Source organism: Rhodoferax sp. U11-2br, assembly GCF_018619435.1.
Taxonomy (GTDB): domain Bacteria; phylum Pseudomonadota; class Gammaproteobacteria; order Burkholderiales; family Burkholderiaceae_C; genus Rhodoferax.
In genome coordinates this window covers 1-230,686 of sequence record NZ_JAHFZF010000003.1, presented here as the reverse complement: position 1 = coordinate 230,686, position 230,686 = coordinate 1, and the positions used below count along the sequence as shown (strand labels likewise).

The following is a 230,686-nucleotide window of genomic DNA, read 5'->3' as shown; positions in this document are numbered from 1 at the left end:
TACCGAGCTGTGTGTTGACCTTCGAGCCACATCCGCGCGACCATTTTGCCGCCGTCACCCACAACCCGGCACGGGCACCGGCGCGCGTGGGCACCCTGCGCGACAAGCTGATTGATCTGGCCGCCTGTGGTGTTGACCAGATTGTGGTGCTGCCCTTTGACAGCCATCTGGCCAATCTGTCACCGATGGACTTCATCAACCAGGTGCTGCGCCGTGGTTTGGGTGCCACCTATGTGCTGGTGGGGGATGACTTCCGTTTTGGTGCACGGCGCTCCGGTGACTATGCGCTGCTCGACCAGGCCGGGCTGGACCAGGGGTTTGATGTGGCCCGCATGAACAGTTACGAGGTGCACAACCTGCGCGTGTCGAGCTCGGCGGTGCGTGAGGCGCTCGGGCAAGGCCGCATGAAAGACGCCACCCGGCTGATGGGCCACCCCTACCGCATATCGGGCCACGTGGTGCATGGTCGCAAACTCGGGCGCTCACTCGGGTTCAAAACCCTCAACATGCGGTTTGCCCACTGGAAGCCCGCTGCCAGCGGTATTTTTGCGGTGCTGGTCTATGGCCTGAGCCCACAACCGCTGCGTGGTGTGGCCAACATGGGCATCCGCCCTTCGCTCGACCCCAACGATGTCAACGGCGGTCGCGTGTTGCTGGAAACCCATTGCCTGGACTGGCCTGAGAGCCTGGGCGCCGAGGGTGCCTACGGAAAAATCGTGCGTGTGGAACTGCTCCACAAATTACACGAGGAACGCAAATACGACTCCCTGGACGCGTTGACGGCAGGCATCCACCAGGACTGCCTGGATGCCCGCACCTACTTTGATACCCACCCTGAAGCGGGCAGCACCAAAACCTGAGCCCTCTCGGCCTGTTGTGCAGGCGGCCCGTCCGCCCAGCCCCCGTTGTGCCATCCGCTACGATGTCCCCATGCCCATTGATTACGCGCGCAGCCTGACCGCCGAAGATCGCTCCCTGCGCAGTGATCGCCACCTCGGGTTCACACTTGCCTTTGTGGCGGGTGCTGCCAACGCGGGGGCTTACCTCGCGGTCAAGCTCTACACCTCACACATGACCGGTCTGGTGTCATCCCTGGCGGACCACATCGCGCTGGGTGAACTCACCCTGGCGCTCAGTGCCTTCGGTGCGGTGTTGTCCTTTCTGCTCGGCGCCACCACTTGCGCACTGATGATCAACTACGCCAAACGACGTCGGCTGCACAGCCGATACGCGCTGCCGCTGTTGCTGGAGGCCTTGTTGTTGCTGGTGTTTGGCCTGCTGGGCGCCAGACTGGCAGGGATGCAGGCTTTGTTTGTTCCGGTGACGGTGATGCTCCTGTGTTTCATCATGGGGCTGCAGAACGCGGTCATCACCAAGATCTCGGGCGCGGTGGTGAGAACCACCCACCTCACCGGTGTGATCACCGACCTGGGCATTGAAATAGGTCGCCTGCTCTACTGGAACCGCAGCAACAGACCCCTTGAAGAACACGTCGTGGCCGACCGCGCCAGGTTGGCCATGCTGGCCATGATGTGTTTGTACTTTCTGCTGGGCGGCATTGTGGGGGCTCTTGGTTTCAAACACCTGGGCTACCTCGCCACACTACCGCTCTCGGCCTTGCTGGTCGCACTGTGTGTGGTACCCGTTTTCGACGATCTCACGGCGCCCCTGCCAGCCGTATGACACCCTCAGGCACACCTGCGGTCACCAGCCCCCTGTGAAGCACCCCCACACCACCGTGCGCGAGCAGGGCCTACGGTAAAATCCACCGTTTCGCGCGGCAACACCGACTGCACAACGAACTCACCACAATTCCTTGGACGTATTGACCGCTGGCATCCGTCAAGTTGGCCAAGATGCCCGTGACTATTTGCCCGCCTACCCACACCATGACCAATCCAACCGATTACCGCAGCACCCTGAACCTGCCCGACACCCCGTTTCCGATGCGTGGCGATCTGCCCAAGCGCGAACCGGTGTGGGTCAAAGCCTGGGAAGACCAGGGCCTGTACCAAAAGCTGCGCGTGGCGCGCAAGGGCGCCCCGCTGTTTGTGTTGCACGACGGCCCGCCGTATGCCAACGGCCAGATCCACATGGGCCACGCGGTCAACAAGATTCTGAAGGACATGATCGTCAAGGCGCGTCAGCTCAAAGGGCTGGACGCGGTCTACATCCCGGGCTGGGACTGCCACGGCCTGCCGATTGAAAACGCGATTGAAAAGAAATTTGGCCGCAAACTCGCCCGTGACGACATGCAGGCCAAGAGCCGCGCCTACGCCACCGAGCAGATCGCGTTACAAATGGCCGACTTCAAGCGCCTCGGTGTGTTGGGTGACTGGGAGCACCCCTACCGCACCATGGACTTCAAGAACGAGGCCGATGAGATCCGCGCGTTCAAACGTGTGATCGAGCGCGGTTTTGTTTACCGTGGCTTGAAGCCCGTGTACTGGTGTTTTGACTGCGGCTCCAGCTTGGCCGAGTTCGAGATCGAATACGCCGACAAGAAGTCACAAACACTGGATGTTGGCTTTTTGTGTGCTGAACCGGCCAAACTCGCCGCAGCCTTTGGGTTGAACGCTCTCGAAAAAGAAGCGTTTGCCGTCATCTGGACCACCACCGCCTGGACCATTCCGGCCAACCAGGCGCTGAACCTGAACCCGGAATTGACCTACGCGCTGGTCGACACCGAACGTGGCTTGCTGGTGCTAGCCGAGAGTCTGGTTGAAAAGTGCATGACGCGTTTTGGCCTGACCGGCAACGTGGTCGCCACCACCGTGGGCAAAAACCTCGGTGGCATCAACTTCAAACACCCGTTCGCCCATGTGGACGCCGGTTATGACCGCCTGAGCCCGATCTACCTGGCCGACTACGCCACCGCAGAAGACGGCACCGGCATCGTGCACAGCGCACCCGCTTACGGTCTGGAGGATTTCAACAGCTGTGTGTCACACGGCATGAAATACGACGACATCCTGAACCCGGTGCAAGGCAACGGCGTATACGCGCCCGAGCTGCCGTTGTTTGGTAACCAGCAGATCTGGAAAGCCTGCCCGGTGATCATCGATGCGCTGCGCGACGCAGGTCGCCTGTTTGCCACCGAGAACATCGTGCACAGCTACCCGCATTGCTGGCGCCACAAGACACCGGTGATCTACCGCGCTGCCGCCCAGTGGTTCATCCGTATGGACGAAGGTGTCGGCATCTTTACCAAGGACAAAGCACCGCAGACCCTCAGACAGACTGCGCTGGCCGCTATTGAAAACACAGCGTTTTACCCAGAGAACGGCAAGGTGCGGCTGCGCGACATGATCGCCGGGCGGCCCGACTGGTGTATCTCTAGACAACGCAGCTGGGGTGTGCCGCTGCCGTTTTTCCTGCACAAGGACAGCGGTGAGTTGCATCCCAAAACCATGGACATCCTCGACATCGCCGCCAACATGGTGGAAGAAGGCGGCATCGAAGCCTGGAGCAAGGCCACAACCGAAGACATCCTGGCCACGGTGGATGCACAAGCCGATGCGCCGTTCTACACCAAGAGCAGCGACATTCTGGAAGTCTGGTTTGACTCCGGCACCACCCACACCACGGTGCTGAAGGGTTCCCACCCGGGCTGCGGTCATGACAGCGGCCCCGAAGCCGACCTGTATCTGGAAGGCCACGACCAACACCGCGGCTGGTTCCACTCCAGCTTGCTGACCGCCTGCGCGATGTATGACCGCGCGCCTTATCTGGGCATCCTGACCCACGGCTTCACCGTGGACAGCAAGGGCCACAAGATGAGCAAAAGCGCTGGCAACGGCGTGGACCCGCAGGAAACGTCGAAGAAGCTCGGTGCCGAGATCATCCGCCTGTGGGTCGCTGCCAGCGACTACTCGGGCGACATCGCGGGTGACGACAAAATCCTGGCGCGGGTGGTAGACACCTACCGCCGGGTGCGCAACACGCTCAAGTTCCTGCTGGCCAACACCCAGGACTTTGACCCGGCCAAGGACAGCGTGCCCGCAGACCAGCTGCTGGAAATCGACCGCTACGCGTTAAGCCGCGCCGCGCAATTACAAACCGACATCCTGGCGCATTTTGAGGTGTATGAATTCCACCCGGTGGTGGCCAAGCTGCAGATTTATTGCAGCGAAGACCTGGGCGCGTTTTATTTGGATGTGCTTAAGGACCGGCTCTACACCACCGGCGCCAATTCGCTGGCCCGGCGCAGCGCCCAAACCGCCTTGTGGCAGATCACCCAGGCGATGCTGCGCTGGATGGCGCCGTTCCTGAGCTTCACCGCCGAGGAAGCCTGGGCGGTGCTGGGTGCCGATGGCAAAACCCCGGTGGCCACGCGCGACTCGATCTTCATGGACACCTATTGCACCCAGCCCGAGCCCAATGCCGAGCTGCTGGCCAAGTGGAACCGCATCCGCGAGATCCGTGACTTGGTCAACAAAGACATCGAGGTCTTGCGCGCCAACGGCCAGGTGGGCTCCTCACTGCAAGCGGTGGTGGAACTGACCGTCGGCCCGGACGATCTGGCCTTGCTGCAAAGCCTGGGTGCTGACCTGAAGTTTGTGTTCATCACATCCGCTATTGAACTGGTAGCTGGTGAGTCTTTATCCATCAGGTCCAGTGCCTCAAATGGCGTGAAGTGTGAGCGTTGCTGGCATTACAGCGACGAGCTGGGCACCGACCCCGCTCACCCGACCTTGTGCCCGCGTTGCACCAGCAACCTGTTTGGCAGCGGTGAAACCCGGAGCTTTGCCTGATGGCCAGCAAAGGCAGGGGCGCAGGCCGATCCAACATGAGCTTCAAGTCGGGCTCGAGCAGCTGGCTGCCCTGGCTGGCGTGGTCCCTCGTGGTGATCCTGGTCGACCAGTTCACCAAGGTGCTGGTGCTGGGTTATTACCAACTCGGTGACAGCCACCCGGTGACGAGCTTTTTCAACCTGGTGCGCGTGCACAACCACGGCGCGGCATTTTCGTTTCTGGCCAGCTCGGGCGGCTGGCAGCGCTGGTTGTTCACCGGTATTGGCATCGGTGCGGCGGTGTTGATCATCTGGCTGCTCAAGTCCCACCCCGGGCAAAAACTGTTTGCTTTTGCGCTGGCCAGCATTCTGGGTGGCGCACTGGGCAATGTCATTGACCGGCTGTTGCACGGTTATGTGGTCGATTTTCTGGACTTTTACTGGAAAAACTGGCATTTTCCGGCCTTCAACATTGCCGACAGTGCCATCACCCTTGGCGCGATCTGCCTGATCCTTGACGAGCTGCTGCGTGTGCGCCGTGGCCGCTGAAACCCACTTGAACTAGACCACCACCTTGACCCACCTGCTCAACCTGCTCGCCGCGATTGCCCTGCTGGTGTGGGGTACCCACCTGGTGCGCAAGGACACGCTGCGGGTGCTGGGCGCCAACCTGCGCCGGGTGCTGGCGCAAAGTGTGGGCAACCGTTTCAAGGCCATTGTTTCGGGCGTGGGGGTCACCGCGCTGCTGCAGTCGAGCACCGCCACCGCGCTGATCATCTCGGCCTTTGTCGGCCAAGGGCTCATGAGCCTGCCCGCCGCGCTGGCGGTGATGCTGGGCGCCGATGTGGGCACCAGCCTGATGGCGTTGGTGTTCTCACGCGACCTGTCCTGGCTGTCACCGCTGTTCATTTTTCTTGGGGTGGTACTGTTCATTGCCAAACAAAGCACCAGCACCGGTTATGTTGGGCGCATCCTGATTGGTCTGGGGCTGATGCTGCTGGCCTTGAGCCTGGTGCGCCAGTCCGCCAACGAACTCACCCAAGCGCAGGCGGTGCGTGACCTGCTGGCCACCTTGGGCAGCGACCGGTTACTCGAGATCACCATCGGTGCGGTGCTGTCGGTGCTGAGTTATTCGAGCCTGGCAATTGTGCTGCTGATCGCCACCCTGGCCAACAGCCATGTGGTCACGGTGGATGTGGCGCTCGGTCTGGTGCTGGGTGCCAACCTGGGCAGCGGCCTGCTGGCGGTTTTGACCACGCTGCGCTCCCCGATCGAGGCACGCCAGGTGCCGCTGGGCAACCTGATCTTCAAGCTCATGGGTGTGGCGCTGATGGCGCCCAGCATGGGCCTGTGGCTCAGCCATGTGCGCCCCAACGTGGCCGACGCGGCCACCTCCGTGGTGCTGTTTCACTTCATGTTCAACGCGCTGGCAGCGTTGTTATTCATTGGCCTGACCCAGGTGGTGGCGCGTTGGGTGGCCTACTGGCTGCCGATCCCCAAGCGCAACGCCCTCAATGGCCGCCAACGGCATCTAGATGCGTCGGCGTTGGCCACGCCCTCGGTGGCACTGGCCTGTGCGGTGCGCGAGGCCATGCACCAGGCCGATGTGGTGGAAACCATGCTGCGGGGTGTGCTCGATGTGATCAAGACCAACGACCTTGATCTGGCCAAGTCACTGCAGAAGATGGACGACACGGTGGACCGGCTCTACTCGGACATCAAGTACTACCTGACCAAGATCTCGCGCGAGGCGCTCAACGACAAGGAAGGCCGGCGCTGGACCGATGTGATCAGCTTCACCATCAACATGGAACAGATCGGCGACATCGTCGAGCGCATCCTCGAAGACATCGAGAACAAGAAGATCCGCACCGGGCGCGAGTTTTCACCGGCGGGTATGGCCGAAATCACCGAGTTGCATGGTGACCTGGTCAACAACCTGCGTCTGGGCATGAGTGTGTTCCTCAACGACGACCCGCGCGACGCGATCAAACTGCTTGAAGAAAAAACGCGTTTCCGTGATCTGGAGCTGAAATACGCCGCCAACCACCTGAACCGGCTGACCGACAACACGCTGGAGAGCATCGAGACCAGCTCACTGCATCTGGATTTGATCAGTGAACTCAAACGCATCAACTCGCTGATTTGTGCGATTGCCTACCCCATACTGGAGTCCACTGGCGCGCTCGCCCCCAACCGCCTGCGCCCGCCCGCTCCCGCCGAGCCGGCTATTGGCCTGGAAGCCGATCCGCCCACATGAGCCCAACCCTGCCGCCCTACCTCGCGCTGGTAGGCCCCACCGCTTCGGGCAAAACCGCCGCCGCGCTGGCCATTGCACAGCAGCACCCGGTCGAGATCATCAGCATCGATTCCGCCCTGGTTTACAGGGGCATGGACATTGGCACCGCCAAACCCAGCGCCGCCGAACTGGCAGCCGCACCGCACCACCTGATCAACATCCGCGACCCGCTCCATGCCTACAGCGCGGCCGAATTTGTGGCAGATGCCAGCCAGCTGATCCACGAGATCCGTGCCCGCGGCAAGTTGCCGCTGCTGGTCGGCGGCACCATGCTGTATCTGAAAGCACTGCGCCAGGGCCTGGACGACCTGCCCAAGGCCGATGCGGCCGTGCGCGCCCAGATCGAGTTAGAAGCCGCGCAACAGGGTTGGCCCGCCCTGCATGCCGAACTGGCGCAGGTGGACCCGGTCACCGCGGCACGGCTGGCGCCCGGCGACTCACAACGCATCTCGCGGGCGCTGGAGGTGTGGCGCCTCACCGGGCAAACACTGGCCAGTTTTCACACTAGCAAAAAAGAAGCTAGTAGCCCAATGGATACAAGGGCTAGCGGCCTGGACCCGGGGTTTTGCCAAAATGATGCTGAAAATGCTGCAACTTCGATGCTGATCTCGCTGGAGCCGCTGGAGCGCAGCTGGTTGCACCTGCGCATTGCCCAGCGTTTTGACGAGATGCTCAAACAGGGTTTGCTCGACGAAGTGCAGGTCCTGCGCGCGCGCGGTGACCTGAACCCCGATTTGCCATCGATGCGCTGCGTGGGTTACCGCCAGGTCTGGGAAGCGCTCGACGGCCTGTGGCCCATCAGCGAGTTGCGTGACAAAGGCATTTTTGCCACCCGCCAACTCGCCAAACGCCAGATCACCTGGTTACGCAGCATGCCCGAGCGCCAGGTCGTGGCCTGCGACGCACCCGATGCATTGCAACAGGTGCTGGCGCTGGCCAACACCTTTGTGGCGGGTTTGTCCCCAGAGACACTGCGGCACTGACATCTGGCCTATCCTCGCCGCACCGCAGGACAGCCCCACAGCACCCCACCATGAGCCTGGTCATCCAGAACTTGAGCAAACACTACGGCAACGTGCCGGTGTTTCGCCACGTCTCTTTACATGTGCAGCCGGGCGAGTTTGTCGCCATCGTGGGTGAATCGGGTGTCGGAAAATCCACCCTGCTCAACTGCATGGCGGGGCTCGACAGCTGGGACAGCGGCAGTGTGGTGCTGGACGGCTTGGACCTGAGCACCCAGAGTGACGACCAACTGGCCCGCCTGCGGCGCGAAAAAACCGGTTTTGTGTTCCAAGCCTTCCACGTGTTGCCGCACCTGAGCGTGAGCCAGAACGTGGCCCTGCCGCTGATGCTGCTGGGCCAACTGGACGAGGCGCGGGTACAAGCCATGTTGACCGAGGTCGGGCTCGAAGGTCTGGGGGAGCGCCTGCCACAACAGCTCAGCGGTGGCCAGTTGCAGCGCGTGGCGATTGCGCGGGCGCTGGTGCACCGGCCGATGTTGCTGCTGGCCGATGAGCCCACCGGCAACCTCGACCCCCGCACCGCTGAGCGGGTGATGGACGCCCTGGTCAGCCAGACCCGCGCCCATGGCGCCGCCATGGTGCTGGTGACGCACTCGGTGGCCGCTGCGGCGCGTGCTGACCGCAGGCTGCTGCTGACTGCCGACGGTTTGCTGGACCATGCCAATCCGGCTTGATTTTGCCGACCCGCAAGGGGGTGAGGCGCGTCTGCACTGTGCCTTTGCGGCACCGACAGACACCCTGGTGGCCCACACACCCGAGCAGGTCCAACCACTGCTCGATGCGGTGCAAGCCCACGCCCAGGCGGGCCGATGGTGTGTGGGTTACCTGCGTTACGAAGCCGCCAGCACGTTTGACAAGGCACTGCTCACCCATCCGGCAAATGGCCCGCTGGCCTGGTTTGGGGTGTTTGAGCACGCCCTGCCCTGGCCGCCTGGTCCGCCCGCACCCGCTGACGCGGTGGCACCGACCCAAGTGCAATGGCACAGCTCGCTGAGCCGGGAGCAGTTCGATAACAACCTGGCCACGATCCACAAGGCGATTGGCGCGGGTGAGTATTACCAGGTGAACTACACCGCCCCGTTGCACGGAGATTTTGTCGGCAGCGCGCCTGAACTGTTTACGCGCCTGCAACAAGCCCAGCCCGGAGGTTACGCGGCCTACATCGACACTGGGGCCGAGCAGATTCTGTCGGTCTCGCCGGAGCTGTTTTTTGACTGGGACGGCCAGCACATCCTGACCCGGCCGATGAAAGGCACGGCACCACGCGGCGCCACACCGCAGGAGGATGCGGCCCTGGTGCAAGCGCTCACAGCGTCACCCAAGGAACGCGCCGAGAACGTGATGATTGTGGATTTGCTGCGCAACGACCTATCGCGCATCGCCCTGCCCCACACGGTGCAAGTGCCGTCCCTGTTTGCGGTGCAGAGCCTACCCACGGTGCACCAGATGGTCTCAGACGTGACCGCCCAAACGCGCCCGGGCACCACCTTGAGCGATGTGTTTGGCGCGCTGTTCCCCTGCGGCTCGATCACCGGCGCACCCAAGGTGCGGGCCATGCAAGCCATCCACGACCTCGAACCCGAGGCACGCGGCGTCTACTGCGGTGCCATCGGTGTGGTGCGTCCCGGTGGCCACGCCACCTTCAACGTCGCCATCCGCACGGTGACGCGCCAGGGCACCCAGGCCCGCTGCGGGATTGGCAGCGGCATCACCTATGACGCCACCGCGCCCAACGAATGGCGCGAATGGCAACACAAACAGGGGTTTCTGGAACGCGCCAGCGAAGCCTTTGAACTGCTGGAAACCCTGCGCCTGCAAGCTGGCGTGTTCCACAACTTAGGAGCACACTTGGCAAGGCTGGCAAGGGCTGCGCGGCATTTTGGCTACCCCTATGACGAAGGGCGTGTACGTGCCGCTTTGTTGAACTTGCTTGACCACAACACGAGCGACGATGACAGCACCGTCTGGCGCGTGCGCCTGCTGCTCGACGCCCAGGGCCGACCTTTTGCCGAGAAATTCAAGCAAAATAGCACCCCAGCCCTTTTATCTATTGGGCTGGCAGCTACGCCTTTTGAAGCAGCACAGAGCGAATTCACCCGCTTCAAAACCACCCGCCGTGCCCACTACGAGGCCTTTGCCCCCACCGACCCAGCCGTCTTTGACACCCTGCTTTACAACGAGCGCGGCGAACTCACCGAATGCACCCGCGGCAACATCGCGGTGCTGCTGGACGGCCAGTGGCTCACCCCCGCGCTGCACTGCGGCCTGCTCGACGGTGTAGGCCGGGCTCACTTCATCACCCAAGGCCGATTGAAGGAAGACGTCATCACCCTAGACGACCTGCCACGTGTGCAGGGCTGGGCCTTTGTGAACAGCTTGCGTGGCTGGGTGGATGCGCGGCTGGTGGGCACAGGCAGCTGAGTGCATCCAGCGGGCTGGCTGCGCCGCTTGGCCGCTGGTCAGTTGATGCCATCCGTCCACGGCAAGTTCCTATTCAGAACTTCGCGGTACAAAAACAGCAAGGCGCTCAGGGACTGGTTGTGCGTCGAATTGGATACCTTGCGCACGTTTGCCTAGCATCGTCAGAAAGGCCTCGATCTCAGGCGCACCCATGGTGCGTGGATGCGTCATCTGCCCGCCGCGCCCGCGCCAGCGAATGAAAAAACGCACCCAGTACAGGTAAACCTATTCAGTGCCCAAGCTATAGTGCATGAACCGGAGGTGATCGCACAACTGGCCCAGCAGTCGGGTTGATTGCAGGGGCGAAGTGCCGGGTTTCATGGAAAATTTATAACTGGTTATTTGTCCAAAACATAGACTTGCAAACTAGTCTACAAGCCACTTTCAAGAGAATTTTGTGACCAGATTAATACGCAGCAACCAGAATATTTCGCACTTCTTGCCGTGGACATTACGTTAGGCTCCACAAACACATGGATTCCAAGGTCAGCGCCACTGCAATCACTTATGTGTACTCCCTGCTGATCGGCGGGGCCTACCTTGTTGGCTACTGGTTGCCGTTCGGCCTGAACATCCTGGCGTTCGCCGACCTGACGGACATCATCAAGGCATCTGTCTTGCCAATGCTGCCCGCCGTTGGCCTGTTGCTGACCTACTCGGCACTAGATGGATTGAACTCAATCTCCAAGAAGCAGCACGATGAGTACATTGCCGAAGGAGGTTTCTTCAAGTACTACATGAAGTTCATGGTGCTGTACAGCTACGGCATGACTGCATTCTTCCTGTGCCACGCAGCGTACATCGTCATTACCGAGCCGGGATATCAGAAGCTGAAAGGCGTCTTTCCTTTGGCTTCGCTGCTTGTTTTCATCTACCTCGTCTATGGCAATCGCCATCTTCTAGCGCTTGACGTCAAGTCCCGAGTCTTCGTGATCTCAATACTCTGTTTCCTTCCGACCGCCGCCTTTATCACAGGCAATCGCGATGGAGAACAGGTCGAAAGACTGGAAGGCGTCCTTTGGGAAGTGAAAGCCAAGGAAACGTGTAGCTCAAGCGCTGACAAGCTAGTTTTGCTTGCCCGGTTGAGCAACAAGTACCTCACGATGTCACGTTCAGACAAGAGCATCTGCGTGATCCCGGATGAAAGAGTCCAACTCACCAGATTGCCGCGCGCGAGTGGAGCCTAACCCGTCGTTGCATCCGACGTGCTACGGCTGGCTTCGCCAGCCTCCGCAAGCGGGTGAACTCCAACGTCAACCCGCGCCAATCTCCGACAACCCGTATTTCCTGATCTTGTCGTGCAAGGTGGTTTTGGCCAGGCCGAGGGCTTCGGCGCTGCGCGCCAGGCTGCCGTGGTGGCGGCGCATGGCGTCGGCGATCAGGGCGCGCTCAAAGGCGTTGACGGTCTCAAACAGGGGGCGCACACGTTCATCCCCTTCGTTGCCAAAAGGTGGTGCGCCAGATTCGATGCCCAGCACACAGCGGTCGGCCACGTTGCGCAGTTCACGCACATTGCCGGGCCAGTGGTAGGCCACCAGCTGGCCGGTGCGTGCGGCGTCATCGGTCGGCACCGGCCGCCCATGCCGCGCTGCGGCCTGCAGCAAAAAGTGCTGAAACAGCAGCGGGATGTCTTCACGCCGTTCACGCAGCGGTGGCAAGGGCACGGTGGCAACACTGAGCCGGTAATACAGATCGGCACGAAAACGGCCCTGATCGGACAAGGCGCGCAGGTCTTCCTTGGTGGCGGCCACAATGCGGCAGTCTATCGGGATCGGGGTGTTGGAGCCCAGCCGCTCCAGCGTGCGCTCCTGCAACACACGTAACAGCTTGATCTGCATCGGCACCGGCATGGTCTCGATTTCGTCGAGGAACAAAGTACCGCCGTTGGCGTATTCGATCTTGCCGATGCGGCGTTTGCTGGCGCCGGTGTAGGCGCCTGCCTCGTGGCCAAAAATTTCGCTCTCAAACAGCGTCTCAGGCAAACCACCACAGTTGATCGCCACAAAGTTGCCTTTGCGCCGCGAGCTGGCCTCGTGCAGGCAGCGCGCCACCAGTTCCTTGCCGGTGCCGGTTTCGCCCTGGATCAGCACGTCAGCGGCGCTGTCGGCCAGCCCGCTGATCAGCGTACGCAACTTCTGCATGCTGACCGCGTTGCCGATCAGGCGCGCTTCGATCTGGTCGCGGCCTTCCAGGCGGTTGCGTAAGTCGCGCACTTCCAGGGTGAGCTGGCGTTTTTCGAGCGCGCGGCGCACCACCTCGACCAGGTATTCCGGCGAAAACGGCTTCTGGATGAAGTCGTGCGCGCCGTCTTTCATGGCCTGGACTGCCATCGAGATGTCGCCGTGGCCGGTGATCAACACCACCGGCAGCTGCGGGTCCACCGCCAGCACCTCGCGCAGGAACGTCATGCCGTCCATACGCGGCAGGCGGATGTCACTGACGATGACACCCCGAAAATCCTTGCCCAACAACGGCCTGGCGGCCTCGGCGCTGGCCACACTGTCGGTCAGGATGCCTTCGAGTTGCAACGCCTGCTCACAACCCAGGCGCACATCCGGGTCGTCTTCGATGATCAGTACTTTGAGGGCGTCGGTCATGGTGCCGGTGTGGCTAGGGGGATGTCCAGGGTGAAGACGGCGCCGCCGTCAGGATGGTTGGCGCCGCTGAGCGTACCACCGAAGTCGCTGACGATACCTGCCGAAATGGCCAGCCCCAGGCCCAGGCCCACACCGGCCTCCTTTGTGGTGAAAAAGGGCTCGAACAAACGCGGCAAGACCTCTGCACTCAGGCCCACACCGTGGTCACGCACGGTCAGACGCAGCATGCTGCCCTGGGTGGTGCCATGGATCTCCAGGCCAGGACGGGGGTGCCCGACCATCGCGTCGAGTGCATTGCTAACCAGATTGACGATGACCTGCTCCAACCGGTTGGCGTCACACAGGGCGAACAGCGGCGTATCAGGAAAAGCCATCGTGACCTCGGCGCCGCTGCTGCGCAGGCGCTGATCCAGGATGGCCACCGCATGGGTGACCACCTGGCGGATGTCGACCGGTCGGGCTTGCCCGCTGGATTTGTGGGCAAAGGCCTTGAGCTGCCCGGTGATCAGGCCCATGCGGTCCACCAGCTGGGCGATGCGCTCCAGGTTGGAGCGTGCGGTGCTGTCATCACCACGTTCCAGAAAACGCACCGCATTGCCCGACAGGGTACGCAGCGCCGCCAGCGGCTGGTTGAGTTCATGCGCGATGCCCGCCGAGAGCTGCCCGATGACCGCCAGCTTACCGGCCTGGATCAGCTCATCCTGCGCGGCGCGTAAGGTGCGCTCAGCGCGCACCCGTTCCTTCACTTCCTCCTGGAGCTGCTGGTTGGCACACGACAGGTCGGCGGTGCGCTCCTCGACCTTGCGCTCCAGTTCATCGTGGGCCCTTTGCAGGGCTTCGCGGGCGGCCAGGCGGTCACGCAGATGGCGGCGCCGCTGGTAGACCATCGAGACCAGAATCCACAGCAGGATGGTTGTGACACCGGCCACGCTGGCGCGGATGAAGCTCATCTCATCCACCGGTTGGACGTGGGAGAACACCGTGAGTGTCCAGGGTGTGCCGGGCATCGCCTGGGACTGCGCCAGAAAGTTGCCCGCCACCGGGTAGGCAGAGACCATCTCCTGCGGCTGTTTGGCCAACTGCACCAGCCGTGCGCCCTGGCTGAGGTCGGCCAGCTCCTTGACACCGAGCGGCTGCAGGGCGCGGCGGTTGTACTGTTGGGTGCGATCAAAAGTTTTGCGGGTGCCCTCGTCCAGAGGCCGCAGTGTTGTGAACTTCCAGTCGGGCACCGAGCTCAGGATGACCACCCCGTTTTCGTCGGCCACCAGCACCGGTGCCTCCACCGTGGACCACGACTGCTCCAACTGATCCAGACCGACCTTGACAATCGCCACACCGAGGGTGCGGCTGCCATCCACCAGTGCCGACGACAAGTAATAACCCGGCTCACTGCGGGTGGTGCCGATGCCAAAAAAGCGCCCGCTGCCGGTGTCCATCGCTTCGCGGAAATAGGGGCGAAAAGCGAGGTCTTCGCCCAGGTAACTGTCGTTGCGCCGCCAGTTGCTGGTGGCCCGCACCTTGCCCTGGTCGTTGATCACGTAAATGGCCAAGGTGCCGGCGCGTTCATTGAGACGCTCCAGGTAGAAGTTGGCTTGGGCGGTACGGCGCGGGTCATCTACCTGGTTGAGGAGATCCAGAACATCATGTTCCAGCCCGAGGGTGGCCGGGAAATAGGCGTATTTGCCGATCTCCCGTTCCAGGCTGGCGGTGTACAGATCAAGCCGGTGCCGCCCGGTGGTCTGCAACTCGGCCAAACCCATGCGCTGGCTGACCTGGTAGGTCGTCAACGACGCCGCTGCCACCAGCGCGGCCAGCACCAGCAGCAGCAAGGAGAAACGCAAGGGGTGGCGGGTGAACATGGGCTGGGCTGGTGGCTTTCAAAAAACGTTGTCTAACCCATCAAAAATGTGGCAGACCTCACAACAACAGCTGCAAGTATCTGCCAGATGCTGGTTATGCCAGCCCTGTTGTGTGAACAGGGCGCCACCAAACTACACCACGTTGCCTTTGCGTGTCGGCACAGCGCTGGTGGACTGATCTTCCCACTTGGACATATCAAGCTCACCCTCGGTTTTCGCCACAATCGCGGTGCAGACCATGTCGCCACCCACATTCAGGCAGGTGCGGCCCATGTCAAGCAAGGCATCGATGCCCAGGATCATCGCGTAGGCAGCTGCCACGGCAGAACCTGCCTCGACCTTCATGCCAATCGACTCAAGCACCATCAGCAACATGATGGCGCCAGCACCCGGCACACCGGCGGTACCGATGGCGGCCAGGGTGGCGGTGGTGACCACAACCATCTGCTGCTCAAACGTCAACGGGTGGCCGGTGGCATAACCGATGAACATGGCGCACACGCCCAGGTAGATCGCGGTGCCATTCATGTTGATGGTGGCGCCCAGCGGCAGGGTGAAGGACGAGATGGTGCGTGGCACACCCAGTTTTTCTTCTGACACACGCATGGTGACCGGCAGCGTGCCGTTCGAAGAACGGGTCACAAAAGCGGTGATCAGCGCCTCGTTGGCACCCTTGAAGAACTTGATCACACCGAGCCGGTACACCGCCAGCAAACCGCCGTAACCAATGATAGTCAGCGCAACGAATGCCAGGTAAACCGTGACGGTCACGTAGAGCAGCGGGCCCAGTGCCTTGGCACCTTGTTGTGCAAACACCATGGCGATCAGGAAGAACACACCAATGGGTGCGTACTGCATGATGCCGCGAACAATTTTGTACATGGTCTCAGCCGCCGCGTTGACCAGACCAAACAGCAAGTCCGCGCCCTTGGCTACAGCTGGATCTTCGGACTCCTTGGTGAAGGAAATCGCCAGACCAAACAACATGGCAAAAAAGATGATCGGCAACACATCACCCTTGGCCAGCGACTCGGCCGGGTTGGTCGGGATGATGTTGAGGAAGATGGTCGAGAGCGACGGCGCCTCGGCAACCTTGCCCTTGACCGCTTCCGCGCCAACAATCTCCATACCCAAACCGGGTTGCAGCAGGTTGGCAAAGAACAGACCCACAGCCACGGAGACTGCCGAGGTGGCCATGTAAAAGGCAATGATCTTCACACCCACACGACCCAGCCGTGACGGCGCGATGCTGGCCGCACCAGCAATCAGCGAGAAGAAGATCACCGGCACCACAATCATCTTGAGCAAACGGATGAAGATGTCACCAAAGATCTTGGTATTGTCGACAAACGCCTTGCTGTTGGCCGGGTCACCAAAGCCCAGCAAAATACCCACGATACAGCCTGCGACCAGCCCGACCATGATCCGCGTGAGCAGATTGGTCTTGAAATACCAGTCAAGCATTCCTTTTTTTTGACTCATTTTGTCTTCCTCGGTTAAAAATTTTCAATCAATCTAAGCCTGCAGGTATGCCCTGCGCTCGAACGGCCACGCCCACAGGCGCGGCAGTCCGGGTCAAGCTCAGGCAGGGTTTACTTTTCGAATTTCGGGCTGATCAGGTTCTCGAACGAGAACACCTCATCCCAATGCGCCTGGGTCATCAGCTGACGCTCTTTGACCACCACGTCGTGTAATGACTTGCCGGTCTGGTGGCATTCGCGGGCAATTTCGGCGCACTGCTTGTAGCCCAGCGAGGGTTTGAGCACGGTGATGATGCCCAGAGAGTTCAGCACCAGATCACGTGCGTGTTCCACATTGGCGGTGATGCCATCGATGCAGTTGATACGCAGGCTGTTGACCGCGTTTTCCATGGTCGCAATCGAGGTGAACAACGCATAGGTGATCACCGGCTCCATCACATTGAGTTGCAGCTGACCGGCCGAAGCGGCCAGGGTCACGGTCAGATCGAGGCCAATCACCAGAAAGCTGGTCTGGTTGACCACTTCCGGGATCACCGGGTTGACCTTGCCCGGCATGATCGAGCTGCCAGGTTGCATTTGCGGCAGGTTGATCTCGTTGAAACCACAGCGCGGCCCCGAAGACAACAGACGGATGTCGTTGCAGATCTTGGTCAGCTTGGTGGAGGTGCGTTTGAGCACCCCCGAGAGCAACACATAGGCACCGGTGTCCGAGGTGGCCTCCACCAGATCACCACCCAGGATGAACTTGCAGTCGGTCAATTCGGACAGGTATTTGGTGGCCAGCTCCGGGTAACCCGGCGCGGCGGTGACGGTGGTGCCAATCGCGGTGGCGCCCAGGTTGATCTCGTGCAGGAACTGGCGGACTTCGGCAATCCGCTCCACTTCCTCACCAAGGGTGGTGCCCCAGCCGTGGAACTCCTGGCCCAGTGACATCGGCACCGCATCTTGTAAATGGGTGCGGCCCATCTTCAGGACTTTCTCGAACTCCTTGGACTTGGCAAAAAAGGAACTCTGCAACTTGCGCAGTGCCTCCATGTAGCTCGACAGGCGCAGGATCAGCGCCAGACGGAACGCGGTCGGATACACGTCGTTGGTCGATTGGCCAAAGTTGACGTGGTCGTTCGGATTCACGAACTGGTACTCACCCTTCTGGTGGCCCAGGGCTTCCAGCGCCACATTGGCGATCACCTCGTTGGCGTTCATGTTGGTGGAGGTGCCAGCACCGCCCTGGATGAAGTCGGTGACAAACTGGTCACGCAACTCACCGGCAATCAACCGGTCACAGGCACCAATGATGGCGTTGGCGACTTGTGCGTCGATGCAACCCAGGTCCCGGTTGGCCATGGCTGCGGCCTTCTTGACGTAGCCAAACGCTTTCACAAAATACGGCTCGGTCGACATCGGGATGCCGGTGATGTGGAAGTTGTCTTTACCACGTTGTGTCTGCACACCGTAATAGGCGTCGTCCGGTATCTGTTTTTCGCCCAGAAAGTCTTTTTCGATTCTGTATGTTGTGCTCATGTTGTCTCCTGCCATCGGGTTGCGGCCAAAGGCCGTGCCGCAGGCCTGCGGCCCCTCTATCACAGCATGGAGCGTACCAATCAACCAATATTGCAAGCCATTGATTTATAAAGACAAAATGCCATTTTTTACAGCCATCATACGGTTTTCCGAACAACTGGCCTGTAAGCTGCTCGGAAATCCGAACACCACAAAACCCTGTCGGGCACGCTTGACCAAGCGCTGCACGAGAATGGCGCCTGATGTTTGCACTGCTCACCACCTTCTCCTGGCAGGAATTGCGTCAGCACCCCTGGCGCAATGCAGCTGCCGTGCTGGCGGTGATGCTGGGTGTGGCGCTGGCGTTTTCTGTGCACCTGATCAACAACTCGGCGCTCGACGAGTTTGCCCAGGCAGCCCGTGCGGTAGGTGGCCAGAGTGACCTGGAAGTGTCTGGCGTACAAGGCAACTTTGACCAGGCGGTGTATAAAAATATAGCACAAACCCCAGGTGTGGCAACGGCCTCCCCCATACTGGAGATCAACAGTTATGTGTTGACGCCACAGGGCAAACGTGCATTGCGGGTGGTGGGGGTGGACGCCTTGAGTGTGTTTGCCATCTCACCGGACCTGATGCCCTTGCCCGACGCTGCGCCAGTGGACCGCTGGGTGCTGTTTGCGCCGGGGCAGATGTTTTTAAACACGGCAGCCAAACGCATTCTCTGGCCCACAGGCGCCGAGCCTGCAAGCTCAAGCGGCGCCCTCCAGTTGCAAAGCGGCATGGCCTGGGTGGATGCCCAGGTGGCTGGCCGAGTGCGCGCCGCTGGCCCGGCACTCGCGGTGATGGACCTGGGCGCGGCGCAGGACCTGTTTGACAAACCCGGCCAGCTCACCCGCATTGACCTGCGACTGGACAAAGGTGTGGACCGTGATGCTTTGGCCCGCCAGTTACAAACGTCCCCCGACTGGCCCGCTGATGTGCGGGTGGCGCTGCCCCAAGAGGCCGAGTCACAGATCAACAACCTGTCACGCGCCTACCGGGTCAACCTGACGGTGCTGGCGCTGATTGCGCTGTTCACCGGTGCGTTTCTGGTATTTTCGGTGTTGTCACTGAGCGTGGCCAAACGTGCGCAGCAATTTGCGCTGCTGGGCGTGCTGGGCCTGTCCGGGCGCGACCGGCTCAGGCTCGTGCTGTGGGAGTCGCTGGCGCTGGGACTGGTGGGCAGCCTGGCCGGGCTGGCGCTGGGCACCGGGCTGGCCGCACTGGCGCTGGGTTTGCTCGGTGGTGATCTGGGCAGCGGCTTTTTCTCGGGCGCCTCACCGAGCCTGCAGTTCAGTCCGGTGGCGGCTTTGGTCTATGGCGCTTTGGGTGTGGCAGCGGCACTGGTGGGCGGCTGGTGGCCGGCACGGGTGGCACAGCAGTTACCACCCGCCCAAACCCTCAAAGGTCTGGGCAGCCTGGGTGTGGGGACCAAGTCACACTGGATCAGTTTACTTTTGATAGCTGTTGGCGCTTTATTGACAAGGGCTCCACCCATTTTTGACATACCTCTGGCGGCCTATGTGTCGGTCGGGATGCTGCTGGTAGGTGGCATCACCGCCCTGCCGTGGTTGATTGGGCTGCTGCTGGGCTGGCTGGCGCCCCGGCTGGCACACCAGACCCTGCCGCTGCTGGCGGTGGAGCGGGCCCGGCGCCAGCGCGACACTGCGGCGGTGGCTGTCAGCGGTGTCGTGGCCTCGTTGAGCCTGGCGGTGGCGTTAACGGTGATGGTGGCGAGTTTTCGCGACTCGGTCACCCAGTGGCTGGACCGGCTGCTGCCCGCTGACCTGTATGTGCGCAGCGCGGTGGGCATGAGCGCCAGCGACACCGTGTTTTTTACGCCGGACTTTGTGCAAGCCGCGGCCCAGCTGCCGGGGGTGAGCAAGCTGCAGCCACAGCGCCTGTTACCCCTGAGCCTCAGCCCCAGCCTGCCGGCAGTGGCGCTGCTGGCACGTGAACTGGGTGACCCGGCGCGCAGCCTGCCGCTGCTGGCGCCACCGCTGCCGGTGCCACCCGGCCAGATTGGGGTCTATGTGAGTGAGGCGGTGGTCGATTTACACGGCGCTCAGGTGGGCCGGACCTTGCCCGCGCTTTCCAAGGCTTTTAGGCCTCTAGCCCTTTTGGATAAAGAGCCTACAGCTACATTTTTTGTGGCAGGTGTGTGGCGCGACTACGCCCGCCAGTCGGGCTCGATTGCGATGGATCTGGCAGACTTTCGGCGCCTCACAAATGACCAGCGCGCCAACGACCTGGCGCTGTGGCTGGACCAGCCTGAGGACACGGCTAGGGTGCAACAAGCCCTGCAGGCACTGGCCGGGCCGCAGGCGACCCAGGGCGCCGATGCCCAGCGTGGCACCGGTGGCCTGCTGGAGTTTGGCAGCTCGGCCCAGATCCGAGCCATCTCGCTCAAAATTTTTGACCGCAGTTTTGCGGTGACCTACTGGCTGCAGGCGGTGGCGATTGGCATTGGCCTGTTTGGGGTGGCAGCCAGTTTCAGCGCGCAGGTCTTGTCGCGGCGCAAGGAGTTTGGCCTGCTGGCCCACCTGGGACTGACGCGCCGCCAGATCCTCAGTGTGGTGGCGCTCGAAGGTTTGGCCTGGACCACACTGGGGGCCATCGCCGGCCTGGGGCTGGGTCTGGTGGTGGCGCTGGTGCTGGTGTTGGTGGTCAACCCGCAGAGTTTTCACTGGACCATGGACTTGATGCTGCCCTGGGCCAAGTTGCTGACCCTGTGCTTGTCAGTGGTAGCGGCGGGTACGCTGACCGCCTGGCTAGCAGCCCGCGCCGCCGCAGGCCAGGACGCGGTGCTGGCGGTGAAAGAGGATTGGTGAAACAACAGCGTCGATGACGGTGGTTTGGCCTGCGGCCAGGCCTCACGGCCAGGCCGTGCTTGCGTCGGAGGCCCAAGCCGGATCAGGCTGCCAGTTGGCCAGCCAGTCGACCAGCGCCGGGCCGGGCATCGGATGGGCAATGCCATAACCCTGCGCCAGATCACAGCCCAGCTGCAGCAAACGTGTGCCATGGGCCACGGTCTCGACACCTTCGGCCAGCACCTCGCGCCCGAAGGCACGCGCCAGGCTGATCACGCCGCGCAATATCGCCAGATCGTCGGCGTCATCCAGCATGTTGCGCACAAAACTCTGGTCGATCTTGATGGTCTGCACCGGCAGGTGTTTCAGGTAACTAAGTGATGAGTAGCCGGTGCCAAAGTCATCCAGCGCAAAACCCACGCCCAGTTGTGCGCAGGATCGAATCACCAAAGCAGTGCGTGCGAGGTCACGCAATGCACTGGTTTCGAGCACTTCCATTTGCAGCAAGGCCGGGTTGGCCCCCGGCACGCTGGCCAGCAACTCACCCAGACGCTGGACAAAATCGTCCTGCTGCAACTGTCTGGCGGCCACATTGACACTGACCTGCAGGTTCAGGCCCAGGTCTTGCCATTCCTGCATTTGCACCAATGCGGTGCGTATCACCCATTCACCCAGGTTCACCGCGAGCATGTGGTCGTCGATCAGCGGCAAAAACTGGGCCGGTGCCAACAGGCCCCGCGTCGGGTGTAACCAGCGCACCAGCGCCTCGGCACCCAGCACCTGACCAGTGCGCATATTGACCTTGGGCTGGTAATACAACACCAGCTCGTTCTGGTCGATGGCGCGGGCAATCTCTTCCAGACTTTCATGCAGGCCGCGCACACTGTGGTCGTGTACCGCGTCAAACGCGTGGTAGCGATTTTTGCCGGTCAGCTTGGCCTGGTACATGGCCTGGTCTGCCTGGCGCAGCAGCTGGTCGGCATCCACCGCTTGTGCCTGTGGGTAAAAGGTCACGCCCAGGCTGGCTGACACGGTCAGCTGGGTGTCGGCAAACTGCACCGGCCGCGCCACGGCGGCCAGCAGCCGCTGCATGGTTTGAGAGCAGTCCTCCGCGTCCGAGAGGTCGGTCAACACCGCCACAAACTCATCCCCACCGAGCCGCGCCAGGGTATCCCCCTCTCGCAGCACATGTTTCATGTTGTCGGCCACGGCCACCAGCAAGAAGTCGCCAGCGTCGTGACCAAAACTGTCGTTGACCAGTTTGAAACCATCCAGATCCAGGTACACCACCGCCAGCAGGCGGTCACGCCGCTGCACCTGCGACATCGCCTGCTGCAGCCGGTCTGCCAACAGGACACGGTTGGGCAAATGGGTCAAGGGGTCAAAGTGGGCCAGGTTTTCCAGCTGCTGCTGGTGCGCCTTGATGTCGCTGAGGTCAAAGAACATGGCCACATGGTGCTGAATCTGACCCTGCGGGTCGCGCACAGCGGTGATGGTCAGCATCTCGGCATAGTCCTCACCACTCTTGCGCCGGTTCCAGATTTCGCCATGCCAGTACCCCTGGTGCGCCAGGTCGGCATACATGCAGCGGTAGAACTCGGCGCTGTGGCGCCCCGAGGACAGCAGTCTCGGGTTCTTGCCCAGCACCTCGGTTCGGCTGTAGCCGGTGATGGTGGTGAAGGCGGCGTTGACATTGATGATGCCACCACTCGGATCGGTGATCAGGATGCCCTCGCGGGCATGCTCGAACACGCTGGCATCCAACATCAGCTGCGCCTCCAGGCGTTTTTGTTCACTGATATCTTCGTAGATGCCCAGCACACCAAAAATGTCACCATCCGGGTCACGCAGCGGCACCTTGGAGATGCGGTTCCAGCGCAACTTGCCACGGCGGTTAATGAACCGGTCCTCGTAAAACAGCTTCGGCACACCCGAGGCCATCACCGCCAGATCGTCTTCCCGATAACGCTGCGCGCGCTCAGGCTCGGCCACATCAAAATCACCCTTGCCAACCAGGGCACGGGCATGCGAGCGACCACAGTCCCTGGCAAACACGCTGTTGCAGCCCAGGAAATGCAGGTCACGGCCTTTCCAGAAAATACCGATCGGCACATTGTCAATCACCGTCATCAGTAACTCACGCGACTGCTCGGTGGCACGCTCGGAGGCTTGGCGGTTGGCCACCTCGGTTCGCAGACGGCGTTGTGCCAAGGCCAAGCGCACACCCAGCAACCCCACCAGCATCAGCGCCACCATCGAGACAATCAGCGGCGTGCGGTAGCGTGAGACCACGTCACGCCAGGTGAAGGCCGGCATCAGATCAAAGGGTGGCAGACGCAAGGCACGCAAGGTGTCTGCCACCTGGGCGTAATCAGCTGGCACCGAAAACCCGCGTATGCCCATCGCCCGGGCCTCGGCTGAGTCACCATCGATGGAGAACAGCGCGGCTGTGACACGCCGCGCCAGACGTTCATCCACATGCCCCAGATAAGAAAAAGGCCACTCAGGGTAGAGAGACGTCGAGGATGGCACCGGAAACGTATCGAGCTTTTGTGTGTGGATCACCCGCACCTGGCCGGGTTTGAGTTTGCCCTCGCGCTGCAGGGCTTCCAGCACACCGGTGCGCACAAAGCCGACATCGGCCTTTTTGTTCAGCACGGCTTCCATCACCCGGTCATGCGGCTGCCCCGTCAGCAACAAGTTGCCGTCCGCCTGTGGATTGACCCCTGCCTGCAACAGCTCCAGCACCTGCATCTGGTACCCACCGAGTGACTCCACGTCAACAGCAGCAATGGTCTTGCCTTTGAGTTCGGCCAGGGTGGCCACCGGTGGGGCATCGGCCCGGGTGAAGATCACACCACCATAACTGGCCACCTCCTGTCCGCTCTCATCCACCAGCAAGGTGGCCAGCGGCGCCTTCAGACCGGCTCGGCGCGCCAGCAGCACATACTGGCCCGGATTGGTCAGCACAAAATCGACCTGCCGGTTGACCACGGCCTGCTGCAATTCGGCCGGGTCATACACCAAGACCTCAAAATCGTACTCTGGTACCGCCGCCTTGAGCACCTTGGCCAAGGGTTGCCATTGCACCAACGCCTGGGGCTTGGGCCGGTAGGCACGCACTGCGATCCGGACCGGTTCGGCCGCCAACACCGGACAAGCCAATATCAAGCCAGACAGCATCAACCAGAACAACAGCAGGCAGCGCCACCACACCTTGGTTGTCTCGCGACGGCTGAGGACTGCCACCCCAATGGGCATCTGAGCCGAGACACTCGGAGGCCAAAGGGGCTTAAAAACAGGCAGCATGGTGTGGCAAATGTTAATTCATGAATACAAAACACATTTCTTGGCACGAAGTATGCTGACCTGACAACACCTGTGCTCTAGGTAGAAACATTCGCCAGAAGGGCCAGACGCTGAACTTAAAATATTGTGTTCGCGATTTTTTAACCCGCCGTACCCCGGCACTGTCGTAAGAAAGTCACTGTATGAAGAAACTCCTGCTAGCTGCTGCCATTACCGCCATGTGCGCCACCGCCTTTGCGGCAGGCAAGGACCTCAAGGTCGCGATTGATGCCACCTATGAGCCCTTCACCTTCAAAACCGCCGATGGCAAACCCACCGGCTTTGACGTGGACATTGCCAGCGCCCTGTGCGAAGAAATCAAGCGGACCTGCGTGTTTGTGGAACAACCCTGGGACGGCATGATCCCTGGCCTGCTGGCAAAAAAATACGACGTGATCATCAGCTCGATGTCGATCACCGAAGATCGCCTCAAGCAAGTTGACTTCACCGACAAGTACTACAACACCCCAAGCCGCGTGGTCCTCAAAAAAGAAGTGAAGTACACCGGCCCGGAATCCATCAAGGGTAAGAAAATCGGCGTGCTCAAGGCCTCCACCCAGGAAAAATACGCACTGGGTGAACTCAAGACCAAGGGTGTGGATGTGATTTCTTATGACGCGCAAGACCAGGTTTACCTGGACATCAAGGCCGGTCGTCTGGATGGCACCGTGGCCGACATCCTGGAAGTGGGTGGTGGCTTCTTGGGCAAGCCAGGTGGTGAGGCTTACGAACTCAAGGGTGACGAGCTGTACATTCCCAAATACTTTGGCCAAGGCGCCGGTGTCGCTTTGCGCAAAGGCCAGGGTGAACTCAAGAGTCAGATCAGCGCTGCCATCAAGGCCATCCGCGCCAACGGCAAGTACAAGACCATCAACGACAAGTACTTCAAGTTCGACGTTTACGGTAAGTAAACCCCTTCCAGCGGCGCCCTCCCTCACGCAATGCAGTCTTATTTCTGGGTCATCCTTCACGGCTCTCTGCTGACGGTGGGGGTTTCTTTGCTGGCGCTGCTGGTGTCAATCCTGTTTGGTCTGGCCGGTGCTGCGGCCAAACTCTCGGGTAAGCCAGTCCTGGTCGGACTGGCTACCTTGTACAGCACAATCATTCGGGGCATTCCTGATCTGGTGCTGATGCTGCTGGTGTTCTACGGTGGCACCATCGGCATCAACACCTTGCTTGAAAAACTGGGTTCGGAAGCCACCGTCGACATCGAGCCCTTCATGGCCGGGGTGTTGACCATCGGCTTCATCTACGGCGCCTACATGACAGAGACCTTTCGCGGCGCGATCCTGAGCATCCCCAAAGGCCAGATGGAAGCTGCCTGGGCCTTTGGCATGAGCCGCTTCCAGACCTTTTTGCGCATCACGCTGCCGCAGATGGTGCGTTATGCGCTGCCCGGCTTCACCAACAACTGGCTGGTGCTGATCAAGGCGACCGCCTTGGTGAGCCTGATCGGTCTGCAGGAAATGACCTATCTGGCCAAACAGGCCAGTGCCGCCACCCGCTCACCTTTCATATTTTTCATGTTCACCGGGGCGCTGTTCCTGATCTACACCTCGGTGTCGCTGTTTGTCCTGAAAAAGGTCAATGCACGCTACAGCCTGGGCACCAAACGAGGCCAGTTGTAATGGAATGGGCTGTCATTTTTGAGCCAGACAACCTGGCCTTGTTTGGCAATGGCATTGTCATCACGCTGTGGCTGCTGTTTGCCTCGCTGGCTGTGGGAGGGGTGCTGGCCCTGGTTTTTGCGTTGATGCTGACCGGCCCCTGGGCGCCGCTGCGCTGGTTGGTCGGTGCCTACACCTTTGTGATTCGCGGCACACCACTGTTGATCCAGGTTTACCTGATTTATTACGGCCTGGGCCAGCTGGAATGGATCCAGGCGCGCTGGGACGCGGTCTGGCCCTGGACCTATTTCAAAGAGCCGTTTTTCTGTGCGCTGCTGGCCTTCAGCCTGAACACTGCCGGATACACCGCCGAGATGCTGGCCGGTGCCATTCGTGAAACCAGCGCGGGCGAGATCGAAGCGGCCCACGCCTATGGCATGAGCCGTGTCCAGACCATGTGGCGCGTGGTCTTGCCCAGCGCCATGCGCCGCACCCTGCCCGCCTACAGCAACGAGGTGGTGATGATGCTGCATGCCACCAGCCTGGCCAGCGCGGTGCCCAATATGCTGGACGTCACCTCGGCAGCCAGCCGCATCTACGCCACCTATTACCTGCCCTTTGAGGCCTATCTGGCCGCCGCCGCGATTTACCTGACGGCCTCGTTCTGCCTGATCGGTTTTTTCCGCTTCAGCGAAGGTCGGCTGCTGGCCTATTTGGCGCCACGCAAACACTAACCTGGATGGATTGTTGTCATGCAGCGTATGGATCACCCCCTGTTGTCGCCCAGTCTGGGCAGCCACAAAACCCTGACCAGTTTTCACTTTGGCCAGCCCGGCTCGGGCCTCAAAATTTACATCCAGGCCAGCTTACACGCCGAAGAATTGCCCGGCATGTTGATGGCTCACCATTTGCGCGCGGCGCTTGAGGCGGCTGACGCCCAGGGCTTGATTTGTGGTGAGGTGGTGTTGGTGCCGGTGTCCAACCCGATTGGCCTGGCCCAGCGGCTGGACCACAAACCGATGGGCCGTTTTGAACTCGACACCTCGGAAAACTTCAACCGCCATTACCCCGATCTGGCGGCTGCAGTGGCCCCTGCGATCATGAGTGGTCTGTCTGATGACGCAGCAGCCAATGTTCAACTGGTGCGCCAGGCCATGCGCGACTATCTGGACGCCTGGGTACCTGATACCGAGCTGCAAAGCCTGCGCCGCAGGCTGCTGCTGCTCTCACATGACGCAGACTATGTGCTGGATCTGCACTGCGACTGCGAAGGTGTGCTGCATTTCTACACCGAAGAACCTTGCTGGCCACAACTGGCACCGTTGGCGCACTTCCTGAGCAGCCAGACCATTCTGCTGGCACGCAATTCGGGCAATCGCCCGTTTGACGAATGCCTGTCCAGCGCCTGGTGGCAACTGGCCGACAAACTGCAGGCGGCGGGTGTCAACGCACCACTGCCACAAGGCTGCTGCAGCACCACCGTGGAGCTGCGTGGTGAGCTGGACGTGCGCCATGACCTGGCCCAGCGCGATGCGCAGGCCATCACGGGCTGGCTGCAGCACATCGGTGTCTGGGGCTGTGAGCGTGCGCCCGATGTCCCCGCACCCTTGTGTGAAGCCACCCCACTGGCCGGGTCTGAGACCCTGCATGCCCGATCTCCCGGTGTGGTGGTGTTTGCCGCTGAACCCGGCCAAACCTTGAGCAAGGGTGACCTGGTAGCAGAGGTCATCAACCCGATCGAGGGCAGCATCGAGCAGGTGCGGGCCGGTGTCGATGGCCTGTTTTACGCCCGCATCCGCGACCGCTACATCACCACCGGCGGTGAACTGGGCAAGATTGCAGGCGCCCAGGCGTTTCGCACCGGTGCCCTGCTTGGCGCCTGACCACGCCGACCCGACTACAAGAGCCTTTCCATGACCGCCACCACCACCCTCAAACTCCAGGTTGAAAACATCCACAAGCGCTTTGGCTCCAACGAGGTGCTCAAGGGGGTGTCGCTGACCGCCCATGCGGGCGATGTGATCAGCATCATCGGCAGCTCGGGCTCGGGCAAAAGCACCTTTCTGCGGTGTATCAACCTGCTGGAAAAGCCCCACCAGGGGCGTATCAACGTGGCCGGTGAAGAGCTGCACCTGAACCCCAGTGCCAACGGTGAGTTGCACCCCGCCAACCCGAAACAGTTGGCGCGCCTGCGCACCAAGCTGGCCATGGTGTTCCAGCACTTCAACCTGTGGGCCCACATGACGGTGTTGCAAAACATCATCGAAGCACCGGTGCATGTGTTGAAGGTGCCGCACGACCAGGCGGTGGAAACTGCCCGCAAGTACCTGGCCAAGGTCGGCTTGGAAGGCAAGGAAGACGCCTACCCCGCACACCTGAGCGGTGGCCAGCAGCAACGTGTGGCGATTGCCCGCGCACTGGCGATGGAGCCCGAGGTGATGTTGTTTGACGAACCCACCAGCGCGCTCGACCCCGAACTGGTGTCCGAGGTGCTCAAGGTCATGAAAAACCTGGCTTTGGAAGGCCGCACCATGGTGGTGGTGACCCATGAAATGGGCTTTGCCCGTGAGGTCTCCAACCACCTGATCTTCTTGCACAAGGGTCTGATCGAAGAAGAAGGCAACCCGGCGCATGTGCTCTCCAACCCCAAGAGTGTGCGCCTGGCGCAGTTCCTCTCGGGCAGCCTGAAGTAAGCAAAAAAGCAGGCTGTAGCCCTTATGCAATAAGGGTGAGAAGCTCACATTTTTGAGAAACCCTATGAACTGGCTCCACAACGCCATCGCGCAGATCGAGGCCGATTACCAGCGCAGCGCTGACACCCACCTGATCGCCCTGCCGCTGCCCGGCTTTGCCAGTTGCGGCATCGACCTGTACCTCAAAGACGAATCCACCCACCCCACTGGCAGCCTGAAACACCGGCTGGCGCGTTCTCTGTTTTTGTACGCACTGTGTAATGGCTGGATCCACGAGGGCTCGACCGTGGTCGAGTCGTCCAGCGGCTCCACTGCGGTGAGTGAAGCCTACTTTGCCAGGCTGCTGGGCCTGCCCTTCATCGCGGTGATGCCACGCGCCACCTCGTGTGAAAAAATCGCCCAGATCGAGTTTTACGGTGGCCGCTGCCACCTGGTTGACAGTGCCAGCGCCGTCTACGACGAAGCGCGCGAACTGGCCTGTAACACCGGTGGCCACTACATGGACCAGTTCACCTATGCCGAACGCGCCACCGACTGGCGTAGCAGCAACAACATCGCGCAAAGCATGTTCAGCCAGATGGCGCGGGAACGTTTCCCGGTGCCGAAATGGATTGTGGTGGGTGCCGGCACCGGTGGCACCAGCGCCACCATAGGTCGTTTTGTGCGTTACCAGCGCCACGACACACAGCTGTGTGTGGCCGACCCGGCCGGCTCGGTGTTTGGTGAGTACCACCGCACCGGTGACGCCAGCGTGACCGGTCCCGGCTCCCACATCGAAGGCATTGGCCGACCACGGGTCGAACCCAGCTTCATCCGCACCCTGGTTGACCGCATGATCGAGGTCGCCGATGTCGATTCGGTGGCGGCGATGCAGCTGCTCTCCGGTTTGCTCGGCCGCAAGGTCGGCCCCTCCACCGGCACCAACCTGGTCGGCATGCTGCAACTGGCCAGCGAGATGCGCGAGCAAGGCCAACAAGGCTCGATCCTGTCACTGTTATGTGACTCGGGTGAACGTTACCTGGGCTCGTATTTTGACCCGGCGTGGGTGTACAAGAACATCGGGGATTGCAACCCTTCGGCAGCCGAACTTCGGGCGAAACTAGACTGACGGCTGATCGCTTGTTGGGCGATTTTTCCGTGCCGCTGAAGTTGGTCAAAATGGAGACGCTGGCTACAGACGTCGACCCACCATCATCACAAGGACAGACCATGATCAAACAGGTTGGCCCCACACACATTGAAGAGAAACACCTGGCATCCTGCCACTGCGGCGCCGTGGTTTTGCGCCTGCATCTGCCTGATGGCATTGTGAATCCGCGTCGTTGTGACTGCTCGATCTGCCGCCGAAAAGGCGCCATCGTGGCGTCTGTGCCCTTGTCAGGCATCGAAATTGTTCAAGGCCACGACAAGTTGCGTTTGTACGAGTTCAACACCAAAACAGCCAAACACTATTTCTGCTCTGTGTGCGGGATCTACACCCACCACCAGCGCCGATCCAACCCCAACGAGTACGGTTACAACGTGGGTTGTTTGGAAGGTGTCAATCCGTTTGATATCCAAGACGTGCCCACCAACGATGGGGTGAATCACCCCGCTGATCGGGTGCGCTAGCTGTTGCGTTGAGATGAGTCGACCCTTACACCAAACGTCATCGAGCCACAGGCACTTGGCACCCAAGGAACCCCAATGAGCATCTCAAAAGCATTCTCCGTATTCCTACAAGAAGCCCCAGCCCAGGCGCAGGCCTGGATGCAAATGGCACAGGCCCTGGATGAGGCCAGTGCTTTGGACAAGAAGACCGAGGAATTGGCCTACATTGCGGTCCTTGCCGCCACCGGCAACACCTCTGGTGTGCCATTCCATGTGCTCTCAGCCAAATCACAGGGGGCGTCACGGCAAGAAGTTCTGAGCGCCGTGCTGCTCGGCCTGCCAGCCGCCGGTGCCACGGTCATTGGTGCGTTACCTATTGCGCTGGAGGCCTACGATGGGCAAGATCAATAAGCTGTGGCATGAACAACACGCCATGCCCAAAAACCCCAGTCTGCAACAGCGTATCGACTGGCATGTGGCGCACAACAAAGAATGCCAGTGCCGCCCGATCCCGGCCGGTATTCTCAAAGCCCTTCAAGACCGGGCGCCGAAACCCGGCGCCTGAGACACCCGCTTGCACACCCCGACCTTCACGCCCCTGACCCGCCGCCAGTGGGTGGCAGCGACGCTGATTGCCCCGCTGTGGCACGGCCAGACGCAGGCGCAAAGCAGCGACCCCACTGCAGCGCCAGCGGTGCTGGTCAAGCGCCCGCTGCAGTTTCCACGTGACCTGGGTAGCCACCCGAACACGGACACCGAATGGTGGTATGTCACGGGTGAGCTGCAGGCGCAGGGCCGCTTATTTGGTTTTCAGCTGACGTTTTTCCGCTCGCGCGTGCCGAGCACACAGGCCATGCGCTCGGGTTTCGCCGCCAAGCAACTGCACTTTGCCCACGCGGCGGTCACCGATGTGACGGGTCAGCGCCTGTTACATGACCAGCGGATTGCCCGCAGCTCGGGTAACGCGCAAGTCGACTTGACCCAGGCCAGTGACACCGACACCGATGTCACCCTGCGCGATTGGTCGCTGCAGCGGCGTGGCAGCAGCTACCTGGCGCGTGCAAATGGAGAAGGTTTTGCCTTTGAGCTGAACCTACAGGAAACCCAGTCGCTGCTGCTGCAAGGTGATGCAGGCCTGTCGCGCAAAGGACCCGAGGCGAGTCAGGCCAGCTTTTATTACAGCCTGCCGCAGCTTCGTGTGAGTGGCCAGTTGACACTGGACGGCCAGCGCCAGGCGGTGATCGGGCGCGCCTGGCTGGACCATGAGTGGAGCCAGTCCATCATGGCGCCACAGGCGGTGGGCTGGGACTGGATCGGCATGAACCTCAACAATGGCAGCGCACTGACAGCCTTTCGCTTGCGCAACAAAACCGGTGGCACGGTGTGGGCCGGTGGCTCCTGGCGCGCCAAGGATGCCTTGGTGCCGGTGGTCTTTGGGCACGATCAGGTGAGTTTTGAGCCCATACGCCGCTGGACCAGCCCGGCCAGTGCCACAAGCTACCCGGTGGAATGGCGGGTGACCGTGCCCGGCGCCTCATCCACCCCCACGCACTTCACCGTACGCGCCTTGGTCGACGACCAGGAACTCGACAGCAGCCGCTCCACCGGTGCGATCTACTGGGAGGGTCTGAGTGACTTGCTGGATGCACAAGGCCAGCCGGTGGGTCGGGGTTATCTGGAGATGACAGGCTACGCCAAGCCACTGAGCCTGTGAGTCAGATCTGATTTATGAAGCCATTAGCCCAGACTACACAAGGGCTAGAGCCTATTTCCAGCGCAACTCAAAACGGCACACATCGTCGCCCTTGGCTTCACAAGCGGTCTCTTCGACTTGGGTGTTGGGGTGCACCAGCACCTGGAACAGGCGCTCGAAGGTGGCGGAATAAAAGTCACACACAGGCACATCGGTACGAACATCGCGGCACAGCGGGTTGTTGCGAATCGTCAGCACCACCGTCTGCCCCACCTCGTAGCTGAACTGGCCACTGCCCGCAAAGGTCCAGCTGTGGCCTCCGATGGTTTTCAGCAGCAGACGCGCCGAGGCCGCAGCAGGCAGCGCCTTGAACACCACTTGCGCGGCCTTGGGGATGCGGTTGGCCAACAGGTAGTCGGCGGTTTTGAGGCCAGCCTTCCAGGTGATGTCGGCACAGGTGGGCTGCCCCAACTGCTCACGCAAGACCTGGTGCAAGCGCCACACCTCGGTCTCGTTGACCATTTTTTCGGGCAGTTGATCGAGATAGTGCCCCAGCCGGGCCTGCACAAACAGACCAGCCGTGACATCCTGCCCGAAGGCCTCGCGCAGGGTCTCCAACACACGAATGATGGCGTTGGGCCCAATGCGGCCCGCCACGCCGTCGACTGCACCCATCAAGCTCTGGCCATTTCTTCTTCGGTCATTTGCTCTTTACCACCACCACAGGCCGATACCGGCATTGCAGCGGCTGCGGCGGCTTGTGCGGCAATGGCTTCTGCGGCGATGTCCTCGCCCTTCTTGCGGCGCATCTCGATCTTGGGGCCGTGCATGGTGATCCAGCCTTCGTCGGCCTTGGCCACCAAAGCGGCATCGGGGCGTTCGTGGCGCACACCTTGGTCAAACTTGAAGTCGACCTTTTTCTTGCTCTGCGGGCCCCAGTAACCGACCCGACCCAGGTCATAGAACTTGCGCTCAAAACCGCTCTTCAAGAACGCTTTCAGGCAACCCATCAGGTACTTTCGGCGCACCGGGTCGCGCGTCCATGGGTACTGGAAGAAGGTCTTGTTCATGAAGAACCGGCGGTAGTTGTTCATCACCCGGTCCAGCAGCTCACCACGGTCCATGGCGGTGGGTTTCATGATCGGGGTGACGAAGTTGTACTTCTCGTAGTCAAACACCTCGACCTTGTCGCCCAGTTCCTGGAACAGGTCGGAGAACGGCCACGGGGTGTACATCGCCCAGTTGGCCATGTCGGGGTTCCAGTCACGCGTCATGCGGTAGGTTTCCTCAATGGTCTCGGCGGTTTCGTTCTCCAGACCCACGATGAACTGCGCTTCGGTCACGATGCCGGCTTCACGCAGCAGGCGGATGGCCTTCTTGTTCTGCTCAATCGTGGTCTCTTTGTTGAACAAATCGAGCTTGAGCTGGGCGGCGGCTTCGGTACCCAGCGACACGTGGATCAAGCCAGCCTTGCGGTACAACGGCAGCAGTTTTTCGTCACGCAGGATGTCAGTCACGCGGGTGTTGATGCCCCACAACACCGGCAGCTTGCGCTCGACCAGTTCTTCGCAGAACTGGATGAACTTCTTGCGGTGGATGGTGGGCTCTTCGTCGGCCAGGATGAAGAAGCCAACCTTGTGGTTCTTGACCAGGTCCTCGATCTCGTCGACCACTTTTTTCGGGTCGCGGATGCGATAGTCGCGCCAGAACTTCCACTGGCTGCAGAAACTGCAGGTGAACGGGCAGCCGCGCGCAAAGTTGGGGATCGCCACCCGCACATTCATTGGGGTGTAGATGTATTTGCTCCAGTCCAGGATGCCCCAGTCTGGTGTGATGGTGTCCAGGTCGGCAATCGGTGGCTCGGCCGGAGTGGCCACAATCTTGCCCTCGTCGTTGCGGTAGGCAATGCCTTTGACAGCGTCCCGGTTTTGCATGAAGTCACCGGCATCCACCGCTTTCACCAGGTTCAGGAACACCTGTTCACCTTCACCACGCACAATCGCATCAATCCAGGGCGACTCACCGAGCACCTGCGAGAACATGAAGGTGGCATGGATACCACCCAGCACGGTCACGATGTTCGGGTTGACCTCCTTCACCACCTGCAACAGGCGCTGTGCCTTGTAGATCGACGGGGTGATGGCCGTGCAGCCAACGATGTCGGGCTTGATCTCGGCAAACTTCTGGCGCATGGCGTCTTCACTCAGGTCCAGCGTCATGGCATCAACAAACACCACATCGGTATAACCGCCTGCCTTGAGGTAACCAGTCAGGTAAGCCACCCATGCTGGAGGCCACGTGCCGGCAATTTCAGCACCACCCGAGTGGTAATTGGGGTGAACGAGCATTACGCGCATAACTTTTCCAGTAAGTTGTAGGACCAGGCTACTGTGCCTAGGCTGCTGTTTTGTGACATTGATGAATGTCAACTTTTGTTGACATTCTGCGGCATTTTGACGTGCATCAACACTTTGAGCAAGGGGTACTGTCCGGGGCAGATGACACCCCGATGGGCAGCGCGACCGTCAGCGGACTTGGGCACTCGCCACGTCCCAGCCGAACTTCACATCACCACCCAAGCCACCTTTGCCATCCTGGGGTTTGTAGGCAAATTCGATGTCGCGGTAGGTCAGCGTGACAGCTTCGGTGATCTCTCCACCATCCGCGCAGGAGGGCTGTACGCTAGTGACTTGCGCGTCCTTCAGGTTCACTTGCAGGAAATCCTTTTGGCCTTCACCCGCCTTGCGGGACGTCAGAACCACCGTCTTGAAGAGTTTGCCCGCCGCACAGTGTTTGGCCAGCAGGGGGGATGCCTTGTCATAGAGATGCACAAAACTCAAGGGCTCCGCCACCGTTTTGCCCTTGCTGGTGCTGGTGCCGCCCACCTGCCCGGCGGTGGCAATGCCCCAGTTCCAGGACAAGACTTCAACCTCCCCCTTGTGGTCCTTGTTGCTTGACTCACCCTCGACACCGTCAAACTTGATAAAACAATCGATGGCCATCGTGTGCTCCTTGGTCAGTGAAAAAACCGGTGATGCAAGTGGGGATTGGCGGGTATGAGGTGGCGCCAAGCAGCTTGGTCCGTTTGCCGGTCCCTTTTTGGCGCGAGTATAGGAAGCAGCTTGGAGAAGCGTCAACGCCGTCACGCCCAGCGGTGCAAGCGGTGTTGAGCCGCCCGACCGCACCCCATAAGGCCGATGTGAAGTTGCTAGACTTCCCCCCAATGACCGATCACACCCTGCCACACACACCGATGATGACCCAGTACCTGGGCCTCAAAGCGGATCACCCCCACACCCTGCTGTTTTACCGCATGGGGGACTTTTACGAACTGTTTTATGCCGACGCCGAAAAGGCCGCGCGCCTGCTCAACATCACCCTGACGCAGCGCGGCCAGAGCGCCGGGCAGCCGGTGGTGATGGCTGGGGTGCCGTTCCACTCGGTCGAGACCTATCTGGCGCGCCTGATCAAACTCGGAGAGTCGGTGGCGATTTGTGAGCAGGTCGGCGATCCGGCCACAGCCAAAGGTCCGGTTGAGCGCAAGGTGGTGCGGGTGGTCACGCCCGGAACGCTGACCGATCTGGAGTTGCTCAACGACAAAACCGAGGCGCTGCTGCTGTCTGTGCACCAGGGTCCGCGCAACAGCTGCGGCCTGGCCTGGCTCAGCGTGACCCAAGGCGTGGTGCATCTGGCCGAATGTGCGGTAGATGACCTGGCCAACTGGGTGTTACGTGTCGGCCCGGGTGAGCTGATCTTCAGCGCCGGTGCCACACCTGCGTTTGAGGCACGGCTGCGCGCGATTCCTGTGATGACGCCGCTGTCGATCTCGGTGCGACCCGACTGGCAGTTTGACACCGGCCTGGGCCAACGCACCCTCACCCAACACCTCAACACCACCAGCCTGGCGCCCTGGCAGGCACAGGAACTGGTGCTGGCGCAGGCAGCAGCCGCCGCGCTGCTGAGCTACACCGAACACACCCAGGGCCGGGCACTCACCCACATCCACAGCGTGCAGGTGCAGCGCGAGGGCGATGTAATCGACCTGCCACCCACCACCCGGCGCAACCTGGAACTGGTGCAGACGCTGCGCGGCGAGGACTCGCCCACGCTGTTCTCCCTGCTCGACACCTGCCAGACCGGCATGGGCAGCCGTTTGCTCAAAAGCTGGTTGCTCTCACCCCGGCGTGACCGCAGCGAAGCGATACAACGCCACCGCGCGATCGAGGCCCTGCGCAGCGGCCCAACCCTGTCAGCCGGTGCTGGTCCGTGGGACAAACTGCGCCAGCAGCTCAAAGGCAGCACCGATGTGCAACGCATCACCGCACGCATTGCACTGCGCCAGGTGCGCCCGCGTGAGCTGGTGGGTTTGCAGGTCACGCTTCAAAAAACAGAGCTACTCGCCCCCGTTATACGAGGGCTAGAGGCCTATTTGACCCACATCGCTGAAAACCTGCTGCCCCCCGATGGTTGCGCCGAGTTGTTGCGCGCCGCCATCGATACTGAGCCCGCCGCGCTGGTGCGCGACGGCGGGGTGATCGCCAGTGGCTTTGATACTGAACTGGACGAGTTACGCGCCATTCAGACCAACTGCGACGGCTTTTTGCTCGATCTGGAAACCCGCGAACGCGCGCGCACCGGCATCAGCAACCTGCGCGTGCAGTTCAACAAGGTGCATGGCTTTTTCATCGAAGTCACGCAAGGCCAGGCCAGCAAGGTGCCCGACGACTACCGCCGCCGCCAGACCCTGAAAAACGCCGAGCGTTTTATCACCCCCGAACTCAAAGCCTTTGAAGACAAGGCCCTGAGTGCACAAGAGCGTGCCCTGGCCCGTGAAAAATGGCTCTACGACCAGCTGCTGGACCAATTACAGGCTTATGTGCCCGCCCTCACCCGCCTGGCCGACGCACTGGCCACGCTGGACGCCCTGTGTGCGCTGGCCGAACGCAGCTTGACCCTGGACTGGTGCGCGCCGCAGTTTGTCAAAGAGCCGTGTATCGACATCGACGCTGGCCGCCACCCGGTGGTGCAGGCGCGCCTGGCTGAACTGAGTTCGGGCGCTTTTATTGCCAACGACACCCGGCTAAGCGTGAAGCAGCGCATGCAGATCATCACCGGACCCAACATGGGTGGTAAATCGACCTACATGCGTCAGATTGCGGTGATTGTGCTGCTGGCCAGCATGGGCAGTTATGTCCCGGCAAGCGCCTGCCGCCTCGGGCCGATTGACGCCATCCACACCCGCATTGGCGCGGCCGACGATCTGGCCAACGCGCAGTCCACCTTCATGCTGGAGATGCTGGAGGCTGCACAAATCCTCAACGCCGCCACACCCAACTCGCTGGTGCTGATGGACGAGATTGGCCGTGGCACCAGCACCTTCGACGGCCTGGCGTTGGCGTCAGCGATTGCCACCCAGTTACACGACAAAACCCAGGCCTACACCCTGTTTGCGACCCACTACTTTGAGCTGACCGAGTTCCCGGCCAACCACCACGCGGCCATCAACGTGCATGTGAGCGCGGCCGAGAGTGGCCGCGACATCGTGTTCCTGCACGAGATCCAGCCGGGGCCAGCCAGCAAAAGTTACGGTATCCAGGTGGCACGGCTGGCGGGCATGCCCGCTGCGGTGGTCAACCATGCCCGCCACACCCTCGAAGCGCTGGAGGCACAGGCCAGCCAGCACCAGGCTCAGGTGGACTTGTTTGCGGCGCCAGTTGCTACAGAGGTCGTAGCTGAAAGCCCAGTCGAAGCCTGGGCCAGAGCCCTCAATCCTGATGATTTGAGCCCGCGTGAGGCGCTGGAGGCGCTCTACCAGCTCAAGAAGCTGAGCGTTCAGGGATAAATCTGGCCCACAGCGCCAGCCAGCAAGCGCCTGCCCCTGGTGCGGGGCGGGCCCACTTGCACAACACGCCCCAATAACCATACGCGCCCCGTCCGTATGGCGCGGGCCTGGCCCAGAAAATGACCCTTTGGGTAAGAATCCTCTGGCGCGCCGACTGCATCCTTGGTCGAGATGCGATTCTCACCATCGTCAAACCTCACCATGTTCAACCTCACCGCCCTCGAACTGGCGCGAATTCAGTTCGGATTCACGATCACCTTCCACATCATCTTTCCCGCCATCACCATTGGCCTGGCGGCCTACCTCGCCGTGCTCGAAGCCTTGTGGCTCAAGAAACAGGACATGGTCTACAAAACCCTGTACCACTTCTGGTCCAAGATCTTCGCTGTGAACTTTGCGATGGGGGTAGTGTCTGGCCTGGTGATGGCCTACCAGTTTGGCACCAACTGGAGCCAATACTCCGAGTTTGCGGGCAGTGTCACTGGGCCGCTGTTGACCTATGAGGTCTTGACGGCGTTTTTTCTGGAAGCCGGTTTTCTGGGCGTGATGTTGTTCGGCTGGAACAAGGTGGGGCCACGCCTGCACTTCTTCGCCACCATCATGGTGGCGCTTGGCACGCTGGTCTCGGCGACCTGGATTCTGGCGTCCAACAGCTGGATGCAGACACCGCAGGGGCACGAAATCATCAACGGCGTGGTGGTGCCGGTGGATTGGCTGGCGATCATCTTCAACCCGTCCTTTCCGTATCGACTCACCCACATGGTGGTGGCGGCATTCATCTCGACCGCGCTGCTGGTTGCCGCGTCGGGTGCCTGGCACCTGCTCAAGGGCAACCACAAGCCGGAAATCAAGAAGATGTTCTCCATGGCCTTGTGGATGCTGCTGTTCGCGGCGCCGCTGCAAGTCGTTGTGGGTGATGCCCACGGCCTGAACACCCTCAAACACCAGCCAGCCAAGATCGCGGCCATGGAAGGTCATTGGGAGAACACACCGGGTGAGGGTGTGCCGCTGGTGTTATTCGGCTGGCCGGACATGGCGGCCGAGACCACCCGCTACAAGATTGAAATCCCGAACCTGGGTGGCTTGATCCTGACCCACGACTGGCACGGTCAGTACCCGGGTTTGAAAGAGTTCCCCCGCGAAGACCGTCCCAACGCCACCGTGGTGTTCTGGACCTTTCGTGTGATGGTGGGGTTGGGTGTCCTGATGATTGTGCTGGCACTCTGGGGAGCCTGGTCACATTGGCGCCAACGTGTTTATGCGTCGCGCGCACTGTGGCGCTTTGCGCTGCTGATGGGGCCGTCCGGCGTGGTGGCCATGCTGGCGGGCTGGTACACCACGGAAATCGGCAGACAACCCTGGGTGGTCTACGGACTGATGCGCACGGCGGATGCGGTGTCCAAGCACTCCGCAATGACGCTGAGTATCAGCCTGCTGGTGCTGGTGATTGTGTACATCGCTGTGTTCGGCGCGGGAGTGGCGTACCTGCTCAAACTCATCGGACAAGGCCCGGACGTGCACGAGCCCCCTCCCGACGGGGACGCGCTGGACCAACGGCCTGCACGGCCGCTGTCGGCCGCCACGCCGCCTGCGCAACCACCCATCACCACGGTCTGACCAAGGAAGCACAACATGGGTATCGATCTTCCCCTGATCTGGCTGCTGATCATCGGCTTTGGCGTGATGATGTATGTGATCGCCGACGGTTTCGACCTCGGGATCGGGATTCTCTTTCCGCTCGTCACAGACCGCAGCCACCGCGACGCGATGGTCAACACCGTGGCGCCGGTCTGGGACGGCAACGAAACCTGGCTGGTGCTGGGTGGCGCTGCGCTCATGGCGGCTTTTCCCAAGGCCTACGCTATTCTGCTCAGCGCGTTTTATGTGCCCCTCATCCTCATGCTGCTCGGCTTGATCTGGCGCGGCGTGTCTTTCGAGTTCCGTTTCAAGGCCGACGAGACCCACAAACCCTTCTGGGACAAAGCCTTCATGCTGGGCTCGTTCGTGACGGCCTTCTGCCAAGGCGCCATCCTCGGGGCCTTTATCAGCGGCATCGAGATCGTCAACGGCAGCGCTGTGTATGGGGTCATGGACTGGTTGACACCATTTTCGGTCTTCACGGGCTTTGGGGTTGTGATCGCCTATGCGCTCTTGGGATCAACCTGGCTCATTCTCAAAACCGAAGGTGATTTACAACGACAAATGATCCAGATCACCAAACCCGCCACGTTCGCCTTGTTGGCGGCCATCGCCACGGCCTCGATTTGGACTCCTTTGGCACACCCAGCCATTGCGGGGCGCTGGTTCAGCCAACCCAACATCTGGTTTTTTGTGCCGGTGCCTGTTCTGGTCGCGCTGGCCACTTATTACATTCTGAACACACTCGACAACGACCCGCACGCGGGCCCGTTCATCTGGTCGCTGCTGCTGATTTTTTTGGGTTACAGCGGGTTTGTGATCAGCATCTGGCCCAACATCGTGCCCCCGTCCCTGTCGATCTGGGCGGCAGCCGCGCCGCCGCAAAGCATGGGCTTCGCCTTGGTGGGGGCGCTGCTGATCATCCCGATGATTCTTGGTTATTCCGCCTGGGCTTATTACGTGTTTCGGGGCAAAGTCAAGGTGGGTGAGGGGTACCACTGAATGGCGAATCCGCCCACACCCACCCAAGCTCGTGAAACCCTGCGACGGGTCGGCTGGCTGATTCTGATCTGGGCCTGCAGTGTTGCAGCGCTAGGTGTTGTTGCGCTGGGTATGCGCCTGCTCATGAGCTGGGCGGGCATGACGCGTTGAGCCAGCGCAGCGCTGTGTGCTGAGGCACCGGGCAGCGGTGCCCTCCCCGGCCACAGCTCAGTCCAGCAACGCCGCGTAGACCATGTCGCGGAACAACATGCGGTAGTACTCGCGCTGGTTCGGTGCCTGCAACATCAGGCAAGCAAAGAGATCGAGCGCCGGGTCGACAAAAAACGAGGTGCCTGCCAACCCGCCCCAGAAATAGGTGCCGACCGAGCCCGGCACCGGCGCCACACCCAGGTGTTTGCGCACCGCAAAACCCAAACCAAAACCGTGTCCGGCGGGCAGCAGCGCGCGCGAGCCACCCGGCGCCAGCGGTATCTCGCCCAGGTGGTCGGTGGTCATGAAGTCCACCGTGCGTGGCCCCAGCAGGCGCACACCGTGGAGTTCACCGCGGTTCAGCAAAAACTGCAAAAAACGTGCGTAGTCCTGCGCGGTGGATATCAGGCCACCACCACCCGATGCCAGCGTCGCGTCGGTGCGCACGTCAATCACCTTCATCTGCAGGCCACCGTCGGGGTCGCGGGCAAAGGGTTCGGCAATGTGGCCGTGGAATTCGGGCGGCACAGTGAACGCGGTGTTGGGCATGTGCAGCGGCTCAAACAGCTGCTCTTGCAAAAACTGCTGCAAAGGCTGTGCGCTGATCACCTCGATGACCCGGCCCAGCACATCGGTGGCGCGGCTGTATTCAAACACCTGGCCGGGCTGGTACATCAGCGGCAGCGCGGCGAGCTGTTGGGTGAAATCGGCCAGGCTGCGATCGCGTGAACCCAAACGCAGCTGGGCGTACTGGCGTTGCACCGGGCCGCTACCGAGGAACTCATAGGTCAGGCCGGCAGTGTGGCGCAGCAGGTCGTGCACCGTGGCGTCACGCATCACCGGCTGCAGCTCGGTGGCCTCACCGTTCATCGCCACGTTTTGCTGTGCAAATTCGGGCAGGTATTTGGCCACCGGGTCGGCCAGCAGCAAGCGTCCCTGCTCCACCAGCATCATCGCTGCCACCGACACAATCGGTTTGGTCATCGAGTAGATGCGAAAACGCGCATCGTTGTGCATGGCTTCGCCAGTGCGCGGGTTGAGCTGGCCCACGCTGTCCATCAAGGCCAGCTTGCCGTGGCGCGCCACCACGGCCACCGCGCCGGGCAGACGTTGGTCAGCCACCTCACGCTGCAACACAGCCATCAGGCGCGCCAAGCGCTCGCTGCTCAGGCCCACTTTTTCGGGAGAAACAGGTTGTAGAGTCATATCAAAAATATAGCTTTAAGCCCTTTATACATCAGGGCTAGAGGTCAAAATAGCATAAAAACAATAGCCTGTACCACACCTCCTGGCCATCCACCTAGGGCATACCACGACCACCGGGCCAATTGCACCACCGTGGTGCAATTGAATGACTACGGGGTGCTGCTGCACTCCAGGCCATGCTAACGCAGCCAAGTGTCTTGACAGCACAGTGGTGTTGGAGAGGCCGGGTCAATCCTGCGCCGCGCCATCATGCTCATAACGGGGCAGGCTGGCACCACAGTTACGGCAATAGCGAGCGTCGGGCATGTGGCCCTCGGTCAGGCACACATGGCAGGTGCGGGTGGTGGTGGCCGCGCGGCGCGCGTAGGTCATCTCGGCGGTGACGATGCCGGTGGGCACCGCCAGTGTGCCCCAGCCCAGCAACATCATCAGCGAGGCAATCAGCCGCCCCAGATCGGTCTTGGGCGTGATGTCACCAAAACCCACGGTGGTCATGGTGGTGATGGCCCAGTAAACCGCAGTGGGGATGCTGGTGAAGCCATTGGCCGGGCCCTCCACCACATACATCAGGGTGCCAATCACCAGCACAATCATCAGCACCGCCGCCAGAAACACCGCAATCTTGCGGCGACTTGCCCGCAGGGCCTGGCCAATCGCCTGGTACTCGGAGACATAGGCGGTGAGTTTGAAGATCCGGAACACCCGCAACAAACGCAGGATGCGCACATCAATCAGTGCACCCACCTCGGGCACCAGCAGGGCCAGGTAGGTGGGCAGCAGCGCCAGCAAGTCGATCACCCCGTAAAAACTGAACACATAACGCCAGGGATGGCGCACACAGGCCAGCCGCGCCAGGTACTCCACCGTGAAGATCAGGGTGAAAAACCACTCGGCAGGGGTGAACAGGTGGTGGTAAGCCAGATGGATGCTGTGGACGCTGTCAGCCACCACCACTGCCACGCTGGTCAGGATGACAGCAATCAGCACCTGGTCAAACAGCCGTCCGGCACGGGTGTCGGCCTCAAAAATGATGGTGTAGAGCCGCAGCCGCCAGCCTTCCAGTGGTTTACCCAGGATTTCTGCTTTGGATGAGGGCACGGTTTACCTTGTGGTGGTTGCGAAAACGCCGATTTTGCACTGCCTGAACCCACCGCCCCACATGGCACGCTTACTGCTTGTTAGACCGTCATCAGTCAGGGTGTGAATCACCTCTACTTGCTGGTTTGCTCACGTAAACCCGGATGCCTTTCGAAATATGCACTGATAGAGTGCATCGCTTGGCGGCAAAGTGGGGCGCGCCTTCTGAAACCCTTTTTATCAACCGGAGATCTTCACCTATGCGTATCAGCACTGTAAAAACACTGGCAGTGATTGCCACAGCCATCGGCACGTTGACAGCCCTCCCCGCGCATGCGGGCAAAACACTGGACAGCATCAAGGCCCGTGGACAGGTGATCTGCGGCTCCAACACCGGCCTGGCAGGTTTTGGCGCTGCGGACTCCACCGGCAAGTGGACCGGTCTGGATGTGGATGTGTGTCGCGCTGTGGCGGCTGCGGTGCTGGGTGACGCAGAAAAGGTGAAATACGTGCCGCTGAACGCACAACAGCGCTTCACCGCGCTGCAGTCCGGCGAAGTGGACGTGTTGTCACGCAACACCACCTTCACCCTGACACGCGATGCCTCCCTGGGCCTGAACCTGACCGCCGTGACCTACTACGACGGCCAGGGTTTCATGGTGCCGGTCAAGAGCAAGATCAAGAGCGCCGCCCAGCTCAAGGGCCAGACCGTGTGTGTGCAGTCTGGCACCACCACCGAAAAGAACCTGACCGACTACTCCAAGGCCAAGGGCCTGGGCATCAAGCCGGTGGTGTTTGAACAGCTCGAAGCCGCTGAAAACGCCTATTTCACTGGCCGTTGCATCGCCTACACCACCGACGCCTCTGGCCTGGCATCCACCCGCAACAAGGTGGCCAAGGTGCCGGCAGACCACATCATCCTGCCCGAGCTGATTTCCAAGGAACCCCTGGGCCCGATGGTGCGCCGCGGTGACGACGAGTGGTATGCCATTGTGAAGTGGGTGATTTATGGCCTGCTCGAAGCCGAAGAGTACGGTATCACCCAAGCCAACGTAGACTCGCTCAAGACCAGCAGCACTGACCCGGTGGTCAAGCGTATCCTAGGCACCTCGGAAGACACCGGCAAACTGCTGGGCCTGGACAAGGAATGGATGGCCCGTGCGATCAAGGCCACCGGCAACTACGGTGAAATTTTTGAGCGCAATGTCGGCCCCAAATCGGCCCTGGGCTTGCCCCGTGGTGTCAACAACCAGTGGAACAAAGGCGGCTTGATGTACGCTTTCCCGGTTCGCTGATCGACTGTCTGTCACGCTGCGCCGCTTGATGTCGCACCTGCGATGCCTGCGGCGCATTTTTTTAGGCATTCCCTACCTGCCACACGTGGCTTCCATTCCAAGGCCTGCGGGCAAGAAGCACCATGAGTTCTGACACCCCTCCCTCTCACCACCGCTGGTCGTGGCGCAGCCAGGCGTTTCGCGGCATCGTCTACCAGGTGCTGGCCATTGTGGCCATTGTGGCTGTGGTCTGGTTCCTGGCCCACAACACCTTGGTCAACATGCGGGTGCGCGGCATCCAGAGTGGTTTTGATTTTCTGAGCCAGGCCGCCGGTTTTGACATCGGTGAAAGCCTGTACCCCTTTGACTCCGAACAACCCTATTGGCAGGCGTTTCTGGTGGGTGTGACCAATACCCTGCGGGTGGCCATTGTGGGCATCATCCTGTCGACTCTGCTGGGCACCTTGCTGGGTATTGGGCGGTTCTCACGCAACGCACTGGTGCGTGGGGTCTGCCTGTCGTATGTGGAAGCCTTTCGCAACATCCCGGTGCTGCTGCAATTGCTGATGTGGTACGTGATCCTGACCGAGGTCTTGCCCTCGGCAGACGTGGCCTGGCAAGTTGGCGACTTCTTTTTGTCCAAGGGTGGTTTGAACTACCCGATCCCAGTGTGGGCGGCTGGCCAACTGTGGGCGGCCTTTGGTCTGCTGGCCGGGGTGGCGCTGGTGCTGCTGTACCGGTGCTGGGCCAAGCGCCAGTTTGAAACCACGGGGCAATTGCGCAGTGCGTTCTGGGTGCCGGTGCTGATCTTGGTCGCCTGCAGCCTGGCGGGCTGGGCCTTGGGTGGTGCACCCACCGAACTGAACCGCCCTGTCAAGGGGGATTTTGCGATTGAGAATGGTGGTGCCCTGACACCCGAATTTCTGGCGGTGCTGATTGGCCTGACGCTCTACACCGCGTCCTTCATTGCCGAGGTGGTGCGCGGAGGCATTGCCTCGGTGCCACGCGGCCAGGGTGAAGCGGCCTCGGCACTGGGTCTGTCGCAGCAACAGGAAATGCGCCTGGTGATGCTGCCGCAGGCGCTGCGGGTCATCATCCCGCCGCTGACCAACCAGTACCTGAACCTGACCAAAAATTCCTCGCTGGCCGTGGCCATTGGTTACCCCGATGTGGTGTCGATTGCCAACACCGCGCTGAACCAGACCGGCCGCGCGGTGGAATGTATCTCGCTGGTGATGCTGGTGTACCTGATCACCTCGCTGGGTACCTCGCTGCTGATGGGCTGGTACAACAGCCGCGCGGCGATCAAAGAGCGTTGAACAGGACGACACCAAATGACCTCAACCACTTTTCAACCGATTGCAGCGCGCCCTGCGCCGATCAACTCCGAAGGCCCGCTGGCCTGGATCAAGAGCAACTTGCTGGCCGACTGGAAAACCAGCCTGGGCACCGTGGTCATTGGCGGCTTGCTGCTGTGGCTGCTGCCCCAGGCCATCCACTGGGCACTGATCTCCGCCAGCTGGTCGCCCCACTACGAGGCCTGCCACGCCGAAGGTGTCGGCGCCTGCTGGGGCGTGATTTCCGAGAAATACCGCATCATCCTGTTTGGACGTTACCCGTATGAGGAACAGTGGCGTCCGCTGATTGCCACCATTTTGCTGACCGGCTTGCTGGTGGCGAGCTGCATCCGCAGTTTCTGGAAAACCTGGCTGCCGCTGCTGTGGCTGGTCGTGCTGACGGTGTTTTTTGTGCTGATGTATGGCAAGGTGTTTGGCCTGACCCAGGTCGACACCGACCGCTGGGGTGGTCTGCCGCTGACCATTCTGCTGTCCTCGCTGTCGCTGGTGCTGTGTTTTCCGATTGCCCTGCTGGTGGCACTGGGCCGACGTTCCAAGCTGCCAGCGATCCGCAGCTTCTGCACCATTTATGTCGAACTGATCCGTGGTGTGCCGCTGATCTCGGTGCTGTTCATGGCCTCATTCATGTTCCCGCTGTTCATGCCCCAAGGCACCCAGATTGATGTGCTGGTGCGCGTGCTGGTGGGTATCACGCTGTTTGCGGCGGCCTACATGGCCGAAGTGATCCGCGGTGGCCTGCAGGCTATTCCCAAAGGGCAGGTCGAAGCGGCCGCCACCCTGGGGCTGAGCTACTGGCAGACACAACGCATGATTGTGCTGCCGCAGGCGCTGGCGATGGTGGTGCCGGGCATCATGAACAACTTCATCTCCACCTTCAAAGACACCTCGCTGGTGACCATCGTGAGCCTGTACGAGCTGACCGGTGCGCTCAAACTCGGTGTCAACTCAGATGCCAACTGGCGGCCTTACATCATCGAAGGCTACTTCTTCATCGCGCTGATCTATTTTGTGTTCTGCTTCTCCATGTCACGCTACAGCCGCTGGGTGGAAAAACAGGTCAACAAGAGCAAGCTGCGCTGATTTCCCCCATTCAACCAAACACCACCATGGCTGAAACCAACACCACCTCCCCCATCATCACATTTGACAAAGTCAACAAGTGGTACGGCAACAACTTCCATGTGTTGCGCGACATTGACCTGAGCGTGGCCAAGGGCGAACGCATCGTCATCTGCGGGCCATCCGGCTCGGGCAAATCGACGCTGATCCGCTGCATCAACCGGCTTGAAGAACACCAGCAGGGCCGACTAATCGTTGATGGCGTGGAGCTGACCGACGACATCAAGGCGATTGACCAGGTGCGCAAAGAAGTCGGCATGGTGTTCCAGCAGTTCAACCTGTTCCCGCACCTCACCGTGCTGGAAAACCTGACGCTGTCACCGATGTGGGTGGGCAAGATCCCCAAAAAAGAGGCCGAGGAAAAGGCCATGGTGCAACTCAAACGGGTGCGTATTGCCGAACAGGCGCACAAGTACCCGCTGCAGCTCTCGGGCGGCCAACAGCAGCGTGTGGCGATTGCGCGGGCCCTGTGCCTCAAACCCAAGATCATGCTGTTTGACGAACCCACCAGCGCACTCGACCCCGAGATGATCAAGGAAGTGCTCGACGTGATGATTGCGATGGCTGGTGAGGGCATCACCATGCTGTGTGTCACCCACGAGATGGGGTTTGCCAAGGCGGTGGCCGACCGTGTGATCTTCATGGACCAAGGCCAGATCGTTGAGCAGAACAACCCGCACGACTTCTTCAACAACCCGCAAAGTGAACGCAGCAAGGACTTCTTGTCGAAGATTCTGGGGCATTGAGCGCACGCTTATTAGCCGCGTAAATCACGCTTGACTTGGATTGATCCAGGTGACGCATGCTCGCACCGAAAGTGTGCAGACAGTAAGATCGCAGGTTCAGGGGCCGCATGGCGCCTGAAACCTTCGCAACTTCTGATCAATCACATGCAAACCTCTACTTCCTCCGCTGCTTCGCTCACCCTGACAGCTGCTGCTGTGCTGGCCCTGAGCTCATCCCTGGCGCATGCGCAAGACGTGCAAACCGTACGCATCGCCCACGCTGGCCCGACCTCGGGCGGTATTGCCCACATTGGCAAGGACACAGAAAACGGCGTGCGCATGGCGATTGATGACATCAACGCCCAGGCGCTGGTGATTGGTGGCAAGAAGATCAAGTTTGAACTGGCCCCGGAAGATGACGCCGGTGACCCACGCCAGGCCACTGCCGTGGCGCAAAAGTTGTGCGATTCCAAAGTGGCAGGTGTGGTGGGCCATTTGCAATCGGGCACCACCATCCCGGCTTCGAGCATCTACAACAAATGTGGCATTCCGCACATCACCGCTGCTGCCACCAACCCGGACGTGACCAAGCGCGGCTTCAACACCACCTACCGCCTGATCGCCAACGACAACTCGCTGGGTGCAGCCCTGGCTTATTTTGCCAACGACACACTCAAGATCAAGACCGTGGCGGTGATTGACGACCGCACAGCCTACGGCCAGGGTCTGGCCGATGTGTTCAAGGCCACCGCCGAACAGCGTGGTGTGCAAGTGGTTGCCAACGAGTACACCACCGACAAAGCCACCGACTTCACCGCCATCCTGACCTCGATCAAGAGCAAGAAGCCCGACGCCATTTTCTACGGCGGCCTGGACGCCCAAGCCGGCCCGCTGCTGCGCCAGATGATGCAACTGGGCCTGCCCAATGTGAAACTGTTTGGTGGTGACGCCTTGTGCACCGAAAAACTGCCCGAACTCGCCAGCCTGTCCGACAACCTGGTCAACGTGACTTGCGCCACCGGCGGCGCCTCGGTGCAAAAAATGCAGGGTGGCCCTGAATGGAAGAAGCGCTACGATGCACGTTTCCCAGGCCAGTTCCAGATCTACAGCCCCTACGCTTATGACGCAGCCTTTGTGCTGGTGGACGCGATGAAACGCGCCAACTCGGTCGATCCGCAGGTCTATGTGCCTTTCATCAGCAAGACCCAGTTCAAGGGCATCACCGCCAACATCGCTTTCACCCCCAAGGGTGAACTGACCACCCCGGCGGTCACACTCTACAGCTTCAAGGGCAAAGCCCGTGTTGCGCTGAACTGATTTGTTCACCCCACAGCCAAGTGGGGTACCTCAAAAAACGCGCTGTTGATCACCCGGTCTGCAGCGCGTTTTTCTTGGGCGCAGCGCATGCAAAACAATCAAAATAAAGAGCATGCAAACCTTATATATAAAGGGCCATAAGTCAGTTTCCCTTATAAAAATGGCTCCCGACTTGCGCTCAGACAGACCGTGCCAGGGATTCCAGCGCATCCAGCGGCAAGGGGCGGCTGAACAGATAACCCTGGTAGGCGTGACAGCCCTGATGCGCCAGAAATTCAGCCTGAGCCTGCAGTTCCACCCCCTCGGCAATCACCGACAGTCCCATGCTCTCGGCCAACACCACCACCATCTTGGCAATGGCGGCATCGTTCGGATCGGAAACAATGTTTTTGACAAAACCCTGGTCAATCTTGAGCTGATCCAAGGGCAGACGCTTCAGGTACGACAAAGAGGAATAACCGGTGCCAAAGTCGTCCAGCGAAAAACTCACGCCGCGGGCCTTGAGTGCACCCATCTTGGCAATGATGGCCTCCACATCATCGACCAGCATGCTCTCGGTGAGTTCGAGTTTGAGCAATTTGGCGGGAGCCCGGGTTTGCGCCAGCGTGGCCAGCACACTGTCGACAAAGTCGGCTTGTTTGAATTGGCGTGCACTCACATTCACAGCCATGCTCAGATGTGCTAGATCCGGCTGCATCGCCCAGGCCGCCAGCTGGGTGCAGGCGGCCTGCAGCACCCATTGTCCAATCGGCAGGATCAGGCCACATTTTTCTGCCAGTGGGATGAATTCTCCGGGTGACACCATGCCGCGATCCGGGTGCTGCCAGCGCAGCAGGACCTCAACACCAGTGATGCGGCCGGTCCCCACCACCTGCGGCTGGAAATGCAGCAAAAACTGCTGCTTGGTGATGGCCTCGCGCAGATCGGCTTCCATCGAGGCATTGGCTGACACATCGGCCTGCATCTGGGTCTCGAAAAAGCGCAGTGTGTTACGCCCGGCCGCCTTGGCCTGGAACATGGCCAGCTCCGCCCGCTTGAGCGGTTGTTCGCTGTTTTCCAAGATCCCGCCGCCAAACAGGGTGATGCCGATGCTGGATGTGGCGTGGTAGACACCGTGGTCCAGTGTGAAGTCCCGATGAAACGCCTGCAGCACGTTGTCACCCACCGTCTCGGCCTGGGTCGCGGCCTCCAGTTCGTCTTCACTGAGGTTTTCAAGCATCACCACAAACTCATCACTGCCCAACCGTGCCACGGTGTCACCATCGCGCAGGCAGGCTTTCAGGCGCTGCGCCACCTGCATCAGCAGCAGGTCGCCCTGGTGGTGGCCCAGGGTGTCGTTGAGGGTTCTGAAATTGTCCAGATCCACAAACAACAGGGCATTTTTGCGCGTGTGGCGGGTGCTGATGTGCAGGCTTTGCGCCAGCCGGTCCAACAGCAGGCGGCGGTTGGGCAACTGGGTCAGCGGGTCATAAAAGGCCAGCCGGTCAATCTGTGCCTGTGCGTTCAGACGTTCACTGATGTCGCTGAAGATAGCAACAAAGTGGGTGGTCGCACCTGCGTTGTCCTTGGACGCGCTGATGCTGAGCCATTGGGGATACACCTCGCCACTTTTGCGCCGGTTCCATATCTCGCCAGCCCAGGCCCCTTCCTTGTCCAAAGCCTGGCTCATGAGGGCGTAAAAGCGCTCGTCGTGGCGCCCCGACCTGAACAGACGCGGCGTTTTCCCCACCACCTCTTCTGCACCAAAGCCGGTGATCTGGATAAAGGCCTGGTTGACCCGTAGGATCACCCGCTCGGCATTGGTGATGAACATGCCCTGCTGCGATTCGAAAGCGCAGGCCGCAATACGCAGCTCCTCCTGCGCCTGGTATTTCTCGGTGACGTCGCTGAACACCAGCACCACCCCCACAATGCTCCCGTCAGCCTGGCAAATCGGGGCGGCACTGTCAGAAATCTTGTACTCCTGGCCGTCCCGGGCCAACAACACCGTATGGTTGGCCAGCCCAACCACCTGGCCGTGTTCTATGACACGCTGCACCGGATCAACCACCACCTCGCGCGTGGACGCGTTCACGATCGCAAAGACTTCTGGCAAAGGTCGACCCAGCGCCTCCCCCAGCGTCCAGCCAGACAGGCGTTCTGCGGTCGGGTTCATGCGGGTCACCCGTCCCGCCCGATCTGTGGCAATGACCGCATCCCCGATGGAGTGCAAGGTGATCGCCAGATTTTCTTCACTTTGCACCAATGCCTGTTCGGCCAGCCGTCTTTGCTTGTCTGCAGCGGAACGCCTTCGCATTTCCTCGTTGCGCTCAGTCAGGAACCGGTTGAGCGCATCCACCAGGATATCGATCTCGTCACGGTAGTTGCCCCTCTTCTTGCGGGCCACAGACAGTGCTGCCACCGTGTCGGACGACCCCAGCCGGGTCACCTCCATCGCCAGTTGATGCAGGTGTCGGGCCACCTGGCGATACACAATGGTGAACAGCACCAGCGCCAAGCCAACGATCTTGACCAGATCAATCAGGATCAGTGTTGTCAGTGTTTCAGCGGCCTTGGCGTTGACCTCGGCATAAGACTCAGAGATGCGCAGGCTACCGATGGTGGCCTTTTTGTCTGGAGCCAGCACCGGCAGGCTCCACACCCGGTCGATGGGCCCGCTGAACCCCGGCTGGCGGACATCGGCCACCGTTTTGCCCAGTCCCAAAACCTCAACACGCACCACCACATCCGAGTGCACCATGCCGCTGAGCAAGGCGTTGAGCCCTGACACGTCGTATTGCCACAGCGACATCGCAATGGCAGACAGACTTTGTTCGACCGCATTCTGGACATCCGCATGGGCATGGCGCAAGGCGTTGTTTCGCTCATAGGCAATGCCAAAGGTGCTTGTCAGGGCAAACACAGCCAGACTGGCCAGCAGAACCCATACCAGGACCCTGACAGCCAGAACGGAGTAGCGGAGGAATCCCATCGCTACTTCCCGGCCCAGATGGCCGCGTAGGCGGCTTCAAAATCCAGATTGGCCTCAATACCCCGACTGCCCGTGGTTTTGAGCAGCTCGGTGGTGACCAAGATGGGACTGGACTGGAACCCGCTCTGTACGACACCGGCGAGCGCCCGGTTCAGTTCATCGGCGAGCTGATATCCCTGCATTTTGAGAGGTTCGGCCACGGTGGCGACTTGCTGTGACAGCCCCGAACCGATACGACCCAGCGCCTTGATGGAGCCGTCGCCCGCAGACACGAGGCGAATATCGGTACGTTTGACCAACATCAGCGGATAGTTGATCTCGTCAAAATACACATCATTGATCGCCAGGCTGTACGTCCATGCCGCGCCGTGGACTGCGGCCAGTTTCTGGACCACGGCAGGCATCGCAGCTGCCGCATCCGAAATCAGTACATTCTCGACCGAGAGCAGCTTGCAGCCTTTGTACCCCTGGCAGGCCTGAATGGTGGCTCTCATGGCCTCGGTCTTGGCATTGGCAACCGCATACTGCTTGTCATTGAAAATGACCACACCAACCTGGCGCTGTTGCGCGATGGCGTCCTGGATCACAAAGGCAGCGGCAAGTTTGGCCACATCCACCGGCCTGGTCGAGACGTTGACAAACAGGTCTTTGGTCGGGCCGGGTTCCTTGGCGGCATGCCAGCCCAGCAAAACAACCCGGTTCTGTTTGGCAAGCGCCACCAACTCGGCAAACTCATCTGGCTCAAAACCACCAAAAACAATGCCTTGGGGTCGGGTGGCCAAGACCTGCATCAAGATCGTCGCCTGTTGAGTCTTGAGCCCGCCACCGTCTTCAAGACGGACCTGCCACCCAAGCTTGCGCGAGGCCTCTTCGAAGCCCCGGTAAACGCCCATGACCCCGCCATTGCGGTAGTCCGATGCGATGAAAACCACCGATCTGGCCACCTGTGCAGCAGGCCCTGGTGGCGGTGTTTGGGGTGGACCCATGGCCGATGCCGGAAGCAGGGTCAACAGGAGTGACAGGAAAACCCACGCCTTTGCCATATTTCCTCCTGACTGACCGCTGGATGCTGTGGCACTCCAGGGTGATGGGTGAAGGCATTGACTCGCTCAGCGAGTGTAAATATTTCCTCCCAGGAATACCAGTGTGAGCGATGTCGCCCAGCAAACCGGCTTGGCTACCAGAACCGCCTGGTGCTGCTGGCTGCTGCAAACGCAGGGCCTCAAGTCACGAGGTTTTGTGCCGATGACAATGTCATGCAAGTCACAACGTCCACCTCCGCCACATCGGGCACAAGCAGCTCTGCAGGCAGCGCCAACCAGATTGCCCAGCTGCAAAAGCAGGTCAGGGAACTTACCCAGCAACTGAGAGACGTGGCGACATCCGACATGGACGCCAAGGCCAAGCAACAACAGGTGCAGTTGTTGCAGGCCCAGATCCTGGCCATCCAGGCACAAATTGCGGCCATTCAGAATCAGAAACAACAGGAGCAGGCCAACAAGGCCAGTGCGTCCCAGAACAAGACCCAGCCTGCCGCCAGCAGCGACAAGGCCTTGGGGTCCCAAGTCGACGTTTATATCTGACGGGGAGCATCACTTGTCGGGCAAGCGCCCGCTAGAGAGACACCGGCTGCAAGCGGGAAGTGGACTTCAGCTCCCGGCCACCTTCATCTTTTTGATCAGGATCGAGCCAACCGTCTTGGCGCCCTGGTTGTAGGTATCGGCACCGACGGCCAGGATGTCCTTGAACATGGTTTTCATGTTGCCAGCAATCGTGATCTCTTCCACCGGGAAGGCAATGCGACCGTTTTCCACCCAGAAACCACTGGCACCGCGTGAATAGTCGCCGGTCACTGAATTCACACCACTGCCCATCAGCTCGGTGACAAACAAGCCGGTGCCCAGGCGTTGCAACATGGCATCCAGGTTGTCACCCGCGCGGGTCAGGCGTGAGGTGAGTGTCAGGTTGTGTGAACCGCCAGCGTTGCCAGTGGTTTTCATGCCCAGTTTGCGCGCCGAGTAGCTGCCCAGAAAATACCCCTGTACCTTGCCCGCCTCAACCACACTGCGCGCCTGTACCCGCACACCTTCGTCGTCAAACGGCGAGCTGCCTTTGGCACGCTTCACAAACGGGTCTTCGAGGATGTCGATGTGTTTCGGAAACACGGGCTTGCCCAGCGAATTGAGCAAATACGAACTTTTGCGGTACAGAGAGCCGCCACTGACCGCCTGTACAAAGGCGCCCAGCAAACCTGCCGCCAACGGTGATTCAAACAACACCGGGCACTCGGTGGTGGCGATCTTGCGGGAATTGAGGCGGCTCAGCGCGCGCTCAGCGGCGTAGCGGCCAATCGCCTCGGGCGAGGCCAGGTCGGCCGCATCACGCTGCGAGCTGTACCAGTAGTCACGCTGCATGTTGGCGCCTTTGCCGGCAATCGGCGACACCGACACCGAGTGGCGTGAGCTGGCGTACCCACCACGAAAACCATGGGTGTGGGCGCTGAAAAAATGCGACTGCTGAGCAGAGACCGACGCACCTTCGCTGTTGGTGATGCGTTTGTCCAGACGCAACGCAGCGTTTTCGGTCTGCAAGGCCAGAAGTGCTGCCTGCTCGCTGGTGATGGCCCAAGGGAAAAACAGATCCAAGTCAGTGCGCTGATCGCTGGGCTGGGCAATGTCGGCCTCGTCCGGTAAGGCGGCAAACGGGTCTTCGGCGGTAAAGCGGGCGATGTCATACGCGGCCTGCACGGTTTGTTTGATCGCTTTTTGCGAAAAATCCGAGGTGCTGGCGTTGCCACGACGCTGGCCGATATGCACCGTGATGCCCAATCCTTTGTCGCGATTGCGCTCGACGTTTTCGAGTTCGCCCTTGCGCACCGACACACTCAGGCCACTGCCTTCGGAGGCATGCGCCGAGGCGTCGCTGGCACCGAGCTTTTTGGCGTGGTGAATGGCACTGTCCACCAGATCCTCAAAAAAGGTCCGGCTATAGGCAAAACCGGCTTCGGCGGGTGCCGGAGCGCGTCTCGGCTTGCTCGGCGTTGCAGAGGAGGAACGTTTGCGAGGGGAGGCTTTGGGAGCGATGGAAGGCATGGTGAAGGCGGCTGAGTGGCTGGCACTCAGGTCCGTTTGGGTTTATTCATAGCGGCGGCTATGATACTTGGCTATGTCAAGAAAACTGAAAAAAGGCTATTTTGTGCGCGGCGAGTTCGTGGCCGAGGGCAGCGAGCGCGATATCGAGCTCAAGGCCGAGCTCAAAGGCACCGACGATTTGAGCCGCACCGACCTCAAGCGCGAAAGCACCGAGCTGCAAAAACTCGGTGAGGCGTTGCTGACCCTGCGCGGTGATCTGCTGGCGCGTCTGCCCCTGAGCGACAAGTTCCGCGATGCCATTGCCGACGCAAAACGCATCACCAACTTCGAGGGCAAACGCCGCCAGATGCAGTACATCGGCAAGATGATGCGCAAGCTCGAACCAGCCGAGGTGGATGCCGTGCGCGCCGCACTGGACGAACAGGCCAATGGCTCAGCAGCCGAGAACTTGGCGCTGCACCAGGCCGAACTCTGGCGCGACCGCCTGATCTCTCAGGACGATGCCGCAGGCCAGTGGATCGAGCAGTACCCGACAACCGACACCCAGCAATTGCGCGCCCTGATCCGTCAGGCCCGCAAAGACGCGGTGCCCGAAAAGCCAGGTGCTGCCTTGCGCCATGGCCGCGCTTACCGCGAGATTTTCCAGCTGGTGCGTGAGGCCCTGGGCGCCATCCCCGACCCGGACGCCGATACACCACCCTTTAGCGCCAGCAACGAGGCATCGTGAGCACGGGCTCACCCTACCCACCGGTCAAGATCGGCATCGTGTCCATCAGCGACCGGGCCAGCAGCGGTGTTTACGAAGACAAAGGCCTGCCTGCCCTGCAAAGCTGGCTGACACGTGTCCTCAAAAATCCGCTGCAGTTTGACCCACGCCTGATCCCGGACGACCAAGCCACGATCGAGACCACGCTGATTGCACTGGTGGAGGCTGGTTGCGCCCTGGTGCTGACCACCGGCGGCACCGGTCCGGCGCTGCGCGACGTGACACCCGAGGCCACGCTGGCGGTGGCACACAAGGAGATGCCCGGTTTTGGTGAACAGATGCGTCAGATCAGCCTGGCTTTTGTGCCCACCGCCATCCTGTCGCGCCAAGTGGCCGTGATCCGCGATCAGACACTGATCATCAACCTGCCGGGTCAGCCCAAAGCGATTGCCGAAACGCTGGAAGGCCTCAAAGACTCCGACGGCAAACAGCGGGTGCCCGGCATTTTTGCCGCTGTACCCTACTGCATTGACCTGATTGGTGGGCCCTACCTGGAAACAGATGCAGCGGTGTGCAATGCGTTCCGGCCAAAAACTGCTATTCGCTCGTTCTTATAAAGAAAAAGTGCTGCCAGCCCTTATTCAGAAAGGGCTAGAAGCTATGAATACTGAAGCTATTTACCCACCAGCTGGTTGAGTTTGTCGGCCTCAAAATGTTCGGCCAGGGTGGCGTCGCCGGGCACACAGTTGGTTTTGTCGCGGCTGGCCTGCAAGGTGTCGATGGCTTTCCACAACATCGCAATCTGGTGTTCGTGGCTTGATGCGTTGTCGATCAAACCACGCATGGCCTGGCTCAACGGGTCGTCGCTTTGGGTCACGCCATAGGCGGAAAAACCCATCTTGGAGGCAGCCTCTTCACGTTTGACATCAAGCTCGGCCTGAATGATGCGCGCCGGGTTGCCGACAGCCGTGGCACCGGCCGGCACCGGCTTGGTCACCACCGCGTTCGACCCGACCTTGGCGCCGTCACCCACGGTGAAGCCACCGAGCACCTGCGCACCCGCCCCCACAACCACACCGCGCCCCAGCGTCGGGTGGCGTTTGGCGCCCTTGTAGAGCGAGGTGCCGCCCAGCGTCACACCCTGGTAGATGGTGCAGTCGTCACCAATCTCGGCAGTCTCCCCCACCACGACACCCATGGCATGGTCAAAAAACACGCGGTTGCCAATGGTGGCACCGGGGTGGATTTCGATGCCAGTCAAAAATCGCGTGATGTGGGAGACAAAACGCCCCAGCCATTTCAAACCATGCGTCCAGCAGGCATGGGCCAGCCGGTGCAGGATGACCGCATGCAAGCCGGGGTAACAGGTCAACACCTCCCAGGTGCTGCGCGCAGCCGGGTCACGTTCAAGAATGCATTGGATATCGGATCGGATTCGGGACAACATGGTTTGAGTCTAGTGGGATTCAGGCAAGGGCGCGGACGGCGCGGCCTTGAGCATCATTTTGGCCATGCCACGCAGGATGTGGATTTCCTCCTGGGTGACACCGGCACGGTTGAACAGCTGGTTGAGCCGAGGCATGAGTTTTTTGGGGGCCTGCGGGTCGAGGAAATCAATCGCCACCAGTGCCTGCTCCAGATGCGCCAGCATGCCTGCCACCTGCGCGGCGTCGGCCAAGCTGGGTGCCACAGTGGCCGATTGCACCGGGTAACCACCCAAGGCCTCGCGCCAGTCATAAGCGATCACCTGCAAGGCGGCGGCCAGGTTCAGCGAGCCAAACTGCGGGTTGCTCGGGATGCTCAGGCACACATGGCAGCGGTACACATCCTCGTTGGCCATGCCAAAACGCTCCGAGCCAAACAGGAAAGCCACCCCAGAGTTGGATGCCTTTTCGGCCTCCAGACCTTGTTCTGATTGGGCTAGAAGCTCCTGTTTCACGAGCGACTGGAAATGCTCACGTGGCCGCACCGTGGGCGGGCCGAAGTCGCGCGGGGTCATGGCGGTGGCGCACAGGTGGCTCATGCCGTCCAGCGCCTCATCGAGCGTGTCGACAATGCGGCAGTTCTTGAGCACATCGGTGGCGCCACTGGCGCGCTGGATGGTTTCCTCGCGGCGCAGCACATTGGCCCAGCGTGGCGCCACCAGCACCAGATCGTCAAAACCCATGGTTTTCATGGCGCGCGCGGCGGCGCCGACATTGCCGGCATGGCTGGTGTTGATCAGGATGAATCGGGTCTTCATGGTGGGCCGTTAAAATAGACCGATTGTCGCTGCCCCACGAGGGTGCTGCGCCACTCCACAACTCACCATGCAGACTTGCCAAAGAGCCCGCATGGTCACTACCGAGCCACCATGAACTCTCCGAATCTGCACCCAATGATCAATGTGGCGGTGAAAGCCGCCCGCGCTGCCGGGGCCATCATCAACCGCGCCGCGCTCGACGTGGAATCCGTGCGGGTCTCGCAAAAACAGGTCAACGACTTTGTCACCGAGGTCGACCAGGCCTCCGAACAGATGATCATCGAAACCCTGCTGGGCGCGTACCCGGGCCACGGCATCTGGGCTGAAGAGTCCGGCCGTGAACACGGCGCACGTGATTCCGAGTTTGTCTGGATCATCGACCCGCTGGACGGCACCACCAACTTCATCCACGGCCTGCCGGTTTACTGCGTGAGCATCGCGCTGGCGGTGCGTGGCAAGGTGGAACAAGCCGTCATTTACGACCCCAGCCGCAACGACCTGTTCACCGCAACCAAGGGCCGTGGGTCTTACATGAACAACCGCCGCATCCGGGTCGCCAAACGCAACCGGCTGCAAGAGTGCCTGATCTCCACCGGTTTCCCCTACCGCCCCGGTGATGACCTGCCCAGCTACCTGCGCATGCTGGGTGACATCATGCAACGCACCGCCGGTGTGCGCCGCCCCGGTGCCGCCGCCCTTGACCTGGCCTATGTGGCCGCAGGTTTCACCGACGGCTTTTTCGAAAAAGGCCTGCAACCCTGGGATGTGGCGGCTGGCTCGCTGCTGGTCACCGAGGCGGGTGGTTTGGTGGGCAACCTGTCGGGTGACTCGGACTTCATGGAACAACACGAATGCCTGGCAGCCAACCCGCGCATCTACGGCCAGATGGTTGGCCTGCTGGGCAAATACAGCAAGTTCGCCGGGGCCGGTGACAAGGCAGGTGTACGCGCTGCGGTGGCAGAAATGGCAGCCGCCAGCGCCGAAGAAACACCGCCAAGCAAGCCCACAGACGAAGCAGACGCTGATTTTTGACACCTGCCGGGCTGCAAAAGCCGCAGATGTCAACCCAGATTGACATATGATGTCGAGTTGAGACAGAAGCAGATCAGAGTTTCTTTTTTGGACATCTCATGGCACTCACTTTCCCTTTTGCAGCAATCGTCGGACAAGAAGAAATGCGGCTGGCCATCCAGATGCTGGCCGTCGATCCCACCATCGGTGGTGTCCTGGTCCTGGGTGACCGGGGCACCGGCAAATCCACCGCCGTGCGGGCCCTGGCGGACCTGTTGCCCCCCATCAAAGTGGTCAAAGATTGCGCCTACGGCTGCGACCCGGCAGGCAGCTCGCTGTGTGAGGCCTGCCAGACCCAAGTCGGTCACAAGTTAAAAACTGAAACGCGCGCGGTGCCGGTGGTCGACCTGCCGTTGGGCGCCACCGAAGACCGTGTGGTGGGTGCACTGGACCTGGAAAAAGCCCTGTCGCAAGGTATCAAGAAGTTTGCCCCTGGGCTGCTGGCCCAAGCCAACCGTGGCTTTTTGTACATCGACGAAGTCAATCTGCTCGAAGACCACATCGTTGACTTGTTGATCGACGTGGCGGCCTCCGGTGAAAACCTGGTGGAACGTGAAGGCCTGAGCGTGCGCCACCCGGCGCGTTTTGTGCTGGTTGGCAGTGGCAACCCCGAAGAAGGTGAATTGCGGCCACAGTTGCTGGACCGCTTCGGCCTGTCGGTCGAGGTGCGCACACCACAAGACCTGGACCTGCGGGTGCAGGTGGTACGCCGCCGCGACGCGTTTGAGCGCAACCCGACGGCCTTCCGCGCCGAATGGGAAGACGCCAACACCAAGCTGCGCCAGCGCATTGTGCGTGCCAAAAAACTCATCCAGAACCTGGAGGTGTCGGACGATCTGCTGATGTCTTGCGCCACCTTGTGCCACAAACTTGGCACCGACGGCTTGCGCGCCGAGCTGACGCTGTTGCGTGCCACCCGCGCCTACGCCGCACTGCAGGGCGACAAAGTGGCCGAGCGCAGCCACTTGCGCACCATAGCACCACTGGCCCTGCGCCACCGCTTGCGCCGCAACCCGCTCGACGACACCGGTTCCGGTACGCGCGTGCAGCGTGCCATGGATGAGGTGCTGCCTGCATGAACACCCCCGGCCTGTCACAAGCTGACCAGGCTTGGCAGGATGCACAGCTGGCGCTGATGGCGCTGCAGGTGGACCCGGTACGCCTGGGTGGCATCTGGTTGCGCGCCGCACATGGCCCGGTGCGCGACAACTGGCTGCAGCTGCTCAAGGCCTCCTCACTCAAGACCTTCCGGGTACCCGGTCAGGTCGATGACGAACGCCTGTTAGGCGGTATGGACCTGGCGGCCACGCTGCAAACAGGCCAGGTGGTGCACCAGCCCGGGCTGCTGGCACAAGCCCATGGTGGTGTGATTGTGCTGCCCATGGCCGAGCGCCTGCCCTCCAAGGTCAGTGCCCACATTGCCCAGGCGCAGGACAAGGGCCAGGTGCATGCGACCCACGCCCACATCACCAGCCCGGCGCAGTTTTCGGTGATTGCGCTGGACGAATCCGAAGAAGACGAAGCCTGTGCAGCACAAGGATTGACCGAACGGCTGGGCCTATGGCTGGATTTGCGTGATGTCTCCATGGCGCAAAGCAACAACACGCTGGAAGCGCTGGGGCAATCTGAGCTGCAGGAAGCCATCGCGCTGCTGCAGCAGATGCAAACCAGCCACGAACAGGTAGAAGCGCTGTGCCAGACCGCACTCGCGCTAGGCGTGGACAGCTTGCGCCCGCCCCTCATGGCGCTGCGCCTGGCCTGCGTCTGTGCGGCTTTGGAAGGCCGTGACGCGGTCGAGCAAAGCGATCTACAGCTGGCGGCCCGACTGGTGCTGGGACCACGTGCCACCCGCATGCCCGCCCAAGCTCAGGACGAGGAACAAGAGCCACCACCACCCGAAGAGCCGGAAGAACAGCCGCCGGAACAAGAACCCGAGAGTGACCCACCCGAGCCACCGCCAGAAGACGAGCAGGAGCCCGAGCCACCCCAGGAGGCACTGGAAGACGTGTTGCTCGCCGCTGCCTTGGCCAGCTTGCCACCCAAGCTGCTGGACCGCCTGCTCATGGGCAAAGCCAGTACCAAGGCAGCGCACGGGCTGGGCAACAGTGGCCAGGCCAAGACCAGCAAGCTGCGTGGTCGGCCACTGACACCGAGACCCGGCAAGCCCAGTGCGGGCGCGCGTCTGCACGTGCTGGCCACGCTGGTGAACGCGGCCCCCAAACAACGGCTGCGGCAGAACAACCCAGGTTCCGGGCGTGTGGTCATTCGCAGCGACGACTTCCATGTGCAACGTTACGCCCAACAGACACCGTCCTGCCTGATTTTTGCGCTCGATGCCTCCGGCTCGGCCGCACAACACCGGCTTGCCGAGGCCAAAGGTGCGGTGGAACTGCTGCTGGAACAGTCTTATGCCCGGCGCGACAGTGTCTGTGTGATTGGTTTTCGGCTCGCCACAGCCCAGGTGCTGTTACCCCCGACACGGTCGCTGGTGCGTGCCAAACGCGCGCTGGGCGGCCTGCCCGGTGGTGGCGGTACACCGCTGGCCAGTGGCATCCAGGCGGCCTTGTTGCAAGCCCAGATGCTGCACCGCGCTGGTTCCACCCCGATGCTGGTGATCCTGAGCGACGGTCGCGCCAATGTCAGTCTGGCCGGCACCGGTGGCCGAGCGCAGGCGCGGGAAGATGCCCAAACCCTGGCGCAGCATTGGCGCCTGACGGGTTACCCCTCTCTGTGGATCGACACTGCGCCACAACCTGAACCACAGGCCCAGAACCTGGCCAATTTGATGGGCGCCAACTATTTCCCGATGCCCTATGTCCAGGCGCAACGTATGGCGTCGGTGGTGCAAGACCTGAGTGCGCAGGTGCGCAGAGCCTGAATGGCCCTCTGGGACACGTTCTACCCGCCCATGGACTGGGAGGCCAACCGCAAGAGCTGGCCACACACCTCACACAGCCGTTTTGTCACAGTTCATGGTCAGGTCTGGCATGTGCAGACCTTTGGCCATGGCCCGGTGTTGCTGCTGTTGCATGGCACCGGTGCATCGACACACTCCTGGCGCGACCTGGTGCTAAGCCTAGCTAAACACCATACCGTGATCTGCCCGGATCTGCCCGGACATGCGTTCAGCTACTGGAACACCAAAAAGAGCAATTCGCTCGACCACATGGCGACCAGTCTGGCCGACCTGCTGAACCATTTGAAGCTGTGGCCAAGTGCCATCATCGGACACTCAGCAGGTGCGGCAGTGGGGGCGCAACTCATCCTCAAACATGGCAAAGGCCCAACCCCCACGCTGATTGGCCTGAACCCGGCTTGGTTACCTTTGACCGGTTTGGCCAGTTGGCTGTTTCCGCCAACCGCCAAATTGCTGGCCCTCAACCCTTTGTCAGGCGTGTTGTTTGCCAAGCAGGCAGCCAAACCAGCGGTAGTGCGTAATTTGTTGCAAAGCACCGGCTCGCATCTGGACGAGGTGGCACTGGGTTACTACCAAAAGCTGTTGCAAACACCGTCACATGTCAGGGGTGTCTTGGCCATGATGGCCGCCTGGCGGCTACACCGGCTCGCGCAACAGTTGCCGCAACTGACGGGCCCGGTCTTCATGCTATTGGGGGCAAACGACCGGACCATCCCGGCGAGCCTGGCCGCTGAAACCATGAACCTCTTGCCCAACACCACCAGCCGAACCCTGGCTGGCCTGGGTCACCTGGCCCACGAAGAAGCGCCTGCTGTCGTGAGCGAACAGATCCTGGCGTGGGTTAAGCAAACGGCCCGTTGAGCGCAATGGTGGTCCAATTCAGGACACCAGCCGCACTCACCCAGGCCAGGTAAGGCAAGATAAAGATGGACGCCCAGCGCGATTCACGCCACAAGAACCACACCAGCGAAAACACCGAGAGCCACAAGGCGACCCACTCGACCATGGCCCAGTCAGGCCTATGCAGGCCGAAGTAGAGCGCACTCCAAAGCATATTGACCAGGGCATTGACCACAAACAGGCCCAACACAAAGCGCTTTCGCGCCCTGGTGGGCGCAGCAGTCCAGGCCAATGAGCCGCTGAACACCAGCAAAAAGAAGATCACCGACCAGATCACCCCAAAAGCAGCATCTGGTGGTTTCCAGGACGGTTGTTTGAGTGAAAAATACCACGGACCCAAATCGGTCAGCCAAGAGCCAATGCTGGCCGTGCCAAAACTGAAGACAAAAGCAATAAGCAGGGTTTGCCACCCACCAAAACGCTTCATACGCGGGCGAAGCCCAGCAAATGCGCCAAGTCTTTGAAGAAGATACGGATATGGGCCATGGGTTTTTTGCGTACCAGTTTTTTGTTCATGTAGGACTCAAAGGTCAGGCGCTGCACATCGGGGTCTTCACAGACTTTGACAAAGCGCTCACGGCGCTTGTCGTTCTGGTACCAGAAATGTTGCAGCAAGCCAAGAATCCAGAAGACCCGGCCATGTTCTTTGAGGAATTGTTTGCGCGCCAGTTTCAAACAGGCGGCATCACCGGTCTTGAGCGCCTGTTGGACCGCTTCCGCCACCATACGCCCACAGGCCATGGCGTAATAAATCCCTTCACCTGATGCAGGCGCCACCACACCGGCCGCGTCGCCAGTAAGCACAATGTCGCGGCCATTCTCCCAACGTGGCAGAGGTTTGAGCGGAATCGGGGCCCCTTCACGGCGCAGGGTTTCGACCTCGCTCAGGCCCGCGATCTCGCGCAGTTTGCCCACCGAACCACGCAGTGAGAAGCCTTTGTCAGCGCTGCCCGTGCCCACACTCATGGTGTCACCATGGGGAAACACCCAGCCGTAAAAGTCGGGCGAAATCGGCCCCTGGTAATAAACGTCACAACGCTCCGGATCATGGGTTGGGTCCTGCGTCGGCGCGCGAACGATCTCGTGGTAGGCAAAGACGTATTTGGTCCGGTCTGCGCCTTCGATGTGCTGGCGGGCAATTTCTGATCGCGCACCATCGGCCGCCACCACCATGCGGGCACGCACGCTGTCGGGCTCACCCAGCCCCTGCGCTGTCACCGGGTTGAAGTGCACACGGGCGACACCGTCGGCATCGCGGGTGATCTTGTCACACAAGGCGCGCAGGCGCGTGGCACCGTGGGTCTGCGCACGCTCCCGCAGCCACTCATCAAAGCTGTCGCGGTTGACCATGGCGACAAACCCGTTTTCGATGTGAATGTCCACCTGCTTGTTCTTGGGCGAAATCATGCGAGCACAGCGCACCTTGGCCACCAGCAAGTGGTCTGGGATGTCGAAGTCCTTGATCAGCCGCGGCGGAATAGCGCCGCCACAGGGTTTGGTGCGACCTTGCCGATCCATCAACAACACCGACCAGCCCTGTCGTGCCAGATCATCTGCGGCCGTCGCACCAGAAGGTCCTCCGCCAACGACCACCACATCGTATTGGCTTGTATTCATGACTGCACCCTTTGCAATTCCGTTGAAAAATAAGCTGGGGCCTGCTCAGCCACGACACCATTGCGATTCACCAAAATAGCGCACCACGCCGACAACGCAAACATCACAGCCTCAAAACCAAAAACCGATGAGTAGGCCAGCCCACTGGAGGCCATCAGCCAATGCGCCATGTCGCTGGCGGCGGTGCCCAGAAGGCCACCCAGCCCAAAAGCAATCGCTTGGGCAGCACCCCACAAGCCCATGCGGGTGCCTTCATTGCCATGGGCACCCTGGGTGGACAAACGCATCATGGTGGCAATGGCCGCAATAGAAAAGGCGCCATTAGCAACACCGAGCACAACAATATTGAACTTCAGGGGCCAATTGTTTCCCTGGACACCAGCCATCGCCAAACCCACCATGGCAAATGCCGAAAGCACACAGCCCCAGACCATCCAGCTGTGAACACTGCCCAATCGGCCTTTGACACGCTCCCAACCCACCAAGGCCACCCATAACATGCCCGCCAAAACCGCACCATGCTGAAAACCAGCCAACTGCGTGGTCTGCCCGGGTGTCATGCCAAACACATCACCGGCAAAAGGCTCAAGAATCAAATCTTGCGCGCTGTAGGCCAGCATGGACAAAAACACAAAAATGGTGAAGGTTCTGGCCTGAGGCTCACGCCAGACCTGAACAAGTGTTTCCTTGAACTGGCGGGCGGAGCGTTCACCCGGCGCAGCATGTGCAGGAGCGGCATCGGTGCCTTCGGGGCCCCTTCCTTCGAGCCCCCACAAACTCAATGCGGCCACAGCCACCACCAGCACCGCCAAACCGGCAGTCACACGAATGAGTTGCTCAGGCGTGTAGGGATCAATCAGTTTGCCCACGGTGATAGCTGTCATCGCAAAGCCAAAAATCATCATCATCCACACTAGGGTGGCCGCAGGGGCGCGGCGGCTGTCAGGCACGCGCTTGGCCATCAATACCAACAAGGATGTGCCACAAGCACTCACACCCAGGCCGATCATGGAAAACGCAACAACACATAGGACCAAACCCAGACCAAACGTGGTTTGCATCAGCACCGTGGCAACCGATGCCAACACCCCACCCAGGGCAAGCACGATCACACCACCCAGCATCCAGGGCGTACAGCGCCGCCCCTGATCCGCGCCAAATCCCATCCGTGGCCGAACCATCTGCACCAGATAGTGCAGCGCCACCACAGCACCTGGCAACAGCGCCGGCAGCGCCAACTCAACCACCATGATGCGGTTGAGTGTGGATGTCGTGACCACCACCACCGCCCCCATACAGGCCTGCACCAAACCCAGTCTTGCCACATCCAGCCAACCAAACACACGTGTTGAACTCATGCTGACACCTGGTGAAGGAAATGCAACGCCCAAGCACTGACCATCATGCCAGACACATACAGTGGAACGCCGAAAGCACTGAGCATCAAAGCCTTGTCAATCGGCTGACGCACAAAAGACAGCATCAGAGGGAGTTGCGCCAGCACAAGCACCAAGACGCCTGCTGCATGCCAGGGTTGCGACCAGGACACCAACAACCCAACCACCACCAGTTGCGGAACAAGCATGATGACGCAGGCAGCCTGGGCGGCCCCCAGTGGACCAAGTTGTACAGGCAATGAGCGCACGCCCATCTGCTTGTCACCTTCAATGGCCTTGAAATCATTGAGCGTCATGATGCCATGGGCCCCCACGCTGTAAAGCAAAGCCAGAAGCAGGGACTCAACATGTGGCAAGGCACCACCCAGCATCACCGCACCACCGGTGACCCAGGCCAAACCTTCATAACTCAAAGCACAGGCCGTATTGCCCCACCAGCCATTGAGTTTCAGACGAAAAGGGGGGGCACTGTAGGCCCAGGCGAGCAACAACCCCAAGGCGCAAGCCCAAAAGCCCCAAGTGCCCAAGCCCCAGGCCCAGATCAAGGACAAAACAGTCCACAAGACAGCAATGTAGAGCCCCCAGCGACCCGGCATACGCCCGGACGGAATAGGCCGGTTGGGCTCATTGATGGCATCCACATGGCGGTCAAACCAATCATTCACGGCTTGACTGCTGGCACAGACCAACGGCCCAGTCAGCACCAATCCCAAACAAATGAGTCCCCAGTTTGCGCCGAAGCTCTGTGCAGAAGCCACAACACCGCATGAAAAAGCCCACATGGGCGGAAACCAGGTAATCGGTTTGAGCAGTTCTGTGACAGTGGAAAGCGAGGGTCGAGCCATCTGAAGATTTTGACCCAGACGCAAAAGATGTCAACTAATACTTACACTTTAGTTGTCAAATATCAATCAGTGAATGCTGTTGACCTCCATGTCACTGACCATCTCAAACCGTCGTAACTTGACATAAAGACTTTGCCGGGACAGCCCCAGCATTTCTGCCGCAGATGCGCGATTATTCTTGGTCAACTCGAGCGCAGACTGGATACACATCTTTTCGATCATGTCCACCGTTTCACCCACAATGTCCTTCATTGGCATGCGCCCCACCAGTTTGGACAGCTCAGCAACAGAACTCACCATGCCATTGGTGACAGGCGTTTCCTTGACGCGGATCCGCTCAACATCGCGAATGTAAAAAGCGTAGTAGGCCTGATCGGTATTAAGAGTCAGCGCAGAGATCTCCACAGCAACAGTTGAACCCGCCATGACACGCAGTTCAGTGGAAAAATTCTTCACAAGTGTTTGTGAGCGCAAGTTCGTCAGCAACACGCCCCAATCAACCCCGCCACGCACCAGCCAGTTCTCCAGAGGTTGGCCGGCCAACTGCGACAAAGCAGTCACACCCAGCATGGTCATCAATTCTGCGTTGGCAGACTTGATAATCCCCGCTCTGTCAGTCAGAACAAACCCGTCAGGGGAATGTTCAAGCGCCTCACTGAAGAGCAGTTGCTGGTCCGCCGCCGATGCTGGCTTGGCAACCATGCCATGAGGCAACAGACGCATCAAAAAATGTGGCCCACTTTCCTGCCGGAAGACAGAAGCAGAGACCGTGCAATCGCCTGTGGCACCGACAAATCTGGCACGACACATCTCGATGCGTCCCGTGGCATGCGCCATGCGCAGCAGCGACTGAATCTCATCCCTGTAAACCGTCTCAAAACACTCGGTGATATCGCGACCAACCAGCTTCTTGTTGCTGTCCTTCACAAAAACCTGTGCACTGGAGTTCGCATCCAAAACTCGGAAGCTCAGACCATCCACCAACAAGACCGCCTCGTTGCCCGTTTCAAAGAGGATGCGGTATTTGGTCTCAATGTGCCGAAGCCTCAGATAGTCCCGCTCAATAGACTGCTGGGTTTCAATCAATCGTCGCTGAAGAATCGCAATGGCCTCCATATCGCGCCCCAGCGCCAAAACCCGACCATCGTCGCCCAGACTCATCACCGCATACTGCATTGGCAGATCCGTGCCGCCGCCAATGCCATGGTTCACATGGCGCCAACGCAATTCTTCACTGGCACTGCACGAAGCAAGCATTTCCAGAATCTTGCCTCGGCTTTCGCTGGTCACGACACTGCTCCAAGAACGCCCCACCCAAGACTGGCATCCCAATGCAAGCAATTCCGATTTGCGGACAGATATGTCCTCGATCACACCGTCTTTATCAACGATCAATGCGACATCAAAGGCCACGCGCACCAGCCGATCAAAAGCCTCTCCTGACAAGTTACCGAGCTTCATTGGGACGTCTTGATGAGGTTGAATTCGTCGACTCAGATACTTCAGTCACACACATAGTTCACGCTGCCAGCTCTAACCTTTTGATGTTCTGCCGAGCAAGTCGCTGCGACACGCGCGCGTCACCGCCAATCAAGTCAGCACCCAAAACTGCCGCCAAATCAGGGTTCAAGTCCACCATAGGACCACCAATCATGATCTGGACATTGGGATTGAGCGAGACCTGTCTGGCTTTTAAGATAAGTGATTTCAATGCAGGCCATCCTCGGTCAGAACAGACCGAAAAACCGACCACTTCAAACCACTGTTGGGTCAATTCTCTCACCACGTCAGACTCTGATTCCGGTGCAACGTTCGACACTTTCCATCCTTCACGCCGGAAAAACTCAGCCACCATGACCGAGCCAAAACCATGCTGAGAATTGGGCGTGGAAAAGAAAATCGCCCGATAACCGTTGAACTTCTGGTTAGCTCGCTGTAAGAATTGAGGGCTAAGCTCATACAGAATCTGTTGAAGACAGTGAACGCCTATTGTGACCTTCACAAAGTCAATCCGATCAGACAACCACCACTCACCCAGAAGGCGAGCAGCAGCAGCTAGCCCATCCAAGTAGATATCCTCAATATCAACACCTGCGCCAAGCCAAGCATGAACCTTAGCAAGTGCTGCACCATACTGGCATATACACGCCTCAGCCAAAATTTCTATATCGCGAAGGCCAAAAACGCCAAGGCCTGCGCTAGCCCGAATTAAAGACATATTTTCCTGCTGAAACAGGCCCACACCGCAACCACCACGCTCTCTCTAAAGGAAGTGGATGGGCGAGACTCTCACACATAGCTACGCCAGCAGTTTCAACCTGGAAAGTCTTAACTGTGTCTATAGAAACATTTTACTGGGAAACCCCATCAATGTAAAAAAAATAATACGTCAAGTTATGTTGACACTTTACACAGCACCAGCTACAGTGACCGCTTGAAGTTCTTTCATCAGAGCACATGTCAAATCCAGTCTCAAGCCACAAGATGCTTTACAGCCCCGAGGAGAAACGCCGCAGGGATCAGTCGATCTGGACGCTGGTACAAGGCGTTCTAGCCCCCCTGCAGTTCTTGGTCTTTCTGGTCAGTTTGGCGCTCGTGGTCCGTTGCCTCATGACAGGTGAAGGCGAATCCGCTGCGCTTCTCTCTGTGGTCATCAAAACATTGACGCTCTACACCATCATGCTGACCGGCTGCATATGGGAGAAGGTGGTGTTCGGTCAGTACCTGTTTGCACCCGCTTTTTTTTGGGAGGACGTCTTTAGTATGCTGGTTTTGGCCTTGCATACAGCGTATCTCTATGCTTGGTGGACCGGTGCCATCACCCCGACGCAGCAACTTTGGCTAGCAATGGCTGCCTACGCCACTTATTGCATCAATGCGGGGCAGTTTTTGCTGAAACTCAGAGCTGCCAGGCTTCAAGCTGAAGGATTGCGCATTGCTGAAACTGATCAAGCCCAGCTCAACGTTCGAACGGAAGGTGTGGCGTGAATCCGGTGATTCCTATCCGCAGCGCAGAAGCCTTGGGCTGCGCCAACACCCCTGTCATCTCAGAAAAGGGGCAAAGACAAGTCTTTTGTGGCCTCACTGGCATTATCTGGCTGCACCGCAAAATACAGGACGCGTTCTTTCTGGTGGTGGGCTCACGCACTTGCGCGCATTTGATCCAGTCAGCTGCTGGCGTCATGATTTTTGCAGAACCACGTTTTGGCACAGCGATCATCGACGAACGCGACCTCGCCGGCATTGCAGATGCCAACGATGAGTTGGACCGTGTGGTATCTGAGTTGCTCGCCCGCCGCCAAGACATCAAGTTGCTCTTTTTGGTCGGATCCTGCCCGTCTGAGGTGATCAAGCTCGACTTATCGCGGGCTGCAGAAAGACTCTGCAAGCAACACATGCCGCACACCCGGGTTCTCAGCTATTCAGGCAGCGGCATTGAAACCACATTTACCCAAGGCGAGGATGCCTGCCTTGCTGCATTGACAGAAACCTTGCCTGCTAGAACCTCTCAAGGCAAACACCTGCTGATCGTGGGCACCTTGGCTGATGTGGTGGAAGATCAGCTCAGCGTCTTGCTTCGCAAAATGGGTATTGAGCACTTCGACTTCTTTCCACCCCGCAGAAGCACCGCACTTCCAGCCATTGGGCCGGAAACCGTATGTGTGCTGGCACAGCCATTTCTCGCTGACACAGCAAGGCAACTTGAATCAAAAGGGGTGAAGCGTCTGGAAGCGCCCTTCCCGCTCGGCGCGGAAGGCACAACCAAATGGTTGCGGGTGATCGCCCAGGCGTTTGCCATTGACCACTTTCGGTTTGAAGAGGTCACACAGGCAGCACGCCAAAGAGCTGAGCAATCGGTAGCGCGTCACCGCACGCAGCTGCAAGGCAAAAGCATCACCTTCCTGCCCGATTCCCAGCTTGAGATACCGCTAGCCCGGTTTGTTTACCAAGAACTTCATATGAAGTTATTGGAAGTCGGCACGCCCTACCTGCATCGCCAGATCATGACCCCTGAGCTTGAACAGCTGCCTAGCAGTACACGTTTGAGTGAAGGTCAATCACTGGAATTGCAGTTGGATCGGTGTGATGCAGACCAGCCCGATTTGATCGTCTGTGGTCTTGGCTTGGCCAACCCGCTCGAAGCAAAAGGGTTCACCACCAAGTGGTCTATCGAACTGGTGTTCACTCCTATTCAAGGGTACGAGCAGGCGGGGGACTTGGCAGCCCTGTTCAGCCGACCTTTGGCACGCAAACTCAAACTAGTCGCTTAGACATCACGTCAATGCAGCTCACGCTCTGGACTTATGAAGGCCCACCCCATGTGGGCGCCATGCGAGTGGCTACGGCCATGACCAACGTTCACTACGTATTACATGCACCACAAGGAGATACCTACGCAGATCTCTTGTTCACCATGATTGAGCGCCTACCCAGGCGCCCACCGGTCACCTACAGCACTTTTCAGGCGAGGGATCTGGGTGGTGACACAGCGCAGCTTTTCAAGGAAGCTGTCGCCAACGCATTTGACCGCTTTCAGCCACAGGCGGTACTGGTGGGATCTTCCTGCACGGCAGAGTTGATCCAAGACGACCCGGGCGGCTTGGCCAGAGCTCTGAATTTGCCCGTACCGGTGATTCCGCTTGAGTTACCCGCTTACCAGCGCAAGGAAAACTGGGGAGCATCCGAGACCTTCTACCAACTTGTCCGAAATCTGGTCAAGCCAGCCGATAAGGACCTGTCTGCGGCTCCCCACAAGCCCAGTTGCAACATTTTGGGACCTACGGCACTGGGATTTCGGCATCGCGACGACGTACGCGAGATCTCCCTGCTTTTGCAGGCCTTGGGTATAGAAGTCAAGGTGATTGCACCGTTAAACGCCTCGGTTGAGGATATTCGCAAGCTGGCGCAAGCGGACTTCAATGTTGTTCTTTATCCCGAAATCGCCAACACAACGGCGCAGTGGTTGGAACGCCAGTTCAACCAACCCTACACCCGAACCATACCAATTGGTGTGAGTGCCACACGCGAGTTCATCCGGGAAGTTACCAGTCTGTCCGAACTGCCCATTCCGGCAGGGCTTGAAGATGACATGCACTCCGTTTGGTACTCCCGATCTGTCGACTCAACCTACTTGACCGGCAAGCGCGTGTTCCTGTTCGGCGATGCCACACATGTGGTGGCTGCAGCCCGGTTCGCCAGCGAAGAGATGGGGTTTGAAGTGGTCGGCATCGGAACGTACAGCCGGGAATTTGCCCGCGAAGTGCGCGAGGCAGCCAAAAAGTACCAGGTTGAGCCACTGATCACCGATGACTATCTGGCCGTTGAAGAACAGATCAAGCATCTTCACCCAGAACTGATCCTGGGTACACAGATGGAGCGACACATTGCCAAGCGGCTCAATATCCCCTGTGCAGTGATCTCGGCCCCAGTACACATCCAGGACTTTCCTGCCCGTTATGCCCCTCAGATGGGTTTCGAGGGCGCCAACGTCTTGTTCGACACGTGGGTGCATCCACTGATGATGGGCCTGGAAGAGCACCTGCTGGGCATGTTCCGTGAGGATTTTGAGTTCCACGATGGAGCTGCACCATCACACTTGGGTTCCAGCCGTGTGGCCGAGACGCCAGTGACTGCCTTGAGAGAAGTTGCTCAGACTGAATTGCCCAAGCCAATCACAGCCCAACCAGCCTCAAGTACTTGGAGCACCGAGGCCGAGAAAGAGCTGGGAAAAATACCTTTTTTTGTGCGAGGCAAAGCCCGCAGAAATACGGAACGGTATGCGTTGGAACAAGGCCTGAGCACCATCACCGTGGAGACGTTATATGACGCGAAAGCTCACTTCAGCCGCTGACAACTCGGGGGCGCAAACCCCGATCAAAGTGCTCTTGCTCACGATGGATAACCATCTGGCAAGTGCAGCAGAACGCGCGTCCAAAAGCCTGCGCCAGCAGATTCCTGGTTTGGCATTCAAAATTCATAGCGCAGCATCCTGGCGCGACAACGCTGATGCACTTGCCAGCAGCATAAGCGACATCCAGAACGCGGATGTGATCATTGCCACCATGCTGTTCATGGAAGACCATTACCTGCCCGTGCTGGAGACACTCAAGGCCAGGCGAGAACAATGTGACGCCATGGTGTGCATCATGTCGGCACCGCCGGTCATGCAACTCACCCGCATGGGCAAGTTCACCATGGGCGGGCAAGCTGGTGGGCTGGTGGGGCTGCTCAAAAAGCTTCGCCCCACCCCCAAAGAGGGATTCAAGAGGGAAGAATCCAGCGGAGATGCTGGCGCCAAACAAATGGCGATGCTGCGCCGACTCCCCAAGCTCTTGCGCTTTATTCCGGGTACAGCACAAGACGTCAGGGTGTTTTTCCTGACCATGCGGTATTGGCTGGCGGGTTCCGAGCAAAACGTGAGCAACATGGTGCAGATGCTGATCAAGCGCTACGCCAGCGGCCCAAGGCAACAGCTGCGCGATCTGGCGCATCCCCAAGACCCGGTGGAGTACCCGGACACAGGTGTGTATCACCCGCGGATGAAAACGCAGCTGTCCGATCAGTTGAGCCATTTGCCGGCGGGGTCCAAGCAACAACCCACCGTTGGTTTGTTGTTGCTGCGCTCCTATCTTCTGGCAGGTAACGCAGCGCACTACGATGCTGTGATCAATGTGCTGGAGTCCAAGGGATTGCGGGTTATTCCAGCCTATGCCAGCGGCTTGGATGCCCGCCCGGCGATTGAGCGTTATTTCAAAACCAACGGCAAGGTCAGCATTGACGCCCTGGTTTCCCTGACTGGCTTCTCGCTGGTGGGTGGACCTGCTTACAACGATGCCAAAGCAGCCGAGTTGGTGCTGTCGGGTCTTGACGTTCCCTATCTGGCGGCACATCCCTTGGAGTTCCAGTCTCTGGACAAGTGGGGAGGTTCCAACCGGGGCTTGCTGCCGGTGGAAAGCACCATCATGGTCGCCATTCCTGAGCTGGACGGCTCCACGGTGCCCATGATTTACGGCGGCCGCCCTGGTTCGGATGGCACGGTTTGCGCTGGTTGTGGTCGCCTGTGCAAGTTCACGGCAGACAACAAAACCGAGGACATGTATGCCTGCACGGAACGCATCGAGATGCTGGCAACGCGGGTGGCAAAACTTGTGGCTTTGCGTCGCACCAAGCGTGAGAACCGCAAAATTGCAATTGTGCTCTTCAACTTTCCGCCCAATGCAGGTGCAGTAGGAACGGCCGCCTTTCTGTCTGTGTTTGAGTCTTTGTTCAACACGCTGACCTCGCTGGCTAAACAAGGTTATCGGGTGACCGTTCCAGCCAGTGTGGAAGCCCTGCGCGAAGCCGTTCTCAAAGGCAATGCCAGCCAGTACGGAACCGAAGCCAATGTGCACGCCTTGATCCCTACTGAAAAACATGTGCAACAAGAACGGTGGCTCAATGACATCGAGGCACAGTGGGGGCCAGCACCGGGCAAACATTTGACCAATGGGCAGAGCATTTTTGTCTTGGGCGCCCAGTTTGGTGAAGTCTTGGTGGCACTGCAACCTGGTTTTGGCTACGAAGGCGACCCAATGCGCTTGTTGTTCGAGTCCGGTCTGGCACCTACCCATGCGTTCAGTGCCTTCTACCGGTACTTGCAAAATGACTTCAACGCCGATTGTGTGTTGCACTTTGGCACCCATGGTGCGCTGGAGTTCATGCCCGGCAAACAGGCTGGCATGTCAGGCAACTGCTGGCCAGAACGGATGATTGGCGCACTCCCCAATGTCTATCTGTATGCCGCCAACAACCCGTCGGAAGGGGTATTGGCCAAACGTCGCGCTGCCGCAACGCTTGTCAGCTACCTCACACCAACACTGGCTCAGGCAGGCCTTTACAAAGGCTTGATTGAGCTGAAGCAATCGCTTGAGCGGTGGCGTGCACTGGAGCCGGACCAATCCAAAGAACGTCCGGAACTGGCCGACATGTTGCACACACAGGCCATAGCACTCGATTTGGCGGTGCCACACACCAAGCCAGAGCTCACTGATGGTCAGGCCAACGGCGCTGCAGTCCCCTGGATTGACGCCTTACAAGCCCAGATTCTGGAGTTGGAATACACCTTGATCCCGGAAGGTCTGCATATCGTTGGCAAAACACCAACGCGTGAGCAGCGCCTCACCACACTCAAGGCTCTGGCCCAAGCCATGGGCATCGACAATGCTGACTTGCTGGAACATTTGGTGGACGGCGCGTCCGAAACAGACCTGATGCCGCTCGCGACTGATCTGAACCAGGCCCAGCTTGAGTCGTTGAAGCAGTTGGTAGCCACCAATTACCAGCTTGGCCAAGACAGTGAAATCGAAGGCTTGCTCAAAGCACTGGATGGACGCTATATCGCCCCGGCACCTGGGGGAGATTTGCTGCGAAACCCCAAGGTGTTGCCGACCGGCCGCAACATTCACGGCATTGACCCATTCCATATCCCATCCGCTTTTGCTGTCAAAGATGCACAGCGCCAGAGCGACAAACTCATCGCCCGCTACAGGCAAGACGGTGGCATGCTGCCGGAAACGGTTGCAATGGTGCTCTGGGGTACCGACAACCTGAAGTCTGAAGGTGGGCCGCTGGCCCAGGCCTTGGCGTTGATGGGTGCCCTGCCCCGTTTTGACACTTATGGACGGCTTGCAGGGGCGTGCCTGATGCCACTGGAGGAGCTGGGCCGCCCGCGTATCGATGTGGTGATCACCCTGTCAGGCATCTTCCGTGATCTGTTGCCGATGCAAATCCGGCTTCTGGCTGAGGCCTCTTTCCTGGCGGCCTCGGCAGATGAACCGGAAGATCAAAACTATGTCCGCAAACACGCTCTGGCCTTCATGGCAGAACACGGAGGTGACATGGAGGCGGCGTCATTGCGGGTTTTTGGCAATGCCGAGGGCGCCTATGGTGCCAATGTCAATCAATTGGTCGACAGCAGCGTCTGGCAGGATGAGGACGAACTGGGTAACTGCTTCACCCAACGCAAAGGTTTTGCTTATGGCCGCGAGGGTCGCCCCGTGCGCAACAACGTCCTTTTGCAAAGCGCGCTGGCCAGTGTCTCGCTCACGTACCAGAACCTCGATTCGGTGGAGCTGGGGGTGACGAGCATTGATACCTACTTTGACACTTTGGGCGGCGTGAGTCGCGCCGTGTTGCAGGCCAAACACAAGATTGAAGGTACCCAAGCCAGTGCCCCGCCTGTTTATATCGGCGACCAGACACAAGGTGACGGGGTGGTACGTTCCTTGACAGAACAGGTCTCGCTGGAAACACGCACTCGCATGCTCAATCCCAAGTGGCATGAAAGCATGCTGCAACATGGTTATGAAGGTGTGCGTCAGATTGAGGCCCACCTCACCAACACCATGGGCTGGTCCGCTACAACCGGACAGGTTCAACCCTGGGTGTACCAGCAGTTGGCACAGACATTCATCCTCGATCCTGAGATGCGCGAACGGCTGGCCCAGCTCAACCCTGTCGCATCAACCAAATTTGCCAACCGATTACTGGAAGCGTCACGGCGCCAATACTGGCAACCCAATGCCGAAACCATGGACGCGCTGCGGCTCGCCGGTGAGGAGTTGGAAGACCGTTTAGAAGGTGTTTACGAAGGAGTTCCCGCATGATCGAAACCACGGCAGTCCCCCTGTCAGATATACGGCGAGGTGGCCGTCATCTGGATGGCGAGGGAAGTATGCAAGTGCAGCTCGACCCTGCCGTCAAGATTGGCACCGCCAAGGTTTTTGCGGTGTATGGCAAAGGTGGTATTGGCAAGAGCACAACCTCGTCGAATTTGTCAGTGGCGTTCAGCAAGATGGGTAAACGCGTGCTGCAAATTGGCTGCGATCCCAAACACGACTCCACATTCACCCTGACCAAGAAGCTGATGCCCACCGTGATTGACGCGCTGGAAGCCGTCAACTTCCACGCCGAAGAATTGCGCGTTGAGGATTTTGTCTATCGGGGCTACAACGGTGTCATGTGTGTCGAGGCTGGCGGACCACCCGCCGGCACAGGCTGTGGTGGCTACGTGGTTGGGCAAACCGTGAAGCTGCTCAAAGAACATCATCTGCTCGAAGACACCGATGTGGTGATCTTTGACGTCTTGGGTGACGTGGTGTGTGGCGGTTTTGCCGCCCCGCTGCAACACGCTGATCGCGCATTGATCGTGACCGCCAATGACTTCGACTCCATCTTTGCGATGAACCGCATTGTCCAAGCCATTGGTGCCAAGGCCAAGAACTACAACGTCCGGCTCGGTGGTGTGATTGCCAACCGCAGCGATGCCACGGACCAAATTGACAAGTTCAATGCGGTGGTTGGTCTGAAAACCATGGCCCATTTCCCGAACCTGGATGAAATTCGCCGCAGCCGGTTGAACAAATCCACCCTGTTTGAGTTGGAACCCACACCAGCCGTCAAAGCGGTGCAGGATGAGTACATGCGATTGGCTGCTGCCCTCTGGCTGGGTACGGATCCCTTGCCGGCTGTGCCGATGAAAGATCGGGACATTTTTGACCTGTTGGGTTTTGACTGAGGCCACCGCATGAACGAAAACACCTACCAGGAGCGGCGTGGTCAGATTGAAAACTACTTCGATCGAACCGCCGCAGCAGCCTGGGAAAAGTTGACATCGGACGCACCCCTGGGGCGGGTGCGGGCGACGGTGCGCGCCGGACGGGACAACATGCGCGCAACACTGCTCTCCTGGTTGCCGCCCGATCTTCACGGCAAACGCATCCTGGACGCAGGCTGTGGTACTGGCGCACTGTCGGTAGAGGCAGCACGTCGAGGCGCCGAAGTTGTGGCGATAGATCTGTCACCCACCTTGGTTGAACTCGCACGCAACCGCTTGCCTCCAGATGTCGCCAGTCGCATTGATTTTCGCAGCGGCGACATGCTTGACGCAGCTCTCGGTAAGTTCGATCATGTGGTCGCGATGGACTCCATCATTCATTACCAAACCGAAGATGCCGTCAGTGCTTTGGCCAAACTGGCCGAGCGGACCTCGTCCTCCATTTTGTTCACCTTTGCACCACGCACGCCGCTGCTGGCATTCATGATTGCGGTTGGGCGCATTTTTCCTCGCGGCAACCGCGCCCCGTGGTTAGAACCGATGGCCGAAGAAAAAATTGCCAGCTTGATGGCCCAGCATGCTTCGCTGGCTCAGTGGAACCGGGGTCGGACCCAGAGAATTTCCAGCGGTTTTTACCAATCTCAAGCGATGGAGTGGCAGACATCGTGAGAGCTGCAACGTTCAAACGTCTTGCCAAGAGTATTCCTGCGCAGTGGCTGCCCTTTGCGGATGTGGCCAGTGCAGGTTTGCCTCTGTCTCGGCTTTTGCGTTTGTCGTTATTCAAAGTCACGATGGGCATCACCACGGCGCTCCTGATTGGTACGCTCAACCGCGTCATGATTGTTGAATTGGGTGTAGCAGCATCCTTGGTGTCACTGATGCTGGCGCTTCCTCTTCTGGTAGCACCATTCCGCGCGGTGACGGGCTACCAATCAGATACACACCAATCTGCTTTTGGCTGGAAACGTGTTCCTTTTATGTGGGGGGGGACACTCGTCCAGTTTCTCGGGTTGGCCTTTATGCCCTTTGCCCTGTTGGCGCTGACCGGTCAGGGAGAGCGGCCTCTGCCACCCTGGCTGGCGCAAGGCGTCGCGGCCATGGCCTTTTTGATGGTTGGAGCTGGATTACAAACATCCCAAACCGCTGGGCTGGCACTTGCCACGGATCAGGCCAGTGAAGAAACGCGCCCTAGGGTCGTCGCCTTGATGTACATCATGCTGCTGGTGGGCGCCGTGGGCGGCAGTCTGGTTTTCAGCGTCCTGCTGACTGACTTCAGTGCCCAACGTCTGGTTCAAGTTGTTCAGGGAACAGCCATGGTTGTCTTGATCCTGAACGCATTTGCCCTGTGGAAACAAGAAGCTCGCAATCCACAACGTGCTGCGGCACGAAAACAGACACCAAAACCTCCGTTCAAAGAGGTATGGACGCATTTCATCAATTTGCCCAACGCACGGCGTTTTTTGTGGACCACGGGTCTGGGAACCATGGCGTTCAACATGCAGGATATTGTGCTGGAGCCTTACGGCGGTGAGATCTTGCATTTGAGTGTGGGTGCGACAAGCGCCCTGACCGCGATGCTTGCCGGCGGCGGCTTGATGGGCTTTTTGCTGGCTGGTCGCCAACTGGCCCGGGGCATGGATCCTTTGCTGCTGGCGGCGGGTGGCGCCATGATTGGCATCCCGGCGTTTTCTGCCGTCATCTTTTCTGCACCGCTTGAGGCTGGGTGGTTGTTTCGCCTTGGCGCTCTGGGCATCGGCCTGGGTGGCGGACTGTTTGCCGTTGGTACATTGTTCACAGCCATGCGCCTGGATGGTGGTGGTTATGTGGGCTTGGCACTCGGGGCTTGGGGTGCTGTGCAGTCGACCGCTGCGGGACTGGCCATGTTTTTTGGTGGTGCGTTGCGCGACCTGGTGACGCAGTTGACTGCTGGTGGCGCTTTTGGCGCCGCCTTTGCGGTGCCGTCGGTTGGTTACAGCGTGGTTTACCACGTTGAAATGCTCTTGTTGTTTGTCACGCTCATTGCCGTTGGCCCCTTGGTCAGACACGGCATCCGCGCCACAAACAATGTTCGGATCGCCCCTGTTATTCAGTAGATTTTTTGAAGGAGTTGACCATGGAAATTGGTGGTTTCACACAATCTTTCGACGTAGCACAGCTCGTGCTTTACGTTTTTTGGGCATTTTTTGCCGGCCTGATTTATTACCTGCAACGAGAGGCGCACCGCGAGGGTTATCCAATGGACCCGGGTCGCGTCAATGGCCCGGTGACCACAGGCTGGCCCTTGGTACAGCCCAAGACCTACAAAATGCGCCATGGCCCCGACATGGTCGCACCGAACCCGGACCGGCCCGATGGCGGGTTCTCCTTTGAACCCGGCAACAACCCATGGAGCGGTGGCAACATCGTGCCAAAAGGTGACCCTCTGCTCGCCGGTGTGGGTCCTGGTGCATGGGCCATGCGCGCTGATGAGCCTGATCTCACTTACGAAGGCGCACCCAAAATTGTTCCTTTGCGGGTTGCCAAGGACTACAACGTTGCCAAACAGAACATTGATCCTCGCGGCCTCCAGGTGATTGGCGCGGACAAGGAAAGTGCAGGTCAAGTGTGCGATATGTGGGTTGACCAGTCGGAATCCATCTTCCGCTACATTGAAGTTGCACTGAAGGGGTCTGAAGCTCGCGTTTTGATCCCGATGAATTTCGCCCGGATCAACAAAGAAGGGGTTCATGTGAACGCCTTGATGTCCTACCAGTTTGGCAATGTTCCCAAGACACGTGTTCCGGAACAAATCACGCTCCTGGAAGAAGAAAAGATCATGGGCTATTTTGGCGCAGGCCTGCTTTACGCCCATCCCAGCCGGCAGGAACCTTTGCTGTGATTGCAACCCATGAGCATGAGTTCGAGGCAGCCCCTGGGCTGCCCGAGCCCTTGCCTCCTGGCGAAAAAATGCTTTGGCAGGGAGCGCCGCAATGGCGGCAGTTGGCATTACATGCGTTTCATGTTCGCAAAATTGCGATCTATTTTCTGATCATGTGGACGGTCCAACTCGTTTACCTGATGGACAGCCATGCTGGCAACCATGAGATAGCCATCTCCCTCTTTAAAAGTTTTCTGACTGGGTCCGTGGCCTTGGTGTTGCTGAGTTCCGTTGCTTGGTTTTCCAGCAAGACCACGGTGTACACCATCACCGACAAGCGGGTTGTGATGCGCGTGGGCATGGTTCTCACACTCACCTTCAACTTGCCCCACAAACGTATCGCGTCAGCTTCTTTGAAGAACTTTCATGGCAACTCTGGCGATATCGCTTTGAGTCTCTACCCAAGTGATCGCATCGCCTGGATGCATCTGTGGCCACATGCCCGTGCATGGCGTTTGACCCAACCGGAACCTGCGCTTCGTTGCATCCCAGATGCCCAGGCCGTTGGAAAGATCCTGCTGGCAGCCTGGAGTCAAGAACGGGCAACAGAGCGGATCGTGGCTCAAAGCGTTCCATTGCCGACCCAATCAGAGCAACAACAAGAAGGTTTGCCCGCATGAATGGCCCCATGCCTTCAGGAAACATGAAGCCCCCCATTCGCAAACCGATTGGGTATTTGCTGGCTTTCCTGGGTCTCGTCCTTTGCCTGGTGGCTTTTGCGCGCTACCAGGGGCTGACATGGACGGTCGAGGATGCACCAATACTGTGGCAACGCGATCTGGTGTTCGCTGATACACCGGATGGACAGATTGTCGCAATTGATAGTTTTGATAGCAAAGAAGTGATGGTATTCAAGGGCGAACAAGGGTTTTTACGTGGAACCCTTCGCGCACTCGCGCGAGAGAGAAAGCGTCGTGGCATGGGGCCGGAAGCACCATTTCGGGTGATTGAACACACGGATGGCAGGCTCACCCTGCTAGATCCCAGTACCTCACAGCGCATCGATCTGGAGTCCTTTGGACCGGTCAACTCCGCTATATTTCGAAATCTCAAGCATCCGTAGTCAACCAACATACGCTCTATGAACACACTCGTGCAACGTATCGAAACAGCGAAAGATGCGAACGACAAGGCGGTGCAAAGCAGCATGCTGAGTCCGCGTTTCTACACCACCGACTTTGCTGCGATCAACCGCATCAATATTGAACCGCTGCGCAAAGAGTGGGACATCATGATGCGTGAGTACGAGGGGGACAACAACCACGACCACTTTCAACGTGATGCCAGCTTCGCCGATGAGGTGGCGCAATCGATGACTCAACTCTCCAAGGAGATGCGTCAGGAGTTCATTGACTTTCTGGTGAGTTCACTCACATCAGAGTACTCGGGTTGTATCCTGTACAACGAGATCCGTAAAAACATCTCCAACCCGGATCTGAAACAACTGATGGCGTATATGGCCCGTGACGAGGCCCGTCACGCTGGATTCATCAATCAGTCCTTGCGCGACTTTGACCTTGGCATCGATTTGGGAAGTTTGAAGCGCGAGAAGGCCTACACCTTTTTCAAACCCAAATACATCCTGTACGCCACCTACTTGTCGGAAAAAATTGGGTACGCCAGGTACATCACCATCTTTCGTCATCTGGAACGCCATCCGGACAAACGCTTTCATCCGATCTTTCGCTGGTTCGAGCGTTGGTGCAACGATGAGTTTCGTCACGGCGAGTCATTTGCACTGATCATCCGCGCCAATCCACACCTGCTGCGGGGTGGCAATGTGTTGTGGATCCGCTTTTTCCTGTTGGCCGTTTATGCCACCATGTATGTGCGTGACCACACCCGCCCCATGTTGCACGAAGCCATGGGCCTGGACTCTGCAACGTATGACTACGCGGTGTTTGACATCACCACACAAATCACCCGGCAGGTCTTTCCCATTGCCCTGGATACCGACAACCCGAAATTTCGCGCGGGGCTTACCAAACTGTTCACCATCTCCAAGGCCAATGACTTGGCCAAGAAACAAGGTGGATTCGTCGGAAAACTCAAGCAGGCTTGGTTCATGTCGCGGGCTGTCCTGGTTTTCGGCAAACTGTATCTGTTGCCCATCAAACGCCAGGAGCTAACTGCCGACGTGCGAATGGAACCCGTGTGGTGAATGACACGCTTCTTGCATCTGGCTACGCCATTGTGTGCTGGTGGTTTGGTACGGGCATCATCTTGTGGCTTGACCGCCTGCCCCCCAGCAGCTTTCGTTGGAGTCTGGGGGGCTGGAGTGTATTGTTGGTGTTCAGCTTCTTGGCAGTTGCAGAAAGTATGGAGAGCTTGAGCGTTGAAAACGCCTATTTGGGCTTTGGCAGCGTGATTGTGATGTGGGGTTGGCATGAGCTGGCATTTCTAACTGGCTGGCTGACCGGGCCTAGAAAACAGACTTTGCAACCCGGCGTGACCGGGTGGGCCCGGTTCAAACAATCGCTGGATGTGATCCTGTACCACGAGATAGCTTTGATCCTGAATTTTGTGGCCCTGTGTCTGATGCAAAGGGGACAACCCAACCACGTTGCACTGTGCACTTTCGCTGTGTTGTGGTGTATGCGCATCAGCGGCAAGTTGAACTTGTATTTCGGCGTACCGCAAAACGGTGCGCAGTATCTTCCCAAACATTTGGCCTACCTTGCCAGCTATTTTCCAACCCGCGGTATCACAGCCTGGTTCGTGTTTTCTTTCAGCCTTGCATTGGCCGTGTGGATCTGGATTGTGGGTCAGGCGCAATTGGGGGTGGTTGAAGTCACCACCGGATGGGTCTTGCTGGCCAGTCTTCTCGGTCTGGGCATCTTGGAGCACGCCATGATGGTTTTGCCTTGGCCACTCGAACGCTTGTGGGGTTGGGCATTGAATACAAAAAATAAGGTTGCACTGGATAACGCAACATTGGACTCCAAATGAACGCATTTTCAAACATACAAACTGCCGCCCCCACAGAGGATGTGACTGCAGACAAGAGGCCGACAGCCATTGTGATTGGTACGGGTTTTGGCGGTTTGGCAGCAGCCGTGCGCTTGAGCTGCAAAGGCTATCGGGTTCAAGTGCTGGAGAAGCAGGATCAGCCTGGTGGACGGGCGGCTGTCTGGCGGCGTGACGGATTTACCTTTGATGCGGGGCCGACCATCGTGACCGCGCCGTACATGCTGGAGGAGCTGTGGGAGATGTGTGGGCGCCGTTTTGCCGACGATGTCACCCTCGTCCCCGTGGCACCTTTTTACCGGATTCGGTATGACGATGGCAGTCACTTTGACTACGGCAAAGACCAGCAGGCCAATCGGGAACAGGTCAAGAAAATTTCCCCGTCGGACCTGGCCGGCTACGAGGCCTTTATCAAGGAAGCGGAGCGGTGTTATCAGCTTGGCTTCTTAGAGCTGGGAAGCATTGTTTACGACAGTCCAAGTGATTTGATTCGCGCGATCCCCAACATGCTGCGATTGCGAGGCTGGCGCAGCATCTATGCCATGGTGTCGAGCTATATGAAACACCCCAAACTGCGTGCAGCCTTCACGCTGCAGTCGCTATTGATTGGGGGAAATCCGCTGAGCGTCACCGGCATTTACGCGCTCATCAATGCTCTGGAACGACGCTTTGGTGCGCATTGGGCGATGGGCGGCACCGGCTCGCTGGTGCAGGGACTGGTCGGCTTGCTGGATCAACGCCAAGTGCCCATTCGCTACAAAGCAGAAGTACGCCGCATTCTGGTTGACCAAGGCCGAGCCACTGGCGTCGAGTTGGCCAACGGAGAACACATCTCCAGTGACATCGTGGTCAGCAATGGGGACACGGCTTGGACCTACCGCTATCTGGTAGATGCCAAAGATCGCCCCCACTGGACGGACAGCCGAATCGAGGATAAGAAGTACTCCATGGGTTTGTTTGTCTGGTACTTTGGCACCAACAAAAAGTACAACGATGTCCCCCACCACACGATGGTGCTTGGTCCGCGTTATCAGGAGTTGCTCAACGATATTTTTAAACGCAAGCACTTGGCTGAGGACTTCAGCCTTTACCTGCACCGACCGACAGCAACTGATCCAGGCATGGCGCCAGACGGGTGCGATACTTTTTACGCCTTATCACCCGTGCCGCACCTCGACAGTGGAACCGATTGGAAGGTGGAAGGTGAAATCTACCGGCAGAAGATTGAAAAGCGACTGAGTGAAACGATTCTGCCCAACCTTGGATCACATATCGTCACATCCCAATTCACCACACCGCAGGACTTTCATGACCGCCTGTTGTCATACAAAGGTGCCGGTTTTGGCATGGAGCCTCTGTTATTACAAAGTGCCTATTTCCGTCCACACAACCGCAGCGAAGATGTCAAAGGCCTCTTCATGGTTGGGGCAGGAACCCACCCGGGCGCGGGTGTTCCTGGTGTCCTGATGTCCGCCAAAGCGCTTGAACAGGTAGTTCCTCATGTCAACAGTTTCTCTTGACTACGATTCGCGCGACCTGAAAGCCTGCATCGCCATGATGAAAGGCGGGTCGAAGACGTTCTTCGCTGCCAGCCGCTTACTGCCTATGCGCGTGCGTGCTGCGGCGGTTGCCTTGTATGCCTTCTGCCGGGTCGCGGATGATTTGGTTGACCAAGGAGGAGATGTCCATACCAACTTATCGGTTTTGCGACAGCGACTAGACCAAATATATTCTGGTAACCCATCCGAATTCGTCGAAGACCAAGCGCTGACACTGGTTGTTCAACAGTATCAACTGCCGCGTTTATTTCTAGACGCTTTGCTTGAAGGTTTCGAGTGGGATGCACTTGGGCACCGATACCAGACCTTGGAAGACCTTCAGTCCTACGCAGCGCGGGTTGCGGGTACGGTGGGTGCGATGATGTGCTGGATCATGGGCTCCAAGTCGACCACGACTTTGGCACGAGCATGCGAACTTGGTGTCGCCATGCAACTCACGAATATTGCACGTGATATCGGTGAAGATGCCCGCAACGGCCGAATCTATTTGCCTCTGGAGTGGATGGAAACAGCTGGTATCAACGTTGAAGAATGGCTTAAAAATCCAAAACCAACTGCTGAAGTCAAAGCTCTGATATCACGTCTTTTGGAAGAGGCTGATTTACTGTATCGCAGATCACAATCCGGCATTGCTGAATTACCACCTGATTGCAGGGCAGCCATACTTGCTGCTAGTTCAATATATGGGGAAATAGGCGCACAACTGAGGCGAGAAGGCCTTGACTCCATCACACGGCGAACGATTGTCAGCACAACGCGCAAACTCGTGTTGCTTGCCTCAGCTTGGACACAAGTCAGGTGGATCTACGTAGACACACAACAACCAAGCCCCTTAAAGGCCATTAGTTTTCTGGTTGAAAACTGCCAAAAAAACCTCAACGATCGAAACACCCCTGCCTATGCACCAAACAGGGCCATGTCACAAAAGATCGAATGGGTCTTAGGATTGTTCGAACGGCTTGAGAATGAAAGAATCGGACGCAAGCCGATCGAACTATCAGAATAGATTTATTTTTTATCGTCGGGACGATTCAGCCAGTTCATGATCATGAACAAAATGAATACGACGTACATAATAATCAAAATGGTGCTGGTCTTCATATTTTCTCCTTAAAGTTGAGGTTCACTTTTCTATCGACACGGGAATCAGATAATCTAGGCTAAAGTTTGGTTTTGCGACCAAGCAATGGGAGCATGATGACGATGGTCACACAAAGCAGCAGCAGCTCCAGCCCGTAAACGGTATGGTAACCAGTTGGCGAGTCGGACCACTTGGCAACAGAATCTCTTAAAACACCTCCAAAAGCCATGGCCAGGCCAGCGGCCGTCGCCTGTACAGCACCCCAGGTACCCAAGGCCATGCCAACTTGATCTTTTGGCGCCAAATTCATCGTCGAAGTCAACGTGCCGTGGCTAAACAGGCCGGCACCCAAGCCAATTAAAAAAGTTCCTGAAGCAAATAACCAAGGGGCTTGTAAGTACCCCGAAACAATGATTGCACTGAATGCAGGAATACCCACCCAGGCACCTCCGCTGGCCATACGAAAAGGGTCGGCACCGCGACTCAAGACCCGAGATGCCCAGCCAAAACCGATCAAACCACCAAACGCCAAAGTAGCGGTCAAGGTTGTGGTTGCAGAAACACTCAAGCCGAGAATTTCACCACCATAAGGCTCAAGTAAAACATCTTCCATCGTAAATGCTGCCGTTCCACATCCCAACACCAATAGGCGCCTGACAGCATGACCACCTTTGCTGAAACTGATCCACGACTCCCGAAAGCTCGGATCGGCGACGGGCGCACTCTGTCGTACTGAGTGCCTGGCTTCCTGCTTCCAAAGGGCCACAACATTCAAGCACATGGTGACAAGTGCAGCGCCTTGAATGACCTGAACCAGGCGGCCAGGACTATAGTCTGACAGCAGTTCGCCATAAATGAACGCGCTGCCGATCATGCCCACCAAAAGCATCACATACATCAGGCCAACCACTTTGGGCTGTGACTCGATTGGCGCCAAATCTGTCGCCAAAGCCAGACCAACTGTCTGCGTGGTGTGCATGCCGGCCCCTACCAACAGAAAAGCCACTCCCGCACCGATGTAGCCGACCCAAGGGGGGGCTTGCGCTGCCTCACCGGCACCCGCAAGAACCAACAGCGCAAACGGCATGATGGCAAACCCCCCAAACTGCAAAAGCGTACCCATCCAAATGAAAGGCACCCTGCGCCAGCCTAACGCGGAACGATGGTTGTCTGATTTGAACCCAATCAAAGCTCGCAAAGGTGCGAATAACAGTGGCAGTCCGACCATGATGGAAACCAAGGCGGACGGCACCTTGAGCTCAACAATCATGACCCGATTTAACGTGCCAATCAGCATGACCATGGCCATGCCTACAGAAATCTGAAACAAAGACAACCTCAGCAACCTGGGCAGAGGAAGATCGGGGGTAGCTGCGTCAGCAAAAGGAAGGTAGCGTGTACCCGCTGCAGCCCATGCAAAAACCAGTTTTTGGCTAAATCTGTTCATTCAAAAAAAGGGACCGAGATCTTTCGACCTCGGTCTCTAAGCTCCATACCTGCGTTATTTTTTCGCAGTCACGGCACCAGGCAAAGCTGGCACGGCATCAGCCGAAGCAGTCACTGCAGCTTTAGCAGCGCTACCGCTGTAGTAGGCCTTCAGCCATGGCACGTTGGTGAACAGGGCCAGATGAACGGCAAAAGCGCCGACAGCCACTGCACCCAAGTAAAGCGGAATACCTGTCGAAGGTTTCACATACAACCAAATTTTTCCGTAAATCATGGTGTTATCTCCTTACTTGAGCCAAGGTGAGTAAATATAGGAAAGCAAATGAGCAAATGCGGCGATCATGCCGAAAATTTGCGTTCCCTGAATGAGATGCCGATGGATCTCTTGAGCTTCGGCTTCAGTCAGTCCCGTTGGGTAAACTTTGTCTGTATCAGACATGGTTATTCTCCTTGCAACGTGCAAAACCCGCACGAGGGTTATTTAAGGCCGGAATGGCCAAAAATTCATTATATTTGCTGTCACCCACTAATAGCTGCTCCACCGCAAAAATACGCAATAGTGGCGACAACAAAAAAACCTTTCCAATATCTTCCATATTTAAAACATCAATCACTAAAACCGTCTTGGCATACGCCAAGGTAGCATTGCCCGCACCACCGGAGACACAAGCCGTGGTATCGATAATGATTCGTGAAAACTGACGACTTTCTCACCCAATAACTCACTCTTCAAGAGAGATCTTTGATAAAAAGGCGTATCTTCAAGTTGTTCAGAAATCTCCACTGGTGCACTGCTACGAACACCTCTGCTCACCCGCCATGCAGTAGGAGGTAGTACTTTACGCCCTGGCGGGTCAAAATTGCTTACCTGTCCCTGACAATCAAACCGCAAAGCCAATATAGATTGGCTTTGATCCTTATATTTCATGTCATACAGTACTGCAGTACTGCCATTGCGCATCAAACTACGTGACCAATCCCATTCATGAAAACCATTTTCAATAGGTTCATCACCTTCATTTGAATCCAAATAGGCATTACCTTGCCACTTCTGAAAAGGTTTACTCAGATCGACTTCAATTTTGGCTGATGGTGCAATCGGACCCCAACGGTGTTTCTTCTGGGCATCCAGTGCAGTACTGAATCTAAACAGCTGACGAGGTTCAATACGAATAGTCCCGGTGATCTTGTGAGGAATCGGAGACCCAGTCTCATCCACACGTATCGTCAGGCTGGTCCCATCCCAATACATGTCACTTGGGCCAATCACAAACCTGCTGGCGCTGCGTGAGCAGTACTTACGACTGCGCTCCGTCATACACCACCGTTTGTTATTGCGGCTGTACAAGGCGACATTCAGAGCACAAAAATTATCAGGATCTGTTTTGCCGCTGCGTCTGGCCCAAGCGTAGTAAGGCGAAAAGACGCTGCCAACAAAGGCAATCAAGCTCAATCCGAATTGGCCGTCGTCACTCATGGCGTCAACATACCACCAGAGGTAGCCTCCGTTTGGGACAGCCTGGTCAAACCGAGGTTCTCCAGAACTGCCGCGGCCGCCAATCGCCCTGACATCGCAGCCATCGGCACTCCAGGCCCCGGATGGACACTCCCGCCCGCCAGATACAAACCCGGTATCGGACTGATCGCTCCTGGTCTCGAAAAAATGCTCAACCATCCGTGTGTCGCCTGTCCATAAAGTGCACCACCTGTGCCGGGGAAACGTTGATGAAAATGCCGAGGTGAGGTTCTAACCAACCGATTGGTATCCAACTCAATGTCCAAACCGCAGGCCCTGGCACGCCCAAAACTTGTTTCCTGCAACTTCTCAAGCAAGTCAGCTGACAAGCGCTCATCATCCGTATCACCAATCGCTGGTGCATTGACCAAACACAACAATCTTTCAGGTGTTTGCAAAGTCGCACCTGCGCCCCGGTCTTGCGCACAGACATACAGCGTTGGATCCGTGGGCAAACTTTGGCGAGTGAAAATATCCTCAAATTCCGTAGCGTACTGCCGTCCAAAAAACAGGTTGTGACGGTCCAACTTGAGACCTCTTGTCTTGGCCACAGCACACCAAGTGACGGCAGACAAAGAACGCTGTGCTTTGTGTGAAGAGAACGCCGCACGGCTTCGTGCCCCTAGCAACCCTTGGTGCAACGCCGACACATCACCGTTAAAAACAAGCGCATCCGCCGCCAGCCGTTCACCGTCGCGCAAGACCACACCTTTGACGTGACCCTGCTCAACCTGAATCTCCTGGCATTCCGTTTGGTAACGGAACTGCACACCGTTTTGTTTACACAGACGAACCAAACACTGGGCTAACGAGGTCATGCCACCCTGAACCGACCACACACCATCCATCTCGACCTGGGCGATCAAATTCAGAGTTGCCGGTGCCTGTAAAGGTGAGGAACCACAGTAAGTCGCATAGCGGCCAAACAGCTGGCGTAAACGCGGGTCCGTGAAGTGCCTGCCCAAGCTGTCCCACATGGTCCGCGTTGGGCCAACACGCGCCAGCAATGCCAAACCACGAGGCCCCAAACTCATCATGAACTTCGGTAAGTTGCTGGCTTGTGACCGAATGAAAGGTGTCTCCAGGCTCCGATACAGAGCCTTGGTCGTTTGGCAGAAATGACGGAATCTCTGCGCTTCGTCTGGACCAGCAAAAGCCTCCACAGCAGCCTCGCTAGCCTGCGGATCGGCAAACAAATCCAATGCGCTACCATCGTCCCAAAAGTGTTTGGCAAGAACTGGCAATTGAGACAGTTTGAGTTCGGTGTCGATGTCAGCCCCTACCGACTCCATCAGCTCCGAGAAAACCCACTTCATGGTGAATACCGTGGGGCCGGCATCAATGAAGCTTCCACCCACTTCCTGAGCACGCACTTTCCCACCGGCCTGCTCACTGCGCTCCACCACGGTCACATCAAGGCCCTGATGCCCCAAGCGCAAAGCAGCAACAAGACCAGCCACTCCTGCACCCACCACGACCACATGTTTGTCAGCCATGCTGGACCTCACGTGAGACGCCGTAGCGTTTGCCAAGCCACAGACCTGTCATGGCAAGAACCCGCATCCGAACAAACATGGACTCTGCAAAATAGTCATTTTTATATGCTGCAGTGATGGCGTGTTTGTGAGCCCCTGAGTGGGCATAGGCGACCATGGCATCCGTATCGCTCCAGAGACTAAACGTACATTGCCGCAACAGCGGGGCTTCGCCCAGTCCCATGGCGAGGTGACATCCTTTGGCAGTGTTGAGTTCTTTTTGAGCTGGTGGTGAGTAGCGCCAAAACGCAAGTGCCTTGGCTGGCCGAATGGTCCCCCGAGTCAACACAGCGACCAAGTTCCTCCCCGATTCAGACTCAGTACCAGTCTGATCCTGTGACGCCAACAAACAGTCAGTCGGAGTGACTCCCCAAACCTGCTCATCCCATTGCCCTCTGGCAGAGGTAACTGCCATCGAACTCAACCAGTGTTCGCGGGAATGTTCAATCATGGCCTGAACGTAGGGGCCTTCACAGAACTCATTGGCCTTTTGTTCATCCTCAAACAGACAAATCAAGCCTTGATGGCTGCCACTGGGACGCAAACCAAATCCACCTCCGTGCCCGCTACCCATCACTTTGGAAAACAGGAGCCCAGGTACATCCTTGAGTGCACCAGGACCTTGGATCAGCCGCATCCACCCCCAAGCCCGATGCTGGGTCAAATAGTCAACCAGCAGCACCACAACCACACCAGAGAGTGCGATAGATGGGTTAGCAGAGGTATTCACTGTCTGACCTTCAGTCTTTGTCAAAACACGACACCAAGCCGCCAATCAGCAATTCAACAGGCATGCTCATCATCAACTCGGTGTCAACGGTTTACTTCATTTTGCAGCGACAGTTGTCACCGCAGCAGGACGAGGACCGACCAACTCAGGATAGTCCTTGATGAAGGGTGTTCCGTGCAAAGGCTTGTAAACACCCTGGTGACATGTCGTGCAGTTCACCTTGGGAGAATCCCCTGTCGGGCCCAACCTGTTGGCAGGGAAAGCCGTTTTAAGGGGCTCAAGGTAGGCGACATTGAGGTCTCGGGCCATCCGAATACCGTGCCAGGCAACTGCGCGTTGTGGAGGATTGTCTGCCCAGTCACCAAAGGACCGCGTGTTATGACAATAGGTGCAATTCACGTTCAGCGCAGAAGACATGTGTGTCATCAAGCTGTAGGTGTATTCCGTCTGCTTGAGCGAGCTGCGATTGGTCCGATCCGGAAGTGCAGTGGTACTGTAAACGCGGATGTTCTTGCTTTCCAACAAGAAAGGCGTGAACGGGTCTGTTGGCGTAGCCATCAGTGCCACAGTCATCGAGGCGGTGTTTTGTCCAGCATTGTCTCCAATGAAGTTGGACCCATTGGCTTGCGGAGGCTCCTTGAACCAGATATTGGATGGCACCGGTTGCCCACGATGGCAGGTGAAACAGGTCACGCCAGTTGCCGCCACATGGGTCGTCCAGTCCGAATTGATGTGCCGGGTCATTTCAAGCATCCGCCGCGAAACCACCTTGGTGTACATCTTGTCGTCTGCAAAGTTCTGCAAATCATGGCAATACGCACATCCTTCCACAGGAGACACCCAGGCCGTTATGGCTGTCATCAGTCGGGTGAACTCAGCAACACTGACATCACCCAGGACCTTGACATTCTGAAAAGCCTGACTGGCTCGCGGCCCACTGGCGTCCGCAGCAGGTATCGCGTCAGGCAGCAGATTCTTGGCGTTGATGGCTTCCACCAAACGCGGGTTATAAACCTGCAGCATGCCGGTACCGCGATAGCCGCGTTGGATTGAATCAGGCGAAGGACGCTCACACCCCGCCAGCAACACCAACCCACCCAGGAGCAAGAGCTTCAGTGAAGTAGATGACAAGCTCATGGTTTCACTCCAATCAAGGTTGCGGGATCAACAACGATGGGGAAAACAGACGGCTGTGGCGGAACCACCCCATGTTTCATCGACCACAAGTACCAGTTGTCCACCACAGTGCCAGACAACAGGATGCCAATACCACCCACCAAGGGGCACAGCACTGCAAACCACCATCCCCAACGGTGGATGGATTCCATCGTCGCATTGATGCCCATGGTCCAACGCCAGAACAGTGCAGCGCGTTCAGAAGCACCACCGCGGTCAAAGATCTGTTCAATTTCCCGCTCGCCACCAAACCGGCTTACTGCCAAAATAGTAGCGCCGTGCATAGCAAATATAAGGGTTGAGCCGTAAAGGAAGGCAATAGACAAGGCGTGGAACGGGTTGTAGAACAGGTTGCCGTAGCGCAAGGAAAATGCAGCCGTCCAATCCAGGTGCGGGAAGATCCCGAAAGGCACCGCCTCACTCCAAGAACCCATCAAAACCGGACGAATGAAACCCAACACCAGATACAGCCAGATGGCTGCGGCAAAGGCCCAAGCGACATGGGTACCCATGTGCAACTCACGTGCCCGACGGTAGATACGCAGCCACCACAGAATCAGTGAAGCTGTCAGAAAGAATCCAGCCATCAGCCACCAGCCGCCCTGATTCAAAGGTGGCAACTTGAGGCCATACTCCGGCGGAGGTGGTTCCAACGCCAGCCAAAACAGTTGGCGCACAAATTGCACCGGGTCCCAGCCCACCGACGCGAGCATGTTCATCCCGACGATGAAAAATGCGATCGAAAAACTGACAGCGGCAGCAACCCCGAGTGTTCCGAGGTAGATCGGACCAATTTGGGCATTACCTAAGCGACCCAACAGATGAAACTGAACAGGATGGCCAAAACGCGGCTCATTTCCTTTGCCCAATGGCACACCGTGATGCACAGCGCCCGACGGCTGTACTGCAGTAAATAGATTTTGATATTCAGCCATGACGTGATCTCCTGACTTAATTCCAGATGGGCATGTTCAACCACCAACCCCACCATTCAGGCCATCCACGCGTCCAGAATGGTCCACTGATCACAATGCACAAGGCACTAAACAGCACGGCCGCCAGAGCCAGAAACAAACCAAGGCGGTGAATCCCCAGGGTACCAATTGAATAACCGATGATGTCGCGGAAGAACGTATCCTCAGCTTCAGGTGCGCAGACCTTCTCGCCCTTCTTGGGATTCGAGGCCGACACAATCAGCGAGCTATGCAAAGACAGAGCAAATGTGGTCCCAAAGAAAAAACTGATGGCCAGCATGTGGGCGGGGTTGTAGTGGAAATGCAGGTACTGATACCCCACGTTAGAAACCCAGTCCAAATGGCTGTAAATCCCATACGGGAAACCGTGGCCCCAGGCCCCCATCAGCACCGGGCGAATGACCACCAAGGTGACATAGGCAAAGATCGCAACACCAAACGCCAGGGGAACATGCAGACCCATGCCAAGTTTGCGGCAGATCTCAACTTCACGAAGCATCCAGGAAACAAAAGCGCCGATGGCACACACCGTGACCAACTGCCACAAGCCGCCCTCCATGAGAGGCGCGATCCCCAACCCATAAGACAAATCCGGCGGGGCAATGCTGATCTGCCAAAGGTTCCATGTCGGACCTTGCGATGCGCCCCAAAGAATCATGAACGTGCCCAACACAGAGAAAAACAATGTGGTGACACCAAAAAAACCAACGTAGAAGGGACCGACCCAAAAGTCGAACAGGTCACCACCTATCAAAGTTCCTCCACGAACTCTGTACTTCTTTTCAAAGCTGAGCATCGCCATGATTGCACCCGCCTAACTAGAACTGACGCATAGTCAATTCCAAATGTTTACTAAAACTGGGCAAACGACACCCAAAAGAGCTTTTGGGTCCGTTTGCTTTCCCTGAACACAGTCCGCTTAAGAGCCTGCTGCAGGAACTGTTGCCGGCAGGGGTGCGTTTTGCGTAGCAACCGCACCTGCCTTGTGTTGGCCATCGAGCCAGTTGAACTTGTTGGTACCGAGCAAGATCAGATGAATCATTGCAGCCAAAGCAAACAAGAAAACACCTTGAGCAACCATAACCCTGATAGGGTCGAAAAGACGCCAAATTCTCCACATGGTCATTTCTCCTAAATAATGTATGACATGAGTGTGTACACCGCTGAATTCACACCTTCAATAAGACCTTTGGAATTTTCTGCACCAGGCAAAAACGTTCTCCATTGCATACCAATCAGTGAAGCTGATACTGATGCAACAAAGAAAATGACAAATACCGGCGCAAAAATCATCCAGAAAGTCAGCGATTTTTCAACATGGAAAAACTCGCCTTTTACTTGAATGTTTTGATTCATGGCAACTAATCCTGGAATCAAACGATGGCGTTACAGCCAGGGTCGCCAAGCCCAAACAAGAATGTGCGCAACCACAGCAACTGCCGTGAATCCCACAAATCCTTGAACATAGAACTTGTGGAACTCCTGGGCTTCCTCGTCAGTCAGTCCGGAAATAGAGGTTTGATTCGACATGCGAATACTCCTTCACAAAAAAGCCTTTCGGCCGATGATGCGCACAACCCGCGCAACCTGAGTAGCCAAGATCTTTGACCTTGACATCTTGACGTCCAAGGCTGATGGCAGCCCCGGCACAGATCCATGCAGATCGAAACTCATGCATGAACCCCCAATCCCAACTCTTCGCCCGCACGGTCAACGTGCGACACCATGACTTTGTCCTGGTCTGATTCGCGGGCGAATTTTTCAGCCAAATCACGCAAGCGTTTGGCAGCAGAAATCTGTATTAACACGGGTTGGTTCTGAATCAGATCCCGCATCCGCGACTGCGCAGCCTCATGCCACGCCGCGTTCGGCACCACCACACCACGTGCATGTGTTGGATCGACACGATCCATGTCAACACCCAGCGGAAGGATGTGAAACAAAGCATCAAATAGGCTGTTGCACACCTCTTGGATGAGGTAACTTGCACCGCTGTAACCCATGAAAGGTGTGCCAGTATGGCGTCTGATCACAGCACCTGGGAACGAGGCCGGTATGAAGGAAGCACGCATCGGGCCCCCACCAGACATCTCGCTCAAATACATGCGCTCGTTGTAACTGCCAAACATGATCAGCGGTGTTTGCGTTTTGCACAAATCACGAATCTTCTGGTTATCCGTTTTGGCTCCGGCAGTGCGGGAAACGGCAAATTTGCACGGCAGCCCCATTTCGACGTCCAGGAAATTCTTCAGTCCCCGGGTATAGGTCTCGTTGGCGACCACGGCGAAACTGGCTGTCGAGAAAAAATCCTGTGTCACCGAGCGCCACAAATCCCAGAGTGGCTTGAGGGTTGTGTGCCGCTCACGTTCAATGAACGGCTCAGGGTCCAGGCCCAGCAACTCACCAAGTTGGCGCAAAAACAGCGTCGTGCTGTGCAGGCCGATGGGGGCCTGGAGGTAAGGCCGCTCAAGCGCTTCACACAACATCCGGCCAAACTCACGGTACATGCAAACATTGACATCCGCATTCACAAGGTTCGGAACATCAGCCAGATGACTGCCAAGCGGGAACACCATATTGACTTCCGCGCCAATACCCTCCACCAGACGGCGCACCTCGGCCAAATCGCTTGCCGAATTGAACACCCCATACGACGGGCCGATGATGTTGACCCGGGGCTTTTCTTCTGGGTGGCGTTCACTCAGTGATTTGCGCTGCGGCACTTTGCGCAAGCCGTATTCGCTCCACAACCAATAAATCGCCCGGTTGGCACATTGCCACTGATCCTCATCAATCGTGCGTGGCAGGAACCGCAAAATATTTGTCCCCTCGGGGGTCACGCCACCACCAATCATCTCGGCAATGGAGCCTGTGACCACAACGGCGGGAAGGTCGGGGTCCAGCACCGCGTGTGCACGTTTCATGGCCCCTTCGGTCCCTTCGCGCCCCAATTGTTCTTCACCCAAACCCGTCACCACAATCGGCAACTCATGGGGCGGCAAAGCATCCGTATAGTGCAGCACGGACGTCACTGGCAGGTTTTCACAGCCCACCGGCCCATCAATGATGACCTGCAGCCCCTTGATGGCGGTGAACACATACACCGCTCCCCAATAGCCACCCGCGCGATCATGGTCAAGGATGAACATCAGCCCATCTCCTCAGCTTTGCGCTTCTTTGACAAGCGGTCCAACTGCCGACGCGTCTCTGCACGAAACTCAGGGTGCTTCTCGGGAACATCCTCCCAAATGCCTGCGGTGTCACCCGAGCCCACATTTTCAAAAAATGCGGTCATGGTCTCGAACCGAGCCCGATTGCCTATGGCGGACTGAACAACCTGCACCAGGGAACCTACCCCGGCCACCCCCATTAAGGGACGCGCTGAAATCAGGTTGGTGAAATACAGTGCAGGAATGGACATCTGCTTGGCTTTCTGGACAACCGGGGTGGTCCCGATGGCGAGATCAGGCTTGAACTCATCCACCGCAGCCATGTCTTGCTCCAGAGAAGCGCGAAACTGGACACGAACACCCTTCGAAGCCAACCATTCGGCATCCAAACTGTTCCAGGGTGTTGCAGGACAGGCTGTACCGACATACTTCAAGTCGGCACCACACTCCACCAACAAACGACCAACCAGCAGCTCAGAGCCTTCATAACCGCTCAGCGTGATACGCCCGGCAATGGGTTGTGTTGCCAACACCGCCCTGATGGCAGCGCCAGCCTGGTTTTTGGCCACATCAATCTTGTCTTGAGCCACACCGGCTGCTTCACCAATCGCCTGCAACCAGGACAGGGTGCCATCCAGCCCCACCGGTGCGGAGCCCACCACGGGCCGACCTGCCGCCTCGAACTCACGCACACTGGCCGTATAAAACGGGTGAATGGCCGCAACAGCCAAGCAGTCCAACGCTGCATACAACTCGCGCCACTCACGGGTCGGCACCACCGGCCCTGCAGCCAGCCCCATCGGCGCCAACAGATGCGCGATACCCACCGGGTCAGCCGGAAACATCTCGCCCAGCAGAGTGATGGTGGGCAGATGAACCACGCCGCCGCGCGGCGCCTGCACGGGCCCACTTTGAACCTCATGCCGTGCATAACGCAACATCGCACCAGCTAAGACATCCTTCGCCTCAGCGTGTGTTGGCACGCCAAAACCTGGTACGTCGATGCCAATGATGCGAACACCGTCAATTTCCTTGGGCAACAGTTGCAGCGGAACCCCGCTGGCGGTAGGCACACAAAGATTGATCACCACGATGGCATCAAGTGTTGCTGGATCAGCTTGGGCGTGAACGGCGTCCCGAATATCCTCAAACAGTTTGCCTGTCACCAGGGATTCGGAGTTGAAGGGCACATACCCAACACTGCGGCGTGCGCCGTAGAAATGGGAGATGAACGTCAAACCATACACACAGCACGCCGAGCCCGACAGAATGGTGGCGGTTCTGCGCATACGCAGACCAACACGCAGCGCCCCAAACGCCGGGCACATGCTTTGCGGCTGGTCATGCGGCCCCGCATTCGGGTTGACTGGATAGTCCTTGGCGTACTGCAACAGAACTTCGGTTTTGCCAGAAGACCGCGCAGCAGACAACAACTTTTCACCCCCGGCATGGCAACCCATGCCATCACCTTCCAATGCAGTGGACTGCATCTCTGGCGCTTGAGCGAGGATGGTGGCTTCAGAGTACGACATAACTCAGGACGCGTCGTAAATGACTTCCAAGCTGGGCTTCACCACATCGTGGCGACCCACCATGTCAAAAGCAGTCGCAGGTTCCAACACCACATGACGACCCACCACATCGGCGCTGAACAGACTCAACAATTGGTCCTGCGTTTGCGGCTTGGGACGCACAGGTGGCGCTTCACCCACATTGGTCGCCAGTTGTTCAAACATCGGGCCCCACTCGCCACCAGGAATACCGATGATTTCGTAATTGGCACTTTTGCGACGAATATCTTCATTGGCAGGGATCGCAGCCAGAACAGGTATGCCCGCATTGGCCGCAAAGGCGGCAGCCTCGCCTGTGCCATCATCTTTGTTGATCACCATGCCGGCAACACCCACATTGCCACCCAGCTTGCGGAAGTACTCCACCGCCGAGCAGACATTGTTGGCCACGTACAGGGACTGCAAGTCATTGCTGCCAACCACAATCACCTTCTGACACATGTCACGGGCAATGGGCAGACCAAAACCGCCACAGACCACGTCACCCAGAAAATCGAGCAGAACGTAATCAAAACCCCAGTCGTGAAAGCCAAGTTTCTCCAGAGTTTCGAAACCGTGAATGATGCCGCGTCCGCCGCAACCCCGACCAACTTCCGGACCACCCAACTCCATGGCAAAAACGCCATCGCGTTTAAAGCACACATCACTGATGCTGACAGCCTGACCAGCCAGCTTCAACCGGGAAGATGTTTCAATGATGGTCGGACACGCCTTGCCGCCAAACAAAAGGCTGGTGGTGTCGCTCTTGGGATCACAACCAATCAGCAACACCTTCTTGCCCTGTTGAGCCATCATGTAACTCAAATTGGACAGGGTAAAACTTTTACCAATGCCACCCTTGCCGTAGATGGCAATGATCTGCGTCTCTTTGGTCGGCTGGGCCGTCGACACCTCTGGCAAAGGCTCCGACGCCTCTTGACGCAAACGCTCTACAAACTTGACGGGTTGCTCAGAAGGAATAGCCAAGTTGGTCATGCGTTGGCACTCCAATCCATAATCATTTTGAGACACAACGGATCACCAAAAGCCACCTCATAGGCCGCCAGGGCATTTCTAGGCGACTGGTGATGTGTGATCAAACCTTCCAGCGACAACCTGCCCGTGGTGACCAACTCGGTCACCGCCAACAAGTCGGCTCTTTTCCACTCTGCGGCAGTGCGAATTTGAGCCTCTCTCATGAACGCTGGCGCGTAGGCGAAATGCAAATCTTGCTTGTAAAAACCAGCCAGCACCACTTCGCCCCCCGGAGCCAGGCGCAAAATCAACTTGTCGAGCAAGTTGCTGTCGCCACTGACGTCATAGATGGCTTTGTAGTCCTTGCGTGGGTCATCATCGGGATGCACCACGCGGTAGCCCTCGGCACCGTCCATGCGCACAGCCTGTGTTTCCCAAACAGTGGGCTCAGGTGCACCAGCAGCCACCGTCAGGCGCGCCAGCAAACGACCCATCACACCATGACCCACAATCAGGTCCGGTGACGTGATCACTTCACGTTTGCCACCACCAGCTACGGCATGGTAGGCCGTAGCCGCCAAAGCCAGCAGAACCGCTTGCGCGCCAAGACTTTCTGGCACCGGAATAGCACGTTCCTGAGGCACAACCAAGTCAGAGGCCGAGCCGCCAAACAGGTTGCGAACACCCTGAAAACAGTTGGCACCCGGCAAAAACACCCGCTGACCCACTGACAGCGAGCTGTCGCCAGCAACCCTGACCACACGACCCACTGTCTCATAACCTGGCACCAAGGGATAACCCATGCCCGGAAACGCCGGCATGCTGCCATCCCACAACAATCTTTCCGTGCCGGTGCTGATGCCGCTGTACTCCACCTGAACATGAACCTGGTGGTCCATCAGCTCAGGCAAGTCCAAAGACTGCACAGACAAATGTCTGGGTTGCTCGAAAACGATGGCTTGTGCTTTCATAATTTAATTCTAGGTTGACATTCACATTTGTCAACTTGAATTTACAGTTTAATCATTTGCCTAGGGTAAATACCTAGATTGCCCCAGGCTTACGGGCCACCAGCAGCCGCGTGTGGATGGGCATGGCATTGGGAATCAACGCAACGCGCTCAAAGCCACTCTCTTGCAGCATGGCCGTCAACTCACTGGGGGTGCGGTAACGGCCAGCACCCATGGCCAGCAGGTACAGATGAAAGTAGGCGTCGCCCAGTGGTTTGTCACCCGGCTCCTGCGCCATGGGTTCAGCCAACAGGAGCGTGCCCCCCGCAGGCAGCGCCTGGTAGATCCTTTTCATGACGCCCAACACCGCGCCATCCGGATGGTCATGCGCCACACGTACCAAGGTCACCAGATCGGCCCCTTCTGGCAGAGCGTCATGGAAGAAACTGCCCGGGTGGTAGGACATCCGGGATTCGAGACCCAAGCTGGCATGGTTTTTCTGCGTCAATGCCAACACGGCAGGCAGGTCAAACAGTTTGAACTTGAGTTGTGACTCACGTTGCGCCACAGCGGCCACAAACCGCCCCATACCGCAACCCACATCCATCATGCAACGATGCTTTTTGAAAGAGTAGGCGCTCACAATCTCTTCGATCACAAAGTTCTGTGAAGCAGCCATCAACGCCGAATACCGCCCGACCTGATCGAGCTTGGCAACCGAATCCTGGGCCGGAGAGTCTGAGTGGGCATACGGCCAATAACCCGCCATGCCACCGCGCCAGGTGTCACGCAGAAAATCGAGCGGTTCAGTCATGTCACGGTAGAGCAGATGGTTGTGCTCAACCATGGCACGCACACCTTCATGGGCAGCAAGAGGTGCCCCAAGTGCTCCTAGACCAATACGAAAAAGGCTTCTATGCTCCAATAAACGTAGTGCAATGGCCGATAGAACAAGCCGCTGCAACACCGGCGCGGGGACCTGGCAGCGTGTTGACAGCTCCTCCAAGGTGACCGGCGCCTGGCGCACGATCGAGAAGATATTGAGCTTGACGCAGGACAACAGCACCTGGGAATGGACAAAGCCAGACATCAGATCAAAAACCTGCTTGGTCCTTCGGCGGGTGAACCAGCGTGTCAAAGGGTTGGAGATGGAGGTCCGATACAGGCCCGGCGACGTCATCCACGCGTCAATTTTCTGATGAATACCATCCATCCAGGACTGGCTTGTGATGCCAGCAGGGGACAGCCTGGCAAGATCCAAATGTTCCACAGTCAATGTCCGAAATGTGACCTATCCGACCCGTTCAAGCGGAGATGCTTTGGGGGGGTGCGCTCTGTTGGCTCCGATACTCGGCAAAGGCGGCACTGGGCACCAGCCGCTCAGCCTCACGATGCACCAGCTGCTGCAACAAACCACGGTGAGAGCACTGGGGGATGCAGTCAACAGCCTGCTCAATAAGCGACTGAAAATGCGCCATGGCACCGTCCAGACCGAGTTCACTGGCGGCACTGGGGCGAGCATGCAAAGCGTCCTGCCCCACAGGCTTGCCCATCAAAATAACTTGCCCCATGACATCACGGATGTCATCGGCCACTTGGTAGGCCTCACCCAGATTGGCACCCAAAGCTGCCCACGGGCTGGCATCACTGGCACACGACAAAGCCCCCGCGCAGGTGGCCGCCACAAACAGGGCGCCGGTTTTGGCACGCTGGTATTGGCCCAGGTCTGCTTTGACCTCACATTCCCAGGCCTGACCCGCCACTATGCCCGAAGGCAAGCCAACACCCGCGCTCAGGTTCTGCATCAAGGCCACCAGACGGTCCGGATAGGCTTGACCGGCATTGAGCAAAACTTGGTAGGCCATCACAATCAAGGCGTCGCCCGCCAGCAGGGCCAAGGGTTCCCCAAAGGCTTTGTGCACCGTTGGCCTGCCGCGGCGGATATCTGCGTTGTCAAATGTAGGCATGTCGTCATGCACCAGAGATGCGCAATGCATCAACTCGACCGCACAGGCCGCAGCATCCGTCAGCTCCACGGCGTCTTCACCACACGCCATGGCCACCGACAGGACCAACTGGGGTCGCACCCTGGCACCACCTGAAAAAACAGCATGGCGCATGGCCTCCACCAGCCTAGGGGGCGCACCCGAGCCAACGGCTCTGCCAAAGTGAAATTCCAGGGCGTTCTCAGCGCGCTTTAACAAATCCATAGGGCCTCGCTTTTGTGTCACATTAGCTTGACATTTGTGCAGCACTATATATAAGCGCCGCAACTTGTCAACAAATATTTACACATTTTTAATGTGCCTACTGTGCCCGGAGCGGATCAAGGGCTCGCTGTCCAGCTGACAAAGCAGAGCCTCAATACCCACAGAACGTTTCATGACAATACTTTCTTTCAAGATGCTGACTTGATTTTTGAGGTAGCCGTAACCAAACATTGGGGTTACTATCTTCAGCGTCCGGCCTGAATTCGTTTCCAGCCAGGTCCACTTAACGCTGACAGCGCGGCAACCTACAGAGAGCAACATGTTGAACAGTGCTATCCGTTTATCGGTACCCCGTGTGCCCATCAGGCCCGTCAACCCTGTGACAGAGGATGTGTGTTCGGGTTCACTGCGCAGTGTGATCGAGAGTCAGATCATCCCGCGGCTTTTGGAGGCCCACCCGCGGCCGGGGGCGGCCAACGCACAACACTTCAAACTGGCTTACCAGCCTCTGCAAGCCGAGATCGCCGCCTTTGCCGAGTTATGTGTGTCCCGTGGCTCTGACGAAGTGCTTGAGTTCATCGAAAAGCTGCTGCTGGACCACGTTGACAACGACAGCATTTTTTTGAACTTGATCGCGCCCGCTGCCCGCCACCTGGGATTGATGTGGGAATCTGAACGTGCCGATTTCAGCCAGGTCACCATGGGGCTGCTGCGCATGCACCAAATCACCCATCGAATTGGTTACGAGTATCAAAGTGGCCCGCAAAAGGCGGGTGTGTCCAAGCGGGTGATGCTGGCCTCGGCACCTGGGTCACAACACATCCTGGGCTTGGCCATGGTGTCTGAGTTTTTCCGCAAAGACGGCTGGCAGGTTGTCATTGAAGTGGCTGGCACGCCCTCCCAACTCTGCCATGCCGCCCGAAATGAATGGTTTGACCTAGTTGGCCTGTCGGTGGGCGTGACAGAACAGCTCGACCATCTTGCAGACCTGATTTCTGATCTGAAGAGGCAGTCACGCAATCCCAACATCCCTGTGCTGTTGGGTGGTCCGGTCTTTTCTGCGTTTGATCTCAGCGCTGAGAGTCTGGGCGCCGACGGCATTTCCACAGATGCCATCGAAGGGGTTCAGCTGGCATCGTTGCTGGTGGGCACTTAATACGCGCTGATCCTGCGGGGGGTGCGCAAACCCTGCAGCGCCAGAAGCGCGCAGGGAGCACAAGGTCAAACACCTGCACAGGCGGGTACCAACAACCAGGACACGTAAACTGGCTGGCTCCTGCTTGCATCTATGCGGTGGTATCACCGACCCCATGAACAGCACTCTGCCCCATGACTGAGACCGTCTCCCCCGCATCCAGCCCGACATCACTCTCCGGCCTCCTGCCCTTCTTGCGGCCCTACCGCCTGCGCATTGGCCTGGCCCTGGTGTTTTTGATACTGGCCGCCGCCAGCACGTTGGCCTTTCCATGGGCACTGCGCAGCCTGATTGACAGCGGCCTGGTCCAGACCGACCCCGGTGAACGCATGCTGGCGATGCGCGACCATTTCGCCTTGCTGTTCGGGGTTGCGGTGGCATTGGGGGTGTTCTCGGCGGCGCGCTTTTACATGGTGAGCTGGCTGGGCGAGCGCATCAGCGCCGACCTGCGCAACGCCGTTTACAGCCATGTGCTGCAGCAAAGCCCGGAGTTTTTCGAAACCACCCAGACGGGCGAGGTGCTGTCGCGCCTGTCGGCTGACACCACGCTGGTACAAACGGTTGTCGGTTCCTCACTGAGCCAGGGTCTGCGCAACCTGGTGATGGGCCTGGGCGCCCTGGGCATTTTGGTGTGGACCAACCCGCTGGTGATGGCCCAGGTGCTGCTGATGCTGGCCCTGATTGTGGTGCCGGCGGCGGCGTTTGGACGCCGGGTGCGCAAACTCTCGCGCGACAGCCAGGACCGGGCCGCCGACTCCAGTGCCATAGCAGCCGAGGTACTCAACGCGATTCCGGTGGTGCAAAGTTATACCGCCGAAGGACGAGAGACAACGCGCTTTATCCAGGCCACCGAGACCGCGTTTGAGGTGGCAGTGCGGCGCACCCGCACCCGCTCGGGCCTGGTGGCTTTTATCATCGTCGCCACCTCGGCGGCGCTGCTCTGGGGCTTGTACCAGGGCACACAGGCGGTGCTGGCCGGGCGCATTTCGGCTGGACATCTGGGCCAGACCGTGGTTTACGTGATCATTCTGGCCAGTGCCTTTGCGGTGCTGAGCGAGGTGTATGGCGATTTGTTACGTGCCGCCGGAGCGACTGAACGGCTGATGGAACTGCTGGCCAGCCAGTCCCCCATCACTTCGCCCTCTAATCCGGCTGTAGCCCTTATATCCAAGGAGGGCAGCGCTATTACTTTTGAGAACATCACTTTTCATTACCCGTCGCGGCCGAATCAGGCGGCGTTGCGTGGTTTTTCATTACTCGTCAGTGCGGGGCAGACCGTGGCCCTGGTCGGGCCCAGCGGCGCCGGTAAAAGCACGGTGTTTCAGCTGCTGCTGCGGTTTTACGACACCCAGGAAGGCCGCATCCTGCTCGACGGGGTGGCCACGCGCGAGCTGTCGTTGCAGGACTTGCGCCAGCACATTGGCATCGTGCCGCAAGATGCGGTGGTCTTCTCAACCAGTGCGCTCGAGAACATTCGGTATGGCAGACCGGATGCCACAGATACCGAGGTCAAGGCGGCGGCCGTGGCTGCGTTCGCAGATGGCTTCATCACCAAGCTGCCCCAGGGCTATGACACCTTCCTGGGCGAACGGGGGGTGCGCCTGAGCGGCGGGCAACGCCAGCGTATCGCCATTGCCCGCGCCATCTTGAAGAACCCACCCCTGCTGCTGCTGGACGAAGCCACCAGCGCACTCGACGCCGAGAGTGAACGCATGGTGCAGGCGGCGCTGGAATCCGCCATGCGTGGCCGCACAACCCTGGTGATTGCGCACCGACTGGCAACGGTGCAAAAAGCCGACCGGATTGTGGTGATTGACGCGGGTCAGCTGGTAGAACAGGGTACCCACAACGAGCTGGTGGCCTTGGGTGGGGTCTACGCCGGACTGGCGGCACTGCAATTCCATGCATGACGGCATGGCATTTGAAAGTGATTGAACATCGGGCTCAAGACTTGTAAACTGGCCCTCTGACTGCGACAGGAGTACACCATGGAAATTTCAAGCACCCGGACGTCACCCACGCAATCCACCCAACAGCCAACGCAGCTACAAAAAACAAAGCAAACAAGCGAGCAGGAAAAAGGGCAGAAGGCAGAAACAAAGCCTGCCGAGACACCCCCCCAAAAACCGGTGGTCAACACCCAGGGTCAAACCACCGGGCGACTGCTCAACGTCACTGCCTGATTACCACCCAGCACAGGTGCCATCATGGCCGCCTTGGCAGCCACCAACAGTGCCACACCGTCGTTGCAGTCCACGCTGCTCAAAAGCCGTGTGCAACAGGCCAGGCGTGAGGCCGACCAAGCCGAAGCCAACGCCGAAAACCTGCGTTTGCAAGCAGAAGAGCAAGACCGTGTGGTGCAGCAAGCACGCCAGCGGGCACAAAACTTTGAGAAACAGGCTCAAACAACGCCCAGCGCCGCACCAACAACATCCCAGTCAAGCCCAACAACACAGCTGCAGAGCCAAACCACCTACGAAAGCACTTTGGCGGGTGTGTTTAACTTGGCCAAACCGATTCTGAAAGTCGACTTGTCAACCACCCAGAAAAATATGGTGAACAACAGCCTGTTCACACTGGCGGCACAGACCTGGGCAAGCCAAGCGTCACCCTCGCTTGCCCTGCAAAAAAACTACAGCCAACAAGCGCAAACAACGCCTGAGAAAACCACGGGGCGTTTGCTCAACACCTCGGCCTGACCCGGCTGTTCATGTGCCGTCACGGCCTGCGACTCCTGAGCAGGTCACAACACATCAGGCTAAATGCCGCAACTCCCGCAAGGCCACCGAGACCGGAGCCAGATCTGGCGCTTGTGCCCCAATGGTCTGCAACAGCTGGCGCAAACGTCCGATCTGGCCAGCATGCCGTGCCGACCAATCGTCCACGCTGGTGTGCTGCGTCAACACGGTCTGGGTGATCTGCCCCGCCATGGCATAAATGTCGTCTCGGGCACTGCTGCGCGCCTGGGTCTGCCACAGGGTGTCTGTCGGCAGGCGGTTGATTTGTGTGCGCCAGCCCGACAAATCCAGGGTGACCGCCACCGCAAAATAGGTTCGTGCGGCCTGTTCCAGCGGGATATGGGCCGACGCACTGAGGTCCACCAGATCCAGGGCAGGAAACGCAAACTCGAGCGAGGTCAGTCGTCGCGCCAGATCAACGGCCACACCCTGGTCCACCCACTCCTGGGTCATCTGTTGCCAGACCTGTTGGGTGGCCTCAGGCAACCAGTCATCCAGGTGTGCACGCAACTCACTGGCACCAGGTTGGTAACGTGTAATCAGGGTCGGCAGATCTGTCGCCTTGTCACGTTTGCGCAGCATCCAGCGTGACGCACGTTTGGCAATCGACATCAGCTTGCCCAGCAAATTCAGCTGCAGGGCGCTGGGGATCTGGGCATCCAGAGTGTCAATCTGGTCCCACAGCGTTTCCAGGTCAAAAATCTCTCGCGCCAAGGTATAGGCGCGCACCACGTCAGCGGTTTTGGCGGCGGCTTCTGCAGCCAGGAAGTTGACAAAGGTCGCGCCCATGCGGTTGACCAAGGTGTTGGTCACATGAGTGGCGATGATCTCGCGCTTGAGGGGGTGCGAGGCTATGGCAGCGCTGAATTTTTCTGTCAGAACTTTCGGGAAATAAGCTTGCAGTGAACGGTTGAAAAACAGGTCGTCTGGCAGGTCACTGGCGATCAGATCGTTGAACACAGCAATCTTGGCATAGGCCAGCAACACCGCGTTTTCAGGAGCGCTCAGTCCTGTTGCTGTAGCTCGGCGCAGCCTGATCTCTTCGTCCGCGGGCAAAAATTCGATGGCCCGGTCCAGTCGGCCTGAACCCTCCAGCCACTGCATGAGCCGTTGTTGAGCATCCAGGAAATAGCTGGGGCGATGGCAGACCACGTCCAGCGCCTGGGTTTGGTAATAGTTGTCCGCCAGCACCAGATGACCCACTTCCTCGGTCATGGAGGCCAGCAAATCGTTGCGCTGCTTGAGGGTCATGTCCCCCGCCTCAACCACCCGGTCCAGCAGGATCTTGATGTTAACCTCATGGTCCGAACAGTCCACCCCAGCCGAGTTGTCGATGGCATCGGTGTAGATCAGGCCACCCTTTTGGGCGTACTCAATACGCCCGTTATGGGTACACCCGAGGTTGCCCCCTTCCACCAGCACTTTGCAACGCAACTCCGAGCCATTCACGCGGAAAGCGTCACCGGCTTTGTCACCGGCCTGAGCATGGGTTTCCCGGGAAGATTTGACATAGGTGCCGATGCCACCGTTGTAGATCAGGTCCACCGGTGCCTTGAGCAAGGCATTGAGGAGCTCGACCGGTGACAGCTCTTGAACCGGTATCCCTAGCACCGCCTGTGCGGCCACCGACAGCCTGATGGACTTGGCGCTGCGTGAATACACACCGCCACCGTCCGAGATCAAGGCCTTGTCATAGTCGTCCCAGCTCGAACGCACCAGGCCAAACAGACGTCGACGCTCGGAAAAACTGGCAGCCACATCGGGATTCGGGTCGATGAAGATATGCCGATGGTCAAACGCAGCCACCAGCCGGATGTGTTCGGACAACAGCATGCCGTTGCCAAACACATCACCGGACATGTCACCGATGCCGACCACGGTGAACGGCGTGGTTTGGGTGTTGATGCCCAACGAGCGGAAATGCCGTTTGGTCGACTCCCAGGCACCTCGCGCGGTGATCCCCATCTTTTTGTGGTCATACCCCACGGAGCCACCCGAGGCAAAGGCATCCCCCAGCCAGAACCCGTAGTCGGCAGACAGGCTGTTGGCAATGTCCGAAAAACTCGCCGTACCCTTGTCCGCCGCGACCACCAGATACGGGTCATCCGGGTCATGGCGAACCACCCGCTCTGGCGCCACCACCTGACCTTGGACCAGGTTGTCGGTCAGGTCCAGCAAACCCGAGAGGAAGAGGCGGTAACACGCGATACCCTCGGCCAGGGTGGCGTCGCGGTCAGACGGATTAGGCGCCGCCTTGAGAACAAAACCGCCTTTGGAGCCGACCGGCACAATCACCGTGTTTTTGACGTGTTGCGCCTTGACCAGCCCCAAAATTTCGGTACGGAAGTCCTCGCGCCGGTCTGACCAGCGGATGCCACCGCGCGCCACCTTGCCATGGCGCAGATGCACCCCCTCAAAACGTGGGGCGTAGACCCAGATCTCATGCTGTGGCTTGGGCTCGGGCACACCCGGCATCTTTTTCGGCTCGAACTTGAAGCTCAGATAAGGCTTATGGAGCCCATCCACCGTGGTCTGCCAGGCATTGGTGCGAACCGTTGACAGCATGCTGTTGTAAAACTGGCGGATAACGCGGTCTTCTTCCAGGCTGGCCACCTCACCGAGCAAACGTTCAATGTGCTCTGATAGTCCTTGCTGGGCCGCGTCACGGTCTCCCGCCAGGTCGGGGTCAAAACGCGTCGCAAACAGATCAAAAAGCAGCTGGGTAAGTGCCGCGTTTTTGCGCAGTGTGGTCTCGATGTAGGCCTGGCTGAAGGCAAATCCAAGCTGCCGGAAGTAGCGCGTGTAGGCGCGCAACACCGAGATGGCTCGACCGTCCAGCTGGGTGACCAGCACCAGCTGGTTCAACCGATCACTGTCAAATTCGTTGCACCAAACCCTTAGAAACAAAGACTCGAAGCGTTCTTTGATGATGGAAAAGTCGGTGTTGTCGGGTAACAGCAGGCCCAGGTCGTGAATCCAGAAGTGGCGCTGTGCCCCCGCCTCAATCACCCTGTAGGGATGTTCGTCCAACACCCGGGCACCCATACATTCCAGAATCGGTAGCGAATCTGACAAAGCTAACTTGCTGGTGCTGTACATCTTCAAACGAACAACATCTGGTTTGGGCTGGACCGGGCGGTAAAGCCTGACCGCCAAGCCCACACGCTCGGACAGTGTTGACAAGACCAGCGCATCGTCGGCCGCCACCAAGCCAGAAAAATCTTCCTTGTAACTGGCGGAAAACGCGTCTGCAAACCGTTTGGCCAGCGCCAGGCCAGCTTCTTCGCCATGGATTTGTAACAGCGCCAGCTTGCAGTCGTCCTCCCAGCGCCGTGCCAGCGTGGCGATACGGGCCGCCAAGGCAGGCTCATCCAGATGGGACGCCACAGCTTGGGCGGTGCGAATCAGGTAGTGGATGCGCGCCATCGGATGGTCCGTCAACATCGGCGTGAACTCGACCGATTGACCATCCAGGGTGCGCACCAGTTCCTCCCCAATACGCAGGCGCAACTCGGTGTTGTAGCGGTCGCGTGGCACATAGACCTGCACCGAGGTGAAACGGCAAAAAGGGTCGTGGCGCAAGAAGACACAGGTGCGCTGGCGCTCCTGCAAACGCAGGATGCCAATCGCATGCTGGATCAGGGTGGGTGTGTCCACCTGGAACAACTCATCACGCGGATAGGCTTCCAGGATGGCTTGCAGCGATTTGGCGGCGTGACTTTCAGGCATCACTTCGGCGGCCCGCATGACCTGGGTGATGCGCAGCCGCACCTGAGGAATGTCGGCAACCGGTGCCGCGTAGGCTTTGGAGGTGTACAGCCCCAGAAAGCGGGTTTCCCCCACCACCCTGCCCGCCTCGTCAAACCGCTTGATCGCCAGACAATCCAGCCAGGCCGGGCGGTGCACCGTGGAGCGCGTCATAGCCTTGGTGGTAACCACCAACTGATCTGTCTCCAGGATCGCCTGTGCTTCCAAAGGCAACTGGCTGACCGGTTTGAGGGGATCTCCCCGCAAAATGCCAAAGCCGGTGTGAGGGATCGCCGTGAGGTGAACAAGCTCCCCCTCACGCGATACGCTGTAGTCACGAGCACCGAGAAAGGTGAAGTGTTGTGCCTCCAGCCAGCGCAGGAAGGCCACACCTTCGGACATGGCTGCCGTACGCTGAGGTGCTTGCTCGGACACGTCGATGACTTCCTGCAAACGGGCCAGCATCGCGGGCCAATCGCGGACAGCGGCCGACACGTCTGCCAGGACACGCAGCAGATCATCCTGCAAAGCCTGGCGCTCTGGCTCGGAGATGATGCGGTCACACTCCACCACAATAAAGGACTGGACGGCGCTCTCGGCCAGCGCTGCCGGATTGGCATGGCGAACCTGACTGAGCCGTCGCTGGGCGTCCAACTCAATCACCAGCAGCGGATGAACAATCCAGTGTGCGGTGTATCCCGCCCGGTTGACCGCCATCGTCACCGAGTCCACCAAAAAGGGCATGTCGTCCTGCACAATTTGAACCACGGTGTGATCACTCACAAATCCGTCTTCGGCAATGCTCGGGTTGAAGACTCTGACACGTGCGCCCGACGGGCTCGGTGGCAGCTCCAGCAAACGCAGATGGGCACAGGCCATGGCCATCAGGCAATTTGGCCCGCGAGCCTCTATTTCATTGGGGTCTGCGCTATAAAAATAGTTAGCAACAAAATCTGCCAGGACGTGGCCGTGGAGCCCGATGTTCTCACGCGCAAAGTTGCGTAGCGCCGCCAGAGAGGTGTCGTTCATCACTGTCTCCTGTATCTGCCCAGAAGGCAAGACAGACTGATCAACACCGGAGAAATCAGGGAAGTGATCGCTGCGGAGGTTGTCAGCAGATCTGTGTCATCAGGCTAAGTTGTTTCAAACCAGTCCAGCGTCCACGCGCCGGAAAACACGTTTTGGAGCCACAAGGCGGCCAGCAAAGTCTTGGCGTCGGTGATCTGCCCTTCGCGGCACCAGGTCAGGAGCTCAGCCGGCGTGGCGGTGAACACATCCAATAATTCGTCGGCGTCCAGCTGTCGGGCACCAGCAGTCAGGCCCTTGGCAAACCAGATGTCGATGACCTCGGTCGAATAGGCTGCCACCGGATGCATCACACCGGCATGCGCCCAGAAGCGCGCCTGGTAACCGGTCTCCTCACGCAGCTCACGTTGGGCACACTGAAACGGCTCTTCGCCAGGATCCTTCTTGCCAGCCGGAAACTCCACCATCACACGGTTCAAGGGGTAGCGAAACTGGCGCTCCAGCACCAGGCGCACCTCACCCTGGGCATCCTCGATCAGTGGCACCACCATCACGGCGCCAGGATGGACCACGTATTCCCGGGTTGTCAGAGCCCCATTGGACAGCTCGACGGTGTCACGCAAAACATGCAGGAAGCTGCCCTTGCACAACTCTGTGCTGCCAACCCGTTTTTCCTGCAAGTGCTCCATGTCGGCCTCTGGGTACAGATGGAAAGGTCAGAAGCGGCTGGCGGTCAGGTGGCCAGCATCTTTAGCACGGCATTGGCACACAGTGTCATCAAACCACCGGGCAACAGCCCCAGGACCAACAACAAGGCCGCGTTGATGGTCAGCACGGCACGCACATCCATGCCTGCGGTCAAAGGCGCCGTGTTGAGTGGCGCATCAAAATACATCACTTTGACCACGCGCAAATAGTAGAAGGCGCCAATCAAGGACATCATCACCGCATACACCGCCAAGGCGATGTAGACCGTTCCACCCGTGGCCACCAAGGCCTCCAAAACAGCCAGCTTGGCATAAAACCCAACCATCGGGGGAATACCTGCCAAGGAGAACAGGCACAGTGCCATGATGCCAGCGTAGAGCGGGCTGCGCTGGTTCAAACCTGCAAAGTCAGCAATCTCTTCACTCTCGAAACCTTCACGCGACAGCAGCAAAATGACACCAAAACTGGCCAAGGTTGTCAACACATAGGAGACAACATAAAACATCGATGCACCGTAGGCATTGCCAGCCGCATCCGCATGCCCGCTGACCACACCAGACATCATGCCGATCAACACAAAACCCATGTGTGAAATGGTGGAGAACGCCAGCATCCGCTTGACATTGGTCTGAGCAATCGCCGCCAGATTACCAATGGCCAGCGAGGCCACAGCCATCACCATCAGCATTTGCTGCCAGTCCACCGCCAAAGGCAAAAGCCCCTCGACCAGCATACGAATGAACACCGCAAATGCGGCCAACTTCGGGGCGCCAGCCACCATCAAGGTGATCACGGTCGGCGCACCTTGGTAGACGTCTGGAATCCACATGTGAAACGGCACCACACCGAGTTTGAACGCCAGGCCGGCCACCAGAAACACCAGACCAAAAATCAGAATCTGGTGATCAATCTGCCCACCGTTGATCGCCTTCAACACCTGTCCCAAATCCAGACTGCCGGTTGCACCGTACAACATCGACATACCGTAGAGCAACAAGCCCGAAGCCAGCGCACCCAGCACAAAATATTTCATGGCGGCTTCGGTCGACAGCACGTGGTCGCGGCGCAACGCCACCATGGCGTAACTTGAGAGCGTCAACAACTCGATACCCATGTAGATACCCAAGAAGTTGTTGCCTGAAATCATCACAAACATGCCCAGCAATGAAAACAAGCTCAGGGTGAACAGATCACCACCGCGCAACATGTCGCGGCCAGCAGCGTAGTCTCGTCCATAGACCAGCACCACCATGACAGCTGCTGCGGCAAAACACTTGAGCCAGTGGCCCATGGCATCGTTGACCACCATGTTGCCAAAAGCATAAACGGTTTGGCCGGAAGTCGCAGACGCAGCCTCCAACGCTACCACCACCGAGAGTGTCACCAGCGTGAGCCCATAGGTTGCACCCCGCTTGGCACTTTTGACCGACAGATCAAACAGCAGGATCACGCAGGCCATGACCAACAGGATCACTTCTGGAATTACAGCCATCAAACTGAGTTTGTCAAACATGTGTGTCTCTTGTCTAGGGAATCAGATTGGATAACTCAGGGCAGCTTGGACTGGGCCACATGCCTCAGCAACTCAGCCACGGAGACATCCATCACATCGGTGAACGGTTTCGGGTAAATGCCCATGTACAGCACCGCAATGGCCAGCAAAGCCAGAAAGAAAAATTCGCGCTTGTTGATGTCTGTCAGATGTTTGACATGGTCGTTGGCCACCGGTCCCAAGTAAACCCGCTTGAACATCCACAGGGAGTAAGCCGCACCAAAAATCAAGGCACTGGCCGCTGCCATACCCACCCAGAAATTGACCTTGACGGCACCGAGGATCACCATCCACTCACCCACAAAACCAGCGGTACCCGGCAAGCCGCAGTTGGCCATGACGAACAACAAGGCAAAGGCGGTGAAGCGCGGCATGGTGTTGACCACACCACCATAACTGGCGATCTCCCGGGAGTGCATGCGGTCGTACAACACACCGATCGACAAGAACATGGCAGCCGAAACAAAACCGTGTGAAATCATCTGAACGATGCCACCCGAAACCCCAAGCTCATTAAAGATGAAGAAGCCCAGCGTGACAAAGCCCATGTGAGCCACCGAGGAATACGCCACGAGCTTCTTCATATCCCGCTGCACCAAGGTCACCAGACCCACGTACACCACGGCCACCAGCGACAAGCCAATCATCAGGCCCGCCCAATGGTGTGAGGCATCTGGCGCAATCGGCAGCGAGAACCGCAGAAATCCATACGCCCCCAGTTTCAACATGATCGCAGCCAGCACCGCAGAACCGCCTGTGGGGGCCTCTACGTGCACATCTGGCAACCAAGTGTGCACCGGCCACATCGGCACCTTGACAGCAAACGCCGACAAAAAAGCAAAAAACAACAACGTTTGCGCTGTGCTGTCGAGCGGCAACTTGTGCCACGCCGCCAGATCAAAGCTGCTGCCGGACTGCACATAAAGATAAATCAGGGCCACCAGCATCAACAAGGAGCCGAGCAAGGTGTACAGAAAAAACTTGAAGGACGCGTAGATCTTGTTCGGACCACCCCAGATCCCGATGATCAGGTACATCGGGATCAGCGTGGCTTCAAAGAACACGTAGAACAACATGCCATCCAGTGCACAGAACACCCCGATCATCAAGCCGCTGAGGATCAGGAAAGCACCCATGTACTGGTTCACCCGGCTGGTGATCACTTCCCAAGCGGCAATCACCACGATCACATTGATAAAGGCGGTGAGCAGCACAAACCACAGCGAAATGCCGTCTACACCGAGGTGATAGTTGACGTTGAAACGCTCAATCCAGGGCGACAACTCCACAAACTGCATCGCTGCCGTTGAGATATCAAACTGCAGGTACAGCGGCAGGGTCACCAACAAACTGAGTACAGCCCCAAACAAGGCCAACCAGCGCACAGTGCGGACTTGGTCCTCCCGCCCCATTGCCAACAGAACGACACCAAACAGAATTGGCATCCAAATAGCCAGGCTCAAAAAACCCATTTTTATCTTTCTCCTATTTGAGCCAGACGAAATACGTCATGAGCACGAAGATGCCCAGCACCATCGACAGCGCGTAGTCGTACAAGTACCCGGTCTGGAATTTCCTGACCACGCTGGAGATCAACCCAACAACACGCCAAGAACCATTGACTGCAGCGCCGTCAATCAGCGTTTGATCCCCAACCTTCCAGAACAGCGTCCCTAAACCGCGCGCGCCGCGCGCCAAGACGTTCTCGTTGAACCAGTCCAGGTAATACTTGTTGTCCAACAACTGATAAAGCGGCATCACGCTGCGTTTGATCGCAGCAGGCAAGGCTGGATTGACCATGTACATGTAGTAAGAACAGACCACACCTGCCAGAGCCAGCCAGAAAGGTGTCGCCGAGAAGCCGTGCCGTGCCAACGCTGCCGCACCATGGAATTCTTCCGAGAGAACTTCCATGGCTTTATGAATCTCGTGGTTCACAAAAATGGCGTCTTTGAAGAAGTCTCCAAACAACATCGGCCCAATGGTGTGGTAACCAATGATCAAAGAAGGGATGGCCAGCAGAATCAAAGGAATCGTGACAACCCAGGGTGACTCCTTGGGATGGTGGTGCGCGTCATGACCGTGACCGTGATCGTCAGCAGCGTGGTCGTGTCCATGGTGGGCATCCGGGTTCTGGTCAAAACGTTCCTTGCCATGGAACACCAGGAAGTACAGCCTGAACGAGTAAAACGCGGTCACGAACACACCCGCCAGTACCGCAAAGTAGGCTAACCCGGAGGCTGGCAAATTGCTGGCGTGCACCGCCATGATGATTTCGTCCTTGGAATAGAACCCTGAGAAAAAGGGCGTCCCAATCAAGGCCAACGAACCAACCAATGAGGTGATCCAGGTGATAGGCATGTATTTGCGCACCCCACCCATCCAGCGGATGTCCTGGTTATGGTGCAGACCCATGATCACCGAGCCTGCAGCCAGGAACAGCAAGGCTTTGAAGAATGCATGGGTCATCAAATGAAACACAGCCACAGAATAGGCAGAGGCGCCCAGCGCCACCGTCATGTAGCCCAACTGCGACAGCGTGGAATAAGCGACCACCCGCTTGATATCGTTCTGAATAATGCCCAAAAAACCCATGAACAAGGCCGTGATGGCACCGATGACCATGATGAAGTTGAGTGCGGCCTCACTCAGCTCAAACAACGGAGACATGCGGGCCACCATGAAAATACCAGCGGTCACCATCGTGGCGGCATGGATCAGCGCCGAAATGGGTGTTGGGCCTTCCATGGAGTCAGGCAGCCAAACGTGTAAAGGGAACTGTGCCGACTTGCCCATGGCGCCAATGAACAGGCAAATGCAAATCACGGTGACCAGCATCCAATCTGTTCCTGGCAAGGTCATGGCAGCCAACTCGTCGGCTTTCGCAAACGCCTCGGCGTAACTCAAGGTGCCTGCATAAGCCGCAATCAGACTGATACCCAGGATGAACCCGAAGTCGCCCACGCGGTTCACCAAAAACGCTTTCATGTTGGCAAAAATCGCCGTTGGTTTGTTGTACCAGAAGCCAATCAGCAAGTAAGACACCAACCCCACTGCTTCCCAACCAAAAAACAGCTGAAGCATGTTGTTGCTCATCACCAGCATCAACATGGAAAAGGTAAACAGCGAGATGTAAGAAAAGAAACGGTTGTAACCCTCGTCTTCTTCCATATATCCAATGGTGTAGATGTGCACCATCAGAGAGACAAAAGTCACCACACACATCATCATGGCAGTGAGACCGTCCACCAGGAAGCCGATCTCCATCTTCAGGCCACCGACCACCATCCAGGTGTAGAGGGTTTCATTAAAACGTGCGCCATCCAAGCTCACACTTTTGAGCGTGAAGGCAGACAGGATGAAAGACAGCAACACACCGAGGATGGCAACGGAATGCGAAGCCCGGCGTCCCATACTGTTGCCACCAAACTTGGTCCCCAGCACACCGGCCATCAGGGCACCCACCAATGGCGCCAGGGGAACGGCCGCCAACATAGGGGCGGATAGGGTTTGAATCATTTCCTGTTACCCCTTCAACGAATCAAGTTCGTCCACATTGATGTTGGATTTGTTCCGGAACAGCACCACCAGAATGGCCAGACCAATGGCGGACTCTGCGGCGGCAACTGTCAGAATGAAAAACACAAAAATCTGTCCATGCAGATCACCCAGGTAGTGCGAGAAGGCGATGAAATTGGTGTTGACAGCCAACAACATCAACTCAACAGCCATCAGCAAAACGATCAAATTCTTGCGATTCAAAAAGATGCCAATGACCGAGAGCGCAAACAGAACAGCGCCCAGCGTCAAGAAATGGCCCAAGGTCAACGTCATGCTTTGTTCTCCACAGATGGTGCTTCGACCGCATCAACAGGCAAGGCGGGTTGGGTAGCCGCCATCTTCACCACGATCATCCGGTCCTTGGCTCTTACCCGAACCTGCGCGGCCGGGTCAATGGCCTTGCTGTCCTTGCGCTGGCGCAACGTCAGCGCAATCGCCGCAATCATGCCAACCAGCAAAATCGCAGTGGCAACCTCGAGCGGATAAATATATTGGGTGTAGAGCAGTTTGCCCAGCAGCTTGCTATTGGAAAGCTCGGCCCCAGCGTTGCTCACCGCGGCTGCAGTACTGGGCGCATCAGCGACCTGAAAACCACCCAGGAGGACCGCCGACATCTCTGCAATGATCAAGAGGCCCAACACAGCCGCCAGCGGAAAATGTTTCCAGAAACCTTTGCGCATTTCCTCGGTGTTGACATCCAGCATCATCACCACAAACAAAAACAAGACCATTACCGCGCCGACATAGACCAGCACCAAGGTCAGCGACAAAAACTCAGCCTTGAGCAGCATCCAGATCATCGAAGCCTGGAAAAAAGTGAGCACCAAGTACAAGACCGCATGCACCGGGTTACGTGTGGTGATCACCCGAAAGGCAGCGGCCAACAAGATGGCAGAAAACAGGTAGAACAGACCAGTCGTGACACTCATGATTCGGATTCTTTCTTACGACGGATCAACGGTATTTGGCATCAGCCAACTTGCTGGCAGCAATTTGGGGCTCATAACGGTCACCGACAGCCAGCAACATTTCTTTGGTGAAGTACAAGTCGCCTCGCTCCTCCCCGTGGTATTCGAGAATGTTTGTTTCCACAATCGAGTCCACCGGACAGCTCTCTTCACAAAAACCACAAAAAATGCACTTGGTCAAATCGATGTCATAACGGGTTGTTCGACGAGAACCGTCCGCCCGTTCTTCGGATTCAATGGTGATCGCCATCGCGGGGCAGACCGCTTCACACAGCTTGCAGGCGATGCAACGCTCTTCACCCGTTTCATAACGACGAAGCGCATGCAAGCCCCGAAAACGTGGCGACAAGGGCGTTTTTTCCTCGGGATATTCCAGCGTGATCTTGCTTTTGAAGGCGTACTTGCCGGTAAGCCGCATGCCCTTAAAAAGCTCGGTCAGAAAGAAACTCGACAGGAAATCCGATAAGAAAAAGGCATTCACGGAAGAGCTTTTACTGGTATTCAAAGTTGGGGTTGACATAAGCGACTCACATTACTTCCAAATGTTCCACGGAGTCTGCATCCAGACACCAATCACCACCAGCCACACCAAAGTCACCGGAATAAAGACCTTCCAACCCAAGCGCATGATCTGGTCATAACGAAAGCGAGGGAAAGTGACACGTACCCAGATAAATACCGTCATCACGGCAAAGGTCTTGAGCCCAAGCCAGATCCACCCCGGAATCCAGCTCAAAGCCTCGATGGGCGACAACCAACCACCAAAAAACATGGTGACGCTAAGGATGGAGATCAACCAAATGCTTGCATACTCAGCCATCTGGAACATCGCCCACGACATGCCGGAGTACTCCACCATGTGCCCGGCCACAATTTCAGACTCGCCTTCAATCACGTCAAAAGGGGTGCGGTTGGTTTCAGCCAGACCGGATACAAAATAAACCACCACAATCGGCAACAGCGGCAGCCAATTCCAGGACAGGAAGTTCCATCCCATTTGGGAGAAATGCCCCTGGCTTTGTCCCATGACGATGTCCGTCATATTCAAGCTGTTCGACACCATCAACACGATCAGGAAGCAAAAACCCATGGCGATTTCATAACTCACCATCTGGGCCGAGGCACGCAATGCGCCCAAGAAGGCATATTTGGAGTTCGAAGACCACCCTGAGATGATCACACCATACACCTCCAAAGATGCAATCGCCATCAGAAACAACAGACCCGCATTCAGGTTGGCAACTGCAATCTCCGGGCCAAATGGCACCACGACCCAAGCTGTCAAAGCGGGTGCAACCGTCAGAACAGGTCCCAGATAAAAGAGAAACTTGTCCGAGGCAGCTGGCCTGACGATTTCCTTGGTCATCAGTTTCAAGGCATCGGCAATCGGTTGCAACAGGCCCCATGGACCGACACGATTGGGGCCAATCCGGATCTGCACCCAGCCCAGCAACTTGCGCTCCCACAAGGTCGCGTAGGTCACAGCACCCATCACAATCATCAAAACTGGGATGATTTTGATCAAAGCCCACACCAGTGGCCAAACGATGTCCACCCACCACTGAGCGGATACCAGGCCTAGGCCGCCGGAATAAATCTGGTCAATCATGCTGGCACCTCCTGGGTCTCAGCGAATTTGGCGTCTGCCGTGCTTTGCAAGGCAGGCGCCCGACGCACGATGCCATCAAGTTGGTAAATGTTGGCGACACAGGGGGTCAGCATCCCAGAGCCAGGCACCGCTGACTGCGCATTCGCGTTGCTGAGACGTGCAGCCGGTACAAACGCAGGAACCACACCATCAGCATCGGCCAGGATCTGCTTCAGGATATCCTGAGACGACTCTGCCTCAAAACCCGGCAACTCCAGGATATTGGCCAATGCCCGAAACACTTTCCAGGCAGGACGCGTGTCACCCAAAGGTTTGACCACCGCATGAAAGCTCTGCGCCCGCCCTTCGGCGTTCACAAAGGTTCCAGAAGTTTCTGTGAATGGCGCAATGGGCAGCAGCACATCACTGCAGTCCAAATTGGTCTTGAACGGGCTCAAAGTCACGACCATCTGGCATTGGGCCAGAGCCGCCACTGCGGATTTCCCACCGACACTGTCAAACTGCGGCTCGGTATTGAGCAACATGACGGCCTTCAGACCTCCTGCCAGCATTTGACCGGCATGAAGCCCACCGGTCCTCGGCATAGCTCCCACAAACTGCGCACCAACGGTATTGGCTGCTTCGGTCAGGTACCCCACTGTCGCACCAGTGTTCTCACCAATCCAGTTGGCCAAGGCCAACAACTCGCTGGCCTGGGGGTGATGTGCCGCCGCATTGCCCAACAAAACGGCTCGACGCTCACCTCCGAGCAAGGAGAGCGCCACGGCGCGAGCGGCATCCGTCACCTGACCACCGCGCGGCGCCTGGATCTGCTTTTCAAGCGCCACAACAGCCGCGATATCGGCCAGCGCCTGCACCCAGCCAGCACTTGGAGCCGTGCATATCGTGGCGACCGGCATACCCCAATCGACGGGGCTCGCTGCCACCACATGAACAGCACAACCCAGCTTGACGGCTTGGCGCACACGTTGGGCGAACAAGGGATGGTCCTTGCGCAGATTGGAGCCAACCACCAGAACACTCTGCAAGGTCGACAGATTGGCAATCGGCATCCCCAAAAACCGAACGCCAGGCTGCCCGGTTTCGAACTGGGCATGACGGAGCCGGTAGTCAATGTTGTCGCTGCCCAGACCTCGCACCAAAGCGCCAGCGAGAGACAGTTCCTCCAGCGTGCTGTGCGGGCTGACCAATGCACCGATGGCGCTGGCGCCATGGTCTGCCTTGATGCTCTTTAACCCGTGGGCCACATATTCCAGCGCGGTCTTCCAGTCAACCTCATGCCATTGACCACCTTGTTTGATCATGGGGCTTGTCAGCCGATCTGAGCTGTTCAGCGCTTCATAAGAAAAACGATCACGGTCAGCAATCCAGCATTCGTTGACTGCTTCATTTTCCAGAGGCACCACCCGCATGACCTTGTTGTTCTTGACCTGCACGATCAAGTTGGCCCCGGTGGAGTCATGCGGGCTGATGGACTTGCGACGTGACAACTCCCAAGTCCGCGCGCTGTAACGGAATGGTTTGCTGGTCAGCGCACCCACAGGGCAGATGTCGATCATGTTGCCCGACAACTCGGAATCAATCGTCTTGCCACCAAAAGTTTCAATTTCGGCGTGTTCACCACGGTGCGACATGCCCAACTCCATGGCGCCGGCAATCTCCTGCCCAAAGCGCACACAACGGGTGCAATGGATGCAGCGCGCCATTTCCTGCATGGAGATCAAAGGGCCCACGTCCTTGACCGGGACGACCCGCTTTTCTTCTTCGTAACGCGAGGCCGTGCCGCCATAACCAACCGCCAGATCTTGTAACTGGCATTCACCACCTTGGTCACAAATGGGGCAATCCAGAGGGTGGTTGATCAGCAAAAACTCCATCACCGACTGCTGGGCCTTGATCGCCTTGTCGGATTTGGTACGCACCACCATGCCTTGTGTCACCGAGGTGGCACAAGCCGGCATGGGTTTGGGCATTTTTTCGATGTCGACCAGACACATGCGGCAACTCGCCGCGATGCTGAGCTTTTTGTGGTAACAGAAATGCGGGATGTAGGTCCCAACCTTGTCAGCGGCGTGCATCACCGTGCTGCCCTGCTCAATCGCTACTTTTTGACCGTCGAGTTCAATTTCAATCATCTGGTGCTCACTCAAACGTATGCGGGAACCATGCAGGTCTTGTGTGCAATGTGGTATTCAAATTCAGGCATGTAATGCTTGAGCATGGCCCGCACCGGCATGGCTGCAGCGTCGCCCAGTGCACAAATCGTGCGCCCTTGAATGTCTTCCGCCACAGAGTTCAACAGAGCCAGATCCGCTTCACGGCCCAGCCCATTTTCAATGCGATCCACCACACGTGACATCCAGCCTGTGCCTTCCCGGCAAGGTGTGCACTGCCCGCAGGACTCGTGCATGTAGAAGTAACTGAGTCGCTGCAAACTCTTGACCATGCAGCGCGAATCATCCATGACGATGACTGCACCCGAGCCCAGCATCGACCCAGCCTTGGCGATGGCGTCGTAGTCCATGGTGCAGTCCATCATGATGTGGGCTGGCAACACAGGTGACGACGACCCGCCAGGAATCACCGCCTTGAGCTTGCGACCAGAACGCACACCCCCAGCAAGTTCGAGCAAAGTGGCAAACGACGTGCCCATGGGCACTTCATAGTTGCCCGGCAACTCCACGTCACCACTCACCGAAAATATCTTGGTACCACCATTGTTGGGCTTGCCCGATTCCAAATAGGCCTTGCCACCATTGCGAATGATCCAAGGCACAGCACCAAAAGTTTCGGTGTTATTGATGGTGGTTGGCTTGCCGTACAAGCCGAAACTGGCAGGGAACGGCGGCTTGAAGCGCGGCTGGCCTTTTTTGCCCTCCAGCGACTCCAGCAAACCGGTCTCTTCACCACAGATGTAAGCCCCGAATCCATGGGCCGCATGCAGCTGAAAACTGAAGCTGGTGCCAAGAATGTTGTTGCCCAACAGCCCGGCAGCCCGGGCTTCTTCCAACGCCTCTTCAAAGCGCCGGTAGGTGTGAAAAATCTCGCCGTGAATGTAGTTGTAACCCACGGAAATGCCCATGGCATAGGCGGCAATGATCATGCCTTCAATCACAACATGTGGATTGAACTCCATGATGTCACGGTCTTTGCAAGTGCCGGGCTCACCCTCATCCGAGTTGCACACCAGGTACTTTTGCCCCGGAAATTGCCGAGGCATGAAACTCCACTTCAGTCCGGTCGGGAAACCGGCGCCGCCACGACCACGCAGACCCGATTCCTTCACCGTGGCAATCACCTGATCCTGCGTCAAACCAGGTCCACCGTCCAAACCCAGCACCTGACGCAAGGCCTGGTAACCACCACGCGCTTCGTAGTCTTTCAGGCGCCAGTTGGAGCCATTGAGATTGGCCAGGATTTGTGGGTTGATATGCCGATTATGAAAACAGGTCTGCACACCACTGGACTGGAACTGCGCCAGAAAGCTGTCAACACTCATGACTTCACCTCCATCGAACGCAGGCCGTCCACCAACTGATCCAACTTGTCGTCGGTCATGAAGCTGCACATGTTGGTGTCGTTGACCAGCATCACGGGTGCATCGGCACAGGCCCCAAGACACTCACATTCTTGTAGCGTGAACAGCCCATCTGGCGTGGTCTGATTGGCATCAATGCCAAGTTTTTCTTTCAAGTGGGTCAACGCATGGGCACCGCTGCGCAACTGGCAAGGCAGGTTGGTGCAAACATTGAGTTTGTACTTTCCCACAGCCTTCTGGTTGTACATGTTGTAGAAGCTGGTGACTTCATGCACAGCCATGGGCGCCATACCCAGGTAGTCAGCCACAAAGCGCTCACTCTCCGGACTGACAAAACCCTGTTCCTGCTGAACGATCTGCAGGCAGGCCATGACAGCCGACTGACGTTGCTCGAACGGATATTTGGCAACCTCTTTGGCAAAGGCTGCGAGAGACTTTTCTGAAATCATCGGTCAACTTCCCCAAACACAATGTCCATGGTGCCGATGATCGCCACCGCGTCAGCAATCATGTGGCCTTTGCCCATCTCGTTGAGAGCAGCCAGATGCACAAAGGCAGGTGGTCGAATTTTCATGCGGTACGGCTTGTTGGCGCCATCACTGACCATGTAGATACCGAATTCCCCTTTGGGATGTTCAATGGCCGAGTAAGCCTCCCCTTCCGGAACCGCAAAACCTTCTGTGAACAGCTTGAAGTGGTGAATCAGATCTTCCATGTTGGTTTTCATGGCTTCCCGATCTGGCGGCGCAATCTTGTGGTTGTCCGTGATCACCGGACCCGGGTTGGCGCGCAACCAGTCCACACATTGTTTGATGATGCGATTGGACTGTTTCATTTCCTCCATACGCACCAGATAGCGGTCGTAGGTATCCCCGGTTTTGCCTACCGGAATGTCAAAGTCAAGACGGTCATAGACCTCGTAAGGCTGCTGTTTGCGCAGATCCCAAGCGATGCCGGAACCACGCAACATCGGTCCAGTAAACCCAAGGTTCAACGCCCGCTCTGGCGTTACCACACCAATACCCACTGTGCGCTGCTTCCAGATCCGGTTTTCCGTCAGAAGTGTGTGGTACTCACCCAGATAAGTCGGGAAACGCTGAGTAAAGTCGTCGATGAAATCCAGCAGACTGCCACCACGATTGCGGTTCAAAGCTTGGGTGGATTTGGCACTGCGAACCTTGTTGGGTGCATGTTGCGGCATCGTATCGGGCAAATCGCGGTAAACGCCGCCTGGACGGAAGTACGCGGCATGCATACGTGCGCCACTGACCGCCTCATACGCATCCAGCAGGTCTTCCCGTTCACGGAAGGCATACAGCATGACCGTCATGGCGCCACAGTCAATCGCATGAGCACCCACCCACAACAGGTGATTGAGCAGGCGGGTGATTTCGGCAAACATCACCCGGATGTACTGTGCGCGAAGAGGGACTTCCAAGCCCAGCATTTTTTCGATGACCAGGCAGTAGGCCTGTTCGTTGCACATCATGGACATGTAGTCCAGACGATCCATGTAGGGCAAGGTCTGCAGGTAGGTCTTGTTTTCTGCCAGTTTTTCGGTGGCACGGTGCAACAGGCCGATGTGGGGATCGGCACGCTGGATCACTTCACCATCAAGTTCAAGAACCAGTCGCAACACACCGTGCGCTGCCGGGTGCTGCGGGCCAAAATTCAGGGTGTAGTTTTTAATGTCCGCCATAACTTACTGCGCCTGCGGCAGGCCTCCATAGTTCTCTTCGCGGATGATGCGGGGCGTGATCTCACGCGGCTCAATCGTGACAGGCTGATACACCACGCGCCGTTGCTCGGCGTCATAACGCATCTCAACATGCCCGGACAAGGGAAAGTCTTTGCGAAATGGATGGCCAATAAATCCGTAATCCGTGAGAATCCGGCGCAAATCGTCATGCCCCTCAAAAACGATGCCATAGAGGTCAAAAGCTTCGCGCTCGAACCAGTTGGCCGCACTCCAGATATCGCAAACCGAACGGATCACCGGCGCATCATCGTCGGCAGCAAAAACCTTGAGCCGAACGCGCTGATTCAAACTCACCGACAACAGGTGCAGCACCACACAAAAACGCTGCCCAAGCTGTGGTTCATCTTTGTAGGTTGAATAGTCCACACCACACAAGTCAATCAGCTGCTCAAATTGGCAGGCCGGATGATCTCGCAAGATACCAGCCACCTGGTGGTAGTCAGCCGCCTTCACCACCAGAGTCAACTCACCCCATTTCACAACACTACTCTGCACGAACTCCCCCAAAGCCACATTGACCTGGGCCTGGAGCGTCTGAGGATTTACCGCGTATACCGTCATGACATTCCTTTTAAGTACGCGCAATGGTTTGCGTGCGACGGATCTTGTTCTGCAACTGAATGATGCCGTACACCAACGCTTCAGCGGTGGGCGGACAACCCGGCACATAGATATCAACCGGCACAATACGGTCGCAGCCACGCACCACAGAATAGCTGTAGTGGTAATAGCCACCCCCATTGGCGCACGACCCCATGCTGATCACCCAGCGCGGCTCAGCCATCTGGTCATATACCTTGCGAAAGGCTGGCGCCATCTTGTTGGTCAAGGTCCCCGCCACAATGATCAGATCAGACTGACGTGGACTCGGTCGAAACACCTCGGCACCAAACCGGCTGATGTCATAACGGGCCGCAGCCGCGTGCATCATTTCAACCGCACAACAGGCCAGACCAAAGGTCATCGGCCAGACCGACCCCGTCTTGGCCCAGTTCACGACGCTGTCATACGTCGTCGTGACAAACCCTTCTTTGAGAACACCTTCAATCATTGACTTACTCCCAATCCAGGGCGCCTTTAAGCCACATGTACACAAAGCCAATCGTCAGAATGGTCACAATTTCCAAACCGACCATGAAGCCATAAAGACCCAGCTCTCTGAGCGTGACCGCCCAAGGAAACAGCAACGCCGTTTCCAGGTCAAACAGGATAAAAAGAATGGCAATCAGGTAATAGCGGACGTCAAAGGTCATTCGGGCGTCGCCGAATGCCTCAAAGCCGCATTCATAAGGGGAGTTTTTGGCAGCGTCGGGGCGATTGGGGCCCAACACGTAACCGATCACCTGGGGAAGTACCCCGATGGCGATACCCACCAGGATAAACAAGAGTACCGGCAGGTACTGACCGAGGTTCATCATAAGGATTTGTCTGCTTGTATCTCAGGCACATTTGCACGTGCCCGAGTTGTTTATCTGGTGCCGTCGGCGAGACTCGAACTCGCACAGCTGTCGCCACTACCACCTCAAGATAGCGTGTCTACCAATTCCACCACGACGGCAATTTAGATCTTCTAAAAGACACAAACCTTGATGTTTGTTAAGTCTGTAGAAGCAAGCGGGAGTTTACCCTGAAATCCTTGTTCTCCTAGGGTGAGAGTATATTTCGAAAGTCAATTACTTCGACGGAATTTGTGCTGCACCAGATGCAGGAACTGCAGGAATTGTAGCGGCAGGCGCGGGCGCAACCAAGGCTGCGTTTTCAAGAACACTGCCAGAGCTCGCAGCCGGACGAGCAGAGCCAAAATACGCCAGACCCAGGGTGCTGACAAAAAACACCGTGGCCAGCACGGCGGTGGTACGCGACAGGAAATTGGCGCTGCCACTGGCCCCAAACAGGCTGCCTGAGCCACCACTGCCAAATGCCGCACCCATGTCAGCGCCCTTGCCATGCTGCACCAGAATCAAACCCACCATCACCACCGCAGAGAGCATCTGCACTGCCAGCAAAATCGTCAACAAAACATTCATACCTTACTCCTCATTCAATAGCCATCAACGCTTATCTATCAAGCGGCTGCAGCAATAATCGTTAAAAAATCCGGGGCTTTGAGGGCGGCGCCGCCAATCAGGCCACCGTCAATATCGGGCTGGGCCAGCAGCGAGGCTGCGTTGGCCGCGTTCATGCTGCCACCGTACAGCAGCTTGATGCGGTCGGCGTGTTCGGAAGCGGCCTTCAACTGAGCACGCAACACCGCGTGCACCTGCTGCGCCTGCTCTGGCGTTGCCGTCTTGCCGGTGCCAATGGCCCAGACCGGCTCGTAGGCCACCACCACCTCGCTGATGCAATGTCCATTGGTTTGAATCACTGCGGCCAGTTGGCGCTTGACCACCTCGTCCGTGAGGCCTGCTTCACGCTCGGCCAGCGTCTCACCCACACACACAATCGGCGTGATGCCACTGCTCAGGGCGCGCTGCGCCTTGGTGGCGACCACAGCATCGGTCTCGCCATGATACTGGCGGCGCTCGGAGTGGCCCACGATGGCGTAACGCACACCAAACTCCTTGAGCATGGCGGCCGAGGTTTCACCGGTGTAGGCTCCGACTTCATGCGCCGAGATGTCTTGCGACGCGAGATCGATCTTGGTGCCCGCCAGCAAGGCCTGGCACTGCGCCAGATACACCGCAGGCACACCCACGGCGACCTCGCAGCTGGCTTGACCCAGGCCGGCGAGGATGTCCTTGAGCAGCTTTTCATTGGCAGCCAGGCTGCCGTTCATCTTCCAGTTACCTGCAATCAGCTTTTTCATGATGTTGTTCCCAAGTCAAAACAATTTTTCCAACGTGCTGGCTCGATTCCATCAAGGCATGCGCCGCCGCCACATCGGTCGCCGCCAACGACCGGTAGATCACCGGCTTGATACGTCCGTCAGCCAGCGCTGGCCAGACGTTTTTCAGACAGGCTTTGGCAATAGCGGCTTTGAAAGCCACCGGCCTGGGCCGCAAAGTAGAACCCGTGATGGTCAGACGCTTGCGCAAGACCAGACCCGCATTGAACTCGCTGCGGGTACCACCTTGTATCGAAATGATGAGAAGGCGCCCATCGTCCTTGAGGCATTGAACCTCTTTGGCCACATAAGCCCCGGCCACGATGTCCAGAATGACGTCCACACCTTGACCCTCGGTCAGGCGCAACACCTCGTCCTGGAAATCCTGTGTCTTGTAGTTGATGGCAGCGTCCGCCCCCAGGGCGATGCAAGCCTCACATTTTTCAGCACTGCCCGCCGTCACAAACACCCGCGCGCCTGCCAACTTGGCCAGCTGGATGGCCGTGACACCAATGCCGCTGGAGCCACCCTGGATCAGCACGGTTTCACCGGGCTGCAGGCGCGCACGCTCCATCAGGTTGCTCCAGACCGTGAAAAACGTCTCGGGCAGACTGGCCGCCTCGACATCACTCAAGCCCGCAGGCACCGGCAAACATTGGGCAATAGGCGCCACGCAGTACTCTGCATAACCGCCACCCGCCACCAGCGCACACACCCGGTCACCCAGCCGAAATCCAGCCGCAGCCAGCTCAACCGGGTCGCCTTGGGCGATGGTGCCAGCGACTTCAAGCCCCAAAACGTCCGACGCACCCGGCGGCACCGGGTAGTGCCCCTGGCGCTGCAGCACATCAGGACGATTGACACCACTGGCCGCCACTCGGATGAGCAACTCACCCGCGCCCGCCACAGGCACAGGCCGCTGACCCAGATACAAAACATCTGGGCCGCCGAAGCCAGTGATTTCAATCGTTTTCATGGTCATTTTGGCCTCTAGCCCTTATTTAATAAGGGCTAGTAGCTATCAACTTGATAACTCTCAGGCCCGGTTGTCCGCGCCGGTTTGGGCGGGACGCTCCAACAAGGCTTTCATCGACAGCTTGATACGGCCTTTTTCGTCGGTTTCCATGACCTTGACCTTGACGATCTGGCCTTCTGCCAGGTAGTCGGTGACTTTCTCGACACGTTCATGGGCGATCTGGCTGATGTGCAACAGGCCGTCCTTGCCAGGCAAGAGGTTGATCAAAGCACCAAAGTCAAGAATCTTGACCACAGGGCCTTCGTAGACCTTGCCGATTTCGACTTCGGCGGTGATCTGCTCGATGCGACGTTTGGCTTCTTCAGCCTTGGCCGGATCTGCGGACGCAATGGTGATGGTGCCGTCTTCGTCGATGTTGATCTGGGTACCGGTTTCTTCGGTCAGCGCACGGATCACCGCGCCGCCCTTGCCGATCACATCACGGATCTTCTCGGGGTTGATCTTCATGGTGAACAGGCGCGGTGCGAAGTTGGAGACCTCGGTCTTGGCCTCACCCATGGCTTCGACCATCTTGCCCAGGATGTGCATGCGTGCTTCTTTGGCTTGGGCCAAAGCGACTTGCATGATTTCCTTGGTGATGCCCTGGATCTTGATGTCCATCTGCAGCGCGGTGATGCCGTTGGTGGTGCCAGCGACCTTGAAGTCCATGTCACCCAGGTGATCTTCGTCACCCAAGATGTCGGTGAGCACCGCAAAACGGTTGTCGTCCTTGATCAGACCCATGGCGATACCAGCCACATGGGCTTTCAAAGGCACACCGGCGTCCATCAAGCTCAGGCAACCACCGCAGACCGATGCCATCGATGATGAACCATTGGACTCGGTCACTTCGGACACCACACGCATGGTGTAGGGGAAGTCTTCCTTGTTGGGCAACACCGCAACGAGAGCACGCTTGGCCAGACGGCCGTGGCCGATTTCGCGGCGCTTGGGCGTGCCCACACGGCCGGTTTCGCCAGTGGCGAAGGGAGGCATGTTGTAGTGCAGCATGAAGCGGTCTTCGTAGTCACCGGCCAGCGAATCCACACGCTGGGCATCACGCTCGGTACCCAGCGTAGTCACCACCAGCGCCTGGGTTTCACCACGCGTGAACAGGGCCGATCCGTGGGTACGCGGCAACACACCGTTGCGGATTTCGATGGCGCGCACGGTGCGGGTGTCGCGACCGTCGATACGCGGTTCGCCCGCCAGAATCTGGCCGCGAACGATCTTGGCTTCGATTTCGAACAGCAGACCTTCGATGGCCACAGCATCAAACGCCACACCCTCTTCTTTCAGAGCGGCCATGACTTCAGCATAGGCAGCGCGGCAGGCTTGGGTACGGGCTTGTTTGTTGCGGATTTGGTAGGCAGCGACCAGTTTGTCTTTGGCCAGGCCGTCGATCTTGGCGATCAGGACTTCGTCCTTGGCAGCAGGCTTCCAGTCCCAGACTGGCTTGCCGGCGTCACGCACGAGCTCGTGGATGGCGTTGATGGCAATCGCACCTTGGGTGTGACCAAACACCACGGCACCGAGCATGATGTCTTCAGACAACTGATCGGCTTCAGACTCGACCATCAGCACAGCAGATTCGGTGCCCGCCACCACCAAGTCCATGACCGAGCCCTTGCGAGCGGTTTGGCCTGGGTTGAGCACGTATTCACCGTTGACATAACCGACACGGGCGGCGCCAATCGGGCCACTGAACGGCACACCACTGATCGACAGCGCGGCGCTGACCGCAATCATGGCGGCGATGTCGGCATCCACTTCGGGGTTGAGCGACAGGGTGTGCACCACCACATGCACTTCATTGAAAAAACCTTCGGGAAACAGCGGACGGATCGGGCGGTCGATCAGGCGGCTGGTCAGCGTCTCAAATTCGCTGGGGCGGCCTTCGCGCTTGAAGAAGCTGCCGGGAATGCGACCTGCGGCATAAGACTTTTCAAGGTAATCCACGGTCAAGGGGAAGAAATCCTGACCGGCTTTGCCTTCGGTCTTGGCGACCACGGTGGCCAGCACCACGGTGCCGTCCATGTCGAGCTTGACCGCTCCGCTGGACTGGCGGGCAATTTCGCCAGTTTCCATGGTGACGGTATGCTGACCCCATTGGAAGGTCTTGCTAACTTTTTGGAACATCGTCATTTCTCATCTCCTGAGTATTTGGGGGATGCAGGCCACCCCACCGAAGCCCAGAAACTGCCATACAGAACACGATGCCATTCCAGAACCCCACCCCGCCTCAGGGTGAGCGGGCTTTGGAATGACACAGCTTCGCTCGTGTATTTGCCGTCTCCGAAGTAAAAAACGCCTGAGCTAGTGACCTAACTCAGGCGCTTCATCGTCCTATCGACCAATTATTTGCGCAGACCCAGCTTGGCGATCAACGCCACGTAACGGTCAGCATCTTTGCCCTTGAGGTAGTCCAGCAGCTTACGGCGGCGGCTCACCATGCGCAGCAGACCACGGCGACCATGGTGGTCTTTGGCATGCAGCTTGAAGTGAGGGGTCAGTTCGTTGATACGCGCTGTGAGCAGGGCGACCTGAACTTCGGGGCTACCGGTATCACCGGCGGAACGTGCGTTGTCTTTGACAACAGCGGCTTTGATTTCGGATGCGATCATGCTTTTTCCTGAGAGTAAACAACTTGCGTCAGGCGCTGGAACTGCCCCTGACGTGCGACTTCTGCCACATGTGCAGAGCCCTGGAGTATAACCCGCTCAGTCCTGAGGCACCAATGCGGGCTCAACCAGGCCGGCGAGCGGGGTCAGTCGCCCGAATCCAGCTCAGGGCCGCACCATGCGGCACGTTGTGGCTTGCTCGGCCTCAGCCGCGCTCAACGTCTTGATCACGCGAAAGCCGTAGCCCGAGCCTTCCACATCGAACTTGACACCGGGCGTGCCCTTGCGCTCCATCAGCCCCACCACCAATGACTGCTGGAACTGGTGGTCACTCGCTCGCATGGCGCCGCTTTGGGCATAAAAAGTGACGCGAGCCCTTTCCAGCTGAGAGGCTACAGCGACAGAATCCGTCGTACCTGCAGCCTCCAAAGCCTGCACCAGCGCCTGCACCATGAGTTGCATGCGCATGTGCACATAGTCGTCGACCGGATTTGGGAAACGCTGGTGGAAGGCTTGGTAGAAGGCCTCGCTTTGGGGCGTGGGCACATTGGGCAACCAGTCGGCCACCGCAATCACCTTGCCGATCCCAGCCTCACCCATCGCCGCTGGCGCACCCAGCGCATTGCCGTAGAACGTGTAGAAGCGACCGTCATAACCCACGTCTTTGGCCGCCTTGACCAGCAGCGTCAGGTCATTGCCCCAGTTGCCGGTGATCACCGCCTGCGCGCCACTGGCCTTGATTTTGGTGAGATAGGGAATGAAATCCTTGACGCGCCCGATGGCGTGTAACTCGTCACCCACAATGCGCACATCGGGGCGCATCTGCGTCAACTGACGGCGCGCTTCACGCGCCACCGCCTGTCCAAAGCTGTAGTCCTGACCGATGATGTAGACACTTTTGAGCGCGGCATCGTCCTTGATCACCGACATCAGTGCATTCATGCGCATGTCTGCGTGGGCATCAAAACGGAAATGCCAGAAGCTGCATTTCTCATTGGTCAGGATCGGATCCACCGCCGAATAGTTCAAGAAGATCACACGCTTGCCCGGTTCGCGCTCGTTGTGTTTGTTGATCGCCTCCATCAGCGCCGCCGCCACCGCCGAGGAATTGCCCTGGGTCACCACCCGGGCACCCTGGTCAATGGCTGCCTTGAGCGCGGTCAACGCGTCTTCAGTCTGACCCTTGCTGTCAAAACGGTCGATTTGCAGCGGTGCGCCCTTGGTCTTGTCACCCAGCTTGACACCCCCCGCCGCATTCACCCGCTCCACCGCCCAGGCCAGGTTGCGGTAGACCGACTCGCCGGTGTTGGCAAACGGCCCACTCAGCGCCTCGATCATGGCAATTTTGATCGGCGCCGGAGTTGGCTGGGCCATGGCCAGAACCGGCAAACATAGGGCCAGGACCAGGGATTTCAAGGCGCGTGTGAGAACAATAAACATGGGGAAGTTTCTCTTGAAAGAAGCGTGCACGTGCACAGATAGGGGTCTTGCGGCGTTCTTGTGCTGAAGGCCGCGCAGTTTACAAGGAGTCACCTCATGTTCTTTACACCCGCCACCCCCGCCGGTTTCCGCCGCCAACTGTATGTCGCCGCCCGCCCGCCAGTCGGGCTCGTTGAACCGAACCAGACCAGCCGCAGCCAGCGCCCCAGCGCCGTCGAGCAGGACGAGCAATCCTTCACCCTTTCGTTTGACGTTCCCGGCGTCAGCCGCGAGCAGTTGGTGGTGGGGATTGAAGGCAATGTGGTGCGCCTGTCCAGCGCCGAAGGTGCACCGCGCAGCTACCACTTTGCCTGCGAGTTGCCACAAGACATCGACGCCGGCCAAAGTGCCGCCAAGCTGGAAAACGGCGTGTTGACGCTGAAGCTGGCCAAGGTGGCACCGGTGAACCGGGTCACCGAGTTGGTGATCCACTGAGCCACCTGCGGATCAGGCCAAACAGGCGATGTCAAGGTTTGGCCTGACCACCGCAGACTTCAAAAATACTCAATTTCGATAGCTATATGCCCTTATTTAAAAAGGACTAGAGGCCTATTTCTTATATAAACCTCAGCCACCAATGGCATCCAGAGGCCAGCGTGGTTTGACGTCAAAAGCGTAGTTGTTGGTGGCAGTTTGCCGACCGGACTGCAGCCGCATCGCTGCCGCCATGGCAATCATGGCGCCGTTGTCAGTGCACAAATGCAACTCGGGGTAGTGCACCCGCGTCCTGAGCCGGGCACATTCGGCATTGAGCTGCTGGCGCAGCTCCCGGTTGGCGCCGACACCACCGGCCACCACCAGGCGTTTGAGCCCGGTCTGCTTCAAAGCGGTGAGCGATTTCTTGACCAGCACCTCCACAATCGCGGCCTGGGTGGAGGCGGCCAAATCGGCCAGCACGGCAGCCGGCAGATCCGCCACCACGCAACCATGGGCCTGGGCACATTTGTTGGTCTGCACCATCACTGCGGTCTTGAGCCCGGCAAAGGAAAAATCCAGATCTCCGCTGTGCAACAAGGGGCGTGGCAATTTGTAGGCTTTGGGGTTGCCCGACTCGGCCAGCTTGGACAGCGCCTGGCCGCCTGGGTAATCCAGGCCCAACAGCTTGGCGGACTTGTCAAAGGCCTCACCCGCCGCGTCGTCAATCGTCTCACCCAGAATCTGGTACGACCCGACTCCATCCACCCGCATCAACTGGCTGTGTCCGCCAGACACCAGCAACGCCACAAAGGGGAACTCAGGCGGATCGGCACTTAAAAAGGGTGACAACAAATGCCCTTCCAAATGGTGCACCCCCAGCACCGGCTTACCCAAGGCAGCACCCAAGGCGCACGCCACACCGGCGCCCACCAGCAAGGCACCAGCCAAGCCGGGGCCGCGCGTGAACGCCACCACATCCACATCGGCCAGCTGGCGGCCCGCGTCCTGCAGCACCTGCTGGGTCAGCGGCAACACACGGCGGATGTGGTCACGGCTGGCCAGCTCGGGCACCACACCGCCATAGGCCTGGTGCATCTCGATCTGGCTGTACAAGACATGCGCCAGCAAGACCGGCAAGCCCTGCGCAGGCATGTCGACCAGGGCCACGCCCGTTTCATCACACGAGGATTCGATCCCCAGAACACAACACTGTTTCACCATAACCCAGGAGTTTAGGGGATGGTCTCAGGCGCAAGCCCTGGCAAAGGCAGACCGAGCCCGGTAAGGTAAGCCGACACCGCCGATCGCGCCACCTCGACCAAGTCGAAGGTGGTGGGCGCAAGCATCCAGGTGTGGATCAAACCCGCCATCAGGGAATGCAGACCCTGGGCCGCCATCATGGACGGCATTGGCAAACACACCGCGCGACGCGTGGCAGCCTCCTGCAGCCTGCGCTGCAACTCACGTGTGTTGTCGCTGTAACACTGCACATGCCGCTGCTTGACGGCCAGCAATTCCTCGACATACTCCACCTTCATCGTGGCAATTTCGAAGGTGGCGCGCACCCGCTCGTCGTCCACAATGCTCTGCATCGGCAACAGGATGGCGCGTTCCAACTCCCGCAGTGGGTCTTGGGTGATGTCGTCACTCATCTGCTGCATGGTCTGCTCCATGGGCAAGGTGGCGCTGTCCATCAGAGCGTTGAACAAGTCAGCCTTGTTCTTGAAGTGCCAATAAATGGCCCCTCGGGTGGCACCTGCGGCGAGGGCGATGTCTTGTAAAGAGGTGCGCGACACACCTTGCTTGGCGAACAGGTGCAGCGCAGCGTCCATCAGTTGAGTACGCGTCGTTTGTGCGTCTTCTTTGGTCCGGCGAGCCATGGTGATGTGCTTTCAGAGGGGATTTATTTACATTCACCATTGTATGTATAATTCTGAAAAAATCCATCTTCCCACCCGAATCTAGGGTTAACCCTTATCTTTTGGACCCGCACCATGCACCCTGTCCTTCCCCCATTTCGCACCCTGCCTGGCCAGCGTTTTGGCGCTCCCGGATTCACCCGGACCGCTTGCAGCAGCTTGGTCGTCAGTGCCGTGCTTTTGTTGTCGGCCTGTGGCCAGGGCAAACCTGAGGCAGCGGCCGGTGGCCCCGGCGGCGGCATGCCCCCGGCTGAAGTGGGGGTGGTCACCGTGACGCCCGGTGATGTGGGTTTGACCACTGAACTGCCAGGTCGGCTGGAAGCCTCGCGTGTGGCCCAGGTGCGCGCCCGTGCGGCAGGCATCCTGCAAAAACGCCTGTTCACCGAAGGCAGCGACGTCAAGGCGGGGCAGCCCCTGTTCCAGATTGATGCCAGCCCCTACGAAGCCACTCTGGCCAGTGCGCTGGCCAATGTGGCCAAGGCAGAGGCCAACCAGGTCCAAGCCAGTGCGCTGGCCGAACGTTACAAACCTTTGATTGAAGCCAAGGCCATCAGCCAGCAGGAATTCATCAACGCCCAGGCTTCGCAGAAGCAGGCTGAGGCCGATGTGGCTGTGGCCAAGGCAGCGGTGCAAACCGCCCGCATCAACGTGGGTTACGCCAACGTCACCTCTCCCATCTCTGGCCGCATTGGCCGTGCATTGGTGACAGAGGGTGCCTTGGTCGGCCAGGGTGAAGCAACCGAACTGGCGGTGGTGCAACAGATCAACCCGATGTATGTGAATTTCACGCAGTCAGCGGCCGAAGTCATGGCCTTGCGCCGTGCCATGGACAGCGGACAACTCAAACGCGCCGGTAAACAGGCGGCCAGCATCCGGGTGGTGCTTGAAGACGGCACCGACTACCCGCTGACAGGCAAGCTGCTGTTTTCAGACCTGACGGTGGACACCACCAGTGGCCAGATCACGCTGCGCGCCGAAGTGCCCAACCCACAAGGCGCGCTGTTGCCCGGCCTGTTTGTGCGTGTCCGGTTGGAACAAGCCCAGGCCGGCAATGCCATCACCCTGCCCCAGCAAGCCGTGACCCGTTCCCCACAAGGCGACACCGTGATGGTGGTGGACGCCCAGGGCAAAGCCGCGCCGCGCACCATCAAGATTGGTGGCCAGCAAAACGGCCAGTGGGTGGTGCTGAGTGGTTTGCAGGCCGGTGAGCAGGTGATGGTTGACGGCTTCCAGAAATTACGGGGTGGTCCGGTCAAGCCGGTGCCGTGGCAAGCCGGTGCACCAGCAGCGGGCAAGCCGGGTGCTGGCCAGCCAGCCGCCGCAGCTTCAGCAGAAAAAGCAGCATCAGCCCCCGCTGATGCGGCCTCAGGCGCTGCGAAATAAGGAGCGTCTTCCATGTCCAAATTTTTCATTGACCGCCCGATCTTTGCCTGGGTGATCGCGCTGTTCATCATGGTGATGGGCGTGGTGTCCATCACCCAGTTGCCGATTGCCCAGTACCCGCCGGTGGCCCCACCGTCGATTGTCATCACAGCCACTTACCCTGGCGCCTCGGCGCAAACGATGGAAGACAGTGTGTTGTCCATCGTCGAGCAGGAGATGAATGGCTCGCCCGGCCTGATCTACATGGAGTCCACCGCACAGGCCAACGGCACCGGCACCATCACGCTGAGTTTTGAGCCCGCCACCAACCCCGATCTGGCCCAGGTAGACATACAGAACCGGCTCTCGCGCGCCACACCGCGCCTGCCTTCCGCTGTGACCCAGCAGGGTGTTCGCGTGGACAAGTCGCGCAACAACTTCTTGTTGTTCACCATGCTGACCTCGGACGACGCGGCTTTGGATCCGGTGGCGCTGGGTGACTACGCCTCGCGCTCCATCGTGCCCGAAATCCAGCGTCTGCCAGGGGTTGGCCAGGCCCAGCTGTTTGGTACCGAGCGCGCCATGCGGGTGTGGATCGACCCGGCCAAACTGGTGGGCTTCAAGCTCTCAGCGGCCGAAGTCACCGCCGCCATCAAGGCGCAAAACGCCCAGGTCTCCGCCGGTGAAATCGGCAGCTTGCCCAACGTGGCAGGCCAAGGCATTGCGGCCACCGTGCTTGTCAGCGGCCAGCTCACCAATGCAACACAGTTCGGCAACATCGTGCTTCGCGCCAACACCGATGGTTCCACGGTGCGCCTGAAAGACGTGGCCCGCATCGAATTGGGTGGTCAGTCTTACGCCACCTCAGCCCGACTCAACGGCAAACCTGCCATCGGCATTGGTGTGCAACTCTCCCCCAGCGGCAACGCCTTGGCCACGGCCAAAGCGGTGCGTGCCCGCATGCATCAGTTGGAGACCTTTTTCCCCAAGGGCATGAGCTGGTCGATTCCTTACGACAGCTCGCTATTCATTCAAACCTCGCTGGCCCAAGTGGCCGAGACCCTGGTGGAAGCAATTGTGCTGGTGTTCCTGGTGATGTTCTTGTTCCTGCAAGACTGGCGCTACACCCTGATTCCAACCCTGGTGGTGCCAGTGGCACTGCTGGGCACCTTTGCCACGATGTTGGCCATGGGTTTCTCGATCAACGTGCTGACCATGTTCGCCATGGTGCTGGTGATTGGTATCCTGGTGGATGACGCCATCGTGGTGGTGGAAAACGTCGAACGCATCATGAGTGAGGAAGGCTTGTCCCCCTTGCTGGCAACCCGCAAGGCGATGGGCCAGATCCAAGGCGCCATCATCGGCGTGACCGTGGTGCTGATCTCGGTGTTTGTGCCACTGGCATTCTTCAGCGGGTCGATTGGCAACATCTACCGCCAGTTCTCGGCGGTGATGGGTGTGTCGATTGCGTTCTCATCCTTCCTGGCGCTGTCCTTGACCCCGGCCCTGTGTGCCACCTTGCTCAAGCCGGTGGAAGCCGGACATCACCATGCCAAGAGCGGCTTTTTTGGCTGGTTCAACCGTGGTTTTGCCAGCACCGCCAAAGGCTACGAGCGCGGTGTCGCCAAGACCCTGCCACGTGCTGCGCGTTACCTGGTGATTTATCTGGCAATTCTGGCCGCAGCAGCGGTGATGTACACCCGTTTGCCAACCTCTTTCCTGCCCAGCGAAGACCAGGGCAGTATGCTGATCAACGTGCAACTGCCACCCGGCGCCACCCAGGAACGCACACTGGCTGTGATGCAACAGGTGGAAGGTTTCATCCTGCAGCAGCCTGAGGTCAAAAGCATGGTGGGTGTGCTGGGTTTCAGCTTCTCGGGGCAAGGACAAAACGCCGCACTGGCCTTTGTCACCCTGAAAGACTGGGCCGAACGCAAAGGCCCGGGCAGCTCCGCCGAGGCGCTGGCGGGTCGCGCTTTTGGTGCCCTGTCAGGCATCCGCGATGCGTTCATCTTCCCCTTGAGCCCACCCCCCATTCCTGAACTGGGCTCGTCCTCGGGTTTCAGCTTCCGGCTGCAAGACCGTGGTAGCCAGGGTCATGAGGCCCTGCTCGCAGCGCGCAACCAGTTGCTGGGCATGGCGGCACAAAGCAAGGTGCTGACCCAGGTTCGCCCAGACGGTCTGGAAGACGCGCCACAGCTGCAGGTCGACATTGACCGCGACAAGGCCAGTGCCTTGGGGGTTGGTTTTGATGCCATCAACAGCCTGATTTCCACCGCGCTGGGCTCCGCCTATATCAACGACTTCCCCAACAGCGGTCGGCTGCAGCGGGTGGTGGTGCAGGCCGATGCCACTGCACGCATGCAACCCGAAGACCTGCTCAAACTCAATGTCACCAACAACAAGGGCCAGACCGTGCCGCTGTCTGCTTTTGCCAGCACCCGCTGGGTGACGGGCGCCATGCAGACGGTGCGCTACAACGGTTACCCGGCCATGCGCATCAGCGGTAGTGCCGCACCGGGCTACAGCACCGGTGCCGCGCTCAACGAGATGGAACAACTCGCCGCCAAACTGCCAGCCGGTTTTGGCTTTGAGTGGACCGGTACCTCACGCGAGGAAAAACTGGCCGGTTCGCAGGCCATGATCCTCTACGCCTTTGCCATTCTGGCGGTGTTCTTGTGCCTGGCCGCGCTGTATGAAAGCTGGAGCATTCCGCTGTCCGTCATCCTGGTGGTGCCGCTCGGTGTGCTCGGGGTGATCGTGGCCACCCTGCTGCGCAGTTATGCCAATGACGTGTACTTCCAGGTCGGTCTGATCACCATCATCGGTTTGTCGGCCAAAAATGCGATTCTGATCATCGAGTTTGCCAAGGACCTGCAGGCGCAGGGCAAATCCGTGATTGCAGCAGCCTTGGAAGCGGCCCACCTGCGTTTTCGCCCGATTGTGATGACCTCGATGGCATTCACGCTGGGGGTGTTGCCACTGGCGATCTCCAGTGGTGCGGGCTCAGCGAGCCAACGCGCCATCGGTACCGGCGTGATCGGCGGCATCCTGACCGGCACAGCGTTGGCGGTGGTGTTTGTTCCAATCTTTTTTGTGGTGGTGCGCTCGCTGTTCAAGGACAGCGAACGCCAGCAGCAGGTGCATGCCGAACAGGCCTCGCACATGGGAGTGCATTCGCATGAATAAGTTAACTGTGATCTCGGTGGCCTGTGCCAGTGTGTTGTCAGCGTGCTCGCTGATCCCCACCTACGAGCGGCCCGCAGCACCCGTCGCCACCCAGTGGCCCACTGCAGCTTCGGCCAAGGAAAGCTCTGAAAAACAAAGCACCAGCCCCTTATGGAATAAGGGCTGGGAGGACTTTTACACCGATAAGACGGTGCAGCAGCTGATCCACACCGCACTGGCCAACAACCGCGACTTGCGGGTGTCGGTGCTCAACATCGAACAAGCCCGCGCCCAACTGGGGCTGCGCCGTGCTGACCAGTTTCCGGCCATCAACGCCACGGTGACCGGCTCGCGGGTGCCCAACAGCAGCGGCGGCATCACCAGCAGCTACACCGGCGGCTTGACCTTCACCGCCTACGAACTGGACTTTTTTGGCCGGGTTGCCAGCCTCAAGGAACAGGCCCTGGCCCAGTATCTGGCCACCTCCGAGGCCACCAAAACGGTGCAGATCAGCCTGATGGCCAGTGTGGCGCAAAGCTGGTTGAGCCTGCTGGCTGACGAAGATTTGCTGCGCACCTCACGCCAGACCCTCGCCACGCGAGAAGAGTCTCTGAAACTCACCGAACTCAAACGCAGCCACGGTGCGGCGTCTGACCTGGACTGGCGGCTGGCGCAAACGCTGCTGGAAAGTGCCCGCGTTACCTTGGCGCAACAGCTGCAAAAACGCGCACAGGACGAAAATGCGCTGACATTGCTGCTGGGCCAAAGTCTGCCTGACGCCGCTCGCAACCAGCTGGCCCAAGGCCAACTCGACAGCCAACAGTTCCCCAGCCTGCCCGCCGGGCTGCCGTCCGACCTGCTGACCTATCGTCCCGATATCCGTCAGGCCGAACAAAGCTTGCTGGCCAGCAACGCCAACATTGGTGCAGCACGCGCCGCGTTCTTCCCGCGCATCACACTCACCGCTGGCGCCGGGTCGGCCAGCAGCGAACTCTCGGGTTTGTTCAAGAGTGGCTCATGGGGTTGGACCATGGCGCCCAGTCTGGTGTTGCCCATCTTCAACGCGGGCGCCAACCAGGCCAATTTGGACATCGCGCAGGCGACACGCGACATCGCGGTGGCGCAATACGAAAAAACCATCCAGAGCGCGTTTCGCGAGGTGGCCGATGCCCTGGCTGGCCAGGACACCCTGGCTCAACAACTCCAGTCGAGTGAGGCATTGCTGAAAGCAGAGAGTGAACGCACCCGTCTGACCAAACTGCGTTTTGACAATGGCGCGGCCAGCCAACTCGACTGGCTCGATGCCCAGCGCTCGCTGTTCACCACCCAGCAGTCTCTGGTGCAAACGCGCCTGACGTATTTGCAGAACCAGGTCACCCTGTTCAAAAGCCTCGGGGGCGCCAATCCGGAGCTGAGCATCGAGCCTGGCAAGGCCCCCTGAAACACAGGCCTCTGAAGTGCATCGCCGACGCTAATCGGTGATCTTCACACCTTTCCAGAAGGCGACCCGGTCACGCACCTGGTCAGCCTCTGGTTTGGGGTCAGGGTAGTACCAGACGGCATCCGGATTCATCTCACCGTTGACCATCAGCGAGTAATAACTGGCCTGCCCTTTCCAGGCGCAGGAGCTTTTGTGGTTGCTGAAGTGCACAAACTCCCGGTTGAGTGAACTCGCCGGGAAATAGTGGTTGCCCTCCACCATGACGGTATCGTCGCTCTGTGCAATCACTGCACCGTTCCAGATCGCTTTCATCTTCCATGTCCTTCACAAAAAGAGGTATTTGAACCGATGTCGCAGAGACACCACGACAATCACTTGCCAGCCCCAAAGAGACCGCTATAATGCTTGGCTTTGCTGGCAAAACTCCGCTGCCTGATCAACTTTTAAGCGGAGAAATTCGCAAGATCAATTTTTGGCCCGATCTTCCAAACTTTGAAGTCTGCACCTTTTGGATTACTTGACTCCATGACAACCATTCGTGTTAAAGAAAACGAGCCTTTTGACGTCGCGCTGCGCCGCTTCAAGCGCACCATTGAAAAACTGGGCCTGCTGACTGACTTGCGTGCACGCGAGTTCTATGAAAAGCCCACCGCTGAGCGCAAACGCAAGAAGGCTGCTGCAGTCAAGCGCAACTACAAGCGCATCCGCGCCATGCAGTTGCCCAAGAAGCTGTACTGATTCTGCTGACTCAGCCGGGCTACCAAGCCTGCAGACAAGCTCGCCGGGGACGCCCAGGCGGGCTTTTTTCGTTCTGGCGTATCCAGACCCTTCATCCAACAATTGACCAGGAGTCACCACCATGTCCCTCAAAGACCAGATCACCGAAGACATGAAAACCGCCATGCGTGCCAAAGACAGCGTCCGGCTGGGCACCATCCGCCTGTTGCTGGCGGCCGTCAAACAAAAAGAGGTCGATGAGCGTGTGGTGGTCGACGATGTGACGTTGGTCGGCATTGTGGACAAGCTGATCAAACAGCGCAAAGACTCAGTGGCCGCTTATGTTCAGGCACAACGGCAAGACCTGGCGGACAAGGAAAGTGACGAAATTAAGGTGCTGGAAGCCTACTTGCCGCAGCGCCTGGGCGCTGACGAGATCACGGCTGCGGTGGCCTTGATCGTCAGCACCCTGGGCGCCTCCGGGCCTGGTGACATGGGCAAAGTCATGGGAGCCGTCAAAACCCAACTCGCTGGCAAGGCCGACATGGCTTTGGTGTCGCAGGCGGTCAAGGCCGCGCTGGCAGGCTGACCGGACAGCCCCTGGCGGACTGCTCGGGTTTCAGGACCCGGCGTCGATGCTGTTGCGCATCGCCGTGCGAACCACAGCGTCCAGAGCACCGTCCACCATGGAAGACTGGTCTGACACCACACGCAGCTTGCCCTCGGCCAGCATACGTTCGTAAAAGCGCTGGGTCATCGACTGGGTTTTGCCACCCACATTGGTGAACAGGTACATGGTGCCGTGCGGACTGATCCAGGACAACTGCACGCGCTGCCAGGCACCCGAGAGGTACAACTCGATCCAGGCACCCACCGCCAACGGCATGGTGCTGGTTTGGGGCGGCAAGGACAACGGCGCCGACTTGGGCTGGTCTGCCACTTCTTCGTCCGCAAAATCCATGAAACCGGAGGCCTTGGCCTCGGAAGGTGCCACCCAGTGGTCCTGGCTGCCCAGCAAGCTGGCATCAAGACCATCCGGTGCAGCCGCCTCCTCCTGCGTGGCAGGCCTGAACGCCTGATGGTGCTGCTTCATCAAAACATCAAAGAAGACGCTGGTTTTGGTGGAAGGGTAACCAATCAGGCTCAGGCCTTCGCGCAGGCCCGACAGCAGCCGGGGCACCAGTTTGGTCAAACGGCCAACATCTTTGCGTGTCAGATCAGGTTGCGCGCTCCACAACAAATCTGCAACCAGCGCTTTGTAGGCACCAGGGTCGTCCGTCCCGGGCACGGCTTTCAGTTGCGCCTCTGCCATCACATGCGACCAAGGACCACACAAAAAATCCAATACATCCACAGGCACCCGGGACATACCCGACATCTTCATCATATTGTTCGCCATCTGAGAAGCCAACAAATTGCGCTCCTCGGCGTAACCCAAAGCTGCGGCCGCACTTTGAATCTGGCTGTTGACAGTCTCCCGCACCTCAGGGTTGTCCCACTCTTGCTGAAGCTGCTTGAGTGCTGCCTCAAAGGGCTGAACCCCCTCGATGTTGAGCACCGCCAAGGGGCTGACATGCCGCTGCAAGGACAGCAGGAAAGCCTCAAAATCTGGATCAGTTTCTGAGCCAAACGCCAATCCCCGTTGTGAGATTTCGTTCAACAACAGCCGCGCCGGGTGCGCCTTGTCAATGAAAAAACGCGGATCAACAATCACCAGCCGCAGCAGTGCGGGCTCCAAGCGCTCAATGATTTTCCTCACCTGGGGCAACAAGCGGGTGTCCTTGATCAGGTTCTCCGCCATCAGGGACACCACCTCCAGGCTCAGCACCTGGCTCATCGACTTGGCACTGCGCGTCAACTCTTCACGCACAACCGCGCCAGGTGGTCGCGTATCAGTCGCTCGTCCTTTTGGGGGGGCGGGGCGCTGCTGCATACGCAGCACCACCGTGTCAACTTGCTGCATCTCCTGCAAGGCATCCAGGGCTGCCGGCAAGGTCGCCTGAAAAGCGGTTTCAGGGCCGTGGTCTGGCGACTGCCCGCCCTCAAACTCACGCGCAAACTGCTGGGCAAACGCCTCTTTGGGACTGTCTGGTGGGCCGTCAAGGTGCCCCGACATCAGCTGCCGCAACTTGTCCAGTGTCAGCACCGTTTGCCGGTATTCAGGGGTCCACACCGCCCGTTCGGCGCGACCCGAACGACCGTGATCCACCACCTCGGTCGCCACCTCAGGGGTGCGAATCACGGTGAAGCCTACCCGACGCACGTCCTGGCTTCGGAGCTGCTCTGACCATTGCAGATACGCCTCGCGCAACGCACTACCCAGAGGGGCTGACAGGTGGCGCAACCAGATGGCACGTACCTGTGTCGGCACCCGCATCTCGTTCATGAGCTGCTGCAAGGCCTTCACATACGAGTCTGGGCGCAACGGATTGTGCTCAGGGGAGACCCGATCCAAGCCCACCAAAGCACACACAAAACTATTGAACTCGGGCAAGGCCAGCTCAGCATCCAACAACACATGCTGCAACATACGAGCCAGTTCAACACGCTCCTGAACCTGACCCTCATCCATCAGCTCAAGCTGATCCAAGCGCAGGGCTTGCTCACCCAAGACACCGGATTTGGTCTGCGTGTCACCATGGCTGCGGAAGATATCCAGCAAAATGGCCGGAAAACGCTCACACAAGCTCGGTGTGTGTGACTCCATCAACTTGACACTGAGCTCCAGCTGGTCACGCTCCAAAAAACCCCGAGCCATGGACACCTCAGTGCGCAGGGTTTTGCGGGCCATGCCCAACACCTGCGACAACATGCTTGTACTCGTCCGCGCTGCCGACTCCAGCAGATTCTGGTAAATGGACAATCCAGGAATGGACGAATCAGCGGTCGACATGGTGATTGATCCTTGTGGAGAGCCTACTTCAGCGCCTTGAAACGCATGCGTTTGGGTTTGGCGCCCTCTTCACCCAAGCGTTTTTTCTTGTCCTCTTCGTAGTCGTGGTAGTTGCCGTTGTAGAAGGTCCACTGGCTGTCGCCCTCGCAGGCCAGGATGTGGGTGGCAATCCGGTCAAGGAACCAGCGGTCATGGCTGATCACCATGATCGAGCCAGCGAACTCCAGCAAGGCATCTTCCAGGGCACGCAAGGTTTCCACGTCCAGATCGTTGGACGGTTCATCGAGCATCAGCACATTACCGCCGGCAATCAGCGTCTTGGCCAGATGCAAGCGACCGCGCTCACCGCCCGACAACAAGCCGACACGTTTTTGCTGGTCCGCACCGTTGAAGTTGAAGCGGCCACAGTAGGCCCGGCTGGCCATGGTGAACTTGCCGATGTTGAGCATGTCCAGGCCGCCCGAGACATCCTCCCAGACGGTTTTTTCGTTGGCCAGATCGTCACGGTTTTGGTCAACAAAGGCCATCTTGACGGTTTGACCGATCTTGACCGTGCCGCTGTCGGGCTGCTGCTGGCCGGAGATCATGCGGAACAAGGTGGATTTACCGGCGCCGTTGGGGCCGATGATGCCCACAATGGCGCCCGCAGGCACCTTGAAGCTCAGGTTGTCAATCAGCAGACGGTCACCAAAGGACTTGCTGACGTTGGTGAACTCAATGACCTCATTGCCCAGGCGGTCCGCCACCGGGATGAAAATTTCATTGGTTTCGTTGCGCTTCTGGTATTCAAAATCAGACAGCTCTTCAAAACGGGCCAGACGGGCCTTGCTCTTGGCCTGGCGTGCCTTGGGGTTCTGACGCGACCACTCCAACTCCTTCTTGAGGGTCTTGGCGCGCGACTCTTCACCCTTTTGCTCCTGCTCCAACCGCGCCTGCTTCTGCTCCATCCAGGAGCTGTAATTGCCCTTGTAGGGAATGCCAGCGCCACGGTCAAGTTCCAGAATCCACTCGGCCGCGTTGTCCAGAAAGTAGCGGTCGTGGGTGATGGCCACCACGGTGCCGCTGTAACGCTGCAAAAACTGCTCCAGCCAGTCCACCGATTCGGCATCCAAGTGGTTGGTGGGTTCATCCAGCAACAACATGTCGGGGTGGCTCAGCAACAGGCGGCACAGAGCCACACGGCGCTTTTCCCCCCCTGAGAGCACACCAATCACCGCATCCCAGGGTGGCAGACGCAGCGCGTCAGCCGCAATTTCCAGCTGGTGCTCGGAGTCGGTGCCGGCGGTGGCGATGATCGCCTCCAGCTCGGCCTGTTCCGCCGCCAGCGCATCAAAGTCTGCATCTTCTGCACCGTAGGCGATGTACACCTCTTCCAGGCGCGCCTTGGCGGAAAACACCTTGCCCATGCCCGACTCGATGCTTTCGCGCACGGTCTGGGCCGGATCCAGCTGCGGCTCCTGCGGCAGATAACCGATGTTGAGCCCGGCCATCGGAATGGCTTCACCTTCGATGTCCTTGTCCACACCAGCCATGATCTTCAGCAAAGTGGATTTGCCTGAACCGTTGGTGCCGAGCACACCAATCTTGGCACCAGGGAAGAAACTCAGCGAAATGTCTTTCAGGATATGCCGCTTGGGTGGCACGATCTTGCCAACGCGGTTCATCGAAAATACGTATTGAGCCATAGGACTTGAATGTTGCTTCTGTGAAAAAGCCCCATTATCGACGCTAGCGCAGCAGCAGTCACCGTGTCCGTGCGACAATCGCTGCTGTTTCAGGACTTCAGTTACCTGAGACGTCAGCACCTTGCTGGGAGTTTCATCATGTGTGAGGCTCCGTTTTTGATCCCATCTGCCTTTGACTGAATTGTCGCGACAACGCGCCAAAACGGGCTGATGTCCTGGCACCCTGGATGGGGTGCACCTCACCATGAAATTTGAAGAACTCAATCTGGCTCCGGCCATCATCAAAGCTGTGCTCGAGCAAGGCTATGAAAACCCCACGCCGATCCAGGCCCAGGCGATCCCGCTGGTGCTTGACGGCCATGACCTGTTGGGCGGCGCCCAGACTGGCACCGGCAAAACCGCTGCTTTTGTGCTGCCCATGCTCAACAAACTCTGCGCACAGGAAGCGCCGCGTAACAAGTTTGGTGGCATCGGCATCCGCGCCCTGGTGCTAACCCCCACCCGCGAACTGGCGGCCCAGGTCGAAGAATCGGTGCAAACCTACGGCAAATACCTGGAGATCAGCTCGGCTGCCGTGTTTGGTGGTGTCGGCATGAACCCCCAAATCAGCCGCATGAAAAAAGGTGTGGACGTTCTGGTGGCCACCCCCGGCCGTCTGCTGGACCTGATGCAACAAGGCATGCTCGACTTGGGCCAGGTGCAGATCCTGGTGCTCGACGAAGCCGACCGCATGCTCGACATGGGCTTCATCCATGACGTGAAAAAAGTGCTGGCTGCGGTGCCTAAGGACAAACAGAGCCTGTTGTTCTCCGCCACCTTCAGCGACGAAATCCGTGAACTCGCCGCCACCCTGCTGAAAAATCCGCAAAGTGTGCAGGTCACCCCGCGCAACACCACGGTGCAACGCATCACCCAGCTGATCCACCCCGTGGGTCGTGGCAAGAAAAAGGCCTTGCTCGCCCACATCGTGCAAGAACACAACTGGAGCCAGGTGCTGGTGTTCACCCGCACCAAGTTTGGCGCCAACAATGTGGCCGAGTTTTTGACCAAGAACGGCATCAATGCCATGGCCTTGCACGGCAACAAGAGCCAGACCGCGCGCACCCAGGCGCTGGCTGACTTCAAGAGCGGTGACGTGCGCGCCCTGGTGGCCACCGACATTGCCGCCCGTGGCATCGACATCGACGACCTGCCGCATGTGGTGAACTACGACATCCCCAATGTCTGCGAAGACTATGTGCACCGCATTGGCCGCACCGGCCGTGCTGGCGCCGAAGGCCAGGCGGTCAGCCTGGTGAGCCTGGACGAAGAAGGCTTCATGCAAGCCATTGAACGCTTTACCAAACAAGACATTCCGGTGCAGATCATTGCCGAGTTCATGCCTGAACCCGGCGAAAAGGCCGAACCCATCGCCATGGGCCGCCAGACCATCTGGGGCGGCGCTGGCAAACCACCGAGCCGTGACGTGATGATGGCTGCCGCCAAGGCCGCCCGCACCGAGATGCTGACACGTGTGCGCGAAAGCAAGGGCCCGGGTGCCGCCCGCCCGGCAAACGGTGGCGCTGGCCGTGGTGGCCGCAGCGGTGGTGGTGGCCGAGGCCCCCGTCCAGCCGGTGGTGAAGGCCGCCCGGCCAACCCGCGCAACGACGGCAACTTTGATGGCGACGGTGGTGGCCGCAGCATGGAGCCGCGCAGCCATTTGTCCGCCGCTGAACAAGCGGTGCGTGGCCCGGGTCAACGCCCGGCACGTGGTTACGGTGGTGGCAACGGCGGCGGCTACGGTGGCCCGGCCCCGGCACCCGCACGTGGCGCCGGTGGTCAGCCCGACCCGATGCGCACCAGCGTCGACATGATGTCTGACCGCGGACCGCGTCGCAGTGGGGGTGGTTTTGGTGGCGGCAACCGCAATGCAGGCCCGGCAGGCGCAGGTTTTGGCAGTGGCCCGAGCCGCTCGGGTGGTGGCAACCGCTCCGGCAGCCGTGGTGGCCGCTCAGGTGGTCCCACTGGTGGTGGTTCACGTGGCCCCAGCAGCCGCTGAGCCACACAACAAGGGGGCTTTCGCCCCCAGTTTTTTTTAACCTTTTAGCGCTCTAGCCCTTTATCCATAAGGGCCAATAGCTACTCAATCAATAGCCAACCAACACTCCAGCAGTTGCTGGTGTGATGGCTTTGGTTAGCTGCGCACAAACAGTGTCACCAGCTCGTCAGGTCCAACCTGGCGGCTCCAGTGGCCATGCACGCTGGCGTCAAAGCTTTGGCCTTCGGGCACCACGTCGGCCGAGTAAAAGTGTTCACCAGCCTTGAAAATACGCGAGCTGCCGTCCTGCAGGAAAATCTCCATCTGGCCACCCAGAATAAACACCCACTGTGGGTCGGTGGTGCAATGCATCCCGCTGACAAAACCCACCGGGCTGTGGCGCAACTGCATACCGCCAGAGGGCATCAGGGCCGACAAGGCCACCTGGGGCTTGACGGGCTCCAACGCGACGGTTTCCTCGCGAAAATGGGCGCGGCCATCGGTATCGGTGAACAAAACGACTTTGGTAAACGCAGGCATGATCTACTCGGGTTGGTTGAAAATAGGCGCCATTATTCCCCAACCATGGCCTGAAAACGGCCCAAGACCCTGGTTTGCTAACGCGATATAGCCAAGTCTTGATCTCACCCCTTGTTTCAATTTTTTTAAGCTTCCACCATGCGAATTCTTCACACCATGCTGCGCGTCGGCAACCTGCAACGCGCCATCGACTTCTACACCCAGGTGCTGGGCATGACCCTGCTGCGCCAGTCGGACAACCCGGAGTACAAATACAGCCTAGCCTTCCTCGGCTTCGAGGGCGGCAACCCCGGCCAGGCCGAGATTGAGCTGACCTACAACTGGGGGGTGGAGAGTTATGAGATGGGTACGGCCTATGGCCACATCGCGCTGGGGGTGCCAGACGCCAAGGCCGCCTGCGACAAGATCCGCGCGGCCGGTGGCAAGATCACCCGTGAAGCCGGTCCAGTTCAGGGCGGTAGCACGGTGATCGCTTTTGTGGTTGACCCGGACGGCTACAAGATCGAGCTGATCGAGCGCGCCGAAGGCAGCGGCGGTCTGGGTTTGCGCTGATACCAGCACCGGGCTGGCGCCAGCGCGGGCCAGAAGCTATTGGTGCAAGGCCTTGGTTTCCAGCGCCAAACGGGTGACACGACCCCAGTCACCCGACTCGGCCACCTGGGCTGGCACCAGCCAGGAGCCGCCCACACACACCACATTGGGCAGAGCCAGGAAATCGGGCGCGTTTTGCAGCGTGATGCCGCCAGTGGGGCAGAACTTCACGTCAAAAAACGGCCCCCCCCAGGCCTTGAGCATGCCCACACCACCGGCTTGCACTGCGGGGAAAAACTTGAGCTCGGTGAAGCCGTCTTCACTCGCACGCATGATTTCACTGCCGGTGGCCACACCGGGCAACAGCGCCAGTTTGGCATCGCGACAGGCCTGACCTACCGCGCTGGTGTAACCCGGGCTGACCGCAAAACGGGCCCCGGCATTGGCTGCGGCCTGGGCATCAGACGCGCTGCGCACCGTGCCAGCACCCACCATGGCCTCGGGTACCTCACGCGCAATCGCTTCGATGCAAGCCAGCGCCTGCGGCGTGCGCAAGGTCACCTCCAGCATACGGATGCCACCGGCCAGAAAAGCACGTGCCAGCGGCACCGCGTGTGCCACATCGTTCAACACAATGACCGGGATCACCGGTGCGTCTTGCATGACCTGCAGGGCGGTCAAAGAGGTGTTTGCGTTCATGAAAACTTTCTAAAAAAGGGAAGAAAAGCACGCCAGGCGAGCACGCCCGGCGGGATCAGGATGACAGTTGGGGGTGGGTAAAGACCGTGCTTGGTATCACAACCAGCTGCAGGCGCCCTCTTCGGCGCTGCTGGCGTTGCGTCGCATGCTGGCAAACAGCGCGCGCCCCATGCCAACGCCATTGGCAGCGCGCAGGGCATCCGGCATGTGAGCGACCTCGCGCGCCGCCCATTCCGCATCTGGCACCATCACCTGCAGCGTGCCCGCCGGGGCGTCAAGCCGGATCACATCACCGTCGCGCACCCGCGCCAGCGGGCCACCTGCCACCGCTTCGGGCGAGACGTGAATGGCCGCAGGCACCTTGCCCGAGGCACCACTCATGCGTCCGTCAGTCACCAGCGCCACGCGGAAACCCTTGCCCTGCAACACTGCCAGCGGCGGAGTGAGTTTGTGCAACTCGGGCATGCCGTTGGCCTTGGGACCCTGCCAGCGCACCACACACACCACATCCTGGTTGAGTTCGTTGGCGGCAAAGGCTTTTTGCAGGGCGTCTTGCGAGTCAAACACGCGGCAGGGCGCCTCGATCACATGACGGTCATCGGGAACAGCCGAGATCTTGATCACGCTGCGGCCCAGGTTGCCGAGCAACAGTTTCAGGCCACCGCTGGCGCTGAACGGCTCACTGGCCGGGCGCACCACAGACTCATCTTTGCTAGCGCCAATCTCTTGCCAGATCAGGGCTGGAGACGTTTTTTCCTCAGAAACCGGCGCCGGTGCTGCGGGCACGCGGGTGTACTCGCGCAGCCCACCGGAGCGCACGGTCAACACGTCGGCATGCATGAAACCACCGTCGAGCAGCTCGCGGATCACAAAACCGGGACCACCTGCCGCCTGGAACTGGTTCACATCAGCACTGCCATTGGGGTAAACACGCGTCAGCAGCGGCACCACGTCCGACAGGGCCGAGAAGTCGTCCCAGTCGATCACGATGCCTGCCGCACGCGCCACCGCCACCCAGTGGATCAGGTGGTTGGTCGAGCCACCGGTGGCCAACAAGGCCACCATGGCGTTGACGATACAGCGCTCGTCCACGACCAGGCCAATCGGCGGGCATTTGTAGTCCGCACTGCCCAGCACGGTGCGCAGGGCTTCGCGTGTGAGTTCGTCACGGATGCTGGCGCCCGGGTTGATGAAGGCGGTGCCCGGCACATGCAGGCCCATGGCTTCGAGCAGCATCTGGTTGCTGTTGGCGGTGCCGTAGAAGGTGCAGGTGCCCTCACCATGGTAGGCGGCCGACTCGGCGGCCAGCAATTCGGGGCGGCCCACCAGGCCTTGCGCGGCTTTTTCACGCACCTTGGATTTGTCGTTGTTGGACAGGCCGGTGGTCATTGGCCCAGCAGGCACAAACACGGTCGGCAAATGTCCAAACTGCAGCGCGCCAATCAGCAGGCCCGGCACGATCTTGTCACACACACCCAGCATCAGCGCACCGGCAAACACATCGTGGCTCAGCGCCACCGCAGTGCCCATGGCGATCACGTCGCGCGAAAACAGGCTCAGTTCCATGCCGGGTTGGCCCTGGGTAACACCGTCGCACATCGCGGGCACGCCCCCAGCGACCTGGGCGGTGGCGCCATGCAGCCTGGCCTCGGCCTTGATCAGATCCGGGTAATGGCCCAGCGGCGCATGGGCCGACAACATGTCGTTGTAAGCGGTGACGATGCCGATGTTGGGCGCTTTCTCGGTCACCACACGCAACTTGTCGTTGCCCGGCAAGGCCGCAAACGCATGTGCCACATTGGCGCAACCCATGCGCTGTGCACCCGGCGGGCGTTGCGCGTCGGCCTGTACCTGCGCCAGATAGGCGCTGCGTGTGGGTTGGCTGCGCTGGATGATGCGCTGGGTGACGGCGTCAACGGTGGTATTGAGTTTCATGATGGTTGAAATTTTTAGTAACTAAATTACATACTCAATGGTAACCCAGTCTGGTCTCTGGCGGTGTTTCACCAGGTACTTGGCGGTTACGAGCGCCTCTTAGGCGCCCTCGCCCCAGACTGCTTCTTTATACTGCCGACATGACCACATTAGCCGACCTGCGCAAAAGTTACGAACGTGCCGAACTCAACGAAGACGCCTCCCACGCCGACCCGCTGAAACAGTTTGAGCAGTGGCTGCAAGAAGCCATCCACGCCGAGGTGCCCGAACCCAATGCGATGACGCTGGCCACCGTGAGCAGCGATCTGCGCCCGAGCACCCGCGTGGTGTTGATCAAGGGTTATGACGAACGCGGCATTGTCTGGTACACCAATTACGACTCTCGCAAAGGCCAGGAACTGGCGGGCAACCCGTATGCTGCGCTGCAGTTCCACTGGGTCGAGCTCGAACGTGTGGTGCGCATCGAAGGCATCGTGGAAAAAGTCAGTGAAACCGAGAGTGACACCTACTTCAACAGCCGCCCGCTCGACAGCCGCATTGGCGCCTGGGCCAGCCCGCAAAGCCAGGTGATCAGCGGGCGCGGTGTGTTGGTGGCCAACGCCGCCAGGTATGGCGCCCAGTTTCTGCTGCAACCACCCCGCCCACCCCACTGGGGCGGTTACCGCCTGAAACCCGAGCGCTGGGAGTTCTGGCAAGGGCGCAAGAGCCGCCTGCACGACAGGCTTCGTTATGGCCTGCAGCCCTTATCTGAAAAGGGCTCACAACTATGGATTCGAGAGCGCCTGGCACCCTGAGTGTCGGTTTAACCAGAGCGTGGGGGGGCCTGCTGTGCGCCTTGCTGCTGTCGCTGCTGCTGCATGCGCTGCTGCTCTGGCCGACCCACCGGATCTGGCAGCTGCCCTCCTGGCTGCGCGGCCAGCCGGACCAGCGGGTGATCCTGAGGTTGGTGAGCCCCGCCCAAAGCGAGCCACAGACAGCTCACAAGCTGTCCCTGCAGGCGCCTGCACTGGCACCGCCTGCGCCTCACACCGCTGAACCAGAGGAACGGGCCCTCACCCCGCAGCAGCAGCCAAGCCCTGAACTTCCGTCAGACAGCGAGAACGGCTATTTGCCCTCGGAGTTTCTCTCCCGCGTTGCGCTGCCCGCCAGCGAGATCGAGCTGGAAGACATTGCGTCACCCGAGGTGCCTGGCCGCCTGCAACTGTTGCTGTGGATCAATCAGGCCGGTGAGGTGACCCAGGTGGACGTGGAACTGACCGAAGCGCCTGACTGGTTTACCCAAGAGGTGACACAGCGGTTCAAGCAGGCCGTGTTTGAACCGGGGCTCAGAGCTGGCCGAGCCGTGGCCAGCCTGATGCGCATCGAGGTGCTGTTCTGAGGGCCAGAGCGCCTGTGCCAGGGCTGCCGCCGCTCAGAAGCTCTCCCACTCGTCATTGCCAGCCTTGCCGCCACGGTCATGGGGCAGGCTGGCTGTTTGGGGGGCGGGCTTGGTCGCCCGCTTGGCGCTCACCTTGGTGGCGGCTGCCACCGGTTTGGGGGTGTCGTGATGGGTGGCGGTACTGCTACGTGCTGCGGGGGCCAAAAAGCCACCCGCCCCTGCCCCGAGCTTGAACACCGCCACCGTTCCCACCAGGTCTTGTGCCTGGCTCTTGAGGCTGCTCGCCGCTGCGGCCATCTCTTCCACCAAGGCCGCGTTTTGCTGGGTGACCTGATCCATCTGTGTCACCGCATCTCCCACCTGGCTCACACCCTGGCTTTGTTCATTGCTGGCGGCACTGATTTCACCCATGATGTCGGTCACGCGTTTGATCGAGTTGACCACCTCGGTCATGGTGGTGCCCGCTTGATCCACCAGGGCAGTGCCTTGTTCAACCCGCTCGACGCTGTTGTTGATCAGGGTCTTGATCTCTTTGGCGGCGTCAGCACTGCGGCCTGCCAGGCTACGCACCTCGCTGGCGACGACTGCAAAACCACGGCCTTGTTCCCCTGCACGCGCGGCTTCGACGGCGGCGTTCAAAGCGAGGATGTTTGTCTGGAAGGCAATGCCATCGATCACGCTGATGATGTCGCTGATCTTGCGTGACGCTTCGTTGATGCCTTTCATGGTGTCAACCACCTGGGCCACCACCTCACCGCCTTGTGCAGCGACGCTGCTGGCGTTTTGGGCCAGTTGGTTAGCCTGGCGTGCGTTGTCTGCGTTTTGTTTGACGGTGGAGGACAGTTCTTCCATGGAGGCAGCGGTTTCCTCCAGAGCACTGGCTTGCGACTCGGTACGGCTGGAGAGGTCGTGGTTGCCCTGGGCGATTTCGGAGCTGGCGGTGGCCACCGACTCTGAGCCCTGGCGCACACGTTGAACCACCCCGACCAGGCTGGCTTGCATTTTGGAGAGGGCTTGTAACAGGTGAGAGATTTCGTCTTTGCCGTCCTGCGGCAGGGTCTGGCTCAGGTCGCCTTCGCCAAAACGCTCCGCAGCGCTACTGGCCAAGCCGATGCCTTTGGCAATACCGCGTGAGATGCTCCAGCTGGCAAAGACCGCGATGCCAACACACAACGCCAGCAACACACCACCCAGCACAAACACCTCGTTCAAGATGGCCTCAATCTCCACGCGGGAGGCCGCAACCTCGGCAAGCTGACCATCGACCAGAACCTGCAGCACCTGAATGTACTGCGTGGTCGCGGGCATCAGCTTGTCGCGCACCAGTGCCTGGGTTCCGGCTTCGTCGCCCGCTTCCTTCATGGCGTTGGACTGGTCACGCATCGCCACCCAGGATTTGCGAACCTCACCCACCGCATCAGCACGCTGCTGGGTGGTTGCGCTGCCTTTGGCTTTGGCCAGCTCCAGAAATTCTTTTTGGGTCTTAGAGGTGTTGGCGGTGGTGGCCAACAAGTCAGGCTTGAAGAGTTCAAACATGGCTGGCCCGGGCGAGTACGCGATGGCCACAGAGCGGGCAGAGTTTTGACGCACATTGGCTTGCCACCTTTCCGCCAAATCCAGCAACTGTGTTTGTGCTTCCATACGCCCGGTGGCCAGCGACACCTCCTGCATGCGCCACGCGGTGAAAACGGACAAGGCCAGAAAAGCCAGGGTGATGGCCGCAAAACCCAAGCTGAGCCGGGTGGATATTTTCAGATTGCTGAACATACTCATCGCTGTCTCCCCAAGTTGAAACTGTTGCTCCGGCGCTCAGTGCACCAGACTGGACACCAAGCCCAGATCCGCACTGGACATGAGTTTTTCGATGTCAATCAGAATCAACATGCGGTTCTCCAGCGAACCAATGGCCAACAAGTGATCACTGCCAATGGCCGAAGACAACTCGGGCACCGGGCGCAGTTGCTCCGGGCTCAGGGTGATGACATCAGAGACACCATCCACCACCATGCCCACGACCCGGCTGCCAATGTTCAGAACAATCACCACGGTGAAACTGTCGTAGTTGACGGGGTTGAGCTGAAACTTGATGCGCATGTCCACCACCGGCACGATCACACCACGCAGGTTGACCACCCCCAAAATATGTTCGGGCGCATTGGCCATGCGGGTGGGACGCTCGAACGAGCGGATTTCCTGCACCCGCAAGATGTCGATGCCGTACTCTTCCTCGCCCAGCTTAAACGCCAAAAACTCACTGATGGCCAAGTCTTGGGTGACCCGGTTCATGGCCGAGACAGGTGTTGCCCCACTTTGCACAGCGTCTGTGTTTTTCATGCTTTAACTCCATTTTTTCAACATCAAACTATAAAATTTATCAAAATTATATATTAAATGCATATTTTCATATACATGATTCACCAGATGCCATCAGACAGTTGGGGCAGAGCAAAAGGCCTAGCCGGGTGAAGTCAGTGGACAATGGGTGGGAGCCAAGGCGGCCGCATCAAAGCCTCATCACAACCAGTGTGAGGGCGGCACCACAACGCGTCAAGTCAAGACACATCGGGACAAACCCGGCAGAAACGCCGGACCCGCAGTGCCAAACCCTCAGCCGAGCCAGGCCACCAAGGCCATCACCAGCGAAATCGTCAGCAGGCCCAGCAGAGTGGACACCGCCAGGCTGGCGGTCACCAGCTCTTGCGCCACCTCGTAGCGCTGGGCAAAAAGGAACACATTAGCGCCCATGGGCAAGGCGGCGGTGACGATCATCACGTTCAATGTGGGGCCCGCCATGCCCAGCCCCAAGCCCAAAAGCGCCACCAGCAAAGGCAGGGCCAGGTTTTTCAGCAGGCTGATGCCCAGCGCCGCTTTCAGGTGGGTTCCAATCTGCACCTGTGTCAGCATCGCGCCCACCAGCACCAGCGCCACCGGGCCAAAGGCACCGCCCAGCAACTGCAGCGGCCGGTCCACCACCTCGGGCAACACCAGCCCGGTCTGCGCAAACAACAAACCCGCAATGATCGGCATCGGCACCGGGTGGATCAGTCCGCCCTTCAAGGCCAACAACACCGTCAGCGCCATGTGTTGCTGGCCGCCCTGCCCGGCCAAGCGCGCCTGGCGGGCACTGGCCATCTCCAACACCACGGTGGTGATGGTCAACATCACCAGCAAATGCACCGACACCAGGGTCAGCAGCGTGACCATGCCGGCCTGCCCGTAGGCCAGGCTGATCAGCGGGATGCCAATCATCACGGTGTTGCTGAAGGTACACGCCAGCGCCAGCACGGCGGCCCGGTGGTCGCGGCCCTTGCCCACAAAAACGCCCATGAACAGCAGCAGCACCGCAGCGAAGTACATGAGCAGTGGCCGGAAGTTGAGCTGCTCCACATGCACCGTGCTCATGGTGCGAAACAGCAAGGCCGGTGTGAGCACCGAAAACACCAGGTTGGAGAGGTCCTTGTTGGCCTCCACCCGGATCAGTCCAGCTCGAACAGCGATGAACCCGATAGCAATCAAAAAAACCACTGGCAACAAGGCCGAGACAACAGGACTGTTCACTTCAGACGACACATGGGATAACAACGACAGCGTATGAAAACACAAAAGCCACCTCGGCGCTGACCGAGGTGGCTTTTGTGAGAGGATCTACAGGATGGACGGGGCTGGCAGCCCGGGCATCCAGCAACGGTTTACTGGTGTGAAGACCGCTCGGATTCGGCGATTTTCTTGAACAAAACGGCGTACGCCCCGCCCAGGCCCACAATCACCACCGCGATGACCACCAGGCTCATCAGCCCGTAGTCAGTGGAAAAAAGATCTTGCAACGCTTTCATGGTTTGGCTCCTTGTCAATCAGCTCAATACGGCCTAAAGCCCTACTGTGCGACATGTTTTGCACGCAAAACATGACAAGGATCAAGTCCGGCCCAGATTCAAGGCAGAAACCGTGTTTGGACGGGCTGGTTCACCTGGTTTGCTGACCATCCTGCATGCGGTAATACAGACCCGTCGGATCGTCTGATAAGACGGCCAAGGTGCCCTCCACCAACACCGGCTCCAGCGAGTACTTGACCGGGGTTCGGGTCTTGACCTCGATCATGCTCTCGGGCCCGCCGGGTGTGCAGAAGGCGCAGGTCAGCGGCACCGAGGTCAGCAGGAAATGGGTTTGTTTCTGACCCGGGCTCAGCGGCATCATGAAACCCTGCACCCGCTGGGTCTTGCCGTCCAGCGCCAGCACGGCGGCGGGAAAGGTCGGCAGCACCCGTTTCTTGACCACGTTGACCTTGACATCCGACAGCAGCGACCATGGCAAAACATCGGCGCGTTCGACCAGCGGCGCAAACGGGCTGTTGGGGCTGTGCACACCCGGGCCGGTACCCGCAGGCACACCGGCCATCGGTGAACTAAGCTGAGCCAGTGTTGGCGCGGCCGTCGCCAACAGCAGGACAGTCAGCGCCACACCCCGCCAGCCCAAGCGCCCTGTGGCGCGCAACCCATCCGTCATGGACAACCCCTTGGTGAAACTCATGGATGTTAGTGGGTGTGTTTCATGCCGCAAAACTTGCCAATCGCCAGGCCCTTGCATTCCACCTGCAACTGCTTTTCACAGACCTCGTCGGACTTGCCCGACTCCAGGCATTTGGCCGCGTTTTCGTGCGCGGTGGCCATGGCCCGGTGGCGTGCGATGTCTTCTTGGGTGGTTTTGTCCAGCGGCGCCGTCGCAGCTATGCTAAATGCAGCAGATGATCCAATCAAAATAAGGGCTAGAAGGCTTTTTTTCATACAAACTCCAGACTAAGTTCAAGGGGGATGGACAACAACAGATCGGTATTCATCGGCCCTGCAGCAGTTCCAGCACACTGACGCGGTACGCCCCCAGCGCCGGCAGCAGCGCCGCCCCCAGTGAAACGACCAACGCCAAGGCTGGCACCAGCCACAGATCGGGCGGCCAGACCCAGCCGCCCACCAGCAGTGAGCTGTCGAGTTGCAGGAACCAGCCCAGCGCGGCGGTGCAGCCCTGGCCCAGCAGCAAGCCAAGTGCGCCCGCCAGCAGGCCCAGCCAGAGCGCCTCACACAGCAGCAAAGCCGCCACCCGCCGGGGCGGTGCGCCCAGCATGCGCAGCAGCGCCAAGTCGGCCCGGCGCTCACGCACCGCGCTCCATAACGCGATGAACACACTCAGCCCCGCAGTGAGCAAAAGCACCGCCGCAAACGCACGCAGCACCTCGGTGCCCAGGCCCAACATGTGCAAGAGCCGGGTGATCTCAACCGCTGGCGCGGCGGCCTGCATGTCGGTGCTGCTGTTGATATAACGCGGGAAGGTCAGCGCCGCCATCGGGGTTGTGTAGCGCACCAGCGCCAGGGTGATCTCGCGCTCGTCCTCCATCACCGCACGATCCTCGTCATCGAGCGCGGTGTAGTCCTCGTGCACCTTCCAGACCGAGGCCGTGTCGGTCAGGATCAGGCGGTCCAGCACACTGGCGCTGGGCTGCAGGATGCCCACCACGGTGTAGGTACTGTCACCATGCACATGGCCACCCGCGGCCAGACCGTGCGAGCCAACAAAGGTCTGGCCCAGCCGCAGGCCAAGCTGTCGCGCCACCGTCGAGCCCAGCACCACCTGCATCGGCGTGGTCCAGAGCTGGCCCTGCGCCAGCTGCGCGTTGTAGTGGCGGATGTAATCGGTGCTGGTGCCCACAATGCGGTAGGCGCGGAAGTTGTCACCCAGGCTGATCGGGATGATCTGCGCCACCTGCGGGTGGCTTTCAAGCTCACGAATGGCTTTGAGCGGCACATTGCCGGTCGGCACATCCACATGCAACACACCGCTCAGGATCAGCTGCATCGGGCTACCCTTGGCACCCACCACCACATCGATACCGGCCAGATCGCGGTCAAAAGCGCGCTCCAGCTGGTAGCCCACCAGCAGCAAAAAAGTGATCGACGCCAGACCCAGCGCCAGCAGCAGCACATTAAGTGCCGCACCTAGGGGCCGCGCCCACAGGTAACGCCAGGCCAACAACAAGGTCTTCACGCTGTGTATTCCATAGCTACTGACCCTTTAAGAATAAGGGCTCAAAGCCATTTTTACCATCAGGCTTGGGCGGGATCAGCTGGGCCACCCGGGCATCGTGGGTGGCAATCACCAGGGTCGCGCCTTGGGTTTGGGCGGTGGCCAGCAGCAGCGCCACCGCATCGGCGGCAGCGGCATCGTCCAGGCTCGCGGTGGGTTCATCGGCCAGGATCATTGCGGGCTGCAGCAGCACCGAACGCGCCAGCGCCACCCGCTGCGCCTGCCCACCCGAGAGCTGTGCGGGCAGGCGCGCGGACAACTCGGCCACACCCAATGACGCCAGCGCCTGCTTGATGCGTGCAGCGTTTTCCGGCACACCGGCCGCCCACTGCGCCATGGCCAGATTCTGGTACACGGTCAGCGCAGCGCTCAAATGCAATTTCTGGGGCAAAAACCCGATGGTCCGGGCGCGCCAGGCATCGGCAGCAGCAGGCTTGAGCGTGGTCAGTGACTGCCCGGCCACCTCCAGTTGGCCACCCGTGGGCGCCACCAACGCCGCCACCAGCGCCAGCCACGTCGATTTGCCACAGCCCGAGGGGCCACTGAGCAACAACACCGTGGCGGGCGCCACCGCCACATCTGGAAACGCCAGCATGGCACCGCCCGGGTAGTGGTAACTGAGCCCGGTGCTGTGGATCATGCGTCGACCTTGGCCTGCACTGCCGCCGCGCTGGCGCAGTCGGCACAGACACCACGCACCGCCAGATCCAGACTCAGGCCCTCATAACCCAAGGCCTTGAGCGCCTGCAAGGCATTTTGGGCGGCGGCTTCCAGGTCCAGCGCATTGCCTTGCAACGCACCGGCCAGCGGGCTGTCGCGGTGGCAGGTCTGGCATTCAAAGTGCGGCATGGCTTTGACACTCTCGGGCATGGCCTGGTAACGGCGCACCCGGTTGGCGTCCACCCGGCACAACAACAGGCCCACCTGGGTCAGCCGGTCGATCAGGCGGTACAGCGTGACACGGTCCAGCGTCACACCCTTGTCGGGCTCGGCGCCCTGCAAGGCCGACAACAACTGCGCATGGGTGTAACTGGTATCGGCGTGCGCCAGAAACCAGCCCAAGACCAGGCGCGCCGCCACCGTGCGTCGCAAGCCGTGGGCCGAGAGCAGCGCGTCGATGGGGTCCGTGTGCGCCGGGTGTGCAGAAGAAACCGTCATGGTGTGGGCCTCAAATCAAGATTATTGCCATTGAGTTGCATTAACTCAAAAATGCAAGTCAATTGCGATACACTATACCGCAACCCAGTTGCACTAGCGAAACAGCCGCTCTGTTTGATGCCCTCTTCTCACCCCCCCCACAGCCCAGCCACCCAGCCCGCGCCAGGTCAACACCACGACCATGGCGCGGGTCATACCCACACCCATCCGGCAGCGCAGGGCAACCTACGCGAGTCAAACCCAGGCCTGCGCGGCAGTGTGCTGGGCTGGCCCGCCTGGCAGCGGCTGCTGCTTGTGTTGCCGGTGTTGCTGCTGCTCTGGCTGGCCGTGCTCTGGGCCAGCGCCGAGGTGCAGCCATGGTGACGGTCGAGAACCTGACGGTGAGTTACCGCCAGCACCCAGCCCTGCACCACATCAGCGGCCGTTTTGTCGACGGGTCGCTGACCGCGGTGATTGGCCCCAATGGCTCGGGCAAAAGCACCCTGCTCAAAAGCATCATGGGCCTGCTGCGCCCGGCGGGTGGGCGGGTGCAGGTGAACACCCCACGCGCACGCATTGCCTACATGCCCCAGCTCACCGAGATTGACCGCACGTTTCCGATGTCGGTGCAGGACTGTGTGCAGCTGGGCTGCTGGTCTGCCAGCGGCGCCTGGGGCCGGGTCACACCCGCGCTGCGGCAACGCGTGGCCAATGCCATCACCGAGGTCGGCTTGACCGGTTTTGAGCAGCGCAGCGTGGGCTCGCTCTCAAGCGGGCAATTGCAACGGGTGCTGTTTGCCCGGCTGATGGTGCAGGCCGCTGATCTGATCTTGCTTGACGAACCCTTCAACGCCATGGACAGCCGCACCACCGAGGCGCTGTTGACCCTGGTCCACCGCTGGCACACCGAGGGCCGCACCGTGGTGGCGGTGTTACACGACGACGAGCAGGTACGTGCCCACTTTGACCAAACGCTGCTGCTGGCGCGTGAGCTGGTGGCCTGGGGCGACACGCGCACGGTGCTGACCGGGCCCAACCTGCAACGCGCCCGCGCCCTGGCCGAGGCCTGGGACGACCATGCCGACATCTGCCACACCGACGAGTTGCCCTCACCGAAGCGGGAGCTCGTATGACGATCGCGCCCTGGTTGTGGGACAGCCTGATTGGCCCGTTTGCCGAATTTGCCTTCATGCGACGCGCGCTGGTGGCCACGCTGGCGCTATCACTCAGCGCCGCGCCGCTGGGTGTGTTTTTGACGCTGCGGCGCATGAGCCTGCTCGGTGATGCGCTGAGCCATGCGGTGCTGCCCGGTGTGGCGGTGGGTTTTTTGCTGTTTGGCCTGTCCCTCCCAGCCATGGCACTCGGTGGCGTGGTGGCGGGACTGCTGGTGGCCGGCATTGCCGGGCTGGTCAGCCGCGCCACCAACCTCAAAGAAGACGCCAGTCTGGCTGCACTGTACTTGGTGGCGCTGGCCATTGGTGTGGCGCTGATCTCGCGCCAAGGCAGCCAGCTGGACCTGTTGCATATTCTGTTTGGCAGCGCACTTGGTGTCGACGCACCCGGGCTGCTGCTGGTGGCCGGTGTCGCCAGCCTGAGCCTGCTGCTGCTGGCCGCCGGTTACCGTGGCCTGGTGCTGGAGACCTTTGACCCGGTGTACCTGAGCGCCGCTGGCGGCCGGGGCTGGGTCTGGCAACAGGGCTTTCTGATGCTGGTGGTGCTCAACTTGGTGGCTGGCTTTCAGACCCTGGGTACGCTGATGGCGGTCGGCCTGATGATGCTGCCCGCCGTCTCGGCGCGGCTCTGGCATGAACACCTGAGCGCCCAGCTGGTCAACGCCAGCCTGCAGGCCATGCTGGCCAGCCTGGCCGGGCTGCTGCTGTCTTACCACCTGGACACCCCCAGTGGCCCCACCATCATTGGCTGTGCCGGGGTGTTGTATGCCTTGTCATTGCTGTTGTCGCCGGGTGGCTGGCTACCCAAATTGCTCAAGCGCCCGCACCGGGTGGCTTGAGTCCTGTCTTTACATCCTGAAAGGAATATCCCATGAAACGACTGACCTTGAAATGGTTGGCCTGCGCCGCCCTGAGTGCCCCTTTGCTGCTGCAGAGCAGCCACGCCGCCGAACCGATCCCGGTGGTGGCCAGCTTCAGCATCCTGGCCGACCTGGTGCAGGTGGTGGGCGGTGAACGCGTCAAGGTGCAGGCGCTGGTCGGGCCAGATGCCGATGCGCATGAGTTCACACCCTCTCCAGCCGACGCCAAGGCGATTCTGGGTGCACGCCTGTTCGTCATCAACGGCCTGAACTTTGAACCCTGGGCGCAAAAATTGGCCAAGTCAGCCGCTTACGCTGGCCCGACCCTGGTGGCCAGCCAGGGTGTCAAACCACGCAGCATGCCCGCCGAAGAAGCGCATGGGCATGACCATGGCCACTCGGCCACCGACCCGCACGCCTGGCAAGACCCGACCAATGTCAAGCTGTATGTGAAAAACATTGCCAAATCGCTCTCAAGCCTCGATCCACAGGGGGCTGAAGGCTACCAGAAAAATAGCGATGCCTATATCAAGGAGCTTGATACGCTGGATAGCTTTGCCAAAGAGCAGCTGGCCAGCTTGAGCCCGCGTCAACGCCAGGTGATCACCTCACACGACGCTTTTGGTTACTTTGGCGCGCGTTACCAGATCCGCTTCCTGGCGCCCCAAGGCATCTCAACCGAGGGTGAGCCCAGTGCCAAAGAGGTGGCCAAGCTGATCCGCCAGATCAAGCAGGACAAGATCCGCGCGGTGTTTGTGGAAAATATGAGCAACCCCAAGCTGTTGGCGCAAATTGCCAAGGACACCGGCGTGACCCTGGGCTCTAAGCTGTATGTGGACGCCCTCTCCAGCCCCAGTGAGCCAGCCAGCACTTACCTGAAGCTGATGCAGCACAACGTCACCCAGTTGGTGGCGGGCATGAAGCAGAACTGAGATCAGAGCCTAAGCCGTCTGTTTATTCATTATTTATAGCTACCAGCCCTTATGGAATAAGTGATACAGGCCAAAAAGGCTTGTGATTCAGGCTACTTCGGCTTCAGCAAGCGCAGTCGGCTGATGGGCGGGCGAGGTCTTGGTCAGAGCGGCCAGCGGGTCTTGGCCTTTCCAGCTGCCCTCACTGCCAAGCAAGCGGAAGCGGGCAAAAAAATACTCCACCAGCCATTTCTCGGCATAGGCCGACTGAATGGCTTTACCGTGGTAGGTGTTGCCGCGCGCAAAAGCCGCCATCGACTGGCCATCGGGCCAGATCGAAAAGGTCATCTGGTAGAACAGCGGCGTCTCGCCCATGCCGATCTTGAACACCACGTTCGGGTCGGCGCCAATCATCTGCGATATGTTGGGCGCGCGGCTCCAGAAACGGGTGGCGGCACCGAGTTTGACCTGCGCCCGGGTCAGCGCCACCAGCGGGCCGTCCGGCGTGGCGTTGGAGTCATAGTTGTCGGCGGTGAAGGGGACCTTGCCACCCCACAAACCTTTGGCAGATATCGGGTTGAGGTAGACCGTCCAGTGCTCGTCTGACTTGGCGCGCCATTGTTTGAACAGTGCCTGGTTGGCGATCTGTTGGCGGGCCGTGGCTTCATCTGGCCAGACGGTGAAGATGCCCCAGACCGCGGTGTTGGGTTGGGGCGTGAAACCCTCGCCCGTGCCAGAGCCCAGCAGCTTGTAGAACTGCAGGTCGGGCATGTTGTTGAGCGGCGCGCGCGCCCAGGCCATTTGGCCGACCACCCATAGCCGCTGCAGCGCGGATTCGAAGTGAAAGATGCTCAGGCAGACGGTGGTCATGGCAAGCTCCCGGTGACAGCTTCAAACCCCATCTGACGGGTTGTGTGGTGGGCTAGAACAAGGGCTGGCAGATGGTGTCTGCTTGGGGGCAGTCCAGCCCTTGGATTCTAGGCCGGACGAGTTTTGATACAGGTCAATTCAACCGCACCAGCCGGTGCGTGGGCACGGCAGCGGCTCACTCAAACAGAGCCTCCAGACCACCACTCAGTTCGGCCAAGGGGGGCATCACCCCCCGGGCATCCCGGTGGCCGGCTTCGGCCAGCGCGGGTGTCCAGTTCGGCTCCAAGTTCAGATGCAGCCGCCTGGCCACCGCCAACGGGTAACAGTCCAGTTGGGCCTTGTAACCCAGGGCCAGCACCTCGACACTGGCGCGCCAGGCCCCCAGATGCACCCAGGCAGCCGCTTCTGAAAAATTGGGGGCGGCCAGGGGCTGGGCCACGTGGCGCAGTGCATCCACCAGCGAGAGCGGGAAATGCCAGACATGCGCCAACTCAGCCGACACGTCACCATAGTGGAAGCCAAACGCATCGAGCTCCAGTTGCGCTCGCCGGGTATCAAGCACACTCATTTGTTTGTTCAGCGCCACCAGTTCTGCCGGCATCACCACATGCATGTGCAGCTGACCAATGGCATGCATCACCCCCAGCGTGAAAACCCGGTCGGCATCCACATCGGCCTGGCTCGCCAACCAGCGCGAGGCACAGGCGGTGTATAGGTTGTAGCGCCAGAACTGCTTCAGGTCCAGCCCCGACGTGGCCTTGAAGGCTGCGGCCACCGTGCTGCCAATCACCAGGTTGCGCACCATCACCAGACCCAGTGTCTGCAGTGCCGCCTCGACCGTCTCGATGCTGCGCGGTACCTTGAAATAGGGCGAGTTGGCCAACCGCAGCACTCTGGCACTCAAGGCCGGGTCCAGCGCCAGCTGCTCGGCAATCTGGCTGACCGACACCTCGTCATCGTTGAAACTGGCAATGAGTTTCTGGCCCACTTTGGAAATGGTGGGCATTTTGTCGGGCTGGTCAATCAGGTGCTTGAGTTTCATGAGCTCGCTTTCGCCACTGAAGGTGTACATGGATCAGCGTGGTGCGATCTGCACCACACACACGGTCTGGCCAAGGGCACACTGGCTTGGCCTGCAGGCACAGGACCCTCAGGTCCGGGGCCGGGGATCGGGTTCAATCAAACAAGGCGTCCAGGCCCTGGGTCAGTTCGGCCAGGGAAGGCATCAGCTGCAGCGCTTCGGGGTGTGATTGCGCTGCCAGCGCGGGGGTCCAGTTGGGTTGCAGGTACAGCCGTTCACCCACATCAAACGGGTAGTTGGCAACCTGCTCCGCGTCGCTCCAGCCCAGCACCTCGGCGCGGGCACGCCACGCCCCCATATGCACCAGAGCCGCCGCCTCCAGAAATTCAGGCGCCGCCAGCGGGTCCACGATGTGGCGCAGTGCGTCCACCAAAGGCAGCGGCAAATTCCACGACAAAGCCAGTTCGGCCGACACATCACCGTAATGGAATCCCAGCGTGCGCACCTCCAGCTGCGGGCGACCCGGGTGCAACACACTCATTTGCTGGTCCAGCGGGGCCATGGTCTGTGGCACGATGGCATGCAGTTGTAACTGACCAATGGCATGTAACAAGGCCAGCGTGAACACCCGATCGGCGTTGAAGCCGGTACGTTCTGCCAGCCAACGTGCGGCACAGGCGGTTTCCAGGTTGTAGCGCCAGAACTGTGGCAAATCCAGACCGGGCGTGGCCTTGTAGGCCGCCGCCACGGTGCTGCCCAGCACCAGATTGCGCACCATCACCAGGCCCAGCATCTGCAGCGCCCCATCAACCGTGCCGATGGTGTGCGAGACCTGGAAATAGGCCGAGTTAGCCAGCTTGAGCAATTTGGCGCTCAAGGCCGGATCGGCGGCAAGCTGGTTGCTGATCTCGGTCACCGACACCTGCTCAGCACCAAAACTGGCCAAAAGCTGCTGGCCCAACTTCGGGATGGTAGGCAGCTTGCTGGGGATGTCGATCAGGCTTTTGAGGTCCATGGAGTCACTTTCTCAAAGAGACGTGTGGGGCACGGCTATTTTCTCCCATCCTCCACGCCGATGGTGCGCAATTTGACCTCTGCAGACCCCCCTGACGTCAATCCAGCGCCAGACGGGCAAAGGTTTTCCTGAACTTGGCCACCTTGGGTGCCGCCACCGCCAGGCAGTAGCCCTGGTGTGGATTGCGCGCAAAAAAGTCCTGGTGGTAGTCCTCGGCAGCACTGTAGTTGTGCAAGGGCAGCACCTCGGTCACGATGGGGCGCGTGTAAATACCGCTGGCCACCAGCTCCTGGATGATGTCCTGCGCCACCTGCTGCTGGCTGGCGTCCACATAGTAGATGCCGCTGCGGTACTGGCTGCCATGGTCGTTGCCCTGGGCGTTGAGTGTGGTCGGGTCATGGATGACAAAGAAAATTTCCAGTATCTCGCGCAGACTGATCTGGCCTGGGTCAAACACCAGCTTAACCACCTCGGCATGCCCGGTGCGGCCAGTACAGACTTGTTCGTAAGTGGGTTGTGCCACATCGCCATTGCTGTAACCCGACTCCACCGACTGAATGCCCTTGACCTTGGCATAAACCGCATCCAGGCACCAAAAACAGCCTCCGCCCAGGGTGATGGTGTGATGTGCTGCTGGCATGGGTGTCTCCTTGGGTGGTCTGTGAGGCTTTGGATTGTCTACAGACTGGCAATACCCTTGCGTCACACCGCCATTGCCCCACCCGCCCCTATTCCAGACCCAGCTCCTGGATTTTGCGGGTGATGGTGTTGCGCCCGATACCCAGGCGTTGCGCCGCCTCGATGCGCCGCCCCCGTGTGCTGGCCAAGGCCGCCAGAATCAGGCGCGACTCAAAACGGCGGGTCAGTTCGTCCCACACATCACAGCGGTCGGTCGCCAGCAACGCGTGGGCATCGGCGTCCAGACCCAGCTCCCAGCTGGAGGGCTCCGCCAATGCTGCGGCCGCCACCTCGCTCACGCGTAACTCGGCATCATCCAGATGGGCAAGTGCCGCAGCCTGGCCAGCAGCATGCGCTGGCACGGGTTTGGCCACCGCTTCCGCCAATCCGGCGGGAAAGGACTGGACCGCCTCTGGTGCACGGCTGGCGGGCACAGCCTGGGGCCGAGCAGCGCTGGGCGCCACATCCACCTCGGGTGGCAAGTCCTTGGGTTCGATCAACTGGGCCGGTGCCATGACGGTGAGCCAGTGGCAGATGTTCTCTAACTGGCGCACATTGCCAGGAAAAGAAAAATCGCTGAGCCAGGCCAGCGCGGCCTCGGAAATCCGCTTGGGCTCCACACCCAGCTGGGCAGCGCTTTGCTGCAGGAAATGCCGCGTCAGCGCGGGGATGTCCTCGCGCCGCTCGCGCAGCGCGGGCAGGCGCAGGCGGATGACGTTGAGTCGGTGGAACAAATCTTCGCGGAACACACCTTCCTTGACCCGTTGCTCCAGATTCTGGTGGGTCGCGGCAATCACCCGCACATTGGTCTTGACCGCACCATGGCCACCGACGCGGTAAAAATGGCCGTCCGAGAGCACCCGCAGCAAACGGGTCTGCAGGTCAAACGGCATGTCACCAATTTCGTCGAGAAACAAGGTGCCACCATCAGCCTGCTCAAACCGACCACGACGCATGGTTTGGGCACCGGTGAAGGCACCGCGTTCGTGGCCAAACAACTCCGACTCCAGCAGGTCTTTCGGAATTGCAGCAGTATTGATAGCAACAAACGGCCCACTAGCGCGGGGTGAGTGCTTGTGGAGTGCTCTGGCGACGAGTTCTTTGCCGGAACCCGACTCACCGGTGACCATGACCGTGACATTGCTCTGGCTCAGGCGCCCAATGGCCCGGAACACATCCTGCATGGCGGGTGCCTGGCCGAGCATTTCTGGGGCTTCGGTGATACGTTCTTCAGCCACTTCCTCGCGCTGACTCTCTTCGACCGCACGGCGGATCAGCTCCACCGCCTTGGGCAGGTCAAACGGCTTGGGCAGATACTCAAACGCGCCGCCCTGAAACGCCGATACCGCGCTGTCCAGGTCGGAATACGCCGTCATGATGATGACCGGCAGGCCGGGCAGCTTGGCCTTGATTTTTTCCAGCAAGTCCAGCCCGGAGCCGCCAGGCATACGGATGTCACTGACCAACACCTGCGGCCCGCGGTCGCTGTCGTCGTCCAGGGCACTCAGGACATCACGGGCATTGGTAAAGCTGCGGGTGGGCAGGTTGTCACGCAAGAGCGCTTTTTCAAGCACGAAGCGGATCGACTGGTCATCGTCAACAATCCAGATGGGCTTCATAGTGTGTGGTCACCTCGTTAAGTACCCACGCTCTGGCCGGGTACAGCCCACCTTGCGGCGTGCCATTCTGCGGGTCAGGGCAGAGGAATCAGTATCTTGAAATCAGTCAATCCGGGAGAGCTGTCACACTCGATCAAACCCTGGTGTTGCTGGACAAAGGTTTGCGCCAATGTCAGCCCTAGCCCGGAACCTCCCTCACGTCCGGACACCAACGGATAAAAAATACGGTCTTTGATCGAGTCTGGCACCCCAGGCCCGTTGTCCATCACATGCAATTCCAATGCCAACCGGTAGCGTTGTTTGCCAAAGGTGGTCTGGCGCGCCACCCGGGTGCGAAAAGTCATGCGGGCATCACCCAGCGCGATGCGCTCTGAGAGGGCCTGGCAGGCATTGTGGGCAATGTTCAGCAAGGCCTGGATCAGCTGCTCGCGGTCACCGCGCAGCTCGGGAATCGAGGTGTCATAGTCTTGAACCACCTGCAAGCCCTTGGGAAACTCAGCCAGGATCAGCGAGCGGACCCGCTCACACACCTCATGGATGTTGACATCCCCCACCACATGCGCCTTGCGGTGCGGCGCCAGCAGCCGGTCCACCAACGACTGCAGGCGGTCTGCCTCATGGATGATGACCTGGGTGTATTCGTTGAGGTCAGGCGAGGCCAACTCCATCTCCAGCAACTGGGCCGCACCACGAATCCCGCCCAGCGGGTTTTTGATCTCGTGCGCCAAATTGCGGATCAACTCCTTGTTGGCCAAAGCCTGCTCAGCCAGACGCTCCTCGCGGTCTTGCCGGGCCTGCTGCTCCAGCGGCAGGAGCTCGGCGATGATTTCTGGCCCTTCGGTGAGGGTCACGATCACATGCACCGGCAACGCGTCACGGCTGACTCGCAGCAAGGCGGCGTCGTAACGCAAGGCCGAAAAGTCGTTGCCACCCACTCCCGTCAAAATGGTGCGCAAATGCTCCGGCTGGGTGAAGCAATCAGGGAAATGGGCGCCCACAATGATGCGGCGTGACATACCCAGCGCGTCCTCCATGGCCGCGTTGACAAACAGCACGGTGCCATCGCTGCGCACCACCGCCACCAGGGTGGCGAGCAAATCAAAGGCCTTGTAGCGCTCGGCGTTGACCGAGGATGTAGGGATCATGGCAGACCCTGAGAGAGGATGGCAGGTCATCGGGCAGGCGCAGACTTACTGCGATGGAGTGCTGCTGGCGGGAGGCAATCGGTCAATCTCACGGCGCAGACCGGCAATGTCACTCTCGTTACGTGCCAGATTGGCTTTGAGTTCGGCCACACGGTCCAGGTATTTCTGGTGGTTGCGGGCCTCGCCACCCTGTTTTTCGGGTTCGCCGTTGTTGTACTCTTTCTTCAGCTCTTCCTGGCGGGCCAGGGCTTTCTTGAGTTCATCTTGCAGGATGAGTCGGCTGTCGGAGTCACGCGCTTTTTGCTCTGAAGACACCATCTTGGGGGTGTTGCTGCCCGCTGAGGTCGAGGGTTTGGTCTTGGGTGCTGGTGTGCCCTGCACCACGGTGACGTTGCCACCTTCAACCAATTTGCAACCTTTGGCACGTGCATCCGGCTTGGTGTTGGTGTATTCGTTGCCACAGCGGTAAATCTCAGCCTGTGCCTGGCTAGGCAAGGCTGCTGCACCCGCCGCCAAGGCCACCAGCATCCACAGTTGTTTCATAAGGCTTTTACTCTCTCCATCGTGACCAGGTATGGTGGACTGCCTGAACCCGGCAACCCACCCCATCAGCATAGTTTCCCACAATAAAAAAGGACGGCAACTGCCGTCCTTTTTGCGAGCCCAAGTTGTCATGGCTGACCCACCTGGCCAAGTTGCTGATTACAGCGAGTAATACATCTCGAACTCGATCGGGTGGGTCGCCATACGCAAACGCGTGACTTCACCCATCTTGAGTTCAATGTAAGCGTCGAGCATGCTGTCGGTGAACACACCACCCTTGGTCAGGAAGCTGCGGTCTGCATCGAGGCATTCCAGCGCCTGATCCAGGCTGTGGCACACGGTCGGGATCAGTGCGTTTTCTTCGGGCGGCAGGTGGTACAGATCCTTGGTGGCAGCTTCGCCAGGATGGATCTTGTTTTCCACACCGTCCAGACCCGCCATCATCAAGGCCGAGAAACCCAGGTACGGGTTCATCAGCGGATCGGGGAAGCGGGCTTCGATACGGCGGCCTTTCGGATTCGCGACAAACGGAATACGGATCGATGCAGAACGGTTTTTGGCGGAGTAAGCCAATTTCACCGGCGCCTCAAAACCAGGAACCAGCCGCTTGTAGCTGTTGGTACCGGGGTTGGTGATGGCGTTCAGTGCGCGGGCGTGTTTGATGATGCCGCCGATGTAGTACAGGGCGAAGTCACTCAAACCGGCATAACCGTCACCGGCAAACAGGTTTTTGCCGTCTTTCCAGATCGACTGGTGCACATGCATACCGGAGCCGTTGTCACCAACGATGGGCTTGGGCATGAAGGTGGCGGTTTTGCCGTAGGCATTGGCCACGTTTTGCACCACGTATTTCAGGACTTGGGTCCAGTCAGCGCGCTCAACCAGGGTGCTGAACTTGGTGCCGATTTCGTTTTGACCGGCGCCTGCCACTTCGTGGTGGAACACTTCGACCGGAATGCCCAGCGATTCAAGAATGAGCACCATCTCGGCGCGCATGTCTTGGGTGCTGTCAATCGGAGGAACAGGGAAGTAACCACCCTTGACGGTGGGACGGTGACCACGGTTGCCACCTTCGAGCTTGGCGCCCGAATTCCAGGGGGCTTCGTATTCCTCAATCTTGAAGAAGGTGCCCGACATGTCGGTGTTCCAACGGACATTGTCAAAAATGAAGAATTCTGGTTCTGGACCAAAGAAGGCGGTGTCACCAATGCCAGAGGCCTTCAGGTAGGCTTCTGCGCGGCGTGCGATGGAACGCGGGTCGCGGTCGTAGGCCTTGCCGTCACCGGGTTCAACCACATCGCAGCTCAGGAACAGCGTGGTTTCTTCGAAAAACGGGTCGATGTTGGCGGTGTTCGGGTCGGGCATGAGTTGCATGTCCGAAGCTTCAATACCCTTCCAGCCAGCGATGGAAGAACCGTCAAAGGCATGGCCGGAGCTGAACTTGTCTTCATCAAAATGCGAAACGGGCACAGTCACGTGCTGTTCTTGGCCACGGGTATCGGTGAAACGGAAGTCAACAAACTTGACTTCGTTGTCTTTCACCATCTTCATGACATCTGCGACGGTCTTGGCCATCAAATACTCCTGGTTGCTGTTAAGAAAAGGTTTATGAAACTGAATGCAGGTTTTATGCCAGCATCAGGGTGTGTGAAACAAGCCCGCACGCACGACATTTTGCACTGACTTCGCAACACCAGACGGACCGAATAGGCCACGGAGACGCGCACCATTTGCGATGAAGGTAAGGAAGAAACATTAATTTGCACCAAATTAGTGCAAATTAATGCACTAAAACGAAATGTTTACGATTGCACCAATTCGGGGCCAAGCTTGACCTGGAAGGTTTGCAGACCCGCCAACAGAGCAACGTAGGCCGGGTTGACCAGGCCGGGCGCACCTTTGACACCCAACTCAATATGGCGTCCCCAGTCCGGGTGATCCACACTGGGTAGGCTGAACACCTTGATACCAGGATAACTTTGCTCCAGCTGCTGCATCAGCGGCGTCAAGGTTGCCTCCATGGCACCAAAAACAATCACCGAGCGCTCCAGCCACGCCTGGTTCTGAAACCACTGGGTGTAACAGCTGTCCAACACCCACTCGATCATCGGCCAGGCCATCACCGGAAAACCCGGCACAAAATGCACCCGTCCGACGCTGAAGCCAGGGATCTGGTTGTACGGATTGGGGATGATGCTGGCGCCTTGCGGAAACACCCCCATGTTGAGCCGATGCACGTTGTCTGGGGCTTGGGCGTCGTAGACCTTGCCCTGCTCTCGCGCCTGATTCTGCATACGTTGCTCAATCAGATCCTTGGCCTGGGGATGCAAGGCCAGGGGTAGCCCCAGCGCCGCTGCGGCGCATTGCCGGGTATGGTCGTCGGGTGTGGCACCAATGCCACCGGTCGAGAACACCACGTCGCCGGACTCAAAAGCGCGCCGCAACACCGCCGTGATGCGATCCGGGTCATCTCCCACATATTCGGCACAGTCCAGCTGCAGGCCACGCGCCTTGAGCAGTTCAATCACCTTGGGCAGATGTTTGTCGGCTCGTTTGCCAGACAGAATTTCATCCCCGATCACAATCAGGCGAAAACCGGGGCGATGTTCAGGCTGTGCTTGGGGGCTTGGTGTTGGCGTCATGGGTCAATGGTAACGCCTCGGGCTCGGCCAAAGTTGCTTCAACCAGGTGTTCATCCACTGACGGCAGGTCCAGTTCGCGCTGTTGCCGCAGGTTGTGCAAGGCCTGTAAACAGTAGTGCGCAAACCACAAGGACGACAGCGCAAAGACCCAGGTGTAGAGCCAGATGCCAATCGGCACCAACACCACAAATGCTGCCGCAAACAACACCCCAGAGGCCCAGATCACACTGGGCGCGGCCCCCAGATAACCACAAAACACGCCAATACCCAGCAAACTCAGCCGGTGCTTGCGAAACAGCTCACGTCGCTCCTCACCGCTGGCATGGCTGGCCAGTGCGTCAAACGCCATCACCCGGTAGGTGAGCCAACCCCAGATCAGCGGTGGCAACACCAGAATCAGCGGCGGGATAAACCACAGGGGAATCGACACCACCAAAGCCACCAAGGCGAGCAAGGTCGACAACAGGGCCCAGCCCAAGCCCAGGATGAAATAACCACCTTCTTTGCGCGCCAACTGCGGAAAGCGTTGCTTGGCCACAAAATGGGTCAGCGCAGGGGTCATCAAAAGAGCGACCGACAGCAGCGACAACACCACCACCACCGGCATGATGCTCACAATCACGATCAAGGGTGCCAGCACCGAGGTGATGCCACCCAGGCCGAGTGCCTGCATCCAGCCGGACACCACACCCACAATGCTGGACGCCTCCAGCGTGGCACGCACCCAGAGCAGGCTGGTCTCCCAGTACAGGTTGCCCAGGGTCACCGACAACACCGCCATCAACACCAGGGGCGCCGCTGACAACAACATCACGCGTGGACGAAAACAATCCAGCAACGCCCGCCAAAACGAGTCAAACAGCAAATTCATGGTGTGAGCATACCCGAGCCCAGCACACGCACCAGCGCCCGCTCAGCGAGGAGTGGTCTGATTGACAAGCGCCAGATCGGAGGCGTTGAGCCAGCGCCACTGGCCGGGCAGCAGGTCCTCAGGAAGACGCAGACCACCGATCTGCGAGCGGTGCAGGCCCTCAACCCGGTTGCTCACCGCCGCCAGCATGCGTTTGACCTGGTGGTACTTGCCCTCGGTCAGCGTCAGGCGCAGAAGGTGGCTGCTTACTGCCTCACAGGCGGCAGCACGCACCGGCTTGGGGTCATCGTCCAGCACCACACCGGCCAACAGCTGGCTCACCTGCCGCTCATCGAGCGGATGTTTGACAGTGACCTCATACACCTTGGGCACATGGTGACGTGGTGAACTCATGCGGTGAATGAACTGGCCGTCATCGGTGAGCAGCAACATGCCGGTGGTGTCCTGGTCCAGCCGCCCCACCGCCTGCACCCCTTGCACCGCGCCTTTTTGCGGCCGCTGGCGCAAGGGTGCGGGCAACAAGGTGTAAATGCTGGGGTAGGTCGATGGCTTTTGGGAACACTCGGTGGCTGCGGGCTTGTGCAGCAGGATGTAGGCCTTCTCCGCATACGGCCAATCCACCCCACGCACCCTGAAGCGTAGATTTTCAGCTTCAAACTCCATAGCTGCTTGCGTAATAGTAACAAGGGCTGGAGGCTCATTTTCTTGATATACCTGAACCAGACCCTGCTGGATCAGACCGGCACAGACGCGGCGTGTGCCAAAACCCTGGGAATAAAGAATGTCTTGCAGTTGCATGCTGCGAGTATCTCAAAGCCTGGACAACAGCCAGAACCGGAGTGAATCAGGCGAACAACAAGGTGGCGGCCTCGCGGGCAGCCACCACGCCTTCATCGGTGGGCACCACCCACACCTCGACCAGGCTCGAGGGCGCGTGAATCGCCACCACCTCACTGCCGGTGGCCCGCGCATTACGCTCTGGGTCAATCACCACACCCAGCCAGGCAAGCTGTTGCCCGACCTGCGCACGCAATGTCACATCATGCTCACCGATGCCTCCACTGAAGGCCAGCACATCCAGGCCTTGCACACAGGCCACCAGCGCACCAGTTTCACGTACCACGCGGTAGGTGAAGGTCTCGATGGCCAGTTTGGCCTGCGGTGACGACGCCTCACGCAGGCGCCGCATGTCCGCAGACAGGCCCGACAAACCCAACAAACCACTTTGTTTGTAGAGTAGCTTTTGCAGCCGTGCGTGGTCCCAGCCTTGCTCCAGCAAATAGAGCAACACCCCCGGGTCCAGCGCACCGGGACGGGTTCCCATGATCAGCCCGTCGAGCGCCGAGAAGCCCATGGTGGTGGCGCAGCTCTTGCCGTCACGCGCCGCACACAGGCTGGCGCCATTGCCCAGGTGCGCCATCAAGGTGCGTCCCTTGGCCCGCGTTGAGTGTGCCAACAAGGTCCCCATCACATACTGGTACGACAGGCCATGAAAGCCGTAGCGACGCAAGCCCTGCGCATACAGCTCTTGTGGCAGGGCAAAGCGGTAATCCACCTCAGGCAAGCTGGCATGAAACGCGGTGTCAAAACAGGCGATCTGGGGCAAGCCAACAAACGCCGCACGGAAAGCACGAATGCCCTCCAGATTGTGTGGCTGGTGCAAAGGCGCGAGCGAGTTGAACGCAGCCAGTTGCGCCAGCACCTCATCGTTGACAAACAGGCTGGCGCGGTACTTGTCCGCCCCGTGCACCACCCGGTGGCTCACCGCCTGCAGGGTCGGGGCATCTGGCAACTGTGCCAACAGCTCACGCAGGCTGCGCAAGGCCTGGGCAAACACCGCCTGAGCGTCCACCACCAGGTCACAGCAGTGCTGTTGACTCTGGTAGTGCCAACGCATCTGCGGTGCGCCACCTGGCTCCAACCCCTCAATCAGGCCTGACAGGATCTGTGTTTGAACCTCGCTACCACTCAGGGGATAGAGGGCAAACTTGAGTGAAGACGACCCCGCGTTGACCGAGAGAATCGCCATCTCACCACCTACCAGGCAGTGCGGGGTTGGTTACGCCGGGCGTTGTGGGCCACCAGCAACCCCAGCAAAGCGGACGCCACCCGGTTGGAGGGACCCTCGGCGCGGCTGGTCAGCGCAATCGGGATACGTGCGCCCAGCACCAGCCCGGAACCACTGGCGCCAGCCAGGTACTCCAGTTGTTTGGCCAGCATGTTGCCGCTCTCCAGATCGGGCACGGCCAGAATGTCGGCGTGACCCGCCACCGCAGAGGTGATGTGTTTGATCTGCGCGGCATGCATCGAAATGGCATTGTCAAAGGCCAACGGGCCATCCAGCACACCACCGGTGATTTGCCCGCGATCGGCCATCTTGCACAAGGCTGCCGCATCGATGGTCGAAGGAATCGTGGGGTTGACCGTTTCAACAGCAGACAGAATGGCCACCTTGGGTGTGGTGACACCCAAGATGCGGGCGAAGTCGATGGCGTTCTGGACAATATCGATCTTTTCCTGCAAGCTGGGGCGGATGTTGAGTGCCGCATCAGTGATCAGCAAGGGCTTGTGGTACAGCGGCACATCGAAGCGAAACACATGGGACATGCGCCGCCCGGTGCGCAACACAGCTTGGGACAACACCGCGTGGATCAGTTCATCGGTATGCAGACTGCCCTTCATGAGCATCTCAACCTGCCCACTGGCAGCCAACGCTGCGGCAGCGTCGGCGGCGGCATGGCTGTGTGGCTGGTTGATGATCTCGGCACCGGTCAGGTCGATCCCGGCCTCGGCCGCAACATGGCGAATACGCACCTCCGGGCCAATCAGCACCGGCAGGATCAGGCCGTAGCGCGCCGCATCCATGGCCCCACTGAGGGAACCATCGTCGCAAGGATGCACCACGGCACAGCGGATAGCGTCGAGCTTATTGCCCAGGGCGAGCAATTGTTTGAAACGCACCTGGGGGTCATACAACTGAATCTGTGGCGCAGCCACACGTGGCAGACGGACCTTGACCGTGGGCGCCAGCACCCGGGCCATGCCGCTGAGCACACAGATTCCCTTTTGGTTCACCACCTGGCAATCCAGCTCAATGCTGTGGTTCTCCGGGTTCTTGGAGAGCACCGTCACCGTCACCGTCAGGGTGTCACCAACGCGCACCGGTTTGACAAAATGCAGGGCCTGGTCCTGATAGATCGTCCCCGGGCCCGGAAACTGCGTTCCCAGCAGCGCTGATATCAGGGCACCACTCCACATGCCATGGGCAATCACGCCATGGAACAAGGTGTCGTTGGCATATTCGGGGTCCAAGTGGGCTGGATTGGTGTCACCCGAGACAGCGGCAAACGCCCGGATGTCCTCGAGCTTCAGCGCACGCAACAAACGTGCACTTTGTCCGACCATGATTTCATCGAAGACATGGTTTTCGATCAGCTCAGAGTCGGAGGGGAGGTTCATACTTGCCTAGTGTTCGTTGAAAAGACCATCAGCATCAGGCCCATTGGCCCCGGGCCTGAAGCCTCGTTGTTCCAGTCGGTATTCCGCCAGGGACACGATTTCACGGGTCAGTTCCAAACCATGCTGATTGAGACTGACCGTCTCCAGCTGATAGCGTAACACCAACAGGCCCCGCAGTTCTTCGCGCAAAAGAACCACACGACGCCCCCCGGACATGGCTTGTGCCGCTCTGCCCGAAGCCCCCACACCACGCAATGGGGCCTGGTCCATGATTTGTTGTATCGCTTGTTGGTCATTGAGCTTGATGCCAAGCCCGATGGACAGGCGTGCAATCCGCTCACCCAGGGTTTCCAGAGACACACTCAGGCGCCGGGCTTGTTCCACTTCGATCTGCATCGTCGGTTTACCTTCGAAAAAACAACGCACGCACCGGAGCAGCACATGTTAGAAGATGAGCCCCCTCAAGCCGTGACGACCAGGCTGGACAAACGCAGCACACTGGTCAACCTCTCCGAGGCACCTGTTTGGGGTAGACTACATTTTAGGGTATACCCTTAGTTTTTCAACACCAGCAAGCTTACAACAGCCCGACATCCACATCCAAACGATACAGCACACACACAGCCGTCAGGCACCCATAAAAAAACCCGCCGAAGCGGGTTTTTTTATCAAGGCAGAAATCTGGAAATCAGTTGGCGCGGGTGCCGACCACTTCAATTTCCACACGGCGGTTCTTGGAACGGCCATCTTTGGTCTTGTTGTCAGCAACAGGTTGTTTTTCACCCTTGCCTTCGGTGTAAACGCGGTTCTTTTCGATGCCCTTGGACACCAAATAAGCCTTCACAGCTTCAGAGCGCTTGACCGACAGCTTTTGGTTGTAGGCATCAGAACCCACTGAGTCGGTGTGACCCACAGCGATGATGACTTCAAGGTTGATGCCTTTGACTTTAGCGACCAGATCGTCGAGCTTGGCTTTGCCTTCGGGCTTGAGCACAGCTTTGTCGAAGTCAAAGAAAGCATCAGCAGCGTAGGTCACCTTGGCAGCAGCCACAACAGGAGCTGCTGCCGGTGCAGCTGCAGCAACAGGAGCGGGGGCAGCAGCAGGAGCCGGTGCAGCAGCAGGAGCTGCCACGATGGCGCCGTCGCAACCAACAGCTGCAGTGGCAGGTGTCCAGAAGGCATCGCGCCAGCACAGTTCGTTGGAACCGTTCTTGATCACCGTGCCATCGGCAGCGCGCCAGTTGTCAACGGTTTGTGCACCAGCAGCGGAAGCAAACGCCACAGCAGCGATCAACATTGCAAATTTGTTCAATTTTTTCATGATTCTCCTAGATGAAAAAGACCGCATCGGTGCGGCGTAAGTAAAACAGACGCCCAAGATGCCTATCACTTGGAACGGTTAATCTATTGTGCCACATAGCGTTTCCACATACCGGTGCTGTTTCAGCCAAGCGGACCGCAGCCGCGACAAGTGTGCGTTAATTGACGGTTCCGTTGCGGGCTAGCCACAGCCTGACCGCATAAAATCGCAGAACTCCACTGAATTTGCCTCGCATCAACTCCCCATGACCCAATTCGCCAAAGAAACCTTGCCCACCAGTCTTGCGGACGAAATGCGCCGCAGCTATCTGGACTACGCCATGAGCGTGATCATCGGGCGGGCTTTGCCGGATGCGCGTGACGGTCTCAAACCGGTGCACCGGCGTGTGTTGTTTGCAATGCACGAGTTGAACAACGATTGGAACAAAGCCTACAAAAAGTCCGCACGTATCGTGGGTGATGTGATTGGTAAATACCACCCGCACGGTGACCAATCGGTGTACGACACGATTGTGCGTATGGCGCAGGACTTCTCCATGCGCCACATGCTGGTGGACGGCCAGGGCAACTTCGGTTCGGTGGACGGTGACAGTGCCGCTGCCATGCGTTACACCGAAATCCGCCTGGCCAAGATTGCGCACGAGCTGCTGGCCGATCTGGACAAGGAAACCGTGGACTTTGGCCCCAACTACGACGGCTCCGAAAAAGAACCGCTGGTGCTGCCCACCCGCCTGCCCAACCTGCTGGTGAATGGCTCGGGCGGCATTGCCGTGGGTATGGCCACCAACATCCCGCCGCACAACCTCAACGAAGTGGTCGATGGTTGCCTGCATTTGTTAAAGAACCCGGAAGCCTCGATTGACGAGCTGATGGAGATCATCCCGGCGCCCGACTTCCCCACCGCCGGCATCATCTACGGCATCAACGGCGTCAAAGACGGCTACCGCACCGGCCGTGGCCGCATCGTGATGCGGGCCAAATGCCACTTCGAGGACATCGACAAAGGCCAGCGCCAGTCCATCATCGTGGACGAACTGCCCTACCAGGTCAACAAGAAGACCTTGCAGGAACGCATGGCCGAACTGGTGCACGAGAAAAAAATCGAGGGCATCAGCCACATCCAGGACGAGTCCGACAAGTCCGGCATGCGCCTGGTGATTGAGCTCAAACGTGGTGAAGTGCCCGAGGTGGTGCTCAACAACCTGTACAAACAAACCCAGCTGCAAGACACCTTTGGCATGAACATGGTGGCGCTGGTGAACGGCCAGCCCAAGCTGTGCAACCTGAAGGACCTGATTGCGGTCTTCTTGAACCACCGTCGCGAGGTGGTGACACGGCGCACGGTATTCGAGCTGCGTAAGGCGCGCGAACGCGGCCATGTGCTCGAAGGCCTGGCCGTGGCGCTGGCCAACATCGACGACTTCATTCGCATCATCCGCGAGTCACCCACCCCACCAGTGGCCAAGGCCGAGTTGATGACCCGTGCGTGGGACAGCAAGCTGGTGCGCGAGATGCTCACCCGTACCCGCGCCGACGGTGGTGTGGTCAACGCCGACGACTACCGCCCCGATGGACTGGAAATGCAATTTGGCATGCAGGCCGACGGGCTTTACCGCCTGTCTGAAACCCAGGCCCAAGAAATTCTGCAGATGCGCCTGCAACGCCTGACCGGGCTGGAGCAGGACAAGATCGTGGGTGAGTACAAAGAAGTGATGGCCGTCATTGACGACCTGCTCGACATCCTGGCACGGCCGGAGCGGGTCTCGATCATCATTGGCGACGAACTCACCGCGATCAAAACCGAGTTTGGACTGACCAAAATCGGCGCACGCCGCAGTCTGGTGGAGCACAGCTCGTTTGACCTGAGCACCGAAGACCTGATCACCCCGACCGACATGGTGGTCACCTTGAGCCACAGTGGTTACATCAAGAGCCAGCCGCTCAGTGAATACCGTTCACAAAAACGTGGTGGGCGCGGCAAACAAGCCACCGCCACCAAAGAAGACGACTGGGTTGACCAGCTCTTTATCGCCAACACCCACGACTACCTGCTGTGTTTCTCCAACCGCGGCCGGATGTACTGGCTGAAAGTTTGGGAAGTGCCGCAAGGTTCACGTGGCTCGCGTGGCCGCCCGATCGTCAACATGTTCCCGCTGCAAGATGGCGAAAAAATCACCGTGGTGCTGGCACTCACTGGTGAAAAACGCACGTTCCCTGAGGACCAGTATGTGTTCATGGCGACCCGTATGGGCACCGTCAAGAAGACCGCGCTCGACGAATTCAGCAACCCGCGCAAGGCCGGCATCATCGCCGTGGACCTGGACGATGGCGACTTCCTGATTGGCGCCGCGTTGACCGATGGCAAACACGATGTGATGTTGTTCAGTGATGGCGGCAAGGCCGTGCGTTTTGACGAAAACGACGTGCGCCCCATGGGTCGCCAGGCACGTGGTGTACGCGGCATGATGCTTGACGACGGCCAGAGTGTGATCGCCATGCTGGTGGCCGAGGACGAATCCCAAAGTGTGCTCACCGCCACACAGCACGGCTACGGCAAACGCACCAGCATCGTGGAGTACACCCGCCATGGCCGTGGCACCAAGGGCATGATCGCTATTCAGCAGAGTGAACGCAATGGCAAGGTGGTTGCCGCCACGCTGGTGCACGCCGACGACGAAATCATGCTGATCACCGACAAGGGTGTCTTGGTACGCACCCGCGTCAGCGAAATTCGTGAACTCGGTCGTGCTACCCAGGGCGTGACCCTGATCGGCCTGGACGAAGGCTCACAGCTCAGTGGTCTGCAGCGTATTGTGGAAAACGATGCGATTGCCAAAACAGCGGACGACAGCGCTGACGATGCTGCCGACGAGCCCACTGCACCTGACGCCTGAACACTTCTAAAAACATAGCTTCTTGCCCTTTATATATAAGGGCTAGAGCCTGATTTCTTATAGATGTCACGCATGAACAGACCTTATAACTTTTCTGCCGGCCCGGCCGCCATGCCCGAAGAAGTCTTGGCAGAGGCCGCCGCCGAGATGCTGGACTGGCACGGCAGCGGCATGGGTGTGATGGAGATGAGCCATCGCGGCAAGGAGTTTGGCCAGATCGCCCAAGAGGCCGAGGCTGACTTGCGTGAGCTGCTGAAGGTGCCGAACAACTTCAAACTGCTGTTCATGCAAGGTGGTGGCCTGGCCGAGAACGCCATCGTGCCGTTGAACCTGTCACGTGCTGAGGCGGTTGACTTTGTTGTCAGCGGCAGCTGGAGCCAGAAATCAGCACAAGAAGCCGCCCGCTATTGCACCGTGCGGGAGGCTGCCAACACCCAAGCCAGCGGCTTCACCACGCTGGTCGACCCGATCAGCTGGCAACTCAGCAAGCAGCCCGCCTACGTGCATATCTGCAGCAATGAAACCATCAACGGCGTGGAGTACCAGTCGCTACCTGACCTCAAAGCTCTGGGCTGTGATGCCCCCTTGGTGGTCGACTTCTCATCGCACGTCGCCTCACGTCCGGTCGACTGGTCACGGGTCGGCCTGGCTTTTGGTGGTGCGCAAAAGAACCTCGGGCCCGCTGGCTTGACCCTGGTGGTGGTGCGGGAGGATTTGCTGGATCGCGCCCTGCCCATCTGCCCAAATGCCTTCACCTACAAAACCGTGGCAGAGAACAACTCCATGTTCAACACCCCCCCCACCTATGCGATCTACATCGCCGGGCTGGTGTTCAAGTGGCTCAAGCGCCAGGGTGGCATCGCCGCGATGGAAGAACGCAACGTCGCCAAGGCTGAGCTGCTGTACCAGGCCATCGACAGCTCCAGCCTGTACACCAACCGGGTCGACCCCAGCTGCCGCTCACGCATGAACGTGCCGTTTTACTTGCGTGACGAAAGTCTCAATGAAGCCTTCCTGGCTGGCGCCAAGGAACGTGGTCTGCTGCAACTCAAAGGCCACAAGTCAGTGGGTGGCATGCGCGCCAGCATTTACAACGCGCTGCCGATCGAAGGTGTGCAGGCGCTGGTGGCCTATTTGCACGACTTCGAAGCGCAGCACAGCTGACCACTTCGGTCGGCCATACCTGCCCACAGAGATTCCACACCAACGCCGGTGACACACCCAGCCCTACCACCTGAACCGACACGATGGCCAAGACCCTTCCTGAGTTACGCAACCAGATCGACGCGGTCGATCTGGAACTGATCGCCCTGCTCAACAAACGCGCCGCCCTGGCCCATGAGGTCGGTGAGATCAAACGCATGGACGGCTCGACCGTGTTCCGGCCCGACCGCGAAAACCAGGTGATCAGCAACCTGCAGGCCGTCAACCAGGGCCCCCTCAAAGATCACAGCGTGGCCATCATCTGGCGTGAAATCATGTCGGCTTGCCGCTCGCTGGAGGCGCCGCAGCGCGTGGCGTACCTGGGCCCGGCGGGCACCTTCAGCGAACAGGCCGCGATCCAGTTTTTTGGCGGCAGCATGGCACGTGTGATGTGTGTCAGCTTCGACGAGGTGTTTCGCGCCACGGCGGCGGGCAGCGCAGAGTTTGGTGTGGTGCCGATCGAGAACTCGTCCGAAGGGGTGGTCTCGCGCACACTGGACCTGCTGCTCAGCTCGCCCCTGCACATCATTGGTGAAACCAGTTTTCTGGTGCGCCACAACCTGCTGCGCCTGGAGCCCAGCCTGTCCAACATCGAGGCGGTCTACGCCCATCCGCAGGCCTTGTCGCAGTGCCAGGACTGGCTCAGCACTCACCTGCCGCATGCCGACCGCCGCGCTGCGCCGAGCAATGCCGAAGGTGCCCGCCTGGCCTCCACCAACCCGGCCTGGGCCGCGATTGCCAGCGAACGTGCGGGCAGCGAGTTTGGCCTGCATGTGGTGTCCTACGCGATCCAGGACGACGCTTTCAACCGCACCCGCTTTGCGGTGATCTGCCTGCCCACCACCCTGGCGGCGCCGCAAGCCACCGGCAAGGACTGTGTCAGCCTGATTGTGTCGGTGAACAACAAGCCGGGCGCGGTGCACGACCTGCTGGTGCCGCTGAAACGACACGGGGTGTCGATGACCCGTTTTGAGTCGCGCCCGGCGCGCTCCGGCCAGTGGGAGTACTACTTTTACATCGACCTGGCCGGCCACCCGTCCGAGCCACATGTGGCTGCCGCGCTTGAAGAGTTGCGCAGCCTGTGTGCCTTCTACAAGGTGCTGGGTACCTACCCGGTGGCGGAATGAGCCTGTGGCCCACCCCACCTCAACCGTTTGGGTCGCTCGGCCTGGGCGACAGTCAAGTTGTCGGGAGGTCTGATGTTTGAACAACTGGGCTTGATCGGCTGCGGCCTGATGGGTGGCTCCTTTGCGCTGGCACTCAAACAGGCGGGCCTGGTAAAACGTGTCGTAGGTTACAGCAAGTCACCCTCCACCACCGAGCGCGCCTGCCAGATGGGGGTCATCGACGTGGCAGCGCCATCGGCCTTGCTGGCGGTGTCGGGCGCCGACATTGTGCTGATGGCGGTGCCGGTGGCGGCCTCCGAGGCCACCTTCAAGGCCATCAAACACATGGTCACGCCTGGCATGTTGATCATGGATGTGGGTTCCACCAAGGGTGACGTGGTCGAGGCGGCCGCACGTGGCCTGCGTGACCAAGTCGGCTCCTTTGTGCCTGCGCACCCAATTGCGGGCAAGGAACTCGCTGGTGTCGACAACGCCGATGCCGATCTGTATGTGGGCAAACAGGTGATCCTGACGCCCACCGAGTTGACGCTACCAACCCACACCCAACGCGCGACCGAGGTCTGGAGCGCGCTGGGCTGCAAAGTGGTGCAGATGTCGCCCGAATCCCACGACGCTGCTTTTGCGGCTGTGAGCCACCTGCCCCACATGTTGGCCTTCACCCTGATGAACTCGGTGATTGGGCAAACCAAAGGAGCCAGCTACATGGGCTTGGCCGGGCCGGGTTTTCGCGATTTCACCCGCATTGCCGCCAGCGACCCCAAGGTCTGGCGCGACATTCTGCAGGCCAACCGGGCCGAGTTGCTGACCCAATGCCAGCATTTCCGCGATCAGTTGGCCCTGTTTGAAGCCGCCATGTTGGCGGGTGACCAGCAGACGCTGGAAGCCTTGATCACCCAGGCCAGCACCGCCCGCGCCGCCTGGCGCATGAACCAGTTACCGTGAGTCCCGCTGCGCATGTTCACCACCGCTTTCCTTGATCTCCCCCCCCTAGAAACCGCCGGTGGCACCATCACCCTGCCCGGCTCCAAAAGCATCTCGAATCGGGTGCTGCTGCTGGCCGCCCTGAGTCAGGGCAGCACCGTGGTGCACGACCTGCTGGACTCCGACGACACCCGCGTCATGCTCGAAGCGCTGCGCCAACTGGGTTGCGGGGTTGAACAAAACCATAGCACGGTCACCATAGAGGGTCTGGGCGGGAAGCCCAAAACAGCACAAGCTCAGCTGTTCATGGGCAATGCCGGCACTGCCATCCGGCCACTCACCGCCGCACTCGCGGTGATGGGCGGCAATTATGAATTGCGCGGCGTGGCACGCATGCACGAGCGTCCGATTGGTGATTTGGTGGACGCACTGCGCCAGCTCGGTTGCCAGATCGATTACCTGGAGAACCCAGGCTACCCGCCGCTGCACATCGGCCAGCCCAAACTGGACGTGTCGCAACCGATCCGGGTGCGTGGGGATGTGTCGAGCCAGTTCCTGACTGCGCTGCTGATGGCTTTGCCACTCGTCGCGATGCACCGTGCCCCCACGCTCGGCACTGACGTGTCCTCGCTGCCCCCCGAGGGGGCTGTGCAGCCTTGGGGCGGCCCGGCGGCTGCACAAGACATCACCATCGAGGTGGTGGGTGAGCTGATTTCGCGCCCCTACATCGAGATCACGCTGAACCTGCTGGCGCGTTTTGGCGTCGTGGTACAGCGCGAGGGCTGGCAACGTTTCACCATCCCGGCGGGAAGCCGGATCGTGTCACCGGGAGAGATCCATGTCGAGGCCGACGCATCTTCTGCTAGTTATTTCATAGCTCTTGGGGCAATTGCCAAAAGGGATAAAATCCAAAATTGCATCAAAATTCTGGGTGTCGGCGCCGACTCCATTCAGGGAGATATCCGGTTTATCGAAGCCGCACAGATGATGGGCGCACAGATTACCAGTGGCCCGAACTGGCTGGAGGTCACACGCGGTGCCTGGCCGCTCAAGGCGATTGACCTGGACTGCAACCACATCCCCGACGCCGCCATGACCCTGGCGGTGATGGCGCTGTATGCCGACGGCCCCAGCACCTTGCGCAACATCGCCAGCTGGCGCGTCAAGGAAACCGACCGCATCGCCGCGATGGCCTGTGAATTGCGCAAGCTCGGTGCCACAGTGGAAGAAGGGGCAGACTTCATCCGGGTTCTCCCACTGCCGAGCCCGACAGATTGGACTCCTGCCAGCATCCACACCTATGACGACCATCGGGTGGCCATGTGTTTTTCACTGGCAGCCTTTAACCCGGCGGGCTTGCCGGTGCGCATCGAGGACCCGAAATGTGTCGCCAAAACCTTCCCGGATTATTTTGAGGCGCTGTTCTCGCTGGTCCAGACCAGCCGCCAGCACATCCCTGTGATCTGTGTCGATGGCCCCACGGCTTCGGGCAAGGGCACGCTCGCGGCAGCACTGGCCAAACGGCTCGGTTACCACTTCCTGGACTCCGGTGCGATGTACCGCATCACAGCGCTGGCAGCTACCAAGGCTGGCCTGCCGATTGATACCAGTGGTGAAACCGCTATCGCCCGTCTGGTGCAAGACCTGTCAATCACGTTCACTGCTGGTCAGATCCTGCTGGATGGGGTCGACGTGACCGAGGCAATCCGCTCGGAAGCCAATGGCATGAACGCCTCCAAAGTGTCAGCCCTGCCCCAGGTGCGGGCCGCCCTGGTCGACTTGCAACACAGCTTCCACCGTCTGCCTGGGCTGGTGGCAGATGGGCGCGACATGGGTTCGGTGATCTTTCCACAGGCGCAACTCAAGGTGTTTTTGACCGCCAGTGCCGCAGAGCGCGCGCAAAGGCGTTTCAAACAGTTGATTTCAAAAGGGATTTCAACTACACTCGACAGTCTTCGAGCTGATTTGGAAGCCAGGGACGAGCGGGATAGAACCCGCAGCGCCTCACCTTTAAAACCCGCACAAGACGCCGTGTTGCTGGACAACTCGGATTTATCGGTTGAAAAATCGGTCGATCTGGTATTGGACTGGTGGCAAGGCAAACAGCCCTTTTGAACCTTCTCAAGAGCTGTACCCGCAGGGGTTGATTCCCTTGCAACCGGCCCTTACCTGCCTTCTCGCGCTGCACTGCGCACCGCAGGTGAGGTTCACAAAACTTAACCCCGTGGCGTCACAGCCACACAAAAAATGTCTGAATCTTTTGCCGCCCTGTTTGAAGAGTCCTTGACACGCACAGAAATGCGTCCAGGCGAAGTGATCACTGCTGAAGTGGTCCGTATTGAACACAGCTTTGTGGTTGTCAACGCTGGTCTGAAATCTGAAGCCTATGTGCCGCTGGAAGAGTTCAAGAACGATCAGGGCGAAACCGAAGTCCAAGTCGGTGACTTTGTCTCCGTGGCCATCGGCTCCATCGAAAACGGCTACGGCGACACCATCCTGTCGCGTGACACCGCCAAACGTCTGGCTTCCTGGATGAGCCTGGAAAAAGCCCTGGAAACCGGCGAATTTGTCACTGGCACCACCAGCGGCAAGGTCAAGGGTGGTCTGACCGTGTTGGTCAACGGCATCCGCGCCTTCTTGCCCGGCTCTCTGGTGGACACCCGTCCGACCAAAGACCTGTCTCCGTACGAAAACAAGACCCTGGAATTCAAGGTCATCAAGCTCGACCGCAAGCGCAATAACGTGGTGCTGAGCCGCCGTGCCGTGGTGGAAGCCTCCATGGGCGAAGAACGCTCCAAGCTGATGAACACGCTGAAAGAAGGCGCCATTGTTCACGGTGTGGTCAAGAACATCACCGAATACGGTGCGTTTGTCGACCTGGGCGGCATCGACGGCCTGTTGCACATCACCGACATGGCATGGCGCCGCGTCCGTCACCCGTCTGAAGTGGTGACTGCTGGCCAAGAAATCACCGCCAAGATCCTGAAGTTCGACACCGAAAAGAACCGCGTGTCTCTGGGTCTGAAGCAAATGGGCGACGATCCTTGGATGGGCGTGAACCGCCGTTACCCCCAAGGTACCCGCATGTTCGGCAAGATCACCAACATCGCCGACTACGGCGCATTTGTGGAACTCGAACCCGGCATCGAAGGTCTGGTGCACGTGTCCGAAATGGACTGGACCAACAAGAACGTGGCCCCGAGCAAGATCGTTGCCCTGGGTGACGAAGTCGAAGTCATGGTTCTGGAAATCGACGAAGACAAGCGCCGTATCAGCCTGGGCATGAAGCAATGCAAGGCCAACCCATGGCAAGAGTTCGCCCAAAACACCAAGCGCGGCGACCGCGTCAAGGGCCCGATCAAATCCATCACCGATTTCGGCGTGTTCGTCGGCTTGGCTGCTGGCATCGACGGTCTGGTGCATTTGTCTGACCTGTCCTGGAACGAAACTGGCGAAGCCGCTGTGCGCGAGTACAAGAAGGGCCAAGAAGTCGAAGCTCTGGTGTTGGCTGTGGACGTGGACCGCGAACGCATCTCCCTGGGTATCAAACAACTCGACTCCGACCCGTTCACCACCTTCTCGTCGATCAACGACAAGGGTTCTGTGGTCACCGGCAAGGTCAAGACCGTGGATGCCAAGGGCGCTGAAATCGACCTCGGCGAAGACATCCTTGGTTACCTGCGCGCTTCCGAAATCAGCCGTGACCGCGTTGAAGACGCGCGCAACGTGCTCAAGGAAGGCGACGAAGTCACCGCTGTGGTGGTCAATGTGGATCGCAAGACCCGCAACATCCAGCTGTCGATCAAGGCCAAAGACGCTGCTGACCAGAACGAAGCCATGGCATCTCTGAGCCAGCAATCGGCTCGTGAAAACGCTGGCACCACCAGCCTCGGTGCGTTGTTGCGCGCCAAGCTGGACAACAACTGATCTGCTTGTTGCCCCACTGAACTGACGACCGGTTGCACCTGTGCACCGGTCGTTTTTTTCTTCGTTTCAGGCCCCACATCATGACCCGTTCCGACCTTGTTGAAGAGCTTGCCGCGCGTTTCAGCCAACTCACCCAGCGTGATGCCGAGTTTGCCGTCAAAGCCATTCTGGACGCGATGAACGACGCACTGGTGCGCGGCCACCGCATCGAGATTCGCGGTTTTGGCAGTTTTTCCGTCAACTACCGTGCACCGCGCATGGGCCGCAACCCGCGCAGCGGCGAAAGCGTGGCGATCCCCGAAAAGCGCGTGCCCCATTTCAAACCCGGCAAAGCCTTGCGTGAGGCAGTGGACCAGCGCACGGCAGAATTGACCCAAACCGCCCGCCCCTGACGCTACGGCAGCCCCAGCCTTGCCTGCGGTCGCCAAGCCGATCGCCGTGACCGTGGCCAAAGTTGTTGGCGTTAAAATTTTGAGCCCTTGGGAACACGCCAATGAACAAACTGATCTGGTTGCTGAAGTGGATGCTGAAAGCAGCCATTTTTTTTACCCTGTTCGCCTTTGCGCTGAACAACCAACAAGACACCACGGTGCATTTTTTCTTTGGCAACCAGTGGCAAGCCCCCCAGGTTCTGGTGGTGTTGACCGCGTTTGCGGCAGGTGTGGTCGTGGGGGTACTGGGCATGGTCCCGTGGTGGTGGCGACAACGACGCCAATCCAAACACCCCGCAACCACAGACGCACCGTCTGTCCCAAACACGTCCGCTAGCTTAACAGCAGCACCACCCGCCAACGCACCTGCCTACGCCGATGGAATTTAGTCTGAGCTGGATTTTGCTGGGCCTGCCGCTGGCTTTTGCACTGGGTTGGTTGGCTTCACGCTTTGATTTACGCCAGATCCGTCTGGAAAACCGACAGGCGCCCAAGGCCTATTTCAGGGGGCTGAACTACCTGCTCAATGAACAGCAGGACCAAGCCATTGACGCCTTCATCGAAGCGGTCCAAAAAGACCCGGACACCTCTGAACTCCACTTTGCGCTGGGCAACCTGTTTCGCCGCCGTGGTGAATACGAACGCGCGGTACGGGTGCATGAGCACCTGATGTCACGCGGTGACCTGAGCCAGGCCGACCGCCACCGGGCGCAACACGCACTGGCGCTGGACTTCCTCAAGGCTGGGCTGCTGGACCGCGCCGAAGACGCGCTCAACAAACTTGAGGGCACGGCCTTTGAGACCGAGGCTCGACTGGCTTTGCTGGCCAACTACGAGCGCAGCCGCGACTGGGTACTGGCAGCCCAGGTGGCCCACAAACTCGAGAACGCCAACCAAGGCAGTTTCCACCAGCGCCTGGCACACTACCTGTGTGAGCAGGCTGCGGACGATCTGACGCATGGTCGGGTGGATGCCGCACGCGTGCATCTGGAGGAAGCGGTGAACAAAGCACCGGATGCAGCACGTGCTCGCTTGGCGCTGTCACAACTCCAAGCCAACACCGGTGACCTGGCTGGTGCACAACAAACGCTGTTCGACGCCATGACACATGCGCCGACAGCTATTCCATTGATAGCAGGACCCCTGGCAGACATCGCGCTGCGACTGGGTAACGGCAAACAGGCGCTGGATCGGCTGCAGACACTTTATGAGCAGCATGCCTCGCTGGATGTGCTGGATGCGATTGTTCGCCTGTCTGCCGGCACCGCTGGCGCCGAGCGCGACTGGTATGCCCGTCACCTGGCGCAAGAGCCTTCGCTGGTCGCTGCCACCCGCTGGATTGCTGGCGAGAAGTTTGAAGACGAGCAGTTTCACCCTCAGGTGCAGCGCGCACTTGACCATGCCATCAAACCCCTGTTGCGCTACCGCTGCGCTGCCTGCGGTTTTGAGGCCACACAGCATTTTTGGCAGTGCCCCGGTTGCCAGACCTGGGACAGTTACCCCGCCAGGCGGGTAGAAGAACTATGACCACAATATCCAAACAACAACTGAGCCAGGCCCGTGTCCTGGTGGTAGGTGACGTGATGCTGGACCGTTACTGGTACGGCGCAGTGGATCGCATCAGCCCGGAAGCCCCGGTGCCGGTGGTGCGTGTCACGCGCGAAGACGAACGCATGGGGGGCGCCGCCAATGTGGCCTACAACCTGGTCACGCTGGGGGCGCAATCATCCCTGCTGACGGTGGTAGGGAACGATGAAGCCAGCCACAAGCTCGAAGCTCTGGTGGCCGGTACCGGCATCCAGGCACACTTTGGACGCGACACCGAACTCAAGACCACGGTCAAACTGCGTGTGATTGGCCGTCAGCAACAGCTGTTGCGTATGGATTTCGAAAACACCCCTCAAACCGAGATCCTGGCCTCGCAAACCGCCGCCTTCATCGAACTGCTACCACAGCAGGATGCGGTGCTGTTCTCGGACTATGGCAAAGGTGGTCTGGCCCATGTCAGCGACATGATTGCACGCGCTCGTACTGCAGGCAAACCGATCCTGATCGACCCCAAGGGCACCGACTACTCTCGCTACCAGGGCGCCACCGTGATCACCCCCAACAAGGCGGAGCTGCAGCAGGTCATCGGCAACTGGCACAACGAAGCCGACTTGACCAGCAAAGCCCAAACTCTGCGTGAACAACTTGGCCTGCAGGCCCTGTTGCTCACTCGCAGCGAAGAAGGCATGACCCTGTTCGATGCCCAGGGGCAGATCAGCGTCAGCGCACAGGCGCTTGAGGTGTTTGATGTCACCGGAGCCGGCGACACCGTGATCGCGACCATGGCGGCAATGGTCGCGGCTGGTGTGAGCCTGCGTGACGCCTTGCCCTTGGCCAACCGGGCGGGTGGTGTGGTGGTGGGCAAGTTTGGCACCGCCACCGTTTCTTACGAGGAGTTGTTTGTATGACCCGAATCGTCGTCACCGGTGCAGCCGGATTTATTGGTAGCAACATCATCAAGGGGCTCAATGCCCGCGGCCTAACCGACATCATTGCGGTGGACGACCTGACACAAGGCGACAAATTCCGCAACATCGCTGACCTGCAGATTGCCGACTATGTCGACGCCGACGTGTTCTACGACAACTATGCAGAAGGCGCCTACGGGCAGGTGGAGGCCATCTTCCACGAAGGCGCTTGCAGCGACACCATGGAAAGCAATGGCAAGTACATGATGCAGAACAACTTTGCCACCTCACTGCAGCTCTATTCAGCCTGTCAGAAACGTGGTGCCCGGCTGCTCTACGCCTCAAGCGCTGCCACCTACGGCGGCTCGGACACCTTCCGGGAAGAGCCGGCGTTTGAGGCGCCGCTCAATGTTTATGGCTACTCCAAGCTGCTGTTTGACCAGCGCATGCGCCGCGAATGTGGCTTGCAGTTTGAACGTGCTTTTGCCGGCAAAACCATGCAAGTGGTGGGTTTCCGCTACTTCAATGTCTATGGCCCGCGTGAACAGCACAAGGGTCGCATGGCCAGCGTGGCATTTCACCAGTTCAACCAGTTTCGCTCCGAGGGCCGGGTCAAGCTGTTTGACGAATACGGCGGTTATGCGGCCGGCTCACAAATGCGCGACTTCGTCTTCATCGACGACGTGGTGGCGGTTAACCTCTGGTTTTTTGACCACCCGGGTATCTCGGGCATCTTCAACCTGGGTACCGGTCGTGCACAGCCATTCAACGATGTGGCCAGCTCGGTGGTCAACAGCCTGCGCGAGTTGGACAACTTGCCCGCCTTGTCGCTGCCAGAGCTGGTGAGCCAGGGTCTGCTGGAATACATCCCCTTCCCAGACGCCCTGCGTGGCAAATACCAGTGTTACACCCAGGCAGATCTAACAGCGCTGCGGGCCGTAGGTTGTGACCACCAGTTTGCTGATGTGCAAACCGGCGTGGCAAGTTACGTGCGGTCACGGATGCAAACGGGTCAGAGCTGAGAGTCTCGGTTTTTGATACAAATTTGCGACAGCGTTTTCTGAGGCGCGGTTTTACACTGCTTGCGTGAAGCTGTGCCCTCGGGCACCCATACTGCGTCACCTTGTCTCGTCAACCAAGCTCAGGAGGACTCATCATGCTGAAGAAAATTTTGGCCCTGGGGGCCATGTTGTTTGCAGCTGCCAGCTTTGCCGCTGTGGATGTCAACAAAGCCACCGCTGCCGAGCTCGACGGCATCAAAGGTATTGGACCCGGCATTTCCACCAAAATCCTGGACGAGCGTAAAAAGGGCAACTTCAAGGATTGGACCGATTTCATGGATCGTGTCCAAGGTGTGGGGGCAGGCAACGCTGCCAAGTTTTCAAAAGAGGGTTTGACAGTGAATGGCGAGGCCTTCAAGGCGACAACGCCTGCCGCCAAAAAAGCCGATGGCACAAAGGCAGATGCGGCCACTGCTGGCGCGAGCGCCGCCAAGAAATAGATATCTTCCTTGGTACACCAACAACCCGCTTCGGCGGGTTTTGTTTTTTCAATGGCCACAGCCCACTCACGCCCGGATACCTGCCCCGGCCTCAGCCAGTTTTCGGTACAAGGTCTGGCGGCTGATGCCCAGTCGCCGCGCCGCTAGGGACACATTGCCTGAACTGGCATCGAGCGCCTGGTGAATCGCTTGGCGAGACAAGGCCTGCAGGTTATGCAATAACGTCACGTTGCCGGACTCGGTGGTGCTTGCTGCACCGTTCTGAGCCCGGGCTGGGGACCCTGGCACGGCTGGCACTGGGCCAGCTGCCACCCCGTCTGGCACATGCAGCGTATGTTGCAAGTCTTCCAACAAATCGTCGGGCAGGTGGTCCCAGCTGATGCAGTCCTCGTGTGCGCCCAGCATGGCACAGGCGGTGCGCAAGGCATTGGCGTACTGGCGCAGGTTGCCGGGCCAGTTGTGCTGGCAAAAGCGCGCCAACACATCAGGCGCCACAGTCACCCGGCGCCCTGAGTTCAGGTCAGCCAGCAAACGCTCGGTCAGCATCACAAAATCTGTTCGCTCGCGCAGCGGCGGCAACAGCACTGTCAGCCCGTTGATGCGGTAATACAGGTCGTTGCGAAAACGACCAGCAGCGGCTTCTTCACGCAGTTTGTGATGGCTGGCACAGATCAGGGCAAAGTCCACCGCCACCGGCTGGCCACCACCCAGAGGCGTCACCTGACGCTCCTGCAGCACCCTCAGCAAACGCGCCTGCAGACCCAGCGGCATGTCACCAATCTCGTCCAGAAACAGTGTGCCACCCTGGGCTTCACGCAGGCGCCCGACACTGCCCTCGCGCCGTGCGCCGGTGAAGGCACCCGGGGTGTAACCAAACAACTCGGCCTCGATCAGATTCTCCGGAACAGCAGCACAATTGATAGCAACAAACGCTTTATTTTTGCGGGGTCCGCTATCATGAGAGGCTCTGGCAAACAGCTCTTTGCCAACCCCGGACTCCCCCTGGATCAGCACCGGTATGGGTTTATCCAACACCCGCCGGACCTTGTCGGCGGCACTGCGCCAGCGCAGGTCACCAGTGTCCAGGCTCAGCAGGGCATCCCTCACGGGTAGCGCGCTGGCCACCGGTTGTGGCAGCACCGTGACACAGGTTGGCAGCGTATGTTGCACCAGAACATACAGGCCACTGCCATCGAGCTGGCGCACCTGGGTGGGCTGCCCGGGGCGGCGTTTGTGGCGTGACAACAGTTCGGACAGAGGAAGCTCCAGCCGCTGTTGCAGCTGGACCGCGCCCAGGTCAGCGCGGCTGAGTTTGAGCCAAGCCATGGCAGCGCGGTTGGCCCCGACCAGCCAGCCATCTTCCGACAGCAGCACAATGCCTTCGGCGATGCTGCCAATACCTTCCAGCTGGGCATGGACATGCAGGCGGATGTGGCGCTGGCAGGTACTGATGATCAGGCGGTTTTCAATCATGCGTGAGGCCATGCCCACCAAACCCAGCGTGTGTGGGTGGCGGCTGCGCTGGTCCCCCGAGATGTCCAGCACCCCCAGCAGCTCAGCCTGCGCCGACAAAATGGGCACGGCGGTGCAGGTCAGAAACTCGTTGCGCTCCAGAAAATGCTCGGCACCGTGGATCTCCACCCCACTGGCCTCCACCAAAGCGGTACCAATCGCGTTGGTGCCACGCTGCTGCTCATGCCAGTTGGCACCACATGACAAGGCCACACGCTCGGCCCGGCTCAGAAAGTCGGCGTGTCCCAGTGTGTGGACCAAGGTACCGCGCTGGTCCGCCAGGATCACCATGCCCTGGGTGTGACGCACCTGCTCAAACAGGTGAGCCATCACCGGACGCGAATGCGCCAGTAACTCGTGGTTGGAGGCCATGGTGTGCAGCAGTTCGGCACCGCTGCTGTGTTCAGACTCCGGCACACGTCCAGCTGGCAGCAAGCCAGCCGCCAGACTGCGCCGCCAGGAGCGCGCCACGCGTTCATCCAGACCACCCGGCGGGCAGTCACCATGTTCCAGCAAATGCAGGCGCGCCTGGCGCAAGGCCACGGCAGCAGGGGGTGTTCGCACGTTGTCTCCTGGGCAGACTTATGCCTGCTCTCTGGTTGTCGTCAGGGCCATGGTGACCAGGCCCACGCGTTCATGCAGCAGGAAGTGTATTGCATGGCCAAGGTGCTCGCCAGACCTGTCACCTTGAGGAACACCTGTCACATTTTGGTACACCTCCTGGCCTCACGGACAACGCTGACACCGCGCACCCACGAAGACATTTTTCAATGGAATCAACCACTTGAGTTGACTCCACTGATCTGGCACGCGACTTGATAGACCCAGCTTGCCGCAAGGCAATTTCATTCACAAAGACACATAAAGAGGACACAAGATGATTTATGCCGCTCCCGGCTCGGCCGGTGCCAAACACAACTTCAAAGCACGTTATGACAACTTCATCGGTGGCAAATTTGTTCCGCCGGTCAAGGGCCAGTACTTTGACGTGGCCACACCCATCACCGGCAAACCCTACACCCAGGTGGCCCGCTCTGGCGCCGAAGACATTGAGCTGGCGCTAGACGCTGCCCACGCCGCCGCAGACGCCTGGGGCAAGACCGATGCCGCCACCCGCTCCAACATCTTGCTAAAAATTGCCGACCGTCTGGAAGCCAATCTGGAACTGCTGGCCTACGTCGAAACCGTGGACAACGGCAAACCGATCCGCGAAACCCTCAACGCCGATATTCCGCTGACCATTGACCATTTCCGCTACTTTGCCGGTTGCCTGCGCTCTCAGGAAGGGGGCATCAGCGAGATCGACGAGAACACCATGGCCTACCACATCCACGAGCCCCTGGGCGTGGTGGGACAGATCATTCCCTGGAACTTCCCGATCCTGATGGCAGCCTGGAAACTGGCCCCGGCCATTGGTGCGGGCAACTGCGTGGTGCTCAAACCGGCCGAGTCCACCCCGGTCAGCATCCTGGTGCTGGCCGAGCTGATTGCTGACATCCTTCCTCCGGGTGTGCTCAACATCGTCAACGGTTATGGTCGTGAAGCGGGCATGCCGCTGGCCAACAGCAAGCGCATTGCCAAGATCGCGTTCACGGGCTCCACCACCACCGGCCGGGTGATTGCCCAGGCGGCCGCCAACAACCTGATTCCAGCCACGCTGGAGCTCGGTGGCAAGTCACCTAACATCTTTTTTGCCGACGTGATGGACCAGGATGACGGTTTTCTCGACAAGGCGATTGAAGGGCTGGTCTTGTTCGCCTTCAACCAGGGTGAAGTGTGCACCTGCCCGTCACGCGCGCTGATTCAGGAGTCGATCTACGACAAGTTCATGGAAAAGGCCTTGAAACGCGTCGCCGCCATCAAACAAGGCAGCCCGCTCGACACCGAGACCATGATGGGGGCACAAGCCTCGCAGATCCAGATGGACAAGATCGAGTCCTACCTCAAACTCGGCAAGGAAGAAGGCGCACAGGTGCTGATTGGCGGGGAACGTGCCCAGATGGACGGGGATTTGGCCGGTGGTTATTACATCCAGCCCACGCTGTTCAAAGGCCACAACAAGATGCGCATCTTCCAGGAGGAAATCTTCGGGCCGGTACTGGCGGTGACCACCTTCAAGGACGAGGCCGAAGCGCTGGCCATTGCCAACGACACCTTGTATGGCCTGGGTGCCGGTGTTTGGAGCCGCAACGGCAACGTCGCCTACCGCATGGGTCGCGCCATCAAGGCCGGACGGGTGTGGACCAATTGTTACCACGCCTACCCGGCGCACGCCGCTTTTGGTGGTTACAAGGAATCGGGCATTGGCCGTGAAACCCACAAGATCATGCTGGACCACTACCAGCAAACCAAGAACCTGCTCGTGAGCTACAGCGAGAAGAAGCTAGGCTTCTTCTAAAGCCACCTGTGCCGCCTGACAGCACGGCGCTGGCCTTCGGTCAGCGCATGTCGGCGGCGCATCAGCCATCACCATTTCGGCCCTTTCACATAACGGGGAAAAATTCGCGATGACAAGTACATTTTTTATACCCAGCTTCAACCTCATGGGTGCAGGCTGTCTGAAGGAGGCCATGGTGACCTTGCGAAGCCGTGGGTTTCACAAGGCGCTGATCGTCACGGACAGCGTGTTGAACAAACTGGGTGTCGCAGCACGCATCCAAACGCAACTGGCCACACAACAGATCGAGTCGGCAGTATTTGACGGCACACAACCCAACCCGACGGTGGCCAATGTGCGCACGGGTCTGGCTCTGCTTCGCCAGCATGGCTGCGACCTGGTGGTCTCGTTGGGAGGTGGTTCACCACACGACTGCGCCAAGGGCATCGCCTTGTGCGCAGCCAACGGCGGCGAGATTGCCGACTATGAGGGAGTGGACCGCTCGGCCAAACCGCAACTGCCGCTGGTCGCCATCAATACCACCGCAGGCACCGCCAGTGAAATGACGCGGTTTTGCATCATCACCGATGAAGCGCGGCACATCAAGATGGCCATTGTTGACCGCCATGTGACCCCTATCATGTCGGTCAACGACCCTGAACTGATGCTGGCCATGCCCAAAGGCTTGACCGCCGCCACCGGCATGGATGCGCTGACACACGCGGTGGAAGCCTATGTGTCCACCGCAGCCACCCCCATCACCGACGCCTGCGCCCTCAAGGCCGTGCAATTGATCGTGGACAACCTGCGCACGGCAGTGGCCCATGGTGACAACCTGCAGGCCCGCGAACAAATGGCATACGCCCAGTTTCTGGCAGGTATGGCGTTCAACAACGCGTCCTTGGGCTACGTGCATGCCATGGCGCACCAATTGGGGGGTTTCTACGACCTGCCGCACGGTGTTTGCAATGCGCTGCTGCTGCCCCATGTGGAAGCGTTCAATGTGTTGACCTCGGCAGCCCGACTACGCACTGTGGCGCAGGCCATGGGTGTGGATGTGCAAACGCTGGATGACCAAGCGGGCGCCCAGGCCTGCCTGACAGCCATCCGCCAGTTGGCACTGGACATTGGCATCCCCAAAAGCCTGAGCGAGCTTGGCGTCAAAGAAGAAGACATTCCGCTGCTGGCGACCAACGCACTCAAAGACGCCTGTGGCTTGACCAACCCTCGCCCGGCTACCCAAGCCGAGATCGAGAATATCTTCCGTGGTGCAATGGTGGCCTGAACACCTCTGTGAACTATCCATGAACGCAAACACCCCACCTGCGCGGGTGGTCGCCACACCCGCCGCGCTTGCACTTATCGCGCTCCTGAAAACCAAACACGGTCCGGCGCTGATGTTTCACCAGTCGGGTGGCTGCTGCGACAACAGCGCTGCCAATTGTTTTCTGCCTGGAGAAATCACCATGGGCGCCGGTGATGTGTACCTGGGTGACATCGGCGGCTGCCCGTTCTACATGGGCAAAGCGCAGTAAAGCTACTGGCAACACACCCAGCTCATCATCGACGTGCTCGACGGCCAAAGCGGCAACTTTTCGCTGGAAAGCCCCGAAGGCAAGTCCTTCCATACCCGCTCACGTGTGTTCACACCCGATGAGCTGGCCGAGCTGGGCATCGCAGCGCCTGCTGCACCGCAGCCGTGACACGACGGCTCAGCGGGTTGGCAGCACAGCACTTCACTATCCATAGCAACAAGCCCTTTTTAAATAAGGGCTTTCGGCATAAAACACACAAAACCGTGCAAACATCACGGCGGCACAGCTGTACCAAGTCGCGGGCTGGCGTTAGCATGCTTTTATGCAGCTCAACTTTTTGGCCAAGCATTCCATCAAGACACGGGTCACGCTGTCGACCATGGGCATTTTCCTGGCCAGTTTGTGGAGCCTGTCTTTTTATGCCAGCGTTGAGTTAAAAAACGACCTGCAGGCTGGTCTCAGTGCCCAGCAGTTTGCCACCGTGACCCTGTTGTCCAGACAGCTCGACGAGCAGTTGTCCGAGCGCCACGCGTGGCTGCAGATGGTGGCCAACGACACCGACGCCAAGCTGCTGCTGGACCCGCCCAAATTGCAAAGCAGCCTGGACCAACGTGTTTTGTTGCCCAGCAAGTTCAACGACGGGGTGCTGGTGCTCAACAGCCAAGGTCTGGTGCTGGCCGACAGTGTCAGTGGCCCAAAGCGCGACGGGCAGACACTGCTGGAGTTGGCCTCGGTACACACCGCACGCAGCGAGGGACGCAGCAGCATCGGACAGGTGTCTGCGGTGGCCGGAGTCGGCACCCCCAGCCTCGACATGGCGGCACCACTGCGCGATGCCGGTGGCCGCGTGGTGGGGACGGTGGTCGGCCTCACCAACTTGCGCAAACCCAACCCACTGACAGCGATCACCGCCAACCGCTATGGCTACACCGGTGGCTACTTGCTGGTCGACCCGCTCCAACGCCGGGTGATTGCCGCCACCGACACCACACGCATCATGGAGCAGTTGCCCGCAGCGGGTGTAAACCCAGCGCTGGACCGTTTTCTGGATGGTTACCAGGGCTCGCTGGTGTTGACCAACCCAAGAGGTGAGGAAGTGCTCGCCTCCGACAAGCGCCTGGCGAGCACCGGCTGGATTCTCTCGGCGGTGCTGCCCACCACCGAGGCTTTTGCCCCGATCCAGGCGATGCAGCAGCGCATGCTGCTGGCAACCCTGCTGCTCACCCTGTTGGCCGGTGGACTGACTTGGTGGCGCGTGCGGCACCAGTTGGCCCCCGTGCTCGACACCATCCGGGCCTTGGGTCAACACCCGCATCACAAAGAAATTCCAATCAGCCTGCCGGTGAATGCGCCCGGAGAAATCGGTGAACTGATCCAGGCCTTCAACACCTTGCTGGCGACCCTGGCACAACGCAACCAGAAACTGTTGGCGCAACAGGACATGTTGTCGCGCACTGAGGCCTTGGCCCACCTGGGCAGCTGGTCGTGGGACATCGACACCAACACCGTCACCTGGTCCGACGAGTTGTTTCAGTTCTTCCGTCTGGACCCGGCAGCCGGTGCACCCACGCTGCGCCAACTGGCCAGACTGTTCATCCCGCAAGACGCCCAACGGCTCGAGGAAGCGGTACAGCGGGCGCTGCATTACGCCATTCCTTTTGAACTGGAGTTGCACACCCTGCGCCGCGACGGCTCCCAGCGCTACTACCTGGCACGCGGTGAGGTACAGCGTGACGCGCAGCTGGTGGTACGCCGCCTGATGGGCTCCCTGCAGGATGTAACCGAACAACGCCAGATCCAGGAGACCCTGCAACACAGTTATGGCGCGCTGCAGGCGGTGTTGCAAACCACCCTGGACGGGTTTGTGCGGGCCGACAAACAGGGACGGCTGTTGCAGGTCAACCCGGCCTATTGCGCCATGTCGGGCTACTCGCAGGACGCGTTGCTGCAGATGTCCATCCTTGACCTGGAGGTCAGTGAGCGGCCAGAGGACATTGCCGCGCGGGTACTGCGCTTGTACCAGACCGGTCGCGACCAATTCGAAACACGCCACCGGCGCAAGGACGGCACGCTGTGGGATGTGGAGATCAGCCTGACCACCCACGCCGATGGTGGCGGTGACATGTTTGCCTTTGTGCGTGACATCACCGATCGCAAACGCGCGCAACTGCAGTTGGAGATGTCGGCCAGTGTCTTCAGCCATGCCCAAGAAGGCATCAGCATCACCGATGTGCACGGCCACATCCTGAACGTCAACGACACCTTTTGCCAGATCACCGGTTACTCCCGTGCCGAAGTCATCGGCAAACACACCCGGCTGCTCAAGTCAGAACGCCAGGACAACACGTTTTACCAAGGCATGTGGAAAGCCCTGCTGGTCAACGGCCACTGGAGCGGCGAAATCTGGAACCGGCGCAAAAATGGCGAAATCTACCCCGAACTGCTCACCATCAGCGCGGTACGCGACGAGCGCGGTGTGACGCGCCAGTATGTGGCCCTGTTCTCCGACATCTCGGCGCGCAAAGCCAATGAAGACCGGGTGCGGCAACTGGCCTTTTTCGACGCCCTGACCGAGCTGCCCAACCGCCGCCTGCTGACTGACCGCCTGAGCCAGATCCTGCTGGCCAACAAACGCAGCGGCCACTTTGGCGCGGTGCTGTTCATGGACCTGGACAACTTCAAGCCGCTCAACGACACCCACGGCCACGCGGTGGGCGACCTGCTGCTGATGGAAGTGGCACGGCGCCTCAAGGCCAGCGTGCGCGAGGTCGACACGGTGGCGCGCCTGGGGGGTGATGAGTTTGTGGTGCTGCTCAGTGAACTTGACCTCACGCTGGAGACCTCGCAGATACAGGCCATGGCCATCGCCGATAAAATCCGCCGGTCCATTGCCGAGGTGTACCGGCTCACCCGCAACGGCCACACGGGCTCGGCCAGCCAAGCGGTCGAGCACCACTGCACCGCCAGCATGGGGGTGGCCGTGTTTGAGCCCAGCCAAACCGATCAGGAAAGCATCTTGCACCATGCCGACGAAGCCATGTACCGAGCCAAGGAAGCCGGGCGCAACCAGGTGGTGCTGTACACCACCTTGCCAGCCAACACCTGAAACTATTGAATCTATAGCTATTCGCCCTTATGAAATAAGGGCATGAGCCTTGAATTGCCCTTAAATTTATGTACCGCCGCTCCCTCCTCCTGTCTGCCGCTGGCCTGTTGGCCGCTTGCAGCACCTCTGCTCCCCCACCCCCGGCACCGCTGGCCCCACCCGGCCCGCCACGCCAGCCGCGCATTGGCATCGCCCTGGGTGGTGGCGGCACCAAGGGTTTTGCCCATGTGGGGGTGATCAAGGCGCTGGAGGCGCAAGGCCTGCGGCCCGAACTGATCGCCGGCACCAGCGCCGGCAGTGTGGTCGGCGCCTTGTACGCCAGCGGGCTCGACGGTTTTGCGCTGCAGGAGCTGGCCTTTGGGCTGGACGAGAGCAAGGTCAAAGACTTCAACCTGCGCAGTCCCTGGGAAGGCCTGATGATTGGCCAGAAACTGCAGGACTATGTCAACGAGCTGGTCAAAAACCGGCCCATCGACCAGTTGTCCAAACCCTTTGTGGCAGTGGCCACGCAAGGAGATACCGGCCAGCGCGTCGACTTTGCCCGCGGCAACACCGGGCAGGCGGTGCGCGCCTCCAGCAGCTTCCCGGTGTTTTTTAAACCGACCCAGATCCTCGGCAAAACCTATGTGGACGGTTGCCTGGTGAGTCCGGTGCCGGTGGATGCCGCACGCAAGATGGGCGCCGACATCGTGATCGGGGTGGACATCTCCGCCCAGCTGGAGCGGCGGCTGGTGTTTGACGGTCTCAGCAACATGATTGACCAGTCCCTGGTCATCATGATCAGACGCCTGGGTGAACAGGAGCTGGCGCGCGCCGATGTGGTGATCCGCCCCAAGGTGGGCAAGATTGGCGTCACCGACTTTGACCAGAAAGACAAAGCCATTCTGGAAGGTGAAAAAGCCGTGGCGCTGGCGCTGGCCGACGTTCGCCAGGCCATCCAGAAGTGGCAGCTCAGCCACCCCTGAGCGTGTTTTAACTCGTCAGGCTCTGCAGGTAGTTGGGCAGGCCCATGCTCTGGATCAGCTCCTGCTGGGTTTCCAGCCAGTCCAGGTGTTCCTCGTTCTCCTCTTTGAGGTGCTCAAGCAGGTCACGTGAGACATAGTCCTGCTCGCGCTCACAGGTCGCAATCGCGTCCACCAGAACACTGTGTTTGCGCTGCTCCAGCTGCAAGTCGCAGCTGATGATTTCCGGCACATCTTCACCAATCAGGAGCTTGCCAAGTTCCTGCAGGTTGGGCAGCCCTTCGAGCAAAAAGATGCGCTGGATCAGCCGGTCCGAGTGTTTCATCTCGTCAATCGACTGGTGGTAGATCTTGCTGTCGAGCTTCTCATACCCCTGGTTTTTAGCCATGCGGGCGTGCAGAAAATACTGGTTGATGGCGGTCAGCGATTCACGCAAGGCGCTGTTGAGCACCATCAAAACGGGCTGGGAGATCTTCATGGTGATGGCTCCTAAAGAGGGTGTCAGCTGGCCTGGCTTTGCAGGTAATTGGGCAGGCCGATCTGTTGGATCAGGAACAGCTGCTGTTCCAGCCAATGGGCATGGTCTTCTTCGGTGTCCTTGAGTTGTGCCACCAGGATGTTGCGCGACACATAGTCCTGCTCTGTCTCGCACAGAGCCACACCCTTCTTGAGGTCAGCGCGCACCTTGAACTCCACCGCCAGATCGTTCTCGAGCATGGACACCACGCTGCTGCCAATGTTGAGTTGTTCGGGTGTCATGGCGGGTGTGCCACCCAACATCAGAATTCTGGCAATCAAGGCACTGGCATGACCGGTTTCATCGGCCATTTCGTGGGCAATGCGATCATGCAGCTTGCCATAGCCCCATTCGTGAAACATGCGCGAATGGATGAAATACTGATCACGCGCAGCAAGCTCGCCGGCCAGAAGGAAGTTGAGATAGGAAAGAACTGCTGGACTGCCTTGCATGGTGGGGCTCCTGTTGGTTGGGTCCGCGCATTGTAGAAACGCACAGACGCAAGTCAACAGCGTGGGGTCATCACCCACCGTGGCAGAATTTTCAGGGCATCACAGGGCGAAAGACGATGGCAGCTCCTAGCCGGCCAAAGCAATCAAACCCCGGGTTGGCTGGCCGTTGTGCTCGATGTGGGCAACCAACTGGTTCGGGCTGCATTCCGCGATGATGCTTCTGGCCTTGCACTCACATTTGCCACACTGGGTGGCCACGCCCAACTCCATCTGGAGGTCATCAAAATCCAGACCCGCGCGCGCACAACGTTCAATCGTTTTGTCATTGACGCGACGGCAAACGCAAATAATCATGACGCTCTTGATCTCCAGTAATGGTAACTATTCCCAGTTGGCAAATGATAACCATTCTTGAAAGGAACAGCAAGCCTGGGGTTGCCCCTCCCTCAGCGGGTGTTGGCAAGCCCCGCCTTGCCTCGAGCGTGTTCAGCCCCACCCAGCCTGTGTTGACGTGCGGAGCCTGTCCGTCCCGGTGCCAACACATCCACCCGCCATTTCGGTGCTAAGCCTGTCCTGTGGATGACGTTGCTCAGTCATGCCACAGGCACAGGTGTTGATGCCACAACAGCTTGGCCGCTTTTTGCAACTGGCCATCACGAGCCTGTTGCCAGTGCACACACGGGTGGGCACCAGACTGTATGTGGCGCGCGCAACAGCCCGCGCCTGTGAGACTTCGTTTTTGAGAGTGACTAGCCCTTGTTATATAAGGGCTACAGGCTCATTTAATGCCTTATTGGGGTAACACAGGTGGCCGAAGGGCTGGGCTCGGATCAACTTCGCGGTCCGCAAAACGCGCGGCAATCGCCTGAAACGCATCCTGCACCGCCACAAACGCATCCACCACATCCGGGTCAAAGTGGCTGGCCCGGCCTGCCAGAATGATCTCGACCGCCTGGGCATGTGACATACCCGCTTTGTAGACCCGTCGACTGATCAAGGCGTCATAAACATCGGCCAGCGCCATCAGGCGTGCGCTGATCGGGATGGCATCCCCCACCAGGCCCTGCGGGTAACCGCTGCCATCCCACTTTTCCTGGTGCGACAAGGCAATTTCCTTGGCCGCGCGCAAGAAGTCCACCGTGATACCCAAGGCTTTCTCCGCGTGTTCGATGGCTTCGAACCCCAGAGTGGTATGGCGTTTCATGATCTCCAGCTCGTGCGGTTCGAAGCCCCCGGGCTTGAGCAGGATGCGATCCGGAATGCCCACTTTGCCGATGTCATGCAGCGGCGCCGACTTGAACAGCATGGTGATGTTGGCCTCACTCAGATACCGCTCAAAGCGCGGGTGCTGGCGCAGCTGCAGCGCCAGTGCCTGCACGTAGTACTGGGTGCGCCGGATGTGGTTGCCGGTATCGGTGTCGCGGGTCTCCGCGAGTGAGGCCAGCGCCAGAATGGTCACATCCTGGATCGCCATCACCTCGGCGGTGCGCCGCGCCACCTCCTGCTCCAGATAGGCGCTTTTGTCGCGCAGAAAATCCGACGAGGCCTTGAGTGCCAGATGGGTTTTGACCCGCTCTTGCAAAATGGGCGGGCTGATCGGTTTGGTAATGTAGTCCACCGCGCCCAGCTCAAAACCCTTGCGCTCGTCCTCGATCTCGGCTTTGGCGGTCAGGAAAATCACCCGGATGTCGCGCGCCTTGGGGTCGGCCTTGAGGCGCTGGCAGACCTCGTAGCCATCCATGCCGGGCATCATGATGTCGAGCAGAATCAGGTCGGGCGGCTGCTCGGAAGTCGCAATACGCAAGGCCTTTTCACCATTGTTGGCGACCCGCACGATGTAGTCGTCACGCAGCAGGCCACTCACCAGGGACAGGTTGTCGGGTGTGTCATCCACCACCAGCACGGTGGATTTTCGGGGTGCTTGCGGGAAGTCCATAAAGTTGAAACCTCAGGATGGCAAACTTTTCATGCAGGCACGTAATTGCAGCAAAGCGGCCTCAAAGTCAAACACCTTGACGGCGCTCTCGATCTGACGGTAGTGCTGCGGGAAAGCAGCCTCCAGCAAGTCGGCATGGTCGCTGACCAGGTCCACAGCGGTCGCGTCATCGTAGGCCAGCAAAGCATCCAGCCGGGCGCACATGTCCTTGAGCTGAACCGGGTCCAGCGCCACTGGCGGACGGGGCAACTCGGTCGGCAGGGCCTGCTCCAGCGCGTCGATCAGCGCGGTGAGTGGCCCGGCCAAGGCCTGCACCGCGCTGCGCACCGTGGCCACCGGCCCACGTTGGCGGGCAGTGTCCTCCACCACAGCAGCCAGCGCCTGCACCTGATGCGCCCCGATGCTGCCAGCGGTGCCCTTGGTGGTGTGTGCCAGACGCTCGGCGGTGGTCAGGTCCTGCTGGTCCAGCGCCGCCTGCAAGCTGCTCAGCAGCCCTTTCTGGCCCGCCACAAAACGGCGCAGCATCGAGAGGTACAGCGTTTTTTTACCCAGCACCCGCCGCAGCCCGGCCTGTGTATCAAGTCCGGCAATGTCGGTTGGCGCCCGCCAGCCGATGTCTGGGGCGGCGGGCACAGCGGGCACCGGACCCGGCAGCAAGGCGGCCCCCGGGCGCGGTGTGATCCATTTCAGCAAGGTCTGCCACAGCCGGTCGGGATCGATCGGTTTGGCAATGTGGTCGTTCATGCCCACATCCAGACAACGCTGGCGGTCACTGTCTTGCACATTGGCGGTCATGGCCACAATCGGCAGCGCTTCAAAAGCAGGCAAACGGCGGATTTCACGGGTGGCGGTTTCGCCGTCCATCACCGGCATCTGCATGTCCATCAGCACCAGATCAAAGGGACTGCGCTGCACTTTTTGCAGCGCAATCTCGCCGTTTTCTGCCAGTTCCACCACAAAACCGGCATCACGCAGTAACTCCAAAGCCACTTCCTGGTTGAGGTCGTTGTCTTCCACCAGCAAAATCCGGGCGCCTTTGATACCCGCGAGGTTTTCCACACTCAGCGGAGGCGCCTGTGATGCGCCACGCCGCTCGGGTGGCACCTGCCCCATCAGGCTCATCACACTCTCAAACAACATCGACGGGTTGACCGGCTTGATCAACACATCGTCCAGCCCGGCCTGGGCGGCGCCCTTGAGCACATCTTCACGGCCAAAGGCGGTGACCATGACCCGGTGCGGTGGGTGCCTCAGGGGCCGCGCCTGCAAACGCCTGGCCACCTCGATGCCGTCCATGCCGGGCATCTGCCAATCCAGAAACACAAAGTGAAAGGGCCGCTCCTGGGTCTCGGCCTGGTCCACTGCATGGATGGCACTGCTGCCACCATCGGCCTCTTCCACACCAAAACCCATGCCTTCGAGCATGCCCCGCAGCACCGTTCGGGCGTGGTCGTTGTCGTCCACCACCAGCGCCCGGCAACCCTGCAAGTCGGCACTCAGGATGCGGGAGGGCTGCGCTGCAACCCCTTTGCCCAGACGCGCGGTGAACCAGAAGGTGCTGCCCTGGCCCGGCACACTGTCCACCCCCACCTCACCCTGCATCATGTGGGACAGCTTCTTGGCAATCGACAGGCCCAGCCCGGTGCCGCCGTAGTGGCGTGTGGTGGAGCTGTCGGCCTGCTGGAACGACTGGAACAGCTGGCTGCGCTGCTCGTCCGAGATGCCGATGCCGGTGTCGCGCACCGCAAAATACAGCAGCACATCGTTGTCACTCTGCTCGCGCACCCGCACCACCACATCAACCTCACCTTGTTGGGTGAACTTGACCGCGTTGTTGGCGTAGTTGATCAGCACCTGGGTCAGACGCAGCGGATCACCCACCAGGTTGTTGGGCACATCGCGGTCCACGTCAAAGATCAGCTCCAAGCCCTTGGCGGCGACCTTTTCACCGATCAGGTTGCTGACATTGCCCAGCACCTTCTCCAGGTCAAAAGCGATGTGTTCGATCGCCAGTTTGCCGGCCTCGATCTTGGACACATCCAGGATGTCGTTGATGATGCCAAGCAGGTGCTGGCCCGAGTCCATGATCTTTTTCATATAGTCGCGCTGGCGCGGCAACAGCTCGGTCTTGAGCATCAGGTGGGTCATGCCAATCACCGCGTTCATGGGGGTGCGGATCTCGTGGCTCATGTTGGCCAGAAAATCGGCCTTGGTGCGTGCGGCGTCTTCGGCCAGCTCTTTGGCACGACGCATGGCATCGGCAGCGGCACGTTCCTCCGAAATATCGTCCACCACCCACACCGTGCCCTTGCTGTGGTCGGCCACGTCCACCGCCTTGCCGGTCAGACGCACCCAAAACAGGCTGCCATCGAGACGTTTGAGCAGCTGCTCGCGGGTGTGCGCCTGGCCACGCCAGATCACTTCGTAGACCGGGTCACCGCCCAAAGCTTCGGCATCGGCGTCGGTATACCAGATGCTGGTGCGCTGCCCCACCATGCCGCCTTCGAGCCAGCCAAACAGCTCGGTCAGACGCCGGTTGCAGCGCACAAAAACGCGGTCCTTGATCAGTGCCATGCCCGAGGAGGCGGTCTCGAAGATGGCCATCTGTTCCTCCCCCGCGAGTCGCAAGGCATCGGTGACCTGCTCCAGGTCGGCCGTGCGCTGGGCCACCAGTTCCTCCAGATGGGAGCGGTACTGCGCCAGCTCCAGCGTCATGCGTCGCTTCTCGGTCACATCCTCCTTGATCGCCAGGTAGTGGGTGATGTGGCCATCGGGCTGGCGCACCGGGGTGACATGGACCTCTTCCTCGTAGTCACTGCCGTCTTTGCGGCGGTTGAACAGCACACCGCGCCAGGTGTCACCCCGGACCAGGGCGGCCCACATGTCCTCATAGGTCTGGGGCGGTGTTTTGCCGTTCTTGAGCAGACGCGGGTTGGCACCAATCGCCTCGTCCCGGCTGTAGCCGGTGGTGCGGATGAAGGCCTGGTTGACGTATTCGATGTCGGCATTCAGGTTGGTGATGACCACACTCTCCGGGCTTTGCTCAACCGCGAGGTAGAGCATGCGTAACTCGTCCTCGGTGCGTTGGCGCTCGGTGATGTCTTCCTTGACCGCCACATAGTTGCAGATCCGGCCCTCAGCATCACGCAAGGGGCTGATGATGGCGGCCTCGATGCGCTCACGCCCGTCCTTGGTGCGGTTGACAAAATGCCCGCTCCACTGCTGCCCGGCGGCCAGCGCTTGCCACATCTCCCGAAACACCTTGGCCGGGGTTTTGCCCGAGCTCAGCAACCTGGGGTTCTGCCCGATGACCTCGTCACGGCTGTAACCGGTGAGGCCGATGAAAGCGTCATTCACAAACTCGATACAGGCATGCACATCGGTGATCACCACCGCATGTGGACTTTGTTCAACCGCCATGCTGATCTTGCGCAGCGCGAGTTCGGCCTGTTTGCGCTCGCTGATGTCGTCCCACAACACCACCATGTAGTCTCGCCCCTGCTGGCGGATCACCCGGGCGTTGATCGACACATCAATCTCCCGGCCATCCTTGCGCCGGTAGCGGGTTTCAAACCGGGCGCCGCCGTCGACCAGCGTCTTGCCAACCCGCTCTTGCAGTGCGAGGGCATCCAGCACCGCCTGGTAGTCCAGCAGATTCATCTGCAGCAACTCGTCGCGGCTGTAACCCAGGATCTGGCAGCTGGCCGCGTTGACCTGGACCATGTGCAAGGATGGCAGCTCCACCAGGTTGATGGCATTGGCGGCCTGCTCGACGATGGCATGCATCAGCGCCTGGGTCTCGACCTCTTGCTCACGCGCACGGCGCAGCGCAAAGGTTTTGTGCAGCCGCGTGCCCACTGCGTCCAGCAGAGCCTGCTCTTCGGGCAAAAAAGCGTCCTCGACCCCAGCGGGCAGCTCGGCCAGATACGCCACACAGATCTGGTGGCGCGCCACCTCAGCCTTGCCACCAAAGTCCACGCACAGATGCTGTGCCTGCTGCAGCACCGCGGGCTCCCCCCACACCACACCCGGCGCAGTGATACAGGCAGCAGCCAGCTGCGGCAAACGCATCGCCGCAGGCAAGCGCGCCACCACCTGCTGCAACAGCTCGTCATCAGGGATGGCATCGTTCTCGCTGAGACGCGACACCTCATGCAAACAGGCCAACTCCCTCATGCGTTTGTCCAGGTCATTCTGGGCAGATTTGCGCGCCAGCAGGGAATCACGAAACGCCAGAACAGCCACCGCCAGGTCACGCAACAGGCTGGTGCTGTTGTGGCTGAGCGCCTCCACCTCCTTGAGGGCCGGGGGGGAGGCGTCTTGCGACGCCATGCCCAACATCGCACCCGACAACAAAGACACCCGCTGCATCATCTGGTGCGCCAGCCAGAGCCAGCCCAGCAACAGCAGCAGCAGCGACACCCCGCCGGTGACACCGAGCTTGATCACATGCGCCTGAAACAGACGGACCTGGTCAGCGCTGCGTTGTGCCATGGTGGCGGTGGCCGCGTTCACAATGCTGTGGGTGTGTTCACTGAACGCCACATAACTTTGCCCGGCCCGAAACGCCAACGGCATGGCGGCCTTCGGGTCCTTGGCCGCCAGCGCGATGGTCTGGACAATCCGCTCTCGGTAGCTGTCAAAGTCCTGGCGCGCCTGCTGGGTGGTCACCACCGCGTCAGGAGAGTCCTCCAGCTCCAGCAGCCGGGGCTCCAGACTGGTCAGCCAGTTCACCACCGTGGTGTGCACCCGGGCCACACTGCCCGCATCGGCCTGGCCCCGCACAGCCAGGTCCAGCGTATCGGCCACCAGCTTCTGGATCGCGGCAACATCCTGGTTCAGCCGGTTGGCCACCGCCAGTTGGGCGGTGTCCTGGGCTTGTGCCAGCGCCACCACGCGGTACTCCTCACGCAGGTTGTCCACGATGGCATAGACAATGCCTCCGGCCGCCACAATGACCGCCAGCATCGGCAGCACAAACAGCAGCCAATACCAGGAACCGCGCCCGCGCATCCGACGGCCACCAGTAAGAGGCGCGGGTCGCGTTTGAGCAAACCTCACACCAGCCTCCCCCGGCCCACCCGACTGGCCCGGCAGCAGCCCAAAACAGCCCGAACCCGCGCCATCAAAGCGGCGGCCATGGGGGGCAGAGCTAGACAAAGCGGGCGCATGACAGGCATTCTGCACCACGGCAAGATCCGAGTGTGTGTCTTTCTGCCATCTACTATGCTTTTGAAAGCAATTAGCCCTTATCAATCAAGGTCTGTAGCCTAAATAGGCGTTCAAGCAAACACATCACAGGCGTTGGGAAAAAACCATGGTCCAGCACCGTTTGAACAAGCACCAAGGTGGCTGCTGACGGACTCTGGCCAAGGGCTCGGTGCGCGTGGGTGCCCCGGGTTCAACCCTCGCACTGAAACCAGGCATTCCCGCTAAACTTTGAATCGCATTCGCGACAACAAACTGAGGGTGACAAACACCCTCTCCATACCCCAAGCTGGAGACAACATGCAGGCGTTTTTAAAGTTATCGAATGCCATTGACGGGCTCAACCGTTGGATTGGCAAGTATGTGATCTGGCTCATTCTGGCCTCGACCGTGATCAGCGCCCTCAATGCGGTGGTGCGCAAAACCTTCAACGTCAGTTCCAACGCTTTTCTCGAAGTGCAGTGGTACCTGTTTGCGGCGGCCTTTCTGCTGGCCTCGGCCTACACCCTGCTAAATGGTGAACATGTGAAGATTGACGTGTTCTACGGGCGCCTGACCAAACGCACCCAGACCTGGGTTGACGTGTTTGGCTTCACCTGTTTCCTGCTGCCGTTTTGCAGCGCCATCATCTGGTTTAGCCTGCCGTTTTTCCTGAAAGGTTTTCACAGCGGTGAGATGTCGGGCAACGCAGGTGGTCTGATCCGCTGGCCGGTGTACGCCATGATGCCGCTGGGTTTTGCCCTCCTGTGGTTACAAGGCCTATCCGAGCTGATCAAGCGACTGGCGTTCCTGATGGGGCTGATTGAGGACCCGACCGAAAAGGTGCTGGGCAAATCCGCTGAGGAAGAACTGGCCGCCGCCATCCAGAAACTGGCTGAAGAAAAAGCCGCGCCAACCAAAGCGGCCTGAGGCCAGGGGAACAATATGGAGTTCATTTCAACCAATATCGCCCCGATCATGTTCATGGGGCTGATCGTCTTCCTGCTGATGGGTTTTCCGGTGGCGTTCAGCCTGGGTGCCTGTGGCCTGTTTTTTGGTTTTGTCGGGGTGGAGCTTGGGCTGCTGCCCGAAGCTCTGATGCAGGCGCTGCCGCTGCGCATCTTTGGCATCATGCAAAACGACACCCTGCTGGCGATCCCGTTTTTCACCCTGATGGGCCTGATCCTGGAGCGCAGCGGCATGGCCGAGGACTTGCTCGACACCATCGGCCAGCTGTTTGGTCCCCTGCGCGGCGGGCTGGCCTTTGCGGTGATTTTTGTCGGCGCCCTGCTGGCCGCCACCACCGGTGTCGTGGCGGCCTCGGTGATCTCGATGGGCCTGATTTCTCTGCCCATCATGCTGCGCTACGGTTATGACCGGCGCATTGCCTCGGGCGTGATTGCCGCCTCGGGTACGCTGGCGCAAATCATCCCCCCCTCTTTGGTGCTGATCATTCTGGCCGACCAGCTGGGCCGCAGTGTCGGTGAGATGTACAAGGGCGCGTTTATTCCGGGCTTTGCGCTGACCGGCCTGTACTTTGGGTACGTGTTGCTGATCACTTTTGTCCGCCCCAACTGGGTGCCCGCCCTGCCGCCCGAGGCGCGCACCATCCGCGAAGACAACGGCAGCAGTGGCCTGCCATCGCTGGGCATTTTGACGGTCTTGAGTGCTGGTGTGGCGATCTACCTGGGACAGCATTACGCCCAGGTGCTGAGCTACCTCAAGGGTGAAGAGGTGCTGATGGTGGCCAAGGACGAAACCGTGGTGGTGTCTTTGTGTGCCGGTGTGGTGCTGGCTTTTTTGATAGCGGTGCTGAACAAGGTGACCCGCGCCGGGTTGCTGTCGCGCATGGCCGAACGGGTCACCTTTGTGCTGATCCCGCCGCTTCTCCTTATTTTTCTTGTGCTTGGCACTATATTTTTAGGAGTTGCCACCCCCACCGAAGGCGGCGCCATGGGTGCCATGGGCGCGTTGCTGATGGCCGCCAGCCGACAACGCCTGAGCCTGGCCCTGCTCAAGCAGGCACTGACCTCCACCACCAAGCTGTCGAGTTTTGTCGTCTTCATCCTGGTGGGCTCGACCGTGTTCAGCCTGGTGTTCCAGGGGGTGGATGGCTCCAAATGGGTGGAGCATCTGCTGAGCTCGGTGCCCGGTGGCCAACTGGGCTTTCTGATTGTGGTGAACGTCCTGATCTTTTTCCTGGCATTTTTCCTGGACTTCTTCGAGCTGGCGTTCATTGTGGTGCCTTTGCTGGCACCGGTGGCCGAGAAGATGGGCATTGACCTGATCTGGTTTGGTGTGCTGCTGGGTGTGAACATGCAGACCTCGTTCATGCACCCGCCCTTTGGTTTTGCGCTGTTCTACCTGCGCAGTGTGGCCCCCGGCAAGGCCTACACCGACCGGCTCACCAAGAAGCTGATCCAGCCGGTGACCACGATGCAGATCTATTGGGGAGCAGTGCCGTTTGTGATCATCCAGATCATCATGGTGGGGCTCATCATTGCTTTCCCGGGCATTGTCTCGAGTGGCCTGGACAAAAAAGAGGCGGTGGATCTGGACAAGGTGGCTGCCGAAATGATGGCCAACATGCCGGATGCCGAGCCGCAAGTGCCAACGCCAGAGGCGCAGACGCCCTCGACCGAGAGCACAGAACCCCAACCCGAGCCGGCACCGGGCGCCCCCGCTGCGGACGACCCCATGAAAGCCATGGAAGAGTCCATGAAAACCAACAAATAGGCTGAGTTGTCGCATGCGACCTGTCGTCAGCGACACAGGTCGTCTCCAACAAAAAACCCGCATCAAGCGGGTTTTTTGTTGTTGGGAAAAAGCGCCTTATCAGAGCTTGCGGGTGGCCATGAACGAGTCGAACTTGGCTTCGGCAAAACGGAACCACAACACCTGGTCACGCTGAAAATTGCGCAGGTCGGCGTAAATCTTCTTCCACTCGGGGCTCTTGGCATTGTTGGCCTCAAACACCGTCATCGCCGCCTTGAAGGAGCCTTCCAGCACGTCCTGCGGGAAGGGCAGAACCTTGGTTTTCGCGGCCACCAGTTGTTTCAAAGCGGTCGGATTGAAGGCGTCGTATTTGGCCAACATGTCGGTGGAGGCCATGGCACAGGCGGTTTCCAGGATGGCCTTGTTTTCTGCCGACAGGCTGTCCACCGCTTTCTGGTTGGCATAAAAGTCCACTTCGGGGCCACCTTCCCACCAGCCGGGATAGTAGTAGTACGGTGCCACCTTGTTGAAGCCGAGCTTCTGGTCGTCATAAGGGCCCACCCATTCGGCCGCGTCAATCGTGCCTTTCTCCAACGCCTGGTAAATCTCACCACCCGGAATGCTTTGTGGTACGGCGCCCAGTCCTTGCATCACCTCACCCACCAACCCACCACCCAGGCGCATCTTCATGCCCTTGAAGTCGGCAAGCGACTTGATTTCCTTGCGGTACCAGCCACCCATCTGCACACCGGTGTTGCCACCGGCATAACTGACCATGCCGTAGGTGGCATACAACTCGTTCATGAGCTTGCGGCCATTGCCGTGCATCATCCAGGCCGTCATCTGGCGCGCGTTCAGACCAAATGGGATGGCCGAGCCCAGGGCAAACGCCGGGTTCTTGCCGTAAAAATAATAAGGCACGGTGTGGGTCATCTCCACCGTGCCGTTTTGCACACCGTCCACCACACCAAAGGGAGGCATCAACTCACCACCGGCATGCACGGAAATCTCGAACTTGCCGCCCGACATCGCCCTGACCGCCTTGGACATCACTTCGGCTGCGCCATAAATCGTGTCCAGTGATTTGGGGAAACTGGACGCCAGGCGCCAGCGCACGGCGGCCTGCGCATGCACAGCAGGTGCGGCCCCTGCGGCCAAAACACCGGCGATACCCGCGTTTTTGATGATTGAACGACGATCCATCGATGAACTCCTCTAGTTGTGAACTGGGTAACACTTGACTTGCCAACGCAGCACGCGCAGGGCAAGTTCGCCAGTCATTCTAGGGAGCGGACCCCAGCGACAAGGCCCGGGTTTTCCCGTGCCTTGTCGTCTGAACACCTCAGTTAGCGGGGTAAATGGCGCAAAAGCGTGTGCGCACCGAAGCCTCGATGCCCACCGCGTCCAGGCCCAGCATGGCCATCAGTTTGACCGGGTCACCGTGTTCGATGAAGCGGTCGGGCAAACCCAGCTGCAACACCGGTTTGGCCAGCCCGGCCTGCGCCAGCGCTTCGAGCACCGCGCTGCCTGCGCCACCCATGATGCAGCCATCTTCCAGCGTCACCAAGGCCTCGTGCTCGGCAGCGATCTGCAGCAGCAGCTCGGTGTCCAGCGGTTTGGCCCAACGCATGTTGACCACCGTGGCGTCCAGCACCTCGGCCACTTGCAAGGCCGGGTGTAACAGCGTGCCAAAAGCCAGCAGCGCCACTTTTTTGCCCGTGCGACGGATTTCACCCTTGCCCAACGGCAGGGTATCGAGGGCGCGAGACACGGCCACACCGGCCCCCACACCACGCGGGTAACGCACCGCCACCGGCCCCTCCTGGGCATAAGCGGTGCTGAGCAGTTGGCGGCATTCGTTTTCGTCCGACGGGCAGGCCACACTCATGTTGGGAATGCAGCGCATGAACGGGATGTCATACGCCCCCGCATGGGTGGCACCGTCGGCGCCCACCAGCCCGGCGCGGTCCAACGCAAACACCACCGGCAGATTCTGCAAAGCCACGTCATGCACCAGCTGGTCATAGGCCCGCTGCAGGAAGGTGGAGTAGATCGCCACCACCGGTTTCAGGCCCTCACAGGCCAGGCCCGCAGCAAAGGTCACCGCGTGCTGCTCGGCAATGCCCACATCAAAAAAGCGCTTGGGGAACAACTTTTCAAACTCGACCATGCCCGAACCTTCGCGCATGGCCGGGGTGATGCCCACCAGGCGGCTGTCGGAGGCCGCCATGTCACAAAGCCAGTTGCCGAACACCTCGGTGAAGGTGATCTTGCCCTGGCCACTGGCTTTGGCCAGCCCCACTGCCGGGTCAAACTTGCCGGGCCCGTGGTAGGCCACCGGGTCGGCCTCGGCCATTTTGTAACCTTGGCCTTTTTTGGTGACCACATGCAAAAACTGCGGTCCCTTGAGCTGCTTGATGTTCTCCAGCACACTCACCAGCGTGTCCACATCGTGGCCGTCGATCGGGCCGACATAGTTGAAGCCGAACTTCTCAAACAGCGTGATCGGTTTGACCATGCCCTTGGCCGACTCTTCAAAGCGTTTGGCCAGCTCCCACAGGGGCGGCGCACCTTTGAGCACGGTTTTGCTGGCATTTTTGGCGGCCGCGTAAAACTGGCCGCTGAGCAGCTTGGCCAGATGGCGGTTGAGCGCACCCACCGGCGGGCTGATCGACATGTCGTTGTCGTTGAGGATGACCAGCAGGTTGCAGTCGGCCACACCGGCGTTGTTGAGCGCCTCAAACGCCATGCCGGCGGTCATGGCACCGTCACCAATGACCGCAACCGCGTGGCGGTCTTCGCCCTTGAGGCGGCTGGCTAGGGCCATGCCCAGCGCCGCCGAGATTGAGGTGCTGGAGTGAGCGGTGCCAAAGGTGTCGAATTCACTTTCGTCACGCCGTGGGAAACCGCTCAGGCCGCCGAGCTGACGCAGGCTGTGCATGCGTTCGCGCCGACCGGTCAGGATTTTGTGCGGGTAGGTCTGGTGGCCCACGTCCCAGACGATGCGGTCATACGGCGTGTTGAGCACATAGTGCAGCGCCACCGTGAGTTCCACCGTGCCCAGGTTGGAGCTCAGGTGCCCGCCTGTTTTGGCCACGCTGTCGAGCAGAAAAGCGCGCAACTCGTGTGCCAGCGGCTCCAACTGCGAGCGGTTGAGCCGCCGCAAATCGTCTGGCGTGACAATGGTCTGCAACAGGGGGTACATGTTTTTCATGAATAGATGCTCTGATTGAAATAGCTACTCACGCTCTTTACATAAGGGCTAGAGGCACTTTTTATATAAATTTGAGGCGCTCAGTGGGTCCGGTCCACCACCATCTCGGCCAGACCCTGCAAAGCGCGCACATCGGCCAGACCACTGCGCTGGAGCGCCTGCAATGCTTGCGTCTTGAGGTTCTGGGCAAAGGCTCTGGCTTCATCCAGGCCCATCAGGGAAACATAGGTCGGCTTGTCGCTGTTGGCGTCCTTGCCAGCCGTCTTGCCCAGGGTGGCCGAGTCGGCGGTGACGTCCAGCACATCGTCCACCACCTGGAACGCCAGACCGATGGCGGCACCAAACTCCTGCAAGGCGCGCCAGGTGGCGGCGCTGGTGTGGCCACAGGCGGCCCCCATCATCACGCTGGCCTTGAGCAGGGCGCCGGTTTTCAGACGGTGCATCTCCTGCAACTGGCTCTCCGTCAGGCGCAGACCGACACTGGCCAGATCAATCGCCTGGCCACCCGCCATGCCGGTGCAACCTGCGGCGCGTGCCAGCAAACGGCACAGCTGGGCCTGTTGGGCGGCTGGCAGGCTGGCGTCATCGGGCGTCAGCAGCTCAAACGCCAGTGCCTGCAAGGCATCACCCGCCAGCAAGGCGCTGGCCTGGCCAAACTGAACGTGGACCGTGGGTTTGCCACGGCGCAACACATCGTTGTCCATACACGGCATGTCGTCGTGCACCAGTGAATAGGCGTGGATCAGTTCCACCGCACAGGCCGAACGCAGCGCGGCCTGGTACGGGCCCGTTGCCTGCTCCAAGGCGCCCGGGACGGTGATCGCCTCCTCACTGGCGCTGGCCACCTGGGACAACAGACCCGACTGCACCGCCTCAAACGCCGCCATCACCAGCAGCGGGCGCAGACGCTTGCCACCATCGAGCACCGCATAACGCATGGCGGCCATCAGTTCAACCGGCGCCTGGTGCTCCAGATGGGCCGAGGCGTCTACGGACACCCATTGGTCCAGTGCCTGTTCGACGGCAACGAGTTGGTGGCTGATCCAGTCAGCCAGGTCCAGGGGAAAAGCGGCAGAGGATCTCATTGTTCGTCAGAAGTCCAGGTTGTCAACACACCTTGGTCCAGCACCTTGACCTGGGCTTGCACCGCCTCGAGCCGGTCACGGCAGAAGGCCAGCAGCTCGGCGCCACGCTGGTACTGGGTCAGCAGCTGCTCCAGCGGCATGTCGCCCGACTCCAGCCTGGCGACCAGTTGCTCAAGCTCCTGCAAAGCAGCTTCATAGCTGGCAGGCGCCGCAGGGCCGTGTTTGGAAGCTGTAGCCATCGGCGAATATTCCTAAGTGCAAAGTGGCGCATTTTAGGCGCTGGCAGTTTCACCCAAGCTGACACCAAAAGCAGGTACGATCATCGGGTCTTAGCAAAACGTTGATATAAATCAAACTATTAAAAACGTGTCTGTGAATTGCTTCAAAACACCCCTGCAACTCTGGCGTTGGTTGGGCCTGCTACTGGCCCTGGTGCTGCCCACGCTCGGCTTTGCAGATATCTTGCGGGTGTTGAGCTGGCCCGGTTATGCGGACGCTGACCTGGTCAAGGCCTTTGAGGCCCGCACCGGGCACAAGGTCAATGTGACCTTCATCGACTCGGACGAAGCCCTGTGGCAGCGGGTGCAGCAAAACCAGGGGAAGGACTTTGACGTGTTTGCCGTCAATACCGCTGAGCTGCAGCGCTACATCCATGCCGGACTGGTCTCCCCCATCAGCCTCGCCAGGATTCCCAACACCCGTCACCAATTGCCACGGTTTCGCGAGCTGGAAAACATCAAGGGGCTGGTGCGCCAAGGCCAGGTGTTTGGTGTGCCCTACACCTACGCCGAGATGGGCCTGATTTATGACCGCCAGCAGTTCAAGACCCCGCCCAGCTCGTTGACCGCCTTGTGGGACCCGCGTTATCAGGGCAAGGTGCTGGTCTACAACAGCAGCAGCCACAACTTCACCCTGGCGGCCCAGTCCCTGGGCAACCACAAACCCTTCGAGCTGACGGGCAAACAATGGACCACCACGGTCAACCAGCTGATCGCCCTGCGCCGCAATGTGCTGGGCTTCTACACCCAGCCCGACGAATCGGTGGAGCTGTTCCGCGACAAAAAAGCCGCCCTGATGCTGGCCAACTACGGCTCACAACAGCTGCAATTGCTCAGGCGTGCCGGTGCCGACGTGGGCTACGCCATCCCCAAAGAAGGGGCTCTGGCCTGGCTCGACACCTGGGCCATCCTGCGCCCGACCCAGAAATCGGCACTGGCACATGCCTGGATCAACTACCTGCTCGAACCGGCCCCGAGTCAGGCCCTGGAAATGCGCCAGGGCCTGGCCAATACCGTGTCAGAACCGGCCCACCTGCAACCCCAGGACCGCCTGGTCTGGCTGGAGCCGGTGGAAAACAGCGAGCGGCGCCAGCAGTTGTGGGAACGTATTTATTCGGGTGACCGCGCCGCCAGGGTGCTTGGCCCATGAAATGGGGGCTGGCGACCCGGCTGGGCAGCGTGTTGGCCCTGGTCAGCCTGCTGATGGCGGGCATGACCGGCCTGTATGCCTTCCAGGTGGCGCGTGACCTGCTGGTGCAAGCCACCAAGGACGAGCTGATGACCGCCACCCAGGTGGTGGGACGACGCATTCGGGACGTCCATCTCGACGCTTCCCGTGACCTGCACATGCTGAGCAGACACCCGGCCAGCCTGGCGCTGCTGCAGAACCCGTCGCCCCAGCAGGCGACCCAAGCCGACCAGCTTGCCACCCTGTTCGAGCTGATCATGGCCGCCAACCCCGGCTACTTCCAGATCCGGCTGATCTCGGCCAGCGACTCGGGGCTGGAGCGTGTGCGGGTGGACCGCGACGGCCAGCAGTTGCTGCGCATTGAAGGCGACGACCTGCAGGAAAAAGGCCACTACCCCTATGTGTCTGACCCCCTGCAGATGCCTGCGGGCAGCACCTACCAGTCGCGCACCGTGATCAACCACGAACGCGGCGCCCATGCCGGGCTGGGCCAGCCCACCGTGCTGCTTGCCTCACCGGTGGTCAATGCCCAGGGCCAGACACTCGGGGTGATCGTGATCAACATCGACCTCAAAGGCGCGTTTTCCCGGCTCGCTGCCGATTTACCCGCTGAGTTCCAGCTGTATCTGGCCAACCGGGATGGCGACTTCCTGATCCACCCCGACAACACCCGCACCTTTGGTTTTGATACCGGACGCCGGGTCTTGCTGCAGGACGAGTTCCCGCCCACCCGCGACCTGGTGGCGCGCCGGGTCGACCAACTGGTGTTCGAAGCCGACAGCGGCGAACATGCCACGGAGCCGGTGATCGCCACCTTCACCGCCAACCGGGCCAGGTCCGATAACCCGGACGCCGCCGGATTTCTTGGCCTGGCGCAACCACGCAGCAACGTGCTGCAGCGCTCCCACGCGCTGGGCCTGACCATCCTGCAGATCGCCAGCGTGCTGGGGCTGGTCGGTTTTGCGCTGGCCCTGCTGCTGGCGCGCTGGGTCACTCGGCCCCTGAACACCATGAGCAATGCCGTGGCGCGTTTTTCCATCGGGCACCCGATCCTGGGCCTGCCACTCACACGCCAGGATGAAATTGGCCAGCTGGCGCGCAGTTTTGAGCAGATGCAACAACAGATCCACCAGCAGTTCACCGAGTTGCAGGCCAATCGCCAGGAACTGGAACACCTGGCGCGCCACGACCCCCTCACCGGCCTGCCCAACCGGCGCTTGTTCATCGAGCGGCTCGACAACGCACTGGCACGTGCCAAACGCACCCAGACCCAGCTCGCCGTGATGTTCATCGACATGGACCACTTCAAGACCATCAACGACCAGTGGGGCCATGAGGCCGGCGACGCGGCGCTGCAATGGGTGGCGCAGCGCTTGCTGGAGCACACCCGCGAGACCGACACCGTGGCGCGCCTCGGCGGTGATGAATTTGTGGTGCTGCTCGACAACCAGGTGCAGACCGAGCAGCTGGCCGGGGTCGCACAAAAACTGATCGACAGCATGCGCGAGCCCTGGTTTTTCAACGGCCACCTGTGCCAGATCCAGCTCAGCATGGGCATCAGCCTGTACCCGCAAAACGGCGACACCGCCGACGCCCTGCTCAACAGCGCCGACAACGCGATGTACCGCGTCAAATCCGCCAGCCGCAACAACTTCGGTTTTGCGCCAGAAGGCTGACAAACCCAGGTGTTTCAAGCACCCCAGCTACAATCGAGCCGCTTTCGCGCCAGCTTCGGCTGGTTTTTTTCACTCTGCACTTTGCTTGTGCATCTCCCTGTGGGGAGTCTTTAGGTCAGGTCACCCATGTCTGATTTAAGTCTTCAACTGCAGCAGGCCACCGGCCAACTACCAGTTTCAGCTTATTTTGAAAACGCGCTGTACCAGCGCGAACTACAAACCCTTTTCCAGCGGGGACCACGTTACGTGGGCCACGCCTCCAGTGTGCCCAACGTGGGCGACTATTACGCCCTGCCGCAGGAAAACGAAGGCCGCGCGCTGATCCACACCGACAAGGGCATCGAGCTGGTCTCCAACGTCTGCCGCCACCGCCAGGCGGTCATGCTCAAGGGCCGTGGCTCGCTCAACGCCGACGGCTCGGCCAACAACGTGGTCTGTCCGATCCACCGTTGGACCTACAGCGCCAGCGGCACGCAACCCGCCGGCACGCTGATTGGTGCGCCCCACTTTGCGCAGGACCCGTGCCTGAACCTGACCAACTACCCGCTGCAGGAGTGGAACGGCCTGCTGTTTGAGGCGGGCCCCGGCGCGCGTGATGTGACGGCTGACCTGGCCGACATGGACACCCGCGCGCAGCTCGACTTCTCGGGTTTTGTGCTCGACAAGGTGGAGTTGCACACCTGCAACTACAACTGGAAAACCTTCATCGAGGTCTATCTGGAGGACTACCACGTGGGCCCGTTCCACCCGGGTCTGGGCAGTTTTGTCACCTGTGACGACCTGCGCTGGGAATTCAAGGAACACTACTCGGTGCAGACCGTGGGGGTGTCCAACGCGTTCGACCGGCCCGGCTCGGCCGTCTACAAACGCTGGAAAGAGGCGCTGCTGGCCTACCGTGGTGGCCAAGCGCCGCAGCAGGGCGCGATCTGGCTTACCTATTACCCGCACATCATGGTCGAGTGGTACCCGCATGTGTTGACGGTGTCGACCCTACACCCGATGGGGCCGGACAAAACCCTCAACATGGTCGAGTTTTATTACCCCGAGGACATCCAGGCGTTTGAGCGCGAATTTGTCGAAGCCCAGCAGGCCGCCTACATGGAAACCTGCATCGAGGACGACGAAATCGGTGAACGCATGGACGCTGGCCGCAAGGCGCTGCTGATGCGCGGCGACAACGAGGTCGGCCCCTACCAGAGCCCGATGGAAGACGGCATGCAACACTTTCACGCGTGGTACCGCCGCCAGATGGCCTTGTGAATCCCATAACTTTGATAGCTGCTAGCCCTTGTTATATAAGGGCCAGAGGCACTTTTTACTGATAAAACCATGCAAGCCCTGTGGATGGTCCTGGCGGCCTTTTTATTTGCCACCATGGCCGTCGGGGTCAAGATGGCCGGTGCGGACTTCAACGCGTTTGAGCTGGTGTTCTACCGGGGTGTGATCAGTGTGGTGTTCATGGCGATGGTGCTGCGCTCCCGCGGTGTGTCGATTGCCACCAAGTACCCGTTCATGCACGCCTGGCGCTCGATGATCGGGGTGTTTTCGATGGTCTGCTGGTTTTACGCCATCGCCCACCTGCCGCTGGCCACCGCGATGACGCTCAACTACATGAGTGGTGTCTGGATGGCCGCTTTTGTGATTGGTGGCGCGGTGTTGTACGGCAAACCCGGCAACCAGGGCATGCTGATGGCCACGGTGCTGGTCAGTTTTGCCGGAGTGATTCTGCTGCTGCAACCCTCGCTGGCAGAAAACCAGCTGTTTGCCGGACTGATTGGCCTGCTCTCGGGTCTGGGCGCGGCCATGGCCTTGTTGCAAGTGGCTTCGCTGGGCCGTATTGGCGAGCCCGAAGGCCGGGTGGTGTTTTATTTCTCGATTGGCACCTTGCTGGTGGGCTTGGCGGGCTCATTGTGGACGGGCTTCACACCCTGGAGCAGCGTGCGCTGGCAGGCGCTGGCCTGGCTGCTGCCGATTGGGGTGCTTGCCACCCTGGGCCAATGGACCATGACCCGCGCCTACAGCCGTGGCTCGACCCTGCTGGTGGCCAACCTGGCCTACCTGGGCATCGTGTTTTCAGGCGGATATGGCCTGCTGCTGTTTGGTGAACAAATCACCGCCGTGGGCTGGGCAGGTATTGCGATGATCCTGGTCAGCGGGGTGACCGCCACCGTGCTGCGGACGCGCGCACTGCCCAACGCCCCCGCCGACGAACACTGAAGGCGTGTCCCGGCTTCCTAAAATGCCCGTCTGAAGACACCACGCAGGAACCACCCGATGTACACCACCCTGATCTCCGTAGCCCAACTGCAAACCTTGCTGGCCAGCAGCCAGCCGCCCCTTGTTTTTGACTGCAGCTTCGAGCTGATGCAACCCACCGCGGGTGACGCGCAGTACCTGGAGAGCCACATCCCCGGCGCCTTACGTGCCGACCTGGACCGGCATTTGAGCGCCAAAGGCGCCCCCGACGCCGCCAGCGGTGGCCGCCACCCGCTGCCCTCACGCGCCGCCTTCGCCACCTGGCTGAGCAGCATGGGCCTCACACCCGAACGGCAAGTGGTGGTGTATGACCGCCAGGGCGTCAACTACGCGGGCCGCCTGTGGTGGATGCTCAAGTGGCTGGGCCACGAGGCGGTGGCGGTGCTCGACGGTGGCCTGCCCGCCTGGACCGCCGCCGGTGCTCCGGTAGAGGCTGGCCCTGTCCCCACAACTCAAGCATCCAATTACCCGCTAGCCCCCGAAAAGGCTGGGCTGGTAGCTGCAGATTCGATAGTTAAACAACTCGGCAAACCCAGCCAGACCGTGATCGACGCGCGAGGCGCACCGCGCTTTCGCGGCGAGGTGGAGCCGCTGGACCCGGTGGCCGGCCACATTCCCGGCGCACTGAACCGCCCGTTTCCCAACAACTTGGATGCCAAGGGCTTCTTCAAACCCGCAGCCGAGTTGCGCACCGAGTTTGAGGCCCTGCTGGCCGGTCGCGACCCGGCCACTGTGGTGCACCATTGCGGCAGCGGTGTGAGCGCCGTGCCCAACATCATCGCAATGGAAGTCGCCGGCCTGGGCCGCGCCGCTTTGTACGCTGGCAGCTGGAGCGACTGGTGCAGCGACCCCAGCCGCCCCATGGCCCAAGGTTGAACCCAGCCGCCGCCATGCCCACCACCCACCTGCTGTATTTACACGGCTTTCGCTCCTCGCCTTCGTCGACCAAGGCGCGCATGACCGCCGCCGCCGTGGCCCGCCGCCACCCCGGCGTGACCTGGCTGTGCCCGGCACTGCCACCCTCCCCCCAACATGCGATGGCGCAGGTGATGCAAGCGATCACCAACTGGCCCAAGGACTCGATGGCCGTCATGGGCTCGTCGCTCGGCGGCTTTTATGCCACCTGGCTGGCCGAGCGCCTGGGCTGCAAAGCGGTCTTGCTCAACCCCGCCATCCAGCCAGCACGCGACCTGGCCGCACAAATTGGTGAACACAGCCTGTGGCACGACCCCGAGCAACATTTCACGTTTGACCAGTCCCACGTGGACGAACTCATCGCCCAGGAAATCCCCCACATCAGCCAACCCGAGCGCTACTTTGCGGTGATCGCCAAAGGTGACGAGGTGCTGGACTGGCGCGAAATGCTGGCCCACTACCCCGGCGCGGCCATCAAACTGCTACCCGGCGGCGACCACGCGCTGAGTGACTTTGACCAGCATCTGGATGAGGCGTTGGATTTTTTGAATTTGGTTTGAGTTGGGGGGATGCCCGCTAGACGTGAACGATAGGCCTGCCCACACAGGCAAGTGATCGGCTGGATCGCAGCCATCCATATGCGTCGTCCAGTGGGCTATAGTCAAACCACATGAAGTGCGTGGAAAGCGAACCAGACACTAGCCAAATTTCGCCAGGATAGGCGACAAGGTTCAAAGGGGCGGAAATGACTTCAACTTCAGGCGAAATTGATTGCAAACCCTGGCGGCACGGGTCTAGCCGCTTGATGGACGTCGCCATCAATGGGTGGAATCTCAGATTATTTTGTCGTCTAGCTTGGGATGGCCAGAATAGGCGCTCAGCTACGTCACGTTAGACCGCTTGCACCGAGAAGACCGATTCATGCCACTCGATCCTGACGTTCTTGATGCTGTGACCACCGCGCTAAAGTTTGTGGGGCTTACATCGTTTTCTAGCTTTATCGCCCTGCAAGTTGCTTGGATCTCTTTTCCCCCAGAAATCACTATCGAAGGCGTCATCGATAAAAGCAAGAAGCTCAACTCAGAGTCCAAGCTAAAAATCAAGAACCTTGGAAAGCTACCCGCAAACGACATCCGCACAAACATAACGAAGTTAAATTTCGTTCTCGGCAGAATAAGAATGCGAGACTCAGCAATCATCAACGCACCAAAACCAATTTCTCGCCTTGCCAATAGCGAGACGACGGAAATCTCGGTGGCGCCTGGCGTGATGATCCAAGATGGGGGATTCTTTAGCGAGTTCGACTACAGCATTGAACTTACGTATGAGGCAAAGCTTTTCTTTCTGAAGAAGACTTTCCGCAAAATATGGCTTGTTGAACTCCGAAACATTGGGGAAGAGTTCGCTTGGCACGTCTCACTTGCATAGTGGAGTTTCTATGCCTTTCTATGAATACCAATGCAATAAGTGCGCAACCATAACAACGCATCTTCGCCCCATGTCGGAAAGGCATAACCCTCTAGCCTGCCCTGCGTGTAGCGCAAGTACGCATTTGACCCTAAGCCCTTTCTCAACGCCACACAGTCACGGGGCAGCAGCAGAGCCGCAGTCTACGGATGAGCCACCTCAAAGGCCTTCTGGTGGCATGCAACTCAGAAACGTGCACATCGAAAACTGCAATGTCGGCATAAGCTTACCTGCAGGCGCTCAGGTGGACATGAGTGGCGTCACGTTCAAGGACGTGAAAACTCCAGTCGAAATTCGAGGCAAAAATCAGTAATAACCGAGGTCCAACTGGCGGTTCAACGCGGACAAAAATGCTTCGCATTTTTGACGGTTAACCTGGGCGTTAAACCTGCATTTTGAACGACTGCTTGGGAGCGATTCATCTGACCGCTATCAGCCTTAAAGAGCCGGTCACAGATATAGCCAACACCAGCCAGGGCATTGGTTCAAGTTGATGAGTTGAAACCGCAGAACAGGTGATCAACCGCAGCAGAATAGGCTGCACCGGGCTTTCTCAACGTATTCCGTCTCTGTTCTCACGCTACCTGTTGCTGCATTGCGGATGGCAGATGTCCTAGCTTTCTGGACCACATCAGCCCAACCACCACAGGGGCGTGGGCTGGGCGGAAGTTGAGGCCGATTTTAAAAAGCGAAGCGTCATGAGGCCTCGGCTTTCGGCCAGCCCGCGCCCCGGGCCACTGCCACAGAGGGCTTACGGTGCAGGGCATTGCAGACACCAGCAGGCGAATCACCACATGGATGTCAAGCGCCACCCTCAGTTTTGAAGGCCGCTTGTGGCTTCTTGCAACACAGCGGCGTTCAGGTCTTCCAGACTGACCGCCGGGCCTTTGTAAGCCAAGCGGCTGCGGATGGCGGCCAGCCCCTCTGGCAAAGCCGTGCTCTGGCGGGCCACTACCGGTTTGAGCAGCACGCCTTCAACCGTGTCAATCACTTCCAGCCGTGCGCCAACCTGCCAGTCGTGTGCATCACGCAGTGCTTTGGGGATGGTGATTTGCCCTTTGCTAGACAGCCGCGTCAGATGCATGGAGTGCGTCCCAAAAGAAGTAAGAACCGTATCTTGCCTTTACTTTCCAAATCCACAAAACGGCCACCCGTGAGTCTTAAACCGCCTCCAACGCCAACAACTCCGCTACCGTCTGCTTGCGCCGAATCAGCCGTGGCTCGCCATCCTCCACCAACACCTCGGGAATCAAAGGCCGGGTGTTGTAGTTGGAGGACATCGACGCACCATACGCGCCGGTGTCGTGGATCACCAGCAGGTCACCCACCTGGGCTTGCGGCAGCGCGCGGGTCAACACCACACCGCCCTCACCTTGGGTGAACACGTCACCCGACTCACACAGCGGGCCGCCAACCACCGTGTCAAACACCGGGCCGGTGGCGGCTGTGCCGTCAGCGTGAATCAACTCCATGCTGTGGAAACTGCCGTACATGGCCGGGCGCATCAGGTCGCTGAAACCGGCGTCGACCAGCACAAAACGCGCGCTGCCCTGGTCTTTGACGGCACGCACCTCGGCCACCAGCACGCCGGATTCGGCCACTAGGTAACGGCCCGGCTCAATCTCCAGCGCCACCGGGTGGCCCAGCAGGGCGGCAATCTCTTGGCGGGCGGCGTCCCACAGGCTGAAGTAGTGCGCGGTGTCGATCTGCGGCTCACCGGCCTGGTACGGGATCGACAAGCCGCCGCCAGACGAAATGGCCTGCAGGTCCATGCCTTGCGCCTTGACGGTGCGCACCAGCGCCACCATCGCACCACACACCTCCTGCAAATGGCTGTAATCCACGCCCGAGCCAATGTGCATGTGCAAACCCACCAGCTTCAGGCCGTTGGCGCGCACCTTGTCCAACGCCTGCGGCAGCTCGCCGTGCCAGATGCCGTGTTTACTGTGTTCACCGCCGGTGTTGGTCTTGTTGCTGTGGCCGTGGCCAAAACCGGGGTTGATGCGCAACCACACCGGGTGGCCGGGGCTGACACTGCCGAGTTGGTCCAGCATGTCAATGGAGCCGCAGTTCACCGGCACACCCAGCTCGGCCACACGGGCCAGCGTGGTGCGGTCCAGCAGGTCGGCGGTGAAGACGATCTCGGCATGACCGTTGTGTTCACCGGGTTTAAAACCCGCAGCCAGGGCACGCTCGATCTCACCGAGAGAAACCGAGTCCACAGACACACCACAGCGCTTCATGAGCCGCAGGATGTGGGTGTTGGAGTTGGCCTTTTGGGCGAAGCGGATCACGTCAAACTGGCGCAGTGCGGTCACTTGGCGTTCGATGGTGGCAGCGTCATAGACCCACAGCGGTGTGCCGTGGGTGCGGGCCAAACTGGCCAGTGTGTCGGGGGTAAATGGGTTCATGGGGTCATGATGCCCGGCTTTGTCTATGCTAACAATGCCTATTATTTTGCAGATCCATTCACAATAGATATGGTTTTGACTACCATGCAGGCATGAACACGCAGCCAACCAGCACGACCGCCCCGGCCTTGACCCACCGCCAGCTGGCGATTTTTCGCGCCATCATGCAACACGGCAGCCTGAGCCGCGCGGCAGAGGTGACAACCTCAAGCCAACCGACCCTGAGCCGCGAGCTGGCGCGGCTGGAGTACCTGCTGGGTTTTGATTTGTTTGACCGGGTGCGTGGCCGGTTGCGCCCCACGGTACGTGCGCTGGCATTGATGCAGGAGGTGGAGCGCTCCTTTGTCGGGCTGGATCAGATTGCGGCGCGTGCCCAGGAGTTGCGCACCCTGTCCACTGGGCGCCTGCGCCTGGCCTGCCTGCCCGCGCTGGCGCAGGCACTGGTGCCCCAAGCCCTGTGGGTCTTGTCACAGCAGCAGCCCTCAGCGGCGGTCAGCGTCTACCCACTGGAGTCACCCTGGTTGGAACAAGCCTTGGGGGAACAGCGTTTTGACCTGGGCATCAGCGAAACCACCGAGGCACCGGTGGGGACCACGCTGCAGACCATCCTGCAGGTCAACGAGGTGGTGGTGCTGCCAGCCCGCCACAGCTTGTGCCACAAGGCAGTGCTGACCCCGCAGGACTTTGAGGGCGAGCCTTTCGTCAGCCTGGCTGCGGGTGACAGCTACCGGACACAAATCGACCAGATGTTTGCCCTGGCCCACGTGAGCCGATTGACCCAGCTGGAATGTGCCAGCGCAGCGGCCGTGTGTGCCATGGTGCGCCAGGGTCTGGGGGTGGCCATTGTGAACCCGCTGACCGCCATGGCCATGGCCGGGCCGGACTTGGTCGTGCGCGCCTTGAGTACACCGATTGCCTTCACGGTCAGCCTGTTGCTGCCAGAGGTGGCCGCGCCCCACCCGCTGCGCCCCGCGCTGGTGGCGGCCTTGACCAGCGTTGCAATCGGATTTGACACAGCGCAAAGAAGCCCGTCGGCGGGACCCCAAAACCCTGTTCTGCACGGCTAACATCTCGCCGCGCTCACAAAAAACTGGCCAAGCTGCCGATGCCTGGCAATGTGTTCACCCGTTGGAGAAAACTGATGCAAAAAATCGCGATGACAGGTCTGTTGGCAACGGGCTTGCTGGCCAGTTGCCTGGCAGTTTCAGCGCCACTCAAGACACGCGACGTGATTGAGTTGTGGCCAGGTTCGGTGGGGCCCGGGTCTGAGCAGTCACCGGCAAAACTCACCATCACCGAACGCAGCAAGGTGGCGTACTGGCCAGACCGCATCGTCACGGGCATCACCCGGCCCAACCTGACCGCCTTTGTGCCGGACAAGCCCAACGGCACCGTGGTGATCGCCGCCCCTGGGGGTGCGTACTCGCGCATCGTGCTGGACAAGGAAGCCGCCGAAATGGCGCACTGGCTCAACCCCTACGGCGTCACCGTGCTGCTGATGCAATACCGTCTGCCCGCCGAAGGCCATGTCAACGGCTGGGATGTGCCGCTGCAAGATGCCCAGCGTGCTGTGCGCCTGGTGCGGCACAACGCCAAGGCATGGGGTCTGGACCCGAACAAGGTCGGCTTTTTGGGCGCCTCTGCCGCAGGCCACATGGGGGCCATGCTGGGTGCCAAGTTCGACAGCACGGTGTATACGCCGGTGGATGCGGCTGACCAGTTGTCAGCACGCCCTGATTTTCTGATGCTGCTCTACCCGGTGATCTCGATGGAAACCGGCCAAACACACCTGGAAAGCCGCACCAACTTGCTAGGCAAAGACCCATCGCCCGAGCTGATCAAGGCCTACTCGGCAGACCAGCAGGTGAGCAAGGCATCACCGCCCACCTTTGTGGTGCTGGCTGAAAACGACTCTGCCGTCCCACCCGCCAACGGCATCGCCTACCACAACGCGCTCAAGGCACTGGGTGTGCCCACCGAGTTGCATGTGTTCAAGGAAGGTGAACACGGTTTTGGTATTCGGGATGCGCGGCAGCTGCCGGTGTCCAACTGGCCCAATCTGGCGGCAAGCTGGCTCAAGTCGTTTGGTTTGGTGCCGTAACAGCGCCCCGCCGCCACACCGAGCGGCCACCCGCTACAAATCCACCTGCTGCAGTGTGCCAACCGCCCCCGACTCGTACAAAAACACCCCGGTGCGGCGCACCTGGCCCAGGGTCTGGTTGCTGGCCGTGTTGACTGAGAACGGACTGGCCACCCGGCCCAGGTACAAAGCACCGACACCGTTCTGGGCCAAGCTGGTCAAACTGTCCTGACCATTAGCGTTTTTCTGCCAGACTTGTAACTGGCTGTACACCGCGTCGTTCTCGTCGATCCACGAGTTGCCGTCCAGGTCGTACTGGGCCAGGTCGGCAAACCCGTCGCCACTGCTGGGACCAAACAGCTCAGTGCCGTTGTTCACTTGGCCGTCTTTGTTTTTGTCCAGCACCAGGAAGCCGCTGCCACCGGCCACAAACGCGATGTTTTCGGTCTGGCCGTCGGTATTGAGGTCAAAGGCAAACTGCGCGTCGCTCAGCTGGGCGCCGGTGCCGTCGAAGTTGATCACCAGCGGGTCCTGGCGCACCGCATCACCCGCGCGAATCGACAGGCTGCTGTCTTGCACAAAACTGCGGCTCATGGCCAGTTGCAGGCTGAACTGGATCGTTTGGCCATCACTCGTCTTGACCACCCCCTGGGCGCTGACCTGGGTGGATTCGGCCTCCACGATGTGTTCACTGGCATCAATCTCCAGGCCCCAGCCAGCCGCTTGCGGTGCCGCAGCCGCCTGGGTGCTGCTGGCTGCTGCGGGCGGTGGTGACAACTGTGTGCTGGTTTGGGCTTGCAGATCACGCGCGTCAAACACCTTCACTTCACGCCCGGTGATGGCTTTGACTATGTCCATCAGCACCCGCAGGCGCGGCGTCAGCGACTGAATGTCGCCGTCGGATGCCGCCTCACCCGCTGGGACAGCCTGGGCTTGCGCGTGTTGCTGCAGCTTCTGACGCGCGCCGTCCGAGAGCGTCACACGCACCGCCGGGGTGTGCTGCACGTCACGCTCAAGTGAGCGCGGCGAAAGTGGCTGGCCAACCCAGGCGCGCAAGCGGGTCTGGGTACTGCGCCAGGACAGGCTGCTGTGCTGGCTTTGCAGGGCGACGGCGGATTCGGTGATCTTCATAAACGCTCATCGGCAGAAATGAACTGGAATTCACCCTCTTTTTTCACTTTATTTTTCAACACCCCATTCGCAGACGCGGGTGCCTGTGTGAACAAACGCACACACTTTGGGCGGCACTTGGCAGTATGCTGCCCTTTGCCAAACCGGCATGGTTTTCCAATCTGAGGAGCCCAGCATGCAAAAAACCGCCAACCGCCGCCATTTCGTCCAATATTTCTCGCTGGCAGGTTTCACCCTGATCGCAGCCTGCTCGGACAAACCAG

205 protein-coding genes, 1 tRNA gene and 1 pseudogene (1 of these 207 cut by a window edge) are annotated in these 230,686 nt (G+C 59.3%); 97 read left to right on the top strand and 110 right to left on the bottom strand.

Features of this window, described 5'->3' with window-relative positions:
• The 8 genes from KKO72_RS03490 to pabB form a co-directional block, all read left to right on the top strand.
• Window positions 1-860 carry the 3' portion of a bifunctional riboflavin kinase/FAD synthetase gene (locus tag KKO72_RS03490; protein ID WP_214935503.1) on the top strand. It extends 136 nt beyond the left edge of the window, so the window shows 860 of its 996 coding nt (coding positions 137-996); its start codon lies off the left edge, out of view; the stop codon is at window positions 858-860.
• A gap of 70 nt (window positions 861-930) precedes the next feature.
• On the top strand, window positions 931-1,683 hold the full coding sequence (locus KKO72_RS03485) for a YoaK family protein (protein ID WP_214935501.1): 753 nt from the start codon (window positions 931-933) through the stop codon (window positions 1,681-1,683).
• Between the two features lie 206 nt (window positions 1,684-1,889).
• Window positions 1,890-4,754 carry an isoleucine--tRNA ligase gene (ileS, locus tag KKO72_RS03480; protein WP_214935499.1) on the top strand — a complete coding sequence of 955 codons (2,865 nt, stop codon included), beginning with the start codon at window positions 1,890-1,892 and terminating at the stop codon, window positions 4,752-4,754.
• Window positions 4,754-5,281: a signal peptidase II gene (gene lspA / locus KKO72_RS03475; RefSeq protein ID WP_214935497.1), complete on the top strand. Its 528-nt coding sequence runs from the start codon at window positions 4,754-4,756 to the stop codon at window positions 5,279-5,281. The genes ileS and lspA overlap by 1 nt, the downstream gene beginning before the upstream one ends.
• Before the next feature lie 25 nt (window positions 5,282-5,306).
• On the top strand, window positions 5,307-6,992 hold the full coding sequence (locus KKO72_RS03470) for a Na/Pi cotransporter family protein (RefSeq protein WP_214935495.1): 1,686 nt from the start codon (window positions 5,307-5,309) through the stop codon (window positions 6,990-6,992).
• Complete coding sequence (gene miaA / locus KKO72_RS03465) at window positions 6,989-8,014, top strand: tRNA (adenosine(37)-N6)-dimethylallyltransferase MiaA (protein ID WP_214935493.1); 1,026 nt, start codon at window positions 6,989-6,991, stop codon at window positions 8,012-8,014. Before KKO72_RS03470 ends, miaA begins: the two co-directional genes overlap by 4 nt.
• Before the next feature lie 50 nt (window positions 8,015-8,064).
• Window positions 8,065-8,727 (top strand): ABC transporter ATP-binding protein, encoded by a 663-nt coding sequence (locus KKO72_RS03460; protein ID WP_214935491.1) that lies wholly within the window; start codon window positions 8,065-8,067, stop codon window positions 8,725-8,727.
• Window positions 8,711-10,474, top strand: coding sequence for an aminodeoxychorismate synthase component I (gene pabB / locus KKO72_RS03455; protein ID WP_214935489.1), 1,764 nt, complete (start codon window positions 8,711-8,713; stop codon window positions 10,472-10,474). Before KKO72_RS03460 ends, pabB begins: the two co-directional genes overlap by 17 nt.
• A gap of 38 nt (window positions 10,475-10,512) precedes the next feature.
• Here pabB and KKO72_RS21350 read toward each other — a convergent pair whose 3' ends face one another.
• Window positions 10,513-10,620 (bottom strand): hypothetical protein, encoded by a 108-nt coding sequence (locus KKO72_RS21350; RefSeq protein ID WP_371736808.1) that lies wholly within the window; start codon window positions 10,618-10,620, stop codon window positions 10,513-10,515.
• 366 nt (window positions 10,621-10,986) lie between these two features.
• On the opposite strand from KKO72_RS21350, the gene KKO72_RS03450 reads away from it, so the two are divergent.
• Entirely contained in the window at window positions 10,987-11,700 is a 714-nt protein-coding gene (locus tag KKO72_RS03450) for a hypothetical protein (protein WP_214935487.1), read from the top strand.
• 66 nt (window positions 11,701-11,766) lie between these two features.
• Here KKO72_RS03450 and KKO72_RS03445 read toward each other — a convergent pair whose 3' ends face one another.
• The 4 genes from KKO72_RS03445 to KKO72_RS03430 all read right to left on the bottom strand — a co-directional run bounded on the left by KKO72_RS03445 (window position 11,767) and on the right by KKO72_RS03430 (window position 17,971).
• Complete coding sequence (locus tag KKO72_RS03445; RefSeq protein ID WP_214935485.1) at window positions 11,767-13,110, bottom strand: sigma-54 dependent transcriptional regulator; 1,344 nt, start codon at window positions 13,108-13,110, stop codon at window positions 11,767-11,769.
• Complete coding sequence (locus KKO72_RS03440; protein ID WP_214935483.1) at window positions 13,107-14,969, bottom strand: ATP-binding protein; 1,863 nt, start codon at window positions 14,967-14,969, stop codon at window positions 13,107-13,109. Before KKO72_RS03440 ends, KKO72_RS03445 begins: the two co-directional genes overlap by 4 nt.
• A gap of 132 nt (window positions 14,970-15,101) precedes the next feature.
• Window positions 15,102-16,451 (bottom strand): dicarboxylate/amino acid:cation symporter, encoded by a 1,350-nt coding sequence (locus tag KKO72_RS03435; RefSeq protein WP_214935481.1) that lies wholly within the window; start codon window positions 16,449-16,451, stop codon window positions 15,102-15,104.
• 110 nt (window positions 16,452-16,561) lie between these two features.
• Entirely contained in the window at window positions 16,562-17,971 is a 1,410-nt protein-coding gene (locus KKO72_RS03430) for an aspartate ammonia-lyase (protein ID WP_214935479.1), read from the bottom strand.
• A gap of 242 nt (window positions 17,972-18,213) precedes the next feature.
• Here KKO72_RS03430 and KKO72_RS03425 point away from each other — a divergent pair, with 242 nt between their 5' ends.
• Complete coding sequence (locus KKO72_RS03425) at window positions 18,214-20,820, top strand: ABC transporter permease (RefSeq protein ID WP_214935477.1); 2,607 nt, start codon at window positions 18,214-18,216, stop codon at window positions 20,818-20,820.
• A gap of 42 nt (window positions 20,821-20,862) precedes the next feature.
• Here KKO72_RS03425 and KKO72_RS03420 read toward each other — a convergent pair whose 3' ends face one another.
• Window positions 20,863-24,108, bottom strand: a complete 3,246-nt coding sequence (locus KKO72_RS03420; protein ID WP_214935475.1) for an EAL domain-containing protein — start codon at window positions 24,106-24,108, stop codon at window positions 20,863-20,865.
• Between the two features lie 182 nt (window positions 24,109-24,290).
• Here KKO72_RS03420 and KKO72_RS03415 point away from each other — a divergent pair, with 182 nt between their 5' ends.
• The 10 genes from KKO72_RS03415 (at window position 24,291) to KKO72_RS03370 (ending at window position 31,751) form a co-directional block, all read left to right on the top strand.
• Window positions 24,291-25,058, top strand: a complete 768-nt coding sequence (locus KKO72_RS03415; RefSeq protein WP_214935457.1) for a transporter substrate-binding domain-containing protein — start codon at window positions 24,291-24,293, stop codon at window positions 25,056-25,058.
• A 30-nt stretch (window positions 25,059-25,088) separates the two neighbouring features.
• On the top strand, window positions 25,089-25,775 hold the full coding sequence (locus KKO72_RS03410; protein ID WP_214935455.1) for an ABC transporter permease: 687 nt from the start codon (window positions 25,089-25,091) through the stop codon (window positions 25,773-25,775).
• The gene (locus tag KKO72_RS03405) at window positions 25,775-26,488 is read left to right on the top strand and encodes an ABC transporter permease (RefSeq protein ID WP_214935453.1); all 714 of its coding nucleotides are present in this window, start codon (window positions 25,775-25,777) and stop codon (window positions 26,486-26,488) included. The genes KKO72_RS03410 and KKO72_RS03405 overlap by 1 nt, the downstream gene beginning before the upstream one ends.
• A gap of 18 nt (window positions 26,489-26,506) precedes the next feature.
• Entirely contained in the window at window positions 26,507-27,637 is a 1,131-nt protein-coding gene (locus KKO72_RS03400; protein WP_214935451.1) for a succinylglutamate desuccinylase/aspartoacylase family protein, read from the top strand.
• A 30-nt stretch (window positions 27,638-27,667) separates the two neighbouring features.
• Window positions 27,668-28,447, top strand: coding sequence for an ABC transporter ATP-binding protein (locus KKO72_RS03395; RefSeq protein ID WP_214935449.1), 780 nt, complete (start codon window positions 27,668-27,670; stop codon window positions 28,445-28,447).
• Window positions 28,448-28,511: 64 nt separating this feature from the next.
• A complete protein-coding gene (locus KKO72_RS03390) occupies window positions 28,512-29,555 on the top strand; it encodes a PLP-dependent cysteine synthase family protein (protein WP_214935447.1) in 1,044 nt (347 codons plus the stop codon).
• 101 nt (window positions 29,556-29,656) lie between these two features.
• Entirely contained in the window at window positions 29,657-30,058 is a 402-nt protein-coding gene (locus tag KKO72_RS03385; RefSeq protein ID WP_214935445.1) for a GFA family protein, read from the top strand.
• Window positions 30,059-30,133: 75 nt separating this feature from the next.
• Entirely contained in the window at window positions 30,134-30,448 is a 315-nt protein-coding gene (locus KKO72_RS03380) for a carboxymuconolactone decarboxylase family protein (protein WP_214935443.1), read from the top strand.
• Window positions 30,432-30,602, top strand: a complete 171-nt coding sequence (locus tag KKO72_RS03375; RefSeq protein WP_214935441.1) for a hypothetical protein — start codon at window positions 30,432-30,434, stop codon at window positions 30,600-30,602. Before KKO72_RS03380 ends, KKO72_RS03375 begins: the two co-directional genes overlap by 17 nt.
• 75 nt (window positions 30,603-30,677) lie before the next feature.
• Window positions 30,678-31,751 carry a lipocalin-like domain-containing protein gene (locus tag KKO72_RS03370; RefSeq protein WP_371736809.1) on the top strand — a complete coding sequence of 358 codons (1,074 nt, stop codon included), beginning with the start codon at window positions 30,678-30,680 and terminating at the stop codon, window positions 31,749-31,751.
• Window positions 31,752-31,802: 51 nt separating this feature from the next.
• Here KKO72_RS03370 and bchJ read toward each other — a convergent pair whose 3' ends face one another.
• The 3 genes from bchJ to KKO72_RS03355 form a co-directional block, all read right to left on the bottom strand.
• Window positions 31,803-32,405 carry a bacteriochlorophyll 4-vinyl reductase gene (gene bchJ, locus KKO72_RS03365; protein WP_214935439.1) on the bottom strand — a complete coding sequence of 201 codons (603 nt, stop codon included), beginning with the start codon at window positions 32,403-32,405 and terminating at the stop codon, window positions 31,803-31,805.
• Window positions 32,405-34,087 (bottom strand): magnesium-protoporphyrin IX monomethyl ester anaerobic oxidative cyclase, encoded by a 1,683-nt coding sequence (bchE, locus tag KKO72_RS03360; protein ID WP_078363816.1) that lies wholly within the window; start codon window positions 34,085-34,087, stop codon window positions 32,405-32,407. Before bchE ends, bchJ begins: the two co-directional genes overlap by 1 nt.
• Window positions 34,088-34,255: 168 nt before the next feature.
• Window positions 34,256-34,732, bottom strand: a complete 477-nt coding sequence (locus KKO72_RS03355; RefSeq protein ID WP_214935437.1) for a type VI secretion system tube protein Hcp — start codon at window positions 34,730-34,732, stop codon at window positions 34,256-34,258.
• 221 nt (window positions 34,733-34,953) lie between these two features.
• Between KKO72_RS03355 and mutS the strand changes: the two genes are divergently transcribed.
• The 4 genes from mutS to KKO72_RS03335 all read left to right on the top strand — a co-directional run bounded on the left by mutS (window position 34,954) and on the right by KKO72_RS03335 (window position 40,362).
• On the top strand, window positions 34,954-37,572 hold the full coding sequence (mutS, locus tag KKO72_RS03350; RefSeq protein WP_214935435.1) for a DNA mismatch repair protein MutS: 2,619 nt from the start codon (window positions 34,954-34,956) through the stop codon (window positions 37,570-37,572).
• 201 nt (window positions 37,573-37,773) lie between these two features.
• A complete protein-coding gene (locus tag KKO72_RS03345; RefSeq protein WP_214935433.1) occupies window positions 37,774-39,189 on the top strand; it encodes a cytochrome ubiquinol oxidase subunit I in 1,416 nt (471 codons plus the stop codon).
• A 15-nt stretch (window positions 39,190-39,204) separates the two neighbouring features.
• Window positions 39,205-40,212: a cytochrome d ubiquinol oxidase subunit II gene (cydB, locus tag KKO72_RS03340; protein ID WP_214935431.1), complete on the top strand. Its 1,008-nt coding sequence runs from the start codon at window positions 39,205-39,207 to the stop codon at window positions 40,210-40,212.
• Entirely contained in the window at window positions 40,213-40,362 is a 150-nt protein-coding gene (locus KKO72_RS03335) for a DUF2474 domain-containing protein (RefSeq protein WP_214935429.1), read from the top strand. It abuts the gene before it with no gap.
• A gap of 57 nt (window positions 40,363-40,419) precedes the next feature.
• Here the strand turns inward: KKO72_RS03335 and KKO72_RS03330 are convergent, their stop codons facing one another.
• Both KKO72_RS03330 and KKO72_RS03325 read right to left on the bottom strand, forming a co-directional pair.
• Window positions 40,420-41,607 carry a serine hydrolase gene (locus KKO72_RS03330; protein ID WP_214935427.1) on the bottom strand — a complete coding sequence of 396 codons (1,188 nt, stop codon included), beginning with the start codon at window positions 41,605-41,607 and terminating at the stop codon, window positions 40,420-40,422.
• A gap of 228 nt (window positions 41,608-41,835) precedes the next feature.
• Entirely contained in the window at window positions 41,836-42,705 is an 870-nt protein-coding gene (locus KKO72_RS03325; RefSeq protein ID WP_214935425.1) for an ion transporter, read from the bottom strand.
• 239 nt (window positions 42,706-42,944) lie between these two features.
• Here KKO72_RS03325 and KKO72_RS03320 point away from each other — a divergent pair, with 239 nt between their 5' ends.
• From KKO72_RS03320 to KKO72_RS03300, 5 genes are all read left to right on the top strand, one after another.
• A complete protein-coding gene (locus KKO72_RS03320) occupies window positions 42,945-43,979 on the top strand; it encodes an amino acid ABC transporter substrate-binding protein (RefSeq protein ID WP_214935423.1) in 1,035 nt (344 codons plus the stop codon).
• Between the two features lie 122 nt (window positions 43,980-44,101).
• Complete coding sequence (locus KKO72_RS03315) at window positions 44,102-45,277, top strand: amino acid ABC transporter permease (protein WP_214935421.1); 1,176 nt, start codon at window positions 44,102-44,104, stop codon at window positions 45,275-45,277.
• Window positions 45,278-45,292: 15 nt separating this feature from the next.
• A complete protein-coding gene (locus tag KKO72_RS03310) occupies window positions 45,293-46,396 on the top strand; it encodes an amino acid ABC transporter permease (RefSeq protein ID WP_214935419.1) in 1,104 nt (367 codons plus the stop codon).
• A gap of 26 nt (window positions 46,397-46,422) precedes the next feature.
• Window positions 46,423-47,181 (top strand): amino acid ABC transporter ATP-binding protein, encoded by a 759-nt coding sequence (locus KKO72_RS03305; RefSeq protein ID WP_214935417.1) that lies wholly within the window; start codon window positions 46,423-46,425, stop codon window positions 47,179-47,181.
• A gap of 144 nt (window positions 47,182-47,325) precedes the next feature.
• The gene (locus KKO72_RS03300) at window positions 47,326-48,477 is read left to right on the top strand and encodes a branched-chain amino acid ABC transporter substrate-binding protein (protein ID WP_214935415.1); all 1,152 of its coding nucleotides are present in this window, start codon (window positions 47,326-47,328) and stop codon (window positions 48,475-48,477) included.
• 178 nt (window positions 48,478-48,655) lie between these two features.
• On the opposite strand, the gene KKO72_RS03295 is transcribed toward KKO72_RS03300, so the two are convergent.
• Both KKO72_RS03295 and KKO72_RS03290 read right to left on the bottom strand, forming a co-directional pair.
• On the bottom strand, window positions 48,656-51,448 hold the full coding sequence (locus KKO72_RS03295; protein ID WP_214935412.1) for a bifunctional diguanylate cyclase/phosphodiesterase: 2,793 nt from the start codon (window positions 51,446-51,448) through the stop codon (window positions 48,656-48,658).
• Window positions 51,449-51,450: 2 nt separating this feature from the next.
• The gene (locus KKO72_RS03290) at window positions 51,451-52,434 is read right to left on the bottom strand and encodes a substrate-binding domain-containing protein (RefSeq protein ID WP_214935410.1); all 984 of its coding nucleotides are present in this window, start codon (window positions 52,432-52,434) and stop codon (window positions 51,451-51,453) included.
• A gap of 270 nt (window positions 52,435-52,704) precedes the next feature.
• Between KKO72_RS03290 and KKO72_RS03285 the strand changes: the two genes are divergently transcribed.
• A complete protein-coding gene (locus KKO72_RS03285; RefSeq protein WP_214935408.1) occupies window positions 52,705-53,031 on the top strand; it encodes a FlxA-like family protein in 327 nt (108 codons plus the stop codon).
• A gap of 66 nt (window positions 53,032-53,097) precedes the next feature.
• On the opposite strand, the gene pmbA is transcribed toward KKO72_RS03285, so the two are convergent.
• Window positions 53,098-54,540, bottom strand: coding sequence for a metalloprotease PmbA (gene pmbA, locus KKO72_RS03280; protein WP_214935406.1), 1,443 nt, complete (start codon window positions 54,538-54,540; stop codon window positions 53,098-53,100).
• Between the two features lie 73 nt (window positions 54,541-54,613).
• On the opposite strand from pmbA, the gene yjgA reads away from it, so the two are divergent.
• Both yjgA and mog read left to right on the top strand, forming a co-directional pair.
• Window positions 54,614-55,267, top strand: coding sequence for a ribosome biogenesis factor YjgA (gene yjgA, locus KKO72_RS03275; protein ID WP_214935404.1), 654 nt, complete (start codon window positions 54,614-54,616; stop codon window positions 55,265-55,267).
• Window positions 55,264-55,863 (top strand): molybdopterin adenylyltransferase, encoded by a 600-nt coding sequence (gene mog / locus KKO72_RS03270; protein WP_214935402.1) that lies wholly within the window; start codon window positions 55,264-55,266, stop codon window positions 55,861-55,863. The genes yjgA and mog overlap by 4 nt, the downstream gene beginning before the upstream one ends.
• Window positions 55,864-55,919: 56 nt before the next feature.
• Here mog and cysE read toward each other — a convergent pair whose 3' ends face one another.
• On the bottom strand, window positions 55,920-56,693 hold the full coding sequence (gene cysE, locus KKO72_RS03265) for a serine O-acetyltransferase (RefSeq protein ID WP_214935400.1): 774 nt from the start codon (window positions 56,691-56,693) through the stop codon (window positions 55,920-55,922).
• A gap of 9 nt (window positions 56,694-56,702) precedes the next feature.
• Window positions 56,703-57,488: an RNA methyltransferase gene (locus KKO72_RS03260; protein ID WP_214935398.1), complete on the bottom strand. Its 786-nt coding sequence runs from the start codon at window positions 57,486-57,488 to the stop codon at window positions 56,703-56,705.
• Between the two features lie 111 nt (window positions 57,489-57,599).
• On the opposite strand from KKO72_RS03260, the gene KKO72_RS03255 reads away from it, so the two are divergent.
• The 4 genes from KKO72_RS03255 (at window position 57,600) to bchO (ending at window position 62,337) form a co-directional block, all read left to right on the top strand.
• A complete protein-coding gene (locus KKO72_RS03255; protein WP_214935396.1) occupies window positions 57,600-58,520 on the top strand; it encodes an inositol monophosphatase family protein in 921 nt (306 codons plus the stop codon).
• A gap of 98 nt (window positions 58,521-58,618) precedes the next feature.
• On the top strand, window positions 58,619-59,638 hold the full coding sequence (bchI, locus tag KKO72_RS03250) for a magnesium chelatase ATPase subunit I (RefSeq protein ID WP_214935394.1): 1,020 nt from the start codon (window positions 58,619-58,621) through the stop codon (window positions 59,636-59,638).
• Entirely contained in the window at window positions 59,635-61,437 is a 1,803-nt protein-coding gene (locus KKO72_RS03245) for a magnesium chelatase subunit D (protein ID WP_214935391.1), read from the top strand. The genes bchI and KKO72_RS03245 overlap by 4 nt, the downstream gene beginning before the upstream one ends.
• The gene (gene bchO, locus KKO72_RS03240; RefSeq protein ID WP_214935389.1) at window positions 61,438-62,337 is read left to right on the top strand and encodes an alpha/beta fold hydrolase BchO; all 900 of its coding nucleotides are present in this window, start codon (window positions 61,438-61,440) and stop codon (window positions 62,335-62,337) included.
• Here bchO and KKO72_RS03235 read toward each other — a convergent pair.
• The 6 genes from KKO72_RS03235 to KKO72_RS03210 form a co-directional block, all read right to left on the bottom strand.
• A complete protein-coding gene (locus KKO72_RS03235) occupies window positions 62,318-62,803 on the bottom strand; it encodes a TspO/MBR family protein (RefSeq protein WP_214935387.1) in 486 nt (161 codons plus the stop codon). The genes bchO and KKO72_RS03235 overlap by 20 nt on opposite strands.
• Window positions 62,800-63,993: a geranylgeranyl diphosphate reductase gene (locus KKO72_RS03230; protein WP_214935385.1), complete on the bottom strand. Its 1,194-nt coding sequence runs from the start codon at window positions 63,991-63,993 to the stop codon at window positions 62,800-62,802. The genes KKO72_RS03235 and KKO72_RS03230 overlap by 4 nt, the downstream gene beginning before the upstream one ends.
• On the bottom strand, window positions 63,990-65,351 hold the full coding sequence (locus KKO72_RS03225) for a BCD family MFS transporter (protein WP_214935383.1): 1,362 nt from the start codon (window positions 65,349-65,351) through the stop codon (window positions 63,990-63,992). Before KKO72_RS03225 ends, KKO72_RS03230 begins: the two co-directional genes overlap by 4 nt.
• Window positions 65,348-66,235, bottom strand: a complete 888-nt coding sequence (gene chlG, locus KKO72_RS03220; protein WP_214935381.1) for a chlorophyll synthase ChlG — start codon at window positions 66,233-66,235, stop codon at window positions 65,348-65,350. Before chlG ends, KKO72_RS03225 begins: the two co-directional genes overlap by 4 nt.
• Before the next feature lie 66 nt (window positions 66,236-66,301).
• On the bottom strand, window positions 66,302-67,696 hold the full coding sequence (gene ppsR, locus KKO72_RS03215) for a transcriptional regulator PpsR (RefSeq protein ID WP_214935379.1): 1,395 nt from the start codon (window positions 67,694-67,696) through the stop codon (window positions 66,302-66,304).
• Between the two features lie 58 nt (window positions 67,697-67,754).
• Window positions 67,755-68,477 carry a cobalamin B12-binding domain-containing protein gene (locus tag KKO72_RS03210; RefSeq protein ID WP_214935377.1) on the bottom strand — a complete coding sequence of 241 codons (723 nt, stop codon included), beginning with the start codon at window positions 68,475-68,477 and terminating at the stop codon, window positions 67,755-67,757.
• A 215-nt stretch (window positions 68,478-68,692) separates the two neighbouring features.
• On the opposite strand from KKO72_RS03210, the gene bchF reads away from it, so the two are divergent.
• The 14 genes from bchF to KKO72_RS03140 all read left to right on the top strand — a co-directional run bounded on the left by bchF (window position 68,693) and on the right by KKO72_RS03140 (window position 85,278).
• Window positions 68,693-69,223 carry a 2-vinyl bacteriochlorophyllide hydratase gene (bchF, locus tag KKO72_RS03205; protein ID WP_214935375.1) on the top strand — a complete coding sequence of 177 codons (531 nt, stop codon included), beginning with the start codon at window positions 68,693-68,695 and terminating at the stop codon, window positions 69,221-69,223.
• Complete coding sequence (locus KKO72_RS03200; RefSeq protein WP_214935373.1) at window positions 69,220-70,506, top strand: ferredoxin:protochlorophyllide reductase (ATP-dependent) subunit N; 1,287 nt, start codon at window positions 69,220-69,222, stop codon at window positions 70,504-70,506. Before bchF ends, KKO72_RS03200 begins: the two co-directional genes overlap by 4 nt.
• An 11-nt stretch (window positions 70,507-70,517) precedes the next feature.
• Window positions 70,518-72,086: a ferredoxin:protochlorophyllide reductase (ATP-dependent) subunit B gene (bchB, locus tag KKO72_RS03195; protein ID WP_214935371.1), complete on the top strand. Its 1,569-nt coding sequence runs from the start codon at window positions 70,518-70,520 to the stop codon at window positions 72,084-72,086.
• Window positions 72,058-75,879 (top strand): magnesium chelatase subunit H, encoded by a 3,822-nt coding sequence (locus KKO72_RS03190; protein WP_214935369.1) that lies wholly within the window; start codon window positions 72,058-72,060, stop codon window positions 75,877-75,879. Before bchB ends, KKO72_RS03190 begins: the two co-directional genes overlap by 29 nt.
• Window positions 75,876-76,790: a ferredoxin:protochlorophyllide reductase (ATP-dependent) iron-sulfur ATP-binding protein gene (gene bchL / locus KKO72_RS03185; protein WP_078363850.1), complete on the top strand. Its 915-nt coding sequence runs from the start codon at window positions 75,876-75,878 to the stop codon at window positions 76,788-76,790. Before KKO72_RS03190 ends, bchL begins: the two co-directional genes overlap by 4 nt.
• Before the next feature lie 9 nt (window positions 76,791-76,799).
• Window positions 76,800-77,498 carry a magnesium protoporphyrin IX methyltransferase gene (gene bchM / locus KKO72_RS03180; protein ID WP_214935367.1) on the top strand — a complete coding sequence of 233 codons (699 nt, stop codon included), beginning with the start codon at window positions 76,800-76,802 and terminating at the stop codon, window positions 77,496-77,498.
• 101 nt (window positions 77,499-77,599) lie between these two features.
• Window positions 77,600-78,922 (top strand): BCD family MFS transporter, encoded by a 1,323-nt coding sequence (locus KKO72_RS03175; protein ID WP_305849447.1) that lies wholly within the window; start codon window positions 77,600-77,602, stop codon window positions 78,920-78,922.
• A 20-nt stretch (window positions 78,923-78,942) separates the two neighbouring features.
• On the top strand, window positions 78,943-79,707 hold the full coding sequence (gene puhA, locus KKO72_RS03170) for a photosynthetic reaction center subunit H (RefSeq protein ID WP_214935365.1): 765 nt from the start codon (window positions 78,943-78,945) through the stop codon (window positions 79,705-79,707).
• The gene (gene puhB, locus KKO72_RS03165) at window positions 79,704-80,366 is read left to right on the top strand and encodes a photosynthetic complex putative assembly protein PuhB (RefSeq protein WP_214935363.1); all 663 of its coding nucleotides are present in this window, start codon (window positions 79,704-79,706) and stop codon (window positions 80,364-80,366) included. The genes puhA and puhB overlap by 4 nt, the downstream gene beginning before the upstream one ends.
• 8 nt (window positions 80,367-80,374) lie before the next feature.
• Complete coding sequence (gene puhC, locus KKO72_RS03160; protein WP_214935361.1) at window positions 80,375-80,809, top strand: photosynthetic complex assembly protein PuhC; 435 nt, start codon at window positions 80,375-80,377, stop codon at window positions 80,807-80,809.
• An 18-nt stretch (window positions 80,810-80,827) separates the two neighbouring features.
• Window positions 80,828-81,907: a magnesium-protoporphyrin IX monomethyl ester (oxidative) cyclase gene (gene acsF / locus KKO72_RS03155; protein WP_214935359.1), complete on the top strand. Its 1,080-nt coding sequence runs from the start codon at window positions 80,828-80,830 to the stop codon at window positions 81,905-81,907.
• Window positions 81,904-82,695 (top strand): putative photosynthetic complex assembly protein PuhE, encoded by a 792-nt coding sequence (puhE, locus tag KKO72_RS03150; protein ID WP_371736806.1) that lies wholly within the window; start codon window positions 81,904-81,906, stop codon window positions 82,693-82,695. The genes acsF and puhE overlap by 4 nt, the downstream gene beginning before the upstream one ends.
• On the top strand, window positions 82,692-84,233 hold the full coding sequence (gene crtI, locus KKO72_RS03145) for a phytoene desaturase family protein (RefSeq protein WP_214935355.1): 1,542 nt from the start codon (window positions 82,692-82,694) through the stop codon (window positions 84,231-84,233). The genes puhE and crtI overlap by 4 nt, the downstream gene beginning before the upstream one ends.
• The gene (locus tag KKO72_RS03140) at window positions 84,214-85,278 is read left to right on the top strand and encodes a phytoene/squalene synthase family protein (protein ID WP_214935353.1); all 1,065 of its coding nucleotides are present in this window, start codon (window positions 84,214-84,216) and stop codon (window positions 85,276-85,278) included. Before crtI ends, KKO72_RS03140 begins: the two co-directional genes overlap by 20 nt.
• A gap of 154 nt (window positions 85,279-85,432) precedes the next feature.
• Here the strand turns inward: KKO72_RS03140 and KKO72_RS03135 are convergent, their stop codons facing one another.
• The 20 genes from KKO72_RS03135 to KKO72_RS03040 form a co-directional block, all read right to left on the bottom strand.
• Entirely contained in the window at window positions 85,433-86,800 is a 1,368-nt protein-coding gene (locus KKO72_RS03135; protein WP_078363858.1) for a PucC family protein, read from the bottom strand.
• Between the two features lie 54 nt (window positions 86,801-86,854).
• A complete protein-coding gene (locus KKO72_RS03130; RefSeq protein ID WP_078363859.1) occupies window positions 86,855-87,073 on the bottom strand; it encodes a light-harvesting protein in 219 nt (72 codons plus the stop codon).
• 12 nt (window positions 87,074-87,085) lie between these two features.
• Window positions 87,086-87,238 carry a light-harvesting antenna LH1, beta subunit gene (gene pufB / locus KKO72_RS03125; protein WP_078363860.1) on the bottom strand — a complete coding sequence of 51 codons (153 nt, stop codon included), beginning with the start codon at window positions 87,236-87,238 and terminating at the stop codon, window positions 87,086-87,088.
• Entirely contained in the window at window positions 87,231-87,413 is a 183-nt protein-coding gene (locus KKO72_RS03120; protein WP_214935351.1) for a hypothetical protein, read from the bottom strand. The genes pufB (KKO72_RS03125) and KKO72_RS03120 overlap by 8 nt, the downstream gene beginning before the upstream one ends.
• A complete protein-coding gene (locus tag KKO72_RS03115) occupies window positions 87,413-88,276 on the bottom strand; it encodes a carotenoid 1,2-hydratase (RefSeq protein ID WP_214935349.1) in 864 nt (287 codons plus the stop codon). Before KKO72_RS03115 ends, KKO72_RS03120 begins: the two co-directional genes overlap by 1 nt.
• A complete protein-coding gene (gene crtD, locus KKO72_RS03110) occupies window positions 88,273-89,811 on the bottom strand; it encodes a 1-hydroxycarotenoid 3,4-desaturase CrtD (RefSeq protein ID WP_214935347.1) in 1,539 nt (512 codons plus the stop codon). The genes KKO72_RS03115 and crtD overlap by 4 nt, the downstream gene beginning before the upstream one ends.
• A complete protein-coding gene (locus KKO72_RS03105) occupies window positions 89,804-90,580 on the bottom strand; it encodes a hypothetical protein (RefSeq protein WP_143541603.1) in 777 nt (258 codons plus the stop codon). The genes crtD and KKO72_RS03105 overlap by 8 nt, the downstream gene beginning before the upstream one ends.
• Window positions 90,581-90,676: 96 nt before the next feature.
• Window positions 90,677-91,717 (bottom strand): photosynthetic reaction center cytochrome PufC, encoded by a 1,041-nt coding sequence (gene pufC, locus KKO72_RS03100; RefSeq protein ID WP_214935345.1) that lies wholly within the window; start codon window positions 91,715-91,717, stop codon window positions 90,677-90,679.
• Window positions 91,714-92,691, bottom strand: a complete 978-nt coding sequence (gene pufM, locus KKO72_RS03095; RefSeq protein WP_078363865.1) for a photosynthetic reaction center subunit M — start codon at window positions 92,689-92,691, stop codon at window positions 91,714-91,716. The genes pufC and pufM overlap by 4 nt, the downstream gene beginning before the upstream one ends.
• Window positions 92,692-92,707: 16 nt before the next feature.
• On the bottom strand, window positions 92,708-93,532 hold the full coding sequence (gene pufL / locus KKO72_RS03090; protein ID WP_078363866.1) for a photosynthetic reaction center subunit L: 825 nt from the start codon (window positions 93,530-93,532) through the stop codon (window positions 92,708-92,710).
• Window positions 93,533-93,649: 117 nt separating this feature from the next.
• Window positions 93,650-93,850, bottom strand: a complete 201-nt coding sequence (gene pufA / locus KKO72_RS03085; protein ID WP_078366768.1) for a light-harvesting antenna LH1, alpha subunit — start codon at window positions 93,848-93,850, stop codon at window positions 93,650-93,652.
• An 11-nt stretch (window positions 93,851-93,861) separates the two neighbouring features.
• Window positions 93,862-94,086: a hypothetical protein gene (locus tag KKO72_RS03080; protein ID WP_143541604.1), complete on the bottom strand. Its 225-nt coding sequence runs from the start codon at window positions 94,084-94,086 to the stop codon at window positions 93,862-93,864.
• A gap of 30 nt (window positions 94,087-94,116) precedes the next feature.
• Entirely contained in the window at window positions 94,117-94,260 is a 144-nt protein-coding gene (gene pufB / locus KKO72_RS03075) for a light-harvesting antenna LH1, beta subunit (protein WP_078363867.1), read from the bottom strand.
• Window positions 94,261-94,400: 140 nt separating this feature from the next.
• Complete coding sequence (bchZ, locus tag KKO72_RS03070) at window positions 94,401-95,879, bottom strand: chlorophyllide a reductase subunit Z (RefSeq protein ID WP_214935343.1); 1,479 nt, start codon at window positions 95,877-95,879, stop codon at window positions 94,401-94,403.
• Window positions 95,879-97,432 carry a chlorophyllide a reductase subunit Y gene (gene bchY / locus KKO72_RS03065; protein ID WP_251140416.1) on the bottom strand — a complete coding sequence of 518 codons (1,554 nt, stop codon included), beginning with the start codon at window positions 97,430-97,432 and terminating at the stop codon, window positions 95,879-95,881. The genes bchZ and bchY overlap by 1 nt, the downstream gene beginning before the upstream one ends.
• A gap of 3 nt (window positions 97,433-97,435) precedes the next feature.
• Entirely contained in the window at window positions 97,436-98,446 is a 1,011-nt protein-coding gene (locus KKO72_RS03060; protein WP_078363870.1) for a chlorophyllide a reductase iron protein subunit X, read from the bottom strand.
• A complete protein-coding gene (bchC, locus tag KKO72_RS03055; RefSeq protein ID WP_214935341.1) occupies window positions 98,443-99,396 on the bottom strand; it encodes a chlorophyll synthesis pathway protein BchC in 954 nt (317 codons plus the stop codon). The genes KKO72_RS03060 and bchC overlap by 4 nt, the downstream gene beginning before the upstream one ends.
• 73 nt (window positions 99,397-99,469) lie before the next feature.
• Complete coding sequence (locus KKO72_RS03050) at window positions 99,470-100,465, bottom strand: acetylserotonin O-methyltransferase (protein ID WP_251140415.1); 996 nt, start codon at window positions 100,463-100,465, stop codon at window positions 99,470-99,472.
• 214 nt (window positions 100,466-100,679) lie between these two features.
• Window positions 100,680-101,585, bottom strand: coding sequence for a polyprenyl synthetase family protein (locus tag KKO72_RS03045; protein ID WP_214935336.1), 906 nt, complete (start codon window positions 101,583-101,585; stop codon window positions 100,680-100,682).
• Window positions 101,586-101,663: 78 nt separating this feature from the next.
• Entirely contained in the window at window positions 101,664-101,906 is a 243-nt protein-coding gene (locus tag KKO72_RS03040) for a hypothetical protein (RefSeq protein WP_214935335.1), read from the bottom strand.
• Between KKO72_RS03040 and KKO72_RS03035 the strand changes: the two genes are divergently transcribed.
• From KKO72_RS03035 to KKO72_RS03020, 4 genes are all read left to right on the top strand, one after another.
• Window positions 101,905-102,741 carry a B12-binding domain-containing protein gene (locus tag KKO72_RS03035; protein ID WP_214935333.1) on the top strand — a complete coding sequence of 279 codons (837 nt, stop codon included), beginning with the start codon at window positions 101,905-101,907 and terminating at the stop codon, window positions 102,739-102,741. The two genes, KKO72_RS03040 and KKO72_RS03035, sit on opposite strands and share 2 nt — an antisense overlap.
• Window positions 102,742-102,914: 173 nt before the next feature.
• Window positions 102,915-104,690 (top strand): ABC transporter transmembrane domain-containing protein, encoded by a 1,776-nt coding sequence (locus tag KKO72_RS03030; protein WP_214935331.1) that lies wholly within the window; start codon window positions 102,915-102,917, stop codon window positions 104,688-104,690.
• A gap of 78 nt (window positions 104,691-104,768) precedes the next feature.
• A complete protein-coding gene (locus KKO72_RS03025; protein WP_214935329.1) occupies window positions 104,769-104,963 on the top strand; it encodes a hypothetical protein in 195 nt (64 codons plus the stop codon).
• Window positions 104,964-104,987: 24 nt separating this feature from the next.
• A complete protein-coding gene (locus tag KKO72_RS03020; protein WP_214935327.1) occupies window positions 104,988-105,479 on the top strand; it encodes a hypothetical protein in 492 nt (163 codons plus the stop codon).
• Between the two features lie 54 nt (window positions 105,480-105,533).
• On the opposite strand, the gene KKO72_RS03015 is transcribed toward KKO72_RS03020, so the two are convergent.
• From KKO72_RS03015 to KKO72_RS02905, 23 genes are all read right to left on the bottom strand, one after another.
• Window positions 105,534-110,294 (bottom strand): NAD-glutamate dehydrogenase, encoded by a 4,761-nt coding sequence (locus KKO72_RS03015; RefSeq protein WP_214935325.1) that lies wholly within the window; start codon window positions 110,292-110,294, stop codon window positions 105,534-105,536.
• A 104-nt stretch (window positions 110,295-110,398) separates the two neighbouring features.
• Entirely contained in the window at window positions 110,399-110,980 is a 582-nt protein-coding gene (locus KKO72_RS03010) for an NUDIX domain-containing protein (RefSeq protein ID WP_214935323.1), read from the bottom strand.
• Between the two features lie 44 nt (window positions 110,981-111,024).
• A complete protein-coding gene (gene nuoN, locus KKO72_RS03005; protein WP_214935320.1) occupies window positions 111,025-112,512 on the bottom strand; it encodes an NADH-quinone oxidoreductase subunit NuoN in 1,488 nt (495 codons plus the stop codon).
• A 35-nt stretch (window positions 112,513-112,547) separates the two neighbouring features.
• Entirely contained in the window at window positions 112,548-114,023 is a 1,476-nt protein-coding gene (locus KKO72_RS03000; protein ID WP_214935318.1) for an NADH-quinone oxidoreductase subunit M, read from the bottom strand.
• 13 nt (window positions 114,024-114,036) lie between these two features.
• Window positions 114,037-116,070, bottom strand: coding sequence for an NADH-quinone oxidoreductase subunit L (nuoL, locus tag KKO72_RS02995; protein ID WP_214935315.1), 2,034 nt, complete (start codon window positions 116,068-116,070; stop codon window positions 114,037-114,039).
• A 6-nt stretch (window positions 116,071-116,076) separates the two neighbouring features.
• The gene (nuoK, locus tag KKO72_RS02990; protein WP_078363882.1) at window positions 116,077-116,385 is read right to left on the bottom strand and encodes an NADH-quinone oxidoreductase subunit NuoK; all 309 of its coding nucleotides are present in this window, start codon (window positions 116,383-116,385) and stop codon (window positions 116,077-116,079) included.
• A complete protein-coding gene (locus KKO72_RS02985; RefSeq protein ID WP_078363883.1) occupies window positions 116,382-117,041 on the bottom strand; it encodes an NADH-quinone oxidoreductase subunit J in 660 nt (219 codons plus the stop codon). Before KKO72_RS02985 ends, nuoK begins: the two co-directional genes overlap by 4 nt.
• A 25-nt stretch (window positions 117,042-117,066) precedes the next feature.
• The gene (gene nuoI / locus KKO72_RS02980) at window positions 117,067-117,600 is read right to left on the bottom strand and encodes an NADH-quinone oxidoreductase subunit NuoI (RefSeq protein ID WP_078363884.1); all 534 of its coding nucleotides are present in this window, start codon (window positions 117,598-117,600) and stop codon (window positions 117,067-117,069) included.
• Between the two features lie 12 nt (window positions 117,601-117,612).
• Complete coding sequence (gene nuoH, locus KKO72_RS02975) at window positions 117,613-118,689, bottom strand: NADH-quinone oxidoreductase subunit NuoH (protein WP_214935313.1); 1,077 nt, start codon at window positions 118,687-118,689, stop codon at window positions 117,613-117,615.
• A complete protein-coding gene (gene nuoG, locus KKO72_RS02970; RefSeq protein WP_214935311.1) occupies window positions 118,686-120,824 on the bottom strand; it encodes an NADH-quinone oxidoreductase subunit NuoG in 2,139 nt (712 codons plus the stop codon). The genes nuoH and nuoG overlap by 4 nt, the downstream gene beginning before the upstream one ends.
• An 11-nt stretch (window positions 120,825-120,835) precedes the next feature.
• Window positions 120,836-122,188: an NADH-quinone oxidoreductase subunit NuoF gene (gene nuoF, locus KKO72_RS02965; RefSeq protein ID WP_214935309.1), complete on the bottom strand. Its 1,353-nt coding sequence runs from the start codon at window positions 122,186-122,188 to the stop codon at window positions 120,836-120,838.
• Window positions 122,185-122,676, bottom strand: coding sequence for an NADH-quinone oxidoreductase subunit NuoE (nuoE, locus tag KKO72_RS02960; protein ID WP_078363888.1), 492 nt, complete (start codon window positions 122,674-122,676; stop codon window positions 122,185-122,187). The genes nuoF and nuoE overlap by 4 nt, the downstream gene beginning before the upstream one ends.
• A complete protein-coding gene (locus KKO72_RS02955) occupies window positions 122,673-123,926 on the bottom strand; it encodes an NADH-quinone oxidoreductase subunit D (protein ID WP_214935306.1) in 1,254 nt (417 codons plus the stop codon). The genes nuoE and KKO72_RS02955 overlap by 4 nt, the downstream gene beginning before the upstream one ends.
• 3 nt (window positions 123,927-123,929) lie before the next feature.
• Window positions 123,930-124,547, bottom strand: a complete 618-nt coding sequence (locus KKO72_RS02950; protein ID WP_214935305.1) for an NADH-quinone oxidoreductase subunit C — start codon at window positions 124,545-124,547, stop codon at window positions 123,930-123,932.
• Window positions 124,548-124,557: 10 nt separating this feature from the next.
• Complete coding sequence (locus tag KKO72_RS02945) at window positions 124,558-125,037, bottom strand: NADH-quinone oxidoreductase subunit B family protein (RefSeq protein WP_078363891.1); 480 nt, start codon at window positions 125,035-125,037, stop codon at window positions 124,558-124,560.
• A 4-nt stretch (window positions 125,038-125,041) separates the two neighbouring features.
• Window positions 125,042-125,401 (bottom strand): NADH-quinone oxidoreductase subunit A, encoded by a 360-nt coding sequence (locus tag KKO72_RS02940; protein WP_078363892.1) that lies wholly within the window; start codon window positions 125,399-125,401, stop codon window positions 125,042-125,044.
• A gap of 58 nt (window positions 125,402-125,459) precedes the next feature.
• Window positions 125,460-125,544, bottom strand: a tRNA-Leu gene (locus KKO72_RS02935).
• Window positions 125,545-125,659: 115 nt separating this feature from the next.
• Window positions 125,660-126,013: a preprotein translocase subunit SecG gene (gene secG / locus KKO72_RS02930; RefSeq protein ID WP_214935304.1), complete on the bottom strand. Its 354-nt coding sequence runs from the start codon at window positions 126,011-126,013 to the stop codon at window positions 125,660-125,662.
• 38 nt (window positions 126,014-126,051) lie between these two features.
• Window positions 126,052-126,792 carry a triose-phosphate isomerase gene (gene tpiA, locus KKO72_RS02925; RefSeq protein WP_214935302.1) on the bottom strand — a complete coding sequence of 247 codons (741 nt, stop codon included), beginning with the start codon at window positions 126,790-126,792 and terminating at the stop codon, window positions 126,052-126,054.
• Window positions 126,770-127,786, bottom strand: a complete 1,017-nt coding sequence (locus KKO72_RS02920) for an NAD(P)H-quinone oxidoreductase (protein WP_214935300.1) — start codon at window positions 127,784-127,786, stop codon at window positions 126,770-126,772. The genes tpiA and KKO72_RS02920 overlap by 23 nt, the downstream gene beginning before the upstream one ends.
• Before the next feature lie 60 nt (window positions 127,787-127,846).
• Complete coding sequence (pnp, locus tag KKO72_RS02915) at window positions 127,847-129,970, bottom strand: polyribonucleotide nucleotidyltransferase (RefSeq protein ID WP_214935298.1); 2,124 nt, start codon at window positions 129,968-129,970, stop codon at window positions 127,847-127,849.
• 212 nt (window positions 129,971-130,182) lie between these two features.
• A complete protein-coding gene (gene rpsO, locus KKO72_RS02910) occupies window positions 130,183-130,449 on the bottom strand; it encodes a 30S ribosomal protein S15 (RefSeq protein WP_214935295.1) in 267 nt (88 codons plus the stop codon).
• A 162-nt stretch (window positions 130,450-130,611) separates the two neighbouring features.
• Window positions 130,612-131,886 (bottom strand): branched-chain amino acid ABC transporter substrate-binding protein, encoded by a 1,275-nt coding sequence (locus KKO72_RS02905; protein ID WP_214935293.1) that lies wholly within the window; start codon window positions 131,884-131,886, stop codon window positions 130,612-130,614.
• Between the two features lie 96 nt (window positions 131,887-131,982).
• On the opposite strand from KKO72_RS02905, the gene KKO72_RS02900 reads away from it, so the two are divergent.
• Window positions 131,983-132,360, top strand: a complete 378-nt coding sequence (locus KKO72_RS02900) for an Hsp20/alpha crystallin family protein (RefSeq protein WP_078363898.1) — start codon at window positions 131,983-131,985, stop codon at window positions 132,358-132,360.
• A 132-nt stretch (window positions 132,361-132,492) separates the two neighbouring features.
• Here the strand turns inward: KKO72_RS02900 and tsaD are convergent, their stop codons facing one another.
• The gene (gene tsaD, locus KKO72_RS02895) at window positions 132,493-133,563 is read right to left on the bottom strand and encodes a tRNA (adenosine(37)-N6)-threonylcarbamoyltransferase complex transferase subunit TsaD (RefSeq protein ID WP_214935291.1); all 1,071 of its coding nucleotides are present in this window, start codon (window positions 133,561-133,563) and stop codon (window positions 132,493-132,495) included.
• Window positions 133,564-133,574: 11 nt separating this feature from the next.
• Window positions 133,575-134,222, bottom strand: coding sequence for a TetR family transcriptional regulator (locus KKO72_RS02890; protein WP_214935288.1), 648 nt, complete (start codon window positions 134,220-134,222; stop codon window positions 133,575-133,577).
• Between the two features lie 114 nt (window positions 134,223-134,336).
• On the opposite strand from KKO72_RS02890, the gene KKO72_RS02885 reads away from it, so the two are divergent.
• From KKO72_RS02885 to KKO72_RS02875, 3 genes are read left to right on the top strand one after another with little or no spacing between them, the layout of a single operon-like run.
• Window positions 134,337-135,644: an efflux RND transporter periplasmic adaptor subunit gene (locus tag KKO72_RS02885; RefSeq protein ID WP_214935286.1), complete on the top strand. Its 1,308-nt coding sequence runs from the start codon at window positions 134,337-134,339 to the stop codon at window positions 135,642-135,644.
• 12 nt (window positions 135,645-135,656) lie between these two features.
• The gene (locus tag KKO72_RS02880) at window positions 135,657-138,812 is read left to right on the top strand and encodes an efflux RND transporter permease subunit (protein ID WP_214935284.1); all 3,156 of its coding nucleotides are present in this window, start codon (window positions 135,657-135,659) and stop codon (window positions 138,810-138,812) included.
• Complete coding sequence (locus KKO72_RS02875) at window positions 138,805-140,232, top strand: efflux transporter outer membrane subunit (RefSeq protein WP_214935282.1); 1,428 nt, start codon at window positions 138,805-138,807, stop codon at window positions 140,230-140,232. Before KKO72_RS02880 ends, KKO72_RS02875 begins: the two co-directional genes overlap by 8 nt.
• A gap of 30 nt (window positions 140,233-140,262) precedes the next feature.
• Here KKO72_RS02875 and KKO72_RS02870 read toward each other — a convergent pair whose 3' ends face one another.
• Entirely contained in the window at window positions 140,263-140,544 is a 282-nt protein-coding gene (locus KKO72_RS02870; RefSeq protein WP_078363904.1) for a DUF427 domain-containing protein, read from the bottom strand.
• Between the two features lie 213 nt (window positions 140,545-140,757).
• Between KKO72_RS02870 and rpsU the strand changes: the two genes are divergently transcribed.
• On the top strand, window positions 140,758-140,970 hold the full coding sequence (rpsU, locus tag KKO72_RS02865) for a 30S ribosomal protein S21 (RefSeq protein ID WP_078363905.1): 213 nt from the start codon (window positions 140,758-140,760) through the stop codon (window positions 140,968-140,970).
• A gap of 121 nt (window positions 140,971-141,091) precedes the next feature.
• Window positions 141,092-141,538, top strand: coding sequence for a GatB/YqeY domain-containing protein (locus tag KKO72_RS02860; protein ID WP_214935279.1), 447 nt, complete (start codon window positions 141,092-141,094; stop codon window positions 141,536-141,538).
• A gap of 30 nt (window positions 141,539-141,568) precedes the next feature.
• Here KKO72_RS02860 and KKO72_RS02855 read toward each other — a convergent pair whose 3' ends face one another.
• Both KKO72_RS02855 and ettA read right to left on the bottom strand, forming a co-directional pair.
• Entirely contained in the window at window positions 141,569-143,842 is a 2,274-nt protein-coding gene (locus KKO72_RS02855) for a DUF1631 family protein (protein WP_214935277.1), read from the bottom strand.
• Between the two features lie 23 nt (window positions 143,843-143,865).
• The gene (ettA, locus tag KKO72_RS02850; RefSeq protein ID WP_214935275.1) at window positions 143,866-145,527 is read right to left on the bottom strand and encodes an energy-dependent translational throttle protein EttA; all 1,662 of its coding nucleotides are present in this window, start codon (window positions 145,525-145,527) and stop codon (window positions 143,866-143,868) included.
• 244 nt (window positions 145,528-145,771) lie between these two features.
• Between ettA and KKO72_RS02845 the strand changes: the two genes are divergently transcribed.
• Complete coding sequence (locus KKO72_RS02845; RefSeq protein WP_214935273.1) at window positions 145,772-147,565, top strand: DEAD/DEAH box helicase; 1,794 nt, start codon at window positions 145,772-145,774, stop codon at window positions 147,563-147,565.
• Window positions 147,566-147,700: 135 nt separating this feature from the next.
• Here the strand turns inward: KKO72_RS02845 and KKO72_RS02840 are convergent, their stop codons facing one another.
• Window positions 147,701-148,084: a hypothetical protein gene (locus tag KKO72_RS02840; RefSeq protein ID WP_214935271.1), complete on the bottom strand. Its 384-nt coding sequence runs from the start codon at window positions 148,082-148,084 to the stop codon at window positions 147,701-147,703.
• Between the two features lie 138 nt (window positions 148,085-148,222).
• Here KKO72_RS02840 and gloA point away from each other — a divergent pair, with 138 nt between their 5' ends.
• Window positions 148,223-148,636, top strand: coding sequence for a lactoylglutathione lyase (gene gloA / locus KKO72_RS02835; protein WP_214935269.1), 414 nt, complete (start codon window positions 148,223-148,225; stop codon window positions 148,634-148,636).
• Window positions 148,637-148,672: 36 nt separating this feature from the next.
• Here gloA and eda read toward each other — a convergent pair whose 3' ends face one another.
• Together eda and edd are read right to left on the bottom strand one after the other, a co-directional pair.
• Entirely contained in the window at window positions 148,673-149,314 is a 642-nt protein-coding gene (gene eda, locus KKO72_RS02830; protein WP_078363912.1) for a bifunctional 4-hydroxy-2-oxoglutarate aldolase/2-dehydro-3-deoxy-phosphogluconate aldolase, read from the bottom strand.
• Between the two features lie 96 nt (window positions 149,315-149,410).
• Entirely contained in the window at window positions 149,411-151,249 is a 1,839-nt protein-coding gene (gene edd, locus KKO72_RS02825) for a phosphogluconate dehydratase (protein ID WP_214935267.1), read from the bottom strand.
• A 140-nt stretch (window positions 151,250-151,389) separates the two neighbouring features.
• On the opposite strand from edd, the gene pdxH reads away from it, so the two are divergent.
• Both pdxH and KKO72_RS02815 read left to right on the top strand, forming a co-directional pair.
• A complete protein-coding gene (gene pdxH / locus KKO72_RS02820) occupies window positions 151,390-152,043 on the top strand; it encodes a pyridoxamine 5'-phosphate oxidase (protein WP_214935265.1) in 654 nt (217 codons plus the stop codon).
• Window positions 152,016-152,627, top strand: coding sequence for a hypothetical protein (locus KKO72_RS02815; protein WP_214935263.1), 612 nt, complete (start codon window positions 152,016-152,018; stop codon window positions 152,625-152,627). The genes pdxH and KKO72_RS02815 overlap by 28 nt, the downstream gene beginning before the upstream one ends.
• A gap of 33 nt (window positions 152,628-152,660) precedes the next feature.
• Here the strand turns inward: KKO72_RS02815 and KKO72_RS02810 are convergent, their stop codons facing one another.
• From KKO72_RS02810 to KKO72_RS02770, 9 genes are all read right to left on the bottom strand, one after another.
• Window positions 152,661-154,400 carry a methyl-accepting chemotaxis protein gene (locus KKO72_RS02810; protein ID WP_214935261.1) on the bottom strand — a complete coding sequence of 580 codons (1,740 nt, stop codon included), beginning with the start codon at window positions 154,398-154,400 and terminating at the stop codon, window positions 152,661-152,663.
• A gap of 36 nt (window positions 154,401-154,436) precedes the next feature.
• Window positions 154,437-154,913, bottom strand: coding sequence for a chemotaxis protein CheW (locus KKO72_RS02805; protein WP_214935532.1), 477 nt, complete (start codon window positions 154,911-154,913; stop codon window positions 154,437-154,439).
• Window positions 154,914-155,234: 321 nt separating this feature from the next.
• A complete protein-coding gene (locus KKO72_RS02800; protein ID WP_214935259.1) occupies window positions 155,235-156,185 on the bottom strand; it encodes an AEC family transporter in 951 nt (316 codons plus the stop codon).
• 131 nt (window positions 156,186-156,316) lie between these two features.
• A complete protein-coding gene (locus tag KKO72_RS02795; protein ID WP_214935257.1) occupies window positions 156,317-156,460 on the bottom strand; it encodes a DUF3149 domain-containing protein in 144 nt (47 codons plus the stop codon).
• 130 nt (window positions 156,461-156,590) lie between these two features.
• Window positions 156,591-157,154 (bottom strand): DUF3299 domain-containing protein, encoded by a 564-nt coding sequence (locus KKO72_RS02790; RefSeq protein WP_214935255.1) that lies wholly within the window; start codon window positions 157,152-157,154, stop codon window positions 156,591-156,593.
• Between the two features lie 5 nt (window positions 157,155-157,159).
• Entirely contained in the window at window positions 157,160-157,408 is a 249-nt protein-coding gene (locus tag KKO72_RS02785; protein WP_214935253.1) for a hypothetical protein, read from the bottom strand.
• Window positions 157,409-157,457: 49 nt separating this feature from the next.
• Complete coding sequence (locus KKO72_RS02780) at window positions 157,458-158,660, bottom strand: FtsX-like permease family protein (RefSeq protein WP_214935251.1); 1,203 nt, start codon at window positions 158,658-158,660, stop codon at window positions 157,458-157,460.
• A 16-nt stretch (window positions 158,661-158,676) separates the two neighbouring features.
• The gene (locus KKO72_RS02775) at window positions 158,677-159,339 is read right to left on the bottom strand and encodes an ABC transporter ATP-binding protein (protein ID WP_214935249.1); all 663 of its coding nucleotides are present in this window, start codon (window positions 159,337-159,339) and stop codon (window positions 158,677-158,679) included.
• Window positions 159,336-159,857 carry a Fur family transcriptional regulator gene (locus KKO72_RS02770; RefSeq protein WP_214935247.1) on the bottom strand — a complete coding sequence of 174 codons (522 nt, stop codon included), beginning with the start codon at window positions 159,855-159,857 and terminating at the stop codon, window positions 159,336-159,338. The genes KKO72_RS02775 and KKO72_RS02770 overlap by 4 nt, the downstream gene beginning before the upstream one ends.
• 117 nt (window positions 159,858-159,974) lie before the next feature.
• Between KKO72_RS02770 and KKO72_RS02765 the strand changes: the two genes are divergently transcribed.
• Genes KKO72_RS02765 through KKO72_RS02750 form a run of 4 tightly spaced genes read left to right on the top strand, consistent with a single transcriptional unit; the run spans window position 159,975 to window position 162,800 of the window.
• Window positions 159,975-160,220, top strand: coding sequence for a hypothetical protein (locus KKO72_RS02765; protein ID WP_214935245.1), 246 nt, complete (start codon window positions 159,975-159,977; stop codon window positions 160,218-160,220).
• Window positions 160,214-160,969: a zinc ABC transporter ATP-binding protein AztA gene (aztA, locus tag KKO72_RS02760; RefSeq protein ID WP_214935243.1), complete on the top strand. Its 756-nt coding sequence runs from the start codon at window positions 160,214-160,216 to the stop codon at window positions 160,967-160,969. The genes KKO72_RS02765 and aztA overlap by 7 nt, the downstream gene beginning before the upstream one ends.
• Window positions 160,966-161,847: a metal ABC transporter permease gene (locus tag KKO72_RS02755; protein WP_214935241.1), complete on the top strand. Its 882-nt coding sequence runs from the start codon at window positions 160,966-160,968 to the stop codon at window positions 161,845-161,847. Before aztA ends, KKO72_RS02755 begins: the two co-directional genes overlap by 4 nt.
• A gap of 32 nt (window positions 161,848-161,879) precedes the next feature.
• Window positions 161,880-162,800 carry a metal ABC transporter substrate-binding protein gene (locus tag KKO72_RS02750; RefSeq protein ID WP_214935239.1) on the top strand — a complete coding sequence of 307 codons (921 nt, stop codon included), beginning with the start codon at window positions 161,880-161,882 and terminating at the stop codon, window positions 162,798-162,800.
• A gap of 87 nt (window positions 162,801-162,887) precedes the next feature.
• Here the strand turns inward: KKO72_RS02750 and crtA are convergent, their stop codons facing one another.
• From crtA to ompA, 15 genes are all read right to left on the bottom strand, one after another.
• Complete coding sequence (crtA, locus tag KKO72_RS02745) at window positions 162,888-163,649, bottom strand: spheroidene monooxygenase (RefSeq protein ID WP_251140414.1); 762 nt, start codon at window positions 163,647-163,649, stop codon at window positions 162,888-162,890.
• Between the two features lie 175 nt (window positions 163,650-163,824).
• The gene (locus tag KKO72_RS02740) at window positions 163,825-164,691 is read right to left on the bottom strand and encodes an HDOD domain-containing protein (RefSeq protein ID WP_214935237.1); all 867 of its coding nucleotides are present in this window, start codon (window positions 164,689-164,691) and stop codon (window positions 163,825-163,827) included.
• A gap of 133 nt (window positions 164,692-164,824) precedes the next feature.
• On the bottom strand, window positions 164,825-165,685 hold the full coding sequence (locus tag KKO72_RS02735; RefSeq protein WP_214935235.1) for an HDOD domain-containing protein: 861 nt from the start codon (window positions 165,683-165,685) through the stop codon (window positions 164,825-164,827).
• A 97-nt stretch (window positions 165,686-165,782) separates the two neighbouring features.
• The gene (gene msrA / locus KKO72_RS02730; RefSeq protein ID WP_214935233.1) at window positions 165,783-166,325 is read right to left on the bottom strand and encodes a peptide-methionine (S)-S-oxide reductase MsrA; all 543 of its coding nucleotides are present in this window, start codon (window positions 166,323-166,325) and stop codon (window positions 165,783-165,785) included.
• An 88-nt stretch (window positions 166,326-166,413) separates the two neighbouring features.
• Window positions 166,414-167,982 (bottom strand): nitrogen regulation protein NR(I), encoded by a 1,569-nt coding sequence (gene ntrC / locus KKO72_RS02725; protein WP_214935230.1) that lies wholly within the window; start codon window positions 167,980-167,982, stop codon window positions 166,414-166,416.
• Window positions 167,983-168,056: 74 nt separating this feature from the next.
• Complete coding sequence (gene glnL / locus KKO72_RS02720; RefSeq protein WP_251140413.1) at window positions 168,057-169,127, bottom strand: nitrogen regulation protein NR(II); 1,071 nt, start codon at window positions 169,125-169,127, stop codon at window positions 168,057-168,059.
• A 45-nt stretch (window positions 169,128-169,172) separates the two neighbouring features.
• Window positions 169,173-169,670, bottom strand: a complete 498-nt coding sequence (locus tag KKO72_RS02715; protein WP_214935226.1) for a hypothetical protein — start codon at window positions 169,668-169,670, stop codon at window positions 169,173-169,175.
• 159 nt (window positions 169,671-169,829) lie between these two features.
• Window positions 169,830-171,245, bottom strand: a complete 1,416-nt coding sequence (gene glnA / locus KKO72_RS02710) for a type I glutamate--ammonia ligase (RefSeq protein ID WP_214935225.1) — start codon at window positions 171,243-171,245, stop codon at window positions 169,830-169,832.
• Window positions 171,246-171,472: 227 nt separating this feature from the next.
• Complete coding sequence (locus tag KKO72_RS02705; RefSeq protein ID WP_214935223.1) at window positions 171,473-172,312, bottom strand: molybdopterin-binding protein; 840 nt, start codon at window positions 172,310-172,312, stop codon at window positions 171,473-171,475.
• Window positions 172,278-173,183 carry an EI24 domain-containing protein gene (locus KKO72_RS02700; protein ID WP_214935221.1) on the bottom strand — a complete coding sequence of 302 codons (906 nt, stop codon included), beginning with the start codon at window positions 173,181-173,183 and terminating at the stop codon, window positions 172,278-172,280. The genes KKO72_RS02705 and KKO72_RS02700 overlap by 35 nt, the downstream gene beginning before the upstream one ends.
• A 42-nt stretch (window positions 173,184-173,225) precedes the next feature.
• Window positions 173,226-173,981 carry a 16S rRNA pseudouridine(516) synthase gene (locus KKO72_RS02695; protein WP_214935219.1) on the bottom strand — a complete coding sequence of 252 codons (756 nt, stop codon included), beginning with the start codon at window positions 173,979-173,981 and terminating at the stop codon, window positions 173,226-173,228.
• Window positions 173,982-174,027: 46 nt separating this feature from the next.
• Window positions 174,028-175,212: an acetate/propionate family kinase gene (locus tag KKO72_RS02690; RefSeq protein WP_214935217.1), complete on the bottom strand. Its 1,185-nt coding sequence runs from the start codon at window positions 175,210-175,212 to the stop codon at window positions 174,028-174,030.
• Between the two features lie 8 nt (window positions 175,213-175,220).
• The gene (locus KKO72_RS02685) at window positions 175,221-176,642 is read right to left on the bottom strand and encodes a bifunctional enoyl-CoA hydratase/phosphate acetyltransferase (protein ID WP_214935215.1); all 1,422 of its coding nucleotides are present in this window, start codon (window positions 176,640-176,642) and stop codon (window positions 175,221-175,223) included.
• Window positions 176,643-176,648: 6 nt separating this feature from the next.
• Window positions 176,649-177,038, bottom strand: coding sequence for a hypothetical protein (locus tag KKO72_RS02680; RefSeq protein WP_214935213.1), 390 nt, complete (start codon window positions 177,036-177,038; stop codon window positions 176,649-176,651).
• 292 nt (window positions 177,039-177,330) lie between these two features.
• Window positions 177,331-177,963, bottom strand: coding sequence for an outer membrane protein OmpA (gene ompA / locus KKO72_RS02675; RefSeq protein WP_214935211.1), 633 nt, complete (start codon window positions 177,961-177,963; stop codon window positions 177,331-177,333).
• Between the two features lie 244 nt (window positions 177,964-178,207).
• Here ompA and gyrA point away from each other — a divergent pair, with 244 nt between their 5' ends.
• The 12 genes from gyrA (at window position 178,208) to KKO72_RS02615 (ending at window position 192,422) form a co-directional block, all read left to right on the top strand.
• A complete protein-coding gene (gene gyrA, locus KKO72_RS02670; RefSeq protein ID WP_214935210.1) occupies window positions 178,208-180,856 on the top strand; it encodes a DNA gyrase subunit A in 2,649 nt (882 codons plus the stop codon).
• Window positions 180,857-180,928: 72 nt separating this feature from the next.
• Window positions 180,929-182,020 (top strand): 3-phosphoserine/phosphohydroxythreonine transaminase, encoded by a 1,092-nt coding sequence (gene serC / locus KKO72_RS02665; protein WP_214935208.1) that lies wholly within the window; start codon window positions 180,929-180,931, stop codon window positions 182,018-182,020.
• Between the two features lie 83 nt (window positions 182,021-182,103).
• Window positions 182,104-183,186 (top strand): prephenate dehydratase, encoded by a 1,083-nt coding sequence (gene pheA / locus KKO72_RS02660; protein WP_214935206.1) that lies wholly within the window; start codon window positions 182,104-182,106, stop codon window positions 183,184-183,186.
• Between the two features lie 72 nt (window positions 183,187-183,258).
• A complete protein-coding gene (locus KKO72_RS02655; RefSeq protein ID WP_214935204.1) occupies window positions 183,259-184,128 on the top strand; it encodes a prephenate dehydrogenase/arogenate dehydrogenase family protein in 870 nt (289 codons plus the stop codon).
• Between the two features lie 12 nt (window positions 184,129-184,140).
• Window positions 184,141-186,222: a bifunctional 3-phosphoshikimate 1-carboxyvinyltransferase/cytidylate kinase gene (locus tag KKO72_RS02650; RefSeq protein WP_214935202.1), complete on the top strand. Its 2,082-nt coding sequence runs from the start codon at window positions 184,141-184,143 to the stop codon at window positions 186,220-186,222.
• A 132-nt stretch (window positions 186,223-186,354) separates the two neighbouring features.
• Complete coding sequence (rpsA, locus tag KKO72_RS02645) at window positions 186,355-188,034, top strand: 30S ribosomal protein S1 (protein ID WP_078363951.1); 1,680 nt, start codon at window positions 186,355-186,357, stop codon at window positions 188,032-188,034.
• An 80-nt stretch (window positions 188,035-188,114) separates the two neighbouring features.
• On the top strand, window positions 188,115-188,426 hold the full coding sequence (locus tag KKO72_RS02640; RefSeq protein ID WP_078363952.1) for an integration host factor subunit beta: 312 nt from the start codon (window positions 188,115-188,117) through the stop codon (window positions 188,424-188,426).
• Between the two features lie 101 nt (window positions 188,427-188,527).
• Window positions 188,528-188,854, top strand: coding sequence for a lipopolysaccharide assembly LapA domain-containing protein (locus tag KKO72_RS02635; RefSeq protein WP_251140412.1), 327 nt, complete (start codon window positions 188,528-188,530; stop codon window positions 188,852-188,854).
• Window positions 188,844-189,992, top strand: a complete 1,149-nt coding sequence (gene lapB / locus KKO72_RS02630) for a lipopolysaccharide assembly protein LapB (RefSeq protein WP_214935200.1) — start codon at window positions 188,844-188,846, stop codon at window positions 189,990-189,992. Before KKO72_RS02635 ends, lapB begins: the two co-directional genes overlap by 11 nt.
• Window positions 189,989-190,921, top strand: coding sequence for a D-glycero-beta-D-manno-heptose-7-phosphate kinase (gene rfaE1, locus KKO72_RS02625; RefSeq protein ID WP_214935199.1), 933 nt, complete (start codon window positions 189,989-189,991; stop codon window positions 190,919-190,921). Before lapB ends, rfaE1 begins: the two co-directional genes overlap by 4 nt.
• Window positions 190,918-191,943 carry an ADP-glyceromanno-heptose 6-epimerase gene (rfaD, locus tag KKO72_RS02620; RefSeq protein WP_214935197.1) on the top strand — a complete coding sequence of 342 codons (1,026 nt, stop codon included), beginning with the start codon at window positions 190,918-190,920 and terminating at the stop codon, window positions 191,941-191,943. Before rfaE1 ends, rfaD begins: the two co-directional genes overlap by 4 nt.
• Before the next feature lie 134 nt (window positions 191,944-192,077).
• Window positions 192,078-192,422, top strand: coding sequence for a helix-hairpin-helix domain-containing protein (locus tag KKO72_RS02615; protein ID WP_214935195.1), 345 nt, complete (start codon window positions 192,078-192,080; stop codon window positions 192,420-192,422).
• Between the two features lie 66 nt (window positions 192,423-192,488).
• On the opposite strand, the gene KKO72_RS02610 is transcribed toward KKO72_RS02615, so the two are convergent.
• Window positions 192,489-194,498, bottom strand: coding sequence for a sigma-54-dependent Fis family transcriptional regulator (locus KKO72_RS02610; RefSeq protein WP_214935193.1), 2,010 nt, complete (start codon window positions 194,496-194,498; stop codon window positions 192,489-192,491).
• Between the two features lie 313 nt (window positions 194,499-194,811).
• Between KKO72_RS02610 and adh the strand changes: the two genes are divergently transcribed.
• The 5 genes and pseudogenes from adh to KKO72_RS02585 all read left to right on the top strand — a co-directional run bounded on the left by adh (window position 194,812) and on the right by KKO72_RS02585 (window position 201,917).
• Window positions 194,812-196,332, top strand: coding sequence for an aldehyde dehydrogenase (gene adh, locus KKO72_RS02605; protein ID WP_214935191.1), 1,521 nt, complete (start codon window positions 194,812-194,814; stop codon window positions 196,330-196,332).
• A 109-nt stretch (window positions 196,333-196,441) separates the two neighbouring features.
• Window positions 196,442-197,596, top strand: coding sequence for an L-threonine dehydrogenase (yiaY, locus tag KKO72_RS02600; RefSeq protein WP_214935190.1), 1,155 nt, complete (start codon window positions 196,442-196,444; stop codon window positions 197,594-197,596).
• Window positions 197,597-197,615: 19 nt separating this feature from the next.
• A pseudogene (locus KKO72_RS02595) lies at window positions 197,616-198,014 on the top strand (DUF779 domain-containing protein).
• Window positions 198,015-198,168: 154 nt separating this feature from the next.
• Window positions 198,169-200,952 (top strand): PAS domain S-box protein, encoded by a 2,784-nt coding sequence (locus KKO72_RS21235; protein ID WP_214935188.1) that lies wholly within the window; start codon window positions 198,169-198,171, stop codon window positions 200,950-200,952.
• 68 nt (window positions 200,953-201,020) lie between these two features.
• Window positions 201,021-201,917 (top strand): patatin-like phospholipase family protein, encoded by an 897-nt coding sequence (locus tag KKO72_RS02585; protein ID WP_214935186.1) that lies wholly within the window; start codon window positions 201,021-201,023, stop codon window positions 201,915-201,917.
• A gap of 7 nt (window positions 201,918-201,924) precedes the next feature.
• Here KKO72_RS02585 and bfr (KKO72_RS02580) read toward each other — a convergent pair whose 3' ends face one another.
• From bfr (KKO72_RS02580) to KKO72_RS02560, 5 genes are all read right to left on the bottom strand, one after another.
• Window positions 201,925-202,392: a bacterioferritin gene (gene bfr / locus KKO72_RS02580; protein ID WP_078363963.1), complete on the bottom strand. Its 468-nt coding sequence runs from the start codon at window positions 202,390-202,392 to the stop codon at window positions 201,925-201,927.
• Between the two features lie 23 nt (window positions 202,393-202,415).
• Window positions 202,416-202,883: a bacterioferritin gene (gene bfr, locus KKO72_RS02575; RefSeq protein WP_078363964.1), complete on the bottom strand. Its 468-nt coding sequence runs from the start codon at window positions 202,881-202,883 to the stop codon at window positions 202,416-202,418.
• A 126-nt stretch (window positions 202,884-203,009) separates the two neighbouring features.
• On the bottom strand, window positions 203,010-203,237 hold the full coding sequence (locus KKO72_RS02570) for a bacterioferritin-associated ferredoxin (protein WP_214935183.1): 228 nt from the start codon (window positions 203,235-203,237) through the stop codon (window positions 203,010-203,012).
• 436 nt (window positions 203,238-203,673) lie between these two features.
• Entirely contained in the window at window positions 203,674-204,819 is a 1,146-nt protein-coding gene (locus KKO72_RS02565) for a two-component system response regulator (RefSeq protein WP_214935181.1), read from the bottom strand.
• A 12-nt stretch (window positions 204,820-204,831) separates the two neighbouring features.
• The gene (locus tag KKO72_RS02560; protein ID WP_214935179.1) at window positions 204,832-209,979 is read right to left on the bottom strand and encodes a PAS domain S-box protein; all 5,148 of its coding nucleotides are present in this window, start codon (window positions 209,977-209,979) and stop codon (window positions 204,832-204,834) included.
• A gap of 348 nt (window positions 209,980-210,327) precedes the next feature.
• On the opposite strand from KKO72_RS02560, the gene KKO72_RS02555 reads away from it, so the two are divergent.
• Window positions 210,328-210,936 (top strand): TRAP transporter small permease subunit, encoded by a 609-nt coding sequence (locus tag KKO72_RS02555; RefSeq protein ID WP_214935177.1) that lies wholly within the window; start codon window positions 210,328-210,330, stop codon window positions 210,934-210,936.
• A gap of 15 nt (window positions 210,937-210,951) precedes the next feature.
• Window positions 210,952-212,742, top strand: a complete 1,791-nt coding sequence (locus KKO72_RS02550; protein ID WP_214935176.1) for a TRAP transporter large permease subunit — start codon at window positions 210,952-210,954, stop codon at window positions 212,740-212,742.
• Between the two features lie 99 nt (window positions 212,743-212,841).
• On the opposite strand, the gene KKO72_RS02545 is transcribed toward KKO72_RS02550, so the two are convergent.
• From KKO72_RS02545 to xseB, 4 genes are all read right to left on the bottom strand, one after another.
• Window positions 212,842-213,924: a TRAP transporter substrate-binding protein gene (locus tag KKO72_RS02545; protein WP_078363968.1), complete on the bottom strand. Its 1,083-nt coding sequence runs from the start codon at window positions 213,922-213,924 to the stop codon at window positions 212,842-212,844.
• A gap of 139 nt (window positions 213,925-214,063) precedes the next feature.
• A complete protein-coding gene (gene dxs, locus KKO72_RS02540; protein ID WP_371736805.1) occupies window positions 214,064-215,935 on the bottom strand; it encodes a 1-deoxy-D-xylulose-5-phosphate synthase in 1,872 nt (623 codons plus the stop codon).
• Window positions 215,936-216,015: 80 nt separating this feature from the next.
• Entirely contained in the window at window positions 216,016-217,020 is a 1,005-nt protein-coding gene (locus KKO72_RS02535; protein WP_214935174.1) for a polyprenyl synthetase family protein, read from the bottom strand.
• On the bottom strand, window positions 217,017-217,259 hold the full coding sequence (xseB, locus tag KKO72_RS02530; protein ID WP_180132367.1) for an exodeoxyribonuclease VII small subunit: 243 nt from the start codon (window positions 217,257-217,259) through the stop codon (window positions 217,017-217,019). The genes KKO72_RS02535 and xseB overlap by 4 nt, the downstream gene beginning before the upstream one ends.
• A gap of 133 nt (window positions 217,260-217,392) precedes the next feature.
• Between xseB and KKO72_RS02525 the strand changes: the two genes are divergently transcribed.
• The 8 genes from KKO72_RS02525 to KKO72_RS21345 all read left to right on the top strand — a co-directional run bounded on the left by KKO72_RS02525 (window position 217,393) and on the right by KKO72_RS21345 (window position 225,114).
• Window positions 217,393-218,448, top strand: coding sequence for an extracellular solute-binding protein (locus KKO72_RS02525; RefSeq protein WP_371736804.1), 1,056 nt, complete (start codon window positions 217,393-217,395; stop codon window positions 218,446-218,448).
• The gene (locus KKO72_RS02520; protein WP_214935172.1) at window positions 218,445-220,163 is read left to right on the top strand and encodes a diguanylate cyclase domain-containing protein; all 1,719 of its coding nucleotides are present in this window, start codon (window positions 218,445-218,447) and stop codon (window positions 220,161-220,163) included. Before KKO72_RS02525 ends, KKO72_RS02520 begins: the two co-directional genes overlap by 4 nt.
• Before the next feature lie 126 nt (window positions 220,164-220,289).
• On the top strand, window positions 220,290-221,423 hold the full coding sequence (locus KKO72_RS02515) for an aromatic ring-hydroxylating dioxygenase subunit alpha (RefSeq protein ID WP_214935170.1): 1,134 nt from the start codon (window positions 220,290-220,292) through the stop codon (window positions 221,421-221,423).
• Between the two features lie 69 nt (window positions 221,424-221,492).
• Window positions 221,493-222,380: a DMT family transporter gene (locus KKO72_RS02510; protein ID WP_214935168.1), complete on the top strand. Its 888-nt coding sequence runs from the start codon at window positions 221,493-221,495 to the stop codon at window positions 222,378-222,380.
• Window positions 222,381-222,437: 57 nt separating this feature from the next.
• Window positions 222,438-223,295 carry a sulfurtransferase gene (locus KKO72_RS02505; protein WP_214935166.1) on the top strand — a complete coding sequence of 286 codons (858 nt, stop codon included), beginning with the start codon at window positions 222,438-222,440 and terminating at the stop codon, window positions 223,293-223,295.
• A 14-nt stretch (window positions 223,296-223,309) separates the two neighbouring features.
• Entirely contained in the window at window positions 223,310-223,894 is a 585-nt protein-coding gene (locus tag KKO72_RS02500; RefSeq protein WP_214935164.1) for a YqiA/YcfP family alpha/beta fold hydrolase, read from the top strand.
• A 361-nt stretch (window positions 223,895-224,255) separates the two neighbouring features.
• Complete coding sequence (locus tag KKO72_RS02495) at window positions 224,256-224,762, top strand: hypothetical protein (protein ID WP_214935162.1); 507 nt, start codon at window positions 224,256-224,258, stop codon at window positions 224,760-224,762.
• A 10-nt stretch (window positions 224,763-224,772) separates the two neighbouring features.
• Complete coding sequence (locus KKO72_RS21345; protein ID WP_214935160.1) at window positions 224,773-225,114, top strand: zinc ribbon domain-containing protein; 342 nt, start codon at window positions 224,773-224,775, stop codon at window positions 225,112-225,114.
• Window positions 225,115-225,615: 501 nt separating this feature from the next.
• On the opposite strand, the gene KKO72_RS02485 is transcribed toward KKO72_RS21345, so the two are convergent.
• Together KKO72_RS02485 and lysA are read right to left on the bottom strand one after the other, a co-directional pair.
• Window positions 225,616-225,885: an AbrB/MazE/SpoVT family DNA-binding domain-containing protein gene (locus KKO72_RS02485; protein ID WP_214935158.1), complete on the bottom strand. Its 270-nt coding sequence runs from the start codon at window positions 225,883-225,885 to the stop codon at window positions 225,616-225,618.
• A gap of 76 nt (window positions 225,886-225,961) precedes the next feature.
• On the bottom strand, window positions 225,962-227,212 hold the full coding sequence (gene lysA, locus KKO72_RS02480) for a diaminopimelate decarboxylase (RefSeq protein WP_214935156.1): 1,251 nt from the start codon (window positions 227,210-227,212) through the stop codon (window positions 225,962-225,964).
• A gap of 92 nt (window positions 227,213-227,304) precedes the next feature.
• Here lysA and KKO72_RS02475 point away from each other — a divergent pair, with 92 nt between their 5' ends.
• Entirely contained in the window at window positions 227,305-228,279 is a 975-nt protein-coding gene (locus KKO72_RS02475) for a LysR family transcriptional regulator (protein WP_214935154.1), read from the top strand.
• Between the two features lie 74 nt (window positions 228,280-228,353).
• Window positions 228,354-229,313: an alpha/beta hydrolase gene (locus KKO72_RS02470; protein WP_214935152.1), complete on the top strand. Its 960-nt coding sequence runs from the start codon at window positions 228,354-228,356 to the stop codon at window positions 229,311-229,313.
• Between the two features lie 33 nt (window positions 229,314-229,346).
• Here KKO72_RS02470 and KKO72_RS02465 read toward each other — a convergent pair whose 3' ends face one another.
• Entirely contained in the window at window positions 229,347-230,423 is a 1,077-nt protein-coding gene (locus tag KKO72_RS02465) for a hypothetical protein (protein ID WP_214935150.1), read from the bottom strand.
• Window positions 230,424-230,686 lie beyond the last annotated feature (263 nt).

Coding starts and splice junctions, on each gene's coding strand:
- KKO72_RS03485 (WP_214935501.1), top strand. CDS start 931: ATGCCCATTGATTACGCGCGCAGCCTGACCGCCGAAGATCGCTCCCTG.
- ileS (WP_214935499.1), top strand. CDS start 1,890: ATGACCAATCCAACCGATTACCGCAGCACCCTGAACCTGCCCGACACC.
- lspA (WP_214935497.1), top strand. CDS start 4,754: ATGGCCAGCAAAGGCAGGGGCGCAGGCCGATCCAACATGAGCTTCAAG.
- miaA (WP_214935493.1), top strand. CDS start 6,989: ATGAGCCCAACCCTGCCGCCCTACCTCGCGCTGGTAGGCCCCACCGCT.
- KKO72_RS03460 (WP_214935491.1), top strand. CDS start 8,065: ATGAGCCTGGTCATCCAGAACTTGAGCAAACACTACGGCAACGTGCCG.
- pabB (WP_214935489.1), top strand. CDS start 8,711: ATGCCAATCCGGCTTGATTTTGCCGACCCGCAAGGGGGTGAGGCGCGT.
- KKO72_RS03450 (WP_214935487.1), top strand. CDS start 10,987: ATGGATTCCAAGGTCAGCGCCACTGCAATCACTTATGTGTACTCCCTG.
- KKO72_RS03445 (WP_214935485.1), bottom strand. CDS start 13,110: ATGACCGACGCCCTCAAAGTACTGATCATCGAAGACGACCCGGATGTG.
- KKO72_RS03440 (WP_214935483.1), bottom strand. CDS start 14,969: ATGTTCACCCGCCACCCCTTGCGTTTCTCCTTGCTGCTGCTGGTGCTG.
- KKO72_RS03435 (WP_214935481.1), bottom strand. CDS start 16,451: ATGAGTCAAAAAAAAGGAATGCTTGACTGGTATTTCAAGACCAATCTG.
- KKO72_RS03430 (WP_214935479.1), bottom strand. CDS start 17,971: ATGAGCACAACATACAGAATCGAAAAAGACTTTCTGGGCGAAAAACAG.
- KKO72_RS03425 (WP_214935477.1), top strand. CDS start 18,214: ATGTTTGCACTGCTCACCACCTTCTCCTGGCAGGAATTGCGTCAGCAC.
- KKO72_RS03420 (WP_214935475.1), bottom strand. CDS start 24,108: ATGCTGCCTGTTTTTAAGCCCCTTTGGCCTCCGAGTGTCTCGGCTCAG.
- KKO72_RS03415 (WP_214935457.1), top strand. CDS start 24,291: ATGAAGAAACTCCTGCTAGCTGCTGCCATTACCGCCATGTGCGCCACC.
- KKO72_RS03410 (WP_214935455.1), top strand. CDS start 25,089: ATGCAGTCTTATTTCTGGGTCATCCTTCACGGCTCTCTGCTGACGGTG.
- KKO72_RS03405 (WP_214935453.1), top strand. CDS start 25,775: ATGGAATGGGCTGTCATTTTTGAGCCAGACAACCTGGCCTTGTTTGGC.
- KKO72_RS03400 (WP_214935451.1), top strand. CDS start 26,507: ATGCAGCGTATGGATCACCCCCTGTTGTCGCCCAGTCTGGGCAGCCAC.
- KKO72_RS03395 (WP_214935449.1), top strand. CDS start 27,668: ATGACCGCCACCACCACCCTCAAACTCCAGGTTGAAAACATCCACAAG.
- KKO72_RS03390 (WP_214935447.1), top strand. CDS start 28,512: ATGAACTGGCTCCACAACGCCATCGCGCAGATCGAGGCCGATTACCAG.
- KKO72_RS03385 (WP_214935445.1), top strand. CDS start 29,657: ATGATCAAACAGGTTGGCCCCACACACATTGAAGAGAAACACCTGGCA.
- KKO72_RS03380 (WP_214935443.1), top strand. CDS start 30,134: ATGAGCATCTCAAAAGCATTCTCCGTATTCCTACAAGAAGCCCCAGCC.
- KKO72_RS03375 (WP_214935441.1), top strand. CDS start 30,432: ATGGGCAAGATCAATAAGCTGTGGCATGAACAACACGCCATGCCCAAA.
- bchJ (WP_214935439.1), bottom strand. CDS start 32,405: ATGGGTGCAGTCGACGGCGTGGCGGGCCGCATTGGGCCCAACGCCATC.
- bchE (WP_078363816.1), bottom strand. CDS start 34,087: ATGCGCGTAATGCTCGTTCACCCCAATTACCACTCGGGTGGTGCTGAA.
- KKO72_RS03355 (WP_214935437.1), bottom strand. CDS start 34,732: ATGGCCATCGATTGTTTTATCAAGTTTGACGGTGTCGAGGGTGAGTCA.
- mutS (WP_214935435.1), top strand. CDS start 34,954: ATGACCGATCACACCCTGCCACACACACCGATGATGACCCAGTACCTG.
- KKO72_RS03345 (WP_214935433.1), top strand. CDS start 37,774: ATGTTCAACCTCACCGCCCTCGAACTGGCGCGAATTCAGTTCGGATTC.
- cydB (WP_214935431.1), top strand. CDS start 39,205: ATGGGTATCGATCTTCCCCTGATCTGGCTGCTGATCATCGGCTTTGGC.
- KKO72_RS03335 (WP_214935429.1), top strand. CDS start 40,213: ATGGCGAATCCGCCCACACCCACCCAAGCTCGTGAAACCCTGCGACGG.
- KKO72_RS03330 (WP_214935427.1), bottom strand. CDS start 41,607: ATGACTCTACAACCTGTTTCTCCCGAAAAAGTGGGCCTGAGCAGCGAG.
- KKO72_RS03320 (WP_214935423.1), top strand. CDS start 42,945: ATGCGTATCAGCACTGTAAAAACACTGGCAGTGATTGCCACAGCCATC.
- KKO72_RS03315 (WP_214935421.1), top strand. CDS start 44,102: ATGAGTTCTGACACCCCTCCCTCTCACCACCGCTGGTCGTGGCGCAGC.
- KKO72_RS03310 (WP_214935419.1), top strand. CDS start 45,293: ATGACCTCAACCACTTTTCAACCGATTGCAGCGCGCCCTGCGCCGATC.
- KKO72_RS03305 (WP_214935417.1), top strand. CDS start 46,423: ATGGCTGAAACCAACACCACCTCCCCCATCATCACATTTGACAAAGTC.
- KKO72_RS03300 (WP_214935415.1), top strand. CDS start 47,326: ATGCAAACCTCTACTTCCTCCGCTGCTTCGCTCACCCTGACAGCTGCT.
- KKO72_RS03295 (WP_214935412.1), bottom strand. CDS start 51,448: ATGGGATTCCTCCGCTACTCCGTTCTGGCTGTCAGGGTCCTGGTATGG.
- KKO72_RS03290 (WP_214935410.1), bottom strand. CDS start 52,434: ATGGGTCCACCCCAAACACCGCCACCAGGGCCTGCTGCACAGGTGGCC.
- KKO72_RS03285 (WP_214935408.1), top strand. CDS start 52,705: ATGCAAGTCACAACGTCCACCTCCGCCACATCGGGCACAAGCAGCTCT.
- pmbA (WP_214935406.1), bottom strand. CDS start 54,540: ATGCCTTCCATCGCTCCCAAAGCCTCCCCTCGCAAACGTTCCTCCTCT.
- yjgA (WP_214935404.1), top strand. CDS start 54,614: ATGTCAAGAAAACTGAAAAAAGGCTATTTTGTGCGCGGCGAGTTCGTG.
- cysE (WP_214935400.1), bottom strand. CDS start 56,693: ATGTTGTCCCGAATCCGATCCGATATCCAATGCATTCTTGAACGTGAC.
- KKO72_RS03260 (WP_214935398.1), bottom strand. CDS start 57,488: ATGAAGACCCGATTCATCCTGATCAACACCAGCCATGCCGGCAATGTC.
- KKO72_RS03255 (WP_214935396.1), top strand. CDS start 57,600: ATGAACTCTCCGAATCTGCACCCAATGATCAATGTGGCGGTGAAAGCC.
- bchI (WP_214935394.1), top strand. CDS start 58,619: ATGGCACTCACTTTCCCTTTTGCAGCAATCGTCGGACAAGAAGAAATG.
- KKO72_RS03245 (WP_214935391.1), top strand. CDS start 59,635: ATGAACACCCCCGGCCTGTCACAAGCTGACCAGGCTTGGCAGGATGCA.
- bchO (WP_214935389.1), top strand. CDS start 61,438: ATGGCCCTCTGGGACACGTTCTACCCGCCCATGGACTGGGAGGCCAAC.
- KKO72_RS03235 (WP_214935387.1), bottom strand. CDS start 62,803: ATGAAGCGTTTTGGTGGGTGGCAAACCCTGCTTATTGCTTTTGTCTTC.
- KKO72_RS03230 (WP_214935385.1), bottom strand. CDS start 63,993: ATGAATACAAGCCAATACGATGTGGTGGTCGTTGGCGGAGGACCTTCT.
- KKO72_RS03225 (WP_214935383.1), bottom strand. CDS start 65,351: ATGAGTTCAACACGTGTGTTTGGTTGGCTGGATGTGGCAAGACTGGGT.
- chlG (WP_214935381.1), bottom strand. CDS start 66,235: ATGGCTCGACCCTCGCTTTCCACTGTCACAGAACTGCTCAAACCGATT.
- ppsR (WP_214935379.1), bottom strand. CDS start 67,696: ATGAAGCTCGGTAACTTGTCAGGAGAGGCTTTTGATCGGCTGGTGCGC.
- bchF (WP_214935375.1), top strand. CDS start 68,693: ATGTCAAATCCAGTCTCAAGCCACAAGATGCTTTACAGCCCCGAGGAG.
- bchB (WP_214935371.1), top strand. CDS start 70,518: ATGCAGCTCACGCTCTGGACTTATGAAGGCCCACCCCATGTGGGCGCC.
- KKO72_RS03190 (WP_214935369.1), top strand. CDS start 72,058: ATGACGCGAAAGCTCACTTCAGCCGCTGACAACTCGGGGGCGCAAACC.
- bchL (WP_078363850.1), top strand. CDS start 75,876: ATGATCGAAACCACGGCAGTCCCCCTGTCAGATATACGGCGAGGTGGC.
- bchM (WP_214935367.1), top strand. CDS start 76,800: ATGAACGAAAACACCTACCAGGAGCGGCGTGGTCAGATTGAAAACTAC.
- puhA (WP_214935365.1), top strand. CDS start 78,943: ATGGAAATTGGTGGTTTCACACAATCTTTCGACGTAGCACAGCTCGTG.
- puhC (WP_214935361.1), top strand. CDS start 80,375: ATGCCTTCAGGAAACATGAAGCCCCCCATTCGCAAACCGATTGGGTAT.
- acsF (WP_214935359.1), top strand. CDS start 80,828: ATGAACACACTCGTGCAACGTATCGAAACAGCGAAAGATGCGAACGAC.
- crtI (WP_214935355.1), top strand. CDS start 82,692: ATGAACGCATTTTCAAACATACAAACTGCCGCCCCCACAGAGGATGTG.
- KKO72_RS03140 (WP_214935353.1), top strand. CDS start 84,214: ATGTCAACAGTTTCTCTTGACTACGATTCGCGCGACCTGAAAGCCTGC.
- KKO72_RS03135 (WP_078363858.1), bottom strand. CDS start 86,800: ATGAACAGATTTAGCCAAAAACTGGTTTTTGCATGGGCTGCAGCGGGT.
- KKO72_RS03130 (WP_078363859.1), bottom strand. CDS start 87,073: ATGATTTACGGAAAAATTTGGTTGTATGTGAAACCTTCGACAGGTATT.
- pufB (WP_078363860.1), bottom strand. CDS start 87,238: ATGTCTGATACAGACAAAGTTTACCCAACGGGACTGACTGAAGCCGAA.
- KKO72_RS03115 (WP_214935349.1), bottom strand. CDS start 88,276: ATGAGTGACGACGGCCAATTCGGATTGAGCTTGATTGCCTTTGTTGGC.
- crtD (WP_214935347.1), bottom strand. CDS start 89,811: ATGGCTGACAAACATGTGGTCGTGGTGGGTGCAGGAGTGGCTGGTCTT.
- pufC (WP_214935345.1), bottom strand. CDS start 91,717: ATGAGCTTGTCATCTACTTCACTGAAGCTCTTGCTCCTGGGTGGGTTG.
- pufM (WP_078363865.1), bottom strand. CDS start 92,691: ATGGCTGAATATCAAAATCTATTTACTGCAGTACAGCCGTCGGGCGCT.
- pufL (WP_078363866.1), bottom strand. CDS start 93,532: ATGGCGATGCTCAGCTTTGAAAAGAAGTACAGAGTTCGTGGAGGAACT.
- pufA (WP_078366768.1), bottom strand. CDS start 93,850: ATGTGGAGAATTTGGCGTCTTTTCGACCCTATCAGGGTTATGGTTGCT.
- KKO72_RS03080 (WP_143541604.1), bottom strand. CDS start 94,086: ATGAATCAAAACATTCAAGTAAAAGGCGAGTTTTTCCATGTTGAAAAA.
- pufB (WP_078363867.1), bottom strand. CDS start 94,260: ATGTCGAATCAAACCTCTATTTCCGGACTGACTGACGAGGAAGCCCAG.
- bchZ (WP_214935343.1), bottom strand. CDS start 95,879: ATGTTCATCCTTGACCATGATCGCGCGGGTGGCTATTGGGGAGCGGTG.
- bchY (WP_251140416.1), bottom strand. CDS start 97,432: ATGTCGTACTCTGAAGCCACCATCCTCGCTCAAGCGCCAGAGATGCAG.
- KKO72_RS03060 (WP_078363870.1), bottom strand. CDS start 98,446: ATGACCAACTTGGCTATTCCTTCTGAGCAACCCGTCAAGTTTGTAGAG.
- bchC (WP_214935341.1), bottom strand. CDS start 99,396: ATGAAAGCACAAGCCATCGTTTTCGAGCAACCCAGACATTTGTCTGTG.
- KKO72_RS03050 (WP_251140415.1), bottom strand. CDS start 100,465: ATGTCTGGCTTTGTCCATTCCCAGGTGCTGTTGTCCTGCGTCAAGCTC.
- KKO72_RS03045 (WP_214935336.1), bottom strand. CDS start 101,585: ATGGATTTGTTAAAGCGCGCTGAGAACGCCCTGGAATTTCACTTTGGC.
- KKO72_RS03035 (WP_214935333.1), top strand. CDS start 101,905: ATGTTGAACAGTGCTATCCGTTTATCGGTACCCCGTGTGCCCATCAGG.
- KKO72_RS03040 (WP_214935335.1), bottom strand. CDS start 101,906: ATGTTGCTCTCTGTAGGTTGCCGCGCTGTCAGCGTTAAGTGGACCTGG.
- KKO72_RS03030 (WP_214935331.1), top strand. CDS start 102,915: ATGACTGAGACCGTCTCCCCCGCATCCAGCCCGACATCACTCTCCGGC.
- KKO72_RS03025 (WP_214935329.1), top strand. CDS start 104,769: ATGGAAATTTCAAGCACCCGGACGTCACCCACGCAATCCACCCAACAG.
- KKO72_RS03020 (WP_214935327.1), top strand. CDS start 104,988: ATGGCCGCCTTGGCAGCCACCAACAGTGCCACACCGTCGTTGCAGTCC.
- KKO72_RS03015 (WP_214935325.1), bottom strand. CDS start 110,294: ATGAACGACACCTCTCTGGCGGCGCTACGCAACTTTGCGCGTGAGAAC.
- KKO72_RS03010 (WP_214935323.1), bottom strand. CDS start 110,980: ATGGAGCACTTGCAGGAAAAACGGGTTGGCAGCACAGAGTTGTGCAAG.
- nuoN (WP_214935320.1), bottom strand. CDS start 112,512: ATGTTTGACAAACTCAGTTTGATGGCTGTAATTCCAGAAGTGATCCTG.
- KKO72_RS03000 (WP_214935318.1), bottom strand. CDS start 114,023: ATGGGTTTTTTGAGCCTGGCTATTTGGATGCCAATTCTGTTTGGTGTC.
- nuoL (WP_214935315.1), bottom strand. CDS start 116,070: ATGATTCAAACCCTATCCGCCCCTATGTTGGCGGCCGTTCCCCTGGCG.
- nuoK (WP_078363882.1), bottom strand. CDS start 116,385: ATGACGTTGACCTTGGGCCATTTCTTGACGCTGGGCGCTGTTCTGTTT.
- KKO72_RS02985 (WP_078363883.1), bottom strand. CDS start 117,041: ATGAGTGTCACGACTGGTCTGTTCTACCTGTTTTCTGCCATCTTGTTG.
- nuoI (WP_078363884.1), bottom strand. CDS start 117,600: ATGTCAACCCCAACTTTGAATACCAGTAAAAGCTCTTCCGTGAATGCC.
- nuoH (WP_214935313.1), bottom strand. CDS start 118,689: ATGATTGACCAGATTTATTCCGGCGGCCTAGGCCTGGTATCCGCTCAG.
- nuoG (WP_214935311.1), bottom strand. CDS start 120,824: ATGATTGAAATTGAACTCGACGGTCAAAAAGTAGCGATTGAGCAGGGC.
- nuoF (WP_214935309.1), bottom strand. CDS start 122,188: ATGAGTGTTGACAGCTTTCTGGCGCAGTTCCAGTCCAGTGGTGTGCAG.
- nuoE (WP_078363888.1), bottom strand. CDS start 122,676: ATGATTTCAGAAAAGTCTCTCGCAGCCTTTGCCAAAGAGGTTGCCAAA.
- KKO72_RS02955 (WP_214935306.1), bottom strand. CDS start 123,926: ATGGCGGACATTAAAAACTACACCCTGAATTTTGGCCCGCAGCACCCG.
- KKO72_RS02950 (WP_214935305.1), bottom strand. CDS start 124,547: ATGACGGTATACGCGGTAAATCCTCAGACGCTCCAGGCCCAGGTCAAT.
- KKO72_RS02945 (WP_078363891.1), bottom strand. CDS start 125,037: ATGATTGAAGGTGTTCTCAAAGAAGGGTTTGTCACGACGACGTATGAC.
- KKO72_RS02940 (WP_078363892.1), bottom strand. CDS start 125,401: ATGAACCTCGGTCAGTACCTGCCGGTACTCTTGTTTATCCTGGTGGGT.
- secG (WP_214935304.1), bottom strand. CDS start 126,013: ATGAATGTTTTGTTGACGATTTTGCTGGCAGTGCAGATGCTCTCTGCG.
- tpiA (WP_214935302.1), bottom strand. CDS start 126,792: ATGAAAAAGCTGATTGCAGGTAACTGGAAGATGAACGGCAGCCTGGCT.
- KKO72_RS02920 (WP_214935300.1), bottom strand. CDS start 127,786: ATGAAAACGATTGAAATCACTGGCTTCGGCGGCCCAGATGTTTTGTAT.
- pnp (WP_214935298.1), bottom strand. CDS start 129,970: ATGACGATGTTCCAAAAAGTTAGCAAGACCTTCCAATGGGGTCAGCAT.
- rpsO (WP_214935295.1), bottom strand. CDS start 130,449: ATGATCGCATCCGAAATCAAAGCCGCTGTTGTCAAAGACAACGCACGT.
- KKO72_RS02905 (WP_214935293.1), bottom strand. CDS start 131,886: ATGTTTATTGTTCTCACACGCGCCTTGAAATCCCTGGTCCTGGCCCTA.
- KKO72_RS02900 (WP_078363898.1), top strand. CDS start 131,983: ATGTTCTTTACACCCGCCACCCCCGCCGGTTTCCGCCGCCAACTGTAT.
- tsaD (WP_214935291.1), bottom strand. CDS start 133,563: ATGGTGAAACAGTGTTGTGTTCTGGGGATCGAATCCTCGTGTGATGAA.
- KKO72_RS02890 (WP_214935288.1), bottom strand. CDS start 134,222: ATGGCTCGCCGGACCAAAGAAGACGCACAAACGACGCGTACTCAACTG.
- KKO72_RS02885 (WP_214935286.1), top strand. CDS start 134,337: ATGCACCCTGTCCTTCCCCCATTTCGCACCCTGCCTGGCCAGCGTTTT.
- KKO72_RS02880 (WP_214935284.1), top strand. CDS start 135,657: ATGTCCAAATTTTTCATTGACCGCCCGATCTTTGCCTGGGTGATCGCG.
- KKO72_RS02875 (WP_214935282.1), top strand. CDS start 138,805: ATGAATAAGTTAACTGTGATCTCGGTGGCCTGTGCCAGTGTGTTGTCA.
- KKO72_RS02870 (WP_078363904.1), bottom strand. CDS start 140,544: ATGAAAGCGATCTGGAACGGTGCAGTGATTGCACAGAGCGACGATACC.
- rpsU (WP_078363905.1), top strand. CDS start 140,758: ATGACAACCATTCGTGTTAAAGAAAACGAGCCTTTTGACGTCGCGCTG.
- KKO72_RS02860 (WP_214935279.1), top strand. CDS start 141,092: ATGTCCCTCAAAGACCAGATCACCGAAGACATGAAAACCGCCATGCGT.
- KKO72_RS02855 (WP_214935277.1), bottom strand. CDS start 143,842: ATGTCGACCGCTGATTCGTCCATTCCTGGATTGTCCATTTACCAGAAT.
- ettA (WP_214935275.1), bottom strand. CDS start 145,527: ATGGCTCAATACGTATTTTCGATGAACCGCGTTGGCAAGATCGTGCCA.
- KKO72_RS02845 (WP_214935273.1), top strand. CDS start 145,772: ATGAAATTTGAAGAACTCAATCTGGCTCCGGCCATCATCAAAGCTGTG.
- KKO72_RS02840 (WP_214935271.1), bottom strand. CDS start 148,084: ATGCCTGCGTTTACCAAAGTCGTTTTGTTCACCGATACCGATGGCCGC.
- gloA (WP_214935269.1), top strand. CDS start 148,223: ATGCGAATTCTTCACACCATGCTGCGCGTCGGCAACCTGCAACGCGCC.
- eda (WP_078363912.1), bottom strand. CDS start 149,314: ATGAACGCAAACACCTCTTTGACCGCCCTGCAGGTCATGCAAGACGCA.
- edd (WP_214935267.1), bottom strand. CDS start 151,249: ATGAAACTCAATACCACCGTTGACGCCGTCACCCAGCGCATCATCCAG.
- pdxH (WP_214935265.1), top strand. CDS start 151,390: ATGACCACATTAGCCGACCTGCGCAAAAGTTACGAACGTGCCGAACTC.
- KKO72_RS02815 (WP_214935263.1), top strand. CDS start 152,016: ATGGATTCGAGAGCGCCTGGCACCCTGAGTGTCGGTTTAACCAGAGCG.
- KKO72_RS02810 (WP_214935261.1), bottom strand. CDS start 154,400: ATGAGTATGTTCAGCAATCTGAAAATATCCACCCGGCTCAGCTTGGGT.
- KKO72_RS02805 (WP_214935532.1), bottom strand. CDS start 154,913: ATGAACCGGGTCACCCAAGACTTGGCCATCAGTGAGTTTTTGGCGTTT.
- KKO72_RS02795 (WP_214935257.1), bottom strand. CDS start 156,460: ATGAAAGCGTTGCAAGATCTTTTTTCCACTGACTACGGGCTGATGAGC.
- KKO72_RS02790 (WP_214935255.1), bottom strand. CDS start 157,154: ATGAGTTTCACCAAGGGGTTGTCCATGACGGATGGGTTGCGCGCCACA.
- KKO72_RS02785 (WP_214935253.1), bottom strand. CDS start 157,408: ATGAAAAAAAGCCTTCTAGCCCTTATTTTGATTGGATCATCTGCTGCA.
- KKO72_RS02775 (WP_214935249.1), bottom strand. CDS start 159,339: ATGATCCACAGCACCGGGCTCAGTTACCACTACCCGGGCGGTGCCATG.
- KKO72_RS02770 (WP_214935247.1), bottom strand. CDS start 159,857: ATGACGGTTTCTTCTGCACACCCGGCGCACACGGACCCCATCGACGCG.
- KKO72_RS02765 (WP_214935245.1), top strand. CDS start 159,975: ATGCCCTCTTCTCACCCCCCCCACAGCCCAGCCACCCAGCCCGCGCCA.
- aztA (WP_214935243.1), top strand. CDS start 160,214: ATGGTGACGGTCGAGAACCTGACGGTGAGTTACCGCCAGCACCCAGCC.
- KKO72_RS02755 (WP_214935241.1), top strand. CDS start 160,966: ATGACGATCGCGCCCTGGTTGTGGGACAGCCTGATTGGCCCGTTTGCC.
- KKO72_RS02750 (WP_214935239.1), top strand. CDS start 161,880: ATGAAACGACTGACCTTGAAATGGTTGGCCTGCGCCGCCCTGAGTGCC.
- crtA (WP_251140414.1), bottom strand. CDS start 163,649: ATGACCACCGTCTGCCTGAGCATCTTTCACTTCGAATCCGCGCTGCAG.
- KKO72_RS02740 (WP_214935237.1), bottom strand. CDS start 164,691: ATGAAACTCAAGCACCTGATTGACCAGCCCGACAAAATGCCCACCATT.
- KKO72_RS02735 (WP_214935235.1), bottom strand. CDS start 165,685: ATGGACCTCAAAAGCCTGATCGACATCCCCAGCAAGCTGCCTACCATC.
- msrA (WP_214935233.1), bottom strand. CDS start 166,325: ATGCCAGCAGCACATCACACCATCACCCTGGGCGGAGGCTGTTTTTGG.
- ntrC (WP_214935230.1), bottom strand. CDS start 167,982: ATGAAGCCCATCTGGATTGTTGACGATGACCAGTCGATCCGCTTCGTG.
- glnL (WP_251140413.1), bottom strand. CDS start 169,127: ATGATCCCTACATCCTCGGTCAACGCCGAGCGCTACAAGGCCTTTGAT.
- KKO72_RS02715 (WP_214935226.1), bottom strand. CDS start 169,670: ATGAAACAACTGTGGATGCTGGTGGCCTTGGCGGCGGGTGCAGCAGCC.
- glnA (WP_214935225.1), bottom strand. CDS start 171,245: ATGGCCAAGACCGTCGCAGATGTCATGAAGATGGTGAAAGACAACGAA.
- KKO72_RS02705 (WP_214935223.1), bottom strand. CDS start 172,312: ATGACGCCAACACCAAGCCCCCAAGCACAGCCTGAACATCGCCCCGGT.
- KKO72_RS02700 (WP_214935221.1), bottom strand. CDS start 173,183: ATGAATTTGCTGTTTGACTCGTTTTGGCGGGCGTTGCTGGATTGTTTT.
- KKO72_RS02695 (WP_214935219.1), bottom strand. CDS start 173,981: ATGCAACTGCAAGACATTCTTTATTCCCAGGGTTTTGGCACACGCCGC.
- KKO72_RS02690 (WP_214935217.1), bottom strand. CDS start 175,212: ATGGCGATTCTCTCGGTCAACGCGGGGTCGTCTTCACTCAAGTTTGCC.
- KKO72_RS02685 (WP_214935215.1), bottom strand. CDS start 176,642: ATGAACCTCCCCTCCGACTCTGAGCTGATCGAAAACCATGTCTTCGAT.
- KKO72_RS02680 (WP_214935213.1), bottom strand. CDS start 177,038: ATGCAGATCGAAGTGGAACAAGCCCGGCGCCTGAGTGTGTCTCTGGAA.
- ompA (WP_214935211.1), bottom strand. CDS start 177,963: ATGAAAAAATTGAACAAATTTGCAATGTTGATCGCTGCTGTGGCGTTT.
- gyrA (WP_214935210.1), top strand. CDS start 178,208: ATGACCCAATTCGCCAAAGAAACCTTGCCCACCAGTCTTGCGGACGAA.
- serC (WP_214935208.1), top strand. CDS start 180,929: ATGAACAGACCTTATAACTTTTCTGCCGGCCCGGCCGCCATGCCCGAA.
- pheA (WP_214935206.1), top strand. CDS start 182,104: ATGGCCAAGACCCTTCCTGAGTTACGCAACCAGATCGACGCGGTCGAT.
- KKO72_RS02655 (WP_214935204.1), top strand. CDS start 183,259: ATGTTTGAACAACTGGGCTTGATCGGCTGCGGCCTGATGGGTGGCTCC.
- KKO72_RS02650 (WP_214935202.1), top strand. CDS start 184,141: ATGTTCACCACCGCTTTCCTTGATCTCCCCCCCCTAGAAACCGCCGGT.
- rpsA (WP_078363951.1), top strand. CDS start 186,355: ATGTCTGAATCTTTTGCCGCCCTGTTTGAAGAGTCCTTGACACGCACA.
- KKO72_RS02640 (WP_078363952.1), top strand. CDS start 188,115: ATGACCCGTTCCGACCTTGTTGAAGAGCTTGCCGCGCGTTTCAGCCAA.
- KKO72_RS02635 (WP_251140412.1), top strand. CDS start 188,528: ATGAACAAACTGATCTGGTTGCTGAAGTGGATGCTGAAAGCAGCCATT.
- lapB (WP_214935200.1), top strand. CDS start 188,844: ATGGAATTTAGTCTGAGCTGGATTTTGCTGGGCCTGCCGCTGGCTTTT.
- rfaE1 (WP_214935199.1), top strand. CDS start 189,989: ATGACCACAATATCCAAACAACAACTGAGCCAGGCCCGTGTCCTGGTG.
- rfaD (WP_214935197.1), top strand. CDS start 190,918: ATGACCCGAATCGTCGTCACCGGTGCAGCCGGATTTATTGGTAGCAAC.
- KKO72_RS02615 (WP_214935195.1), top strand. CDS start 192,078: ATGCTGAAGAAAATTTTGGCCCTGGGGGCCATGTTGTTTGCAGCTGCC.
- adh (WP_214935191.1), top strand. CDS start 194,812: ATGATTTATGCCGCTCCCGGCTCGGCCGGTGCCAAACACAACTTCAAA.
- yiaY (WP_214935190.1), top strand. CDS start 196,442: ATGACAAGTACATTTTTTATACCCAGCTTCAACCTCATGGGTGCAGGC.
- KKO72_RS21235 (WP_214935188.1), top strand. CDS start 198,169: ATGCAGCTCAACTTTTTGGCCAAGCATTCCATCAAGACACGGGTCACG.
- KKO72_RS02585 (WP_214935186.1), top strand. CDS start 201,021: ATGTACCGCCGCTCCCTCCTCCTGTCTGCCGCTGGCCTGTTGGCCGCT.
- bfr (WP_078363963.1), bottom strand. CDS start 202,392: ATGAAGATCTCCCAGCCCGTTTTGATGGTGCTCAACAGCGCCTTGCGT.
- bfr (WP_078363964.1), bottom strand. CDS start 202,883: ATGCAAGGCAGTCCAGCAGTTCTTTCCTATCTCAACTTCCTTCTGGCC.
- KKO72_RS02570 (WP_214935183.1), bottom strand. CDS start 203,237: ATGATTATTTGCGTTTGCCGTCGCGTCAATGACAAAACGATTGAACGT.
- KKO72_RS02565 (WP_214935181.1), bottom strand. CDS start 204,819: ATGGACTTCCCGCAAGCACCCCGAAAATCCACCGTGCTGGTGGTGGAT.
- KKO72_RS02555 (WP_214935177.1), top strand. CDS start 210,328: ATGCAGGCGTTTTTAAAGTTATCGAATGCCATTGACGGGCTCAACCGT.
- KKO72_RS02550 (WP_214935176.1), top strand. CDS start 210,952: ATGGAGTTCATTTCAACCAATATCGCCCCGATCATGTTCATGGGGCTG.
- KKO72_RS02545 (WP_078363968.1), bottom strand. CDS start 213,924: ATGGATCGTCGTTCAATCATCAAAAACGCGGGTATCGCCGGTGTTTTG.
- dxs (WP_371736805.1), bottom strand. CDS start 215,935: ATGAAAAACATGTACCCCCTGTTGCAGACCATTGTCACGCCAGACGAT.
- KKO72_RS02535 (WP_214935174.1), bottom strand. CDS start 217,020: ATGAGATCCTCTGCCGCTTTTCCCCTGGACCTGGCTGACTGGATCAGC.
- xseB (WP_180132367.1), bottom strand. CDS start 217,259: ATGGCTACAGCTTCCAAACACGGCCCTGCGGCGCCTGCCAGCTATGAA.
- KKO72_RS02520 (WP_214935172.1), top strand. CDS start 218,445: ATGAAATGGGGGCTGGCGACCCGGCTGGGCAGCGTGTTGGCCCTGGTC.
- KKO72_RS02515 (WP_214935170.1), top strand. CDS start 220,290: ATGTCTGATTTAAGTCTTCAACTGCAGCAGGCCACCGGCCAACTACCA.
- KKO72_RS02510 (WP_214935168.1), top strand. CDS start 221,493: ATGCAAGCCCTGTGGATGGTCCTGGCGGCCTTTTTATTTGCCACCATG.
- KKO72_RS02505 (WP_214935166.1), top strand. CDS start 222,438: ATGTACACCACCCTGATCTCCGTAGCCCAACTGCAAACCTTGCTGGCC.
- KKO72_RS02500 (WP_214935164.1), top strand. CDS start 223,310: ATGCCCACCACCCACCTGCTGTATTTACACGGCTTTCGCTCCTCGCCT.
- KKO72_RS02495 (WP_214935162.1), top strand. CDS start 224,256: ATGCCACTCGATCCTGACGTTCTTGATGCTGTGACCACCGCGCTAAAG.
- KKO72_RS21345 (WP_214935160.1), top strand. CDS start 224,773: ATGCCTTTCTATGAATACCAATGCAATAAGTGCGCAACCATAACAACG.
- KKO72_RS02485 (WP_214935158.1), bottom strand. CDS start 225,885: ATGCATCTGACGCGGCTGTCTAGCAAAGGGCAAATCACCATCCCCAAA.
- lysA (WP_214935156.1), bottom strand. CDS start 227,212: ATGAACCCATTTACCCCCGACACACTGGCCAGTTTGGCCCGCACCCAC.
- KKO72_RS02475 (WP_214935154.1), top strand. CDS start 227,305: ATGAACACGCAGCCAACCAGCACGACCGCCCCGGCCTTGACCCACCGC.
- KKO72_RS02470 (WP_214935152.1), top strand. CDS start 228,354: ATGCAAAAAATCGCGATGACAGGTCTGTTGGCAACGGGCTTGCTGGCC.
- KKO72_RS02465 (WP_214935150.1), bottom strand. CDS start 230,423: ATGAAGATCACCGAATCCGCCGTCGCCCTGCAAAGCCAGCACAGCAGC.